The organism is Flavobacterium fluvii, from assembly GCF_900129545.1.
Taxonomy (GTDB): Bacteria; Bacteroidota; Bacteroidia; order Flavobacteriales; family Flavobacteriaceae; genus Flavobacterium; species Flavobacterium fluvii.
Map to the genome: position 1 here is coordinate 807,398 of NZ_FQWB01000001.1, position 230,686 is coordinate 1,038,083.

170 protein-coding genes, 2 tRNA genes and 1 pseudogene (2 of these 173 cut by a window edge) are annotated in these 230,686 nt (G+C 37.0%); 77 read left to right on the top strand and 96 right to left on the bottom strand.

Going from position 1 to position 230,686, the window contains the following annotated elements; genetic code table 11:
• From BUC16_RS03395 to panC, 3 genes are all read right to left on the bottom strand, one after another.
• Window positions 1-561: the start of an alpha/beta hydrolase gene (locus BUC16_RS03395; protein ID WP_073367938.1), read on the bottom strand. The gene continues 591 nt to the left of window position 1, outside the view; only the first 561 of its 1,152 coding nucleotides appear in the window; its start codon is at window positions 559-561; its stop codon lies off the left edge, out of view.
• A gap of 155 nt (window positions 562-716) precedes the next feature.
• On the bottom strand, window positions 717-1,067 hold the full coding sequence (panD, locus tag BUC16_RS03400; RefSeq protein ID WP_073367940.1) for an aspartate 1-decarboxylase: 351 nt from the start codon (window positions 1,065-1,067) through the stop codon (window positions 717-719).
• Window positions 1,068-1,081: 14 nt separating this feature from the next.
• Window positions 1,082-1,930, bottom strand: coding sequence for a pantoate--beta-alanine ligase (gene panC / locus BUC16_RS03405; RefSeq protein WP_084546079.1), 849 nt, complete (start codon window positions 1,928-1,930; stop codon window positions 1,082-1,084).
• A 108-nt stretch (window positions 1,931-2,038) separates the two neighbouring features.
• Between panC and BUC16_RS03410 the strand changes: the two genes are divergently transcribed.
• The 12 genes from BUC16_RS03410 to BUC16_RS03465 all read left to right on the top strand — a co-directional run bounded on the left by BUC16_RS03410 (window position 2,039) and on the right by BUC16_RS03465 (window position 16,873).
• Entirely contained in the window at window positions 2,039-2,845 is an 807-nt protein-coding gene (locus BUC16_RS03410; protein ID WP_073368691.1) for a glycogen/starch synthase, read from the top strand.
• A 21-nt stretch (window positions 2,846-2,866) separates the two neighbouring features.
• Window positions 2,867-4,450, top strand: coding sequence for a BamH family beta-barrel-assembly machinery protein (gene bamH, locus BUC16_RS03415; RefSeq protein ID WP_073367943.1), 1,584 nt, complete (start codon window positions 2,867-2,869; stop codon window positions 4,448-4,450).
• A 9-nt stretch (window positions 4,451-4,459) separates the two neighbouring features.
• Window positions 4,460-6,307 (top strand): glutamine--fructose-6-phosphate transaminase (isomerizing), encoded by a 1,848-nt coding sequence (glmS, locus tag BUC16_RS03420; protein ID WP_073367945.1) that lies wholly within the window; start codon window positions 4,460-4,462, stop codon window positions 6,305-6,307.
• A 283-nt stretch (window positions 6,308-6,590) separates the two neighbouring features.
• Window positions 6,591-9,446 (top strand): TonB-dependent receptor, encoded by a 2,856-nt coding sequence (locus tag BUC16_RS03425; RefSeq protein ID WP_073367946.1) that lies wholly within the window; start codon window positions 6,591-6,593, stop codon window positions 9,444-9,446.
• Between the two features lie 244 nt (window positions 9,447-9,690).
• Window positions 9,691-11,202 (top strand): F0F1 ATP synthase subunit beta, encoded by a 1,512-nt coding sequence (gene atpD / locus BUC16_RS03430; RefSeq protein WP_073367948.1) that lies wholly within the window; start codon window positions 9,691-9,693, stop codon window positions 11,200-11,202.
• Between the two features lie 75 nt (window positions 11,203-11,277).
• Window positions 11,278-11,559, top strand: a complete 282-nt coding sequence (locus tag BUC16_RS03435) for a F0F1 ATP synthase subunit delta/epsilon (RefSeq protein WP_073367950.1) — start codon at window positions 11,278-11,280, stop codon at window positions 11,557-11,559.
• Between the two features lie 65 nt (window positions 11,560-11,624).
• The gene (locus BUC16_RS03440; RefSeq protein WP_073367951.1) at window positions 11,625-12,152 is read left to right on the top strand and encodes a hypothetical protein; all 528 of its coding nucleotides are present in this window, start codon (window positions 11,625-11,627) and stop codon (window positions 12,150-12,152) included.
• Complete coding sequence (locus BUC16_RS03445) at window positions 12,128-13,318, top strand: aminotransferase class I/II-fold pyridoxal phosphate-dependent enzyme (RefSeq protein ID WP_244534330.1); 1,191 nt, start codon at window positions 12,128-12,130, stop codon at window positions 13,316-13,318. The genes BUC16_RS03440 and BUC16_RS03445 overlap by 25 nt, the downstream gene beginning before the upstream one ends.
• A gap of 6 nt (window positions 13,319-13,324) precedes the next feature.
• Entirely contained in the window at window positions 13,325-13,732 is a 408-nt protein-coding gene (locus BUC16_RS03450; RefSeq protein ID WP_073367953.1) for a putative signal transducing protein, read from the top strand.
• Complete coding sequence (bioD, locus tag BUC16_RS03455) at window positions 13,733-14,353, top strand: dethiobiotin synthase (protein ID WP_073367955.1); 621 nt, start codon at window positions 13,733-13,735, stop codon at window positions 14,351-14,353. It abuts the gene before it with no gap.
• A 37-nt stretch (window positions 14,354-14,390) separates the two neighbouring features.
• The gene (gene bioA / locus BUC16_RS03460; protein WP_073367956.1) at window positions 14,391-15,662 is read left to right on the top strand and encodes an adenosylmethionine--8-amino-7-oxononanoate transaminase; all 1,272 of its coding nucleotides are present in this window, start codon (window positions 14,391-14,393) and stop codon (window positions 15,660-15,662) included.
• 56 nt (window positions 15,663-15,718) lie between these two features.
• The gene (locus tag BUC16_RS03465) at window positions 15,719-16,873 is read left to right on the top strand and encodes a beta-ketoacyl synthase N-terminal-like domain-containing protein (protein WP_073368695.1); all 1,155 of its coding nucleotides are present in this window, start codon (window positions 15,719-15,721) and stop codon (window positions 16,871-16,873) included.
• Between the two features lie 191 nt (window positions 16,874-17,064).
• Here the strand turns inward: BUC16_RS03465 and BUC16_RS03470 are convergent, their stop codons facing one another.
• On the bottom strand, window positions 17,065-17,541 hold the full coding sequence (locus BUC16_RS03470; protein ID WP_073367958.1) for a regulatory protein RecX: 477 nt from the start codon (window positions 17,539-17,541) through the stop codon (window positions 17,065-17,067).
• Between the two features lie 225 nt (window positions 17,542-17,766).
• Between BUC16_RS03470 and BUC16_RS03475 the strand changes: the two genes are divergently transcribed.
• The 3 genes from BUC16_RS03475 (at window position 17,767) to BUC16_RS17445 (ending at window position 34,103) form a co-directional block, all read left to right on the top strand.
• On the top strand, window positions 17,767-25,839 hold the full coding sequence (locus BUC16_RS03475; protein WP_073367960.1) for a RemA C-terminal-like gliding motility protein: 8,073 nt from the start codon (window positions 17,767-17,769) through the stop codon (window positions 25,837-25,839).
• Between the two features lie 389 nt (window positions 25,840-26,228).
• On the top strand, window positions 26,229-30,473 hold the full coding sequence (locus BUC16_RS17440) for a RemA C-terminal-like gliding motility protein (RefSeq protein WP_084546081.1): 4,245 nt from the start codon (window positions 26,229-26,231) through the stop codon (window positions 30,471-30,473).
• 423 nt (window positions 30,474-30,896) lie between these two features.
• Window positions 30,897-34,103: a RemA C-terminal-like gliding motility protein gene (locus BUC16_RS17445; protein ID WP_084546082.1), complete on the top strand. Its 3,207-nt coding sequence runs from the start codon at window positions 30,897-30,899 to the stop codon at window positions 34,101-34,103.
• 383 nt (window positions 34,104-34,486) lie between these two features.
• Here the strand turns inward: BUC16_RS17445 and BUC16_RS03490 are convergent, their stop codons facing one another.
• The 8 genes and pseudogenes from BUC16_RS03490 to BUC16_RS03525 form a co-directional block, all read right to left on the bottom strand.
• Window positions 34,487-39,568 carry a RemA C-terminal-like gliding motility protein gene (locus BUC16_RS03490; protein WP_073367961.1) on the bottom strand — a complete coding sequence of 1,694 codons (5,082 nt, stop codon included), beginning with the start codon at window positions 39,566-39,568 and terminating at the stop codon, window positions 34,487-34,489.
• A gap of 284 nt (window positions 39,569-39,852) precedes the next feature.
• Window positions 39,853-40,938 carry a biotin synthase BioB gene (gene bioB, locus BUC16_RS03495; protein ID WP_073367963.1) on the bottom strand — a complete coding sequence of 362 codons (1,086 nt, stop codon included), beginning with the start codon at window positions 40,936-40,938 and terminating at the stop codon, window positions 39,853-39,855.
• Between the two features lie 101 nt (window positions 40,939-41,039).
• Window positions 41,040-41,477, bottom strand: a complete 438-nt coding sequence (locus tag BUC16_RS03500) for a hypothetical protein (RefSeq protein ID WP_073367964.1) — start codon at window positions 41,475-41,477, stop codon at window positions 41,040-41,042.
• Between the two features lie 114 nt (window positions 41,478-41,591).
• Window positions 41,592-42,524, bottom strand: coding sequence for a bifunctional riboflavin kinase/FAD synthetase (locus BUC16_RS03505; protein ID WP_073367966.1), 933 nt, complete (start codon window positions 42,522-42,524; stop codon window positions 41,592-41,594).
• A 95-nt stretch (window positions 42,525-42,619) separates the two neighbouring features.
• A complete protein-coding gene (locus BUC16_RS03510; RefSeq protein ID WP_073367968.1) occupies window positions 42,620-44,701 on the bottom strand; it encodes a T9SS type A sorting domain-containing protein in 2,082 nt (693 codons plus the stop codon).
• A gap of 108 nt (window positions 44,702-44,809) precedes the next feature.
• Window positions 44,810-45,482 (bottom strand): annotated as a pseudogene (gene pth / locus BUC16_RS03515) (aminoacyl-tRNA hydrolase).
• Between the two features lie 236 nt (window positions 45,483-45,718).
• Window positions 45,719-46,327 carry a 50S ribosomal protein L25/general stress protein Ctc gene (locus BUC16_RS03520; RefSeq protein WP_073367971.1) on the bottom strand — a complete coding sequence of 203 codons (609 nt, stop codon included), beginning with the start codon at window positions 46,325-46,327 and terminating at the stop codon, window positions 45,719-45,721.
• Between the two features lie 91 nt (window positions 46,328-46,418).
• Window positions 46,419-47,360 (bottom strand): ribose-phosphate pyrophosphokinase, encoded by a 942-nt coding sequence (locus BUC16_RS03525; RefSeq protein WP_073367972.1) that lies wholly within the window; start codon window positions 47,358-47,360, stop codon window positions 46,419-46,421.
• Between the two features lie 284 nt (window positions 47,361-47,644).
• Between BUC16_RS03525 and BUC16_RS03530 the strand changes: the two genes are divergently transcribed.
• Window positions 47,645-47,724, top strand: a tRNA-Leu gene (locus tag BUC16_RS03530).
• A gap of 212 nt (window positions 47,725-47,936) precedes the next feature.
• On the opposite strand, the gene BUC16_RS03535 is transcribed toward BUC16_RS03530, so the two are convergent.
• Entirely contained in the window at window positions 47,937-48,506 is a 570-nt protein-coding gene (locus BUC16_RS03535) for a hypothetical protein (RefSeq protein WP_073367974.1), read from the bottom strand.
• 180 nt (window positions 48,507-48,686) lie between these two features.
• Here BUC16_RS03535 and BUC16_RS03540 point away from each other — a divergent pair, with 180 nt between their 5' ends.
• Window positions 48,687-48,953, top strand: a complete 267-nt coding sequence (locus tag BUC16_RS03540; RefSeq protein WP_244534331.1) for a helix-turn-helix domain-containing protein — start codon at window positions 48,687-48,689, stop codon at window positions 48,951-48,953.
• A 24-nt stretch (window positions 48,954-48,977) separates the two neighbouring features.
• Window positions 48,978-49,265, top strand: a complete 288-nt coding sequence (locus BUC16_RS17560; protein WP_141226065.1) for a hypothetical protein — start codon at window positions 48,978-48,980, stop codon at window positions 49,263-49,265.
• Window positions 49,266-49,320: 55 nt separating this feature from the next.
• On the opposite strand, the gene BUC16_RS03545 is transcribed toward BUC16_RS17560, so the two are convergent.
• From BUC16_RS03545 to BUC16_RS03625, 18 genes are all read right to left on the bottom strand, one after another.
• Entirely contained in the window at window positions 49,321-49,602 is a 282-nt protein-coding gene (locus BUC16_RS03545; RefSeq protein WP_073367976.1) for a hypothetical protein, read from the bottom strand.
• Entirely contained in the window at window positions 49,599-50,144 is a 546-nt protein-coding gene (locus tag BUC16_RS03550) for a terminase small subunit (RefSeq protein WP_073367977.1), read from the bottom strand. Before BUC16_RS03550 ends, BUC16_RS03545 begins: the two co-directional genes overlap by 4 nt.
• A 57-nt stretch (window positions 50,145-50,201) precedes the next feature.
• Window positions 50,202-50,876 carry a hypothetical protein gene (locus BUC16_RS03555; protein ID WP_141226066.1) on the bottom strand — a complete coding sequence of 225 codons (675 nt, stop codon included), beginning with the start codon at window positions 50,874-50,876 and terminating at the stop codon, window positions 50,202-50,204.
• Window positions 50,877-50,886: 10 nt separating this feature from the next.
• On the bottom strand, window positions 50,887-51,045 hold the full coding sequence (locus BUC16_RS17710; RefSeq protein ID WP_170860846.1) for a hypothetical protein: 159 nt from the start codon (window positions 51,043-51,045) through the stop codon (window positions 50,887-50,889).
• A gap of 25 nt (window positions 51,046-51,070) precedes the next feature.
• The gene (locus tag BUC16_RS03560; protein ID WP_073367980.1) at window positions 51,071-54,385 is read right to left on the bottom strand and encodes a tape measure protein; all 3,315 of its coding nucleotides are present in this window, start codon (window positions 54,383-54,385) and stop codon (window positions 51,071-51,073) included.
• A gap of 9 nt (window positions 54,386-54,394) precedes the next feature.
• Window positions 54,395-55,273 carry a DUF6291 domain-containing protein gene (locus tag BUC16_RS03565; RefSeq protein ID WP_141226067.1) on the bottom strand — a complete coding sequence of 293 codons (879 nt, stop codon included), beginning with the start codon at window positions 55,271-55,273 and terminating at the stop codon, window positions 54,395-54,397.
• A gap of 4 nt (window positions 55,274-55,277) precedes the next feature.
• Window positions 55,278-55,829, bottom strand: coding sequence for a hypothetical protein (locus BUC16_RS03570; protein ID WP_073367984.1), 552 nt, complete (start codon window positions 55,827-55,829; stop codon window positions 55,278-55,280).
• 4 nt (window positions 55,830-55,833) lie between these two features.
• Window positions 55,834-56,115, bottom strand: a complete 282-nt coding sequence (locus tag BUC16_RS03575; protein ID WP_073367985.1) for a helix-turn-helix domain-containing protein — start codon at window positions 56,113-56,115, stop codon at window positions 55,834-55,836.
• A gap of 110 nt (window positions 56,116-56,225) precedes the next feature.
• Window positions 56,226-56,852, bottom strand: a complete 627-nt coding sequence (locus BUC16_RS03580) for an RteC domain-containing protein (RefSeq protein WP_073367987.1) — start codon at window positions 56,850-56,852, stop codon at window positions 56,226-56,228.
• Between the two features lie 49 nt (window positions 56,853-56,901).
• Entirely contained in the window at window positions 56,902-57,165 is a 264-nt protein-coding gene (locus BUC16_RS03585; RefSeq protein ID WP_073367988.1) for a hypothetical protein, read from the bottom strand.
• Between the two features lie 40 nt (window positions 57,166-57,205).
• A complete protein-coding gene (locus BUC16_RS03590) occupies window positions 57,206-58,561 on the bottom strand; it encodes a phage integrase SAM-like domain-containing protein (RefSeq protein WP_073367990.1) in 1,356 nt (451 codons plus the stop codon).
• A 641-nt stretch (window positions 58,562-59,202) separates the two neighbouring features.
• Window positions 59,203-59,439, bottom strand: coding sequence for a hypothetical protein (locus BUC16_RS03595; RefSeq protein WP_141226068.1), 237 nt, complete (start codon window positions 59,437-59,439; stop codon window positions 59,203-59,205).
• 170 nt (window positions 59,440-59,609) lie between these two features.
• Window positions 59,610-60,002 carry a hypothetical protein gene (locus tag BUC16_RS03600; RefSeq protein ID WP_073367993.1) on the bottom strand — a complete coding sequence of 131 codons (393 nt, stop codon included), beginning with the start codon at window positions 60,000-60,002 and terminating at the stop codon, window positions 59,610-59,612.
• Between the two features lie 100 nt (window positions 60,003-60,102).
• The gene (locus tag BUC16_RS03605; RefSeq protein ID WP_073367994.1) at window positions 60,103-60,417 is read right to left on the bottom strand and encodes a helix-turn-helix domain-containing protein; all 315 of its coding nucleotides are present in this window, start codon (window positions 60,415-60,417) and stop codon (window positions 60,103-60,105) included.
• Entirely contained in the window at window positions 60,399-60,737 is a 339-nt protein-coding gene (locus BUC16_RS03610; protein ID WP_073367996.1) for a type II toxin-antitoxin system RelE/ParE family toxin, read from the bottom strand. Before BUC16_RS03610 ends, BUC16_RS03605 begins: the two co-directional genes overlap by 19 nt.
• A 179-nt stretch (window positions 60,738-60,916) precedes the next feature.
• Window positions 60,917-61,357, bottom strand: a complete 441-nt coding sequence (locus BUC16_RS03615; RefSeq protein WP_073367997.1) for a LexA family protein — start codon at window positions 61,355-61,357, stop codon at window positions 60,917-60,919.
• Complete coding sequence (locus BUC16_RS03620) at window positions 61,348-62,622, bottom strand: Y-family DNA polymerase (RefSeq protein WP_073367998.1); 1,275 nt, start codon at window positions 62,620-62,622, stop codon at window positions 61,348-61,350. Before BUC16_RS03620 ends, BUC16_RS03615 begins: the two co-directional genes overlap by 10 nt.
• 219 nt (window positions 62,623-62,841) lie before the next feature.
• Window positions 62,842-63,558, bottom strand: coding sequence for a DsbA family oxidoreductase (locus BUC16_RS03625; protein ID WP_073368000.1), 717 nt, complete (start codon window positions 63,556-63,558; stop codon window positions 62,842-62,844).
• A 468-nt stretch (window positions 63,559-64,026) separates the two neighbouring features.
• On the opposite strand from BUC16_RS03625, the gene BUC16_RS03630 reads away from it, so the two are divergent.
• Window positions 64,027-64,608: a hypothetical protein gene (locus tag BUC16_RS03630; RefSeq protein WP_073368002.1), complete on the top strand. Its 582-nt coding sequence runs from the start codon at window positions 64,027-64,029 to the stop codon at window positions 64,606-64,608.
• Window positions 64,609-64,702: 94 nt separating this feature from the next.
• Here BUC16_RS03630 and BUC16_RS03635 read toward each other — a convergent pair whose 3' ends face one another.
• Entirely contained in the window at window positions 64,703-65,575 is an 873-nt protein-coding gene (locus BUC16_RS03635; RefSeq protein WP_073368003.1) for an AraC family transcriptional regulator, read from the bottom strand.
• A 184-nt stretch (window positions 65,576-65,759) separates the two neighbouring features.
• On the opposite strand from BUC16_RS03635, the gene BUC16_RS03640 reads away from it, so the two are divergent.
• On the top strand, window positions 65,760-66,356 hold the full coding sequence (locus BUC16_RS03640; protein WP_073368005.1) for a T9SS type A sorting domain-containing protein: 597 nt from the start codon (window positions 65,760-65,762) through the stop codon (window positions 66,354-66,356).
• Window positions 66,357-66,407: 51 nt separating this feature from the next.
• On the opposite strand, the gene BUC16_RS03645 is transcribed toward BUC16_RS03640, so the two are convergent.
• The 20 genes from BUC16_RS03645 to aspS form a co-directional block, all read right to left on the bottom strand.
• Entirely contained in the window at window positions 66,408-67,406 is a 999-nt protein-coding gene (locus BUC16_RS03645) for a Gfo/Idh/MocA family protein (RefSeq protein ID WP_073368006.1), read from the bottom strand.
• A 41-nt stretch (window positions 67,407-67,447) separates the two neighbouring features.
• The gene (locus tag BUC16_RS03650; protein WP_141226070.1) at window positions 67,448-67,891 is read right to left on the bottom strand and encodes a YqhG/Tai3 family protein; all 444 of its coding nucleotides are present in this window, start codon (window positions 67,889-67,891) and stop codon (window positions 67,448-67,450) included.
• 10 nt (window positions 67,892-67,901) lie between these two features.
• On the bottom strand, window positions 67,902-68,780 hold the full coding sequence (locus BUC16_RS03655; protein WP_073368009.1) for a hypothetical protein: 879 nt from the start codon (window positions 68,778-68,780) through the stop codon (window positions 67,902-67,904).
• Window positions 68,780-70,213 (bottom strand): MBOAT family O-acyltransferase, encoded by a 1,434-nt coding sequence (locus tag BUC16_RS03660; protein WP_073368011.1) that lies wholly within the window; start codon window positions 70,211-70,213, stop codon window positions 68,780-68,782. Before BUC16_RS03660 ends, BUC16_RS03655 begins: the two co-directional genes overlap by 1 nt.
• Before the next feature lie 165 nt (window positions 70,214-70,378).
• Window positions 70,379-71,761: an NADH-quinone oxidoreductase subunit N gene (locus BUC16_RS03665; protein WP_073368012.1), complete on the bottom strand. Its 1,383-nt coding sequence runs from the start codon at window positions 71,759-71,761 to the stop codon at window positions 70,379-70,381.
• A 12-nt stretch (window positions 71,762-71,773) separates the two neighbouring features.
• A complete protein-coding gene (locus BUC16_RS03670; RefSeq protein ID WP_073368014.1) occupies window positions 71,774-73,216 on the bottom strand; it encodes a complex I subunit 4 family protein in 1,443 nt (480 codons plus the stop codon).
• A 13-nt stretch (window positions 73,217-73,229) separates the two neighbouring features.
• Entirely contained in the window at window positions 73,230-75,101 is a 1,872-nt protein-coding gene (gene nuoL / locus BUC16_RS03675) for an NADH-quinone oxidoreductase subunit L (protein WP_073368016.1), read from the bottom strand.
• 6 nt (window positions 75,102-75,107) lie between these two features.
• A complete protein-coding gene (nuoK, locus tag BUC16_RS03680) occupies window positions 75,108-75,428 on the bottom strand; it encodes an NADH-quinone oxidoreductase subunit NuoK (RefSeq protein ID WP_073368017.1) in 321 nt (106 codons plus the stop codon).
• Window position 75,429: 1 nt separating this feature from the next.
• Window positions 75,430-75,969 (bottom strand): NADH-quinone oxidoreductase subunit J family protein, encoded by a 540-nt coding sequence (locus BUC16_RS03685; RefSeq protein ID WP_073368019.1) that lies wholly within the window; start codon window positions 75,967-75,969, stop codon window positions 75,430-75,432.
• Window positions 75,970-76,515: a NuoI/complex I 23 kDa subunit family protein gene (locus tag BUC16_RS03690; protein ID WP_073368021.1), complete on the bottom strand. Its 546-nt coding sequence runs from the start codon at window positions 76,513-76,515 to the stop codon at window positions 75,970-75,972.
• 112 nt (window positions 76,516-76,627) lie between these two features.
• The gene (gene nuoH / locus BUC16_RS03695) at window positions 76,628-77,680 is read right to left on the bottom strand and encodes an NADH-quinone oxidoreductase subunit NuoH (RefSeq protein WP_073368022.1); all 1,053 of its coding nucleotides are present in this window, start codon (window positions 77,678-77,680) and stop codon (window positions 76,628-76,630) included.
• Window positions 77,673-78,722 (bottom strand): NADH-quinone oxidoreductase subunit G, encoded by a 1,050-nt coding sequence (locus BUC16_RS03700; protein WP_073368023.1) that lies wholly within the window; start codon window positions 78,720-78,722, stop codon window positions 77,673-77,675. The genes nuoH and BUC16_RS03700 overlap by 8 nt, the downstream gene beginning before the upstream one ends.
• A gap of 18 nt (window positions 78,723-78,740) precedes the next feature.
• Window positions 78,741-80,108: an NADH-quinone oxidoreductase subunit NuoF gene (nuoF, locus tag BUC16_RS03705; RefSeq protein ID WP_073368025.1), complete on the bottom strand. Its 1,368-nt coding sequence runs from the start codon at window positions 80,106-80,108 to the stop codon at window positions 78,741-78,743.
• Window position 80,109: 1 nt separating this feature from the next.
• Window positions 80,110-80,640: a complex I 24 kDa subunit family protein gene (locus tag BUC16_RS03710; RefSeq protein WP_073368026.1), complete on the bottom strand. Its 531-nt coding sequence runs from the start codon at window positions 80,638-80,640 to the stop codon at window positions 80,110-80,112.
• A gap of 76 nt (window positions 80,641-80,716) precedes the next feature.
• Window positions 80,717-81,955 (bottom strand): NADH-quinone oxidoreductase subunit D, encoded by a 1,239-nt coding sequence (locus BUC16_RS03715; RefSeq protein WP_073368028.1) that lies wholly within the window; start codon window positions 81,953-81,955, stop codon window positions 80,717-80,719.
• 32 nt (window positions 81,956-81,987) lie between these two features.
• Window positions 81,988-82,509 (bottom strand): NADH-quinone oxidoreductase subunit C, encoded by a 522-nt coding sequence (locus tag BUC16_RS03720; RefSeq protein ID WP_073368030.1) that lies wholly within the window; start codon window positions 82,507-82,509, stop codon window positions 81,988-81,990.
• A gap of 4 nt (window positions 82,510-82,513) precedes the next feature.
• Window positions 82,514-83,062: an NADH-quinone oxidoreductase subunit B gene (locus BUC16_RS03725; RefSeq protein ID WP_073368031.1), complete on the bottom strand. Its 549-nt coding sequence runs from the start codon at window positions 83,060-83,062 to the stop codon at window positions 82,514-82,516.
• A gap of 120 nt (window positions 83,063-83,182) precedes the next feature.
• Window positions 83,183-83,548: an NADH-quinone oxidoreductase subunit A gene (locus BUC16_RS03730; RefSeq protein ID WP_073368033.1), complete on the bottom strand. Its 366-nt coding sequence runs from the start codon at window positions 83,546-83,548 to the stop codon at window positions 83,183-83,185.
• Between the two features lie 255 nt (window positions 83,549-83,803).
• Window positions 83,804-83,998: a cold-shock protein gene (locus tag BUC16_RS03735; protein ID WP_007137066.1), complete on the bottom strand. Its 195-nt coding sequence runs from the start codon at window positions 83,996-83,998 to the stop codon at window positions 83,804-83,806.
• A 126-nt stretch (window positions 83,999-84,124) separates the two neighbouring features.
• Window positions 84,125-85,876, bottom strand: a complete 1,752-nt coding sequence (aspS, locus tag BUC16_RS03740) for an aspartate--tRNA ligase (protein WP_073368034.1) — start codon at window positions 85,874-85,876, stop codon at window positions 84,125-84,127.
• Between the two features lie 159 nt (window positions 85,877-86,035).
• Between aspS and BUC16_RS03745 the strand changes: the two genes are divergently transcribed.
• Window positions 86,036-87,037 carry a TlpA family protein disulfide reductase gene (locus BUC16_RS03745; protein WP_073368036.1) on the top strand — a complete coding sequence of 334 codons (1,002 nt, stop codon included), beginning with the start codon at window positions 86,036-86,038 and terminating at the stop codon, window positions 87,035-87,037.
• Between the two features lie 260 nt (window positions 87,038-87,297).
• Here BUC16_RS03745 and BUC16_RS03750 read toward each other — a convergent pair whose 3' ends face one another.
• The gene (locus BUC16_RS03750; protein ID WP_073368037.1) at window positions 87,298-88,137 is read right to left on the bottom strand and encodes a class I SAM-dependent methyltransferase; all 840 of its coding nucleotides are present in this window, start codon (window positions 88,135-88,137) and stop codon (window positions 87,298-87,300) included.
• Between the two features lie 405 nt (window positions 88,138-88,542).
• Window positions 88,543-89,406 (bottom strand): SDR family oxidoreductase, encoded by an 864-nt coding sequence (locus tag BUC16_RS03755; protein WP_073368039.1) that lies wholly within the window; start codon window positions 89,404-89,406, stop codon window positions 88,543-88,545.
• Window positions 89,407-89,513: 107 nt separating this feature from the next.
• Here BUC16_RS03755 and BUC16_RS03760 point away from each other — a divergent pair, with 107 nt between their 5' ends.
• Window positions 89,514-89,840: a winged helix-turn-helix transcriptional regulator gene (locus BUC16_RS03760; RefSeq protein ID WP_073368040.1), complete on the top strand. Its 327-nt coding sequence runs from the start codon at window positions 89,514-89,516 to the stop codon at window positions 89,838-89,840.
• 143 nt (window positions 89,841-89,983) lie between these two features.
• Here BUC16_RS03760 and BUC16_RS03765 read toward each other — a convergent pair whose 3' ends face one another.
• The 10 genes from BUC16_RS03765 to BUC16_RS03810 all read right to left on the bottom strand — a co-directional run bounded on the left by BUC16_RS03765 (window position 89,984) and on the right by BUC16_RS03810 (window position 104,435).
• A complete protein-coding gene (locus BUC16_RS03765; RefSeq protein WP_073368042.1) occupies window positions 89,984-93,160 on the bottom strand; it encodes an efflux RND transporter permease subunit in 3,177 nt (1,058 codons plus the stop codon).
• A 29-nt stretch (window positions 93,161-93,189) separates the two neighbouring features.
• Window positions 93,190-94,254: an efflux RND transporter periplasmic adaptor subunit gene (locus tag BUC16_RS03770; RefSeq protein ID WP_073368043.1), complete on the bottom strand. Its 1,065-nt coding sequence runs from the start codon at window positions 94,252-94,254 to the stop codon at window positions 93,190-93,192.
• Window positions 94,255-94,260: 6 nt separating this feature from the next.
• Window positions 94,261-95,598 (bottom strand): TolC family protein, encoded by a 1,338-nt coding sequence (locus BUC16_RS03775; protein ID WP_073368045.1) that lies wholly within the window; start codon window positions 95,596-95,598, stop codon window positions 94,261-94,263.
• A gap of 6 nt (window positions 95,599-95,604) precedes the next feature.
• Entirely contained in the window at window positions 95,605-96,201 is a 597-nt protein-coding gene (locus tag BUC16_RS03780) for a TetR/AcrR family transcriptional regulator (RefSeq protein WP_073368046.1), read from the bottom strand.
• Between the two features lie 47 nt (window positions 96,202-96,248).
• The gene (locus BUC16_RS03785; RefSeq protein WP_073368048.1) at window positions 96,249-96,761 is read right to left on the bottom strand and encodes a YceI family protein; all 513 of its coding nucleotides are present in this window, start codon (window positions 96,759-96,761) and stop codon (window positions 96,249-96,251) included.
• Window positions 96,762-97,045: 284 nt separating this feature from the next.
• Entirely contained in the window at window positions 97,046-100,516 is a 3,471-nt protein-coding gene (locus BUC16_RS03790) for an efflux RND transporter permease subunit (RefSeq protein ID WP_073368049.1), read from the bottom strand.
• 173 nt (window positions 100,517-100,689) lie between these two features.
• On the bottom strand, window positions 100,690-101,832 hold the full coding sequence (locus tag BUC16_RS03795; protein ID WP_084546103.1) for an efflux RND transporter periplasmic adaptor subunit: 1,143 nt from the start codon (window positions 101,830-101,832) through the stop codon (window positions 100,690-100,692).
• 64 nt (window positions 101,833-101,896) lie between these two features.
• Window positions 101,897-103,234: a TolC family protein gene (locus tag BUC16_RS03800; protein ID WP_073368053.1), complete on the bottom strand. Its 1,338-nt coding sequence runs from the start codon at window positions 103,232-103,234 to the stop codon at window positions 101,897-101,899.
• A 3-nt stretch (window positions 103,235-103,237) separates the two neighbouring features.
• A complete protein-coding gene (locus BUC16_RS03805; RefSeq protein WP_073368054.1) occupies window positions 103,238-103,834 on the bottom strand; it encodes a TetR/AcrR family transcriptional regulator in 597 nt (198 codons plus the stop codon).
• Window positions 103,835-103,922: 88 nt separating this feature from the next.
• Window positions 103,923-104,435, bottom strand: coding sequence for a YceI family protein (locus BUC16_RS03810; protein WP_073368056.1), 513 nt, complete (start codon window positions 104,433-104,435; stop codon window positions 103,923-103,925).
• Window positions 104,436-104,622: 187 nt separating this feature from the next.
• On the opposite strand from BUC16_RS03810, the gene BUC16_RS03815 reads away from it, so the two are divergent.
• The 3 genes from BUC16_RS03815 (at window position 104,623) to BUC16_RS03825 (ending at window position 106,612) form a co-directional block, all read left to right on the top strand.
• Complete coding sequence (locus BUC16_RS03815) at window positions 104,623-105,597, top strand: polyprenyl synthetase family protein (protein WP_073368702.1); 975 nt, start codon at window positions 104,623-104,625, stop codon at window positions 105,595-105,597.
• A gap of 116 nt (window positions 105,598-105,713) precedes the next feature.
• A complete protein-coding gene (locus BUC16_RS03820) occupies window positions 105,714-106,064 on the top strand; it encodes a hypothetical protein (RefSeq protein ID WP_073368058.1) in 351 nt (116 codons plus the stop codon).
• A gap of 20 nt (window positions 106,065-106,084) precedes the next feature.
• Window positions 106,085-106,612, top strand: coding sequence for a hypothetical protein (locus tag BUC16_RS03825; RefSeq protein ID WP_073368059.1), 528 nt, complete (start codon window positions 106,085-106,087; stop codon window positions 106,610-106,612).
• Between the two features lie 69 nt (window positions 106,613-106,681).
• Here the strand turns inward: BUC16_RS03825 and BUC16_RS03830 are convergent, their stop codons facing one another.
• Window positions 106,682-107,224, bottom strand: coding sequence for a hypothetical protein (locus BUC16_RS03830; RefSeq protein WP_073368061.1), 543 nt, complete (start codon window positions 107,222-107,224; stop codon window positions 106,682-106,684).
• A 122-nt stretch (window positions 107,225-107,346) separates the two neighbouring features.
• Here BUC16_RS03830 and BUC16_RS03835 point away from each other — a divergent pair, with 122 nt between their 5' ends.
• Window positions 107,347-110,142 (top strand): 2-oxoglutarate dehydrogenase E1 component, encoded by a 2,796-nt coding sequence (locus BUC16_RS03835; RefSeq protein ID WP_073368062.1) that lies wholly within the window; start codon window positions 107,347-107,349, stop codon window positions 110,140-110,142.
• Window positions 110,143-110,197: 55 nt separating this feature from the next.
• Window positions 110,198-111,424, top strand: a complete 1,227-nt coding sequence (gene odhB / locus BUC16_RS03840; protein WP_073368064.1) for a 2-oxoglutarate dehydrogenase complex dihydrolipoyllysine-residue succinyltransferase — start codon at window positions 110,198-110,200, stop codon at window positions 111,422-111,424.
• Window positions 111,425-111,490: 66 nt separating this feature from the next.
• On the opposite strand, the gene BUC16_RS03845 is transcribed toward odhB, so the two are convergent.
• Window positions 111,491-112,267, bottom strand: a complete 777-nt coding sequence (locus tag BUC16_RS03845; RefSeq protein WP_244534332.1) for a hypothetical protein — start codon at window positions 112,265-112,267, stop codon at window positions 111,491-111,493.
• A 27-nt stretch (window positions 112,268-112,294) separates the two neighbouring features.
• On the bottom strand, window positions 112,295-112,732 hold the full coding sequence (locus BUC16_RS03850; RefSeq protein WP_073368065.1) for a retropepsin-like aspartic protease: 438 nt from the start codon (window positions 112,730-112,732) through the stop codon (window positions 112,295-112,297).
• 95 nt (window positions 112,733-112,827) lie between these two features.
• On the opposite strand from BUC16_RS03850, the gene BUC16_RS03855 reads away from it, so the two are divergent.
• From BUC16_RS03855 to BUC16_RS04005, 32 genes are all read left to right on the top strand, one after another.
• A complete protein-coding gene (locus tag BUC16_RS03855; protein ID WP_073368067.1) occupies window positions 112,828-113,595 on the top strand; it encodes a TatD family hydrolase in 768 nt (255 codons plus the stop codon).
• A gap of 62 nt (window positions 113,596-113,657) precedes the next feature.
• Window positions 113,658-114,794, top strand: coding sequence for a 1-acyl-sn-glycerol-3-phosphate acyltransferase (locus BUC16_RS03860; protein WP_073368069.1), 1,137 nt, complete (start codon window positions 113,658-113,660; stop codon window positions 114,792-114,794).
• A complete protein-coding gene (locus BUC16_RS03865) occupies window positions 114,784-115,812 on the top strand; it encodes an asparaginase (protein WP_073368070.1) in 1,029 nt (342 codons plus the stop codon). Before BUC16_RS03860 ends, BUC16_RS03865 begins: the two co-directional genes overlap by 11 nt.
• 61 nt (window positions 115,813-115,873) lie before the next feature.
• Window positions 115,874-115,960, top strand: a tRNA-Ser gene (locus tag BUC16_RS03870).
• A gap of 444 nt (window positions 115,961-116,404) precedes the next feature.
• On the top strand, window positions 116,405-119,134 hold the full coding sequence (locus BUC16_RS03875; RefSeq protein ID WP_073368072.1) for a substrate-binding domain-containing protein: 2,730 nt from the start codon (window positions 116,405-116,407) through the stop codon (window positions 119,132-119,134).
• A 197-nt stretch (window positions 119,135-119,331) separates the two neighbouring features.
• Window positions 119,332-121,869, top strand: coding sequence for a GH32 C-terminal domain-containing protein (locus tag BUC16_RS03880; protein ID WP_073368074.1), 2,538 nt, complete (start codon window positions 119,332-119,334; stop codon window positions 121,867-121,869).
• A 796-nt stretch (window positions 121,870-122,665) separates the two neighbouring features.
• Window positions 122,666-123,985, top strand: coding sequence for a sugar porter family MFS transporter (locus BUC16_RS03885; RefSeq protein ID WP_073368706.1), 1,320 nt, complete (start codon window positions 122,666-122,668; stop codon window positions 123,983-123,985).
• Window positions 123,986-123,990: 5 nt separating this feature from the next.
• Window positions 123,991-125,586, top strand: a complete 1,596-nt coding sequence (locus BUC16_RS03890) for a glycoside hydrolase family 32 protein (RefSeq protein WP_073368075.1) — start codon at window positions 123,991-123,993, stop codon at window positions 125,584-125,586.
• A gap of 69 nt (window positions 125,587-125,655) precedes the next feature.
• Complete coding sequence (locus tag BUC16_RS03895) at window positions 125,656-128,733, top strand: SusC/RagA family TonB-linked outer membrane protein (protein ID WP_073368077.1); 3,078 nt, start codon at window positions 125,656-125,658, stop codon at window positions 128,731-128,733.
• 10 nt (window positions 128,734-128,743) lie between these two features.
• A complete protein-coding gene (locus tag BUC16_RS03900; protein WP_170860847.1) occupies window positions 128,744-130,450 on the top strand; it encodes a RagB/SusD family nutrient uptake outer membrane protein in 1,707 nt (568 codons plus the stop codon).
• A 28-nt stretch (window positions 130,451-130,478) separates the two neighbouring features.
• On the top strand, window positions 130,479-132,317 hold the full coding sequence (locus BUC16_RS03905; RefSeq protein ID WP_073368079.1) for an SGBP N-terminal domain-containing protein: 1,839 nt from the start codon (window positions 130,479-130,481) through the stop codon (window positions 132,315-132,317).
• 20 nt (window positions 132,318-132,337) lie between these two features.
• Complete coding sequence (locus BUC16_RS03910) at window positions 132,338-133,492, top strand: DUF4960 domain-containing protein (RefSeq protein ID WP_073368081.1); 1,155 nt, start codon at window positions 132,338-132,340, stop codon at window positions 133,490-133,492.
• A gap of 67 nt (window positions 133,493-133,559) precedes the next feature.
• Window positions 133,560-134,480, top strand: a complete 921-nt coding sequence (locus tag BUC16_RS03915; protein WP_073368083.1) for a carbohydrate kinase family protein — start codon at window positions 133,560-133,562, stop codon at window positions 134,478-134,480.
• 262 nt (window positions 134,481-134,742) lie between these two features.
• Window positions 134,743-135,447 (top strand): porin family protein, encoded by a 705-nt coding sequence (locus BUC16_RS03920; protein WP_073368084.1) that lies wholly within the window; start codon window positions 134,743-134,745, stop codon window positions 135,445-135,447.
• 314 nt (window positions 135,448-135,761) lie between these two features.
• Entirely contained in the window at window positions 135,762-138,182 is a 2,421-nt protein-coding gene (locus BUC16_RS03925; protein ID WP_073368086.1) for a glycoside hydrolase family 2 TIM barrel-domain containing protein, read from the top strand.
• A gap of 456 nt (window positions 138,183-138,638) precedes the next feature.
• Window positions 138,639-141,755, top strand: a complete 3,117-nt coding sequence (lacZ, locus tag BUC16_RS03930; protein ID WP_073368091.1) for a beta-galactosidase, LacZ type — start codon at window positions 138,639-138,641, stop codon at window positions 141,753-141,755.
• Window positions 141,756-141,863: 108 nt separating this feature from the next.
• Window positions 141,864-145,961 carry a hybrid sensor histidine kinase/response regulator transcription factor gene (locus BUC16_RS03935; RefSeq protein WP_084546084.1) on the top strand — a complete coding sequence of 1,366 codons (4,098 nt, stop codon included), beginning with the start codon at window positions 141,864-141,866 and terminating at the stop codon, window positions 145,959-145,961.
• Between the two features lie 65 nt (window positions 145,962-146,026).
• Window positions 146,027-147,181: a glycoside hydrolase family 88/105 protein gene (locus BUC16_RS03940; protein WP_084546085.1), complete on the top strand. Its 1,155-nt coding sequence runs from the start codon at window positions 146,027-146,029 to the stop codon at window positions 147,179-147,181.
• 397 nt (window positions 147,182-147,578) lie between these two features.
• The gene (locus BUC16_RS03945; RefSeq protein WP_084546086.1) at window positions 147,579-150,905 is read left to right on the top strand and encodes a SusC/RagA family TonB-linked outer membrane protein; all 3,327 of its coding nucleotides are present in this window, start codon (window positions 147,579-147,581) and stop codon (window positions 150,903-150,905) included.
• Window positions 150,906-150,918: 13 nt separating this feature from the next.
• Window positions 150,919-151,635: a RagB/SusD family nutrient uptake outer membrane protein gene (locus BUC16_RS17870; protein ID WP_244534334.1), complete on the top strand. Its 717-nt coding sequence runs from the start codon at window positions 150,919-150,921 to the stop codon at window positions 151,633-151,635.
• Between the two features lie 3 nt (window positions 151,636-151,638).
• The gene (locus BUC16_RS17875) at window positions 151,639-152,904 is read left to right on the top strand and encodes a RagB/SusD family nutrient uptake outer membrane protein (protein WP_244534335.1); all 1,266 of its coding nucleotides are present in this window, start codon (window positions 151,639-151,641) and stop codon (window positions 152,902-152,904) included.
• A gap of 526 nt (window positions 152,905-153,430) precedes the next feature.
• Window positions 153,431-158,179 carry a glycosyl hydrolase gene (locus tag BUC16_RS03955; RefSeq protein WP_073368096.1) on the top strand — a complete coding sequence of 1,583 codons (4,749 nt, stop codon included), beginning with the start codon at window positions 153,431-153,433 and terminating at the stop codon, window positions 158,177-158,179.
• Window positions 158,180-158,312: 133 nt separating this feature from the next.
• Window positions 158,313-159,170, top strand: a complete 858-nt coding sequence (locus BUC16_RS03960; RefSeq protein ID WP_073368098.1) for a glycoside hydrolase family 16 protein — start codon at window positions 158,313-158,315, stop codon at window positions 159,168-159,170.
• 1 nt (window position 159,171) lies between these two features.
• Window positions 159,172-160,299, top strand: coding sequence for a glycoside hydrolase family 43 protein (locus BUC16_RS03965; RefSeq protein WP_073368100.1), 1,128 nt, complete (start codon window positions 159,172-159,174; stop codon window positions 160,297-160,299).
• A 70-nt stretch (window positions 160,300-160,369) separates the two neighbouring features.
• A complete protein-coding gene (locus BUC16_RS03970) occupies window positions 160,370-162,046 on the top strand; it encodes a S41 family peptidase (protein ID WP_084546087.1) in 1,677 nt (558 codons plus the stop codon).
• 13 nt (window positions 162,047-162,059) lie between these two features.
• A complete protein-coding gene (locus tag BUC16_RS03975) occupies window positions 162,060-163,070 on the top strand; it encodes a glycoside hydrolase family 43 protein (protein ID WP_084546088.1) in 1,011 nt (336 codons plus the stop codon).
• Window positions 163,071-163,247: 177 nt separating this feature from the next.
• Entirely contained in the window at window positions 163,248-165,608 is a 2,361-nt protein-coding gene (locus BUC16_RS03980; protein WP_244534336.1) for a glycoside hydrolase family 2 TIM barrel-domain containing protein, read from the top strand.
• An 18-nt stretch (window positions 165,609-165,626) separates the two neighbouring features.
• Window positions 165,627-167,642 carry a DUF2264 domain-containing protein gene (locus BUC16_RS03985; protein WP_073368104.1) on the top strand — a complete coding sequence of 672 codons (2,016 nt, stop codon included), beginning with the start codon at window positions 165,627-165,629 and terminating at the stop codon, window positions 167,640-167,642.
• A gap of 81 nt (window positions 167,643-167,723) precedes the next feature.
• Window positions 167,724-168,728: a glycoside hydrolase family 43 protein gene (locus BUC16_RS03990; RefSeq protein WP_073368106.1), complete on the top strand. Its 1,005-nt coding sequence runs from the start codon at window positions 167,724-167,726 to the stop codon at window positions 168,726-168,728.
• Window positions 168,729-168,860: 132 nt separating this feature from the next.
• Window positions 168,861-169,856 (top strand): alpha/beta fold hydrolase, encoded by a 996-nt coding sequence (locus BUC16_RS03995; RefSeq protein WP_084546089.1) that lies wholly within the window; start codon window positions 168,861-168,863, stop codon window positions 169,854-169,856.
• A 29-nt stretch (window positions 169,857-169,885) separates the two neighbouring features.
• A complete protein-coding gene (locus BUC16_RS04000) occupies window positions 169,886-171,988 on the top strand; it encodes a beta-galactosidase (protein WP_073368107.1) in 2,103 nt (700 codons plus the stop codon).
• A gap of 28 nt (window positions 171,989-172,016) precedes the next feature.
• A complete protein-coding gene (locus BUC16_RS04005; RefSeq protein ID WP_073368109.1) occupies window positions 172,017-173,402 on the top strand; it encodes a serine hydrolase domain-containing protein in 1,386 nt (461 codons plus the stop codon).
• A 39-nt stretch (window positions 173,403-173,441) separates the two neighbouring features.
• On the opposite strand, the gene BUC16_RS04010 is transcribed toward BUC16_RS04005, so the two are convergent.
• From BUC16_RS04010 to BUC16_RS04035, 6 genes are all read right to left on the bottom strand, one after another.
• Complete coding sequence (locus BUC16_RS04010; RefSeq protein WP_073368110.1) at window positions 173,442-174,053, bottom strand: hypothetical protein; 612 nt, start codon at window positions 174,051-174,053, stop codon at window positions 173,442-173,444.
• A gap of 51 nt (window positions 174,054-174,104) precedes the next feature.
• Window positions 174,105-175,580 carry an RNA polymerase factor sigma-54 gene (rpoN, locus tag BUC16_RS04015; protein WP_073368112.1) on the bottom strand — a complete coding sequence of 492 codons (1,476 nt, stop codon included), beginning with the start codon at window positions 175,578-175,580 and terminating at the stop codon, window positions 174,105-174,107.
• 85 nt (window positions 175,581-175,665) lie between these two features.
• Window positions 175,666-176,061 carry a GxxExxY protein gene (locus tag BUC16_RS04020; protein ID WP_073368113.1) on the bottom strand — a complete coding sequence of 132 codons (396 nt, stop codon included), beginning with the start codon at window positions 176,059-176,061 and terminating at the stop codon, window positions 175,666-175,668.
• 155 nt (window positions 176,062-176,216) lie between these two features.
• Entirely contained in the window at window positions 176,217-177,650 is a 1,434-nt protein-coding gene (asnS, locus tag BUC16_RS04025) for an asparagine--tRNA ligase (protein ID WP_073368115.1), read from the bottom strand.
• A 98-nt stretch (window positions 177,651-177,748) separates the two neighbouring features.
• Window positions 177,749-178,822, bottom strand: coding sequence for an MORN repeat-containing protein (locus BUC16_RS04030; protein WP_073368117.1), 1,074 nt, complete (start codon window positions 178,820-178,822; stop codon window positions 177,749-177,751).
• 282 nt (window positions 178,823-179,104) lie between these two features.
• A complete protein-coding gene (locus BUC16_RS04035; RefSeq protein WP_073368118.1) occupies window positions 179,105-181,519 on the bottom strand; it encodes an efflux RND transporter permease subunit in 2,415 nt (804 codons plus the stop codon).
• Between the two features lie 187 nt (window positions 181,520-181,706).
• Between BUC16_RS04035 and BUC16_RS04040 the strand changes: the two genes are divergently transcribed.
• Window positions 181,707-183,977, top strand: coding sequence for a cation:proton antiporter (locus tag BUC16_RS04040; RefSeq protein ID WP_073368120.1), 2,271 nt, complete (start codon window positions 181,707-181,709; stop codon window positions 183,975-183,977).
• Between the two features lie 128 nt (window positions 183,978-184,105).
• Here the strand turns inward: BUC16_RS04040 and BUC16_RS04045 are convergent, their stop codons facing one another.
• From BUC16_RS04045 to BUC16_RS04085, 8 genes are all read right to left on the bottom strand, one after another.
• Window positions 184,106-184,558, bottom strand: a complete 453-nt coding sequence (locus BUC16_RS04045) for a response regulator (RefSeq protein WP_244534337.1) — start codon at window positions 184,556-184,558, stop codon at window positions 184,106-184,108.
• A 27-nt stretch (window positions 184,559-184,585) separates the two neighbouring features.
• On the bottom strand, window positions 184,586-187,804 hold the full coding sequence (locus tag BUC16_RS04050; protein WP_073368122.1) for a PAS domain S-box protein: 3,219 nt from the start codon (window positions 187,802-187,804) through the stop codon (window positions 184,586-184,588).
• A 505-nt stretch (window positions 187,805-188,309) separates the two neighbouring features.
• A complete protein-coding gene (gene frr / locus BUC16_RS04060) occupies window positions 188,310-188,873 on the bottom strand; it encodes a ribosome recycling factor (RefSeq protein WP_073368125.1) in 564 nt (187 codons plus the stop codon).
• A gap of 91 nt (window positions 188,874-188,964) precedes the next feature.
• Window positions 188,965-189,672 (bottom strand): UMP kinase, encoded by a 708-nt coding sequence (pyrH, locus tag BUC16_RS04065; protein ID WP_073368126.1) that lies wholly within the window; start codon window positions 189,670-189,672, stop codon window positions 188,965-188,967.
• A gap of 611 nt (window positions 189,673-190,283) precedes the next feature.
• On the bottom strand, window positions 190,284-190,979 hold the full coding sequence (truB, locus tag BUC16_RS04070) for a tRNA pseudouridine(55) synthase TruB (RefSeq protein WP_073368128.1): 696 nt from the start codon (window positions 190,977-190,979) through the stop codon (window positions 190,284-190,286).
• A 6-nt stretch (window positions 190,980-190,985) separates the two neighbouring features.
• Window positions 190,986-191,810, bottom strand: coding sequence for an undecaprenyl-diphosphate phosphatase (locus BUC16_RS04075; protein ID WP_073368129.1), 825 nt, complete (start codon window positions 191,808-191,810; stop codon window positions 190,986-190,988).
• 41 nt (window positions 191,811-191,851) lie between these two features.
• Window positions 191,852-192,091: a DUF3098 domain-containing protein gene (locus BUC16_RS04080; RefSeq protein ID WP_073368131.1), complete on the bottom strand. Its 240-nt coding sequence runs from the start codon at window positions 192,089-192,091 to the stop codon at window positions 191,852-191,854.
• 45 nt (window positions 192,092-192,136) lie between these two features.
• Window positions 192,137-193,012: a cell division protein FtsX gene (locus tag BUC16_RS04085; protein WP_073368132.1), complete on the bottom strand. Its 876-nt coding sequence runs from the start codon at window positions 193,010-193,012 to the stop codon at window positions 192,137-192,139.
• 155 nt (window positions 193,013-193,167) lie between these two features.
• Here BUC16_RS04085 and BUC16_RS04090 point away from each other — a divergent pair, with 155 nt between their 5' ends.
• On the top strand, window positions 193,168-196,236 hold the full coding sequence (locus BUC16_RS04090; protein ID WP_073368134.1) for a leucine--tRNA ligase: 3,069 nt from the start codon (window positions 193,168-193,170) through the stop codon (window positions 196,234-196,236).
• Between the two features lie 277 nt (window positions 196,237-196,513).
• Window positions 196,514-197,200, top strand: a complete 687-nt coding sequence (locus tag BUC16_RS04095; protein WP_141226073.1) for a zinc metallopeptidase — start codon at window positions 196,514-196,516, stop codon at window positions 197,198-197,200.
• Between the two features lie 345 nt (window positions 197,201-197,545).
• Here BUC16_RS04095 and BUC16_RS17565 read toward each other — a convergent pair whose 3' ends face one another.
• On the bottom strand, window positions 197,546-198,295 hold the full coding sequence (locus BUC16_RS17565; protein WP_141226074.1) for a uroporphyrinogen-III synthase: 750 nt from the start codon (window positions 198,293-198,295) through the stop codon (window positions 197,546-197,548).
• A 12-nt stretch (window positions 198,296-198,307) separates the two neighbouring features.
• Window positions 198,308-198,979 (bottom strand): DUF4271 domain-containing protein, encoded by a 672-nt coding sequence (locus BUC16_RS17570; protein ID WP_141226075.1) that lies wholly within the window; start codon window positions 198,977-198,979, stop codon window positions 198,308-198,310.
• 187 nt (window positions 198,980-199,166) lie between these two features.
• Here BUC16_RS17570 and BUC16_RS04105 point away from each other — a divergent pair, with 187 nt between their 5' ends.
• From BUC16_RS04105 to BUC16_RS04115, 3 genes are read left to right on the top strand one after another with little or no spacing between them, the layout of a single operon-like run.
• The gene (locus tag BUC16_RS04105; RefSeq protein WP_073368135.1) at window positions 199,167-199,892 is read left to right on the top strand and encodes a polyprenol monophosphomannose synthase; all 726 of its coding nucleotides are present in this window, start codon (window positions 199,167-199,169) and stop codon (window positions 199,890-199,892) included.
• A 19-nt stretch (window positions 199,893-199,911) separates the two neighbouring features.
• Window positions 199,912-201,252 (top strand): dihydroorotase, encoded by a 1,341-nt coding sequence (locus tag BUC16_RS04110; protein WP_073368137.1) that lies wholly within the window; start codon window positions 199,912-199,914, stop codon window positions 201,250-201,252.
• A 6-nt stretch (window positions 201,253-201,258) separates the two neighbouring features.
• Complete coding sequence (locus BUC16_RS04115) at window positions 201,259-201,789, top strand: DUF4296 domain-containing protein (protein ID WP_141226076.1); 531 nt, start codon at window positions 201,259-201,261, stop codon at window positions 201,787-201,789.
• Here BUC16_RS04115 and BUC16_RS04120 read toward each other — a convergent pair.
• On the bottom strand, window positions 201,784-202,773 hold the full coding sequence (locus BUC16_RS04120) for an NAD-dependent epimerase/dehydratase family protein (RefSeq protein WP_073368138.1): 990 nt from the start codon (window positions 202,771-202,773) through the stop codon (window positions 201,784-201,786). The two genes, BUC16_RS04115 and BUC16_RS04120, sit on opposite strands and share 6 nt — an antisense overlap.
• Before the next feature lie 157 nt (window positions 202,774-202,930).
• Here BUC16_RS04120 and tyrS point away from each other — a divergent pair, with 157 nt between their 5' ends.
• Window positions 202,931-204,223: a tyrosine--tRNA ligase gene (tyrS, locus tag BUC16_RS04125; protein ID WP_073368140.1), complete on the top strand. Its 1,293-nt coding sequence runs from the start codon at window positions 202,931-202,933 to the stop codon at window positions 204,221-204,223.
• Here the strand turns inward: tyrS and BUC16_RS04130 are convergent.
• The 6 genes from BUC16_RS04130 to BUC16_RS04155 all read right to left on the bottom strand — a co-directional run bounded on the left by BUC16_RS04130 (window position 204,216) and on the right by BUC16_RS04155 (window position 212,170).
• On the bottom strand, window positions 204,216-205,196 hold the full coding sequence (locus BUC16_RS04130; RefSeq protein WP_073368141.1) for a LuxE/PaaK family acyltransferase: 981 nt from the start codon (window positions 205,194-205,196) through the stop codon (window positions 204,216-204,218). The two genes, tyrS and BUC16_RS04130, sit on opposite strands and share 8 nt — an antisense overlap.
• Before the next feature lie 78 nt (window positions 205,197-205,274).
• Window positions 205,275-206,204, bottom strand: coding sequence for a T9SS type A sorting domain-containing protein (locus BUC16_RS04135; protein WP_073368143.1), 930 nt, complete (start codon window positions 206,202-206,204; stop codon window positions 205,275-205,277).
• Between the two features lie 195 nt (window positions 206,205-206,399).
• Window positions 206,400-207,344, bottom strand: a complete 945-nt coding sequence (locus BUC16_RS17450; RefSeq protein WP_244534338.1) for a T9SS type A sorting domain-containing protein — start codon at window positions 207,342-207,344, stop codon at window positions 206,400-206,402.
• 103 nt (window positions 207,345-207,447) lie between these two features.
• Window positions 207,448-207,786 carry a T9SS type A sorting domain-containing protein gene (locus BUC16_RS04145; protein ID WP_073368144.1) on the bottom strand — a complete coding sequence of 113 codons (339 nt, stop codon included), beginning with the start codon at window positions 207,784-207,786 and terminating at the stop codon, window positions 207,448-207,450.
• Window positions 207,787-207,997: 211 nt separating this feature from the next.
• A complete protein-coding gene (locus tag BUC16_RS04150; protein WP_073368146.1) occupies window positions 207,998-209,209 on the bottom strand; it encodes a beta-helix domain-containing protein in 1,212 nt (403 codons plus the stop codon).
• A gap of 180 nt (window positions 209,210-209,389) precedes the next feature.
• Window positions 209,390-212,170 carry a TonB-dependent receptor gene (locus BUC16_RS04155; RefSeq protein ID WP_073368148.1) on the bottom strand — a complete coding sequence of 927 codons (2,781 nt, stop codon included), beginning with the start codon at window positions 212,168-212,170 and terminating at the stop codon, window positions 209,390-209,392.
• A 224-nt stretch (window positions 212,171-212,394) separates the two neighbouring features.
• Between BUC16_RS04155 and BUC16_RS04160 the strand changes: the two genes are divergently transcribed.
• The 8 genes from BUC16_RS04160 to phoU all read left to right on the top strand — a co-directional run bounded on the left by BUC16_RS04160 (window position 212,395) and on the right by phoU (window position 220,668).
• The gene (locus BUC16_RS04160; protein ID WP_073368150.1) at window positions 212,395-213,078 is read left to right on the top strand and encodes a response regulator transcription factor; all 684 of its coding nucleotides are present in this window, start codon (window positions 212,395-212,397) and stop codon (window positions 213,076-213,078) included.
• Window positions 213,079-213,118: 40 nt separating this feature from the next.
• Window positions 213,119-214,186 (top strand): sensor histidine kinase, encoded by a 1,068-nt coding sequence (locus BUC16_RS04165; RefSeq protein ID WP_073368151.1) that lies wholly within the window; start codon window positions 213,119-213,121, stop codon window positions 214,184-214,186.
• A gap of 182 nt (window positions 214,187-214,368) precedes the next feature.
• Entirely contained in the window at window positions 214,369-215,700 is a 1,332-nt protein-coding gene (locus tag BUC16_RS04170; protein WP_073368153.1) for a porin, read from the top strand.
• A 269-nt stretch (window positions 215,701-215,969) separates the two neighbouring features.
• Window positions 215,970-216,803: a PstS family phosphate ABC transporter substrate-binding protein gene (locus tag BUC16_RS04175; protein ID WP_073368154.1), complete on the top strand. Its 834-nt coding sequence runs from the start codon at window positions 215,970-215,972 to the stop codon at window positions 216,801-216,803.
• Between the two features lie 68 nt (window positions 216,804-216,871).
• A complete protein-coding gene (gene pstC / locus BUC16_RS04180; RefSeq protein WP_073368156.1) occupies window positions 216,872-218,107 on the top strand; it encodes a phosphate ABC transporter permease subunit PstC in 1,236 nt (411 codons plus the stop codon).
• 2 nt (window positions 218,108-218,109) lie between these two features.
• Complete coding sequence (gene pstA / locus BUC16_RS04185) at window positions 218,110-219,054, top strand: phosphate ABC transporter permease PstA (RefSeq protein WP_073368157.1); 945 nt, start codon at window positions 218,110-218,112, stop codon at window positions 219,052-219,054.
• 140 nt (window positions 219,055-219,194) lie between these two features.
• Window positions 219,195-219,953 (top strand): phosphate ABC transporter ATP-binding protein PstB, encoded by a 759-nt coding sequence (gene pstB / locus BUC16_RS04190; protein ID WP_141226078.1) that lies wholly within the window; start codon window positions 219,195-219,197, stop codon window positions 219,951-219,953.
• A 52-nt stretch (window positions 219,954-220,005) separates the two neighbouring features.
• A complete protein-coding gene (phoU, locus tag BUC16_RS04195) occupies window positions 220,006-220,668 on the top strand; it encodes a phosphate signaling complex protein PhoU (RefSeq protein ID WP_073368160.1) in 663 nt (220 codons plus the stop codon).
• A 38-nt stretch (window positions 220,669-220,706) separates the two neighbouring features.
• Here phoU and BUC16_RS04200 read toward each other — a convergent pair whose 3' ends face one another.
• From BUC16_RS04200 to BUC16_RS04220, 5 genes are all read right to left on the bottom strand, one after another.
• Window positions 220,707-221,813, bottom strand: coding sequence for a glycosyltransferase (locus tag BUC16_RS04200; RefSeq protein WP_073368162.1), 1,107 nt, complete (start codon window positions 221,811-221,813; stop codon window positions 220,707-220,709).
• A 139-nt stretch (window positions 221,814-221,952) separates the two neighbouring features.
• The gene (locus BUC16_RS04205; protein WP_073368163.1) at window positions 221,953-222,480 is read right to left on the bottom strand and encodes a hypothetical protein; all 528 of its coding nucleotides are present in this window, start codon (window positions 222,478-222,480) and stop codon (window positions 221,953-221,955) included.
• Between the two features lie 88 nt (window positions 222,481-222,568).
• On the bottom strand, window positions 222,569-225,985 hold the full coding sequence (locus BUC16_RS04210) for a DUF8818 domain-containing protein (protein ID WP_073368165.1): 3,417 nt from the start codon (window positions 225,983-225,985) through the stop codon (window positions 222,569-222,571).
• 126 nt (window positions 225,986-226,111) lie between these two features.
• Window positions 226,112-227,368, bottom strand: a complete 1,257-nt coding sequence (locus BUC16_RS04215) for an aspartate kinase (RefSeq protein ID WP_073368166.1) — start codon at window positions 227,366-227,368, stop codon at window positions 226,112-226,114.
• Between the two features lie 25 nt (window positions 227,369-227,393).
• Complete coding sequence (locus BUC16_RS04220; RefSeq protein WP_073368168.1) at window positions 227,394-227,873, bottom strand: GNAT family N-acetyltransferase; 480 nt, start codon at window positions 227,871-227,873, stop codon at window positions 227,394-227,396.
• Window positions 227,874-228,041: 168 nt separating this feature from the next.
• On the opposite strand from BUC16_RS04220, the gene fbp reads away from it, so the two are divergent.
• Complete coding sequence (fbp, locus tag BUC16_RS04225; protein WP_073368169.1) at window positions 228,042-229,061, top strand: class 1 fructose-bisphosphatase; 1,020 nt, start codon at window positions 228,042-228,044, stop codon at window positions 229,059-229,061.
• 34 nt (window positions 229,062-229,095) lie between these two features.
• Here fbp and BUC16_RS04230 read toward each other — a convergent pair whose 3' ends face one another.
• Window positions 229,096-229,530: a tellurite resistance TerB family protein gene (locus BUC16_RS04230; protein WP_073368171.1), complete on the bottom strand. Its 435-nt coding sequence runs from the start codon at window positions 229,528-229,530 to the stop codon at window positions 229,096-229,098.
• A 190-nt stretch (window positions 229,531-229,720) separates the two neighbouring features.
• Here BUC16_RS04230 and BUC16_RS04235 point away from each other — a divergent pair, with 190 nt between their 5' ends.
• A complete protein-coding gene (locus tag BUC16_RS04235) occupies window positions 229,721-230,314 on the top strand; it encodes a HupE/UreJ family protein (RefSeq protein ID WP_073368172.1) in 594 nt (197 codons plus the stop codon).
• 7 nt (window positions 230,315-230,321) lie between these two features.
• Window positions 230,322-230,686: the 5' portion of a deoxycytidylate deaminase gene (locus BUC16_RS04240; protein ID WP_073368174.1), read on the top strand. The gene runs 64 nt beyond the window's last position; only the first 365 of its 429 coding nucleotides appear in the window; the start codon lies at window positions 230,322-230,324; its stop codon lies off the right edge, out of view.

Here is a 230,686-nt window from a genome sequence, read left to right on the forward strand (position 1 = left end):
GGGTTGTTTCAATTTTGCCAATTTTTCCGGGATTCGGACTTCCATTTCTGGTGCGAGTTCTGGACTTAGAGAGATGTAGGCATTAAAAACTGGGTTTTCCTTGTAGAGGTAAAAGTTTAAATAGCCTGCCGTGATGTCGTGTCCTGCAATAATTCGAAACGGGGCTACATGGTATTTTTTTTCAATGTAAGGCAACAATTCTCCGCCAATGAATTCGAAAAAACTGGCTCCTTTTTTAGAAGGAACACCATTTAAATCATCATAAGTACTGTCGTCTGTTCGTTCGTCATTTTTGTTTTGGCTGATGCCGACGATGATGGTCTCGGGTAAATCATCCCAATAAGCACCATAGTTTAAGGCTCCAAAAAAGGGGTCGAACAAGTAATCTCCATCGAGCAAAATGAGTATGGGATATTGTTTGTTTGGATTTTTTTCATAGGAAGCAGGCAATCCAATGGTGATTTCGCGACTTTCGCCCAACTTGGTTGAAACAAAGGTTTCCGTAGTTTTTTGTGAAAAAACAGTTGCGGAAAAAAACAGCAATAGTAGTAGGTGTTTCATGTTTTCGAGATTAAAATTCACCCGACTTTTCGGGATTAAATAGAGTAGCAATATAGTACTTTATTTGCTTTTATTGAAAACAGGAATGGTAAAAAACAACAGATTTGGGCAAATTCAAAACAGTAGTTAAACCTAAAGATGAGCCTCTGAAAAGGTTAGGTCAGTGAATTGTCGTTTTCATTTGGAAAAAGAATCCAAGGTTTGAAAGTTTTTGCTTCTTCAAAGTCCAGCGTGGCATAAGAAATAATGATGATGATATCGTCTCTTTGCACTTTTCTGGCGGCGGGTCCATTGAGGGTTATTTCACCTGAATTTTTTTCGCCCTTGATGGCATAAGTTTCCAATCGTTCACCATTATTGATGTTTACAATAGATACTTTTTCGCCTTCAATAATATTTGAAGCTTCCATTAATGCCTCGTCAATGGTAATGCTACCGATGTAATTTAAATCGGCGCCGGTCACTTTTACACGGTGAATTTTTGATTTTACGACTTGTATTTGCATTTTGCAAAAGTAAATTAATTTAATGAAATGGTGTCAATCAATCGGATATTATTAACAAATACGGCTATAAAAGCACGGTAATTCTTGTTTTTATTTTTTCTCAAACAAGGCAAAAGTGTTGCCTCGTCGGCTATTTGAAAATATTCTAATTTGAAGTCGGGATTGTTTTCAAATGATTTTTGTACCCAATTGGTCACGGCAGCTGCGCTGTTTTTTTGGAATTTTGAATTGGCTTCAATTAGTGTTTTGTAAATAATGGAAGCTTCTTCTTTTTCTTTTGGGGATAAAAGTGTATTTCTGGAACTCATTGCCAATTTGTTGGGTTCTCTATAAATAGGGCAGCCTATTACATTGACTTTTAAGTCGTTTTTGGCGACCATTTTCTTTACAATTTGCAACTGTTGAAAATCTTTTTCTCCAAAGTAGGCGTTGGTGGGTTCCACGATTTCAAAAAGACGTTTTACGATGGTGCCCACTCCATTAAAATGGCCGGGTCTGAATTTTCCTTCCATTTGGTTTTCCAATCCGTCAAAATCGAACGATTGCGAAACGGTTTGACCTTCATAAATATCCTCCACTGTTGGGGCATACAATATGATTTCGGGACTTAAATCAGTCATTTTTTGGATGTCTTCGTCTATCGTTCTTGGATATTTTGCCAGGTCTTCGGGATTGTTGAACTGGGTGGGATTTACAAAAATACTTACCACCGTGGCTTGATTTTCCTGCATTGATTGTTGCATCAATGATAAATGTCCTTGGTGTAAAGCACCCATTGTTGGAACAAACCCAATGGTGAAATTGCTGGTTTTAATAGATTTTAAATAATCTGTCAAAGCTGCTTTCCCGTAGAAAATATGCATGGCTGTTTTATTGAAATAGTTTGCAAACTTATATATTTTAGTCCATAACTGCATAAATTTTTGTAATTTTGCATGGTTTTTATTGCCAATAAATTAAGTAAATACAATATGGAAGATAAGAGGATATTATATGTATCATCTGAAGTTGTGCCTTATCTAGCTGAAAATGAGGTATCTTCAATGTCTTATGAGGTGCCTAAAATGATCAATAATCAAGGAGGACAAATAAGAATTTTCATGCCTAGATATGGGAATATTAATGAAAGAAGGCATCAGTTACACGAAGTAATTCGTCTCTCGGGGATGAATTTGGTAGTGAATGACCTGGATATGCCTTTGATTATAAAAGTGGCATCCATACCCAAAGAAAGAATACAAGTATATTTTATTGACAACGACGAATATTTCAAAAGGAAAGCTACTTTTACTGATGAAGAAGGTGTTTTGTATCCTGATAATGACGAACGTGCCATTTTCTTTGCAAAAGGGGTTGTCGAGACCGTAAAAAAACTGAATTGGGTTCCAGATATTATTCATGTTCATGGATGGATGGCAGCTATGTTGCCTGTTTACATGAAACATTATTACAAAAACGAAGCCTTGTTTTCGGAAACCAAGATTGTAACTTCCGTTTATGGCCAGTCTTTTGAAGGAACTTTGGATAAAGAAATGATTAATAAAGTGAAGTTTGATGGCGTTCCAAACGATTCAATAAATGATTTGGAAGTTCCTGATTACGAAAATATCATGAAAGCCACCATTGCTCACTCTGATGCAGTCATTATTGCTTCAGAACAAGTGTCTTCAAGTTTAACAAAATTTATAGAATCTTCGGGTAAACCTTTTTTACCTTTCGCCCCGAAAGAAAAATTTGCCGAGGCGTATACTAATTTCTATAAAAATTTTGTTCTGTAATCTTAACATTTTCTATTAAACATGCATAATAATTCCATTTTCAAGCAAATTCTATTGGTCGTAAGTATCGTCCTTTTTGTTTCGTGTGATAAAGACTATAATGTAATTGGAGACGGATTAATTGGAGACAATCATTTTGACTTAGCTAAAGAAACCTACGATGTGGTTGCTTATAACCAGAAAATCACTCCCATACAATCCAATAATCTTCCCATAAATGCTTTGGGTATTTATGATAATCCTGCTTTTGGCAAGACGACGGCAAATTTTGCAACCCAATTGACATTGGCAAGCGTAAACCCGACTATTGGAACCAATCCTGTGATAGATAGTGTTTACATTGATGTGCCTTATTTTGTTGATGCTACACAAACAAAGCCAAAAACAAGCGGTGGAAACACCTACGTATTGGATTCCATTTACGGTGAACCTTCGGGCAAAATTAAACTGAGTGTTTTTGAATCTGGTCTGTATATGAGGGACAAGGATCCTGCGGGTGGATTTCAAGAAGCCCAGAAGTATTTTACCGACCAAAAAACCGATTTTGAGAATCTTAAAATAGGAAATCGTTTGAATGATGCTGCTGATGTTTCTCAAAATGACGCTTTTTTCTTTGATCCAGCCCAACATTCAGTGAAAACCAAAGACGATGCAGGAAAAGAAACGACTACCTATTCGGCTCCTAGTATGCGTTTGAAATTGAACGTTCAATTTTTTACGGACAAGATATTAAAGGCTCCTGCCGGTAAATTAACCAACAACGAAATTTTTAAGGAATATTTTAAAGGATTGTACTTCAAAGTGGAGCAATCAGGAACTGACCCAGGAAGTTTGGCCATGATTAATTTTGCCAAAGGAACCATTACCATTAAATACAAAGAAAACACCTCGACGACCGATGCCACGAGAGTGGATAAATCGATAGTGCTTAATATGTCGGGAAACACGGTAAGTTTGTTGGAGCAAAGCAATACTAATGTAGATTATGCCAATGCCACCAGTAATGCAAATCCTGTGATTGGAGATGATAAATTGTATTTAAAAGGAGGTGAAGGATCGTTGGCGGTAATAAAACTTTTTGGTCCAGATTTATATGGAGAAGATGGTACGACTGGAAGTCCGAATGGAGTGGCAGATCAATTGGATATTATTAGAAAAAAAGGCTGGTTAATTAACCAAGCCAATCTTGTTTTTAATATAGATACCGATAATGCTGATTTTGCAAAAAGCCCTGAGCCGGAGAGAGTCTATTTGTATGATTTTACCAACAATCGAGCTACTTTAGATTATTATAGTTACAGTGGGAAAATAACCAGGGACGCAACAACTAAAAAAAGAGGTTTGTATTATAAAGTGAATCTTACGAGCCATATCAGGAGTCTCATAAAACATGCCGATTCAACAAATATTAAATTGGGAATTGTTGTTACTCAGGATATAACGGTTACAGATTTCTATAAGTTGAGAACACCAACAGCTTTCATTTCGCAAGCGCCAAAAGCAAGCGTCATGAATCCATTGGGAACGGTACTTCACGGTGGAAAATCTTCCGTTCCGGAAAATAAAAGATTAAAACTTGAAATTTATTATACAAAACCTAATTAAACCAAAATTATGTGTGGAATAGTTGGATACATCGGTTATAGAGAAGCTTATCCTATTGTTATTAAAGGTCTAAAAAGACTTGAATATAGAGGGTATGATAGTGCAGGGGTTATGTTGTATGACGGAAACGACTTAAAGCTTTGCAAAACAAAGGGTAAAGTTTCTGATCTTGAAGAGAAAGCTTCAAAAGAAACTACCACCAATGGAACAATAGGAATGGGGCATACCCGTTGGGCGACACATGGCGTTCCAAATGACGTGAATTCCCATCCACATGTTTCCAATTCAGGAGATTTGGCCATAATTCATAATGGAATTATTGAAAATTATGCTCCACTGAAAGAAGAATTAATAAAAAGAGGATATGTTTTTCATTCTGATACAGACACAGAAGTTCTTGTAAATCTTATCGAAGAAATCCAGAAAAAAGAAAATTTAAGATTAGGGAAAGCTGTTCAGGTTGCACTAAACCAAGTGTTTGGAGCTTATGCGATAGCTGTTTTTGACAAGAAAAATCCAGATGAAATTGTAGTGGCTCGTTTGGGAAGTCCATTGGCAATAGGAATTGGTGAAGGAGAATATTTTATAGCTTCGGATGCTTCACCTTTTATAGAATATACTTCGAATGCTGTTTATCTAGAAGACGGAGAGATGGCGAACATCAGGTTGCACAAACCGATGAAAGTGAGAAAAATCAAAGATGATTCTTTGGTTGATCCATATATTCAAGAGCTTCAAATGAATTTGGAGCAAATAGAAAAAGGGGGTTACGATCACTTCATGTTGAAAGAAATATACGAACAGCCAAATGTTATAAGAGATACTTATAGAGGAAGGCTTCATGCAAATGAAGGCATTATTCAAATGTCGGGTGTTGAAGACAACTTGGAGAAATTCCTTAATGCAGAAAGAATTATAATCGTTGCCTGTGGTACTTCATGGCATGCAGGATTAGTTGCGGAATATATATTTGAAGAATTTGCCCGAATTCCTGTGGAAGTGGAATACGCTTCGGAGTTTAGATATAGAAACCCAATCATAGGCACTCGAGACGTTGTAATCGCCATTTCACAATCAGGTGAAACAGCCGATACAATGGCTGCCATAAAATTGGCCAAAGAAAAAGGAGCATTTGTTTACGGAGTTTGTAATGTTGTAGGCTCTTCTATTTCCAGAGAAACACATGCAGGTACTCATACCCATGCAGGTCCAGAAATAGGTGTGGCTTCAACAAAAGCTTTTACCACGCAAATTACGGTATTGACCATGATTGCCTTGCGTTTGGCAAAAGCCAAAGGGACATTAAGCAATACGGATTATCACAGATATTTGCAAGAATTGGAAATCATTCCTGAAAAAGTAAAAGAAGCATTGGAAACCAATGATAGAGCCAAAGAAATTGCCTCTGTTTTCAAGGATTCCCACAATTGCCTTTATTTAGGAAGAGGATATAATTTTCCGGTGGCGCTAGAAGGAGCTTTGAAACTAAAAGAAATTTCATATATCCATGCCGAAGGTTACCCAGCGGCTGAAATGAAACACGGGCCAATTGCTTTGATTGATGCTCAAATGCCGGTAGTTATTATAGCTCCAAAACAAGGTCATTACGACAAAATAGTAAGTAATATCCAGGAAATTAAATCCAGAAGCGGCATCATTATAGCTGTGGTGACAAAAGGAGATACTCAAGTACGTGAATTGGCCGATTATATAATTGAAATTCCAGAAACATCGGATGCATTGTCACCATTAATTACAACCATTCCATTGCAATTGCTGTCATACCACATCGCGGTCATGAGAGGATGTAATGTAGATCAACCTCGTAATTTGGCAAAGTCGGTTACTGTTGAATAAGTGAATTCTTATACATATTTTATTCAAAAGCGAGATTTATTCTCGCTTTTTTGATGTATTAAATTGTCGTTTTTTATGCGAAATAATGCATTTTTGTCGTTGTTTATGTGTGTGTATACTATAGTTTTTAATGAAAAACACAGAAACCTCTTTTTATATTGATAATATGGAATAGTTATAAATAGATGGATAAAATTATTGATTATGATTTTTTTACGCCATTTTTGTAATAATATCAATAATATTTTTATTTTTACTTCACTAACCTACAAAACTTAACCTAATGAAAATTTATCTTCTTTTTCTGTCTTTGCTTTTTTGCAGCATTACTTTTGCTCAAAACACTGTTACAGGCTCTGTTACAAATAGTAACAACCTGCCTATCCCTGGTGCCAATGTCCAAGTTGTTGGCGACAAAGCGGGAACAATTACCGATAGCGATGGAAGATTTACTTTAAATTCTTCAAAAGCTCTTCCTTTTACAATTGAGGTGACAAGTTTGGGTCACGAAGCTAAAAAAGTAAACATTACTTCAAACCATCAAAATGTCGATGTAAACTTGATTAGTGAAGAGACAAAATTGAGCGAAGTGGTAGTTTCTGCTTCCAGAACCCCCGAACGAATTTTAGAATCGCCGGTCACCATTGAAAGAATGGGAATTAAGGAAATAAAAAGAACGGCATCTCCAACCTTTTATGATGGATTGGAAAACTTGAAAGAAGTGCAAATGAACACCAGTAGTTTAACTTTCAAGTCCATAAACACTAGGGGTTTTGCCACTGTTTCAAATACTCGATTTATGCAACTGGTAGATGGAATGGATAATTCTTCTCCATTGTTAAATTTTGTGTTGGGTAACATGATTGGGGTTTCGGATATTGATGTGCAAAGCGTGGAATTATTGCCTGGTGCATCCTCTGCATTGTATGGTGCAAATGCCTTTAACGGGATTATGTTCATGAACAGCAAAAGTCCGTTTGATTTCCCGGGTATTTCAGCTTATTTAAAATATGGAGCCACCAGCCAAGATGCTGCTGGAACAAACACTTTTTATGATTTTGGAATAAGAATGGCACATAAGTTCAATAATTATTTTGCTGCAAAAGCCAACTTTACCTATATGGATGGGACAGATTGGTATGCCACAAATTATGATGATAGAAATCATCAAGGACAAGGAAGAACTAGGGCTAACAACGATTACGATGGAATCAATATATACGGGGATGAGCAAAAGGTATATAATCTAAATGATGTTGGAAAACAAATGGTTGCAAATGGTAGTTGGGCTGCAAATGGTTTGCCGGCTGCTTGGGCAACAGCATTGCCTAAAGATTACGTGACAAGAACTGGTTACAATGAAGTTGACTTGACAAATAATAAAGCGTCCAATACTAAAATTGATTTCTCACTTCATCTAAGACCGCTTGGGGATGAAAGAGTGGAAGTAATTTGGCAAAGTAAATTTGGTTTCGGAAATGCAATTTATCAAGGTGCAGACCGATATAATTTGAATGATTTTTACATGTCCCAGCATAAATTAGAAGTAAAAGGGAAAAACTTTTTCGTGAGAGGATATGTTACTTCAGAAGATGGAGGAAAATCGTATGACATGAATTTTACCGGAACCCATATCAATGAAATGTGGAAACCAGATGCTACTTGGTACGGTACTTATGCGGCAAACTATGCCGGGGCAATCAACAATCCGGCAAGTCCTTTATTTGGGAATGTTGCTGGATCCAATGCCTTTGCGCGGTCAAAAGCGGATGAAGGCAGATTAATGCCTGGAACAGCTGGTTTTCAGTCTGCTTTTAACACCGTAATTTCTGATCCGAGTTCATTGACAGGTTCAAAATTGGTGGATAATTCCAAAATATACCATTCAGATATAAATTATAACTTTAAAGACCTTATTAAGTTTGGAGAAATTCAAGTGGGTGGGTCTTATAGGGATTATCAATTGGATTCCCATGGCAGAATTTATACGGACGCCAATAGTATAATTAAATACGATGAATACGGAGCTTATTTGCAACTGCAAAAAAAATTCATGGAGGATAGATTTAAATTTACCGGCTCGATTCGTTATGACAAAGCCAAAAACTTTGACGGGAATTATTCTCCAAGACTATCCTTGGTGTATTCTGGTGGAGAAAGAAAACAACACAATTTCAGGGCATCTTATCAAACCGGTTTTAGAAACCCAACAACACAAGACCAATACATAGGTTTTAATGTGGGTTATGCGGCGCTTGTGGGTTCGGCAGCTGATAACTTGACAAGATTCACGGAAACATTTCCCGTTGCAACCGCAGCTGGCCAGTTTTTTGCAGGTGGTGCAAATGCTACTTTGACAGGATTAAATGCGTATTACAATTCTTATACAAGAGAATCTGTGGGGGCTTTATTGGCAACAGGCAATCCGGCATTGTTGAAAAAAACAAACGTGGCATTGGTAAAACCAGAAGAAGTGCAAGCATTTGAGTTGGGATATCGTTCTCAAATTAGGGAAGTTAATATTGACCTTAATGGATATTATAATGTTTACAATGATTTTATAGGAAACACGACGGCTATTGCAACATATTATGGAAAGGCTCAAGACTCTCCAAATCCTGCAGCTGGGCCAAGCGATCCAGGAGTGCAGTCTTTACATGCGCTTCAGAACAGTAATTTTAGAGCTTATCAATTATATACCAATACAGATTTGGAAATCCATTCATTGGGAGTAGGAATTGGTCTTTCCAGAAAAATGTTTGGAAATTATGATTTTGGAGTTAACTATAACTATGCACAATTTGATTTTGACCAAGCCAAAGACCCAGGTTTTGAGGCGGGTTTCAATACGCCAAAACATAGGGTTAAAGCCTCTGTTGGAAATGATAAATTAATTAAAAATCTTGGGTTTAATGCCAGTGTAAGATGGAACAGCGAATATTTGTGGCAATCCACAATGGTTGATGGAATGATTGAGTCGGCCACGGTTGTCGATGCGCAAATCAATTATGGACTTCCAAAATTGAAGTCTGTAATTAAACTGGGTGCAACAAATATTGGAGGAAAAGAGTATATACAAGTATTAGGTGCCGGAGCAATCGGGCAACAATATTTTGTTTCTTGGACAATTAATCCATAATACTATTTGTTTTATTTTTGAAAACCATCATGGTAACGTGATGGTTTTTTGGTTTTTAGGTGTTTTTTGACATATATTTTACTTCTTTAAGAGCGTTGTCTAAAAGAGTCTGTTTTTTTATAAAAAAAGTATTGATTTTTATATTTTAAAAAATTACCTTTGCGCACTGAAAATGCATCCAGTCGATTATTTCGTTTAGATGTGTATCATAAACCTGAATAGCTATTTAATAAATACATAAGCAATGTCAAAAGTAATAGGAAAAGTTGCCCAAATCATCGGACCAGTTGTCGATGTAGTTTTCAACGGTAAAGATGTTGAACTTCCAAAAATTTATGATTCATTAGAAATCACGAAAAAAGACGGAACTTTATTGGTTCTTGAAGTACAATCTCACATTGGTGAAAACACTGTACGTACCATATCCATGGACTCTACAGACGGTTTGAGCAGAGGTTATGAAGTAGTTGGAACAGGTGCTCCAATTCAAATGCCAATCGGTGCAGATGTTTACGGACGTTTGTTTAACGTTATTGGAGATGCCATTGATGGTTTAGGAAACTTGCCTAAAGCGGGTGAAAATGGAATGTCTATTCACAGGCCAGCACCAAAATTCGAAGATTTATCAACTTCATCTGAAGTTTTATTCACGGGTATTAAAGTAATCGATTTGATTGAGCCTTATGCAAAAGGAGGAAAAATCGGATTGTTCGGTGGTGCCGGTGTTGGTAAAACAGTATTGATTCAAGAGTTGATCAACAATATTGCAAAAGGTCACGGTGGACTTTCGGTATTCGCAGGAGTAGGAGAAAGAACACGTGAAGGAAATGACTTGCTTCGCGAGATGTTGGAGTCAGGAATTATAAAATACGGAGAAGCTTTTATGCACTCTATGGAAGAAGGTGGATGGGATTTGTCTAAAGTTGATATGCCAGGAATGAGAGAGTCTAAAGCTACTTTCGTTTTCGGTCAAATGAACGAACCTCCTGGAGCTCGTGCTCGTGTGGCACTTTCAGGATTGTCTATCGCTGAATATTTCCGTGATGGAGCTGGATCTGACCAAGGAAAAGACGTATTGTTCTTCGTTGATAATATCTTCCGTTTTACACAAGCAGGTTCTGAGGTATCGGCACTTTTGGGTCGTATGCCATCTGCGGTAGGTTACCAACCAACATTGGCAACCGAGATGGGAGCCATGCAAGAGCGTATTACTTCTACAAACAAAGGTTCTATTACATCTGTACAAGCGGTTTACGTTCCTGCGGATGACTTAACTGACCCGGCACCGGCAACAACATTTGCCCACCTTGATGCTACAACAGTATTGTCTCGTAAAATTGCCGAGTTAGGTATCTACCCAGCGGTAGATCCATTGGATTCAACTTCTAGAATTTTGACTCCACAAATTATTGGTGATGACCACTATAACTGTGCACAAAGAGTAAAAGAAATTCTTCAAAAATACAAACAATTGCAAGATATTATCGCGATTTTGGGTATGGAAGAACTTTCTGAAGACGATAAATTGGCAGTTTCAAGAGCTAGACGTGTACAACGTTTCTTGTCTCAACCATTCCACGTAGCGGAACAATTTACAGGATTAAAAGGAGTTTTGGTAGACATTAAAGATACCATCAAAGGATTCAACATGATTATTGATGGAGAATTGGATCACTTGCCAGAAGCGGCTTTCAACCTTAAAGGGACCATTGAAGACGCTATCGAAGCTGGAGAAAAAATGTTGGCAGAAGCATAAAATCAGTTGGCAGTTTTCAGTTGGCAGTTTTCAGAAACTTCTAACTTCTAACTTCTAACTTCTAACTCAAACAAAATGATTTTAGAAATAGTATCACCAGAAGCAAAATTATTTTCAGGAGAAGTAACTTCCATTTCACTTCCAGGAGTTGATGGACACTTTCAAATGTTGAATAATCACGCGCCAATAGTTTCATTACTTCAAAAAGGACTTGTGAAAATCACGGCTCCAAGTTTCAATTTCAGCAGTGAGTCAGAAGAGTTGTTTACGAAAGTAAACGATCAGAACTACACCATAGCTATCAATTCTGGAACTATCGAAATGAAAGACAACAAAGTAATTGTTTTAGCCGACTAAGACAATTTCAATTTTATAATAAAACGCCAAGCTTTTGCTTGGCGTTTTTTATTTATTTTTGTACTATGGATAAGATAAAGGACTTTGAAGTTTGCGTGTTTGAAGGTAAACGTAGCTGGTACGAATTGTTACTTGCATCTGTTTTTTTTAGTATTTTTATCTATGTTTTGATTTTATTGTTTTACAATACTTATTTTGAACTAACCTTAATCGGGTTTTTAAAAAGACTTGCGGCAACTATTACAATTGGAAGTTTTTCTTTTGTCAAAGGATTGCAATTTTCAGCAACAAAAAACATGTTGATTGATCTTGATACCAATACAATAGTTTCAAGGTATATTGTTGGGCCATTTACTTATGATTCAAAGACCATTGCGACCGAATTTGAGTATGTTTCATTTTTTAAAAATAAGGATGACTCTTTTGGGAGCAACCTTTGGTATAAAGTAAATAGGCATTTCAAAATGTATACTTTTGAAAATGAAGAATCAGTAAGAAAATTTTCTATAGAAATAGCTAAAAAATTAAATATTGATTTGCTTGATGCTACTGAAAAAGGAAATTCAAAATGGATAGACAAAACGGATTTATGAAAAATTTCTCCATTAAACTTTCTTCAAAACTCGAAACCCGAAAGCAAAACAATGCTTTACGGAAGTTGTCTTTGCCTAATAATTTAATCGATTTTTCGTCCAATGATTATATTGGTTTTTCGAAAAACAAAGCCATTTTCGAGGAAACACACCAGTATTTAATCAATAATGATTGCATCCAAAACGGGGCAACAGGATCACGATTAATATCAGGAAACCACAAAGTCTATCAAGAAGCTGAAAATTATATCGCAAAATTTCATCAATCGGAATCGGCCTTGATTTTCAATTCGGGGTACGATGCCAATGTGGGATTTTTTAGTTCCGTTCCTCAAAAAGGTGACTTGATTTTGTATGACGAGTTGTGTCACGCCTCGATTCGCGACGGAATCCAGCTTTCGAATGCCAAAGCTTATAAATTCAAGCACAATGATTTTGAAGATTTGGAAAAAAAGATTGTCAATTTCAATAGCAATTTCAATAGCAATTTCAATGATAATGCTGCGATAATCTACATAGTCACAGAAACAGTTTTCTCCATGGATGGCGATTGTCCAAATATGGAAGAATTGGTTGCCATTTCCGAAAAATATGGTTGTAATATAGTAGTGGATGAGGCCCATTCGTTGGGGGTTTTTGGTTCAACCGGCGAAGGATTGGTTCAACTATTGGGAATGCAAGATCAAGTTTTTGCACGAATAATGACTTTTGGCAAAGGATTGGGTTGCCACGGAGCAGCGATTGTGGGAAGTCAGGAATTGAAAGACTATTTGGTAAATTTCGCCCGAAGTTTTATTTATACCACGGGACTTTCGCCACATTCGGTTGCCGCGATTTTAGTTGGATACCAGCATTTGAAATCCGAAAAACAAACCCTCGAAAAACTTCGAGAAAACATCATCCATTTCAATCAAGAAAAGAATCTCTTGGGATTGAAACCAATGTTTGTCAGAAGTAAATCGGCCATTCAAAGTGCCATAATTCCAGGAAACGAAAAGGTAAAATCCATAGCAAATCAATTCCAGGAAAAAGGATTTGATGTCAAAGCCATTTTGTCGCCAACCGTTCCCGAAGGACAGGAAAGACTGCGTTTTTGTATTCATAGTTTCAATACCAAAGAAGAAATATCTGAAGTCTTGGTTTTGTTGAGTACTTTTGTTTTTTAAAATTTTATGGAAGACATTTTCGAATTAATAGGAACTTACCAATATTCATCAGAAGCAATAATTTTTAAAGGAAAATTAGAGTCCGAAGGCATTGCCGTTTTTATGCGTGATAATTATACTGTGGATGCAAATCCATTATACAGTAATGCCGTTGGTGGAGTGAAACTTTTTGTAAACAGTAATGATTATCTTAAGGCTAAGGACATTATTTCTCAAGTTAGTCAATATTCGCTAGATGATAATAGTAAGTTGCTAAAATGTCCAAATTGTAATGAAGAGCAAATTGATATGGTAACTTCCATAAAAGATTTGAAATCGCTGCTTGCCTTCATTTTTTCAATGCTTCTAGGAGCGTTGCCCTTTTATTCCAAGTATAAATACAAATGCAATAAGTGTAATTTTGAATTCAACTAAATGAAATTATTTATAACAGGAATATCAACCGATGTGGGCAAAACCATTGCCTCGTCAATCATTGTCGAAGCACTCGAAGCCGATTATTGGAAACCCATCCAAGCGGGTGATTTGGGCAATTCCGATAGTCATAAAATCAAAAGCTATATTTCAAACAAGAAAACTGTCATTCACGAAAACAGCTATAAGCTCAACACGCCAGCCAGTCCACATTTGGCAGCTGAATTGGACGGAATTATGATTGATTTAAAACAAATCAAAGAGCCCAAAACTAAAAATCATTTAGTTATTGAAGGTGCTGGCGGTATTTTCGTTCCATTAAACAATTATGATTGCGTTGTCGATTTAATTCAAACCGATTATAAAGTAATTCTGGTTTCCAGACATTATTTGGGAAGTATCAACCACACTTTGCTCACCATTGAAGCATTAAAAAACAGAAAAATAAATATCGCAGGAATTATTTTCAGCGGAGAGAAAAACGAATCCTCTGAAGCAATTATTTTGAATAAAACGGGAGTCAAATGCATTGGAAGAATAGAACAAGAACCTTATTTTGATCAAAATGTAATCAAAGAATACGCCGATTTGTTTCGAGAGAATTTGCTGAAACTTCAATAGCAAAGTCAAAAATCGTTAATCTTCAATCTGAAATCAAATGAATTTAATAGAAAGAGACCAAAACAAGATTTGGCATCCTTATACCCAACACAAAACTGCGGCACTTCCCATTGCCATAAAAAGAGGGGAAGGCGCATTGCTTTGGGACGAAAACGACAAAGAATACATCGACGCCATCGCTTCTTGGTGGGTAAATCCTTATGGGCATTCCAACAAATTTATTGCCGATGCGATTTACAAACAATTGACGACTTTAGAACACGTTCTTTTTGGTGGATTTACGCACGAGCCAGCCGTGATTTTGGCCGAAAAGTTGATGGAGATTTTACCAAACAACCAACAAAAAATATTTTTCTCCGACAATGGTTCAACGGCTGTTGAGGTGGCGATTAAGGTTGCACTACAATATTTTTTCAACAAAGGAGAAAAGAAAACCACGATAATTGCTTTCGAAAATGCTTTTCACGGAGATACTTTTGCAGCAATGGCAGCCAGTGGAATTTCGTTTTATACCCAAGCTTTTCAAGGAATGTTTATTGACGTGGTTCGAATTCCCGTGCCAACAAAAGGGCAGGAACAGGAAAGTTTCGGTGCTTTACGAGAAGTCATTAAAAATCATAATTGTGCTGGATTTATTTTTGAACCCTTAGTTCAGGGAGCGGCAGGAATGGTGATGTACGAACCGGAATCATTGGATAAATTAATCCAAATTTGTCAGGAAAACAAAGTGCTCACTATTGCCGATGAAGTGATGACAGGTTTTGGAAAAACAGGGAAATTTTTTGCCTGTGATTACCTAACCGAAAAGCCGGACATGATGTGTTTGTCAAAAGCCTTGACTGGCGGAACCATTCCAATGGCGATTACTACTTTTACCCAAGATATTTTCGAAGCTTTTTATGATGAAGACATTAATAAAGCGTTGTTTCACGGACATACTTTTACGGCGAATCCTACGGGTTGTGCGGCGGCTTTGGCGAGTTTGTCATTGCTGCAAACCCAGGAAATGAAAGACAATGTTGCCCGAGTAAACAAAAGACATTTAGCGTTTCAAAAACACATTAAATCTCATCCAAAAGTGACTACAACAAGAGTACTTGGAGTAATTTTTGCCTTGGAAATACAAACCGAAAATACTGCCAGTTACTACGGCACCTTGCGCAATAAACTCTATGACTTTTTTATCGAAAATGGAATAATTCTGCGACCTGTTGGGAATATTGTTTACATTTTGCCACCATACATTATTACGGATGAACAATTGCAAAAAGTGTATGAAGTGGTCGAAAAAGCATTGGAAATAGTCTAAATTTGCAAAAATAAAAGGACATTGATTTATAAAATTTGTGTCAAAAAACAATAACCTTGTCAAAAATTATCTCCATAACCGCACTAGCCTCTATTTCTCCGTTGGGGAATGACCCGAAGGCGATTTGGGAAAACTATCAAAACACCAATCATTGTTTTACTAGTCATTTTTTAGACCATAAACAGACATTGGTTGCCAAACTGGATGAAGATTCCAATGCAATAGTTGATGCTTTGAAGCAATCCGACATTAAATACAAATCTTTGGATAAATCGGTTTTGTATGCGATGGCTGCTTCACGCGTAGCTATTCAAAATGCAGGTTGGACTTCAAACGATGTTTTCGGAATCAACATTGGTTCTTCTCGTGGTGCGACCGATTTATTCGAAAAACACTATCAAGAATACTTGGAAACTGGCAAGGCACAAACTTTGGCTTCGCCAACAACCACTTTGGGAAATATTTCTTCCTGGGTAGCTCACGATTTACAAAGTTCTGGTCCCGAAATTTCGCATTCTATTACGTGTTCAACGGCTTTACACGCACTTTTGAATGGTGTGGCATGGCTTCGTGCAGGAATGACTGACAAGTTTTTGGTGGGTGGAAGTGAAGCACCTTTGACGGATTTCACGATTGGTCAAATGCGGGCCTTGAAAATTTATTCTAGAGATGAAGATGTGTATCCTAATCGTGCTCTTGATTTGGAAAAAACACAAAACACTTTAATTCTTGGTGAGGGTGCAGCAGTTTGTTGTTTGGAAATTGGCAAAAAGGAAAACGCTTTGGCTTTCGTTGAAAGCATTGGTTATGCTACCGAAATTCTGGAACACAACATATCCATTTCGGCAGAAGCGATTTGTTTTCAGAAATCGATGAAAATGGCTTTGCGAAATATAGACTTGTCAGAAGTTGACGCTATCGTGATGCACGCTCCTGGAACAAAAGCAGGCGATTTGACCGAATATAAAGCGATTCAAAAAGTATTTGGAACTAATTTACCGATGTTGACTACCAATAAATGGAAAATCGGACACACTTTTGGCGCTTCGGGAATTTTGAGTATTGAAATGGCAATTTTGATGATGCAGCATCAGGAATTTATTGGAGTTCCATTTGCGGAAGCCCAAAAATCTAGAAAACAAATCCGTAAAGTCTTGGTTAATGCGGTAGGTTTTGGCGGAAATGCTGTGAGTGTTTTATTGTCTATTTAGTTTCATAAAATTGGCCACAGATTTGGACGGATTAAACGGGTTTTCACGGATGATTTGTAATGTTTCGGCTAAATGACCTTGTATGCCTTTTATGGTTAAAAAATCCGTTTTTATCAGTGCTTTTGCTTTAGCAAATCCTTGTCATCCGCCATTCGATTCACTATTCCATTGCGACCGAAGACTGCGACTGATTACTGCTCACTGCTTTCCAATTCTTTCACTTTGTCGTAAATCAAGTTGCTTTCAAAACCTCGCCGAAGCATATAATCACAAAACTTTTTCCGTTTTTTTAATACGTTTGTTTCTTTTATAGATTCCCAATGTCTTTCCGCCAATGCGTGAAATGTCTCCAAGTATTCCTCGGGTGTGATTTCCTTGAGCGCAATATTGATGAGGGTTTGCGATATGTTTTTAAACTTCAATTCGTTGATAATCCTGATTTTTCCCCAATGCTTGATGCGGTGCTTTCCTCTGGCAAAACTGCTGGCAAAGCGTTCTTCATTGAGAAAGTTCTCGGCGATGAGATGAACCATTATTTGGTCGATTTCATCCGAATCCATTTTCATGGTTCGCAATTTGGCAACCACTTCCTCGTGACAACGCTCTTGATAAGCACAAAAATATTCTATCTTTTGTATGGCTTCTTTAATGGAAAAAACGTCCTTCATTGGAGAGGTTGTTGTTTGAAATGGATTGGGTAAACGGAGTTCAAATTTCGGGTTTTTAATTGAACTTTCAAATAGGATGTTTTTGCCTTTTTAAACAGCATTATGACGGATAAAAGAGCATTTCAACGACTTTGTTTTATGACAATAGTGATTTTTCATTATCTTGTATTAACATGCTTGTAATCAGGCAGGTGCTATTTGTTTTTAATGATAAAAAATAGCATTATGAAAACACTTTTACATAAATTTAAAATAAATCCCGTATCAATTTTAAAACCAACAAGAACATTTAGTTTGTTGTTGATGGTTTTTATTTTTATTGGTATAAATACAACAATAAAAGCTCAGTCTGGTATTTACGAAAGCTATGCTATTTTGAATAGTAACGGGGGAGGAAATGTCTATTATGATTTACAAGCAACTACAGGGAATCCAGATTTTAATGGACTAAATCTGGGCACTTTTAATTCTAGTAATACTTTAATTTTAAACGGTGCACAGAATAAAGTATATAAATGTAATACGGATGATATTACCAATGGAAAACTTTATTATCGAATATATAAAACAACCGATACAGCACCAATATTTATTGATTCTTCAATCCCATGGTTATCAAATGATGGACTAACTGGATTTGGATGTGGAGGGTCGGATCAAAATCAAACTTGGCTATTAAATGGCGCTAATATTAATGTTTTAAATGGTTTGTGCCCAGGAATTTATTATTTAGAAATTTATACAACAGCTGATTTTACTTATACTGCAAGCGGTGGAGGAAGTGGGACACATTTTGCTGGTAATGGTGGAACTAATTACAAAGCTTCTTTTACTGTTGTAGGTACAGATACCGTTGCGCCAGCAACTCCAACATTAGCAGATGTAAATGTGGGACAATGCAGCGGAACACCTCCAACACCAACCACAACAGATACTTGCGCAGGAACCATAACGGGAACAACAGCCACTATTTTTCCAATAACAGCGCAAGGAACAACTGTTGTGACTTGGACTTTCAGTGACGGCAACGGCAATTCGACAACGGCCAATCAAAATGTAACAGTAGACGATACCGTTGCTCCAATAACCCCAACATTGGCAAATGTAAATGTGGGACAATGCAGCGGAACACCTCCAACACCAACCACAACAGATGCTTGTGCAGGGACAATAACAGGAACAACTGCAACCATTTTTCCCATAACCGCACAAGGAACAACCATTGTCACTTGGACTTTCAATGACGGCAACGGCAATTCGACAACGGCTAATCAAAATGTAATTGTAGATGATACCGTTGCGCCAGCAACTCCAACATTAGCAGATGTAAATGTGGGACAATGCAGCGGAACACCTCCAACACCAACCACAACAGATGCTTGCGCGGGAACAATAACAGGAACAACTGCAACCATTTTTCCCATAATTGCGCAAGGAACAACTGTTGTCACTTGGACTTTCAATGACGGCAACGGCAATTCGACAACGGCCAATCAAAATGTAATTGTAGATGATGTAACCAAGCCAACACTTACACCAATTGCAAATAGAAACGAAAATATAGTTACTGCTTGTAGCTTTACAATTCCAGATTATACGGGGTTAACAACTGCATCCGACAATTGCACTGTTTCAGGAAGTATTATTAAAACGCAATCACCTGTTTCAGGAACAGTAATTAGTGGGCATAACACAACCCAACTTATCACTATCACAGCCAATGACGGCAATGGAAATACCGAGTCAACGACTTTCACAATAACGTTGAAAGATGTCACACTCCCAACTATCACTTGTCCAGCAACAGCAACAGCGAACACCAACAACGATGGCGCAGGAAATTGCACAACCATAGTTTCATTAGGAACGCCAACGGTTTCAGACAATTGTGCTTCAGTTGGAAACATAACTATCACCGCTAAAGTAGGCGGCATTACCATAAACCCATTGACTTATTTATTTGGAATCGGAAGTACAACTGTAGTTTGGACAGCAACCGACCAAAACGGGAATGTTTCCATACCTTGCAACCAAACCGTAACTGTTACCGATAATGAAAATCCAACCATAAACTGCCTAGCCAATGTGCAGGTCTCTGCTAATGCAGGATGTACTGCTACTGTGGTATTGGTGTCTCCAACAACAGCCGATAATTGTTCTGTTGCTTCTGTAATCAATAATGCTCCGGTAGCTTTTCCTTTAGGAGTCACAACTGTAACTTGGACAGTCACTGACACATCTGGAAACACGGCAACTTGCACACAAACCGTAACGGTTCTTGATCAAACATTGCCAGTGGCTATCTGTAAAAACATTTCGGTGAATTTGGATGCGGTTGGAACTGCCAGTATTACGGCAGCAGACATCAATAATAATTCAACAGATAATTGCGGTATCGCTAGTTTGGTGGCTAGTAAAACCACTTTTAATTGTGCGAATACAGGAGCAAATTCAGTGATATTAACCGTTACAGATATTAGCGGAAACGTAAGTTCTTGTACGGCTATAGTTACCATTGTTGATGCGATTGCTCCAACAGCTCTTTGTAAACCAGAAACTATTTATTTAAATAGTTCTGGGACAGCAACGCTTACCACTGCCGATGTGAATAATATGAGTTCTGATAATTGTGGTTCAGTGACATTTTCGCTAAGCAAAACAAGCTTTAATTGTGCTAATCTAGGAGCAAATACAGTAACACTTACAGTGACTGACATTGCTGGTAATTCTTCGTCCTGTGATGCAACAATTACGGTTGTAGATAATATTGCGCCAGTTGCAATCTGTAAAAATTTTACTTTAGTTTTGGCTTCAAATGGAACAGGAACATTGCTGCCTGCAAACATTAACAACGGAAGTACCGATAATTGCGGTATTGCCACTATGACCTTGTCTAAAACTAATTTTACTTGTACAGATGCCAATGGATTGCCACAATCCGTTACATTAACAGTGACAGATGCTGCCGGGAATTCTTCGAGTTGTACAGCAACTGTAACTGTGCAAACAACACTGGCAATTACGGCAACTTCCAATAGTGTCGTATGTATGGGCAATACCTTGAATTTATTTGGAGCTGTTACATCAGGTACGTTTGGCACTCCAACTTATTATTGGACAGGCCCATTAGGATTTAGTTCTAGCCTGCAAAACCCAAGTATTGCAAACGTGTCTATGGGTGCAGCAGGAGTTTATACACTTACTGTTACCAATGGAAATGGCTGTACAACTTCACAAACAACCACCGTAATTGTAAATCCAGTTCCGAACGTGAGTATCGATCCCACGTTCACATCAGGTTTCGTTAAGAAAGCAACTGGACAAGCTGTTTTATATACGTACACGATCACAAACATCGGCTCTGTATCCGATATTTTTGATTTATCAGCTATATGGATTAATGACAATGCCAATAGTGTAGATATGGATATTCGTTTTAAAGTCGGGGGACTTTTTTATCCAACACCCTATGCCACAGCATCGATTCCGCCAGGTGGCACATTCACTTTTCAGGTAGAGTTGCAAGTTCAAGGCAATGCTCCAAGAGTATTGAACCATACAAGAGTAACGGCGACCAGTCGTTTGTGTAGTATTTCGTCTACATCAGCAGATATGTACACCTATGAATATAATGGAAATTTGCCACCTGCCACGGCTGCACAACTTGAATTGTTAAAAACGGCTAGCACAACTTCAGCCATAGTGGGGGTGCCCTTTGATTATGTTATAACCATAGTAAATAATAGTAGTTCGACAGACGCAACTAACGTTATCATATCCGATCAGATACCAGCAAATCTTACCATAACCAATAATGGGGGCGGCTTGCAATCTGGACAAACAATTACATGGGAAATAGGTACTTTAAACAAAATTGGTGGGGCAATAAATACGGTTCAAAAAACCGTAACGGTGGTGCCAACATGTGCTTCGGTACCCTCAATCACTAATACTGCCAATGTTTTTTCTACACCTCCCGATAATGGTCTTGGTGTAAAAGTTTCAAGTATCACAATTCCGGTTACTGATAATATTGCTCCCACTGCGATTTGCAAACCTATAACTGTAAATCTTGATGCTACAGGAGCGGCAACCATTACAGCTGCCATGGTAAATAATGGTAGTTATGATAATTGTTCTGTTCAATCTATTGCTATAAGCAAATCTAGTTTTAACTGTTCAAATATTGGAGCCAACAATGTTACTTTAACTGTTACGGATGTTTCCGGTAATATTTCTAGCTGTAATTCAGTTGTAACGGTTGTCGACAATCAGGCTCCTGTTTTCACAAGCTGTCCTACAACACCTACGGCTTTATGTGCTGATAATTTAACAACTTATACAAAAGTTGGCACTGGTTGGAATGCATTGGCAACAGACAATTGTAGCCTTGCATCACTTACTTACACTTTAACAGGTAGTACAACGGGAACAGGTACTAGCCTTAATGGAGTTGCATTTAATGTAGGCACAACAACAGTAACTTGGACAGCAACTGACACTGTTGGTAATACTTCAAATTGTATTTTCTCCGTTACAATTAATGGATTGCCAGTTATTACCACACAGCCTATAACACAATTAGATTGCGAAGGAGCGTCGGTGAAATTTAAAGTAATTGTTTCTGGTTCAGGATTAACCTATACTTGGCAAAGAAAAAGACCTGCAGATGCTAGTTTTGTTACTGTCTTGTCTGGAGGTAACATTACTTTTCCCAGTCCTGAAGAAATTAAAATTGACAATGTGGGTAGTTCATTATCTCCTAGTGGAACGCAATATCAAGTTGTTGTTACCAATAGTAGTGGTTGTAGTGTAACCTCATCTGCGGCGACACTTTTGGTGAATGAAATAACTGCAATTTCACCAATAGCAAATGACGTCACCCAATGCTATGGTACAAATTATTCTTATACTGTTTCTACTTCGACTCCACCTCCAGGATATGTTGTTTCATACCAATGGAAAAATTCAGTTGCTTCTGGACCCTGGAATAATGTAGTTGATGGGGTTCATTTTTCTGGTGCTACAACAGCCACATTAAATATAATAAATGGTACGCCTGCTGAATCTGCTGAATATAGAGTGTATGTTACTTTTCATTCTTCAGGTGCCGATTGTAATGTAAATAGTTCTTCCCGAGCTAGATCAATAACTTTTCTGCCTTTGTTGACTGCTTCCGTGAGTATTTCGGAATCTGCCAATTCAATATGTCCTGGTACACCGGTAACTTTTACGGCCATTCCAACCAATGGGGGAACAACACCTACCTATCAATGGAAATTGAATGGAAGCAATGTTGGAGCCAATTCAACTACAGCTACATATACTAATTCAACTTTGGTCAATGGTGATATGGTGACCTGCGAGATGACCTCAAACGCAACTTGTGTAACCGGAAGTCCGGCAACCTCGAATCCTGTTACAATGACGGTTAATCCAATTTTAACATCAGTTTCATTAAACCTTAATGGATCTCCAACGGTTTGTTTATCAGATTTAGGGACATCATTGGGTGTTGTTGAAACAGGAGGAGCAACAATTTCCAGTCGCCAATGGGGAACTCGTTCTGTTTCAGGAGGGATAATCATCCTGATTGGAGGCCAGACGGCCTCCACCTTTACACCCGGAACCGGATTAACAGCGGGAACATGGATTATAGTTTGTATATCTACCCCAACTTGTGGAAGCCCAATGGTATCTAATGAAGTGACGGTTACAGTTTCAACACCAACAGTGGCCGGAACACTTACTCCTGCCAACACTGACGTATGTTCTGGAACTTACAATTCTGGAGTACTTACTTTAAGTGGTTATACCGGAAGTATAATAAGATGGGAATCTTCAACAGACAACTTTGTTTCCGTGGTTACTCCAATTACGAATACAGGAAATACTCAAACCATAGGAGCTCATACTGTAACAACTTACTATCGTGCCGTGGTACAAAACGGAGCTTGTAATTTGGAGTATTCTACTTCAGCCAAAATTACGGTATATGGTGCAATGGCTGCTCCCGGAGGAATTTCAGTAAATGGCGGTGCTCCATATCCTGTTTCTGGGGCAGGCATATCACATTGTGCCTCGACTTCCACAGTATTTAGTATCGCTCCAGTTGCAAATGCAACTAGTTATAATTGGGTTATTCCAACTGGATGGACATTGGTTAGTGGGTTAGGAACTAATTCTGTAACTGTTATTACAGGTAATAATTCTCAAAGTGAAAACATTTCAGTTTATGCCATTAATCCTGGATGTAGTACAAATAGTAGTTATTTGTATTTGTATTTAGTTCCGTCCTCAGCTCCTCAAGTTGCACCAACACAACCCACTTGTGCTGTTCCGACGGGTACCATAACGGTGACTTCGCCAGCTCCAACTCCAGGAATTACCTATACATTGGTTGGCACGAATCCAGTAGTTGCCGGAGTGACCAATGCTACAGGAATATTTTCAGGATTAGCTGTGGGTGCTTATGATGTAACGGTAAATAATGGCTCTTTTGTTGCATTATCGGGTATAATTAAGGATCCAACTCCACATCCATTAACGGACTGTGCTACCACAACAAGTGTAACGATAAGTCCATTGGCCACCAATACTTGGAGTAGTGGTGCTTGGTCAACAGGATTACCGCCAACAATAAATCAAAATATAGTTTTTAGTGCTGGATATTCATCATCATCCAATATTGATGGTTGCAGCTGTACGGTTACCGCTGGCAATGTGGTTATTAATTCGGGACATACCTTGAAAATCACCAATTGGGTGCATGTAAATGGAGGAACTTTAACCTTCGAAAACAATGCCAGTTTGGTACAAATCAACAATGTTTCGAATACCAATTCAGGGGATATTAGATACAAAAGATTGACCACGGCAATTAGAAATACTGATTATACGTATTGGTCTTCACCAGTTGCCGGTTTTACTTTAGGTGGTGTGTCTCCAAATACTCTTGCGGACAAGTTTTATTCCTATGATTCCAGTATAGAAGATTGGAAACAAGAATCGGCAGCAACATCGATGGTCTCGGGAGTTGGCTACATTATTCGAGGACCTCAAACAAGTTTATATTTGCCTCCTACTCCGCCGAATCTTTATCAAGCTACTTTTGTTGGCGTGCCTAATAATGGTCATTATGAAATCACGGGAATCATTGCCGATAAATCCTATCTTTTGGGGAATCCTTATCCTTCGGCTTTAGATGCGGATGCCTTCTTGGATGCCAATCAAAATGTACTCGACGGAACTTTGTATTTCTGGACACACAACACGCCAATTGCCGTTGGCACACCGGATCCAGGTTCAGGTTTGTATGCTTACTCGGGAGATGATTATGCTTCATATAACCGCACTGGTGGAGTGTCAACGGGAGCTAAGGCTCCAAGTAGTGTTCCTCCAAACACAGGGTCGAACAGTAATATTCCATCTGGCGAAATAGCCTCTGGACAAGGATTTTTTGCAGGAAGTAAAGTTGCGCCAATTGGCACTAAAATTATTTTTGACAACAGCATGCGATTAAGCTCAGTCGGTGCAATATTGGATAACAGTCAGTTTTTCAAAACTAGAAATCCAAAGGAAAAAGTAGCCAGTCCTATGGAAAAAAATCGTCTTTGGTTAAATTTGACCAATACCCAAGGGGCTTTCAAGCAAACCTTGGTGGGTTATATAACCGATGCCACCAATAATTATGACAGCCGTTTTGACGGAGAAAGTTTTGATGGAAATGTCTTTTTAGATTTTTACAGCATAAACAATCGCAAGAATTTGACCATACAAGGTCGAGCTTTGCCGTTTGATGAAAATGATGAAGTGCCATTAGGATACCGAGTGGCTGTTGATGGGACTTTTACTGTGGAAATTGATCAAACGGATGGCGTGTTGAGTAATCAACCCGTGTTTTTGGAAGACAAGTTGACCAATTCCATTTTTGATTTAAAAAGCGGCAACTATACTTTCAATACTATGGCAGGAACCTTCAACAATCGCTTTGTATTGCGATACAAGGATACATCAAACAAAACATTGAGCGTGGGCGAAATGGATGACAATGATGAAATTGTAGTTCTATATTCCAATAATTATAAAACATTGATTATTAGAAATAATGTGTCGGATGCAACAGTAAATTCTGTTACTCTTTTCAATATGTCGGGGAAAAAGATCTCCTATTGGGATGTTAAAGGCAGGGAACAAACCAGCATCCAGATTCCAATAAAAAATGTACCCTCCGAAATTTATATCGTAAAAGTCAAAACGACGAAAGGCGAATTCAGTAAAAAAATCGTCATCAGATAAAAACTGATTTATAAATCGATCTAATAGCCACATAGAGCGCAGTCGAGAACCATTATTTCATCTCGATTGCGCTCTATTTGTTGAAAAAATAGTTGAGTGTCATATTGGCATTGGAGTAAAAATTTCTCATCATAATCAAGTATTTTTAACTGTTAATTAAAATGTTAGGTCTTTATGGAGGCATTGAAAACTATTTTTTGTTAAAAATATCCAATTAAACATTTGTAAAACAGCAGAATAACGACAAAAAATGCACTTTGTCGGGTTTTTTACACCTCTTGATTAATAATGACTAATCTTGCGATTTGAAAAACTGTATTTTGCCCGCCCCATCGAGATATAAAGTATAGAATTCAGCCCCCAATTAAAAAAAGGACTATAAAAAAATTATGAATAAAACCTACTTAAGCTCAGTAAAAAATACCGCATTGTCAATACAACCATCAAAAGCAATTCGTTTGCTGTTGATGGTTTTGTTTGTTGGTTTGTTTGGTATTGGGAATGCAAATGCAGCAACTAGAACCGTATCGGTTAATGGAGACTGGAATAATACTGCAACTTGGGGAGGTAGTTCTGTTCCAACAATTTCTGATGATGTTGTGATCCCAAATGGAAAAACAGTAACTGTAACAGCGGATGCTCTTGTTAAAAGTATTATTGTCAATAATGGGGGGACGCTTAATGTTAATTCTCCAGCCGTTCTAACTGTTGGGACTATCGGTACTTCTGCTACTACACAAGTGGTTGATTTTCAAAACGGATCTTATGTCAATGTTTATACTGGAGCATCGATGATAGTATATGGTTTGTTGAATAACAGTAATAATAGTGATAATGTCAAGTTTGACGGAACGGTAAGTGTAGATGGTAATATTACCGTTGGAAATGGTTCTATAATAGGAGGTTTGGGCAGTTTGTCTTCAACCGGGAGTGTTACGGGAGCAGGTACAATTTTTCAAACAGGTAATGATTGTTCTAGTGGAAATGGATGTAATTATGGATGTTCAGCCAATACTATTTCAGTAAATCAGACTATTTGTTCCGGAAGTACTGCAACTCTCACGGGGAATTCCGGTACTGGCTATTCTTATCAATGGCAATCCAGTACAACTTCTTCATCATCTGGATTTAGTAATATTTCAGGAGCAACTTCAAGTAGTTATACCTCTTCATCGTTGGCAACAACTACCTATTATAGACGTATCGTGAGTGTATCAGGTTGCTCAACTTCTAATTCAAATGTAATTAAGGTGACTATAAACCCAGTAAATACTGTAGGTACAGCTTCGTCATCCCCTACTCCTTGTATTAACACAATAATGACCAGTATTACCCATGCAACCACAAATGCAACAGGAATAGGAATTCCAACAGGTTTGCCAACAGGGGTTACAGCTGCTTGGGCATCAAATACAATTACCATTGGCGGAACACCCACACAACCAGGAACATTTAATTACAGCATTCCATTAACGGGAGGTTGTGGAACAGTAAACGCTACAGGGACAATCACGGTCAATCCGAATTTAGCGTCTGTTTCTTTAACCATTAGTGGTTCTTCAACGGTTTGTTTGGTAAGTTCAGGAACATCATTAAGCGTTGCTGAAACAGCTGGCGCAACAATTGCGAGTCGCCAATGGGGAACTCGTTCTGTTTCAGGAGAGACAATAACCCCAATTGGAGGTGCAACAACTTCTGCATTTACAGTTGGAACAGGACTAACAGCTGGAACCTGGATTGTAGTTTGTACCTCGACCTCTTCTTGCGGAGTCTCGGTGGTTTCCAATGAGATAACCGTTACAGTTAATGCACCACCAGCTAACCCTGGCCCCATTACAGGTTCTACAACTCAATGTGCGGGAAACACATCGCAGGTTTACAGCGTTGCGCCTGTTGCCGGTGCGATTAGCTTTGATTGGTATATACCTGCAGATTGGACTATAACAAGCGGGGCGGGAACCAACTCCATAACTGTGACTGTAGGGTCAAATTCTGGCAATATCAATGTAAATGCAATTAATACATGTGGAACTGGGTATGGTCCTTATATATATGTAGCAGTGGCAGCACCAACCGTGGCAGGGATAGTAACACCAGCAAACACGAATGTATGTTCAAATTCTAATAGTACCAATCTTTCTTTGAGTGGTTATACTGGAAGTATTGTAAGATGGGAATCATCAACAGACGACTTTGCTACAGCTGGAATTCCAATTGCTCATACGGGAACGCCTTATACTGCAAGTGGTCTTACCACAGACACTTACTATCGTGCCGTTGTACAAAGTGGGACTTGTAATGTATTGTATTCCAATTCTGTTAAAATTACGGTAACTCCTGCAATGTCTGCTCTTGGAGGAATTTCTGTTAATGGTAGTGCTCCGTATCCTATTTCTGGGGCAGGAATATCACATTGTGCCTCGACTACAACGGTATTTAGCATCGCTTCAGTTGCAAATGCAACTAGTTATACTTGGGTAATTCCAACAGGATGGACAAATGTTACGGGGCAAGGAACAACAACGCTAACAGCTACTACAGGTAATAATTCGCAAAGTGCAAATATTGAGGTGTATGCTGAAAATCCTGTATGTGGAAAAACAAATAGTAGTTATTTGTATTTGTATTTAGTTCCATCTACAGCACCTGTACTTGCACTAACACAGCCCACTTGCGCAGTTTCAACAGGCACCATAACAGTGACATCTCCAGCTCCAGTTTTAGGAATCACCTATACATTGGTTGGAACAAATCCGGTGGTGACAGCTGTGACGAATGATACTGGAGTTTTTTCCGGACTGTCTGTTGGAAGTTATGATGTAACCGTAAATAATGGTACTTATATATCGGCTATACCAAAAGTAGTGTTGCCCTTTACGGCATGTGCTTCGAATACAAGTAGTGCAACAATAAGTTCATTGGTTACCAATACTTGGACGGCTGGAGCATGGAACAATGGCACGCCAACCATTGATCAAAATTTAGTGTTTAGCGAAGGATTTTCTTCAACTGCCGATGTCACTGGGTGTAGCTGTACGGTTACCAATGGTAATGTTGCTATTAATACTGGACATAACTTAAAAATCACCAATTGGGTGAATGTAAATGGAGGTTCCTTAACCTTTGCAAATGGTGCTAGTTTAGTGCAAATAAACAATGTTCCAAATTCAGGAAACATAAATTATGTTAGAACAACCAACACAGCTGTTCTTAGCACAGATTACACCTATTGGTCGTCTCCAGTTTCACCACAAACTATAGGTGGTTTTTCTCCAAAAACACAAGAAGGCATGATGTATTCTTATGATTCGAGCATTGATGATTGGAAGCAAGAATATTTGTCAACTTCGATGGCTGCAGGTGCAGGTTATATTGTTCGTGGACCAGAACCGGTATCACCACCACCACCACCTTCCACATATACTGCAATCTTTGTGGGTGTTCCACATAACGGGGATTATTCTATTCCGGCAATTGCTGATAGATCGTATCTTGTGGGGAATCCCTATCCTTCGGCTTTGGATGCAGACCAGTTTTTGGTTGCCAATGCCGGTGTTTTGAATGGGACTTTGTATTTCTGGACGCATAATACACCAATTGGAACCAATGTGTCAAATCCAGGTTCAGGGGTTTATGCCTATTCAAGTGATGATTATGCAACTTACAATGCGACAGGAGGAGTTGGTGCTGCGCCACCAGATTTAGACCCTTTAACAGGTCTGCCTTACCCAGGTCAGGCTCCCAGTGGTGGCTCCGTGCCAAATGGAAAAATAGGTGCAGGACAGGGATTTTTTGCGTCAACAAAAACAAGTATATCTGGCAGTTCAATTGTTTATACCAACAATATGAGAGTGGGTGTAGGCGGAATAACTGGAGACAACATCCAGTTTTTCAAAACCAGAAATCCCAAAGATAAAGCAACCAGCCCCATAAAGAAAAACAGGGTGTGGTTAAACTTGACCAATACTCAAGGAGCTTTCAAGCAAACCTTGATAGGTTATATAACCGATGCAACCAATGGTTATGACAACCGTTTTGATGGAGAGAGTTATGACGGCAACGAGTTTGTTGATTTTTACAGCATCAACGACGACAAGAATTTGACCATACAAGGACGTGCCTTGCCATTTGATGAAAATGATGGAGTACCTCTGGGTCTCCGAACAACAATTAATGGTACTTTTACAATAAGCATTGACGAAGTTGATGGTTCTTTTACCAAACAGGCCGTATTTTTGGAAGACAAGTTGACCAATACCGTTACAGATTTAAAAAGCGGAAACTATACCTTTAACACGACTGCGGGGACTTTTAACGATCGTTTTGTTTTGCGATATACAAATAAAACTGCAAACCAAACATTAAGTGTTGACAAAACGGATACTAACGATGGAATTATCGTTCTGTATTCAAATAATTATAAAACATTAATTATCAATAATAAAGGGCAGGGTGCAATAGTAAATTCGGTAAGCCTTTTCAATATGTCAGGTCAACAAATTAATTCTTGGGATGTCAAGGACAGCGAACAAACCAATGTCCAGATTCCAATAAAAAATATAAGTTCTGAAATTTATGTCGTGAAAGTCAAAACAACAAAAGGCGAAACCCGTAAAAAAATCATCATCAGATAAAACTGATTTATAAATCGATCCAATATTATAGAGTGCAGTCGAGAATCGTTATTTCATCTCGACTGCGCTCTATTTTTTTAATAAATAGATAAATATAGGCATTGGTTAAAAATTTTCTTCTAAAAAAGTATTTGTTTTTTTCTTCTTTCGTCTAATAATCTAAGTGGTTTTAACTGTCAATTAAGCTGTTGGGTTTTGAAAAAAAACATATTTTTTTGACTAATTTCGTGTTTTTTGTTAAAAAAACAGAATTGGATAACTGTAGAATAGTAGAATAACGACAAAAAATGTACTTTGTCGGATTTTTTACATATCATGATTAATAATGACTAGTTTCGCGCCTTGAAAAACTGTATTTGCCCGCCCCATCGAGATGTAAATATAGAATTCAGCCTCCAATTTAAAAAGGTACAATACAAAATTATGAATAAATCCTACTTAAGTTCAGTTAGAAATACTATGTTATCATCAAAACCATCAATCGCAACTCAGGTGCTTTTGATGGTTTTGTTTGTTTGTTGTGGAAAATCAATAGGACAAACTACACAGGGAGCTGCATATATTTGGTCGACAACAACATCTTGGACACCTACTGGTGTTCCAACTAGTAGTGGCACTGTAACTGTCAATCATCCACTTACACTTGATCAAGATTTAACGATTGGTACTGGGAATTACACTTTTAATCAAGATGTAACTGATCAACCAGGATTGCCTAATTATAATCTTACAAATTCAAATGCAACTGGAAGCTTAACTATTGCTTCTGGTACAACAACTATTGGAGGTGTTACTGATATTGGAGGTAATTCAACTTTTACATTGACTGTAAAAAACGGGGCTACTTTAGTATTAGGTACTCCAGGTTCAATCTCTAATAATTTTTTAATTGGAAATAAAGCGAATATTACAATTGAACAAGGTGCAACTTTGATTATTTATGGTAATATTGTAAATAGTAATAGTTCTGGAGATTTTATTGTTAACGGATTATTGCAAGTTTATGGAGATTATAAAACCGATAATGGAAATATCGATATAAACGGAACAACAGGGCAATTTTACACTACTGGCGCAATGCAAACGCAAGGTTCTTCATCAACTATTTATGGTTCTGGAAATGAGTGTACTTCTAATTGCTCAGGTACATCATTGGGTTGTGGGTCAGGTGGAAATTCTTATACTGCAACAATTCTTCCACTGAGTCAAACTGTTTGCTCTGGGGGTGCGATAGCTCAAATGACATTTACGACAAATGCTCCTTCATCTACATATCAATGGGAATCCAGTTTAACAGCAGGAGGAATTTATACGCCTATTTCAGGACAGACTTCAAGTACTTATACACCTTCATCTTTAACTGTCACAACATGGTTTAGAATGAAATATACATCGAGTGCAAGTGGTTGTGGAACTAAATATTCAGCTCCTATTCCTGTTTATGTTTCAGCATCTACATATACTCAATCGACTTCGGGGCAGACTGTATGTGGAGGGACTTTTGGGCCAATATCAGTTTCCGCTTTTGGGACGAGCTTGACATATCAGTGGTTTAGTAATACAACTGCTTCCAATTCAGGAGGAACTTCTATTTCTGGAGCAACATCAAATATCTATACTCCTTCAAATGCTATTAGTGGTACAAAATATTATTATTGTGTCATAAATAGTTCTTGCAATGTGCCTTTTACAACTGCTGTTTCTGGGGCTTTTACTGTAAATACACCAACAACTCCCATAATAGGAACCATAACTCAACCTGATTGTGTAACATCAACTGGTAGCGTAATATTGAGTGGTCTGCCTGCTTCTGGAACAATATATAAAACAGGGACAGTAACTGCAAGTTATACAATTACAGGCACAACAATGACTATTTCAGGATTGGCAGCAGGAACTTATAACTTTTCAGTATCTAACGGAAGTTGTAGTTCCTCTATTACTGGAGATGTTGTAATCAATTCTGTCACTACCAATACTTGGACTTCATCTTGGGATAAGGGTACGCCTAATAGTAGTCAAAAGTTAGTTTTTACAGGGAATTATCCTCCAGCAACAGATCCTAATGTGGATATAAATGGCTGTTCGTGCATGGTTACAGGAGGAGCGGAAGTTACTATTAAATCTGGGAGGACCTTAACCATAACTAACGATCTTACAGTCGTTGGAGGAGGAACTTTAACTTTCGAAAATAACGCCAGTTTAGTGCAAATTAACAATGTGGCAAATACGGGTAACATTATTTATAAACGAATAACCCCTTCTCTGATAGAAACCGATTATGCCTATTGGTCTTCACCAGTGGCAGGTCAAACTTTAAATATTTCCCCAGATTATGCTTATGGAACTTTCTATTCGTATGATTATTCTATTGACAACTGGGCAGCCGAAAGTTTATCTACAAATATGGCTGTGGGTAATGGTTATATTATTCGAGGACAAAAATCGGATAACACGGCATACAACATTACGGGTACTTTTATAGGTGTTCCCAATAATGGAACAAAAACTATAGCCGTTGGTTCGACCGGAACATCTAATCTATTGGGTAATCCATATCCATCGGCCATAAATGCCGATACGTTTTTGGCAGTGAATAGTACAATCTTGGATGGGACGATTTATTTATGGACTCATAATACGGCCATTCAATTAGCTTCAAGCATTACCAATGGTACTGCAGGTTCGGGACTTTATGCCTATACTTCAGATGATTATGCTTCTTATAACACTACAGGAGGCGTTGGTGTTGGTAATTTTGCAAATGGTGTTGAAAAAACGACAAATAGACCTACTGGCAAAATTGCTGCTGGGCAAGCGTTCTTCACAACCAGTAAAACCACGGGAGGAACAGTCACTTTTAATAATGCAATGCGTGTTTTGGGTAACAATACCCAGTTTTTCAGGACCAAAAACCCTAAAACAAAAACAACTACCGACATCGAAAAAAATCGTGTTTGGTTGAATTTAACAAATACGGAAGGGGCTTTCAAGCAAGCTTTGGTAGGTTATATTACAGATGCAACGAATGATTATGAGAGTCGTTTTGATGGTGAAAGTTTTGATGGCAATGAATATGTTGATTTTTACAGCATAAACGAAGACAAGAATTTGGTAATCCAAGGTCGTGCCTTGCCGTTTGATGAAAAGGATGAAGTGCCTCTGGGTTTTCGAACAGCAATTGATGGTGCTTTTACCATAAACATTGATGAAGTGGATGGATTTTTGGTTAATCAATCCGTGTTTTTGGAAGACAAGTTGACCAATACCGTTACAGATTTAAAAAGCGGAAACTATACTTTTAACACAACTGCAGGAACTTTTAATGATCGTTTTGTTTTAAAGTATTCCAACAAGACTTTGGGCGTGGGCACAATAGATAAAGAGGATGGAATTGTGGTTCTTTATTCCAATAATTACAAAACTTTGATCATCCACAACAACGGAGATTCAACAATAAATTCGGTTTCTCTTTTCAGTATGACAGGCCAGAACATTGCCGTTTGGGATGTCAAGGACAGCGAACAAACCAATATCCAGATTCCAATAAAAAATATCAGTTCCGGTATTTATATTGTGAAAGTTAAAACAACAGATGGCGAAAGCAGTAAAAAAATCGTCATCAGATAAAAATCGGGTTTAGAAATCGTTCAATATTCGGAGCGCAGTCAAGATGAAATAATGATTCTCGACTGCGCGCTCTATCTGTTAAAAAACAGCAGGTAAACATGACTTGATTTTTAATGTTGAACAGGCTTCATTCAATTTAAAAGTATATTCGCTAAATCAGATTTTTGATCTGGGCAAAAGTTTTCTTTTTTATGTCCATGAAACGAATCCAATAGTTAAAATCAGGATGATAATAGTATAGATTTGGTTGTTGAATTAACAGAACAAAGCTTGTTGTACACGGCCAAGTTTAAACTCATAATTTTATTTGGTTTCTTTCCATAAAAATACCCCAAAACAGTATTTAACTTTTTTGGGGTAGTTCAAACAAGATTTTTTCAGTACTAATACATAATTTTATCGGTAACTGTAATTCCGTTTTGCAATGTTGTTTTTACCACTAGAGTTTGATGACTTGAAACTAAATTAGCTATTGAAAATTCGTTGCTGTCCACCTTGCTTTTTTGATAAATTTGTCTTCCCAACAAATCGAAAACCACAACCTTGTCAATCGTTCCAGAATAAGAATTGATTTTTATTTGTTTGTTTTTGCTCGAAACGAACACCTTGTTTGTTTGTGAATCAAAATTTTTGGTTCCCAAACTTCCATTGGTATAACGCAACACGAAACGATCGTTAAAAGTTCCTGCTGCAGATGCAAAAACGTAGGGATCTGCTTTAATGTCATAAATCACATTTAATAATTTATCTTCAAGATATATCTCTTGATTGTCAAGAAACAAGCCGTCAACATGGTCTATGGAGAGGGTAACATTATCTGCTACTTTTGTAAAATATCCTATGGGAACAGAGTCAGAATCCGAAAATGGCAAAGCTCTACCTTGTATCGCCATTGTATCTGTTCCAAGCATACTGTATATTAATAAAGGTCTCGTGTCATCAAACAAATTACTGTCATAACCTAAATCATAAGCATTGGTTGCGTTTTCGATATAACCCACCATTGTTTGGCTTCCTGTTGTAAGAGCACTATTGGTTATATTTAACCAGATTCTATGTCTTTCAAGATCCTTGACTTTTTTGGTATTTTGAGTTCTATAAAAATTAGTGTTGTTTTTTGTTTCTCGCATTGAATTGTTGAACTTTACATTTCCAGCAATTGCATTTTCCACAAAGAATCCTTGACCTGAAGCAATATAACCGGTTGGGGCAATGTTGTTTCCAGTTCCAGAATTAGTATAACCTGTAGATCCAGATAAATTACACGTATAATAGTCATCCGAGCTAAAATCATTTCCTATTATACGAGTATTGTGAGACCAAAAATAATAAGTTCCAGTCAAGGTATTTGTTGGATTTAAAAGAGCATCATATAGGTTCTCGTTGATAAAATCATCTGCATTCAGGGCTGATGAATAGGGGTTTCCTATTAAACTTAATCCAATATCAGCTGGTGGAGTGGTAACCGCTATGGTGAATGTTCCGTTATTCGGCACTCCTACAAATTGATGTGGTAGCACTGTTGGCACTGTTGAGGAAGTCCCTGTAGGGCATCGAATAGAATATCCTTTTCCTTTTTCGAAAACAGTGGTAGTTTCATTTTCGTCAACATATTTATCAATTACACTATCATAAGTATTAAACCTGTCTCCATCAGTAAGTGGCGAGAAATCATATAAAGTTTGCGTGCCCGTTGTTGGTGAAGACCAAAATGTGGCATCATAAAGAAGAACAGGTGTGGTGTTCCTTTTTACAATTACATTTCCAGTATTGGCTCCTGTGTAAGTTGTTTGCAACAAACTCGCATTATTTTCAATGGTCAATGTTGCTGGATTAACAACAGTAATGGCATCCCCAACGGATAATGTGAAACCACCTTGAAGTGTTACGGCTCCGTTTGTTATGTTTAATGTACTGGCTACATCAATATCGCTTGCCATAGTATAAACTCCTGTTGCTCCTGAAAACAAAAGTTTGAAATAATTACCATTGGTAACGGTTTGTGCAGTTCCATAATATTCAACAGTTCCTGAAGAAAAAGGCTTCCCATTTGCAGCACCCGAAAAACGAATTGTGCCATCCATCGATAGAACAGAAGTGCAAGTTAATGTTCCTGACCGCATATCTAAAATGGAATTTGGAGCTAAAACATTCAACGCATTGGTTGTTAAATTATACCCATTCATGTCAAAAACTGGAGTGCCACCATTAATGACATTCAATTGTCCACCTGTTATTATGTTGCCTGATGCAGTTTGAGTGCCGGAGGTGTTGTCTAATTCTAATGCAGGTGAACCATTATAAGTTCCGGCTACAATGGTTTGTCCACCAGTTGCATTTGAATACGTTACGACACTGTTCCATGTTTTGCCGGCTGGAATTGGCGTGCCTGATGTATTTGCAGTTTTGATATGTCCGCTTCCGGAATTCGAAAAAGAACCTCCTCCATCCATTAAGACAAATGTTGCCATATCTAAAACAGATGCTGCATTGGCTATATTCAAACTGTTTTTTACCGTAATTCCAATTGCAGATGAAACAATGGCGGTTATGTTTGAATTGGTTAAATTATTGAAAGTCGTTGCACTTGACCCTCCAATTGTTTGGGTTGAAGCACCATTAAAACTTACTGTACTTGTGTTAGGAACAAAAGTCCCGTTATTGGTCCAATTTCCTCTTACGGTAAGTGTGTTTGAGCCTGAAATAGTTAGAGTTGCTCCACTTGCAATAGTAATGTTTCTACAGAGACCTCCCGAACTACCAACAACAGGTTGGTTAGTAGTAAATCCAATTGTAACATCGGTTAGGGAGGTCGGGATACTTCCGCCACACCAATTCGTTGAAGTGTTCCAATCGGTGTTTGTAATTCCAAGCCAGGTTCCACCAATACATGAAGTTGTTACATTTAAAACACCCGTTGTGGTAGTTCCAAACCTAGTACCATTTGGATTCGTTGCAGATGAACCAGTTCCTCCATAAGATCCTAAAGCAGCTTGAAGTCCTCCGCTAAAAGTTAATGTGCCTGAACTGGATGTTGTGCCATTGAGTAATAAAGCCACAGCTGTACCACTAATTCCCAAATCTCCTGCTATAGTTGTTGCGCCAGCAAAAGTTTTATTGCCCGAACCGCTCAAAAGTAAAATTCCATAATTTTTTGCCGCGACTGTTTGTGCTGTTCCATTATAATTCACGGTACTGCTAACATCTAAAGTTGTCGTGGCAAAAGCAGGAAAACTACTTGTTCCGCTTAATTGTAAAGTTCCTGAATTTGCAACAGTTAACGTTGATCCGCCAGAAATAGAAAACCCGCCATTGGCCAAGGTTGCTCCAGCTGCAATGCTCAGTGGTACAGCAGCATTAAAAACTTTGATGGCATTGGCTGTTATAACTCCTGTATTGGTAACACTAACGCCGCCAGTTGCAGTAAAAGGGGTTGTCCACTCTACACCCGAAGTTCTTGCCGTGGTAGTATTGTATTGTAATGTGGCAGTTGCTCCGTAAGTTGGAGAAACTGTTACTGTTGCAGCCCCTTCCATGGAAAGTATTCCGTTTACGGTTGGCACACTTGTAAGTGTTTTTACTCCCGAATTAGAAAATGTTAGATTGTTAAAGATTGTTGAAGCTGCATTCAATATTTGGTTGACACCACCAAAATTTACCGTTCCAGTGCCTGCAACAAAATTAGTTCCCGTCCCTGTCCAAGCTGTACCTGTAAAATTGGCGTTCAAGGTGCTTGAGCCTCCATTCAAAGTTCCGTTGGTTAAAGTCACGGCTCCTGTAAAAGTATGTGTTAAACCCGAACCTAAATTCAAAGTTCCTCCTGTTCCGTTAATGGTTAATCCCGCTCCGTTTACATTTCCTCCAAAAGTGGCCGTTCCAGAAGTTTTGGTCATCGAAACCAATCCTGTTGTGGTAAAACCTGCAATACTTTGAGCTGTCGAAATATCGGCAATAACAATGGCTCCTGTTGATGTAAATGTTCCTCCATTATTAATAAAATCGCCACCAAAAGTCAGTCCATTATTTGACGCCGCTAATTTTCCTGTGCTTGTAATAATAAGAGGACTTGACAATCCAAATACTTTAGCTGCATTAAGTGTTATTGTATTTGCACCATTAATGACAATCCCTCCCGAAGCTGTAAATAGAGAAATCCATTCTTCGGAAGTAGTAGGTCTAATATCTGTCGTGTCGTATTGCAAAGTTGCATTTGTTCCATAAGTTACTACTCCTGCACCAGTTACGGTAACTGCTGCGGTTCCTGCGAGTGTTAATTTTCCATTTACTGTAGGGGTGGTTGAAAAAGTCTTGGTTCCTGAACCTGAAAGTATAAGATTGTTGAAGACTTCAGCCACTGAAGTTTGATTTCCCGCCAAATAGTATTCTACTGTTCCTGTTCCTGCAACAAATGTTGCTCCAGTTCCTGAGATATTGGCTCCTATTCTTAATAAACTTGAATTACAATCAAGCGTTCCTGCTGTCCTTGTCCAAGTTCCTGAAAAAGTATGCGTTAGTCCTGTTCCTAGATTTAATGTTCCAGCACCATTGATAGTTAAACCTCCACCATTTATATCACTTGTAGGCGTTGCCATTCCCCCTGTTTTTAGCATGGAAACCAACCCTGTAGTCGTAAATCCCTGGATGGATTGATCGGCAGTGCCGGTAAACTGAACTGCTGCCGAACCCAATGAAAAAGTTCCTGAATAAGTGAAATTCCCTCCTAATTTTAAAAAACCGGCACCTGTATAGGAGAATGAACCTGTATTGCTAAAGTTGCCTGTAGGTACATTTACCTGTCCTGTCGAGCTAATGGTAAAGGTTCCGCTATTGGTAAAATTGCCTACCGGATTCACCTGTCCAGTAGTTCCCGTAACGGTTCCACTGTTGTTGAAAAAACCATTAATGGCTAACGTTCTATTTGAAAAACTCAATGTGGCTCCCGTGTTGATTGTCAGGTCAGTAACCGATGTGTTGGCTCCGACCGTGACCGTATTGGTACTGACACCATTACCAACAACAATATTAGGTCGAACACCAGTTGGCGTTAAACTACCAAAGGTGGCTGTGCCCGTAAACAATATCGTTCCAGGACCGTTCACGCCATTGGTTGTGGTTCCAGAATTTGTAAAAGTTCCTGTAACGTTAAGTGTTTGACCGCTATTTATGACTAATTTACTCGTGGTATTGCTTAAATTAAGATTGGTGATACTTGTAGAACCTGTTACTGTTACAGTATGTCCCGCGGCAATGGTTACGTTGTCCGTAGCCGATGGAACGACACCTCCGGGCCATGGCGCATTCGCCACGGTTGAATTCCAGTTCCCGCTTCCTGCACTTATTATATTGGCTGCATTGGCAAAGGAAAAAGTTAACAATAAAAAAACCATCAACAACAAATGAATTGCTTTTGATGGATTTAATGATAATAATGTGTTTTTTTCTGAATTTAAACAGGTTTTGTTCATAAATATTTTTTGAATGTTTATTGGGCTAAAGCATTTTTTAATACTCCAATCTTGATATTTTTAGTAAAAAAATCTTAAGTTTCGAATGTAATTATTATTAATTGCGAAGAACAAAAAATCCGATTAAGTGCATTTTTTATCGCCATATGGCGGTTTTGCAACAAACTAATTTATATTTAAAAACATCATCTATTACCAGAAGTGAAATTAAATGGGAGTGATGCGCAAAAAAAAAAGTCCCAACTCAAAAAAAGTTGGGACTTTGAATAATTTTAAAACTTATTTTATTTTCCTTTTGTACTAGCTTCGAGATTTCTTTCAATCGTGTGTCCTGGGCGAGTCCATTTTGGTTTTTCTCCAAGAGCAGGAAACTTGGAATCTACAGCTTCAATCGATTCCCGTTGATTTACTTTAGCAAAGGGTTGTTGGTTCTTTAATCCCAAGGTTTCGAACATTTTCATGTCTTCGTTGAGGTCGTTGTTGGGAGTTGTAAGCAATTTATCTCCTGAAAAAATAGAATTGGCTCCAGCCAAGAAACACATAGCTTGACCTTCACGACTCATGTTTATTCTTCCGGCCGAAAGGCGTACTTGGGTTTCAGGCATAACAATTCGGGTTGTGGCTACCATTCGAATCATTTCCCAGATTTCAACTGGTTTTTCTTCTTCAAGTGGCGTTCCTTCAACGGGAACCAGGGCATTTATTGGCACGGATTCTGGTTGTGGGTTCAAGGTCGAAAGAGCTACCAGCATTCCTGCTCGGTCTTCGATGCTTTCTCCCATTCCTATAATTCCACCGCTACAAACGGTGATGTTGGTTTTGCGTACATTGGCTATGGTTTCCAAACGGTCTTCAAAGCCACGTGTCGAAATTACTTCTTTATAATATTCTTCGGAGGTGTCAATATTGTGGTTGTAGGCGTATAAACCGGCTTCTGCCAATCGTTGTGCTTGATTTTCGGTAATCATTCCAAGTGTACAACACACTTCCATATCCATTTTGTTGATGGTACGAACCATTTCAAGAACTTGGTCAAATTCGGTACCATCTTTCACGTTTCTCCAAGCTGCTCCCATACAAACGCGTGAGGAACCACTCTCTTTTGCTTTCGTGGCTTGTTCTTTGACTTCGCTAACGGTCATCAAATCATTGGTCTTGATTGATGTGTGGTAGCGTTTTGCCTGAGGACAATAGCCGCAATCTTCTGAACATCCTCCTGTTTTAAGAGATATTAAAGTAGATATCTGAACTACATTTGGATCGTGATGTTGCCTGTGAACAGTGGCTGCTTCATAAAGCAACTCCATCAAAGGTTTGTTGTAAATGGCGATTATTTCTTCTTTTGTCCAGTCGTGTTTTGTAATGCTCATCGATGTGATTTTTTGGTGCGTCAAAAGTAGTCAAATTGTTCCAATCGACAAAGATGTGCTGTTGAAAAACAGCTTCAAAGCTAAATTTCAAGAATTCGGAATTAATCTGCCGTAAATTGCCTGTTCCAATACAACATGGCAAACAAAGTGACAATTACTGAAGAGGCAACTCCCTCAAAAAACAAACTGAAGGAATAGGTTTCGACAGAAGGGTTTCCGCCAAACAAGAAAGTTTCCGATAAAGATTGTACATAGTTGTCTCCGCCCTGCATATAGCTGTAACCAATTAATCCGAAAACACTTAGAACTACACCCACAAGCGAGGTCTTCATTGCCGAAACTGCATTGGAAACAAAAGTCTTTTTCCCTTCGGCAATATTCATTTGAATTGTTTTGTTCACGCCATAATAAACGAATACAATATTCAAAAGACGCAAGTAAAACACATCTGCAAATCCCAAAGCATTCATTAATAAAAAATAAACGCCAATTCCAATGAAGATTGTGGCTCCATTGAAAACTTCTTTTGATATTTTCATGTGATTGGTTTTTAAAAGGTTAAAAACAATACTTTATTGATAAAGAACACAATGCATATCAAATATACGTAAAAAATGATGATTTTTTTACGAAATAGTCTAAATTTTAACTAATTATTGCTGTTTGTTTATGTAGTCTACTGCTGTTTGCTTGTCTTTTTTCAATTGCTCTTTTAGTAAATCGACAGAGCCGAATTTTTGTTCAGGGCGAAGACGTTCGAGAATGGAAACCGCTATTTTTTGGTTGTAAATATCTTGGTCAAAATCAAAATAGTGAACCTCGATGGATAGGTTTTCTCCTGCTACCGTGGGATTGTAGCCAATATTCATCATTCCGTACACTGTTTTTTGGTCGATTATGCTTTTGACCACATAAACACCGTTTCGTGGAATGAGTTTGTAGTTTTCTTCAATTTTAAAGTTTGCAGTGGGGAATCCGATGGTTCTACCCAATTGTTTTCCTTTGGCAATTGTGCCTGTCAAGAAATAGTCGTAGCCCAAATAGTCATTGGCCAAAGCCATGTTTCCTTTCGTCAGGGCGTTTCTGACTTTGGTGGAACTTATGGAAACAGCATCTATTTCTTGTGCGGATATTTGTTCCACTTCAAAATCATGTTGTTTTCCAAAAGCAATCAAGTCATTGATGTCGGCAGTTCGATTTCTTCCAAACCGATGATCGTGGCCAATAATTATTTTGTTGATATGGAATCGATCCACGAGAACAGTTTTGACAAACTCTTCGGCGCTTAATTTCGAAAATGTTTCGTCAAAAGGATGAATGACAAGATTTTGAATGCCGATTTTTTCCAATAAATCTATTTTTTCGTCAATCGTGTTGAGTAGTTTAACTTCTGATTGTCCGTGTAAAACCATTCGAGGATGTGGAAAAAAAGTAAGCACCAGACTTTCGTATTTTCCGTTTTCCGTATTTTGGGTAACTCTTTCCAGAATTTTTTTATGACCAATATGCACGCCGTCGAAGGTGCCTAGCGTCAGGATGGTTTTTTTGGTTGACTCGAAATCGTTGATGGAATGAAAAATCTTCAAAGTGGTGGTTTTTTATGCTGCAAATTTATGGTAATAATCACATATAAAAAAAGAGGATTGAAATAAATCAACCCTCTCCAGTTTTATTTGGCAATCTATTCTTTAATGAATCGCAAGGTTCTTTTCTGGTCTTCTTTTACAACGGTGATAAAATAAACACCATTGGTTAAAGTTGCCGTGTTTATGGTTAAATCCGTTTCTTTTGAAATGTTTTTTTGGCTGATTTTTTGCCCCAAGACATTACTGATGGAGTAACTATCCGGCAAACCAAAAGCACTTGGAATTCGAATGTTTAAAGTTCCTTTTGTTGGATTTGGGTACAGATAAATGTCGGATGAGGTTTCGAATTCGTTAGTTCCAAGGGTGCCTATGGTAAACGATTTGCTGTCGCTATAGCCAAAGTCTGACCCAGATATAACCGTGATTAATCCATCTGTAGATTTGATGTCATAATAACCATTTCCCTCATCTCCACAACAAATTCCATCTCCTTGAGAATCGGTTATCGTAAAAGTATAGCATTTGTTGCTTGCCAATGTCCAGTTTTGGGTTATTAATGTAGGTAATGGCAAATTATCTTTGTCGGTATATGGGACGCTGCTATACAAGATCAGTCCGGAACTGTCTTTTATATTCCAGGTGGTTTCGCTTCCCCATAAATCCTGTTGCAATCTAAAAGTGAAAGTGTTGAATGTGTAATTGGTTGGAATGGCCGGAGCAGTATATGTTGCCGTCGCAGTATTGTTGCTAGCTCTTTGATCGGTGCCTCCATTTGTTGTTGCCACGCTTACATTTAAAACTCCATAAGAATCAGTGTTTAAAAGTGTCACAACTGCTGATTGATTTTGTGCCAAGGAACCGTTCCATGTATTGGTTTGATTGGTACCGCCGTTTAAGGTGTAATTTAATGTCACTGAGGTTAAAGGAGTGGTTCCTCTATTGTAGATGGCGACTTGTTTGTTTGAAGGAGGCGGGGTATTGCAACCAGCATTTTCAGGGGTAACTATACATTTGCCAGCTTCAATTTTGATTTCGGCATCATTGGCGAACAAAGGGGTAACAGGAGAGGCCTTAGTTGAATTTTTTAAGGACTTTCTTCTTGCTGCATTATTCATAATGACCATTATCCTGTCTTTTTGACCTAGGGTAAAAATATTCATGCAGGCATCATCGGTATAGTCCATGTAGTTCTGTACCATTTCGTTTATGGTTGTGGAATTACAACTTAGTTTTGTGGGACAACCAAAATTTTTGTCATGATGAACGGGAGTGTCGGCACAAAAATCGTCGCCACAAGTGGAATCTCCCCAAATATGTCTTAATCCTAGCCAATGTCCTACTTCATGGGTCATTGTTCTTCCTTTGTTGTATGTTGCATCTAGTGAAAAATTGTTGTTGACATCATAAGTTTTACTGCCAAATACGCTATAGCCCGAAACGACACCATCGGTGTTTGCATTTCCTCCATTAGCGTCAAGGCCGGGTAAACCGGAAGCATCAGGGTATTGAGCATAGCCTAAATCACTGCTGTTGGAAAAAGCTACACTCCACATATTTAAATACTGATTGGGATCCCAAAAAGTGGCTGGTTTCACGGTTGATTCTATTTCTTCCAATGACCATGTGGATTGGCAAAAATTTATTCTGTCAATTCCGTTTGTCGGGTTTCCGTTGGGGTCTTGCAGTGCCAATACAAATTCAATTTCGACATCTGCGCCTACAGGATTTGTATTATACCCGGGGGAATTTAGCATTTTTCTGAAATCTTCGTTTAGCACCGTGATTTGTGATTGTACTTGAGCGTCGGAAATGTTTTGTGCTGTTCCAACTGCTTGACCACTATGTATCACGTGAACCACAACAGGAATTGTTATTATTGTTGCGGCCGTTTTAGAAGTGGTTCGCATAGTTCGGTATTGTTTGACCAATGGGTTTAGCCAAGCTTCAAATTGGGCGTCCGTCATTCTCTTGGAACTTTTTTCTTGGAGAAATTGCTCGTATTCGGTTGTGGCGCAACGAATGTTCCCAGTCTTTGGATTTATGCTTTCTGGTGAAACGGTTTTGCCAAATAGGGTTTTGGGTGTTGATTTTTGGACTTGACCATAGGTGTTGCCAAGTGCAAACAAGCAAAGAACTACAATAATTTTATGGAGGAAGTTGGACGTTACTGCTTTCATTTTATGAAAAATATTTTGTCAAAGTTAATGAATTTACCAAATGACAGCTATAAATGGGAAAAATTTAGAAAATGACTTGTTGCAACAGTCTGAAATAGAAATGCTTTCTTATTTTCCATTGAAAGCACTCATCGTGTTTTCCAAGCCGGCGGTTCCAAAGGATTTTATGATTTCCGAAGCCAATTCCAATCGTTCGGGCAAGGCCGCTTTTTCGGTATCGTCCCATTCGCCTAGAACATAATCCACTTGTTTTCCTTTTTTGAATTCGTCGCTGATGCCAAAACGGAAACGCGCATAATCAGTCGTGTTTATGGTGGCGTGGATGCTTTTTAGCCCGTTGTGTCCGCCATCGCTGCCTTTTTTTCTGATTCGGATGGTTCCGAAAGAAAGATTCAAATCATCGGTGATGACCAAGATGTTTTCAAGTGGAATATTTTCTTTGTCCATCCAATATTGTACGGCTTTGCCGCTTAAGTTCATATAGGTGTTGGGTTTCAAGAGCAGGAAAGTTCGTCCTTTGAATTTGTACTCGGCCAATGTGCCCAGTTTCACGGTTTCAAAATTGATTCCTTCTTTTTTGGCCAAGAAATCGACCACTTTAAAACCAATGTTGTGTCTCGTGTTGACATATTCGGCACCGATGTTGCCTAATCCAACTATTAAAAATTTATTACTCACTTTTTATATTGTTTTTTTGGGGTTCGTGAACCTTCGGTTTCATATATGCTCTGTTGTTTTCTGTTTTTGTTTTTAAAAACAGGCTGTTGAACCATTTGATCATTATGCAAAAGTAGTGTAATTACTTAATTTGAAAAGGAGATATTTTGAAAAACAATGTTTGTCTTTAGCCCTGATGTCCAATTGTTTTCACAATTACCTCTTGTGGCGGTGTTCGCCATAAGAGATACAGCGGACAGCAGGAACAATATTTCTCTAAAATGCCAAATGCTGGTGCTCCTTAAAACAAAAAAAGCACCAGTTTTACAACTGATGCTTTCTTGAATGATTGAAAAAAGATTATTTTTTCTTTCCTTTTGCAGGTGCTTTTGCTGCTTTTGCTGCTTCTTGAGCTGCTTTCATCGCTGCACGAGAAATTCTTACTTGAGCTACAACTGTGTTGTCTGGGTGCAATAATTTGTAGTTGTCAGAAACAAGTTTCGTAACATACAATTTGTTACCCATTTCAAGTGGAGAAATGTCGGCGTCGATAAAATCAGGAAGATTTTTTGGCAACGCTTTTACTTTTAATCTACGAGTGTTCAAACGTAGAACACCACCTAATAATACTCCAGGAGATACTCCAACAACTTTTACTGGAACTTCCATGGTGATTTCTTTGTCATCAAATAATTGAAAGAAGTCAATGTGTAAAATCTTGTCAGATACAGGGTGAACCTGGATGTCTTGTAGAATGGCATTGAATGATTTTCCTTCCAATTCAATCACAACTGTGTGTGCGTTTGGAGTGTAAACCAAGTTTTTGAATGCTCTTTCGTCTGCTGAAAAATGCACTGGTTGATTTCCTCCGTATAACACGCAAGGAACCGCTCCAGCATTACGTAAGGCTTTAGTAGCAACTTTGCCCACGCTTTCTCTTTCTGATCCTTTAATTGTAATCGATTTCATTGTAAAAAAATATAGTTAATAATAAATTACTGTTTAATAATGGTAGTTTCTACCATATAATCTTGGTGTCTTTTCGCCCTTGTGGCAAAAATTACATCAAAAATGTTCCACTAATGGAATTGTTGTGGTGTACCATGTGCATTACTTCTGCAAAAAGAGGTGCACAACTCACCACTCTTATTTTTCTTGATTCTTTCTTCAACGGAATAGAATCGGTCACTATCAATTCGCTTAATTTCGAATTTTCTATTTTTTCGTAAGCATCTCCAGATAAAATGGCGTGTGTACAAATCGCTCTTACGCTCAATGCGCCTTTTTCTATCATTAGATCTGCGGCTTTCGCCAATGTTCCTCCGGTGTCGATCATGTCGTCAACCAAAATCACGTTTCTTCCTTTTACTTCACCAATCAACTCCATCGTGTCGATAATGTTGGCTTCTTTTCGTTGTTTGTAGCAAATTACCACATCCGACTCCAAGAATTTGGAATAAGCATAAGCTCTTTTTGAACCACCCATATCAGGTGATGCAATGGTCAAGTTTTCCAACCCCAAGCTTTCCACGTAAGGCAAAAAGATAGTCGATGCGAATAAGTGATCCACTGGTTTTTCGAAGAATCCTTGAATTTGGTCTGCATGCAAATCCATAGTCATGATTCTTGTTGCGCCAGCCGTTTCCAGCAATTTAGCGACTAATTTGGCTCCAATTGGAACTCTTGCTTTGTCTTTTCTGTCTTGTCTTGCCCAACCGAAGTAAGGGATAACTGCCGTGATGTGTCTTGCCGATGCGCGTTTGGCAGCGTCAATCATCAACAACAATTCCATTAAATTGTCGGCATTTGGAAAAGTGGAACAAACAATAAATACGCGTAATCCTCTTATAGATTCCTCGAAAGACGGTTGGAATTCTCCATCGCTATAATTGGAGGTTGTAATCTTTCCTAAGGGGATTCCATAATCCTTGGCAATCTTCTCTGCGAGATAGACACTTTTTGAACACGCAAAAATTTTAGCTTCTGGCTCTAAGTGGGACATTTAATTTGTTGTTTTTATTCCGCTGCGCTCCATACAATTCGGCTAGAAATTTTGTTTTAGCCAAACGATGTATTTGCCTCGGGTGTAGTTAGTTGCTGTTTTTCGTTTTACCGAGGTGCAAATTTAGGAATAAAATCGAACTCTGAAAGGAAAAATTTCAGTATTTTTATTAGAATGTTTAAAAATATTTTTTACATTTGCACCGTGTTAAACAAAAAGGGTTTGTTTTTATGACAATCTACTTTTAATGCGTGAAATAACTGTTGTTATTTCTGTCTGCTGAAGCCCGGATGGCGGAATTGGTAGACGCGCTGGTCTCAAACACCTGTGGGAAACCGTGCCGGTTCGACTCCGGCTCCGGGTACTTAAAAAGTCTGTAATCACTTGTTTTTCAAGTATTACAGGCTTTTTTATTTTAAAATTGCCCGACATTTGCCCGACAATTTGAGAAACACTAAAAAAAACATACATTTGTAATGGTTTACGATGCCAATTTTAAACCAACGTTTGAACGACGTAAAAAGGGAGCCTGAACAGCTCCCTTTTTTTTGCATTAATATTTTAGAATACAAGTTATTACTCTGCAGCAACATTTATTACACTATTTGAAATAAACAACTCTTTGGCTTTTAAAATAAAATCACTTATCCCAATATTTTTATATCGTACTTCACAGGCTAGGCTTCCATATATATCACGCAATGTGTCTTTTTTTCTTTCATTTAGGATGTTATATGCACCCATATTCATGTCTAAAAGAATAAAATCCACTTCGTATGGTAAATAGAGTTCATTTTCATTATCTGCCAGGCTACGTGAGAAAATTAAAAATTCTTCTTTTTTCTGTTCACTTTCGAAGTAGCTTTTAAGATCAGCATCCGAAAAAGACTTGTTATTTAAGACCGAATCCATTGCTTTATAGTAAATATCAGTATTAATCTGAAAATCGGATTTGAAATCTGAACACATTTTGTTTGCTTTTTTTACAACCCGGATCGAATTTAATATTTCAATAGAATGACAAAGCAATTCTTTTTCGTCATCATAAGAAATACCACTTGAATCCAAAACTATAAACGAATTATATTCTCTTTTTTCTAAATATCCTTTCGGATTAACATCTACTTGTTCTTTTTGAAGTACCATAAATTTTAATTTTAATTGTTATTTAATGATTTGATTTTTCAATATTAAGTATTACTATAATTATTTTGATGTAAATATAAGTATTAATATAATACATGCATATTTTTACTATAATTATTTGAAAAAAAATTAAGTGTTACTATAATTCGTTAACTTTGTATAAATTTAAATAATGAAGCCATGAACATTTTAAGACTAAAAGAATTAATGAATGAAAAAGGCATAACCGGAAAAGAATTGGCCGATAAAGTTGAGGTAACTCCGGCCAGTATTTCAAACATTGTCCAGGGAAATAGTTTTCCAAAACCTGATTTATTAATTAAAATTGCAGGGGTTTTGGATGTTGACGTTAGAGATTTATTTCAATCTACTAAACCAAATGAAACTGAAACTATTTTTGTGTTTCGTGAAGGTTCTTATACTCCAATCGGGAAATTGAATAAATAATTTAAGCATTAAAATAACCCTCAAATGTATTTCAAAGATTCCGAGGTCGATTTGATGCGGTCTATATTCAGGCGCTTGGACTTAAAAACCATCGAGAGTTTGCAATTGTATGTCAAAGACAATGATCGTCGCACGGGCTGTACACAGGTCGTTTACAACAAATGGAAAAAGCCTGTTTGCCTCTTCCAGAATTTTGAGTCGTTGTCGCCATATCGAATGAAGCTGCTTATGCGATTGGCCGAACAAATACCTTACCCGATTCACATAACCGAACCTTGCGAAGGCATTATGACAATTGGATGGAAGGTATAAATCACTAATTTCTGACCTGATCCGTAAAATGTACTTATCAGGTGCGACCATAAACTCACACAATTTTTAGTGTAGTGTCTAATTTTTCAATGATTACACTTTCATTCCTTGAAAAATACCTCAACTTAATAAGATTGAATAGATCCAAACTCATAATGATTTTGTTGTCCAATGTTTTGAAACGTCCGACATATTCTTTTTTCAACAAATGTTTTAGATCATCACTAAAAGCAATAATTTCATTTGTCATTTCATTGTGGTAGATTTTACCAAATTCATGGAAACAGTACTTTTCAATCAATAATATTTCCAGTTCTAATAATTCTGCATCTGTCATATACCTGAATTAAGAAGTTTTTCTTTTAATTCTTTAAGCCTTTCGATTTTTTGTTCTGGAGAAAGAGTTTGCGCTTTCTGCTCATTGTCTTTTTCGTAGAAGCCGATGTGTTTGTTTATCTTCTCGATAGTCCAATCTTTGCCGTGAAGCTTTATCTCAATTCCAAAACGGGTTTCTTTGATTGACTCGATGCACATCAACTGCTCCGGGGTGAGTTTGTTGAAATCCTTTAATGATAATTTGCCTTTTTTAAACTCTACATATTCATCAATACGAGAATTCCTAAGTACGTTAAGGTGTCGAAGCATTTCCTCAGCTGTAATATTGAATTTTTTTTCAGCAATTGCAGCTAATTTAATTCGCAGCTCTTTTATCCTTGTGGCTACCTTGTGGCTAGAACTTAACTTTGAAGACATTTCGTGAATTGTTTCTGGCTTCATTCTTGAAGCATTATAAGCCTCTCGATATGCAGCGGATTTGTCTCCCAATCGAATAAACGCTTGGCAAAAGGCTTCTTGTTTGAGTGTTAGGGTATCTTTCATAATTTTACCTGCTTTTAGGAAAAAAAGGGGTTTTTACGCCCCCTTATTTGAATACTATTATTGTTTCTGAAACATTGCTTTTCTACTGACAATCCATTTAATCATATCTGGTTTGATTTCTAGCTTTTCACCGTTTCGCGTTAAAAAATATGTTTCAACATAACTCATTTTACTAGCCATTTGATTCATTGCAATTCCAGTGTTCGTAATATACTTTTCAACTACTTCAAATGCTGCAATGAATTTCGTTAAATCCTCATAAATAGTATGTTCTTCATCGGTTTCAAGATAAATTCTACATTGAGATTCTAACACATTTTCTTTGTCCTCTGGTGTAATTATAAAGCCTTTTTCATTGAAGGAAATATGTTTTAGAGACAATTGCTTTTCCCGGCTATAAGTATTTGGACGGAATTTTTTTAACTCATTAACATAAGTTATAAATTGATTCAAAAGTGTTTCAGATCCTGCTACGATATTGTCTTTGATAATTGACTTTGAAACCCCCATTTTTTTTATGTCAGATTCAATACTTGCTTTAAATCTTTTGGAAATTTCTGCCGTTCCTGAATAAACTATTTCACTATAAATTTGAGAAGTAAAAGCCCCTATTTCTAGTGATTCATAAATAGTTTTAAGATTCTCAAGCAAGGGTTTGAAATGCTTGAAATCTGAGCATATATCGTTCAATAATGAATCGTTTTGGCTTAATAAAATTCTATCTTTTTTCATGGTTTTTGCTTTAATTAAAAACGTTACTAATAAAATCATCAATATCCCCCTGAGTTATATCAATGTCATCTTGATCCTGATTGTTTTCAGCATCTCTCAACTCAGATAGAGTTTGCTGTTTTTGAGCTATTTCAGCTTCTAAATTTTCAATTTGTTCTTTTCTGTTCATGATTTCTGTTTTTATAATTATTAATTTATGGATTCCAATTTGTATTTTTCATTTTCCAGATTTCGTGAGGGATGTCAACTTTCGGGAGATTAACCGTTACATTGGTTTTGTTTTTCTCTATAGCTTTCCTGGTGAGCCTCATTTCTTCAACGAGTTCTTTGTTATTATTCTCATTGGCTTGAAATTCATCAATTCTCTTTTTTTGAACTCCAAAACTTGTCAAAACGGAAGCTCTCATATAAGCTTGGTAATCTGCCATGGATTTATGCACGATATCGCCTTGGTTCAAGTGTGTAAGCGTTGGAATGTTTGGTGTCAATCTTGGATTCAAACCTCTTGAACTGGTAATAACCTCACTTACTCCACCATCACCAACCCAGGCTATTTCCGCTTTTCCACCTTTACGACCCATTTTATATTTTGGGATTGGTGTGGCGATTGCGGTGGCGGTGGCTACTGCTCCAGCAAGTCCAGCCATAATCATTAACGGTATTGCCGGAGCCGCTTTCATAATTGCAAGGGCGGTTTGGATACCAATCATTGCAACGGTAACGGCTTTATCAAATATGGCTTGTTTGTGTTGCTCTTTACGTTTCTTTTTCTCCAGTTCTTCGTTCTTTTTAGCACGCTCTTTTTCGAGTAGGTCTTTTTGACGGGCATCGTTTCCGGCCAACTCGATTTGCTTGTCGTAGTATTCGTTGTTTTTAGCAATTTTATCGTCAATTTTTTGGATTTCAGCCTCGGAAAAACTATTACTTACTTGCGATAAAATATCTAAAGATTGCATCGAGATATCGGCAATATCATTTATTGCTTTTTCATTTTCAGTATACCAAATAGCCAGTCTTTCAGCACCGGTTTTTCCTTTTTTGATCTCGTTTTCTTTGAATTTATCTCCTTCGGACTGGATCAATTTAACCGATAGTTCAGAAAGTTCTTTTCGTTTTGCGAGAATAAAATCACTTTCTTTTTGGGTAATAACACCATCGGCTTTTGCTTTAGCTTCGTAAGCATCTAATTCAGCGTTTACAACAGAAATTTGAAGTTTGGCAATTGCAATTAAACCTTCTTTTTTGATGTTGAATAAATTGCGCTCATGGTCCTGGGCTGCTTTTTCTTTGGCTTTGTCATTTTCATAACCCAAAGCCAATTCTTCCTGAAAGCGTTTTTCTTCAGCTGCGATCTCTTCATTGTTGGCAATTTCAATTACCGATATTCCACGCTTGATATTGTCCTCATAAGATTTTGCATCAAACTCATTAATCTTGTCGATTACTTCAGCTGTGTTTTTCTCAATATCTTCAATCTTGAAAGCGGCTTCCTCGGTAATTTTTACTTTATCGGCTTCGTAATTTTTGCGTAATTGTATTAATCCCGCACTGGTTTTATTACCTTCTTTTAGTTCTTTGTCAAAAGTTTCTGCAGCTAATTTTAATTGATTTTCTTTCGATTTAGTAATCAATTCAATTTGTGCGTTTTCACTGATTTCGAGCGACATCAAACGAGCCTCGTCTGTAGCTTCTGAATTAGCTACTACTTCATTATTTACTGAAATAATTCTTTCAAGTCGTTGTTTTTCGAGTTCGAAAGTGGTGTCCTTTACTCCTTGGAGTTTTTTCTCTGTTCCGGTTCCAGTTCCTGACCCTGTTGATGATGAAGGTGCCGTTTCTTGCTCTTTTCTGGAAAGCCTTATTTTTGCTGCTGCTGCTTGAACTTTTTTATTTTGATCTTCAATTAGTTTGTCAAAATATCCCCCTGCCTTTACGCCGGCACTTGCTTCGCTTCTTTGTTTTTTAAGTTTTTTCATTAAATCCATTTCTGCGTTGAACTCCCAAGCATAACCGTCTCTTAATATTTTTCTAACTTCTTCTTGTGTTTTTTTAACGTTTTCTTTTTTGGATAACGCCAATTGCAAATCTTTTCTAAATTCAGATTCTCCAAGTTGAATTCCTTCTTTTTTTGCATCCATAAGGTTTTCAGAATGTCCTTTTATTGCTTTTGAAATTGCATTATTCATATCTGTAAACCAATTTATTACCCCTGTAGTAAGACCTCCTACAACACTACCTAATTTAGAATCGGACATTGTTCTTATCAAATTGGTCCAGGAGTTTGTAAACTTGTTTGTAGATTTTGTTAGCGTATCAATTCCCTCGGCTTTATCGGCTCCAGTCATTATTACCAACTGCCTAGCGGTTTCCGGCAATACATCTGAAGCTAAAATTTTACCTGCTTTGATCATTTCAAACAATCCTTTTTCTGTCAAGTTTTTAATCTCTGGATGCAATTTTTGGACGGCTTTAAGCATTGCTTGAACCGATCCCGGCAATGCTTCTGCTAATTGACCTCTCAATTCCTCGCTTGCGACAGTTCCTTTTGAAAGCATTTGATTTAAAGCCATAAAAGAACGTTCTAATGTTTCATTCGATAATCCAAGTGCGCTCCCTGATTTTGAAATATTTTCGAATAAATCTTGAATTTCTCCAGCTGCCAATTTATCTTTTGCAGCTACATAAAAAGCTGTATATTGTTTGGTTAGATTTTTTATTTCTAAACCATATTTATCCGCGATTGCAGTCAAAAATGTTTGCTGTTCTTGAAAGTTTTGTTGAGTTTCGGTAACTGATTTTAATGCCAAATCTAAAGATTGAAGCTCTTTTGTTGTGTTGAAAATATCTTTTGATATTGAAACAAAAGCCGTAATTCCTCCAACAATTCCAAAAGCAGACATTATATTTCCAATTCCAGAAAATGCACTTTTGTAGTTGCCTACATTTTTGCTGAAGTCTCCAACGGCTTTATCTGCTTTTTTGATTTTGGCATCATAACCATCGAATGCTCTTTGTGCTTTTTGAATTTCTAAAGTAGATGCTTTTTCTGAAGCAATTAGATCGCGAAGTTTGTTTTTAGCATCTGTCCTGGCTTTATTCAGTTTTTCGTATGCTCCAACTAATCCTAATCTTTCAAGGGTTTCCTGTTTGATTTTCTTGTTGGTTTCGGCCAATAAAACACGTTCTTTTGTTAATTCCCGGTTTGTTCCCTCGGTTGCCAGTTCAGTTTTCTTTTTGGTAGCAATCAAAGCATTTTCTAACTGGATTTGCTCTTTCCATATATCTAATGATTTTTTGTTTTGTTCATTCAATTTTTTGCTGTTTTCTGCAAATTCTTTTTGGTTGGTGGATCCTCTCAAAAGTTTATTAGCTTCGTTCATTTCCAAAATTGAGATTGCGAACTCCTTATTTTTGCCAATGGCCAGTTCCATCGTCTTTTTGTAATCTTCGCCCCAGTTTAGAGCGTCATCAGTTATGATGTCTTTTCGGGTTATCGTTCCTTCTGCCATGGTTATTTTTTATTGGTTAATATTAAAATTTGATTTGTGTTTTTCGATAATTTGAGCTGAATCAAACACGTATGCTTTTTTTACCCCAAACATTGCATTAACTGCATTGACAGCGGATTGTTTAAGATCAGCATCTGTTCTTGATGAATTGTTACTCCTTACGTTTTCTTTGTTTACATAATTATCTTCTAAAATCTTTATGAAATTGGCCGGTTTGAAAATCCAATCAAAGCTGGCTGCCCAGTTTTCTTTATTGTCACCTTGTAGAAAATTTGAATCCCGAACCTTTTCAATTACAATTTGTATTGATTCTTTACCGTGTTGTTTTTGAAGTGATAAAATTCTATTTTCTCTTACTTTAGTCATTTTTTTTACTTCAGGTAAAACACCCCGATTTGCATTAAAAAAAGAAAGAAGTTTATCAAAATCAATCTTGGGATGGTTGGGTTGATTTGGAAAATCAACAACTCCTTTAGGAGTATATTCTTCTTTCTTAAATTCATTTTCATTAACAGTTACCGTATCTGTTACCGTATCTGTTACCGTATCTTTATCCTTAACAGTTAAATTTGTTTGAACATTTTTAACACTTGTTAAATTTGTTAAATCCTGATTGTTTAATTTCAGTAACCGTCTGGCTTCCACGCTCGCTTTTCCTGCTTTACTTCGCCCTTCGATTGTTTGCTCCCATTTTTTAAGATCTCTTTTTAAAGTGTTCTCGATGTCAATAAATGAAAGCTTTGTTATTTTGTCTGGAGCCTCTGGATTTAAATCATTCACATACCTAAAAAAGTGTTTTATAAGCCTTCCGGCTTCGTCATCTTCTAGGATTTCAAATTTTTCAATCCAATCTGTATAAACCATAACAACTTTTTTATTATCTGCCATTGCTTTAGTCTTTAGTGAATTCATTAAGCCATTGAAAAAATTGCGAGAAGTTTTCAACAATCAAAAACAAGCCTTCAGCGGATTCAATTTGTTTTATACTTCCGACACTTCCTTTATCTTGATTTTTACTCACAATAGGGCTAGATTTAATCAGTATTTTAATATTTTGACCTTTTATAGTTGTTGATATATTATAAAATTTGTTTTTATGATTGGTTTTTATAAACTGGACACTTCCAATGGTTCGTTTATTCCCTAAAACATCAGTTGAGGTTTTGCGTTTATCTATAAAAAATCCTTTGGAATTGATTTTTTCGACCTGGAACCCATTGAAGCCAATGTAATCCACAACACACTTTATGAGTTTGTTACTGGTTGAATCAGTATAAGTTGGTTTTGGATAATAGGGATTATTTGGGTAGCGTTCTTTGAGTTTCTCAAGTGCCAGCCGCTCCAGAATCTTCACGCTTTCAGGTTTGATGTAGCGCAATTTTATAGTTTTGCCTTGTTTCAAACTATTGAAACAAGGACCATGATTGTTTCCTTCGCTACTCATGGTCCTATTTTTTTAGAGGAATCAAACTTTTCTCTATATCGGAACGCAAGAAATAAACTCGGGAACCGATACCCAAAGGATTAAGTTTTCCGGATTTGCACCAATTATGAACGGTGCTCAAATCTACATTGAACATTTCAGACACCTGTTGACGGGTTAAGTATTCAGCAGGTTGTACAGGTTTGAAGTGTTTTAAAAAGTCGTCCAAAACTACTTTTACATCAGCTGTAATTTCATTTTTTAAATCTTGTGGCGAAGTTGCCACGAATTGAACTGTTGCACCCATAATAATTTGTTTAATTGTTATAGTGCAAATGAATTGAAACAAAATACCCACCTACTGCCCATTGGGTAGTTGGTGGGTATGAAATTTAACAGTTTTGGCTTGAATTAAGTTTAATCTTCGCGTTTTATCCAATTCATTAATGAGGTTTCTAAAGTATTGATTACTGGAGTTGGTTCTTTGGTTCTTTTTCTAACCTGCTTTAGTTTGTCGCTTTTGTCAAAATCGTCAACATTAAAAAACTGTTTCATTCTCTCAAAAACTTCTTTTTCGTTCTTGACTTTACCAATAAAACCACTTTCAATTAATGCTTTTGTAAACTCTGCAAATTCTAATGTTGAACCTTGCCATTGCAATGTATTTTCATTCTGTTGAGGTTCGTTTGTTGAGGTTGTTGGATCTGATTCTAATTCCTGTTTTCTGTTTTCTAAAAATTGAATTATTTTAAGTGTTGAAATTCCTGTTTTTTCCCAGTCCAATTCTTGATTATCGGTTAATCCACCTTCCAATAATTCCGTCATTACTATGCGGTCTTTTTTTTCATTTTCAGTTAAGTGTGAGTTATCATAGAAATTATATTCAAAGGCTCGCATTGTATGGCTGTAGTACCATAATTGTTCGTCAATAAAAGTTAGCTCACAGTTATCTTCATATTCCGCTATATGTTCTTCCAATTTTTTTTGGTAGTTTTCTATATAGTCTTTTGAGGTGCCCCATGTAAATTTTATCTTTATGCTCATTTTGACCTTGATTTTGTGTTAATTATGATTTTGTTTAATCCAAAAGGAGTTATTTTTTCTTTCTCAAGTGATCCGGTTTTTTTGCCCGTTGGCCGCTTTCAATTAAATTCTTGAACCGTTCCACTCCTTGTTGCTTTGTTTCTTTTGGTTTAGGCTTGACAGCGACACGTTTTGCAGCATCACTTCCAAGCTCTTCACCAGGGCTTTTGAGTAATTCATAACCCTTTTCAAAATGTTCCCGCAAACATTTGTATTTTTCGCTTATTTCTAACAAACGATTATATTCTTCAATTGGAATCGTGATTGATTTCATTTTGGATTTTTTTAAACATTGAAAAATTTATGTTTTTCAGTTAGTTGCTGGTTCCGTTTTTTATAACTGTAAACTGTGGTTTTGGTTCTTGCTCGGCTTCTTTCTGTTTGGCCTCCCTTTGTTTTTGTATATCTCCGTAAAACTTCATAAACAAATCGGCGTTTTCGTCTGTGTCCTCCGGTGCATTTATGTAAACCCTAAATATCGATTCTTTTGAATGCCCGCTAATGCCCATCAATACGGGTGTAGGTATCTTTTTGTAATAGTTAGTACAGAATGAACGGCGAAAACTGTGTGTAGTGATAAGTTTGTGTTTTTCGTATAAATCGAACTTTTTACGTCCGGTTTCGGAGTCAAAGATTTTGCCCTCTGTCATTGCGTTTATTTTAGCAGTTTCGCAAACTTTTTTGATATGGTCGTTTAGTTTTTGGGTTGTTATTTTATAAGGAAAACTGTTTTCGAGTATGTCGATAACGTGCGGAGCTATTATTCCAATGGTAACGGCTTTCTTGGTTTTCTGCTGGACTAAATCGAGATACATATTCTCACCTTTGTATCTTATATTGTCCGGCGTTATGTCGAGTAAATCCCCGCCACGCTGTCCAATTTCACAACCTATCAATAACCATTTACGGGCGTTTTGGTGAGCCTCGCTTTTTATGTCAGCTTTTATGATTTCGTCCAGTTCGGCAAAAGACAAAGTTTGTATGTATCTGTCGTCGTCGCTTTCCGATGCTATTGTTATTTGTTTTGCATAGGAATTAACCTGAACACCTTTGTTTTCGGCTTCAATACAAACGGTTTTTATATTGGCAATGTGTTTTGAGGACGTGTTTACGGCGTATTTTTTGGTTTTAAGTAGCCAATACTCAAACTTATCAATTAACGCTTGATTAATGTCTGTAAAGTGAATTTGCTTTTTGGTTTTGGTTTGGTATTCTTTTATAATGTTTTTTGTGGCTATGTAGCTGTTTTTTCTACTTAACGAAAGGCCGTGTTTATAACCACCTTTAACTTTTACTTTGCGAGTGTCTGCCGTGTCGATTATGTTTTGAATGTAGTTTGTAATTAACCCATCATCGGTTTTTTCTACACGATTGAAACATTCGTTAATTTTTGATTCCAGCCAAAAAGCATCTATTACAATACTTTCCCCCATAGCATTATTAATACTATCAAAAAGGAATGGATCTAACTTTTTGAGATTGTTAGATAGTTTTTTGTTTTCCGGGTTATTTTGTTTTGGTAGTCCAGTTGACTCGCTCCAGTCTTTCGGGTTTATAGTGAAGCCAGTATTTAATTCTAAATCTTGTTTGCCTCGTCCTAAAGTAACACGGACTTTAATCGGCACGTTTTTGTTTGCATTACTACGCAATCGGAATTTAATTGATGCCATATTTGTGAAATTGAACGTTTGAACAATTCAAAGATATTCAATTTGTAGGACGTTTCAAAACTTTGCCCGACATTTGCCCGACATTTTCACAGTCTTATTAAATTTTATTCAATTTCATTCTATAATGTGGAGTATTTTCAATTTTTACAAAGCATTGTAATTGTTGATGTTGTAGGTTGTTTTTGTGCAATTTTCGTGAAGTTTTTAAAATCGTCAAATTGAGTGGTTTCAATTCCGGCTCCGGGTACAAAAGCCTCTTCGAAAGAAGAGGCTTTTTTGGTTTTATACGTTTCTGCTTTTGTGTTTTATATAAAAATTCAAAATTATACAAAGTAAGCTAATCGAATAATAGATTGGTTTGTAATGATATAAGTCTAATAAATTGGGGTCAATTATTTGAACGAAAATTGCTGACTTTTGAATGATTGATAAAATTACTTCAATCAATTTCTTTCCCCTTTTTAGTTTACAGAGTTCATTTAATTGAAGTGTAGTCTTGCAAGTAATTTTGTTTTTTAGTGGCTTTAGAGCATATGAGATAGATTTAATTGCATCCATAAAATTAAAATGATTAATTGTTTATGATGCAAACTTCAGTTAGGGAAAAATTAGGGATTCCCTAATAATTACCATAAGTAATATTATTTGAGAATAACCCCAAAGTTTGTAAGTTGTGCTTTAACCTTGTCAACGGTTGATGTTGATTTGTATGGATTGTTTTTTTGTGCGTTACTTTTGTTTAACATTGGGTTTAAGATGGGTTGTAGTGTTCCGACTTTTTCACCCGTTATTGCACTCAATACAGTTGCTAAATTATTAACACTGCTCATAAAACATGGTTCTTTCTGAAGCATATCAATTATGCCTAATTCTTTCAAATAGATTATTTTTTGAACAGCACTCGTTTGAGATAAATCTACGGATTCAGATTCTTGGTCTTGAGATTGGTCTGTTTCAACATTAAAGTTATTAAATATTTCTTCAAGAAATTCAATGTCGTAACTGCAAATTTTGCCATGAATAACAAGACTTAATCCTGATAAATCTACTAAAATTTGTCTTCATCAAATTCATCAATCTCAATTTGAGTTTTTTGTTTTTCTCCTTCCCAATCAGGTTGGATGTTGTCCCAAACGCTGTATTGATCATCATATCTCCCGTTTTCTAAATCTTTTTTGTATTGATGTAATCGATTTATCTCAAAGAATGATTGTAAACCCACATATTCTTTTAGGTGGTCTAATGCTAATTCACATTGTAGTAAAAATTCATCTTTTGTGATAAAATCCTCTCGTTCTGCAACTTTTTGTTTTCGAATTAATATTTGTTGAAATAATTTCATTTGCAAATCGAACATAGGTTCTGCGGGTTCACTTGTTACAGGTTTTTTTGTTTCGAAATATGTTTCTATGATTAGATTTAAATAGTTTTGTCTGTTCATTATTCTGTTGCAGTATTAAGAATTATATTCATTTTGCCTGTACTCATTTATAAGTTTTCTTATTTTATAAATGTATATAATGTTTCTGCTTTTGATTTGTTTACTTCACTTGCAAAGTCATTCCCAGCGCATTGATAATTTGTACAAAATTGGATATTTGCAAATCGGTCTTTCCTTGTTCAATTTTGGCAATATAGGCGCGTTCTTTTCCTATTTGGTCAGCGAGTTGCTGTTGGGTAAGGTGTTTTTCTTTGCGTTTTTCTTTTATTAATTCGCCATAGTAAAAAGCCAAGGCGTTTTTTGAAAACTCTTCTCTTTCAGGAGTTCCTTGTTTTCCGTATTGTTCGTCTAAATAGTCGTTGACTGTGGGCAACTCCCTTTTTATTCTTTCTAAATCTAATTTTGGTCTAGCCATTGTATTAAAATTTTAGTTGCTATTTTTATTTGTTTATCGTAGTCCTTGGTCGATTTTTTCATAAATCCGTTGAGTAACAAAATGTTTTTACTTTGGTTTATGTTATCGTGGTCTATTGCAAAAACAATAATTCGATATTCATTTTTTACTTGTATTCGTACCTCGTAAAAATCGGTATTGATTAATTTCTTTGCTACTTTGGTATTTATTACGGGTTGCGTTGTTAAAATATCGGACAAATAAGAAATTTTTTCTTTTGTTGAAGGGTCTAAACTTTCTAAAAACGCTGTAAATTCAGGTGTAATAAATAATATTCTCATATTAATTCTTTTGCAAATGTAATTAATTCGTTACTAAATAACAATTATTATTGGTGTAACGCTTGATTTAGTTTCGGTTGTGTTTCTGTCCTAATCTAAAAACACGATTACAATTTTTGAATTATTGATAGAGTCAGACAATTCAAATATAATTAATTAAAGAATATGTTTACTTTTCATCATACCTTCTTTATCACATAAGTCACAATTCCCCAAATGATTAACTGGTTTTCTTCGGTGACTTTTATGGGAGGATAATTGGGGTTTTCGGGCATCAGGTACAAACAGTCTTTTTCGAGCTGGATGCGTTTTACGGTGAATTCGCCGTCGATGAAGCAAATGGCGATTTTGTTGTTTTGGGGTTCCAGACTTCGGTCAACGACCAAAACATCTTTGTCGTTGATGCCGGCGTCAATCATCGAGTTACCCTTGACTTTTATGTAGAAAGTGGCCAAAGGATTTTCACTCAATTCCTTGTTTAGATCAATGCCGGTCTCCATAAAATCGGCCGCAGGCGAGGGAAATCCAGCCGAAACACCTTCTTTTATGAAAGGAATTCGCAGTTCGCTTTCAAAATCAGGGGTAAAAAACGTCAGCTTTTGGTCTTTGATTATTGACATCGTATTTCGAGAATATCGTTGAAGTTAGTCGTGTATTTGGGCGAAAGATGATTCTGGTTCATATTCCAAGTCAGGCTCAAGTTTTGGGAGGCCAATTTTACTTTTTTGTCGCCGATTTTGGTGTTCAATTTGTCCATTGCTTGCATCAAGGCCAAATGTTTTGGGTTTTCCTCGTCGAACAATTGCAGTTGTTTTTTGTTTTCGTCAATCAATCCGGTTACGATTACGCCTGCTTTCTTGAATTTTAAATGCTCGTTTCCTTTGTGCAATTTTTTCAATATGTCAATCGCAGTGTTTGAAATGGTCAAAGTCGAATTGGTCGCAAAAGGCAACGTAACCGCCATATTAAAATAATATTTCGAAGTTTGAACGCTGTGTTTGTCAATGACCAACATCACGATTATCGTTTGGCAACAGGATTTTTGATTTCGTAATTTCTCGGCACAAACCGAGGCAAAAGTCGCCACGCGCTCGCGCAACAAATCGAAATCGGCAATTTGTTTGGGAAAACTTCGGGTAATGGTAATGCTTTTCTTTTGGTCGACGATGGGTTCCAAGTCCAAAACCGATTTTCCTTCGAGTTCGTATTTCAAGCGCATTCCAACAATGCCCATTTCTCTCCTGATCCAGGCTTCGTGTTGTGGCTGGATAAAGTCCAGGGCGGTTTTGATGTTTTTCAACTTCATTTTTTTGTTCATTCGATAGCCGATGCCCCAAACGTCTTCAATCTTGGTCCATTTCAGGGCTTTGGTGCGTTTTTCCTCGGAGTCGATAACGTAAACGCCTTTTGTTCTGTCCTGAAATTTCTTGGCTATTTTGTTGGCGACTTTCGATAAAGCTTTGGTTTCGGCAAAGCCAATGCAAACGGGGATTCCGACCCATTTCTGGACACGGGTTTTCATTTGGAGGCCGTAATAGTGGTAATCGGGAATAGTCAAACCATCAAAATTCAGGAAGGCCTCGTCAATGCTGTAGATTTCCAAATTTGGCGTGAATTGGTTTAAAATCTTCATTACCCGATTGCTCAAATCGCCATAGAGCGGATAATTGGAAGAAAACAATTGGATATTTTTTTCTTTGACCAATTCCTTGATTTGAAATGCCGGAGCGCCCATTGGAACGCCAGCAGCCTTTGCTTCGTTGCTTCTGGAAATCACGCAACCGTCGTTGTTGGATAATATCGCAACGGGTTTGCCCACGAATTGGGGCTGGAAAACCCTTTCGCAGGAAGCATAAAAATTGTTGCAATCGACTAAAGCATACATTCTGTAAAATTACGGAATAGCCGCTTATTGAAGTGTGGAAGAAAAGTTAATTTTGGGGATTGTTGATAAAAAAATGGAACGCGTCTCTCGTCTGCGCTCGAGATGACAGACACGGATTGCCTAGGCAAAACGTGGATAAACACGGATTTTTCAAATAATATAAAAATTAAAATCCGTTTTTATCAGTGTAGTATCCGTGTCATCTGCGTCTCAATCAGTTTAATCACATCCGTTGATGTCGCAACTATTCTCGGTCGAGGTGTTGACCAGAGTCACTTTCGAATTAAATTGTCCTTCCTGCCATACTTTTTCCAAAGTTTGCAAAAAAGCCGTTGTGGGTTGTGCGCCGGAAATAGCATATTTGTTGTCGAAAACAAAAAACGGAACGCCTTGAACGCCTATGGCATTGGCTTGTTGAATGTCTTGTTTCACTTCTTTGCTGTAAGTGTCAGAATGCAAAACTTCTGCAATAGCTTCGGTATCGAGTCCAACTTCAGTTCCTAGTTCACTTAAAGTGTCCAAATTGTTTAAATCTTTGCCGTCCGTTAAATAGGCTTTGAAGAGTAATTCTTCCAATTCGTTGGCAAGATTATGTTTTTTGGCCAGATGCAGCAATCGGTGGGCATTGTGGGAATTGGCCAAAACGGCTTTTTCGAAATGAAAATCCAGTCCCGCTGTTTTGGCGTTTTGGGTCATGTTGTCCACCATAGTTTGTGCCCAATCCGTGTCTTTTCTATATTTTTCGGCCAAGTGTTCGATGACGTTATCTTCCGGCGAAGGAATGAAACCGGCATCCAACTGGAAACTTTTCCATTCGATGGCAACGGCTTCTTTGTGTTCGAATTGGCTTAAAGCTTCTTCGATTCTTCTTTTTCCTATATAACAAAACGGACACATGATATCCGACCAAATCTGTATGTTCAATTTATTTTCCATATTGCAATTCCTTTATTGGCTAAGCCAATTGATTTTGTGTTGCAAAAATAATCCATTCTGGTTTTGGCTGTTTTTAATTTAAGTTTTTATTGGGAATCGTTCGAGTTGAATTTTGGGTTTTGAAAACTCGAATCTGCGTACATTTTAATTTTTCGAGTGATTTTTTATTGGTCAAAACCCCAGAAAAAGAAATAATGCAAAGTTGGGTTTTAGTTAAAGAACAGCCAAATTCTAGTTTTTATTAAAATAATTTTATTTTTTAAACAATTGATTTTTAGTTTGTTAATATGTTGTAAATGACTAATTGTTTAAAAACATAAAACCCTGATTCAAATCTTTGGCACGCTACTTGGATATACCCAACCAAACAAATTAGAAAAGCGAACGCCGAAAAGCTCACGAGTAGGCAAAACCCAAATTATAGATATCATGAAAAAAATTACCCTTTTAGTAGCTAGTATTTTCCTTATGGGAGGTATTGTAGCCAATGCAGCAGATAGAAACGGTAGAAGATCTCCTGTTGATTTTAGAAATGCCGATCCAATTGTATTTATGGAAAGAGGCGTTGAGTTCTACATATTCGCTGACGGACAACTTGATTTTAATACGCACCCTTCAAACGGTGACGTGCATTATAAATCAAATAGAAGAAATGTTGAAAAACGATCTTATGGAACACGCGAAAATTATGGCGTAAAAGTAGATCGTGACTATGCGGGCAGAGTAAGACGTGTTGGGAATGTAATGATAAATTACGATGCAAATAACAGAGTTAAACGAGTAGGTTCTGTTTATATGGCTTACAATCGTTATGCACTTACACAAGTAGGTGGTTTACAAATTATTTATAACCATCGTGGCCAAATAGTTGATTTTGTTGGAGCCGTAAATGGAACTAGAGTGTATCAGTACGGACAAAATGATTACGACAACAATAATCATGGTTATGATAACGGCCAAAATTCAAATGTTCCAGATGACGTTTATTACAGAACTAACGGTACAAAAACCAAAGTAACAGGGAGTTTGGCTGTAAGAATAAATATTTAGATTAGTTAAAAAGTTAGTTAAATAGTAGTTAGTTGAAATTCCCGTTGGTATTTGTATCAGCGGGATTTTTGTTTTGCCGTCACCATCGCATCCATTATTCTAAAACCGAATGCAGTTCTTTTCGGTATTGCGAAGCGCTTTTGCCCGTAAATTCTTGAAATGATTTATTGAAATAGCTGAAGTTGTTGAAACCACATTCGAAACAAACTTCGGTAATGCTTATGGGTTTTTCCGCCAATAGTTTGGAGGCGTGAACCAAACGGTATTCGTTGACAAACTTGGTAAACGTTTTTTTGGTTATTTTTTTGAAATAACGACAGAAAGAAGGCACCGTCATGCTGATTAATTCAGCCACTTCGTCAAGGGTGATTTGTTCCTGGAAATTATCTTTCACATAATTGAAGACCGTGTTTATTTTGTCATTATCCTGCATTTGCATTTCCATCGAAAATCCTTCGGCATTCAAAACCTTGAATTCGGTGGCTTCTTCCATTTCATTCAGGATAGAAAGCAATGTGAGCAATCTTTCAAACGGCAACTGGTTTGCCATAAGTTCTATTTTGGTTCCTATCCTTTTTTTGGTGGGACCAATAAATACCAGACCGGCTTTGGCTCGATTGAAAAGATGGTTGATGGATTTCATTTCTGCAATTCCAAAAAAATCAGTTCCAAGGAAGTTTGGCGGTATTTGTACCACCGTTTCTTTTTTGTTTCCCGTATTTTCATCCGTAAAACCGCAATGGGGAAGGTTGCTTCCTATAAGAATTACGAGGCCACTGGTAAAATAAGAGATATGGCTTCCCACTTGGCGTTTGCCTGCACCACCGTTTACATACACCAATTCGATTTCGGGGTGGTAATGCCAAAAATTGGCTTTGTTGTTTGAATTTCCTTCATATTGGGTAATAGAGAAGGAACTTCCGAACGAGGGTTCCACAATTTCTGGAGTAGGAAGTAACTTTTTCATCGTACTATGGATTTGGAATCAACACAAAATTAACCCAAAATAACACGCAATTATCTTTTTTAACCTTTAACGTTTTCGTAAAAGGTAAAATAGCATATAAATGAGAAAACAGGGTGTTGTTCTCCACTAAACTACTGCAATATCTTTGACTCAATAAACCATTATAAATTTAAAAACAACGATTATGAAAAAGATTTCAAAATTTGGTATAATGTTGGGAGTGACATTATTGACTATGAATTTGTATGCTGGTACTGCTGAATTTACATTGGATGTAAAAAAAGAGCAAGGAAAGAAGATGGTTACTTTTGCTTTGAACAAGATGAATAAAATTGATTTATCTATTTACGACGCAGAAGGGAAATTGATTAACTTTGAAAAGGTGGATTCTCAAAAGAATATTAATAGAACTTATGATTTGAGAGCTTTGCCGGAAGGAACTTATTTCTTGGAAGCGGAATCTGACATGAAAATTTCCAGATATGAAATTTCAGTTGTTGGAGAAACGGCTTCGTTATCGGCCAATCCAATTTCAGAGATTTACAAACCTACATTTGTAAACAAAAAAGGATTGATTCAATTAACTTTCTTGAACTTGGATAAATCTCCAGTAAATATTAAAGTTTACGACAAAGCGAACAACGAGGTTTATGATAGTGACGTAATCTTGGATCAAGACGTGAAAAAAGTTTTTGACATCAACAAAATCAATGATGAAGAGTACACTTTTGTGATGACTTACAAAGACAAGTCTTATTCAAAAACTTTTGCCAGCAATTAATTTAAGCCATTGGGATTAAAGAACAGCTCTACTTTTGGGGCTGTTTTTTTTTTATTCCAATAAGTTACCCAATATTTTGTCCATAACCCAACTGGTTTGTACGGAAGAAGAATCGGCAGAAGGATGCTCGCGATTACCCAAAAGATGTTCCCTGATTCTTTCCACGTGATGCAATTGCACGTTTTCTGGATGTTCGATGAAAAGTTCCGTTTCACCCTCTTCATTGGAAAGAATAATTGGGTCATTTTCGAAGATGGAAAAGCTTATTTTGCCTTTGCTTCCAGCGATTTCCACAACATCTTCTCGTTTATGGCTTCCAAAATTCCAGTTGCCGTTTCCAGTAATACCAGATTCGTGAAGCCAACAAGCCGTGATGGCGTCTTTGGCGGAATACAATCCTTGTTGGTTCAAGCTAAAACCTGAAACTTCTTTGATGTCTCCCAAAAGAAAGCAGAATAAATCCAAACCGTGACTCGCCAAATCATCAAAATAACCTCCAGGAGCTACTTTGGCATCGGTACGCCAATTGTATTCTCCCGACAAATCTTGGGCAGAAGCCGTTTTGGTCAAATTCCATCGAATAGATCTCACTTCTCCAATTTTATTGGTATCAAGCCAAGTTTTTATTTGTTCAAAACGAGGCAAGGTTCGTCGGTAATAAGCCGTGAACAGAGGAATATTTTTGGTTTTAAAAGCTTCGTAAATTTCGAGACTTTCTTGATAACTCGGCGCCAAAGGTTTTTCGATACAGCAAATTTTCCCGGCCGAAGCTACTTTTAGACCATAAAAATGATGCGTGTCCGGTGGAGTGGCAATATAAATGGCATCAATTTCAGGATCGTTGATTAACTCGTCTGCATCCGAATAATATTTACCGATGTGGTGTCTTTTGGCATAATCGGCAGCTTTCTCGGCATCTCTTCGCATTACGGCTTCGATTTTGAATCCTGCAGTTTTTTGATACGCTGGGCCGCTTTTTACTTCAGTGACATTGCCACATCCCAAGATTCCCCAGCGGATTATTTTTGTGTTTTCTGTGTTGTTTGCCATTTTATTCTGAATTTGTAAGTATGGAATATTTCTATCCGAGTTTATTTCAAACCAATAATATCATCAATTTTAAAAGTATTATTAACTTTTACAATTCGTAATTTTACACAAACAGTTTTGTTGTTAAAAGTGTTGAGATAACTGGTTTTATAGGTATTACTGTTTTTTTCTTTAGAAAATTTAATAGTTTTCAATAATGTTGGCTCAATATCTTGTGCGTCTAGAAAAGGATCAGAATCGAATTCTATTAACCCCATTTTTTTTAATAATTTTGAAGTACAGTATTTTTTCTTGATTAATTCTACTTTTTCATCATTAACAGGCATTTTATCACTTTCAGTAATATATTCTCTGTAGAAGTTTTTCAACATTTCAACTATTTCCTTGTCTGAAGAATTGTTTTCTTTTTGTTTTTCTTGTGAATATATTATGTTTGAAAAAAGGATTCCAAACATAAATATTACCATATAAATTTTTGTTTTCATAGGTGTGATTTTATTTTTTTTCAAAAAAGGTATTGATAACTATCGCCGTAAACATCCTCGCTCCCGCATCATTCATATGTCCGCAGGAAGAAAAATATTGATCGCCTTCTACGACATTTTCCAGATTGTGAATTTCGGGATAAATTTGGTTTGCTTTTTCAAAATAATCCATTCCTTTCACATTGGTACACATTGGCGTCATCACGGTAATTAGGTTGTAATTGTTTTGCTTGCAAATTTGTTTTATTTCCTCGTAATATTTGTTGCGAATGGGTTTCAAAGCTCTAATGTCATTCTTCATGTTTCCGGGTTTGTGACCCAAAGGATGATAGCCCAAATGGTCCAAAATATTCGTGGGTGTGCCTATTGTAGTATTGTAGATTTCTCGGAAACCAATCAGTGCATCAAAATCGATATAACGGTAAAAAGGGATATAATACAATTCATTAAAGTTCTCCTGACCAGAAAAATGATTCTTGATGATTTCAGAATGATGGATGTAAGGCAGGAATTTCGCAGCAATTGCTTCGGATTCTTTTTCGTTGCAAAGACCCAAATCGGCTTCCAGAATAACGGTTTTGATTTTATAATTGCGTTCCGCCATTAATTTCAACATAAGGGAAGCTTCGAATAAATGGGCGCCACTCATTCCATAATTGAAGGTTTTCAGTCCTTTCTTTTCAAATAATTCGGGTACAAAATGATTGTTGGCTCTCGATGAACCCAAGATTATGATGTCATAATTTCTGGCTTTGGAATTGAACACGTTTTCCACTTTTCCACGATTGGAAGAATGTAAATAAACAGTCGTGTAAGCCCAGTCCAGTACTACTAAAAGTACTAGAATCGTGAGCAGAATTTTGGCAACTAATGTTATAAATTTTGTCATTAGAATTGAAAATATATAAATTCTTTATAATCGGCATACGTTCCCAAAGCGATAATTGCCAAGAGACAAAAACTCATTTTTAGCCAGCTGTATTTTCCTGAAATGGGTTCTATTTTGAATCGGCTGTTCCATTCCACTACAACAAAAACAAGAACCAATAATAGTAATTCGTAACTGTAACGTTGGTTTTGGAGGAATTGTGAAGTAAAAGTTCCGTCTGTAAAAATTTTACCAATATAATCGAAAGCAATGTGGATGGTGTTTGCCCTGAAAAAAATCCAGGCTAGGCACGATAGGGAGAAAGTGGCAAGAATGCTAAAGAACACTTTTATGGAGTTGAAATCCCAATGCAGTTCAGCCGTTTCAATGTTATTTCGGTTTGTTCCCAATAGCAATGAAGGCAAGAAATACATCGCATTAATAAATCCCCAAGCCACGAAAGTCCAATTGGCTCCGTGCCAAAAACCACTTACCACAAATATGATGAATACATTGCGGACTTGTTTGAGTTTGCTTCCACGGCTTCCGCCAAGAGGAATGTACAAATAATCCCGAAACCAGGATGACAACGATATGTGCCAGCGACGCCAGAATTCGGCAATATCTCGGGAGAAATAAGGATAATTGAAATTACGCAACAAGTCTAAACCGAACAATTTGGACATTCCCAAAGCCATATCCGAATAGCCTGAAAAGTCGCCATAAATCTGGAAAGCAAAATACACTGCCCCCAAAATTAAAGACAAGGAGTTCATTGAAGTGTAATTGTCAAAAATGGCATTGGCATAAGTAGCACAAGTGTCGGCAACGACTACTTTTTTAACCAATCCCCAAATGATTTGGTAAACACCTTCTTTGGCTTTTTCGAAATCGAAGCTTCTTTTTAGTTTTATTTCGGGTAATAAATGCGTGGCTCTTTCGATAGGACCAGCCACCAAAAGCGGAAAATAGCTCACAAACAAAGCGTAATCAATCACATTTTTCTCGGAGTTTATTCTTTTGTAATAAATGTCAATTACATACGACAAACCGTGAAAAGTATAAAAAGAAATCCCGACAGGGAGAATCACGTTCAGCAAAAGCGGACTGGACGGTAATCCAATGTTGCTTAATGCATCGGCCAATGAAACGGCGAAAAAATTATAGTATTTGAAGATTGCCAAGAAACCAATATTGGCCGTAAGGCTGGACCAAAACCAAAATTTACGGTCTCTTTCTTTGGTGCTTTTTTCTATTTGGATTCCCGTGAAATAACAAATTAAGGTAGAAAAAAGCAATAAAAACAAGAAACGCCAATCCCAACAAGAATAAAAATAGTAACTCACCACAATCAGAAATGCGTTTTGCGAGCTTTTAGTTTTACTAAAAACAAACCAATAGAGTAGAAAAACTATGGGTAGAAAAACAGCAAATGTTAGCGAGTTAAAAAACATGTTTTAGTTATATAATATATTTTATAATGAAGACAAAAACCATCACGCTTTTGGCAGGATGGTTTATTATCTTATATTTTAAAAAAAATACCGCAGATTCTCAGATTTAAAATTTATTAAAAATCTGCGAATCTGCGGTTAAATTATTTTGTAATCATACTGACTTTATCCCAATAAATCCAATACAGCAGAAGGGAACAAACCTAAAACGATATTCAAAAGAATGGAAACAACGGCTACTGCATAAAACACGAAAGGAGTTTTGGCAACTGCTTCATTCGGCTCTTTGCTGTACATCGCCAAAATCAATTTGAAATAATAACCCACACTGATGATGGAGTTGATTACCGCTGCAATTACAACCACTAAATGGCCTGCTTCAATGGTTTGATTGAACAAAACCATTTTGGCAAAAAATCCGGCAAAGATTGGTATTCCAGCCATCGAAAGCAAAGCAGCCGTAAGAACTGCAGCCATCAATGGATTGTTTTTTCCTAATCCGTTGAAGTTTTCGATGTTTTCGTTATCCTTGTTTTTGCAAACGTATAAAATCACGGCAAAAGCAGCAATTCCAGACAATGAATAAGCCGAAGCATAATACAACAAACTTCCTGCCGAAGTACTGATGCTCAACAAAGCCATCAACATAAAACCTGCATGAGAAATTCCGGAGAAAGCCAACATACGTTTTACATTGGTTTGTTTCAACGCCATTATGTTTCCAACAGTCATCGAAGCAATTGAAAGTACAACAATGATGTTGATAAAGGCTGTCGAAATATATTCATTTGTGTCAATATTCATGGCAGACAATAGTTTGTAAAGCGTTGCCATGGCAACCACTTTTACCAAAGTACTCATTGTGGCAGTTGTTAAAGCGGGTGAACCTTCGTAAACGTCAGGTGCCCAAAAATGAAAAGGAACTGCCGCAATTTTGAAAAGCATTCCAATGGTAACCAATGAAATTCCTATTGGAAACCAAATAGGCAATTCGGCGGAACGCGACCAATCACTAATTTCGGCAATGTCAAAAGATCCCATGGCACCGTAAATAAGGCAAATTCCAAATAATATAATTCCCGAAGCAAAAGAACCCATCAAGAAGTATTTCATTCCAGCTTCGTTGCTTTTTAAATTCATTCTGTTGCTTGCGGCAAGCACATAAAGCGAAATAGACAAAATTTCGATTCCAAGGAAAAACATGGCCAAGTTTCCGAAAGAAACCATGGCAACTGCTCCAGCCAGCATAAATACTTTGATGGCGATAAAATCGGAGATTTTGGTTGGATGATCTTCGTAGAAATCGTGTGCCAAAGCCACCAATAAAATAGTAAGAACAATGAACAATGATGAAAACACAGTCGAGAATTTACTGACCACAATCATGTTATTGTAATAACTTTCCGGTAAATTGAATTCTGATACGGTTAATCCAAGTATGGCCAATAATCCAATAATCGTTATTGGAACGATGGCTTTTCTAAAATTTAAAATTTCAAATAAAAGGCATAAAACACCTAATCCTGTTATAGCTATTAATGTATTCATTTTTTATTTGACTTAGTTAAATCTATTTACTTGAGTTAAAATATTTTCGAGACTTGGCGTAATCAAGTCAATAATAGGTTTTGGATACAAACCAAAGAAGAACAAAACAGCGATGATAATTACCAATGTCAATCCTTCGTTGAAAGTTACGTCTGCAAATATTCTGGCATTGGTTTCACCCAACATCACGTGTTGAAACATTTTCAACATATAGTAAGCGCCCAAGATTATGGTTGTTCCTCCAAGAATGGCATACCAAATGTTCACTTGAGAAAGGCTGTACAATACCGTGAATTCTCCAATAAAGTTGAATGTCGAAGGCAAGGCAACAGATGCCAAAACCAAGATCATGAACATGGAAGTAAATTTTGGTGATTGTGCACGAATACCACCCATTTCGGCAATGGCACGAGTTTCATATCTTCTGAAAATAATTTCGGCCACGAAAAACAAACCAACCACAACGAAACCGTGTGCTATCATTTGTAAAACCGCACCACGCAATCCGTCAAGGGTTAAAGTATAAGCTCCGGCAGCTATTAATCCGACGTGGGCCAAGGAAGAATACGCCAATAATTTTTTCAAATCTTTTTGTCTCAATGCCACGATGGAACCATAAATCACGCCTGCAATTCCGAGTCCAATAAATACGTACATAAATTCTTTTGCAGCCATTGGAGCGATAGGCAATTGCCAACGAATAACGCTGTACAATCCCATTTTCAGCATGATTCCAGAAAGTAACATTGTTCCAACAGTAGGAGCTTTTTGGTACACTTCTGCCTGCCAAGTATGAAAAGGAATCAAAGGAATCTTGATGGCATAAGCCAAGAAGAAAGCCAAGAATATCCAGAATTGTTCTGTTGCGGATAAATCAGTTTGGCTCAATTCACGGATTAAAAAACTGCCTGTTTTTTGATACAAATAAATAAAAGCAACCAACATGAACAGGGAACCGGCAAGGGTGTAAATAAAGAATTTCACCACTGCTTTTTTACGTTCTTCGGCATCTCCATTACCCCAAATCAAGGCGATAAAGTATATTGGAATCAAGGACAACTCCCAGAAAATGTAGTATAAAATTCCATCAGAGGCCAAGAAAGTTCCAGCCATTGCAAAGGTCATGAACAAGATTAAAGCATAAAAAGCTTTACTGTTTTTATAGGTATTTCCAAAAGAAGAAAATATAATGATAGGAGTCAAAGCCGTTGTCAGCAAAAGCATTGCCAAAGCAAGACCGTCTGCGTGCAAAGCAAAATAGATTTTTGGTTTGGCTATCCAAAGGGTTACATAGTTTATTTCGTTTGCTAAATTGTATTGGCTCAATAAACAGATAGAACCAGCAAAAGCAGCCAATCCAAAAAGCAAGGCCACTTTAGGAGCCCATTTATCGCCCGAAAAATAAGTAGCCAATGCGCCAACTAATAGTATAATTAATATATGAGTTACATCCATTAGGTAAAAATTATTATAAAAATAAATAAGTTAATATGGCACAAACGCCTAAAACAAATGCGAAAAGATATAATCCAACACTTCCGTTGTGGACTTTTTTTCCTTGTAAAGCGATTTCATTAGTCACTTTTCCTAATCCGAAAACGAGTGCAGACAAAGTTGTTTCCACTGCATCTCTAAAGAAACTGGAAAGCACGTTTACTGGTTTCACGAAAATAGCATCGTAAGCCTCGTCAACGTAATATTTGTTGTATAAAACTTTGGACAAGCCGGTAATTTCAGCATCTTCACTTGGAATAGTATTGTCTTTCAAGTATTTCTTGTAAGCAATACCAATTCCGATAATGGCGCCAATTGTAGCAATTGCCATCAATGCATATTCGGTAGTTCCCAATGTGTGTTCTTCGTGGGACACTTTCGAAAATAAAGGTGCTAAATACTCATTCAACCAACTGTGTCCCGGTAAACTGATGATTCCACCAAAGAAGGAAAAAATAGCCAAAATGATTAAAGGCACAGTGATTAAACTTGGGCTTTCGTGTAAATGATGTTTTTGTTCTTCAGTTCCCCTGAACGAGTTGAAGAAGGTCAAATATATTAATCTAAACATATAGAAAGCGGTCATTATCGAAGCAATCGAACCAATTACCCATAAAACAATATTGTGGTGAAATGCGGTCATCAAGATTTCGTCTTTTGACCAAAATCCTGCCAACGGAAAAATACCCGCAATCGCCAATGAAGCAATCAACATGGTGATGAAAGTAATCGGCATGGTTTTTTTCAAACCACCCATTTTGCGCATATCTTGTTCGCCATGCAAACCGTGAATCACGGAACCTGAACCCAAGAACAAACAAGCTTTGAAGAAAGCGTGCGTGATTACGTGGAAAACGGCCACTTCATAAGCACCAAATCCTAAAGCCAGGAACATTAATCCCAATTGTGAAACGGTCGAATAAGCCAAAACTTTTTTAATGTCATTTTGAACCAAGGCAATTGTGGCGGCAACCAAAGCGGTAACGGCACCTACAATTGCAATAATATTTTGAACACTCGGTGCCATGTCAAACAAGAAGTTCAATCTTGTAAGCATAAAAATCCCTGCAGTAACCATCGTTGCAGCGTGAATCAATGCCGAAACAGGCGTTGGTCCAGCCATCGCATCAGGCAACCAAGTATATAACGGAATTTGTGCCGATTTTCCACAAGCTCCAATAAACAGGGCTAAAGCGGCAAGTGCTATCCATAAATCATTGATATCATCAATAGTGGTAATTATGGTTTTTAGGGAGGTAAAATCCAAGGTGTTGAATAGAGAACCAACAATAAAAATTCCAATCAAGAATCCTAAATCTCCAATTCGGTTCATGATGAAAGCTTTTTTGGCAGCATCATTGAAATCTTGGTTTTTATACCAAAAACCAATCAACAAATAGGAGCAAAGTCCCACGCCTTCCCAACCGATGAACATCATTAGCAAGTTGCTTCCCATTACCAAAGTAATCATGAAGAAAATGAAGAGGTTCAAGTAAGCAAAAAACGAATGAATTTTTTCGTCATCGTGCATGTAACTGATGGAATACAAATGGATCAAAGAACCAATTCCAGTGACGAACAACAACCAAAGGATTGATAATTGGTCTAAAAGAAAACCAAATTTCACGTTGAAACGTTCTATGGTAATCCAATCGAATAAATTAACGACAACAGGTTCTTTGCCTGCATTTCCAAATAAGTACAAAGTGATTGCAAAAGAAACCACGACGGAAAGTGTTCCCACAATTCCCACGACGCTTTTACCGGCTTTTTTACCCAGGAAAACATTAAATAAAAACCCTAAAAAAGGAGCTAATAGTAAGACTAAAACTAAACTTGTATCCATTGAAGATTATCCTTTTAAATTTTTTAAATTCCCAACATCAATTGTGTCCATATTCCTGAATATTGAAACTAAAATAGCCAATCCTACTGCTACTTCCGCAGCTGCAACAGCCATCGAGAAGAATACGAAAACTTGTCCTTGTGCATCTTGATGATAGGTAGAAAACGCCACAAACAATAGGTTGACAGCATTCAACATTATTTCAATTGACATAAATACGATGATGGCATTTCGTCTGTACAATACTCCAAAAACGCCAATACAAAAAAGTATTACGCTCAGAAATATATAATTTTCGATACCAATTTGATTCAAAATATTATTCATGTTATTTCGTTGTTTTTTCTTTTTTAGACAATAAAACCGCTCCAATCATCGCCACCAAAAGCAATACCGAAGCAAATTCAAAAGGCACCATATATTCGTTCAGCAGTACTTTACCCAATACTTTTATGGATTGGTAATCTTCGCCAGTTGTGGTGTATTCGCCAACGATTGGTTTAGAGTTGATAAACATGGCTATTAAAACTAGGCACATCAAACAAAAAGTAACAATAGCCCCTAAACGCGTAATCCTGGGTTTATACACTTCGTTTTCTTTGTTTAAATTCATCAACATGATAGTGAAGACGATCAAAATCATGATCGCTCCTATGTAAACTATCAAGTTTACCATTGCCAAGAATTGGGAATTCAACAACAAATAGTGTCCCGTAATCGAGGTAAAACAAATCAATAAATAGATGGCACTGTGCATTGGCTTTCTACTATAAATCGTCATAAATGCTGTAAACAAAGTAATAACAGCCAGGACACAAAATATAATTTGTATCGGTGTTGCATTTGCAAAATCTGGTATACGTATCATTTAGTTAACAGTTTTAAGTTGATTGTTTTTCATTGCAATGTCCAAAGGCATTACCAATTTATCTTTACCAAAAATAAAATCTTCCCTGTCGTAATTTGCTGGAACCAATTCTTTGGAAATCGTCAAATAAATGGCGTCTTTTGGGCAGGCTTCCTCGCACAATCCACAAAAGATGCAACGCAACATATTGATTTCGTATATCTCGGCGTATTTTTCTTCACGGTACAAATGCATCTCGTCAGCCTTGCGTTCTGCCGCCTTCATCGTGATGGCCTCGGCAGGACAGGACAAAGCACACAACCCGCAGGCAGTACAGTTTTCGCGACCCAGTTCGTCACGTTTCAACATGTGTTGACCACGATAGACCTCACTTCTTTCGCGTACTTGTTCTGGATATTGAATCGTGGCTTTTTTTCGGAATAAATGCTTGAGAGTAATCCACAAGCCCTTGAATATGGCTATAAGATACATTCGCTCAAGAAAAGTCATCTCCTTGTTGGAGACCACCTTTTTTCTTCCGGAAAGTGATATTTCTTGTATTGACATTTTTATTTTTTTTTTGAAGCTTAATCCTGCTATCCGCTGTATCTTTTATTTTTTAAAGGAAAAAATAAAAGGATGCCGCTGCTATCAGGGCTAGGGCGTTTGTTGTCCTAAATTAAAATCCTAAATATGTTGCTATTTCTCCTCTTAAAATTACAATTCCAGTAATCATGATATTTACAATGGACAATGGAATCAATATTCTCCATCCCAAATGCATCAATTGATCGTATCTAAATCTTGGAATAGTCCAGCGAACCCACATATAAAAGAAGATAAAACCACATAGTTTTGCAAACAGGGCTGCAATTCCAAAAACATTGGCAATGTTCACTCCCCAATTTTCGACAACCCAACTCATGCCTGGATAATTATATCCACCGAAGAACAAAACCGCCAAAATAGTTGATGAAATAAACATGTTGGCATATTCAGCAAATAAGTAGAATCCCATTTTCATCGATGAATATTCGGTATGGTAACCACCAATTAATTCGGTTTCACATTCTGCCAAGTCAAAAGGAGTCCTGTTGGTTTCTGCAAAGGCACAAATCAAAAAGATTAGAAAAGATAAAGGTTGATAGAAAACATTCCAGTTCATTCCAGCTTGTTGGGCAGAAATTTCTTTTAAACTCAAAGTTCCTGTCATCATCAACAAAGCCACAATCGACAATCCCATGGCAACTTCATAAGAAACCATTTGCGATGCAGCACGAATGGCTCCCATCAACGAGAATTTATTGTTTGAAGCCCATCCACCAATCATGATCCCATAAACTCCAACGGAAACAATACCAAAAACATATAATATTGCCACATCGATATCGGTAGCCTGCAGTAAAATATCTCTTCCAAAAAGATGGAATCGATCACCCCAAGGAATAACGGCACTGGTCATCAAAGCGGTGGCCATTGCAATTCCGGGTCCTACAAAAAACAAAAATCTATTGGGAGTGTTAGGCTCAAATTCTTCTTTTGAAAATAGTTTTAATCCATCGGCAAGCGGTTGAAACAATCCTCCCCAACCAGCGCGGTTTGGACCAACCCTGTCTTGAAGAAAGGCGGCTACTTTTCTTTCAGCCCAAGTGGAATACATGGCCATTACCATTGTTATGGCAAACACCACAATAATTACAACGCTTTTTTCTATAATAAAGGCACTATCCATTTTTGGTAGAATTTACTGGGTTACCATCTATTTTTTCGTTGTAATCAATCTCGGCCATACTTATTTTTTTCCTGTCTACTTCTCTTCCCAAAAGGATAGTTTCTTCAGTGTTGATGACTACTGTTTCCAATTTTTTGACATAATTATTTTGGTTGATGACAGAGTCTTTTTCAAAAGCTCTTGGTCCTTCAATTACCCAGTCATTAACATCTTTATGGTCAAAACGACAACCGTTGCAGATAAACTCCTCCACTTCGTGAAACTCGTCTTTTCTTCCTGTAACTCTTTGAATTTCGTTACCAAACATCCAAACGGTAGTTTTTCCGGAACAAGTAGGGCAATCTCTGTGTGCATCATAAGGCTTGTTGAACCAAACTCTCGATTTGAATCGGAAAGTTTTGTCAGTTAAAGCACCAACAGGACACACATCAATCATGTTTCCTGAAAACTCGTTATCGATAGCTTTTGAAATACAAGTAGAAATGTTAGAATGATCGCCTCTGTCCATCACACCGTGTACTCGGTTATCGGTCAATTGGTCGGCAACCATCACGCAACGATAGCAAAGAATGCAACGATTCATGTGCAGTTGAATATTCGGACCAATATCTTCCGGTTCGAAAGTTCTTTTTTCTTCAATAAAACGGCTCTCCGATTTTCCGTGTTCGAAACTTAAATTCTGCAAATCACATTCTCCTGCCTGATCACAAACCGGGCAATCCAAAGGGTGGTTGATCAACAAGAATTCCGTCACCGATTTTCTTGCTTCCTGCACTCTTGGCGAAGATTTGCTGTTTATCTCCATTCCATCTTGACAACCTGTTACACAAGAAGCCATTAATTTAGGCATTGGTCTTGGGTCGGCTTCACTTCCTTTGGCTACTTCAACCAAACAACAACGGCATTTTCCACCGCTTCCTTTTAGTTTAGAATGGTAGCACATTGCTGGAGGAACTACCTCTCCACCAATCATTCGGGCTGCTTGCAGGATAGTTGTTCCTGGTTCTACCTCAATCGCTTGACCGTCTATGGTTACTTTCATCGTAGTAAATTCTTGACTTTATACTGTTAATTTAGAAACTAAATGCTTCACACTTTCAAAAGGCTCAGCAACAAAATGGTCTCTGTTTTTTATTTTTTCCGGGAAACGAATATGGTATTCAAATTCTTCTCTAAAGTGACGAATAGCCGCTGCCACTGGCCAGGCTGCTGCATCACCCAAAGGACAAATCGTGTTTCCTTCAATCTTGCTTTGAATGCTCAAAAGCAAATCGATATCTTCTTCACGACCGTGACCGTTTTCAATTCTATGCAATACTTTTTCCATCCAACCCGTTCCTTCACGGCAAGGGGAACATTGTCCACAGCTTTCGTGGTGGTAAAAACGAGAGAAATTCCAAGTGTTTCTTACTATACAAGATGTGTCATCGTAAACGATAAATCCTCCTGAACCCAGCATCGAACCAGTTGCAAAACCACCGTCGCTCAAACTTTCGTAAGTCATCAAACGGTCTTCGCCATTGGCTGTTTTGTAAATTAAATGAGCTGGCAACACAGGAACAGATGATCCTCCGGGAATAAAGGCTTTCAAAGGTCTGTCAGAACTCATTCCTCCTAAATATTCGTCAGAATTCATAAATTCGTAAACAGTAATTCCCATTTCAATTTCATAAACTCCCGGATTTTTGATATGTCCTGAAGCCGAAATTAATTTGGTTCCTGTAGATCTTCCAACACCAATTTTAGCATAATCAGCACCTGAATTATTTACAATCCAAGGCACGGCTGCAATAGTTTCCACATTGTTTACCACAGTTGGATTTGCCCAAAGCCCTGATACTGCAGGGAATGGTGGCTTGATACGAGGATTTCCTCTTTTTCCTTCCAATGATTCAATTAATGCGGTTTCTTCTCCACAGATGTAAGCTCCACCACCGATTTGTACATAAAGTTCCAAATCGTATCCGCTTCCCAATATATTTTTTCCTAACCAACCCGCTGCTTTTGCTTCGGCGATGGCGCGTTCCAAGATTTTGTAAATCCACATATATTCTCCACGAATATAGATGTAAGACAGGTTAGCGCCCAAGGCATAACTGGAAGTAATCATTCCTTCAATCAATAAATGAGGAATGTATTCCATCAAATAACGATCCTTGAAAGTTCCTGGCTCTGATTCGTCAGCGTTGCAAACCAAATGTCTTGGTTTTCCTGATTTTTTGTCAATAAAACTCCATTTCATTCCTGCTGGGAAACCTGCTCCACCACGACCTCTCAATCCGGAAGTTTTCACTTCTTCAACCACTTCGTCGGGTGTCAACGTTTTCAAGGCTTTTTCCACGGAAGCATAACCACCGTTTTGGCGATACACTTCATAGGTCTTGATTCCCGGAATATTTACTTTGTCTAATAATATTTTTTGTGACATATTATTTATCGTGTAACGTAATTTTATTATCTCTACAATCAGCAATAATCTGATCTACTTTTTCTTTGGTCAAATGTTCTTTGTAAGAATCACCCAATTGCATCATTGGAGCATAACCACAAGCGCCCAAACATTCAACGCCTCTTACTTCAAAAAGTCCGTCTGCCGTGGTTTCGCCTACTTTAACGCCTAATTTTTCACAGGTATAATCCATTAAATCTTCAACGCCATTCAAACAGCAAGGGGAAGTTTGGCAAAATTCGAACATGTATTTCCCGATTGGTCTTTGGTTGAACATCGAGTAGAATGAAACGACTTCATAAACCTCTATCGGTTTGATTTGAAGAATTTCGGCCACTTTGTCCATCAATTCAAAACTCAACCAATTGTCGTGGGCATCTTGAACTTCGTGTAAAACAGGCAACAAAGCCGATTTTTGCTTTCCTTCAGGATAGTGACTGATTAATTCATTGATGCGAGTCATCAACGAGTCAGTTATATTTATTTCTTGTTTGTAATGTGTTCTTTCCATTCTATCATTTTAGATTTAGATTTTGGATTTTGGATTTTTCAATCTGCATTCTGAAATCTGTATTCTGCAATCTTTTTTAAGCGTCTAATTCTCCGGCAATAACATTTAAACTTGACAAAATAACAATCGCATCCGAAAGCATTGCTCCTTTTATCATTTCGGGATAAGCCTGGTAATAAATAAAACAAGGTCTGCGGAAGTGTAATCTGTACGGGGTTCTGCTTCCGTCGGTTACCAAATAAAATCCTAATTCTCCGTTTCCGCCTTCAACAGCGTGATATACTTCGGCAACCGGAACAGGAATTTCTCCCATTACAATCTTGAAATGGTAAATCAAGGATTCCATGTCGTTGTAAACATCTTCTTTTGGAGGCAGATAATATTCAGGAACATCAGCGTGAAATACATTTCCTTCCGGCATCTTGTCCAATGCTTGACGAATGATGCTCAAACTTTCCCAAACTTCGGCGTTACGAACACAAAAACGGTCGTAAGTGTCCCCTGATTTTCCAACAGGAACTATGAAATCAAAATCTTCATAAGAGGAGTAAGGATGTGCCACACGAACGTCGTAATCAACTCCGGCAGCACGTAAATTTGGACCTGTAAATCCGTAAGCCATCGCCATTTCGGCAGTAATTGGACCAACGTTTACAGTTCTGTCAATAAAAATTCTGTTTCTTTCGAACAAGTTTTCAAATTCTTTCCAGGCAACCGGGAAATCTTTCAAAAACACTTCCAATAATTCAAAGGCTTTTGGAGACCAATCTCTTTCGAAACCGCCTAATCTTCCCATATTGGTTGTCAAACGAGCACCACAAATTTCTTCGTAGATTTCGTAGACTTTCTCCCTGAATTGAAAAACATACAAGAAACCGGTATAGGCACCGGTATCCACGCCAAGAATCGAATTACAGATGATGTGATCCGTGATTCTGGCCAATTCCATTGCAATAACTCTCAAGTATTGAACTCTTTTTGGAACTTCAATATCCAATAATTTTTCCAAAGTCATCCACCATCCCATATTATTGATGGGAGAAGAACAGTAGTTCATTCGGTCAGTAAGTGGCGTGATTTGATAAAAAGGACGGTTTTCGGCAATTTTCTCAAAAGCTCTGTGAATATAACCGATTGTAGGTTCTGCATCGAGAATTTTTTCTCCATCCATCAACAAGACATTTTGGAAAATACCGTGTGTCGCTGGATGTGTTGGGCCTAAATTCAGGATCGAAAGCTCGCTTCCGTCTTCATTCAGCTTGTTTTTCATGATCTCGGCATATCGATGCTCTGGTGGTAATAATAGTTCTGACATTTATGGAATGTGAAAAATTATATAATGTTTTTCTATTTGTTTGACTGTGTTCTTCCGAAGAATCGGTCGTCTTTGTCTGTTCTTCCGCCGTCTTCCAACGGGAATTCTTTTCGCATTGGAAAAGAAACCATTTCATCCATGTTCAAAATACGTTTCAACTGTGGATGGCCAATAAAATTGATGCCGTAAAAATCCCAAGTTTCCCTTTCCATCCAATTTGCGCAAGGAAAGATGGTTGTCAAGGTTTTTATTTCTGGGTTTTCACCATTGATAAAAGCTTTTATTTTAATCCGTTTGTTTTCATACCAATTGTGCATATGATAAACCACGGCAAATTGTCTTTCCAATACGTTGTCGGGATAATGAATTCCGCATAAATCGGTCAGGAAATTAAAACGTAATGTTGGGTCGTTTTTCAAAAAAAGAATAACTGCGGTAATTTTGTCGGCTGCTATTTCAAATGAAAATATGTCTTTTTCTTGATTGAAATGGAAAACGCTTTCGCCAAATGTTTCCACTAATTTATCTTGAATTTGTGTCGTTTCTAAGCTCATTGTCTTATTTTATGTTATAAGAAGCTAATAATTCCTGATATTCTGGAGAACTTCTTCTTCTTACAGATTCGCTTTTTACCAAATCTTGCAATCTCATTACGCCATCCACGATTTGTTCCGGCCTTGGTGGACAACCTGGAACATAAACGTCAACCGGAATTACTTTGTCAATTCCCTGTAAAACAGAATAAGTGTCAAAAACACCACCGGATGAAGCACAAGCACCAACGGCAATTACCCAACGAGGTTCTGCCATTTGTTCGTAAACTTGACGTAAAATAGGTCCCATTTTTTTTGAAATAGTTCCCATAACCAGCAACATGTCGGCTTGACGTGGAGAAAAACTCACGCGTTCAGAACCAAAACGTGCCAAATCATAATGTGAAGCCATTGTTGCCATAAATTCAATTCCGCAACAAGAAGTGGCAAATGGCAATGGCCAAAGTGAATTGGCACGGGCCAATCCCACAACATCATTCAGCGTTGTGGCAAAATATCCTTCGCCTGAAACGCCTTCTGGAGGGGCAACCATTTTTATATTTGAATCACTCATCTCTATATTAGATTTTTGGATATACGATATTGGATTTTTATAATTATTAAAAACCTTTATCGGTTTAAAGCATTAATTAATTTGAGAAATTGTAAATCATAATTCCTCAATGATAAAATTTTATTCCCATTCCAATGCTTTCTTTTTGATGATGTAGAAGAATCCCACCAACAATAAAAGCATAAAGATGACCATTTTAATTAATCCTTCCACTCCCAAGTCTTTGAAGTTGATTGCCCAAGGATAAAGAAATATAACCTCGACGTCAAACAATACAAAAAGTATGGCAACCAGAAAGTATTTTACAGAAAATGGAATTCGGGCGTTACCCAAAGATTCAATACCACATTCAAAATTTTCGTCTTTGACGGCTGATGATCTTTTAGGGCCTAATTTGCCTGAAATCATAATTGTTCCCGCTACAAATCCAATGGCTAAAAGTGCCTGCATTAGTATTGGAAAATAATCTAATTGATTCGATTGCATAATGAAAATTTGTTTAATCTAAATAAGATGCAAAGATAGGTTTCGAGTATGTAAAACACAAGTTTAAAACGAAATTTAGATGAAATATAAGCAAATTTGTTATAAATTTAAGAATGCTTTTTCGAGGAAGATGTTTTCTTGGATTTTGGAGTTAAAATGGAGTTAAAATGTTGTTTTGTATTAAAACAAAAAAAGCGTTTCGATTAATATCGAAACGCTTTAAACATTCGTAGGCAAAAAAATGAATTTTAATGCTTAGATAACTGCTACTTTCGCAGCAACTTTCCCTTTTCTTCCTTCTTCTTCTTCATAGCTTACTCTGTCACCTTCACGAAGTTCTTCCGCGTTGATTCCTGATGCATGAACAAAAATGTCTTTTCCTGTTTCTTCGTCTGTAATGAATCCGTAACCTTTTGATTCATTGAAAAATTTAACTGTACCTGTACGCATTGTAATTGTAATAATAATTTATAATGAGGCAAATGTAATATTTAATATAATACGAAAGATAATATTACAGAAAATTTTATTAAAATAATTGATTGCCAACGTTTTCTGACGATTTTTATCGACGAACTACAATAAATCTAGTTTTATGTGCAATTCGTTTAATTGTAATTCGTCAATTGTCGATGGTGCGTCAATCATGACATCCCTGCCTGAATTGTTTTTCGGGAACGCGATAAAATCACGAATGGTTTCTTGTCCGCCAAGGATTGCCACCAATCTGTCCAATCCAAAAGCCAATCCTCCGTGTGGTGGTGCGCCAAATTGGAAGGCGTCCATCAAGAATCCGAATTGTTCTTTGGCTTGTTCTGGCGTGAAACCTAAATATTTAAACATCAATTGTTGGGTTGCTTTGTCGTGAATACGAATCGAACCACCCCCAATTTCGTTTCCGTTCAAAACCATGTCATAGGCATTGGCGCGAACTTTTCCTGGTTCGGTTTCCAATAAAGCCATATCTTCCGGTTTTGGGGAGGTAAACGGATGGTGCATAGCGTGATAACGACCGCTTTCTTCGTCTAATTCCAATAAAGGGAAATCAACTACCCATAATGGAGCAAATTCCGCCGGGTTTCTCAATCCCAAACGAGTCGCCAGTTCCATTCTCAAAGCAGAAAGTTGTGTTCTCGTTTTATCGGCCGGTCCTGAAAGCACAAAAATCATGTCGCCGGATTTTGCACCGGTTGTTTTTGCCCAATTGGTTAAATCGTCCTGATCGTAGAATTTATCAACCGATGATTTGAATGTTCCGTCTTCGTTGCATTTCACGTAAACCATTCCGCTGGCACCAATTTGTGGACGTTTCATCCAATCAATCAAACCATCAATTTCTTTACGGGTGTAGTTTCCTGCTCCCGGAACTGCAATTCCCACAACCAATTCTGCAGCGTTGAAAACTGGAAATTCTTTGTGTTGTGCAAATTCGTTCAACTCGCCAAATTCCATTCCGAAACGAATGTCCGGTTTGTCATTTCCATAGGTTTTCATCGCATAATCGTATGTGATGCGAGGAAATTTATCTACTTCAATTCCTTTTATTTCTTTCAATAAATGACGAGTCAATCCTTCAAAAACATTCAAAATATCTTCTTGTTCCACAAATGCCATTTCGCAATCGATTTGTGTAAACTCAGGTTGACGGTCGGCACGTAAATCTTCGTCACGGAAACATTTAACGATTTGAAAATATTTGTCCATTCCACCAACCATCAACAATTGTTTGAAAGTTTGTGGCGATTGTGGCAAAGCATAAAATTGTCCTGCGTTCATTCTCGAAGGAACAACAAAATCTCTGGCACCTTCCGGAGTGGATTTGATTAAGTAAGGCGTTTCTACTTCGCAGAAATCTAAATCTGAAAGGTATTTACGAACTTCCATCGCTACTTTGTGACGGAAAAGCAAACTGTTTTTTACCGGATTTCTGCGAATATCCAGGTAACGGTATTTCATTCGAATGTCTTCGCCACCATCGGTTTCATCTTCAATTGTGAAAGGAGGCGTAAGGGCAGCATTCAATATTGTCATTTCGGTAACCAAAATTTCGATATCGCCAGTTGCCATATTAGCATTTTTGGCTTCACGCTCAATAACGGTTCCTTTGGCCTGAATCACGAATTCACGACCCAAGGTTTTGGCCAATTCGAAAACGGTTTTATCGGTACGACTTTCGTCGAAAATTAATTGGGTAACTCCGTAACGGTCGCGTAAATCGACCCAATTCATAAATCCTTTGTCTCTTGATTTCTGAACCCAACCGGCTAACGTTACTTCGGTATTGATGTGTGAGGCGTTCAATTCGCCACAATTATGACTTCTATACATTGAAAATAATTTTTAGAGTGCAAAAGTAAAAACAAAAAACAACTTAATCCCTAAAACGACGAAACTTCGTTGTAAATAATGCCGTAAATAATTGTTAATCTTTGTTTTTCTTCAAAAAAATAAAGTAGTTTTGGGTAACAAAATCAAAAATCTCGTTTTATGAAAAAAATATTTTTAATTGCCATACTGTTTGTTTGTTCCAATGCCAGCTTTGGACAAAAGGTAAATTACGTAACGTTTCAGGCTGAAATCGCCAACAGGAACAATGATTTTATAACCATTACCACATTAAACGGCCAATTACTGAAAAAGATTGAATTGAACAAAAAAGGAATTTTCAAGGACACTTTGAAGATAAAAGAAGGGAAGTATCGAATGAACGATGGTATGGAAACTACAGAATTGTATCTTAAAAACGGTTATTCCATTAAATTGAAAATGGATGCCAAACAATTTGACGAATCCATAGTTTACACAGGAACTGGAGCATTGGAGAATAATGTGTTGGCCAAAAGAATTCTTCAGGACGAGCAGTATTTCAACACGGATTTTATGGCATTGGACGAAGCTGCTTTTGAAAATTTCAAGAACAAGAAACGCGAACTGGATTTGGGATTGTTGAAGGACAAAAAGCTGAATGCGAATTTTGTTGCGATGGAAAAAGCCAATATGGAAAGCAATTTAAAAGGTCTTAATGATTATTACCAAAAGACCAAAAATTTGAATAAACTCAACAATACGGTTTCTCCGTCATTTGATTATGAAAACCACAAAGGAGGAAAGACAAAACTTGAAGATTTTAGGGGGAAATACGTGTATATCGATGTTTGGGCAACTTGGTGTGGGCCGTGTCGTGCCGAAATTCCTTTTTTGAAAAAAACGGAAGAAATGTATCACGACAAAAACATTGTCTTTGTCAGCATTTCTGTTGACGTTGACAAAGACCACGACAAATGGAAAAATTTTGTTGCCGAAAAGCAATTGGGAGGCGTTCAACTTTTTGCGGACAAAAACTGGTATTCCGATTTTATTACAAGTTATGGCATCAACAGCATTCCGAGATTTATCTTGATTCATCCAAATGGAACTGTGGTGAAAGCGAATGCCTCAAGGCCATCCTCTACCCAATTGAAAGAAGAGTTGGACAAACTATTAAATTAAGGAGATAGAAGTGAAAATTGGCAGAAAATATTTTTCGGTTTAAAATTAATTTTTTACATTTACAGTACAACAAAGACGCTCTCGATTACAGAAATTAGATCAAATGTTTAGAAGATAAACAACTAAATCTGGATATTAAATTGTTAATATAGCGTCCTATAAAAAAATCGGCTGTCGCAAATTTTTGCAACAGCCGATTTTGATTTTTAACCAGGTTTAAATTTGGTAATCTACTGAAAAATAGTTGGTAAATAGTCGAATTATTTTTCCCCATAAATTACAATTGCGCTGGAGTCAATTATGATATTTCCATCGGGATATTTCTCCGCCAATGCCTGATACACTTCTGATTTTATTTTTTCTTTCATGGCATCATCTGCTTGGCTAAGTGCCGCAACAAAAGGTGCCGCCACTTCAGTCATCATGTTCCAATACACATCGGCTGTTCCACTGTTTAATTTGCCGGCCACTTCTTTTTCGGAAGTATTTTTTAAGCCAGCTTGTTGAAACAAACCTCGAATCAAACCTTCCTTGGCACATCGAAACATTCCCGGGGCTTCAGGCGATGGTGGGGACAATTGCATATTTCTATTGATGGTACCGCCAATTGCGGTCACCCAGAAATTTTTCTCGGGACCATTCCAAACTGCTACCGCAATTCTGCCTCCCGGTTTCAGTACACGAACCATTTCTTTGGTTGCCAAAAGCATGTCCGGAAAAAACATGAAACCAAAACGGCAACTTATGGCATCAAAGGTATTGTCGGCAAAGGGAAGTTCGCAAACGTCGCAAGCGCGAGTTTCAATATTCTTGATTCCTCTTTCTTTTGCATATTCCTTGGTAATTTCAAGCATTTTTTCCGAAAGGTCGGTGATGACAACCATTCCTCCTTTAGAGGCAATTGTAAATCCCGGCTCTCCTGTTCCACCAGCAATATCCAACACAAAATCGGTATTTTTTGGATTTATCGATCTAACAATTTCATCACCCACAGGTTTTAAAAATTCCATCATTAACTTGTCCCATTTTTTCCATCCCGGAGAAAATTTGTCCCAGGATGCTTTTTGCAGTTCGCGAATTTCTTCAAGTTGTGTTTCCATTTTGATTTCAATTTGATTTACTACGTTAAATTTTATCAGTGTAGGTAAATAACTGTTGCCAAATAGGGCGTGGCATAAAACTGATTTTTGCAGATAGAGATATGAAAATAATACCCTGTTAATCAGTAGCTTCAAAGGTAATTATTATTTTTTGAATCTTTAAATAATTCAAATTGAAATATGATGGGTTTGATGTTTTTTAGGCGTTGAAGGTTTAAGAATAATTCAATAAAAATTGGCTGTTGCAAATTTTTGCAACAGCCAATTTTGATTTTAGCGTGGTTGTTTAGTAAATCTGAAAACATGTTGAATTCTTAAAAAGACATTCTCAAAAAAAGTAGTTCGGATTCACGGCAGGATTGACACGGAGACGACACTCGCGTTAATCGTGGAAATATAACTTCTTTAAAGTTTATATAATTCTTTCAAAGCAGAAGAAAAATTTATTGGTTTTCTTCCAAGTAAAATTTCCAAATCACTTGTCACTTTACTGTGTTGGTTGTTTTTTATATCTGCTGCAAATGCTGTAAACACTTGAATAAAATGTTCTGGAACACCTGCTTTTTCTAAAATTCCCTTGTAATCCTCCGATTCAAGTTCTGTATAAGTTACCGTCTTTCCAGAAAGTTTTGATAATTCAGATGCTACATCAGCATAAGAATACGCTTCTGAACCCGTAATTTCATAAATTTTATTTTCATTATAATTAGATAACAAATCATTGGCAATGGCTTCGCCAATTTCTCTGCGAAGAGCAAATCCTACCTTTCCCTTGGCTGTAGGCAACGTAATTCCTGTTTCAAAAGGGTTTTCGCCGGCAAACATCAAAATGGTGTCGGTATATAAATTATTGCGGAAAAAAGTAAACGCTAATCCGCTTTCTTTGATATAATCTTCGGTTAGAAAATGGCTTCCCATCAAAAACTGATTGTCAGAGTTGGAAAAATTTTCCATTGTCACACTGGTATAAGCAATTAATTTTACTCCATTCAGTTTGGCTGCATCAATTACGTTTTTGTGTTGTTGTAAACGATTTACCGGGTCAACTCCCGAAATCAGCAATACTTTTTCGATTCCTTTTAATGCTTCATTTAGTGAATTTGAATTGTCAAAATCTCCAATTCTCACATCAATCCCTTTTGCTTTAAAATCTTTCGCTTTTTCCGCATCTCTTGCAAGAATTGCAATTTTATTTGGTGTCGTTTTTGTCAACAATTGATCGACAACCGATTTTCCTAAATGTCCTGTAGCTCCTGTTATTAAAATCATTTTTTTATTTATTTAAATTTTTAATTACTTTTGTTACACAAAGTAACTAATAAAAGTTTACAATCGAAACAAATGGAATTCAAATAGTAGTAACAATATTGTAACTAATGATGGAAATACACGAAAAAAAATTTGATTGTCCGGTAACGGCAACCTTAGAATTAATTGGAGGAAGGTGGAAAGCTCCAATTTTGTTCTATTTGTCAAAAGGGACTAGAAGATTTGGACAAATTGATGCGACAATATCAGGAATATCACGAAAAGTCCTTACCGAACAGCTAAAAGACTTGGAAAAAGATGGTTTAATAATTCGGGAATATTATAAAGAACTTCCTCCAAGAGTGGAATATTCACTTACTGAATTTGGTCAAAGTTTATCATCTGTTTTTAATGCAATGGTTCATTGGGCAAATGAAAATTTAGTAAAAAAGTAGAAACAAAGATTGTGTTTTGTGAAAGGCAAAGGTTTGTTTCGCTTTATATTTCTGTTAATATAAAATTACCATTCCCATAATAAAACAAGAAACCACCAAAAATCTGATTTTTGGTGGTTTCTTTATTGAATTAAATTAAGATGTTAAATTGTATGCTTCGGATTAAAACCATCCTCGCTTAATTCTTTGTGATCATAATCGGCAACCATTTCGGCTTCATAATCGATTTTTTCAGCTTTGGATAATTTGGCTTTGATTTTCTCCATAATTTCATAAATCACGGGAACAATAATCAAGGTCAGGAATAATGACGAGATCAATCCACCAATAATTACCCAAGCCAAGCCGTTTTTCCATTCGGCACCAGCTCCAGAAGCCAATGCAATTGGGAACATACCGAAAACCATTGCAATGGTGGTCATCAAGATCGGACGAAGACGAGCGTGATTCGCCTGGATCAATGCTCTTCTTATTGATTCACCAGCTGCTCTTCGTTGGTTGGTGTAATCCACAAGCATGATCGCGTTTTTACACACCAGACCAATCAACATAATGATACCCAAAATGGTGAAAATATTAAGTGTTTTGTTAGTCAAAGCCAATGCCAGCAATGCTCCAATAAACGAAAGCGGAATGGCGAACAATACCACAAACGGGTGCATAAAACTGTCATATAAACCAACCATTACCAGGTAAACCAAGATGATGGCGGCCAATAAAGCGATTCCTAAAGTACCAAAACCTTCGCTTTGGTTTTCTTGGTCTCCTCCCCAAATGTAATCTACACCAACTGGTTTCTTCAATTTTTCCAGTTTTGCTTGCCATTGTGTTACAATTGTTCCTGTTGGAACCCCAACGTTTTGCCCTTGAACCGTTACCGAAGCCGATTTATCTCTACGCTCCAATTGGCTAGGTCCCGAACCTTCAGTAATAGCAGCAAACTGTGACAGTTTGATTTGTTGGCCAGCATTGTTGATGAAAATTAGATTACTCACGTCGGAAATGTTTTTTCTGTCAAAAGCATTGTATTTAATGTTGATGTCGTACTCATATTCACCGGCTCTAAACTTCCCATCAGTGTTACCGCTATAAGCTGTTTGCATTGTCATACCAACTGTTTGTAGCGTCAATCCCAAAGCAGCCATTTTATCACGATCCACCTGAACATTTACTTCAGGGTTTCCTGCTTCAACAGTCAGTTTGATTTCGGTTGTTCCCGGAATGGTGCGCAATTCAGCTTCGGCTAATTTAGCAAAAGCCATTGCGGCTTCTGTGGAAGGTCCTGTAACAATCAATCCAAGTTTTGCATTTTCTGCAGTACCCAAAATACCAACTGGAACTGTTTTTACTTTGGCTCCAACCAATACTTTTTCGAGTTTACGTTTGATTTTCGCGGCATACACTGAAGCAGCATCTGTACGTTCTGATTGGTCAATCATTTTTACGTCAATCTCCGCTTTGTAGGCAGTGGCTTGTGCACCTCCCATACCTTCACTGGTTTGTCCCACGGTTGTAATTTGGCTATGAACATATTCCTGATTTTTCAAAAAGGCTTCCGCTTTTTGAGTCATGAAGTTGGTTTGCTCCAATGAAGCGTCTTTCGGCATTTCGATTTGAACCAAGAACTCTCCACTATCTGAAGAGGCAAAGAATTCACCGCCTATAAATCCACCGCCAAACAAACTGAATATTGTTCCGAAAAACAAAATCAATACGACTCCAATGGTTTTTATATAATGATCCAAACACCAGTTCAACAATTCGGTTACCCAATTCGTAAAACGAGTTAATAAACTTTCGAATCCAAGAATCGTTTTCCCGAACAAGTTTTTTCCTTCGATATGTTCCAGTTTTCCAAAACGAGAGGACAACCACGGAATAATGGTAAACGAAGCTAACAATGAAAACAGGGTTGATATAATTACCGTTACACAGAACTGCGTGATAATATTAGAGACCAATCCAGAACTCAAGGCAATAGGCAAGAACACCACCACAATTACCAATGTAATCGAAGTTACGGTTCCACCAATTTCGGCTGTACCGTCAAAGGAGGCACGAATACGGCTTTTACCCATTTCCATGTGTCGGTAAATATTCTCCAATACCACGATGGCATCATCGACCAAAATACCTACCACAAGGGATAATCCCAATAAACTCATCAAGTTCAATGTGTAGCCCAAAAGATAGATTCCAATAAAAGTGGCTATTAACGAAGCAGGAATCGATACCATTACAATTAATGAATTTCGAATACTGTGCAAGAAAAACAACATTACAAAAGCAACCAAAACTACCGCGATCAATAAATCATGAAGTACGGAATCTGCAGCGTCCAAAGTATAAACCGTGCTGTCTTTGGCTATTTCCAGTTTTAAGTCACTGGTTTTATAATCCTTTTCTAGTTTTGTAATACTGTTCTTTAACAGCTCACTTACCGCTACGGCATTGGCATCTGATTGTTTTACTACTTGTAAAATAATCGCGCTTTTTTGATCTATGCGAGAGATTTTCTCGGCAATTTTTTGGGTATCTTGTACATCGGCAATGTCGTTCAAACGGATTTCGATTCCGTTTTTAGAAGATACGACCAAGTTTCTTAGTTCTTCAACATTCTTGTATTTTCCGGCAAGACGAATCAATATCTTTTGGTCACGAGTTTGGATGTTTCCAGTTGGGAAATCCAAGTTGGATGCCAAAATAGTTTGCTGCACCTGCGGAACAGAAAGTCCGTAACCCTGCATTTTTACGGCGTCAAGATTCACTTGAATCTCTCTTTCTTGACCTCCAATAACGTTTATCTGTGCCACACCGGTAACACGAGATAAAACAGGAGCGATTTTTTTGTCTATCAAATCATAAAAAGCGGCTTCGTCCATTTTTCCGTTGGCGCCAATTGTCATAATTGGTAAATCATCCAACGAGAATTTTGATAACGAGGGTGTTTTGGCATCATCGGGTAAATCACTGATGATGGCATTGATTTTTCGCTGGGCATCATTCATCGAAATGTCGATATTCGCTTGTGTTGTCAGCGTAATGGTAACTACAGACAAGCTTTCGTATGATTTGGAATCAATCTTTTTGATGTTTTCCAAAGAGGCGATTGCGTCCTCCACTTTTTTGGTAACCGTATTTTCTACCTCACTTGGAGAAGCTCCCGGATAAACGGTGGAAATTGCGATTACATTGGATGCAAATTTAGGAATCAATTCATAGCCTAATTGACTATAGCTGAACAGTCCGCCAAGTGTTAGAATCGTAAACAATACAATTACCAACGAGGGACGTTTTATGGATATTTCTGCTAATTTCATAAGTTTTGGTTGTTGACTATTAAAATCAATTATTTGATAATTTCTACTGTATTGCCGTCTTGCAAGTTGATTTGCCCTGTTACAATTACAGTGTCTCCATCAGATAATCCGTCAACTATTTCTACTTGTTCTCCCAGGATACGACCCGCTGTTACTTTTTTCAATTTGGCTGTGTTATTTTCCACTACAAAAATCTCGTTACTGCTCACACTTCCCACGAATGCATTTCTAGGAACTACTTTCAATTGTTGTTTTTGTTTCGAACCAAAATTGGCTGTTCCGTACATTCCGGCTTTTAGGCTTTTTTCAGGGTTGTTGGCTATTTCAATTTCAATCGGAAAATTCAAACTCTCATCTGCTTTGGCAGCGATAAAAGTGATTTTACCCGAGAATGATTTGTCTGGAAAAACGCTTGATGAAACGGCTACCGTGCTTCCTAATTTTAAGCTGGTTACTTGGCTTTCGTTTACGCTAACGTTTAATTTTAGTCTAGAAACATTCACGATGTCAAACATTGCCGTAGCGGGCATGCCAGCTAAAATAGAACCTGGCTCAATGTATCTTTTATTGATAAATCCATTAATTGGCGCTTTGATTCGAGTATCGCCAACATTTATTTTAGCTTGTTTCAAGTTTGATTGGGCTTGGGTCAAAGCTAATTTTGCCTGATCCAGTTGTTGTTTGGTAACACCGCCTGAAGTAAAAGCATTTTCATATCTGTTGTAATCTGATTTGGCATTTTGGTATGCAGCTTCCGCAGTTTGGGCATTTACATTGATCACGTCGCCTCTTACAACTGCAAGTGCTTGTCCAACGGTTACATAATCGCCTTCTTTTACCAAAACGCTGATTACTTTACCTGATTTCTCGGCAGAAAAAGTCAATTCCTGAATCGGTTCAAAACTTCCGTTGGCCACAAAATCCAAGGTTAATTCTTGTGTTGTCACTTGAGCTGTTTTTACGGATACGGACGCATTTTTTTCGGCAACGATATCGGTTTTTGCTTTATTCTCTTTCTTGTTTTTATTTAAAATAAAACCGATTAATCCTAATGCGACAATAATTACAATTAGGGTTGTTATATACTTTTTCATGTTGGTCTAGTTGTTTATAAGTGTTTTAAGTTCTCCTTTAGATTTGATTAATGTTATTTCGGCAATTTTGTAAGCCAAGATTGCTCTCGTGTAATTATTTTGCGCTTCAAGTGAGGCATTGTCGGCATCCAATAAATCGGTTAATGAAGCCAATCCCTGAAGGTAATTGTTCTTGGTGTTTTTCAGGATGTCTTCAGCCAGACGCATATTTTCTTTTTGATTTCTGATGGTTATAAGGTTGTTCTCAATTTGAGTTTTGGCATTGATATAATCCAAATCAAGAGCCAATTGGGTATCTTTGATGTCTTCTTGAAGAGTCCTTATTTCAACATCGGCTTGTCTTACCCTGGCACGAGTTCCAAAACCATTAAAAATTGGAATTCTCAAATTCAATCCAATGGCGGAATAATCAGACCAATACACTCCATCTGCAGGTTTTGCAAATAGAGGCACTTCAGGACCTTGGCCTAAATAGTTGTATCCTGCCACCAAGGAAAGAGTTGGGTAATATTCGGCTATAATGGCTTTCTTTTGAAATCCTAAAAGTTCTTCTTGTTTTTTCAAGAGCAAATATTCGGTTCTGTTTGCCGCATTAGGAGCTTCGCTCAATGCAGTTGGAGTTACTTCAAATTCGGTTTTTGGAAAACTGATTGGTGTTGCAATCGGCATCCCCATATAAAACTTCAACGCATTTTCTTGTAAGTCAATTTGATTTTTGACTTGTTGACGATCCGTGTCAATGTTGGACATTTTTACGTTGATTCTGTCTAAATCAATTTTTTTGGCCAAGCCATTGTCAAATTGTCCTTTTACTATGTTGCGAACTTTTGTGGTATTCACATAATTGCTGTCCAATAAAGTCAATCTTTCTCGAAGTACAAACACGGAATAATAATTATTGGCTACTCTTTCGATTATTTGTTCTTCCGTGAGTTGATTGTTTATTTGGTAGAATTCTCTGGAAGTTTTTGCGGCTTTCAATCCTGTAAATACCGCTTGGTCAAAAATCGCTTGATTTAGCGAAACTCCAGCTCCCGATGTCCATTCTTGGCCAAAAGCAACTTGTATTGATTCTCCAGGTTTTCCAAACATTGCTCCATCAAGTACATTGGTTTGCAAAATGGGATTGTAGGTTAAACTTCCGTTGGCAGTTATTTGAGGTAAAGCAAGGGAGCGAATTTCTTGAATTTTGTATTCGTTGTTTTCTATTTGCAGTTTTGATTTTTTGGCCTCCGCTTTATTTTGTAATGCATACGTTATGGCATCTTTCAAGGTTAAAGTGGTGACTTGTGCATTGACTGAGAGGCCAATTGTACACAAGAATAGTAGCATTCTGTTTTTCATTGATGATTAATTATGGATGTTTTGTAATTGTTTTTCGAGTTCGATTATTCCTTCGACAGTTGCCATTGCCCTGGTGTGGTATTCTAGGGCTTTTAATTCCAATTTTTGTGCTTCTACCTCGGAACGCGTATTTTCATTGATGCTGAATATTAAATAATAATAGAATTTGACGTAAGTTTCGATATCCAAATTATTTCGATATAATTTTTGTTCAATTCCTTTTTCTATGTTTTGCCTAAAACAAGAGTTGCAATCATCAATCTCTCTTTTCATTACTTGTTGATAAATCTCGGGGTAATGCTTTTTCAATTGATAAAGAGGAGAAGTGTCACCGGCTTTGAACATTTCCTTGAACATCTTCCTGATGATGAAATTTTCCTCGATGGCATTGTGATTTTCGGCGACAATGCTGTCAATAAGTTGGTGTACTTCTTTGTGGGCCATTGTTGTCGATTCCTCAATCAGGATTTCCTTGTTGCAGAAATATTTGTAAATTGTTTTCTTTGAAATGCACATTTCTCCCGCAATATCATCCATCGTCACGCTCTTGAAACCAAGTTTCAAGAACAAGTCGGTTGCTTTTGCTATAATTTTATCTTTCATGTTTAGATAATATTTAAATTTTGGAAATCATTGCGATTTCATTTTATTTAAATTGAAAATTCCAGATTGGCCACCAATTTTAGATTTTTCCCCAATCCAAATTTTTCTTTCGAATTGTTGAAATTTTTGTCCAGTCCAAAATCATTTCTATTGATGTCTCCTTTTATTTCAAAAGCCGCTTTTTTTGCTCCGTTGTAATTGTTGATACCGATGAATTCTGCATCCAATTCCACCATTTTCGTGACATCTTTTATGGTCAAATACCCTTTCAAGAAATTGATGTTGTTCTTTATTTTTTGAAAAGAGGTCGATTTGAATCGAATAAGCGGTTTTTTGCTTGGGTTGACATTCATTTTGTTTTGCAATGCAGTTTCTTTTTTGGAAGAAAAAGTATTGCTGTCTAAATAAAATTCTACGGATGCATCTTCGATTTGATCTTCATCAAGGGACACAAAACCATCAAAGTGATTGGTTTCGCCACCCAAATAAGTGATTGTAGAATCTTTCATTTTGATTAACACATCTGATTGGTCTGAATCAATGGTCCATTTCGTTGCCATAACTTGGTTTGATTTATAAGGTAAAAAGGCCTTAAGGGTTTTAATTTCTGGTGCAAAGATAGGATGGAAACTTTGAATACCAAAATAGTTTCCAAAGTATTTTTGAAATTTATTTTAAACTTTATATTTGAAACTCCAAAGCCTTGATGGCTAGTGTATACAGTAAAACCGCGCTACGGGATGGAAAAAGCCAACCCTATATTTTTTATTTCGATTTGTCTGTAAAAACAAAAAACCACCCAAAATCAAGTCTCGGGTGGTTTCTTCAAGAGGGGCAAAAAATATTATGCTTCAGTAGCTCGGGCTAATCTTCTGTCGCGCAAGGCGTACTTCATTCTTTTTACCAGATAGAACATTACCGGAACCATCACCAAGGTCAAAACCGTGGCATAAGTCAATCCGAAGATAATGGTCCAGGCCAAAGGTCCCCAGAAAATCACGTTGTCTCCACCCATAAAGAAGTGTGGATTAAAATCAGTGATTAAGGTAAAGAAGTCAAAGTTCAAACCAATCGCCAACGGAATCAATCCCAAGACTGCCGTCAAAGCGGTCAACAATACCGGACGCAAACGTGATTTTCCAGATTCGATGATGACTTCCTTGATTTCGTCCAAGGTCAAATCATCGTGCGATTCCACGCCTTTGTCGTACACTTTTTTATCCATCAGCAAGACGAAGAAGTCCATCAACACGATTCCGTTTTTCACCACGATACCCGCCAACGAAATGATTCCCATCATCGTCATCAGGATTACGAAATCCATGTTGGCAATGACATAACCGTAGAAAACCCCACTGAAACTCAGGATTACCGTGAATAAAATCACCATCGTTTTCGATACCGAATTAAACTGCAATACAATGATGATGGTAATTCCTGCCAATGCCAAGAACAGGGCATACATCAGGAAACTTTGGTTTTTTCCTTGTTCTTCCTGTACTCCGGAGAAAGAATAACTTACCTCTTTTGGCAATTTGTAATTCTTCAATTCTGTTTGGATTTGTTTGGTGATTTCATCACCATTATAACCCGTCAACACATTCGAATAAACGGTCATTATTCGCTTGTGGTTCTTTCTTTTAATTTGGTTGTAGGTCTTCGTTTTTTCGGTTTGCGAAATGGCGGAAACTGGAACTTGAACGATTTGTCCGTTGTTCTGGTTTCTGAAAGTCAACGACTGGTTGAAAAGAATGTTTTCATTCTTGCGTTGATCGTCCTGCATACGCATTACGATATTGTAATCGTCATCACCTTCTTTGTAAGTCGAAATCTCCTGCCCATAAACGGAACGACGCAAGGCAAAACCTAATTGTCCGGTGGAAACACCCATGCTTCCGGCGTTTACTCGGTCAACTTTTACTTCCAGTTCCGGACTGTCTTTGTTGATGTCAATACTCAGTTTTTCAATTCCGGGAATGTTTTTCGAATCGATGAAGGCGATCATTTTATCGGCTTCTTTCAGCATCGAATCATAATCCTCTCCTTTCAATTCAATACTGATCGGATAACCCGCTGGTGGTCCATTGGCATCTTTTTCGACCGTGATCGTTGCTCCTGCAATGGCTTTTACCTTGGAACGAATTTCTTCCAAGATATCCGATGTATTGATTCCTTTGCGGAATTTGAATTCCGAGAAACTCACCGTTACTTTTCCTTTATAAGGCGTTTCAGAAGCAGAACCCGCATCGACATTTGGATTTCCCGCGCCAATACCTACCTGGGAAACGATAGATTCGGCAAGGAAGTTTTTATCCGTTTTTGGATCTACATATTTTTGCAGGACTTCTATAACCTGATTTTCTACAAACAAGGTCGCTTTATTGGTTTTTTCAATCGAAGTTCCCTGCGGATATTCAATATAAGCAATTACCTGATTCGGTATGTTGTCCGGGAAAAACAATACTTTTCTAGGGAAAACACCCAACAATACAAAAGAGAAAAACAACATTCCAATAATGGCTACCAATGCAAACCAAGATTTTCTTTTGGTAAGGATATTGGCCAAAAAGGCTTTGTAATTATTTTCTAGTCTAGGAAAGAAACTGTGTTGGAAGTCCTGTGTCCATTGGTAAATCTTCAAGAAATACAACCACATCAGTCCTGTTGAAATTAATAACAAGTGACCAATTCCTCTCAGGAATTTACTGTCATAAGTATATTTCGATCCAATAAAGGCAAGAAATACTCCGAATGCCACAAATAAAATAGTGTAGAATTTCAAACTCTTTTTAGAAACGTTTTTGTCTTCAATATCCATTGAACCTCCCGTCATTGCAGCATTCACGACCATTGCCACAAATAAAGATGCGGTAAGGGTCACGGTCAAAGTCATCGGGAAATATTTCATGAATTTACCCATCGTTCCTGGCCATAAGGCAAATGGCAAGAACGCCATCAATGTAGTGGCTGTCGATGAAATTACGGGCCAGGCAATTTCGCCAATACCCACTTTCGAGGCTTCTATTCTGGGTAATCCTTTTTTCATGTTGGCAAAAACGTTGTCGACCACCACAATTCCGTCATCCACCAACATTCCCAGTCCCATTACCAATCCAAAAAGAACCATCGTATTCAATGTTAATCCTAAAGCCGAAAGTATCGCAAAGGCTATCATCATGGACAACGGAATTGCAGTTCCCACGAATAGGGAGTTTCGTAATCCCATGGTAAACATCAAGACGATCATTACCAGAATAATCCCGAAAATAATGTGGTTTGACAATTCATCCACCTGATGTTCCACACGAGAAGACTGGTCGTTTGTCATTTCGATTTTCAGGTTTTTAGGCAAATAAGATCCTTGTGCTTTTTCTATTCTTTCTTTTACCTGTTCGATGGCAGAAATCATGTTTTGACCGGAACGTTTTTTCACGCTTAGCATCACCACTTCATTCCCTTTTTCACGGGCATAAGTGGTTTTTTCTTTCTCTTTGAAACTAACAGATGCAATGTCTTTTAGGTAAACAGTTCCGCCGTGCGATTTCACGATAACGTTTTCCAGTTCTTTCGGGTCTTTGATTTCACCGACAATTCTAATGTTGTTTCTGGAGCCTTGTGACACCAAATTCCCTCCCGAAAGCGTCATGTTTTCAAATTTAACCGCATTCTGGATTTCGTCGAAAGTCACTTGCGCCGCCGTCATTTTGAAGATGTCCACTGCAATTTCCACTTCTTTGTCATCCACGCCAAGAATGTCAACTTTCTTCACTTCGGAGATTTCTTCCAGGTCATCCTGGATTAATTCTCCGTATTTTTTAAGCTGTTGGGTAGTGTAATTTCCTTGCAGGTTGATGTTCAAAATTGGCACTTCTTCAGAAATGTTCAATTCAAAAACATTAGGTTCCACTTTACTGCCATTATCCAGATTAGGCCAATCCGTATCTGCTTTGGCATTGTCAACTTTGTCCTTGATTTTTACTTTAGCCGCATCAATGGTAACATCATCGTCAAACTCGGCGATAATCATTCCGTAATCCTGAAACGAACTCGAAGTTACTTTGGTAACACCACTGATGTTTTTGATTTCCTTTTCCAATGGTTTGGTAACCAATTTTTCGACATCTTCCGCTGAGTTTCCGGGAAAAACAGATGAGATGTACACTTTGTTTTCGATGATTTCCGGGAAATCTTCGCGAGGCATTGTAATATAGGCATAAACCCCAGAGATTACAATGATTGCTGTCAGGATGTAAACCGTAACACGATTGTCGACGGCCCAGCTTGATATGCCGAATTGTTTGTTTTGGTGACTCATATAATTTGAGATTTTAGATTAACGATTTTTGATTTTAGATGTGTATTGTGTAATTCTATAAGGAATTATATTTGAGATTTGAGATTTAAACGATGCAGAAATCTGCAATCGAAAATCGTTACCCGAGCTCTGAAAGAGCGAACAGGCGGAGCAATCTTCATTCAAAAATCATTTTAAAAGTTTAGTTTCATTCCTTCAGAAACAGCGTTTGCACCTTCGGTAACAATGATGTCATTATCTGATACTCCGCTTAAAATTTCAGTTACATTATCGGATGACTGACCTAGTTTTACGATTGCTTTCTTGGCAGTTCCCGTTTTTCCGTTTGAATTGGTAACGATGAAAACATATTTGTTTTTTTGTCCGTCTTCCTGAATCACGTTGGTAGGAACAACAACTGCATTATTACTCACGTAATCCGTGATTTTAAGATTAGCTACCTGGTTAGGACGCAACAAGTTTTCCGGATTTGGAACACTTACTTCAATACCAAAACTCCTGTTGCTAGGATTCACGAAATTACCAACTTGACGTACTTTTCCTTTATACGTTTTTCCCAAAGAAGACAAGATAACGTCTACTTGTGTGCCTACTTTTAGTTTGCCAATGTAAGTTTCAGGAACAGAAGTCGAAACATACATATTGGTTAAATTCACGATACGCATTAATCCTTGGGTACTTGGTGCCACAACTTGTCCTTTTTCTACAAAAACTTCGTCGATAGTTCCAGTAAATGGAGCTCTTATTACTGTTTTTGCCAATTGTGCCTTGATTTGGGCAACACCTCTTTGAGCAGAAATCATTTGTGTTTGTGCTTGCAGATATTGAATTTCAGAACCAATTTTTTGGTTCCAAAGATTTTTTTGACGCTCAAAAGTTGTTTTTGCCAAAGCATATTGGTTTTCCTGGCTGGCCACTTGTTGGCTTAAACCAGCATCGTCAATTCTGCCCAAAATTTGTCCTTTTGTAACTCGTTGACCTGCTTTTACATTCAACTCAATCAAGGTTCCTTGGTATTCTGGTTGCACCAAAATGTTTTCTTTGGTATCTACGCTACCTTGAATTTCAAGATAATGACTGAAAACAGTGTCTTTTACAGTAAGTACAGAAACCAATGCTTCTTCTGTTTTTACATCCAATGTTTCCAATGCCTCGTCAATTTTTGCCAAATCGGCTTGGATTAAAGTTTTCTTGGCTTGAAGTCCTTTTACATCTTTTGATGCAATCAAAGTGTCAATGTTTGTGTTGTCTTCCTTCTTTCCACAAGCGAAAAGGAGTAATGAAAGGGCCGAGATGATAAATATTTTTTTACTCATGACTTTTATATTTTTTTGGAATTCGTGAATCTTCGATTTCATTTGTATGGTTATTTAAATTGGATTATTGTTTGTTGATTACTTTTTCTAAAGCTGCTTTTTTGTTGATTACATCTACCATGGATTGCAGGTATTTTTGTTGTGCACTGTACAATTGTCTTTGTGCATCATTATAATCAAAGCTGGAAGACAAACCTTCGGTAAATTTGATTTGTTGCTTTTTTTCGATTCTTTCGGCAAGGTTCAAATTGTTTTTTGCCGTGGTATATTCTTCAACGCTAAATTCGTAGTCCGTTTTGGCTGCGGCATATTGCAATTTCAATTTTTGTTCGGTTTCCGTCAATTGGGTTTTAGCCTGGTCTAAAGCAATTTTGGCTTGTTGGGTTCTGGAACTTCTGGCCAAACTGCTAAAGATGGGAACATTCAAACTTACACCAAGATTGGAATAATTAAACCAATTTTGATTTTGGGTAAAAAACTGGAATTCATCCTTGTAAGCATTGGTTCCATAATTTAGATTGGCTGACAATGAAGGCAAAGCTTTGCTTTTTTGCAGTTTTAATTCTAATTCTCTTTGTTCTTGAAAGTTCTGCGCTATTTGATAATTTACATTTTGGGAAACCGCAAATTCGCTTTGGGAAAAAGCCATGTCTAAATTAGAAATAGTCAAATTATCTAATTTGTCCGTTAGTTTCAAATCATCGTTGATTTCCACTCCCAACGTCATTTTAAGCATCTTATATGCCACGTCAACCAGTCTTTTGTTGTAGTTCAATGTACTGTTTATCGAGGTTAACGTGATTTCTAGTTGCTCCACGCTTTCTTCTTCGATCAAGCCATTTTTGAAAGTAGCTTTGGTGTCTGATAACGTTTTTTCTAAAGTGGCTTTGTTTTTCTCCAGAATAGTGATGCTTTCTTCTGCCAACAAAACATTTCCATAGGAATTGATTACCGCTTCCTTGATTTCGAAATCGGTTTTTTGTTTTGCATTTTCATAGTATTTCATATAGGTTTTTGAAGCCTGCAAAGCCACAATGTAGGAACCATCAAAGATTAATTGGCTTAAAGTGGCGCGTGCCGTCATATTGTGTTTGGTTCCGAAGGCAACTGTGGCATATTCTCCAGGGTTTCCCCCAAAAAATTCGGCAGGGACAACAGATTTTTGCAAAACAAAATTGTTGGTGTAATCTACGCTACCACTAATTTGCGGTAAACCCATTGCCGTTGTTTCCCATTTTTTCTCTTTGGAAGCTTCGATGTCTCTACCGGCATTTATGGCTGTATAATTGTTGGTTAAAGCATGCGCTATTGCTTGCTCCAAACTAAAATTATATCTTTTCTGTTCTTGCGATTTTGCCGTCAGGGCAAAAACGAATAAGGGGATTAAAAATAGTTTCTTCATGGATTATTTGTTAATGTTTTGTAATTGGTTTTCGAGTTCGATTATTCCTTCGGCAGTTGCCATTGCCCTGGTGTGGTATTCCAAGGCTTCTAATTCCAATTTTTGTGCTTCAACCTCGGAACGTGTATTTTCATTGATGCTGAAAATTAAATAATAATAGAATTTGACGTAAGTTTCGATATCCAAATCATAGCGATATAGTTTTTGTTCAATTCCTTTTTCTATGTTTTGCCTAAAACAAGAATTGCATTCCTCAATTTCTCTTTTCATTACTTGATGATAAATCTCGGGGTAATGCTTTTTCAATTGATAAAGGGGAGAAGTGTCACCGGCTTTGAACATGTCCTTGAACATCTTCCTGATGATGAAATTTTCCTCGATGGCATTGTGCTTTTCGGCCACGATGCTGTCAATAATTTGGTGTACTTCTTTGTGTACTAACGTGGTACTCTCTTCGATAAGTATTTCCTTGTTGCAGAAATATTTGTAAATTGTTTTCTTCGAAATACACATTTCTCCCGCAATATCATCCATCGTCACGCTCTTGAAACCAAGTTTCAAGAACAAATCGGTTGCTTTTGCTATAATTTTATCTTTCATATGAAGATTTTTATTGTTTTTTTGGTGATATGGTATCGCCATTCTACCTTGCTGTTTGTGATTTTTGAATTATGGCGATTTCATTTTTTTAAATTGTAAATTCTAGATTGGCCACCAATTTTAGATTTTTTCCCAATCCAAATTTTTCTTTCGAATTGTTGAAATTTTTGTCCAGTCCAAAATCGTTTCTATTAATGTCTCCTTTTATTTCAAAAGCCGCTTTTTTGGCTCCGTTGTAATTGTTGATACCGATGAATTCGGCATCCAGTTCCACCATCTTGGTGACATCTTTTATGGTCAAATACCCTTTCAGGAAATTGATGTTGTTCTTGATTTTTTGAAAAGAGGTTGATTTGAATCGAATAAGCGGTTTTTTGCTTGGGTTGGTATTCATTTTGTTTTGCAATGCAGTTTCTTTTTTGGAAGGGAAAGTATTGCTGTCTAAAGAAAATTCTAGAGATGCATCTTCGATTTGATCTTCATCAAGGGATACAAAACCATCAAAATGGTTGGTTTCGCCACCCAAATAAGTGATTGTTGAATCTTTCATTTGGATCAACACATCCGATTGGTCTGAATCAATGGTCCATTTAGTTGTCATAGCTTGGTTTGGTTTATAAGACAAAAAGGTCTTTTAGGGTTTTGATTTCTGGAACAAATATATAATGGAAACTTTGAATACCAAAATAGTTTCCAAGGTATTTTTAAAAATTTATTCTAAACTTAAAGTATCAGCTTTTTTAAGTTACTTTGTAAACTTTAAATTTGAAAATCTAAAATCAACAGTAATGCTTCCTATACACGAATATCAAGAGCAATTTTTAATTTATTTGGAAAGTCAAAATATTGCCAAAGAACCCAAAAATCTTTACCAACCCATAGATTATATTTTGCAGTTGGGCGGCAAAAGAATACGTCCGGTTTTGACCTTGATGACGGCCGATATTTTTGACGCCGATTATAAATTGGCTTTGCCGGCAGCAATGGCAGTCGAGGTTTTTCATAATTTTTCCTTGGTTCACGACGACATTATGGACGATGCCCCTTTGCGAAGAGGCAAGGTTACGGTTCACGAAAAATGGAACATCAACACCGGAATTCTATCTGGCGATGCCATGTTGATTTTGGCTTACCAATATTTCGAAAATTACCAACCGGAAACTTTTAGAAAACTGGCCAAATTATTCAGCAAAACGGCTCTCGAAGTTTGCGAAGGACAGCAATATGATGTAGATTTTGAAACCCGAAACGACGTCACGATTCCAGAATATCTAAAAATGGTCGAATACAAAACAGCCGTTCTTGTTGCCGCAGCAATGAAAATGGGTGCGATTGTGGCTCGTTCTTCCAAGGAAAATAGAGGGTTGATTTATGATTTCGGTCTTAATTTGGGTTTGGCTTTCCAGTTGCAGGACGATTATCTGGATGCTTTTGGCAATCCTGAAACCTTCGGAAAACAAGTGGGCGGCGACATCATTGAAAACAAGAAAACCTATTTATACCTGAAAGCCCTGGAGTTTTCAAAACCAGCCGAAAAAGAACAATTATTGCAATTGTTTTCCGTTAAATTAGATGACAACACAGATAAAATAGCCGCCGTCAAAGAAATTTTCAACGCAACAGGGGCTTCAAAAGCTACCCAAAAAGCCATTGAAGAATATACGTTGAAAGCATTCGAAACCTTGGAAAAAATGAATATTTCCCAAGAGAAAAAAGAAGTCTTGAAAGCTTTTGGCGAAAACTTGATGGAAAGAAAGGTTTAAAACAACAATTTCAATAGCAAAATTCAATTTCAATATTGGAGACTAATATTTTTGCCATTGAAATTGCCATTGAAATTGCCATTGCATTTTGCCATTGCCATTGAAAATTAAAATATATGTACATTACCCCATTAAACACCGATTTGTTGTTCGAAGAAGCCCAAAAGGAATCTTTGTACCTGAAATTAATAGAACAAATCAACAAGGATTTTAATCTGGCCAATGAAGGAATCGATTTTCCAATGAGCATTTCGCCCGAGGAAATGAAAATCCAATTGCACGAGAAAATCTATCGAATGATTCAATATAAATTTGCCGAATATTTGAATCTGCTTTATATCATTGACGTTTCGGAAGACCAAATAAAAAAACTCGATGGTTCCGATTTAGTGGTCCTGGCCGAAGAAGTTGCCTTTTTGATTTTAAAAAGAGAGTGGCAAAAAGTATGGTTCAGGAATAAATATTAAACCCCAAAAAAATAAAGAAGATGAAAATAATGAGATTTACCATTATCGCCTTTTTGGCACTAATCACCGTTTCTTGCAATGAGCTTGATAAATTATTGACCTTTACAATTTCAAACCAAACCACGTTTAAGGTAAACAGCGGGTTTCTTATTAATTCCCCAACAGAAATAGCCACCCCCGATGTTACCACAAATTCCAGCGCGGAATTCAAGAATAACAACACCAGTGTCGATTTAGTGAAAGATGTACAATTAAAAGAATTGAAATTAACGATAACTGACCCAACCAACAAAACATTCAGTTTCCTTAAATCGGCACATTTGTACATTTCTACAACTGCTGATGACGAAGTGGAATTGGGGTATCAAGATAATATTAGTTCTACTTCAAACACAATTTTGCTTACCTGCACTACTCAAAAATTGGACAAATACATCAAGGCTTCCAGTTATAAAATAAGAGCCAGGCTAACTACTAAGGAAACGTTGACACAAGATGTCACGGTAAAAGCGGATATGGGATTCAAGGTAACTGCCAATCCTTTTTAGTTCGAAACATAAATTATTCTTCGATTATTACAATGAGTTTTTTGAAATCGGTTTCTAAATCTATGTACATTAAAAATAAACCCTCACAAAAGGCATAAAGGCATCGCTGTAATAACCATTGTTTTCGTCAAACAAGACATCAAAACGTGCGCCGATTGTTACATTTCCGGTTCGATAACCCGCGCCAACATACAAGGCGGTGTTCCAAAAGGAATCGGAAACCCCATAATATTTATAATCGGTATTGACGTTGATCTCTTCCAATTCGACCGAAAGCTGGATTTGGGGAATAGGATTAATTAAACCAATTAGACTTGCTCCGTAAATTGTAGAGGTGTAATCATTTTTTGCAGAAACATAGCCAAACTGCAAGGCGGTTCCGACTGCAACAATTGAATTGACATTATAAATGGCACTCGGTGAAATAGTGATGTCCGTATAACCCGATGCAAAGCTCAATCCCAATCCGCCGCCAAATTGAACATTGTTCCAGAAATTATTTGGGGGACTTGTTGTGATTGTTTGTTGTTGTGCTGATAAATGGTGGAATGAAAATAAGACTGTCAAAATCAAAAAAGGTCTTAAAATGCTCATGTGATGGTTTTTTTTCATTGTTTATCGGTTTTTTTTAACAATTTTTTACGTAAAAGTACGTAAAAAAAGATTCTATGTGTATTGAATTATTGTACTTTTGCCAAACTATTTTTAACAAATAAGCAGAATTATATACAATTATGGATAGGTTTTCATTTTTAAATGCGGCACATACCGAATTTTTCGCGCAATTATACGATCAATATTTAGAAAATCCAGACAGCGTAGAGCCAAGTTGGAGAAGTTTTTTTCAAGGTTTCGACTTTGGGATGGAAACTTACAATGGAGAAGTTTCGGCAGCTCCAACAACTCCGGCAGCACCAGTAGCCACTGTGCAATCCAGTTCAAGCGAAAGTGCGGCTATTTCTGAAAAACTTTACAAAGAGTTCAACGTGTTCAAGTTGATTACTGCTTACAGAACACGCGGTCATTTGTTTACAAAGACAAATCCTGTTCATAAAAGAAGGACTTATTCGCCAACCTTGGATCTTGAAAATTTTGGACTTTCAAAATCAGATTTACCAACTGTTTTTGATGCTGCAAGAATCATCAAAATAGAGCCTTGTAGTTTAGCCGAGATCTTGGGTCATTTAGACAAGATTTACTGCCAATCTATAGGTGTTGAGTACATGTATATGCGAAATCCAAACGTTATTGAATGGATTCAAACTAAAATTGGGCACAACGACAACCAACCCAGATTTTCGACTGACGAAAAGAAAACCATTTTAAACAAATTAAGCGAAGCCGTTTCATTCGAAAATTTCTTGCATACCAAATATGTGGGTCAAAAACGATTTTCGCTTGAAGGTGGAGAATCCATTATTCCGGCACTTGACGCATTGATCGAAAAAGCGGCAGAAAAAGGGGTGGAACATTTCGTGATGGGAATGGCACACCGTGGACGCTTGAATGTGTTGGCCAATATTTTCGGAAAATCTACCCAGGATATTTTTAGCGAATTTGACGGTAAAGATTACAATGATCAAGAGTATTTTGACGGTGACGTAAAATACCATTTAGGATTAAGTGCCGAAAAGACAACAAGTTCAGGAAAAACCATCAATATCAATTTGGCGCCAAATCCTTCGCATTTGGAGACTGTTGGAGCCGTAATTGAAGGGATAACCAGAGCCAAACAAGACAAATATTTTCCAAACGATTTCTCAAAAGTATTGCCAATTGCCGTTCACGGTGATGCCGCAATTGCTGGTCAAGGACTTTTGTATGAAATCATACAAATGTCGCAATTGGATGGATACAAAACGGGAGGGACAATTCACGTTGTAATCAACAACCAAGTGGGTTTCACGACGAATTATCTTGATGCTCGTTCATCAACTTATTGTACCGATGTTGCCAAAGTAACGCTTTCGCCAGTATTGCACGTAAATGCGGACGATGCCGAAGCCGTGGTTCACGCCATGTCATTTGCTTTGGATTTCAGGATGGAATTTGGTCGCGACGTATTTATCGATTTGTTGGGCTATAGAAAATATGGTCACAACGAAGGTGATGAGCCTCGATTCACGCAACCAATATTATATAAAATCATAGCCAAGCATAAAAATCCTAGAGATATTTATGCCGAAAAATTATTGGCAGAAGGAGTTATTGATGGTGCTTACGTAAAAGCTTTGGAAGCCGAATACAAATCAGGACTGGAAGTAAATCTTGAAGAATCCCGTAAAAAAGAATTGACCATCATTACGCCATTCATGCAAAATGAGTGGAAAGGTTTTGAAAGCGCAGGGATTTCACAAATGCTTACAAAAGTAGATACCACTTATCCAAAAGAAGGACTTACGGCTGTAGCCAATGCCATTTGTAACTTGCCTGAAGACAAAAAATTCATCAGCAAAATTCAAAAACTGATCAACGACAGAAAAACAATGTTTTTCGAAACCAATAAGTTGGATTGGGGTATGGCCGAACATTTGGCATACGGATCGTTGTTAAGAGAAGGTTTTGATGTTCGTCTTTCTGGACAAGATGTGGAGCGTGGAACTTTTTCGCACCGTCATGCCGTTGTAAAAGTGGAAGATTCGGAAGAAGAAGTGGTGTTAATCAATAGCTTGGAAGGCAAAAAAGGAAAATTCAATGCTTTTAATTCCCTGTTGTCAGAATATGGGGTTTTAGGTTTTGATTATGGTTACGCCTTGGCAAATCCTAATGCCTTGACTATTTGGGAAGCACAGTTTGGTGATTTCTCCAACGGTGCCCAAATCATGATTGACCAATATATCTCTTGTGGAGAAGACAAATGGAACAATCAAAACGGAATTGTCTTGTTGTTGCCTCACGGATATGAAGGACAAGGAGCAGAGCATTCCTCAGGAAGAATGGAGCGTTTCTTGCAACTTTGTGCCAGACAAAACATGTATGTTGCCGATTGCACAACACCAGCCAACTTCTTTCACTTGTTGAGAAGACAAATGAAATTGAAATTCCGTAAACCTCTTGTCGTGTTCACGCCAAAAAGTTTGCTTCGTGATCCAAGAGTAGTTTCGAGCATCGAAGAATTAGAAAATGGTTCTTTCCAAGAAACTATTGATGACGATTCAGTAATCAAAAAGGATGTTAAAACCTTGGTTTTCTGTACCGGAAAATTCTATTACGACATCACTGCCGAAAGAGAAATCAACGGTAGAAAAGATGTGGCAGTTGTGAGAATCGAACAATTGTTCCCGTTGCCGGTAGATCAATTAAAAGAAATCATAGCAAAATATCCAAATGTAGACGATTATGTTTGGGCACAAGAAGAGCCTAAAAACATGGGAGCTTACGGGTACATGTTGATGAATTTCGATTTTATAAAATGGAGATTAGCTTCATTGAGAGTGTCTTCGGCCTCAGCATCTGGAAGTTATACAAGATCGAAAAACCGTCATGCAAAAGCCATTAAAATGGTTTTCGACAAAGATTACATTAGATAAAAGACAGCAATTCCGATAAATTAAAATTCAAGATTCATAATTTAAAATAAATAAGATGATTTTAGAAATGAAAGTCCCATCACCAGGGGAATCCATAAAAGAAGTTGAAATCGCAACTTGGTTAGTGAAAGATGGCGATTATGTAGAAAAAGATCAAGCTATTGCCGAGGTTGATTCTGATAAAGCCACATTGGAATTACCGGCAGAAGCCAGCGGAATAATTACTTTAAAAGCAGAAGAAGGCGATACTGTTGCTGTTGGTGCAATTGTGTGCCATATAGATACTGATGCGGCAAAACCATCGGGAGCAGCTCCAGTTGCTGAAGCGAAACCAGTTGTTGAAGCACCAAAAGCGGAAGTTAAGGCAGCTCCAGTAGCGGCTCCAGCTCCAGCAACATCTTATGCTTCGGGAACACCGTCTCCAGCAGCCAAAAAAATATTGGAAGAAAAAAATATAGCTCCAACTTCAGTAACAGGAACTGGAAAAGCAGGAAGAATCACTAAAGAGGATGCAGTAAATGCAGTTCCTTCAATGGGAACTCCAACAGGAGGAAGCCGTGGTACAGAACGCACCAAATTATCAATGTTGCGTCGTAAAGTTGCCGAAAGATTGGTTGCAGCCAAAAACGAAACAGCGATGTTGACTACTTTCAACGAAGTAAACATGACGCCAATCAATACTTTGCGTAACGAATACAAAGACGCTTTCAAGGCCAAGCACGGTGGAATTGGGTTGGGATACATGTCGTTTTTTACAAAAGCAGTAACTAGAGCATTGCAATTGTATCCAGACGTAAACTCAATGATGGATGGCGACCACAAAATTGCTTTTGATTTTGCCGATATTTCAATTGCAGTTTCTGGACCAAAAGGACTTATGGTTCCCGTGGTTCGCAATGCAGAAAACTTGACTTTCCGTGGAGTGGAAGCTGAAATCAAAAGATTGGCAATAAAAGCGCGTGACGGACAAATCACCGTTGACGACATGACCGGTGGAACATTTACTATCACGAATGGTGGTGTTTTTGGAAGTATGTTGTCTACGCCAATTATCAATCCTCCTCAATCTGGAATCCTTGGAATGCACAACATTATCGAGCGTCCAATTGCCGTAAACGGTAAAGTGGAAATTCACCCAATGATGTACGTGGCACTTTCTTATGACCACAGAATTATCGACGGTCGTGAGTCTGTTGGTTTCTTGGTTGCCGTGAAAGAAGCATTGGAAAACCCGGTAGAATTGCTTTGTGACAACAATCCGAAAAAAGCTTTCGAATTGTAGTTTTAAATAATTTTCAAAACTAAAAAATCCCAAATTCCATATTACAGGAGTTTGGGATTTTTAATTTTAATTTGCGTTGTATTGTACAAAATCAAAAAGAGCATAATTGTCTGAATAAGGAATATGGTCTCCGATAAAAGACAAATTTTCCATACTGCAGAAGATGTTGAATTTGAATTTGGTGCCGTAATTCAATTGGGTGGCGCCCAGAACTTCATTGTTGATTGTCCAACTTGCATAATAATTTCGATTTACAAGCGTCAACTGTATCGACAAGTTATACCATTGTCCTCGTTTAATGGTTTTTCGATAGGATTGAACCGGATTCGCTTGGGAGGTCATGTAAACAATGAGTTCGTCGGAAAGTGCGTTTAATGAGGCTCTTTCTGATTGTTTTCCGTAGCCAATCTCGAAATCCAATTCGTGAGTGTCGTTATTGTATAAAAAAGCACCAATGCTGGCTTGGTCGCCCACTCCCATTTCGGGCACAAAAACTTTCCAGGTATAAGTTCCCGTGGTATAAGAAGCAACGGATTTTATCTTGGTTCTATCGTTGGTGTTGGCATGAGTAGAAATATTTAAATTTCCATTGTCAATAAAGTAATTTGGATCTCCAACCTGGGTCGCATCCATCCATTCATTCAAATTGTCGAAATTCCAAGTTTTTAAAGTACTTGGACTTGTAGTTTTCTGGGAACTTGTTTTTGAATTTGTTGACACAGGAGCCATGCTTTCGTCATTTGTAGAAATTGGTACTTGGCTTTCGTCGATAATATCCTCGCTTGTACAGGAAAATAAAATCAGTGCCAGCGTTACACATAATATTTTGGCGGTGGTTTTCATTGGTATAGATGGTAAATGGTTAGTTTTCTATTGTAAATACAAACAATGATTGTAATAATCAATAATTCCTTTTCCTTTCAATAAAATGTCGGCACCTATTATTCCGTGAACGGGTTTTGCTTTGTGCTGAATCAAGGCTTCATTGACGTGTGACAAGTCAAAAATCACGAGGTCAAAACCCTTGTGTTTCCAATTGCCCAGTTGCAGTTTGTTGCCAACGGCAGTTTGGGTAAGCATTCCATTTGCTCCCGCACCCGAAGCTTGTGTTTTAGACTTTTTGGCGTCCAATTGGAACAATTCGATGCTTTCAAAACCCACGCAACTGGAACTGGCACCCGTGTCGAGAATAAAATTGCCCTTCACGCCATTGATGCTCGCTTTTATGAGCAAATGTTGCGTCTTGGAAACCTTGAATTTTATTTTTTTATAGTTTTCTTTTTTAAGAATATAAGGAAGGTAGTTCATAATGACAAAAATGAGATTCAAATATAATCTAAAAATGGAGGATTATAACAATCTACCATCCCAAAATAGTAACTTTGCGCCTATAATAAACAACGATGACAATTACCGATACGCACACCCATTTATATTCCAACGAATTTGACGAAGACCGCAACGAAATGATACAACGCGCCATTGATGCCGGTGTTTCACGATTTTTTATTCCCGCCATTGATTCTGCACATACACAATCGATGTATGATTTGGAAAAAGCCTATCCGGAAAACATTTTTTTGATGATGGGCTTGCATCCCACGCACGTCAAAGACAATTATCTCGAAGAATTGCAACATGTTGAAGAAGAATTGGCCAAGAGAAAATTCTATGCCGTGGGCGAAATTGGCATCGATTTGTATTGGGATAAAACGCATTTGCCCCAACAACAAGAGGCTTTCAGGAAACAAATCCAATTGGCGAAACAATACAAATTACCCATCGTTATTCATTGTAGAGAAGCTTTTGACGAAATTTTTGCAATATTGGAAGAAGAAAAATCGCCTGATTTGTTCGGGATTTTTCACTGTTTTTCCGGGACTTTCGAACAAGCATTACAGGCCATTTCGTATAACATGAAACTCGGGATTGGTGGAGTCGTGACGTTCAAGAATGGAAAAATTGACCAGTTTTTGAGCCAAATCGATTTGAAACACTTGGTTTTGGAAACAGATTCTCCTTATTTGGCTCCCGTTCCTTTTCGGGGAAAACGCAATGAAAGTAGTTATTTGGTAAATGTAGTTCGCAAATTGTCAGAAATTTATAAAGTGTCGCAAGAGGAAATAGCAAATGTTACAACTGAAAATTCTAAAGTCATATTTGGGATTTAATGCAGAATTCGTCTATTTTTGTTAAAAATTTTGTTCATTTGTTCTTTTAAAAAATATGCTATATGTCAAAATTTGACGCTATTCGTCCATTTTATGATACCGAAGTAAACGATGCCATTCTAAAAGTGATCGATCATCCCATGATGAAGGCATTGATGAATTTTACTTTTCCAGACGTTGCAGACGAAATTTGGAAAGACCAACTTCGAAGAACACACTCCACGAGGGATTTTCAATGTAATTTCATATATAAATCACTCCAAAAAGTACTCGAAAAAACATCCGATGGATTGACCACTTCGGGTTTTGAAAAGTTGGAATTAAATACTGCCTACATGTTTATTTCGAATCATCGAGATATTCTTTTGGATACTTCCTTGCTCAACGCTTGTTTGTTCGAACATAAATTGGTGATGACCGCCTCTGCCATTGGAGACAATTTGGTCAAAAAATCATTCTTGAAAGTGTTGGCTCGATTAAATCGAAATTTTCTGGTTCAAAGAGGATTGTCGCCTAGGGAAATGCTGCAAAGTTCCAAATTATTATCGGAATACATCAGCAAGTTGTTGCAACACGAAAATCGTTCGGTATGGATTGCCCAACGTGAGGGAAGAACCAAAGATGGAAATGATGCCACCAATCCAGGCGTTTTGAAAATGCTTGCCATGGGTTCTGACGAAGAAAATTTGATGGATTATTTCACCAAAATAAAAATAGTTCCGGTCTCGATTTCATACGAATACGATCCTACCGATGCCTTGAAAATGCCCCAGCTTTTGGCGGAAGCCAAACAAGAAATTTACATCAAGGAAAAAAACGAGGATTTCATCAATTTGATGAGTGGTATTATGGGACAAAAACGTAGAATCCACATTCATGTTGGCGATGTTCTTGTTCACGAATTAGATGCCATCAAAGCCGAACACGAAAATTCCAACAAACAAGTTCAAGCATTGGCACAAATTATAGACGATTCTATTTTGAGCAGCTATAAATTGTGGCCGACCAATTATATTGCCTACGATATTTTGAATCAAACCGAAGCACATTCACATTTGTACACTGAAAACGAAAAGTCGCTTTTTGAGCGTCGATTGGAAATGAGAATTGATCACGGTAATCCATTGGCGCTACAAAGTTTCTTGGCCATGTATGCCAATCCCGTTGTCAACAAGTTGAAATACGAAAATGCAGTCTAAAGCCAAAATACTTCTGATATATACCGGTGGAACCATCGGTATGAAGAAGGATTTTGAAACAGGAGCACTCAAGGCTTTCAATTTTAGCAAATTGCTTCAAAAAATCCCGGAATTAAAACAATTGGATTGCGAAATTGACACGGTTTCTTTCGAAAACCCAATCGATTCCTCCAACATGAATCCCGAAAAATGGTCTAAAATTGCCCAAATCATTGAGGATAATTATTCCGTATTTGATGGATTTGTCGTGCTTCATGGCTCCGATACAATGTCCTATACCGCATCGGCATTGAGTTTTATGCTCGAAAACTTGTCGAAACCCGTAATTTTTACGGGATCGCAATTGCCTATTGGTGATTTGAGAACCGATGCCAAGGAAAACCTGATAACCGCCATTCAAATTGCTTCTTTGCAACAAGATGGAAAACCTGTAATCAGCGAAGTTTGCCTTTATTTTGAATACAAATTGTATCGAGGCAACCGAACAACAAAAATGAATTCTGAAAATTTCAACGCTTTTATTTCTCCCAATTATCCCAATTTAATTGAATCTGGAGTGCATTTGAAAACGTATCCCGAATTGTTTTTGTCCAATTCAAGAGTCGAAAAATTGAAGATTCACAAGAACTTGGACAATCACGTGGCTATTGTAAAAATGTTTCCAGGAATAAGCGAAACGGTTTTGGCGGCGATTTTTGCCATTCCACAACTTAAAGGAATAGTCTTGGAAACCTATGGAACAGGTAATGCACCAACCGAGGACTGGTTTTTGTCCTTGCTAAAAAAAGCCATTGCCGGTGGATTGCATATTGTCAACGTTACCCAATGTTCTGCGGGAAGCGTCAGAATGGGGCAATATGAAACCAGCACTTCGATGAAAGAAATAGGAGTTATTTCTGGAAAAGACATTACTACCGAAGCGGCGATTACCAAATTAATGTACTTATTGGGGCAAAATGTGTCGCCAACAATTTTCAAAACAATATTCGAAACATCATTAAGAGGAGAAATTTCATAAAAATCGAATTTTAATTTTCTTTAGTCAATTTTTTTCTTGTTCTTTGCACCCTCAAACAAATAGAGAGGTGTCCGAGTGGTTGAAGGAGCTAGCCTGGAAAGCTAGTATATGGGTAACTATATCGAGGGTTCGAATCCCTTTCTCTCTGCAAAAGTGTTTATAAAGAAAGTCAAAACCCCTAAAAACGTATGTTTTTAGGGGTTTTTCTCTTTTAAGCAACGATCAAAGGATTCATTAATAGAATCTGGTGCTTTTTATGAATTTGATTAATCGCTTCATTGTTGCATCATCCAAATTCGATAAATTTTGTTCAGAAATTATTGCTAATCACTTAATCAATTTAGTTCTATAGCGTTTTTATAATTTGGCTTCACTTATCGGTACAAATATTAGTAAACAAGGGATTAACTTTAGAGGTTGAATATTTTTACCGAAAATTGCTTTTCTATATATTTACATTACTTTTATAAAAAAAATCAATTTTTGTTCTCAAAATAACCAATAGTCAATTAGAATGACACCTAATTTCAAGAATAAATAATTTCAGCTATTTTTGTTGTGATTTAAACAATAAACTATTTAACAAAAACCAATGCTAAGAAAACTTAGTTACATAATTCTTATTAGTTTTTTTCTTTTATTATGTTCCTGTAATTCAAGCACCAAGGAAAAACCCACTATTTCAATTGGGTTTTCACAAAGTATCTCTGAGGATGATAGCTGGAGAAAATCTATGGATAACACAATGAAGGTAGAGGCTTCGCTTCATCCAGAAATCGACTTAACTATTTCGATTGCAAATGTCAATACAAAAAAACAGATTGAAGATATTGAAAAAATGATTAAAAACCAAGTGGATGTTTTGATAGTAGCTCCATTAGGTTCAGATTCCCTAGTACCAGTAATCGAAAAAGCATATAGAAGGGGAATTCCGGTAATTATTGTCGACAGAAAAGTTAATACATCGAATTATACGGCATTTTTAGGAGCAGACAATGTTGAAGTTGGACATATTGCCGGAAAATATATTGTTTCTATGTCTAAAGCTCGTGCCAATATTCTTGAAATTAAGGCAACCACAGATATTTCACCTGGTGTGGAGCGAAGTTTGGGATTTAAACAAATTATTGATCAATATCCAAACATTAAAAAGACAAGCATAACTGCCTTGGATTTGGCATCCATAAACAATGATTTTATTAAGGCTCTGGATAGTATGCCGAAAATAGATTATGTTTTTGCTTTTAATGATATTATTGCACTTCAAGCTTGGGAAGCAGCAAAACGAAAAGGGAGAGAAAAAAGCATAAAATTTATAGGAATAGACGGATTGAATGATCCAAATGGAGGAATTCAGGCTGTTAAAGATGGTAAGTTGACTGCTACCATATTATATCCGACGGGAGGTAGCGAAGCGATAAAGCTGGCAATTAAATTGGCAAACAAGGAAATGGTGGCCAAGAATAATGTCCTCAACACCATTTTGATTGACTCCTTGAATGCCGACATAATGAGCAATCAATTTGATAAAGTGTCGCAACAGCAATCTAATATTGAAACGCAACAGAATGTAATCAAGGAACAAGAAAAGAAATACCTGACATTATATAATTTAATAAAATTGTTGACCTTTCTTTTAGTGGTAATTTTCTGTTTAGGTCTTTTTAGTATTTATTCCGTATTTTCAATAAAAAAGAAAACAAAGTTATTAGAGGAAACAAATTCAAAAATCATTCAACAAAGAAATGAAATTGAAAAATTTGTGGAGAAACTTGAAGAAAGTAATGAATCCAAAATCAATTTTTTTACGGGAATATCACACGAATTTAAAACTCCTTTAACCCTAATATTAAGTTCGGTTGAATCTTTGCACGATGAATTTAAAAACAAAAGTCATTCGGTCAAAAAAGATTTAGACATTATGTACAACAATTCGTTGAGATTACTTCGGTTAATCAATCAATTGTTGGATTTTAGAAAGGTCGAGGATAAAAAATTTACCCTGAAACTATCCAAAAACAATCTTTGGAAATTCTCGACTAATATGTTCAAGGAATTTAAAAGAGAGGCAAAAAAAAGAAAAATAAATTATACCATTGAAACGGACAATGAAGAGTTGGATGTCTATTTTGATGCCAATTTGATGGACAAGGTTTATTACAACCTGTTGTCCAATTGTTTTAAATTCACTCCGGATGGAGGTAGAATTGAAATCAAAATTAGTCAGGATAAAAATAAAGGATTGGTCAAAATTAGTTTTAAGGATTCGGGAATTGGAATACCGGAAAAAGAAATCAATCAAATTTTCAGTCCCTTTTTTCAAGGTTCAAACAACTATAGAAATGGTTCGGGTATTGGGTTGAATTTATCCAAGAATTTTGTTGATTTACACGAAGGAAACATCGAAGTAAGTTCTGTCAATGGTGCCGAATTTTCAGTTTATTTAAAGTTGGGAGATGACCATGTCGACAAATCAAAAATTATGAATGTAAGTGATTATATTTCAGACACTGAAAATGAATACGAGTATTTGGAAACTGAATTAACACCTAGTACAGAATCCCTGATTACGGAAAACAAACATTCTATTTTAATTATCGAGGATAATGTTGATTTACTTGATTTTATTGCCACAAAATTAAAAGAAGATTATTCGGTTACTAGATGCAATGGAACCAAAGCCATAGAAATGGCAATGGAATTAATGCCCGATATTGTTGTTTGTGATTTGAATTTACCGGAAAAGAATGGTTTTGAAATTTGCGAAGCTTTAAAAACCAACATGATCACCTCACATATCCCGGTTATCATTTTAACGGCAATGGATGACAATACTACTTATATAAAGTCATTGGAAGTTGGAGCAGATTTGTTTTTGACAAAACCTTTTAATCTAAAAGTTTTGAAGCAATCCATAAAAGGATTATTGTTCAACAGGGAAAAATTGCGCTATTATTATACCAACAATATAGATAAAATTGAAACTGATGGACTAAGCTTAATTGAAAGAGAATTTTTGAACAAGATTAATTTGATTTTGGAAAAACACCTTGATGATTCCTCTTTTTCTGTTGAAGAACTTGCCGGTAAATTAAGTATTTCAAGGGTTCAACTCTATAGAAAAGTAAAAGCGGTTTTGGGTATAGGTGTTGGTGACTATATTAATAATTTTAGACTGGAGAAAGCAAAAGAGTTATTGATGACCACTTCAATGAACATTTCAGAGATTGCCTATTCTTGTGGATTTACTTCGCCTAATTATTTCTCTACTACTTTCAAAACCAAGTACGGAATACCACCAAAAGACTTTAGAAACAATTAATTGTACTAAAACGATGTAACATTTTTATAGATATTGTAATTCTTGGTGGTTTTTATTATTGATTTCATAGAATTATTTTTTCTTAACCAATTGTTTTTATTGGGATTACGTCTTATTTTAAATTTTTTATGGCTTGTGTAACAATACTTAAATAGTCCTTGGGTGCATTCAAGTAATTTTATAAAAAATTATATAAAATGAAAAAGTTTGCCACAATTATCCTGTCTGGACTTCTACTTATTGGATGTAAATCCCAGAATGATCCAAGCCCAACTCCAAGCCCAATTCCACCCCCAAATGTGGCTACAGAACTTTTTTCATTTAACTTTAATGAAACTTCTGGGCAAACATTGTCAGAAACCAAAACGAATGCCAGTTTTAACATCAATGGGCCTTCTGGATCCGCTGAGCGTATTGGCGGTGTTGAGGGTAATGCACTCCGAGTTAATGGATTTTATGGATGGGCTACCGGAAATGCAAGCGCAGCTTATCCAACTTCTAAAGTGTGTGTCTCTGGTTGGGTTGCACCAGCAGCTTTTCCTGTGCAAAGAAAAGATTTGGACCCAATTACCGAAAATACAAACGCCGCTATTTTTTCAAATGTAAACACCTCCACTAGTGCTGGAATTGCCTTGGGAATCAATCATCACGGAAGAGTTATTGGTCAATTTAAAGTGGGAACAAATGTGATTCAAATTTTATCTGATCAAGAAGTAGCGCTTAAAAAGTGGAGTCATATTGCCTTAAACATAAATGCTTCAAGCGGAACGGCTTCCTTATATTTAAATGGGGTTCAAATTAAAAGCACCACGTTTGATATAGGGACACTTTTATGGGATAACAACGCCACCATTTACATCGGAAAAGAATCAAAATCTAAAACGATTGCAGGATTTGACACGAATGGTTTAACTGGAGCAATAGATCAAGTAGCGCTTTGGAATAAAGACTTGACAGCTGCCGAGATATTAACCCAGTACAATAAATTTACACCATCAGATCCAGATCTTAAAATTCCGACTGCGGTTCGATTTGCCAATGATATTCATCGGCCAAAATACCATTTAATGCCCTCAGCGAGTTGGACCAATGAAGCGCACGGATTGCTGTATATTGACAATAAATATCATATTTTTAGTCAAAGAAATTTGAACGGACCTTATTTGGAACATATCAATTGGGGACATTATGTGAGCAGTGATTTAGTAAGCTGGGAAGAAAAAGCACAAGTTTTATGGCCTCAACCCGGATTTGACGAAGTGGGGATTTGGTCAGGACACGCCGTAATAAGCAATGGTCAGCCTTATATTTTTTACACAGGTGTAAATAAAGCCAGAGCCGCAATAGGACTTGCCACTTCAACAGCTCCCTACGATATTTGGACAAAAAACGCTAATGCCATAATACCAAATGCACCAACAACTTCGGCCAATGCTGATTTTAGGGATCCTTTTGTATTCCAACACAATTCCGATTGGTATATGATGATTGGTTCAGGTTTAAGAAGTGGAACCTCAAGAGGAGCCTTGTATTTGTATAAATCTACTTCATCCGATTTTAAAAATTGGTCACCTCAAGGAACTATGTTGGAGGGAAATCCACCTGTGGATGGAACTGGAGATTTTTGGGAAATGCCTATTTATTATAATTTTGGCGCAAAATCAATTGTGCTGATCAACAAACTTCCCAATGCAAATGCATTGTATTGGACCGGGAATTTTAATGGATCGCAATTCGTTAGGGATAATCCCGTTCCGGAGCGATTGGATGTAATCAATCAATTATTGTCGCCGTCTATTCATCCTGACAAAAATGGAAATTTAACGGCAATAGGAATTATACCAGACGGTGTCACTTCTGCAAAGCACAAAGAGCAAGGCTGGGCGCACACCTTTAGTTTACCTAGAGTTTGGACACTTGTCAATGGTAAAATAAAACAAGTTCCACACCCAAATGTATTGAGTCTTAGAGGAACTTCCAAAAATTTTACCAATGTAGTTTTTGACCAAAACAGTTCCAATTCATTAAATAATTCAACAGGATCTCAATATGAAATCGTGGCTACGATTAATCCAGGAACCGCAACAAAAGTTGGTTTTTCTCTAAACAAAAATACCGCAACTAATGAACAAACATTAATTTACTATGATTATGCCACAAGCAGTTTTGTTGTGGATAGAAGCAAATCTTCAATTCTATCGGGAGTTCCACTGTCCAATCAATCCACCAATTATGTATTGCCGGCAGGAAACATCAATTGGAGGATTTTTGTCGATGCGTCGGTAATTGAAGTTTTTGTCAATGATGAATTAGCTTTTGCAACGCGATCTTTTCCTTCAGCCGGAAATAATTTAATTGATTTATATGCCCAAGGTGGCTCGGCAACAGCAACCGATTTGAAAATATACAATATTCAAGGGGGTGGAACTGCATCTGTATCAAAGCGAACTGAAAAAAAAACTGAAATAATTCATCCTGTTGTTTTTCCAAATCCATCCAGTGAAAATTTCAACATTAAATTTAATTCCATAACTGAGGCGACTCCTGTTTATGCCTATATTTTTGACATAACAGGATTTCCCGTGAAAAAAATGGAAACAGTCCTGGATGCCAATAATCCAATAATTCATTGGGACGGCATTATGAATAATGGAAATAAAGCCATCAGGGGCGTCTATATCATAAAAGGGCTATTGAAAAATGAATTATTTGATGCTAAAATAATCGTGGAATAACAAGGAATTAAAATTAGTATTTTATATATATGATAAACTAAAACTTTAGACAAAATTCAAAAATAAGCCGGCTCATAACTGAGTCGGTTTTTTTGTGCCTTTTTTTGATGTTTCATAAAGTAGCATAAGAAGTGTAAGTCAAATTTATGCTTTAATACATAATAAAGTATGTCATCAAATACTAATACCATTAGGCTTTAAAATTTACTGTGATAAATTAATCTAGCTCTATGCGTCGGTTCGAGTGTTTTATTAAAAAATGTGACAGCTTTTTTTAATAAAATGTATCGAGAACCTTAATATTGAAAGCTTCTCGATACAATTTTGAATAGTAAAGCTGTCGCATTACTATTCAAAATCACTCGAAGGGACGAAAAGAGACAGAACGTTTTTGTTCCAGTAAAATCTAAGATAAAATGGAATAAATCATTTATTGAATTGGTTTTTCATTCTCAAATTAGAAAATCATTAAGGTAACAATCCCATAATTTGTGTTTTTATCTAAGGTCACTATTGATATAAGTGCAAATAATTTCGAATAAAAAAACACTATACACAATTTTAAGCTTCTTAAATTATTTAAAACTCCTTTTTAAATTTAAGTGTTGTTTCTAAACCGTAATTTTATGTAACAATACTATACTCTCCGTGCTTATTTGCTTAAACACAATATATTAAGTTGTTGATTATCAATACATTATTCTGTATGTTACAAATTCGAAGTAAATGGATACATAACGAAAACGTTATCATACGGTTTAATAATAATTTTGGGTATAATTAAAAACAAAATATGATGAACAATAAAATTTTAAGATGGTCACTCATTGCTTCTTTCGCTGGATTTCTTTTTGGCTTCGATACAGTAGTGATCTCTGGAGCAGACAAAACCTTGCAGTTGTTATGGAATTCAAGTGATGTTTTCCACGGTTCCGTGGTAATGGCAATGGCACTTTGGGGTACAGTTATAGGAGCAATTTTTGGTGGTTTTCCAACAAATAAATTAGGCCGAAAAAAGACCTTGTTGATTATAGGTATTTTATTTTCTATTTCGGCTGCTGGTTCTGCCCTATCCAATGATCCGTATGTATTTGCTTTTTTCAGGTTTTTGGGAGGTTTGGGAATTGGAGCTTCAACAATTGCGGCACCAGCTTATATATCTGAAATTGCACCTGCCAAGGATAGAGGCCGTTTGGTGGGATTGTATCAATTTAATATTGTGTTGGGAATTCTAATTGCATTTTTATCCAACTATCTTTTGAGTGATGTAGGGACAAATGCCTGGAGATGGATGCTGGGTGTTCAAGTTTTTCCTTCTGTAATTTATACGTTAATGGCATTTAGTATTCCCGAAAGCCCAAGATGGTTGTATTCAATGCTTAGAATTGAAGAAGCCAAACTTATTTTTGACAAAATTGGCTCTAAAGAAGATGTCCAAAGTATTATGGATGATCTTGGCAATAACAGTAATGGTACTCCTTTGGATGAAAATGTTTTTATGAAAAAATACCGTTTTCAACTCATATTGGTTTTCTTGATTGCCGCTTTTAATCAATTATCAGGAATTAATGCCTTTTTATATTACGCTCCCAGAATATTTGGTGAAGCAGGACTAGGTGCAAAAACAGCCTTGTTGAGCAGTATTGGTATCGGTTTTATCAATTTAGTTTTTACATTGATTGGAGTATATCTTATTGACAGATTGGGAAGACGTAAATTAATGATTTTCGGTTCCATTGGTTATATATTCTCGCTTTCAATGGTGGCAGCTTCTTTTTACTTAAACTGGACTGGACTGGCAGTACCCGGGTTTTTATTCCTCTTTATTGCCTCTCACGCCATTGGACAAGGTGCTGTTATTTGGGTATTCATTTCTGAAATATTCCCCAACCATTTAAGGGCTTCTGGACAGTCCTTTGGCAGTTCTGTGCATTGGGTTTTGGCAGCTATTATCCCTTCGATGGTACCCATCCTTTTTACAAGTTTTGGCGTTGGAAACGTGTTTGCCTTTTTTGCCTTTATGATGGTTTTCCAATTGTTGTTCGTCATTTTTATGATGCCGGAAACCAAAGGGATTTCATTGGAAGATGTTAGTAAAGGATTAATTAATAAATAAGAATTATGATGAATGCAGTAAAATTTGGAATTCTTAAAAAAACAGTTGTAATCTTAATACTGCTTACAATGAGTGGTTGTGGTTCCACTAAAACAACTAATGAGAAACTGTTAACCAACGAAGAATTGTATAGACCCAATTTTCATTTCACCCCTAAAAGTGGATGGATGAATGACCCTAATGGGATGTTTTTCTACAAAGGTTTGTATCATTTGGGTTTTCAGTATTATCCAAATGACAATGTTTGGGGACCCATGCATTGGGGCCATGCGACAAGTAAAGACATGATTACTTGGAAGGAAGAAAAAATTGCTCTTTACCCGGATGAGATGGGGTATATATTTTCAGGAAGTTCAGTGGTTGACGTGAATAATACCTCTGGATTTGGGAGTTTGAAAAATCCGCCAATTGTGGCAATGTTTACGTATCACGATGCCGTAAAAGCAAAAACGGGAGCTATAGATTTTCAATCGCAAGCCATAGCTTATTCTTTGGACGAAGGAATGACTTGGACAAAATACAAGAATAATCCAGTAATCAAGAATCCAAATCTCAAAGATTTCAGGGATCCGAAAATGACTTGGGATTCCATTCATAACCAATGGATAATGGTTTTGGCCGCCGATGTGGAAACACAAATATATCGTTCTTCCAATTTGATTGATTGGGAATTGGCTTCCGGTTTTGGCAAGAATCTTGGCGTTCATGGTGCCCCTTGGGAATGCCCGGATTTTTTCCCTATCAAGGTCGAAGATTCAAACGAAATGAAATGGGTGCTTTTGCAAAGTATTAATCCCGGAGGTCCAAATGGAGGATCGGCCACGCAATATTTTGTCGGTGATTTCGATGGAAAAACATTTTCAATTGGAGATACATTTACCCAAGACTTAAACAAATATGGAGCTTTGTGGGTTGATCATGGAAGGGATAATTATGCAGGAGTCACTTGGTCTAATGTACCAGATGCCGATGGTCGAAAATTGTTTATAGGATGGATGTCCAATTGGCAATATGCCGATAAAGTTCCAACAAAGAATTGGAAGGGAAGCACTACCATCCCTAGAGAATTGAAGCTGATAAATGTGGATGGTCATTATCGAATTGTTTCTCAACCGGTAAAGGAATTGGATAAATACATTTCAAAAACCATAAAAAAGGAGCTTCTTTCCATTGATAAAACAACCGTAATTGTTGACAAATCAACTGCAGATATAGCCAGATTGGACATTCGTTTTACGATGAATGGTTTAAAGGAGGACAAGTATGATTTCATCCTTTCCAATGCAGCAAACAATGCCGTCCATTTTGGAATCAATAAAAAAGAGAAGTTTTTTTATATAGACAGGAAAAATGCAAGTCAAACCACTTTCTCGGACGTATTTGCCAATAAAATTTCAACGGCACCCATTACATCCGATTTTATTTCCATGGAAGTGAGAATCTTGATCGACAAAACCTCGATAGAAGTGTTTTATGACAACGGAAAAACGGTGATGACTGAAATATACTTTTCAGACAAACCAATGGAGTCTTTTTCAATAGCGAAATCAAACTCCAATTTTGAACTTAAAAATGTAATCATAAACCAACTAAACAATTAAAAATAGATGTGAAAAACCAAATTAAAAAATGAATGCAAATTTATAAACTAACAACTAAACTATAAACGTATGAAAATTAAGTATTTTAAAAACAAGAAAAACATATTGACAATGTGTTTGTTTTTCTTGGTGTTTATTGCTTCAGGGCAACAAAGACAAATTAACGGTTCTGTCTTGGCAGACGATGGTCAGCCCTTGCCAGGAGCCAATATTATAGTGGAAAATTCAAATAACGGAACCACTACAGACTTGGATGGTAAATTTAAACTTTCTGTTGATGAAGGGGCAACTTTGCTAGTTTCCTACATTGGTTATGTTGATGCGAAAATAAAGGTAACTTCAAAACTTACTTATGGCATCAAATTGCAATCCAGTTCAAATACGCTTTCCGAAGTGATTGTTATTGGATACTCCAAAGAAAAGAAATCAGATATAGCAGGCGCTATTTCAGTTGTTAAAATGGCTGATATTGCCCAGGAAACTAGCCCCAATATTTTAAGCAACTTACAAGGTAGAGTAGCCGGTTTGCAAATCAATTCTGGAGGTACGCCCGGGGGAAATGATACCCAAATATTAATTAGGGGATTAACAACGGTAACCAGTGGATCGGCTCCGCTATGGGTAATCGACGGGGTTCAAACTACAAGTTCCTCTTCGTTGAATCCTGAAGAAATCGAATCCATTCAAGTTTTGAAAGACGGAGCTTCAGCAGCAATTTATGGAACTTCCGCAGCTAATGGGGTAATTGTTGTTACCACAAAAAAAGGTAAAAATGGAGTTTCTGAATTTACTTTCAAATCCGAAACAACCGTGAATATGCTAAGAGATAAAATTAGCTTGCTTAATTCACAACAATGGGCGGATGTGGAATATCAAGCCCAGCTTGGAGCTGGAATTGCGACACCTACCCATCCTGTTTTAATTAATAATGGTTCTGGTTTTACAATACCTCAATATTTAGATCCGAATGGTTTGCAAACCGCAGCCAATACGAATTGGGTAAATGAAATTACAAACAATACATTTTCCAGCAACACCGATTTTGGGTACAGAAAAGGAACAGAAAACCTCAGTTTATATACCCAATTGAGCTATTCGGAAGACAATGGTATCCAGAGATATACGAGCTACGACAGATTTAATGCAAGAATAAATGCGTCTTATAAACTTTTTAAAGACAGACTAACCATTGGCGAAAATTTCTTGTACTCTAAATTCAATGAGGTAAAAGCAAATGAATTTGAAAACGCCATTCTTCAAAATCCAATGCTTCCCGTATATTCTAATTTGGGAGATTACGCCACCATAATAACCGGTGGTATGCAAGACAAGCCAAACTCCGTGGCCAATTTATGGAGCAATAGAAAAAATGAACAAAAGTATCAACGATTTTTGGGTAATGCCTATTTAGACTTTAAAATTATTGAAGGCTTGGTATTCAACACGACTTTAAATTTTGATAAAGGTACCTATAGATTTAACACGGCAACTCAGGCTTTTTCTGCAAATGGTGTAATTCCATCTGTATTTAACAACATTACAACCGATGATGTGGACAATGATTATTTGGCCACCATTTTTACCAATACTTTAAAATATGACAAAACTTTTGGAAAACATAGATTGTCATTATTGGGAGGTATAGAAAATGCCGCAAGAGAAGAAAACTTTCACAACAACCAAATCAATGGAGTTGATATTACTGACCCGTCAGGTTACGTGATTAATGCCAATGCGCAATACAAAACATTAGTGGGAAAAGTGGAAACGTTCAAGATTTCACAATTTGGGTCCGTTAAATATGTTTTTGACGAGCGATACATCCTTTCGGGAACCGTTAGAAGAGACGGATCCTCCCGTTTCGGTGAAAACAACAAATACGGTATTTTTCCATCTGCATCCTTGGCTTGGAATGCAAAAAACGAGAAATTTTTAACAAACAACAAGTACGTTTCCAATTTCAAATTAAGAGCTTCTTGGGGTGTAAATGGAAATGACCAAATTGCAGATTACGCTTACTTATCCAGTTTTGTAGATAATACTGTTGGCAATGTGGTCGAGTTTTCAGATTACAACATAGATGGAACAGGTATAGGAACAGCGAGTGGAGTTTTGCAATCTCGCCAGGCAAATCCTGATCTTAAATGGGAGTCAACGGAACAATACAATGTAGGGTTTGATCTAGGTTTTTTTAACGAAAGACTTTCACTGCAAACCGATTTCTACATCAAAACCACCAATGACCTAATCTTGAGACCTATTGCCCTATCCATAAATGGGGAAAGTCAACCACCATTGATTAACGCTGGTTCAGTTAGCAATAAAGGTTTTGAAGCGGTGTTGAGTTACAAAAGTAATCCTGCAAAGGATTTTAAATATGGCGTTGATTTGAATTTCTCAACCTATGAAAACAACGTGGAAAGTTTAGATACTGATTCCAATTTTTTACTTAATGGGGTTTCAATAACCAGAAAAGGGTCGCCAATTGCTTCTTTTTATGGATTAATTGCTGATGGTCTTTTTAGAACTCCCGAAGAAGTTGCCGTTCACGCCAATCAACCCGGAAAAGCATTGGGAAGAATTAGATACAGAGACGTGAATCTTGATGGAAAAATAGACCAGTTTGACAGAACAATCATTGGTAATCCACATCCCGATTTCATTTATGGAATAAACTTGAACTCTTCCTATAAAGGATTTGATTTAACCCTGTTTTTTGATGGAAAACAAGGAAATGATTTGTATAATGCGCAACGTGCCATTGGTGATTTCGATTATTTTAGTTTTAATCATGGTACAAATACCCTTGATGCCTGGACACCGAGTAAGGCTAATTCTAATATTCCGGCATTATCTACCCTAAATAGCAACAATGAACTGCAACCATCAAGTTACTATGTTGAAGACGGTTCCTATATAAGACTGAAAACCATAACTGTAGGTTATAATTTTGACAATGCCCTTTCTGAAAAACTTGGAATGAATAAATTAAGATTGTATGTGGTAGGGCAAAATTTGTTTACGCTAACTTCTTTTACAGGTTTTGATTATGAGGTATCCGGTTTAAGTGCTGGAGGAATTGGTGTGGCAGGTTATGGAATTCCCCACTCAAAATCAATCACTTTTGGAATTAATGCAAATTTTTAAAATTTTAATTATGAAAACAAAATTTAAAATAATATTTACTTTAATGATAAGCATGCAACTGCTTTCTTGTGTAAATGACGGCGATTTGGATGTAAAGGAAAATTATGTTTTATCAGCAGACAATATTGACCCTGAGCAATTGGTAATAGCGGCCTATAGCGCACTTGATTATCGTTACAATACAGGTGATTTTAGAGACTTATGGCCTTTTGATCATGCGCCATCCAATTGGGCAACCAGTGACATACGTTGTGGAGATGCCTACAAAGGTGGTGGTGGAACTGGTGATAATCCTGGAGGAGGAATGCATCAACTGGAAACGCACGATTTATTCCCTTCAAGTGAAAACGCCTACAATGTTTGGAGAGCGATCTATTTCGGAATCAAAAGGGTGGATTCGGCTTTAAGGACTATTAATACAATTGATGAAGCCAAATTTCCCAACAAGAAAGAAAGAATTGGAGAATTGAAAGTTATAAGAGCCCATTTTTATTTTGAAGCCATTAAAAATTTTGGATCCATAGTTTGGTATGATGAAAACACTCCGGCAGCAGAAATCAACAAGATACCGAATTCTTTTGATTTTAACTTCATGTGGTCTAAAGTCGAAGGTGATTTAAACGATGCAATTGCTCTTTTGCCTGATACGCAAACAGAGCTGGGTAGAGTAAGCAAAGAGGTAGCTTATGCTTATTTATGTAAAGCGCAGGTCTTTCAAAAAAAATGGCCCGAGGCGATTGTAAGTGCAAACTATGTTATTAATTCTGGAAAATATGGATTGGTAACCGATATCGAAAAACTATACTCAATCCCGGGTTACGGAAATCGTGAAAATATATTTGCAGTTCAATATTCCATCAACGACGGCTCCCAATATGGAAATCTAAATTTCGGGAATTTGTTAAATGCACCTGATAGTCCAGGTGATGATACCAAAAATCCTTATTTAAATGGAGATGATTTTGACAAAGCTTCTCAAAACTTGGTAAACGCTTTTAAAGTTGGCGCAGATGGTCTTCCGCTATTTGACAGTTATAATAATGCCAATGTTACCCCTACAGACTTAGTGGATCCAAGATTGGATCACGAAATTGGAAGAACAGGAATTACTTGGAAAGATTGGGCAGCAAGACCACAACAACCGGACTGGAATAGAGATCCTGCAACTTATGGTTCTTTCTTGGTTAAGAAAAATGTAATTTCTCCAAATTCAAACGGTTTGGCTTCAAATCCAACAGGATTCCCGTGGGCACTGGGCAATTTAGACTTTCCAATTATCAAATACAGTGATTTATTGTTGTGGAAAGCTGAAGCATTGATTGAATCTGGAACAAATGTTTCTGCAGGTGTTGCCTTGATTAATGAAATTAGAAACAGGGCTAAAAATTCACCTTATGTGAAAGATTTCAACAACCCCTCTCAAAATGCAGCCAATTATTTAATCAATCCATATCCTTTGAGTTTGTCGCAGGATGCCGCAAGAAAAGCACTTAGAATGGAACGCAGATTAGAGTTGGCAAATGAAGGACACGGCTTTTATGATCTGGTAAGATGGGGCATTGCTGAATCCTATGTCAATAACTACATCCAGGTTGAAAAAACACGTCGTACCTATTTACAAAGTGCTTCATTACAATCCCACGAGCAATATTTACCAATCCCACAAATTGAAATTGATGCAAGTTCAGGCGTGTATAAACAAAGAATTGGATACTAATTAAAAAACTAACCAAATATTAAAAAATATGAAAACAATCCAAAACCAACGATCTATTTATAAATTGGCATTAGCCTTTATGATGCTCATTTTTGCTGTAATCTCTTGTTCAAAAGACGATAATTTTTCGGATAATGTTCCCGATTATACAGAGTCTATCATTCAATCTTTTAAAGTAGGCACCAAGTATGCAGACATAAATCATACTATCGGAACTATTACCATGACATTGCCTTCGGGAACTGATTTAAAAAATGTCAAGCCTGAAATAAGACTTCCAGAATCAGCCTCGGTAACTCCAGCCTCAGGATCGACTATAGATTTTAGTAATGGTCCAGTAACTTTTGAAGTAGTTTCCACAAATGGAGCACATAGAACCTACACTGCTAGTATTGGAGCTTATGGTGATCCCAAAATATTATCCTTTTCTATTGCTGGAAAAGCAGGTGTTATTAATGAAACTAACAATACTATTGCAGTTGAGATAGGAAGTCAAGATGGTAATTTAAATAATCTTGCTCCCTCATTTGTAATTGCTGGTGGAACCACTGTAGATGTTGCTTCTGGAGTTGCCAGAAATTTTACTGCTCCAGTAGTATATACTGTTTTATCAAACAATGGATACACCGCTAAACAGTATACAGTAACGGTTACACAAATACAAGCCCCTAGAATCGACTCATTTGTAATTAATGGAACTGTTGGTATTATTGATAATGCGGTAAATTCAATTGTGGTTATTTTGCCGTCGGGGACTAACCTATCCAGTTTAGCGCCGGTAATTACAATGCCTGCAGATCAAACGGTAACGCCTGCTTCTGGCCTTGCACAAAACTTTAGTACCGGTAAAGTAACCTATACCGTTAAAAACAAAGAAAACCTAACAAAAGTATATGACGTAACTGTTTCGTCCATAGCTCCTACAAAATATGCTTTTTTAGGATTGGAAAATGATGTTAATTCTTTAGTTGACGATGATGCAAAAGCTGCAGCAACTTGGATGCAAACTACCTACGGTGCAAATTTTAAATACATCAAAATTGCAGATATTTCAGCACAAAATATAGGAGATGTCAAGGTTGCCATGTTGTATTACCTTACTCCTTCAGAAAATCAAAATTTTTCAGCATCACCAACAGATGTTTCAACAATGTTGCCTGCGGCATTAAGAGCCGGTGCTTCCCAAGCCAATGTTCTTAAATCTTGGGTAAAAGGTGGTGGTGATATGCTAATTGCTGGTGACCCAAGTCCATTCGTCTTTTCTTTAGGCAGGGTTCCTGCAAATTTTGGAGCAGCAAGAGCCCCTGGAAATTATGTGTTTTCCGAATTTGGTTGTGCCGGTGTGTCAGGATGTTATGATACAGGCAAGGATCCGAGTGATGTTTGGGGATTGGGAATGAGAGATGCAAACAATTCTGGAAACAGACGTACTCATGCAATTTTTAATGGTTTGACTTTTGACGGAGGAGCTGGAAATGAATACTTGCCATTGCAAAATAGCGCCAACAGGGAAGTTAGATTAATTTGGTGGCAACACTTTGATAATATTCTTAACCCAAGCTGTTGTGGTTCGGATGCAGCAGTCAAATTTGAAAAAACCTTGACAGCCGTTAAATTCGGAACGCTAAGACATATTGGAGATGCTTTTGGATATGGTGCTGTTGAATTCAAAAGAACTGACTTGACAAATGATGCCTCGTTTGACTCTCAAATACCTAAAGATTTCAAAGGACACATATTCACCATTTCAAATACTATCGTGGGTTACGAGTGGAATTCTAACGGCACCGTAAATGCTTATCAAAATAATATAAAAGTTTTCACGAAAAATATTATTGATTACTTATACAGCATTAACAACGATTAATTAATTTCAAAAATTGTAATATGAAAAATATATTAATAAAAACATTTCAACTTAAGTATGTATTGTTGCTGGTAATAGCAACAATCACTTACTCTTGTGAAGAACGTCAAAATTACGACGACGAATTGCCAAGTACGTTGAATATAATTGAATCCGTTAAAATAGGCCAAACGAGTGCCACGATAGATAATTTATCAGGAGTTGTTGATTTTGTTTTGCCTTCAAATACCAACTTATCTTCAGTTGTATTGGATATAAAAAGCCCTGATGGCGTAATTGTTTCTCCAGCATCTGGAGCTACGGTCAATTTAACAAGCCCTTTAGAGCTAACCGCTAAAACTGGTAATAAAAAGAGACATTACATCATCAATGCACGCGTGCTGCCAAATCAAATAGCATTTATCAGTGACGCCACCTCGATTGCAACCATTGTTGATGAAGATGTAAAAGCGGCTGCTCAATGGGCTAAAAACACGTATGGTAGCCGATTTGTTTTTATTCCTTTCGCGGATTTAACCATAAATTCTTTAAAAACAGTTAACGTGGTTTTCTTCTTTTATGATACCCAAGGAACATCAGCTTTGCCACAAGCAAGCTTGGATAAAAAGAATATATTAACCCAATATCTTGTTGAAGGGGGTAAAATGCTTTTAGGTGGGATGGCTACAAGTTATGCCGAAGTGATTGGCCGTGATAAAAGTGGTCTTTTAACTATAAAAGGAAATGGTATTGGATTCGTGGATGCTGGAACTTGGAGCATCGATGGTGGCATTAACTTCCAAAATGATCAAAGAAACAATCCTATTTACAACTTTACCCAAGTAATTTCCACTGACTCCAATGGGTATTTCCCGGTAATTAATGGAGGATACAAAGAAGATCACAACAATCTTTGGGATTTAGGCCCATTGTTGGCACCCGGCCATCAAAAAGGACAATTTGCAGAATTCGAAAATCTTTACGGCGGAAAAGTGCTTGCTGTTTGGAGTGGCGTTGGCGATGAATGTTGCCCTGGTATTATTGAGTTCAAATCGAATTCAGTTTATGCTGGAACTATAATTGCGATAGGTATTGGTGGCATGGAATGGGCCATGAATGATGGAAGGACGAATACTTATGCGTCCAATATTCAAGGAATCTACCGTAATTCAATAGATTATCTGAATACAAAATAATAAAGGATTGGGTTAGTAATTTTATCGGGCAGGTCTTTCTTGCCCGATAATTTAAATTTTATGAAAAATGGATAAAAAAAATAATTTTAAAGCAGTATGCTTTGGAGAGGTCTTATGGGATGTATTTCCTTCACACAAAAAGATTGGAGGAGCACCTTTGAATGTGGCACTACGCATGAATTCCCTTGGAGTGGCTACAACAATCATAAGTCGTATCGGTAAAGATGAAGATGGAGACAATATAATTTCATTTCTAAAAGACCAGAATGTCGGTTCAGATTCAATTCAAGTGGGAGAGGAATATAAAACTGGAGTTGTCAATGTAATGATCAACGAAAAAGGAAATGCTTCTTATGACATTATGTATCCTTCTTCTTGGGATAAAATTACATTGACAAAAGAAATGGTCGAAAAAGTATCGGAATCAGATGTTTTCATTTTTGGAAGCCTAATCTGTAGGGATGAAACTTCCAGATCAACATTGTATGCTTTGTTGGATAAAGCAAAATATAAAGTTATGGATGCCAATCTAAGAGCACCCTATTATACAACCGAAGTGCTAATAGAATTGATGTCCAAGGCTGATTTCATTAAACTTAATGATGAAGAATTATGGGAAATAAGCCGAAAATTAGAGTCGCCTTATAATTCTTTTGAGCAGAACATCAAATTTATAGCCGAGAAAACAAACACAAAACAAGTCTGCGTTACCAAGGGAGAATTTGGAGCGGTTCTGTATTACAACAATAAATTTTATTACAACAGTGGTTATTTTATAAAAGTGGTGGATACCGTTGGAGCGGGAGATTCTTTTTTGGCTACTTTAACGGTTAGATTGCTCAAGGGAAAATCCCCTCAAAAATCCTTGAATTATGCTTGTGCTGTTGGAGCATTGGTCGCCGGGCACGAAGGGGCAAATCCTAAACTTTCTGATATGGAAATAAAAAAATACATGATGCTGGAAGAAAAAAACAAAATCAAAAAATAAGTTTTCGAATGGAAGATGGAAAGTCAATTTCAGTATCAAATAACTAATCAATAAACGTCACGGACATCAGAGTGGATATACAAATAAAAACGGCACATTAAGTTAAGCTACATTTTTGTAATTAATTTGATTGTTAAATTCTTCAATAGTTGCATAATTTAAAGCAGAATGTCCACTTTCTCTCTGCAGATATTTTTATAATCTAAAAAAGCTAACCATTCGGTTGGCTTTTTTTTGTAATTTTAGCCCACAAAAAATCAATATGCGATTATTTCTCGGCTATTTTCTTTTCTTATTTGTTCTTCCTGTTTTTTCCCAAGAAAAAGCAAACACGGGAAATGTGCCAAAAGTAAAAATAGATTCCCTTTATAGAGAAGACCAGTTTTATTTTAGCTTTACACTCAATACGCTGCAAGATAAACCCGTAGGTTTGACCCAAGATAAATTCTCGTCCGGGTTTTCGTTAGGATTTCTTAGAGATATGCCCGTCAATAAAAGAAGAAATGTTGCAATAGCTCCGGGACTTGGTTTTACCATCAATAGTTACAACCAAAACATGGCTATAACCCAATCCAATGGAACCACGGTTTACACCATTATTGATCCGCTGACAGACTTTAATAAAAACAGGTTCTCGCAATTTTCGGTAGATGTGCCCGTGGAGTTTAGGTGGCGTTCCTCTACTTTTGAAGGTCACAAATTTTGGAGAATTTATGGTGGATTTAAAATGAGTTATTTGATTTATGATAAATCTGTTTATGAAGATGATCAAGGTAAAATTGTGGTCACCAATAATAAGGATTTTAATAAATTTCAATACGGTGCTTATATTGCATCGGGTTTTAATACGGTAAACATATATGCTTATTATGGTTTAAATTCGTTGTTTCAATCGCCAAAAACGAATGATGGCGTGACCATAAACATGAATATGTTGAATATCGGGATCATGTTCTATATTCTATAGGCAATCACAAAGTATTTTCCTTAGTTCTTTTTGAATTTAAGAATGCTGAAACGATGTGAATTTTATTCCAATTGGAGTATTTTTTGCAAACTATATCGATATACCCCTTCTATTTTATCGTAACGCCCCTCCTGTCTTATGTGGCGTTGTCTATATTTGTCTATTAGTAATTCTTTTTTCATTTGGCTTGTTTTTTTATTGGAGGAAATACATTTCTTTTTTTTAGTGTATTTTTTAATAATTTGGACAAGGTTAATTTGAAATAAAAATTTCTCATTAATAAATTTTAAAATCCAATTTGTAAAAATAATTAAATGAAAAAAATTGTATTAGCACTTGCTTTGTTTTTGAGTCTGCAAAATAATTTTGGTCAAGTATCATTTGGTGATTCCAAAAAAATTAATGACAACTGGAAATTTACGCTTGAGGATGCTCCAGATGCTCAAAACGCAACTTACAATGACAGTAAATGGCAGTCTGTCAATGTGCCACACGACTGGAGTGTCGAAGGGCAGTTGAGTCCTACTTTGGCCAGCTGTACCGGATATTTGCCTGGAGGAATTGGTTGGTACCGAAAAAACATAGAGATACCAAAAAGCAAAAGCGGAGAGAAAGTGTATTTCTATTTTGAAGGTGTTTACAACCGAAGCGAAGTTTTTATCAATGGACATTCTTTGGGGAAACGTCCCAATGGATATATTTCTTTTGCATATGATGCAACTCCTTATATCAAATATGGTGAAAACAACACCATTGCAGTTCGTGTAGATCACAGTAAAAGCGCCGATTCCCGTTGGTATTCGGGTTCGGGTATATACCGTAACGTATGGCTGGTTTATTCTAATCCAATACATGTTGGACAATGGGGTGTTTATGTCTATCCAGAAGTTGCTAATGGATCAGGTACTTTAAATGTAGAAGTAGCCATAGAAAACGGGTCGTCTGCAAAAACAAATCTTGTCGTTGTCAATGAACTGTTGGACAATAGCGGAAAAGTAGTCGCCAAAAGTTCCCAAAAAGTTCTTGTGGAAGCCAATGCAGCCAATAAAATTGCAACCAAAATCAACGTAAAAAATCCGAAGCTATGGGATTTGGAACATCCTAATCTCTATCAGTTAAAAACGACTGTTTTAAAGGATGGAAAAACAATCGATAAAACGGTTACATCAACAGGTTTTAGAACTTTCACTTTCGATGCAAATAAAGGTTTTGCGCTAAATGGCAAATGGATGAAAATGAAAGGTGTTTGTTTACATCACGATGCTGGAGTTTTAGGATCTGCAGTTCCTAAAGAGGTATTGAAATCAAGACTGCAAACCTTGAAAGAAATAGGTGTAAATGCCATTCGCACGAGCCACAATCCGCAGGCTCCCGATTTTTATGCCCTTTGTGATGAATTGGGATTGTTGGTGCTTAATGAAGCTTATGATGAATGGGAGTTTCCTAAACGCAAATGGTTGACGGGATGGAATGTTGGCACTCCTGGTTTTGAAGGTTCCAATGATATATTTGTTGATTGGGCAGAGAAAGATTTGGAAGACATGGTGCGTCGCGATCGAAACCACCTTTCCGTTTTTGCTTGGAGCATCGGCAACGAGGTGGATTATCCAAATGATCCTTACTCACATCCAATATTGGGTGGAAAAGATACCGGTTTTGGCCAGGCTGCTTATGGGGGTTACAAAAAAGATGCTCCAGATGCCATGCGTCTTGGAGGCATAGCCAAACGCCTAGTGGCGGTAGTAAAAAAATACGACAAATCACGTCCAACCACAGCGGGGCTTGCCGGAGTTGCTATGTCGAACGAGACAGAATATCCGGGTGTTTTGGATATTACAGGATACAATTATACGGAGAGCAAATACCAGTCCGACCACAAAAAGTATCCAAATAGGGTAATTTTTGGTAGTGAAACCACCCATGGCATAGAACCATGGTTAGACGTAAAAAATAATGAGCATATTTTTGGGCAGTTTTTATGGACAGGTATCGATTATTTGGGTGAATCAGGAAGCTGGCCATCAAGAGGATTCTACTCAGGATTAGTAGATCTTGCGGGAATTATTAAACCAAGAGGATATTTCCGTCAATCGTTGTGGTCAGATAAACCAATGATTTATGCAGGAACTTACATAAGCAATAAAGAAAAAGAACTTTCTAAAGACGCTTGGCCTATCTGGAATAATTACAATGACGGGCAAATGGTTAGAGTGGTTTGTTACACTAACGCAGCCAAAGCACGCTTGGAATTAAACGGAAAAGTGGTGGGCGAGGAGAAAAAATACGATGAAAAAACAGGTGTTATCTATTGGGACATCCCTTTTGTTTCAGGCAAATTAGAAGCAATTGGACTGAGTGATGATAACAAAGTTGTTAGCCAATATGCAATCATGTCTTCTCTGCAACCAAATGCTTTAGTGATTAATGAAAAAAACATCACGATCAATAAGGAAAATGGAGTTGCTAAAGTTATTGTACAAGTGCTGGATGAAAAAGGGGTACCGGTAATGCTTTCAGATAACGAAGTTACTTGTACGGTAAGCGGTTCGGGTACTTTATTAGGGTTGGAAGCAGGGAATAATGCGGATATGGGCGACTATACAGATAATGTTCAGCGAGTTTATCACGGTCATTTGGTAGCTTACATTCAAGCAACGGGGGGTAATGAGCCCATAACAGTAAAGTTTAGCAGCAACTGGTTAAAATCAACTGAAGTTACCATTCAGCCAAAGTAGGTTGTGTGTTGCAAAAGTAAATATTGATGGAATAAATAAGTAATTGAACCCGCTTTGGTAAGTGCGGATAAAATTAGTTTTAGTTAGTTAGTTGTAGTTTGTAAAAGCTGTTTCTTTTGTTAGAAACAGCTTTTACGTTATGTGCTGTTTTTAAATTTGAGAACAAGCCATTAAATATTGTTTCATTTGATTTGCCATGTGAATTTCATCTTATTTGGAGTGTTTTTTGCAAACTATATCGATATACCCCTTCTATTTTATCGTAACGCCCCTCCTGTCTTATGTGGCGTTATTTAAATTTGTCTATTAGTAATTCTTTTTCATTTAGCTTGTTTTTTTATTGGAGGAAATGCATTTCTTTTTTTAGTGTGTTTTTTAATAATATAGAACTAGGTTGATTTGAATTAAAATTTCTGAGCCATGAATTTTAAACCCCAATTTTGTAAAAATAATTAAATGAAAAAAATTGTATTAGCACTTGCTTTGTTTTTGAGTCTGCAAAATAATTTTGCCCAGAATAACGAATGGGAGAATCCCCAAGTTTTAGACAGGGGAAAAGAAGCGGGCAGAAGCTCCTTTCTTTTATTCAGTAATGAAGCTGAGCTGAAAGACAATAATCCTCAAAAATCAGAATTGTATCAAAGTTTGAATGGAAACTGGAAATTCAATATTGTGAAAAATCCATCTCAAAGACCCATGGATTTTTATTCGACAAGTCTTGATGATAGCAATTGGAAAAACATTCAAGTGCCTTCCAACTGGGAATTACAGGGTTATGACATTCCTATTTATACGAATATCACATATCCCTTTCCTAAAAATCCGCCTTTCATAACAGGGGATTACAATCCTGTCGGGAGTTATAGACGCACTTTTACAGTTGCCGATTCTTGGAAAGACAAAGAAATCATACTTCATTTTGCTTCTATTTCTGGATATGCCAGAGTGTTCTTGAATGGAAAAGAGGTAGGAATGACCAAAGCTTCAAAAACTCCTGCGGAATTTAATGTTACTTCTTTTTTAACGAAAGGGAATAATGTGATTGCGGTTCAGGTATTCCGTTGGCATGACGGAAGTTATTTGGAAGATCAGGATTTTTGGAGATTAAGCGGGATTGAACGCGATGTTTATTTGCAGGCAATGCCTAAAGCCACCATTTGGGATTATTTTGTAAAAAGCGACTTGGATAATCAATATAAAAATGGAATTTTTAATCTTGATGTTACATTAAAATATTTTGAAAACAATAAAATCAAAAATCCGGCTGTCAAAGTTGAATTGTTTGACAACCAAGGGAAGATTGTTTTTTCTGAAAATAAAAAAGTAAATGCCAAAGAGGCAAAAATCAGCTTTGCAAAAACAGTTGAAAATGTAAAACAGTGGAATGCCGAAACACCAAATTTATACCGATATACCATTACATTGCTGGATAGCAAAGGAAAAACACTGGAAATTATTTCCAAGAAAACAGGTTTTAGAAAAGTGGAAATCAAAGACTCGCGATTGTTGGTTAACGGCAAGGCTGTCATGGTAAAAGGAGTTAATATTCATGAACATGATGATGAAAATGGACACGTTCCAAATGCCAAATTAACACTGAAAGACCTTCAGTTAATGAAAGAGCATAATATTAATTCAATTCGAATGAGTCATTATCCGCATGACACCCATATTTATGATTTATGTGATGAATACGGTTTTTATGTGGTGGATGAAGCTAATATCGAAAGTCATGCAATGGGAGCAGAGTGGCAAAATCGATTTGATAAATCAAAACATCCTGCCTATTTGCCAGAATGGGCGCCTGCACACCTTGATCGTATCAAAAGAATGTTTGCAATAGACAAGAATTATCCTTCGATTATTATTTGGTCATTAGGGAACGAATGCGGGAATGGTCCTGTTTTTTATGATGCTTACGATTGGTTGAAAAAAGAAGATTCTACTCGTCCGGTTCAGTTTGAGCAGGCAGGAGAAAATAGGAATACCGATATTGTGGCTCCTATGTATCCTGGTATCAAGAGCATGAAGGATTATGCGAATTCAGATAAAACTCGTCCTTATATTATGTGTGAGTATGCACATACCATGGGAAACAGTACTGGAAATTTTCAAGAATACTGGGATATTATCAATGGCAGTAAACGCATGCAAGGCGGGTTTATTTGGGATTGGGTTGACCAAGGATTGAAAACCAAAAATGAAAAAGGAGAAGTTTTTTGGGCTTATGGAGGAGATTTAGGAGCTGCCAAATTGCAAAATGACGAGAATGGTTGTGCTGATGGACTTATTTTTTCCAACAGAACTCCGAAACCGGCATTGAAAGAGGTAAAGAAAGTGTATCAAAACATTCAATTCCAATTCAATAATGAAACAGATTTAGTGGTGACCAATCATTTTAATTTCACCAATCTTTCCGATTATACTTTTAAATGGGAGTTGGTTAAAAATGGAGTAACAGCGAAGTCTGGAGAATTTAATTTGGATCTGAATCCTGAAGAAAGTAAAAAAGTGGCTTTGGCTTTAGGTTCGCTTGATCCAAATTCAGAATATTTTTTAAATGTTTTTGCAGTTTCAAATAATGATTCTCCTTTGGTTGCCAAGGGATATGAATTTGCCAGAGCACAATTTGCAATAGGAAAAGGAAATTATTTTGCGAATAATACCTTGGCAAAAAGCACCGCTAAATTGAAGTACTCCGTAAAAAACAATGTGCTTTCTTTTGAAGCCGAAAATAGTACAGGTGAATTTGATTTGCAAAAAGGAGAAATCTTGAAATATATGTCGAAAAACGGAGATAATTCAATTTTTACCAATTTTCCAACACCTTATTTCTGGCGTGCCCCGACGGATAATGATTTTGGAAACGGGGTGCCAAAAAAATTAGGAATTTGGAAAGAAGCATCAAAAAATCCAACTGTTGTCAGTGTTAACTTGGATAAAAAATCAACAGAAGGTTTGCTTGTAAAAGTGGTGTATCGATTGGCTCAAGCAGATGTTCCTTATACTGTGGATTATTTGATTCAAAATAATGGTTCGATAAAAGTTACCGCTGCCATTGATCTGACCGGAAAAGATTTACCTGAAATACCTCGTTTTGGAATGAGGGTAAAATTAAATGGAGCTTATGATAATTTGAGTTATTATGGAAGAGGGCCTTGGGAAAATTATTCGGACAGAAATTCGGCTTCGTTTATTGGAGAATATTCAGATAAAGTAATGAATCAATATGCAAGAGATTATATCCGACCTCAAGAATCCGGTTATAAAACAGATGTTCGTTGGCTGACTTTAAAAAACACTAATGGACAAGGTTTAAAAATTGAAGGACAGCAAGCTATTGGTTTTAGTGCATTGAATATTTCGACAGAAGATTTGGATCCAGGAAAAGACAAGGCGCAGCGCCATCCTACTGATTTGAATTTAGATTCAAAGGAAGCGGTTTACCTGCATTTGGATTACAAACAAAGAGGCGTTGGCGGTGATGACAGCTGGGGAAGACCTCCTCATGACCCTTATCGATTGTTGGACAAACAATATAGTTATTCTTATATAATCTCATTGGTTAATTAATTGGTGTTTTTCTTTATGTTTGCATAGAAAACCTATGATGTTTATTCATGGGTTTTCTAATTTTTAAGGTTATTAAAAACTTTATATTTAACCCAAACACACTATATTTTGAGGAATAGAATCCTGTTGTTTTTACTGCTTTTAGTTTATGTTGATGCTAGGCCACAGGCAACTGCAGGATCGTTCGTTCCAAAATATGAACAAATAAAATACAGTATTGGGTACATCGGCATCAAAAATGGACTTGCCAATAATGCTGTTACTTCTGTTTACAAAGACAAACGGGGTTTAATGTGGTTTGGGACTTATGACGGCATAAGCAGATATGATGGATATAATTTTTTGAATTACAGAAATGAACCTTATGATGCTAATTCACTGGTTAACAATAGGGTTGTGAGTATTTGCGGAACCCAAAATGAAATTTGGATTGCTACCAAAGGAGGAATAAGTGTTTATAATTATTTGAGCAATCAGTTTAAAACAAAGTATTTCGTGAATGCGAAAACTTCCAAGAGTGAGTTGATTGATTTTGTGGTCAATGAAATCAGGGACTATAAATCAAATATGTATATCGCCACTGCGGGTAAGGGTTTGCTTTATTGTGCAGAAAACCAAAAGAAAATCGTGCAGATTCCGCTTTATATAAATGGGAAACTGCGATGGGATTACCATGTTCAGGCAATGGATTTTGACCCATCAGGCAACTTGTGGTGTTTGGTTCAGGGAGTTGGACTCATGACTATGGATGCATCTGCAAAAAGACTTTCTGTCGTGTTTTCAGATGTTACTGGAGGAGGCTCTGTTTTATATGATGAGTTTTCCAATGTTTGGGTGGGTGTCGAAGGTGGTTTGTTGAAATACAATGCAAAAAACAGGACACATCGTGTTTATACTAATCAAGAAATCCAATATCCAATTTCAGATTTGATGAGTAAGCCCGATAAAAAGGAGCTTTGGATTGCAACAAATGGCAATGGAGTAATTAAATACAATTATGCATCGGATACATTTTCCTCATTAACCGAAAGTTTGAATGAAGAAAAACTCAATAGTAATGCCATTTCATCTTTGTGTCTAGATAATGAAAATCGCGTTTGGATTGGGACTCTAAGAGGCGGTGTCAACAAGATTGAAGAAAGAAAAAGCCCTTTCAGGACTGTTTCGAAAAATGAAAAAATAAAAAACACTTTGCCAAGTGATTTTATTCTTTCGTTGTCTGAGCAGGACAAGGAACATCTTTGGATAGGAACAGACGGAGGAGGCGCCAGTTTGTGGGATAGAAAGAACAATACATTTACAAATTATTCCTATAATTCAAATAATCCCAATTCGCTATCCAATAATTTTGTGTCAGCAATTATAAAAGACAGCAAAGGAACTTGGTTTGGAACTTATGGAGGAGGCGTTTGTTTCTTTAATTCCCAAACCCATAGTTTTAAAAAATACAGGCTATTCAATCCTAAATTCAATTTAATTCACAAGAATATCTGGGTGCTGTTTCGTGGCAAAGACAATTTTTTATGGGCTGCTTCTCCGGATGAAGAAGGATTGTATCGGTATAATGAAACCAGCGACCAATTCGATTTTGTGGATGCAAAAATCAAGGGAATCATTTCGATGACGGAAGACAAGAATGCCAATCTTTGGATAGGTAGTTTTTCAACATTGATAAAACTCAATCCGAGGACAATGAAAAGTCAAAGACTGGATACAAAATATCCGGTACGATCCATAATTTCCATTTCTGACACAAAAATGCTTGTAGGTACCGAAGGAGGTGGTTTGATGATTTTTAATCCCCAAACTTCAAAAAGAAGATTTCTGACCCAGAAAAATGGACTTCCAAATAATTCGATTTTAAATATTGTTCAAGATAATCAAGGTGCTTATTGGTGCAGTACCTATAATGGGATATTTGTATATAATGCGGATACTGGCGGGATTACAAGTTATCATGACACTGATGGGCTTCAAAGCAACCAGTTTAATTACAATGCCGCACTGAAACTCTCTTCGGGAGAAATAGTTTTTGGAGGAATTAAAGGATTTAATATCATTAACCCAAAAATTAATGGCCAACTTCATGACTTTCCGGAGGTGGTAATAAATTCCATAAAAGTAAACAACAAAGTTTTTGACCAATCGGGTTTAGGCATTTTTGGAATTGACAACTTAAAATTGCCTTATGATGAATCGATGCTGAACATCGAATTTGCAGCCTTGGAATACAGTTTGCCCGAGAAAATATCCTATGCTTATTTTTTGGATGGATGGGATTCTCAATGGCATTTTGTCGATAATATTAGAAGTGCAAATTATTCCAGATTGACAGAAGGGGATTATGTGCTTAAAATTAAATCTACCAATGCTGAGGGCATTTGGAATACTAAAAGTATTTCGTTGCCTATTACCATATTGCCGCCATGGTATAGAAGTGGTTTGGCTTATTTCGTGTATTTTCTTGTTGTCGCTTTTGTTATTTATGTAGTTGATAAATACTTGCGTGAGCAGAGGCATCTTAAATATGAGGTGAAGCTTTCTCATGATTTGGCTAAACAGGAGAAGGAATTGAATGAGAAAAAATTAACTTTTTTTACCAATATTTCTCACGAGTTCAGGTCGCCTTTAACAATGATCATCAATCCTTTGAAAGACATAATTTATGGCACAGATCAACAAATAGATCCAGGCGCCATAGAAATGGTGTACAGTAATTCCAGGCGATTATTGAGTTTAGTGGATCAGTTGCTTCTTTTTAGAAAAACAGAAACAGAAACCGGAAAACTTAAAATAGGTCAAATTGATATTGTAGAACTAGGCAAAGAGGTGTTTAGCTGTTTTGTGCATCATGCCAAAACAAAAAAAATAGATTACAGTTTCAGTATTTCGGAAGAAAAGCTGTTCGTTTATGTAGATCGTGAAAAAATAGAAATGGCTTTGTTTAATTTGATTTCGAATGCCTTGAAATTTACCGAGAAAGAAAATGGTGCTGTTGTCGTTAATTTGCGCTGCGTGGACAATGAAGTCATTATCAATGTTATTGACAATGGTGAAGGGGTTTTGGATGCCGATAAAGACAAAATATTTGATTTGTTTTATCAATCAAATAAAAATGTCAAGAATAACCGTAAAGGATTTGGTATCGGTCTTTATCTGGTGAAACAGTTTGTTGCACAGCATCATGGGGAAGTGAGCTGTCGCGACAATGAAAATGGAGGAGCAACTTTTGAGATTAAATTGCTTCTCGGGAAAGAACATTTTGGAGATGTGGAAATCCGGGAAGACTTGAGCGACAGAACCTTGTTTTTAGAAGAGGCTCTGGAGGATACAGTGATACGGGAAAATGTATTGCAAACAATTGAAAAGCCTGATAATGTTGACAATTTAATAAATGATGCCAAAAGTATTTTGGTTGTAGATGACAATCCTCAAATAAGGAATTATTTAAAGCAAATATTGACTCCAAAATACCATATAACTGCTGTTGACAGTGCCGAAGCAGCTTTGGTCATAATCAAGAAAGTACAGCCCGATTTAGTTATTTCGGATGTGGTAATGGGAGAAATGAATGGTGTGGACTTTTGCAAGCACATAAAAACGGATGAAGAGTTAAAGCACATTCCTGTAATATTGCTCACCGGAGGAACTTCGGAAAATGTAAAGCTTAAAGGTGCCGAGGTAGGAGCTGATGATTACATTACAAAACCATTTGACAACGAATATTTATTGGCCCGAATCAGCGGAATATTGACCCGACGAGACAGCGAACAGAGTTATCTCCTTAATTCGGTTACCAAAAAGGCGGCAAGCCTGAAAATATCAGATGAGGATAAAAAGCTGATTGATAAAATTGTGGAAGTGATTGACGCCAATTTGGATGTGGAAAATTTCAATGTAAATGACTTGGCACTTCACTTGGGGATGAGTTATTCTTTGATTTATAAAAAAATTAAAAAAATCACGGGCAAATCGGTTTCTGAATTTACTCGAAACGTCCGATTAAGAAAAGTGGCAACATTGCTGATTACTACTGATTTACAGATAAGTCAAGCCGCTTCCATTGCCGGTTTTGGCGATATTAAATATTTCAGGAAACATTTTCAACAATTTTACAATTTAAATCCTTCAGAGTTTAAGAAGAAGTATCAAAACGTAAAGGACAATAAATATATATTGAACGAGAGTTTTTGGAAATCTTCCTGATTTAACCTTGACTCAAAAAACAAAGAGGATTACAACATATTTAAAAATTTAATCTAAAAATAATCATGAATTTTAAAAACTCATTTTTTATCCTGATGGCTTCTGTTTCTTTGGCGGTTGTTGGTTGTAAAAGTACAGTAGTACAGCAGAGAACTGCAATAAAACAATCGAAAAAAGAAGTTATTTCTATTATTGATAAAGTGAATAGTCGCTGGCAAGACACGCATCCGGAATTGGGTAATGCTTTTTGGAATGTTGCCGCTTATCATACCGGAAACATGGAAGCTTATAAGGTGACCCAAAATAAAAAATACTTGGATTATTCCATGGCTTGGGCAGAAAAAAACCAATGGATGGGAGCCAAATCGAAAGACAAGTCGGAATGGAAATACAATTATGGGGAAAACGACAAACATGTACTTTTTGGAGACTGGCAAATTTGTTTTCAAACCTATATTGATTTATACAATTTTACAGGAAAAAACGACCCTAATAAAATTGCTCGTGCTCGTGAAGTGATGGAGTATGAAATGAGTACTGCGGCCAATGATTATTGGTGGTGGGTAGATGGGTTGTATATGGTAATGCCGGTTATGACCAAGTTGCACAAGATTACCGGAAACGAAATGTATTTAGAAAAATTACATACTTATTTAACGCATGCCAACGGCATTATGTATGACGATGAGGCAAAACTATATTTCCGTGATGCCAAATACGTGTATCCCAAACACAAAAGTGCCAATGGGAAAAAGGATTTTTGGGCCAGGGGAGATGGGTGGATTTTTGCAGGCTACGCCAAAATCATTCAAGATTTGCCAAACTCTTCCAAACATAAAAAAGAGTATATCAGCCGTTTTAAAGATATGGCAAAAGCTTTGGCAAACGCCCAGCAAAAAGAAGGGTATTGGACAAGAAGTATTCTAGACCCGGAACACGCTCCAGGACCGGAAACCAGTGGAACGGCATTTTTCACTTATGGTTTCCTGTGGGGAATCAATAATGGAATTTTGGATAAAAAAACCTATTTGCCGGTAGTCGAAAAATCATGGAATTACCTAATCACATTTGCTCTTCAGGCGGATGGCACAGTCGGATATGTTCAGCCTATAGGTGAAAAAGCCATTCCTGGCCAAGTAGTCGATAAAAACTCCACATCCGATTTTGGTGTTGGTGCATTTTTATTGGCAGCATCAGAAATGAGCCGTTTTGTAAAATGATTTGATTAAAGCTTAAGATTTTGAAAGCGGTTGTGTTTAACATTTAAAACACAACTGCTTTTTTATGTAAAAAAGCAATATGTTGAGGTTTGTTTTCATGTGTTTGAATTCTTAATTATATGTGTAATGTATATTTTTATTCTTGTTTTTTTATTGTTGATGTAAAAATACCCTCTTTTATACCGAATAATGCGGATTTGACCCTTTTTTAATGTTGGAATTACCCCCCATTGAATTAAGTGTTACAGTTACATTTGTAATGTGAGTTATATGTTACTATGGAATATGTTAATCTTAAAGAAGATTTAAAAGGGCTTTAAGTGATTTTTAATTATATCGATATAGCTGTAATTCTCAAACTAACAAAATTATTAATTAACCAAAATGACAACCAAAAATGACAAATTTTATTAGGATTAAAAAAAGTCCTGATTGCGTATCTGGATTTAATTTAAAAAAGAAACTTATCCTGGTTTGTGTATTAGTTTCCTTATCTCAAGTTCAAGCATACGCCATTAGCAACAAAAGTACAACAGGCCTAAAAAATGTACAGAGTGAAAAAATCATAAATGGCCAAGTTGATGATGAAGATGGAATGCCGCTGCCTGGAGCGACAGTTTCGGTAAAAGGAACTAAAATAGGTGTTATAACAGATGTTGATGGAAAATTTACTTTGAAAGCAGATGAAAATGCAGTGTTGGAAATATCCTTTGTGGGTTATACAACCAAGGAAGTTGCTTTAAAAGGAAACACGACAATTAAAGTGAAAATGCAAAAGAGTGCATCTACATTGGATGAAGTTGTTGTGGTGGGGTATGGTAAAATGAAGAAAAAGGATTTAACGGGTTCGATCGTTCAGGTTAAAGCGGAAGCTTTGGCAAACCAAAACCCACAGACAGTCCAAGATTTATTGCGAGGCGTTCCTGGTCTAAAAGTTGGTTATTCAGCTGATGCAAAAGGAGGAGGGTCTTTGCAAATTCGTGGACAAACTTCCGTTTATTCAGATGGAGGCCATAATTCACCTCTTATTATTTTAGACGGAATGCAGTTCTATGGTGAGCTTTCAGAGATTAATCCTGATGATATTGGCCAGATTGACATTTTGAAAGATGCATCGGCTACATCTGTTTATGGTTCCAAAGCGGCAGCGGGTGTTATTGTTATTTCAACCAAAAAAGGAAAGACCGGTAAACCAATGATTAATGTTACCACGAATATGACGGTAAACACCAAAAGTGCGTATCGTGATGTGTATTCTCCAGAGGGGTACGTAAAATATCGTGAAGATTGGGAAACTGCCAAGTCGTACGGCACGAATACGGCAACTGGAAATTACGAGGCATGGATAACAGGAACGGCTGCTGGTAAAGCGGGGTATTTCTCAAACCCTAATCAATTAGACCAGTATGGTATATCTCAAGCACAATGGTTGGCCTATCAACCAGCTGCGCAAACACAAGGAAAAAGTTTGAATGAAGTATGGGGAGGTCGTTTGGGTATTACAGACGCTCTGCTTTTGAAGAATTTCACTGCAGGAAAAACACACGACTGGTATAATAGTACTTTTAGAACAGGATTAAATCATGACCATAATTTAAGTGTTTCCGGAGCAGGTGACAAAGTAAATTATTATATGTCAGTGGGTTACTTGACTGCAGAAGGCGCTATTCAGGGTAATGATTATAATGCAGTTCGTGCAAATATGAAAGTGGATGCCAAAATTACGGATTGGCTTGAGTTTGGAGCAAACGTTAATTTTCAAGATCGCTCAGATGGAGACATAGCTGTAGGTACCGGTACTAATTATTGGGATGCAAACATGTTGAGAAATAGTCCTTTTTCTATCTTTAAAGAAACAAACGGCGAGTATGCAAGACAACCGATGGGACCAACTATTGGAGGGTATAATTATTACTATGATCGCCAATTTATGGAGCTTGAGAAAGGGTATACGGTGTTGAATACCATTTTCAATACTAAAGTAACTTTGCCTGCGGGGATTACGTATTCATTTAATGTTGCGCCACGTTATGAATTCTTTTACAATCGTTATTTTCAGTCATCAGGACATAAAGGTTGGAGTGCTGCTACCATAGGAGTAGATAGAGAAAGCGGTAAAAAATTCACTTGGAACTTGAATAATACATTGGCATGGGATCATACATTTAATGAGAAACACCATATTGTGGCCACTTTTGTTCAAGAAGCTGAAGAACTTCAGACATGGTCAGATATTATTAGAGCACGTAATATTCAGCCATCAGATGCATTAGGGTTCCACAATACTGCCAATGCAACACTTCTGAACAGTTCATTTTCTACAAATGACACGCATCAGACAGCCAATGCATTAATGGCAAGACTTTTTTATTCGTTTGATAATCGTTATATGTTGACAGCAACGGTACGTCGTGATGGATATTCGGCATTTGGAGCTTCATATCCTTATGCAACTTTTCCTTCTGTTGCATTTGCATGGAACTTTAATAAAGAAAGCTGGTTTAATTGGGAACCTTTGAGTACAGGTAAATTACGTTTGTCTTGGGGTAAAAATGGAAATAGATCGCTTGCTGATCCATACATAGCTTTGGCAAACTTAGGTTCGGGTACTGGAGCAACAATGGGGTATGTCGATCCTTCAGGAAACATTGTTGACATGAAGTATTTAGCAATTGACCGTATGGCAAATCCAAATTTGCAATGGGAAAAAACAACTGCATCAAATATTGGTCTTGACCTAGGGTTCTTGAATGACCGAATTTCAAGTACCATAGATATTTACAGAATGGTTACCAATGACATGATCATGAGTCAACGTCTGCCTGGTTTCTCTGGATTTGGATCCATTGCAACCAATCTTGGAGAGGTTGAAAATAGAGGAATTGAAGTAAGCATCAATACTGTAAATATTAAAAACCCTAACTTTGAATGGACAACCAGCCTTGGTTTTTCATATAATGAGAATACCATTAATGCGTTATATGGCAATATGGAAGATGTAAAGGATGCCAATGGTAATGTCATTGGAACTAAAGAGTCTGATGACAAGACCAATGGATGGTTTATTGGCAGACCGATTTCTCAAATCTGGGATTATAAAGTAACTGGAATTTGGCAAAAAGACGAGGCAGTGGAAGCCGCAAAAGTTAACCAGCGTCCAGGTGATCCAAAAGTAGAAAACAGTTATACAGCTGACGATGTTAATGGGAAACCAACATATAATGAAAAAGACAAACAGTTCTTGGGCGAAGCAGCTCCTCCGATTAACTGGTCTTTGCGTAATGAATTTAGATTTTATAAAAATTGGGATTTGACAATCAACATGTATTCCTATGCTGGTCACAAATCACTTGATGGACGTTATATGAATACTTACAACGATGGTAGTTTGTACACCAACAACTACAATCCATTTGTAAATCCATATTGGACAATCGACAATCCTACCAATGATTGGGCACGTCTTGATGCTAGAGGTCCTGCAGGGGCCGGAACAGCAAAATTATATGATCGTACTTTTATTCGTCTGGACAATATTTCGTTGGCCTATACGCTTCCCAAAGATCTTTTGGGGCGCTTGAATGTGAAAACTTTTAAAATTTATGCTTCGGTTCAGAATGTGGCAACATGGGCTGCTTCTAAAGAATGGAAATATTATGGTGACCCGGAAACTGGGGGTCTTGCTACACGAATGTTTAATTTAGGCTTTAATTTATCACTTTAAAAATTACTCGACAATGAAAAGATATATAAAAAATAAAATTTCAACACTTGCACCTTTGGTAGTAGCGACTGCTCTTTTGGTTTCTTGTTCAGATGATTTTCTTGAGCCAGACCCACTTTCGTTTTACGAACCTGAGACTACATTTACTACCGAAACTGGTTTGCAAGCTACTTTGGCAATTGCCGATAAAGGGCTACGTAATAATTACATTCATTATAATGCTGCCAGTAATAGTGTGCCTATCGGTACGGAATATGTTTTCTCTGATATGGCAAAATATGGAAAAACGGATAATACCAGTACTATTTCTGATTTTGCCAAGACTATTGTTCCTACCGGAAGTTTTAAAACAGCAACAAATGATGATTTTTACCTTGGTTTTTACTGGGATGAAGGGTATAACGGCATTAAATATGCCAATACCGTATTGACATATATTGATAACGTGACAAGTTTGACCCAGGACGTTAAGAATAAATATATCGGGCAAGCCTATTTTCATAGAGCCTACCGTTATCTTAATCTAGTATATCAATTTGGAGACATACCATTGATTACCAAGATTTTGGAGGTGCCAAAACAGAGTTACTATTCTACTAAAAAGGAAGCTATCATAGAAATGATTACGGCAGATATGGAGAAGGCTGTAGAATGGGTACCAGAGCAATCGAAACTACCTTATCTTGGTTTGGTCAATAAAGGGGCATGCCGTCAGTTGTTGATTAAGTGATATTTGGCATCTGGTAGATTTGCGGAAGCAGAGGCACAAGCCAATATTCTTATTAATCAATCGGGTTATTCTTTGATGCAAGCCAATTTTGGAACTTTTGATCCAGGTGGAAATCCAACAACTTGGACAATTACCAGAAATGTTGTCTGGGATTTACACAGACCTGAAAACAAGGTTATTGCTGCCAATAAAGAAGCGATTTTGGTTATGCCTAATGGCGGAGTACAGTCATTTTTACCGTTTGCCTCGATGAGAATTTTTGGTCCAAACTGGAATTCAGGTACTCTTACAACACCTGATGGTAAACAAGCAGCAAATCGTTTTGCATCGAACAATGCTAATTACCAAGCCAATTATGATTATGCAAGAGCACTGGGACGTGGTATTGCCACTATTAGTGCTTCGACTTATTCACAGCATCCTATGTGGGTTGTGAACGGTGTTGAGGATAAGGCAGATCTTAGACATAATAGCACTGTAGGTAACTGGGTGAATATGGAAGATCTTAAATACAGTGACAAGACTTCTACATTCTATCAACAAAATTTTAGAATGAAAAGTGCCGCTGGCGTTCTGTTGTCAAAAGATACTCTTCGTGAATGGTTTGATTTTCCACATTATAAAATCTATCTGCATGATGTTGTAAATGAAACCAATCCAAATGCGACTGATTTTCAAGGAGCCAGTACAGGAAGTAAAGCCCATTGGTACTTGTATCGCTTGGCTGAAACTTATTTGTTGCGAGCAGAAGCCCGTTTTTATCAAGGCAATGTTACTGGGGCAGCCCAAGACGTGAATGTTGTTAGAGCAAGAGCTAAAGCCACACAAATGTATACCACGGTAACTATTGGTGATATTTGTGCAGAAAGAGGAAGAGAACTTTATTTGGAAGAATGGAGAAATGTGGAGTTAAAACGTATTTCGCACTGTCTTGCACTAAGCGGAAAACCGGATGAATGGGGTCAAACTTACAGTAAGACCAATTGGGATAAACAAGCTGGAGTAGATTCAGCTGGAGGTAGTTATTGGTATCAACGTATTGTGCATTATACACTTTACAACAAGCATCCAAATGGTATCGTGGTTCCAAATGGTACCAAGTACTATACCATGGACAAACGCAATAACTACTGGCCTATACCAAACAGTGCCATAACGGCTAATATCAAAGGTAAGTTAAGCCAGAACTTTGGTTATGATGGTTATGATGCCAGTGTTAAAGTTTGGGATAAATGGCAGGATGCCGTTGCAGATGAAAGTCAACTTTAATCATCTATTTGATTTACCTTGAAATGAAATTTTGAGGAAAAACATTTGATTGAAAAAGTAGTGCTTGCCATTGATGTCTAAAATGGCAGAAGTATATAGGCGAGCATAATCTAAAAATTCCATAACTAACAGAAGGTGACTTCTATCGCTCTTACCGGGGTAATTTGATAGTTTCTTTTGTAGTTATGGATTTTTTTAATGATGGTGTTGGATTTCAAAAATCCGATGTAGATCTTTTCCGGGAAAACAGAAGCTGACAGGTGAATTTGTCTTGGTATAAAACACCTCGCTCTGTAATTACCATAGTGTTTGTGTTTAATAAATATAGCTGCATTCTACATATATTATAAAACGAAAACTCCCTAAATAGTTATACCAAAAAAACAGTAATGACTGTTCAAGTATTATCCTTGTCAAGATTTCAAGGTATAATGCTGGTGGTTTCTATTGCCTAAAATTTTTGAATTCTAGTTGAGCATAGCGTCAATTTCAAATTTTAAAATAATTTTTAAAACCAAAATTTCGTATGAAAAAATTATACACATTTTTATTATTCTTGTTGTCAGTCCCTGCATTTCAAATATATGCGCAGGCTCCCGTTTTGCCGGTCAAGACAGATTTGGCTACAACTTTAAGTGGTTCCAAGACTTTTAGTGATGGTGTCAATCCTGATGTCCTGTCATTTCCATTGTCATCTCCAACTGAATTTACTTTAGAGGTAAAAGCTAAAATAAATGCGGCCCAGGGTCGAGGCTTGGATGTTGAAGTCAAAAACTCCTATGGGGTAGGATTAAGAACATCTTTAGACAAAAATACTTTCAACAATACAACAGCTTTACCTTTAATTACTAATTTAAGCACTTCTGTAGATAATGCTCAAGAGCAAACTTACAGATATGCCGTAAAAGATGGAATTGCAAATATTTATCAGGATGGCCACTATTTAGGTTCTAAAGCGCTTGAACTTGTAACTGATCCTTCAGGGACTTCGCAAATAGTTTATGGATCAGATAATTTACTAGGTAGATGGGCTGGGGTTGCCGGGGATAATTCAGGGAAGCCGAATGCATATGGTTGGGCTAATACCTATGCGACTCTTCCTTGGAATACTGCCAACTCCACAAGTGGTGTTAGGTATATTGATGTAACGGCTGGACATACCTTCGAATCGGATGGTACGGCTTACAATGGAAGAATAATGTACATGCGTTGGGACAGTGCCAGTTATTCAGCATCAACTTACAGTTATCCCATAAAGCTTGAAAAAGGCTTGCAGTATGAATTTTCTTGGATTTACGAATATGTGGCAAATGCAGCTGCGGGTGCCAAAATTAATGTTGCCATATCAGCAGCTGCAAATGGAACTGGTGCTCTCGTTTCAAAATCATTTACAACTGGTGCTATCAATAAATTAAGAAAAGGCGATTTGACATTCACTTCAGAAGTGGAAGGTACTTATTATGTGACCTTCACGGGTGCTTACGCACTTTTTGGTATTGGAGATTTGAAGCTTAAATCTACAAACATGATTAATACTTGGGATGGTTTTGTCAATGATGGTTCGAAAAGTCCTGCAGTATATGGTTGGGCTAATTCCAGCTCTCCTGCCATTTTTACTACTGCCAATAGCGGTACTGGGACAAGATTTATGGATGTGACTACTGGGCATACTTTCGAATCGGATGGGTCTGCTTATTCAGGAAAACTAATGTATATCGGATGGAATGATGCCAGTGTTCAAAATTCAACTTATTCTTTTCCGGTAGTATTGGAAGCTTCCAAAGATTATCAGTTTTCATGGATTTATGACTACATTTCAAATGCAAGCCCTGGATCTCAAATGACTGTTAAGGTTAATACCTTGGCAGACGGGACGGGAACCGAGATTGCATCCAAAAGTTTTGTGACAGGAGCCGCCAATGCTTTGAGAAAAGGGGATTTGTCTTTCACGGCTCAAAATGCAGGTACGTATTATGTCACGATAACAGGGGATCAAGCCGTTTTTGGGATTGGAGAATTAAAGGTTCAAAGAGAGCAAGTTGCGAGAATTGTTATCGGTAAAAATTATGGGGCTGGTGCCGTGGATATGGTAATCAGTTCAGTGACTTACGAGGATAAAGCGTATGCTCCGGATAAAATTATTGCTCCTTCTGCGCAAACTTTGGAAACTGCAACCAACTTGAATGTTAGTGCTTTTGCAAAATCAATCGTGGTTTTAAAAGGATCTGCTTCTTTATATTTAAAAAATGCATACAATCCTTTAATCAATTCAACAGTAGATTTAAATGCAACAACTGCCAGTTTGTATTTTGAAAATATCAAACCAACAGTAGTGGTTAATTCCTATTTGAATTTCATTACGGTTAACGGTAATCCTGCAAGTAATGGCGTGAATGTGTCGGTTTCAATGTATGGATCAGGTGCTGTTGTTGCTCCTTATTCGGCTGTTGGTACCGTACTGCCGTTGGAAGTCTATACGGAAGAAAACTTTGGAGGAACGTCACAACAATATGCAACAGTTACTCCACATACTGCTTTGGGTTCATTTGACAATGTGATCAAGTCCTTCAAATTAAAAAAAGGGTATATGGCTACCTTTGCCACTAATGCTGATGGATTGGGATATAGCAGGGTTTTTATAGCATCAACTCAAGATTTAGAATTTCCAGTTTTACCGGTTTATTTAAATGGAACAATTTCGTTCATTAGAGTAATGAAATGGAATGAGGTTTCTAAAAAAGGTCTTGCCAATGGATCTAACGAAGTTTTAGCTGCAACAAACAGTACTTGGTTTTACAATTGGAATACAGGACTCGATACAACACCAAGTGTGGAATATGTGCCTATAAGACAAAGTGAAGGTTGGCCTTCATTTACCCCTGCTTATACAAAAGAGGGATATACACATCTTTTAGGATTTAACGAACCAGACCGTCCTGATCAGGCAAATATGACTGTCGAGGCTGCGATAAATGGATGGCCAGGTCTTTTGAAATCAGGCTTAAGAGTTGGTTCTCCAGCCACATCAGATCCGTTTAATCCTTGGATGGGTACTTTTATGGCTCAAGCAGAAGCCAAAAATTATCGAATTGATTATGTAGCTCTGCATTGTTATTGGTATAAGTCTGCGGCACAATGGAAAAGTGACTTGCAAAATATTTATGACAGATACAAAAGACCAATTTGGATTACAGAATGGAATGTAGGTGCAAACTGGACGGGAAATAGTTTTCCTGATGGTCCTATAATGCTTACAGATGCAAACGCGACGAAGCATAAAAATGATTTGGCAGGAGTGTTGGACGTTCTTGAAACTACCGATTATGTGGAGCGTTATTCCCTATACAACTGGGTGCAGGATTCCAGAGCTTTGTATGTTACCATAAATGATGCTTTTAAGACAAGAAACCCAAACTGGGAAAGTTATGTGTGGCTTAAAACTGCACCAGTAATTTCAAGTACAGCTACTGATTATGTGGTTTTAACTCCAGCAGGAGAATATTATGCCAAAAATGCTTTGGCAAAAGCTTATAATCCAGCAAGAGAATACATTGCTACATGGAAAACTTTGGTGGAAACCTTAAGTTATAAGTTGTCATCAGATTTTCAAAATGCCACAATCAGTTGGACTGGTAATAATCAAGAGTTAATCAAGAAATATACTGTCGAAAGAAAATTAGAAGGAGAGGCTGATTTCTCTGTTTTTTACGATTCAACTAATTCGACAGTTCTTAACGTGAATGATGTGGTGCATTCTAAAGCAGAATATCGTTTGAAAGTGGTAGGCAAAGATAATGTTGAAACGATCTCTCCCGTAATTACAATTATCAAAGCTGTCGTTGCGGATGCTCCTAGCGGTTTAAGTGGAGAAGCAATATCTACTACAATCATTAATTTAAATTGGCCTGCTGCAGATAGAGCCGATGCTTATAATCTTTGGAGAGCAAACACTATTGATGGCACCTATGGGCTTATCGCTTCTTATCTAACCGGAACCAGTTTCCAAAATACAGGATTGACTAAAAACACTCCGTATTATTATAAAGTAACCGCCTTAAACACGGGAGGGGAAAGCCCAAAATCTGCTCCGCTTACGGTGAGCACTTTAGATTTAGTGGTTCCTCAAAAAGTTTCGAATGCTGTTTTGGCTTCTGGTGATGCCAAGGTGAAATTGGAGTGGGGTAATATGTATGATGCCGAGTTTTATGTAAAACGTTCAACATCCCAATCGGGTCCGTTTACAACCATTGCAACAGCCCAATCTGCGAATTATGTTGATTTAACGGCTCTAAATGGCACAACATATTATTATAAAATTGCTGCTTTTAATCTTGCTGGCGAAGGAATGGAATCAGAAGTAATCATCTCCAGACCTAATTTAGGACAACATGCTTATTTTGATTTTAGTGAGAATACCGGTTTAAATGCTCATGATCAATGGGGCTATTATGATGGAACTTTGGCTGCTGCCACAACCTGGACAACAGGCAAGGCAGGAAGTGGAGCTGATTTTAATGGAACTTCAACTTCTTACGTCAAGCTTAAAGAAGGAATAATGGAGGGTCTAAATGATTTTACCATTGCTACTTGGGTGAATTCAAAAGCTATAACAAATAATACCAGAATATTTGATTTTGGATACGATACGGCAAGTTGGATGGCTTTTATACCTTATTATGGCGGGGATAAAATTCGATATAAAATTTCTTATGGTGGAAATTCAGCCGAAGTGATGGGGACTTATACCTTGCCTATAAACCAATGGGTGCATTTAGCGTTGGTTCAAAGTGGGGATGTTTGTAAAATCTATGCCGATGGTGTAGAAATTGCCAGTGGAACGGTTACGCTTAAACCATCAGGACTTGGCAAAACTACAGCCAATTATCTTGTCAAATCGCAGTGGCCTGCCGATCCTTTTTTAAATGCTTCAATGGATGAGTTTAGAATTTTCAATCGTGCTTTGGGTGCCACAGAAATCAATGAATTAGTGAATGCAAATATTAGTTTGGGTGTTGATGATTTTTCAAAAACTCCTTATGATGTAGTAAGAGCTTTCCCAAATCCTACTTCGGGTCAATTTGATGTTATTTTGCCAACGAATGATGATTCGGCATCTATAGCAATTTATACTGTTGGAGGTAAATTAATTTCCAAAGCGAATTACCCAGTTGAAAATGGTAAAGTTCATTTGAATATAGAGAATGAGACTACTGGAGTTTACTTGATAAAGATTCAATCTTATCCAGATAAAACCATTCGTATTATTAAAAAATAATGAATTGCAGATGTAAGAGAAGTTTATTGGGTTTTTAGTTAGTTGAAGAGGGATCTTTAGGGATCCCTTATCATAATAATGGAACTTATAGAAATGTCCTGCGATTAATTTTGATTAAAAAAATGCATGTAAAATGAAATTGTTCACTTTCAAGTTTTTGGTTTTCGGAATTGTATTGATTCTGATTTCCGGTTTTGTTGAGAATGAGGAAAAGCCTCCTAAATATAAGGGATATCGTTTGGTTTGGAACGATGAATTCAATGTTGACGGAACTCCAAGTGAAAAGAATTGGAATTATGAGGAAGGTTTTGTCAGAAACAATGAAAATCAATGGTATCAAAAGGAGAACGCTTATTGCCAAACCGGATTTCTTGTAATCGAAGCCAAAAAAGAAAGCAGAATAAACCCTGGTTTTGTTTCTTATGATCATAAATCCTGGCGCAAAAACCGAGATTCCATAAAAGTGACTTCTTCCTGTTTAATTACGAGAGGAAAACATTCCTGGCAATATGGACGATTTGAAATGCGAGCCAAGATTCCAATTGGAAAAGGAATGTGGCCAGCCTTTTGGACCCTGGGGGTAAAGGGAAATTGGCCAGCAAATGGCGAAATAGACATAATGGAATATTATACGGGAAAAATATTGGCCAATGCAGCATGGAAATCGAATACAGGAACTACGGCCTGGGACAGTAAAACGGTTCCGTTGACTGATTTTAAAGAGGATTCGTGGGCAGATGAATTTCATGTATGGAGAATGGATTGGGATGAGCATTCAATTAAATTGTATGTAGATAATCAATTGTTGAATGAAACGGATTTGAAAGAAACAATAAATGATCCCGGTCAAAGTATAATTCCATTTCAGCAGCCCCATTATTTATTGGTAAATCTGGCGGTAGGAGGAATGAATGGTGGGGAATATACAACGGCTAGTTTGCCATCAAAATACATAATAGATTATATAAGGGTTTACCAAAAAAAGAAGTAAAATGAGATTAAAATATTCGATAATTATAAGTTTCGTATGTTCTTTTGTTTTCAGTCAAGGCAATTATTTTGCTCCGGGAAAACAATGGAAAGATACTGATGGAGTACATATTAATGCGCATGGAGGCGGGGTAATTTTTGTTGACGGGACTTATTATTGGTACGGAGAATATAAGACTTCGGGCCGTGGAGGAAATACATCTTTGAAAGGAGTCAGCTGTTATTCCTCAAAAGATTTGTACAACTGGAAAAACGAGGGTATTGTTCTAAAGGTGGAACAAGATCCTAATTCCGAAATAACAAAAGGTTGCATTATAGAACGTCCAAAAGTGGTTTTTAATAAAAAAACAGGAAAGTACGTGATGTGGTTTCATTTGGAGTTGAAAGGACAAGGTTACGATGCCGCCAGGGCAGCTGTTGCCATAAGTGATAATCCAAAAGGACCTTTTGAATTTAAAAAATCATACCGCGCCAATAAAGGAGTTTGGCCAATGAACTTCAACGATAAGTTCAAGTCTGCAGCAATTAATGAAAATGCATTAAAGTCGTGGAGTCCAGAATGGCGAGAAGCAATCAAAAACGGAATGCTGGTTCGACGTGATTTTGAAAAAGGACAGATGTCCAGAGACATGACCGTTTATGTAGATGATGACAATAAAGCCTATCTTGTACATGCCGCAGAAGATAATTTGACACTCCATATTTCTGAACTCACGGATGATTATTTAGATTTTACCGAGAAATGGACAAGAGTGGAGCCTGCAGGTCATAATGAAGCACCGGCCATTTTTAAAAAAGACGGGGTTTATTACATGATAACTTCCGGCTGTACGGGCTGGGATCCCAATGAGGCGCGCTCGTTTAAATCCAAATCCATTTGGGGGCCATGGAAATCTCTCGGTAATCCATGCGTTGGAAAAGATGCCTCGCTTACATTTCATTCGCAAAGCACTTATGTCTTGCCCGTGGAAGGAAAAAAAGATCAATTTATTTTTATGGCCGATCGATGGAAACCCGATAACCCGATTGACGGCACTTATGTTTGGCTTCCTGTAAAGTTCAACAATGGAAAACCAGTTTTGGAATGGTTGGAAACTTGGAATCTGGCAGTTTTTTCAAAAAAACAATAAATCGAATTTTTACTTGATATAATTTGTATTGGCATCTGTTAATGGTTAATATTGATAAAAAAAAGGATTAATGAATAGAAAATTTATTTTGGCAATTACATTTTGCTTTTGTTGCATTGTACAAATGATGTCCCAAGAAAAATCTGTAATCAGCAGCACCGAAAAATACAAGCAATTCGGGCTTGTTTGGGGGTTGATGAAATACCATCATTCCGAAATAAGTAAAGGAACTTACAATTGGGACGAAACATTTGTTGAAAATATTGACAAACTTGAAGGTGTACATACCCAAACAAACCTCGATGCGTTTTTATTAAATTTTGTTTTATCAGTCAAAGAAAGTAAAATAAAGACCGAGACAAATACGGATAATCTATTCACAAAAAATTTTGATTATAACTGGATTGAACAATATTCGGGAAATAAAGAACTTTATACCAAGTTAAAAAAATTAGAAAACAATACAAGTATAGGTAACTACTACACTTCAAAAAGTGGAATTCCGACTTTCGAAAATGAGAAAGGATTTAAAGCATTTGACCATAAATTAAAAAGCCATAGACTATTAGAGTTATTCAGTTTTTGGAACGTTATCCAATATTATGATGTAAATAAATATCTGATGGATAAAAACTGGTTTGGTCAGTTAGATTATTTTATTGATAGCTTCGTAAACAGTAATTCTCAATTAGAATATGAGTTGGCAAAGACCAGTTTAATTGTGTCACTTAATGATTCACATTCTAGTTATTTATCAAAAACAGTAGCCGATTCTCTATTTAAATTTAGGCCTCCAATCGGAATAAAGAATATTAATGACACTTTAGTTGTTAGGAGTATTTTTAATAAAAATTTAGGAGAAAAAGATGATTTGAGATTGGGAGATTTGATTGTTGAAATTAATGACCTGGACATTAAATCACTTCAAAAGCAAAATATACAATCAAAATTTTCTTCTTCGAATGATACTTATTCAAAAGGGCTTTCTGGGTGGTTGCTGCGTAATATAGAAGATAGCGTCAAAGTTAAAATAAAAAGAAACGATTCTGTTGTTACAAAATATATTCATCTTTATAAAACCTTTGAAAATAAAGATTATTCTTATTTACCATTTTTTAGAATTGAAAAAGAATGGCAAATTATGGATGATAATATTGGCTATATAAATTTAAAAACAATCTCTAAAGAGGATATCAAAAAAGCATTTGAAGAATTTTCCAACACAAATGGAATTATAATAGATTTAAGAAATTATCCAAAAAATATTAGAGGGTCAGATATTACACAACATACCTATCCAGACAGGAAAGAATTTATTAAGGTTCTATCGCCATTAGGAAATAGACCTTCATTGGCAAGCTTTGGTAAGCCTTCGATTAGTATTATAATAGATCCTGATAAAAGTGGTAGTAAAAACTCAAAATACTATAATAAAAAGATTATTTTATTAGTAGATCATACCACTCAAAGTAAGGCTGAGTATATTGGAATGGCTATTCAAGCATCTCCTACATGTATAACTGTAGGTGAAACGACAGCAGGTTCTGTAATGAATATTGCCATTTTCAAACTGCCTGATGGGACAGAATTTCGATTCACTGTTCTGGGAGGATTTTATCCAGATGGAACAGGCGTTCAAAGGAAAGGCTTGAAAATAGATCACTTTGTTCAAGAAACCACATCAAATTTTACTAAGGATCAATATATTCTTAAAGGGATTGAATTAATAAAATCTACAAAAAAATAAAGAGAACTGATTTATGTATAAAATTTTCAACACACCTGTTTTGCGCAAAGCTCTTTTGGCGGTTAATTGTTTTTTAATGGCAAGCATGGTTTCCTGCAATACGCTTTCAATTGCAACCAAGGAAGCTAAATATTCCAGCTATCTGTTCGCATATTTTACAGGAAATAGCCAAAAAGAAGAGGCTATACATTTTGCCTTGAGCACGGATGGTTATAATTACCAAGCCTTGAACAACAATCAACCTATTATTGATTCCAAAGTCATTAGTTCTTCGGGAGGCATTCGTGATCCCCATATTTTAAGGGGAGCCGACGGCAAAACATTTTACATGGTGGTTACCGACATGGTTTCCGCCAAAGGATGGAGTTCCAACCGGGCCATGATTTTGATGAAATCAACCGACTTGATTAACTGGACTTCCACAGTTGTCAATATTCCTCAAACCTATCCCAAGGAATTTGGAGACGTAAAACGGGTTTGGGCGCCACAAACCATTTATGATAAGGAAACAAAACAGTATATGGTTTATTGGTCCATGTTGGGGGATAAAGGACCGGACATTATTTATTATGCCTATGCCAACAAAGATTTTACGGCTTTGGCCACCACGCCCAAGCAATTGTTTTACAGCCCGTCCAATAGTGCTTGCATCGATGGCGATATTGTTTTTAATGAGGGAAAGTACCATTTGTTTTTCAAGAACGAAAGTTCGGGAGGAGGCATTCGACAAGCTGTTTCAGATAAATTGACGGAAGGTTACGTGCAACAAGAAGGTTTTTTTGATCAAACAGACGAAGCCGTTGAAGGATCGGGAATTTTTAAATTGATTGACTCGGATGAATATATTTTGATGTACGACATGTACATGAAAGGAAAATACCAGTTTACAAAAACCAAAGATTTTCAGCATTTTTCTGTTGTGGACAACGCCATATCCATGAATTTTCACCCAAGGCACGGAACCGTTATTCGAATCACGGAAAAAGAAAAGCAGGCTTTAATCAAGAAATGGGGAAGCAAATAAATGATGATTTGATTGCTGTTAAAGACAATAGTTCGATAATTTTAACCTCGGACAATACTTTTAAAGAAGAAAATTTATTTTATGATCAAAAGCTTGACAATAATGATTAAAAAGAAACAAATCTTAAAGTCATTTCTCTTAATTAATCTCGTTGTAATTACCTGTTTTTCAAAAGGTATGGCTCAAGATAATGGGCTGGCAGAACGCAAACAACGTTTTAATTCGGATTGGAAATTCGCATTAAGCGATTCGCCGGAGTATAGTGCAGCAGGATTTGATGACAGTACTTGGCGTAAATTAAGTTTGCCCCACGATTGGAGCATAGAAGGGAAATCAGAAAAAAACAATCCAAGTGCCGGAGATGGCGGTTTCTATCCAATGGGAAAAGCTTGGTACAGAAAAACATTTTCCGTGCCCTCTGGATGGAAAGGCCAAAAGGTTGCCATTTATTTTGAAGGAGTCTACATGAATGCCGAGGTATTTATTAACGGTAAATCAGTGGGTATCCAGCCTTATGGTTACACTTCTTTTGAGTATGACCTTTCTGCTTATTTAAATTTTGGACAAAAAAACACGATAGCCGTCAAGGTAGACAACTCGCAGCAAAAAAATTGCAGATGGTATAGCGGTTCAGGTATTTATCGTAACGTATGGTTAATGGTAAAGAATCCTGTTCATGTCAAAAATTGGGGTGTGGCCGTTACCGTTTTGGAGGTAAAAAACAACAAGGCCACCGTGCAGGTTAAAACCGTCATAAAAAATGAAACCGCCGTTTTGCAAAAACTTTCGCTTTCGACAGTTATTGCCGGTGCAAAAGGTAAAAGTGTCGCAGATTCGGAAAGTAAAATGGAATTGCTGCCAAACGAAGAAAAAGAAGCAATTCAAACCATAATAGTCGAAAAGCCCAAATTATGGTCGGTTGAATTTCCCGACAGATACCAAGCTAAAGTGACGATCAAGAAGGATTCAAAGAGTATTGATGCTGTAACAACTGATTTTGGAATTCGAACAATCGATTTTAGTGCCGAAAAAGGGTTTCTGTTAAATGGTAAAAAAGTATTGTTAAACGGAGGTTGCGTGCATCATGACAATGGAGCGCTGGGTGCCGCCGCTTATGACCGTGCCGAAGAAAGAAAAGTGGAATTACTAAAGGCAGCAGGATTTAATGCCATTAGAACCTCCCATAATCCTCCTTCCGAAGCCTTTTTAGATGCTTGCGATCGATTGGGGATGCTTGTGATAGACGAAGCTTTTGATGGCTGGAGAGAGAAGAAAACCACTCATGATTATGCCGGTATTTTTGATAAATGGTGGAAACATGATGTAGAATCAATGGTTTTACGGGACAGAAATCATCCTTCCATTATTATGTGGAGTATAGGTAATGAAATAATAGAGAGAACCAAACCCGAAGCGGTCGAAACGGCAAAAATGCTCGCAAATGCCATTCGCAACATAGATGCCACGCGTCCAGTGACATCGGCAATGACAACTTGGAATCAAGGCTGGGATATTTTTGACCCTTTGATGGCTGCTCATGATGTAGCCGGATATAATTATCAGCTGCATAAAGCAGAATCAGATCATGCAAGAGTGCCTTCCAGAATTATTGTGCAGACAGAATCGTATCCCAAAGATGCTTTTGCGAACTGGGATTTGGTTCAAAAACACAATTATATCATAGGAGATTTTGTTTGGACCGCAATGGATTATTTGGGCGAATCGGGAATCGGGCGCTATGTCTATCCAGGAGAAACAGAGGGCGAGCACTGGACGGCAAATTTGTATCCATGGCATGGTGCCTATTGCGGTGATGTAGATTTAACGGGTTGGAGAAAACCAATTTCGCATTACAGAAGCATGCTTTATAATGACAACGAAAACATATACATGGCTGTTCGGGAGCCAAATCCAGAAAGCGGAGCAATTAAATTGACGTCTTGGTCTGTTTGGCCAACATGGGAAAGCTGGACCTGGCCTGGTTATGAAGGCAAAAATATTGAAGTAGAAGTATATTCGAAATATCCAAAAGTAAGACTGTACTTGAACGGAAAAAATATTGGAGAGAAAGAAACAGCCAAGGCACAAGAGTTTAAAGCAACGTTTACAATTCCTTATGCAAGCGGCGAATTAAAGGCTGTTGGTTTGGAAAATGGAAAAGAAGTTGAATCGGTTTTGTTGAAAACAGCAAAGAATGCTTCCAAAATTAAATTGACAGCTGATCGTAAAATTATAAAATCTGATGGTCAGGATCTTGTATATGTAAGTGTTGAAATTACGGATGATAAAGGTGTTTTAAATCCAAATGCAACCAATCAGCTGGCATTTAATGTTTCGGGTGCCGGAACAATTGTTGGGGTTGACAATGCTGATTTAAAAGACACTGATTTGTATGTTGCCAATACCCGTAAGGCATGGCATGGACGCGCTTTGGTAATTATAAAAAGCAATAATGAATCGGGAGTCATTAATCTTGAAGTGACTTCACCAGGATTGGTCAAAAAAACAATCAAGATACAGTCAACAAAAAAAATGTAAATACTAACTATAAAAAAAATGAATAGATTTAAAACGTTATTATTGGCCACCATGCTCAGCCTGTCCTTGTTTTCGCAACAAAAAGAAAACAAGGATAATGTGTTTCAAGTGAAAAATCCTGATTACAAGTTGAGTCCATATACAGGAATGACGAAACAGCATTGGAAAGAGGCCGCACTTTATTTATTGGAAGGTGCCTTTAGTTATGTCCATACTTTGGATGATCCAATGAAGTTCCCAAAACAACCTGGAAAAAGTTATCCTCTAAGTGAAGATAGAGTGCCTACGGAGAAATTGGAGGGGTTGAGCAGGACATTGTTTATTGCCTCTCCACTTCTAAAAGAAAATCCCGATTTGGTGATCAACAATATCAAGGTGGCCGATTATTACAGGCATCAATTCAGTAAATTAATCGATCCCAATAGTCCTTCTTATATTGTTCCCCGTGCCAAAAATGGAGGTCCAAGCCAGAATTTGGTGGAATATGGTGCTATAGCAATATCGTTGATGACCAATCCTGAAGTGCTTTGGAAACCATTGCCCCAAGATCAAAAAGATGCATTGGCCAAATCCATGCTGAGTTATGGCGATGGCCCTACGGTATCCTCCAATTGGAAGTTTTTCAACATTTTTGTGTTGAGCTTTTTCAAAGAGCAGGGTTATGCCGTTAACGAGAAATTGCTGGTTGAATATTTGGAAAAATCTTTAGCCGATTATAGAGGAGAGGGTTGGTACAACGATAACCCAGCCTATGATTATTACAGTATGTGGGGCTACCAATTGTATGGAGCTTTGTGGTCTGAATATTTCGGGAATAAATATTATCCGGAATATGCCTCAAAGTTCAGAAGCAATTTCAAAGATCTCAATTCCAATTATCCCTCAATGTTTAGCCGCAACGGGGAGATGATTATGTTTGGACGCAGTATTAGTTATAGAATTGGCACCATTGCCGCTTTTCCTTTTATGGGATTGGAAAATGATCCTGCTGTCAATAATGGATGGTTGCGAAGAATTTCATCCGGAGTTTTGAAACAATTTCTGGAGCACCCGGAATTTATGAAAGACAATGTGCCCACACTTGGTTTTTACGGAGCATTTGAACCCGCAGTGCAAGTGTATAGTTGCAGGGGAAGCGTGTACTGGATGGGAAAAGCTTTTCTGGGACTTTTATTGCCGGATAACAATCCTTTTTGGACAGCAAAAGAAAATGAAGGAGAATGGGAAACCAAATTCAAAAAAGACCAGGTTTATAATAAATTTCAAGAAGGTTCGAAAATTTTAATTACTGATTACCCGGCCATTGGGGCTTCGGAGATAAGAGCCTGGTGCAATGCCAAGAAAAAGGACGATTGGCAGGGATTCCGATCAACGGAAAATTACAATCGCCTTTCTTATAATAGTGCTTTTCCTTGGCAGGCCGATGGTGTCAATGGCGAAGTGGCGATGAACTATGTTTTTAAAAATGAAAAACAGGAATGGGAACCGTTGCGATTATATACTTTCAAAAAGTTTGAAGAAGGTGTTTATTATCGTGATGCCGTTTTGGAAACGAATGAAAACATTAAAATGAATTTGGCAGATATTCCTTTAACAAACGGAATTTTAAGAATAGACAAAAACAGTAGTACTGTTCCAGTTGCTGTTCGATTGGGACATTATGCTTTGCCACAATTTGACAAAGAAATTACGACCGTGACCAGAAAAGTAAAAGGGAAAGAGGTGACCATTATTGATAATGGAAAATACCAATTGGCCATGATTCCGTATTTAGGTTGGGATACAACAGAAGTGGTTTCGGCCAAAGGTTTGCACCCGGAAAGCGAAACCAGCAAGGTGATTGATGTTGCTGCTGCTTATAATCCTGACAACAAGGAATCCAATGTTTATGCCACGGTTATGCTCTGGAAAAAATCTGGAGAGAAATGGACTAAAAAAGAGTTGGCTCCCGTAAAAAGTTTGGAACAAAAAGATGGTGCAGTTGTAATTAAACTTACTAATGGCACAACGAAGTTAATTGATTTTAATAAGTAGTTTAAGAATTTGAAGTTGGGAAGTTCATTTGAACCAATAATATATCATTAAAGCTAATCACAATTGATAAAATAAATAAGCATGAAATTAAACAGAATTTTTACTTTGATTGTATTGACTATTATGTATTCATGCCAAAGCTATTCACAATCGGTCAAATTTAATAATCCTATTGCCGAACAGCGCGCAGATCCTTGGGTATATAAAACAGATGCGGGTGAGTATTATCTAATTGCCACCGTTCCAGAATATGACCGCATTGTAATACGAAAAGCCAACAGCATTAATGGGTTGAAAGAAGCCCAAGACAAAGAGGTTTGGCATAAACATGAAAAAGGGGTTATGGGCAATCACATTTGGGCTCCAGAATTGCACAGGATAGATGGGAAATGGTACATTTATTTTGCTGCAGGTGATGCCGAAGATAAATGGAAAATCAGGATTTGGGTGCTGTCCAATCCATCAGCAGATCCAATGCAGGGCAAATGGACAGAAGAAGGACAGATAAAAACTAAAATGGATTCCTTTTCGTTGGATGCCACAACCTTTGTCCATAATGGTAAAAGATATCTAATATGGGCACAGAATGTAAGAGGTGGAAATAGTGGCACAGCTTTGGTTTTATCCGAAATGAAAAATCCAACCACGCTTACAGGTCCAGAAGTGATAATAACTGAACCTGAATTTAACTGGGAAAGAATAAAATATAATGTCAATGAAGGGCCTGCCGTGATCAAAAAGAACGGAAAAATATTTGTAACCTATTCTGCCAGTGCTACCAATCACAATTATTGCATGGGCATGTTATGGATTAATGAGAAGGCAGATTTATTGGATGCTGCTAATTGGCAAAAATCTCCCGGCCCCGTTTTTTATACAAATGATGATCTAAAAAGATATGGCCCTGGCCATAATTCATTTACTACGTCTGAAGATGGAAAAAGTACGATAATGATTTATCATGCTAGAGATTACAAGGAAATACAGGGACATGAATTATCCGATAAAAATCGTGCCACTCGTGCCCGTGTTGTAGAGTGGACAAAAAGTGGCTTTCCGGATTTTATGCAAAACCAAACAGATTAAAATTTATAAAAGGGATAATAAACTATTCTCGGAGCTTTCAAATGGGTGGTCAGGCAAAAACATGAAACCGCAAGCCCAGTCGCAAACACTATTTTATTTGCCTGATATAAGAAGAATTTCTATTTTAATAAAATGAAAAGAACAGTATCGCTATTACTTATCATCACTCTGTTTTGTAGCTTCAATTTGCAAAGTCATGAAAAAAGCATTTCAAGAAACAGAGAAAATAAAACTGCAAAAATTGATTCTACTTTCACGATCGAAATAGGTGGAATCAGGCAATTTATCCAAATCAAAACAGACGATAGCACAAAACCCGTTTTATTGTTTTTAGCCGGAGGCCCCGGAGGGTCAATGATGAACTCAGCCCATAAATACACCAAAAAGCTGAAAGATAAATTTACGATAGTACAATGGGATCAGAGAGATGCTGGTAAAACTTTGGAATTAAACAAATCTCCTGTCCAGCCTTCGGTGGCTCAAATGGAAAAGGACACTTATGAAGTGATAGAATTTATTCTTAAAAAACTAAAAAAAGAAAAGATTTATCTGGCCGGATGCTCTTTCGGCAACATTTTGGGTTTTCATATCGTTGAGAAACATCCGGAAGTTTTGCATGCCTATTTGGCGATGAATCCCGTCGTGAGCCAGTTGGAAAGCGAAAGACTCCTATTGGCAAGATTAAAGGAGGTTTATAAAAATAATGAAAAGGCATTAGCAGAACTGTCCTCAGTAAAAATGCCACATGAAACCGCCAACGATTTGTTTTATGTTCGAAAATGGCTTTTTGTAATGGATGGAAATCATGCTGCAACTAAAGATGGTTTTAAAAACTTTTTCTTTAAATGGTCCAAAACCTGGTTTCCGGTAATGCAGGAGCTAATGGACATTGATTTACCAAAAACGTTAACCGAAGTAAAGTGCCCGGTTTATTTCTTTCTTGGAAAAGAAGATATTCAAACGTCAACAGCAGTAGCCGAAAAATACTTTAATGCTATTAAGGCTCCAAAAAAAGGACTGTATTTATTTGAAAGATCGAGACATTCCATCCAGGAAACAGAACCTGAAAAGTTTCAAAAGATTATAATTGAAGACATATTGGCTAAAAATACAGATGAAAAAATATAAAATTGCTATCCAAAAATCCATGATATAAAATGAAACAGAAATTAAATAAACACCTTTTTAAAAAAATAGTATTTACTCTATTTGGGATACTTGTCAGTATAAATTCGAATGCTCAAAAATTCGATAAATTTTTCCCCAAAAAAGACCTTACGACAGTAGGAGTATATTATTATCCCGAGCATTGGGATCCGAGCCAATGGGATCGTGACTTGAAGAAAATAGCTGAAATGGGTTTTGAATATACTCATTTTGGTGAATTCGCCTGGGCCCAGCTAGAACCTCAGGAAGGGGTATATGATTTCAAATGGCTGGACAAAGCTTTAGCAATTGCCGCAAAATATAATTTAAAAGTGATTATGTGCACTTCGACTGCTACACCTCCCGTATGGTTGGTTCGCAAGCATCCTGATGTACTTGTGACTTATGAGGACGGCACTAAAGCAGATCACGGTTCCAGACAGCACGCATCGTTTTCAAGCAATTACTATCGAACCTATTCCATGAAAATGGTTGAACAATTGGCGAAAAGATACGGCAATGATAAACGTATAATGGGTTGGCAAGTAGATAATGAGCCGAACCGTTTTTTGGATTATGGTACAGACGCCCAACAACGCTATCGTGACTGGTTAAAGGAAAAATATAAAAATATTGACGCCTTGAACAAAGCTTGGGGAAACAGTTTTTGGAGTGGAATTTATAGTGATTTCGATCAAATCAATATTCCGCTACATAAAGAATGGGGAATGAACTTGCATTCCCAATTGGATCATTTTCGATTTGCTGACCAAGAAACGGCAACCTTTCTCGATGAACAGGCTATTGCAATACGCAAATATGCAACCAAAGACCAATGGATTACGTCCAATTATAGATCCACTTATAGTGAAAGTTACGTTGGTATGAGCAAAGAATTGGATTTTGATTGTTATACACGTTACATGGTTTACGGAGGAAGTCTGGGAATAGGTCCAAAAGGCTATCGTGTGGGAGATTATACAAGTATTGGTATGGCCAATGATTTTTTTCGTCCGACAAAAGGCATGTATGGTTGTATGGAACTACAGCCGGGACAAGTAAACTGGGGAAGTATTAATCCGCAGCCATTACCGGGAAGCATACGCATGTGGTTATGGCATGTTTTTGCTGGCGGCAGCAAATTTACCTGCACGTATCGCTTTCGTGCACCCTTGTTTGGTTATGAGCAATTTCATTATGGCATCGTGGGTACTGACGGCGTGACACCAACCCCTGGCGGTACAGAATTTAGCCAGTTCATCAAAGAAATTGATACGTTGCGAAAAAAGTATGATGCCAAAGCGGCGTTGCCGGATTACTATTTAAAACGTAAAACAGGAATTCTGTTTAATGGCGATAATGTGATGGGAATCGACTTAAACAAGCAAACCAAAGAATGGAATACCATGGGGCACTTTTTGAAATATTATAAAGCTGCAAAATCTTTTGGTGCGCCTGTTGATTTTGTTCGAGACACCACTAATTTCTCAAACTACCCTGTTTTACTAGTGCCAGCTTATCAGATGATTGACCAAAAAATGATTGACAAATTAACTTTGTATGCAAAAAACGGCGGGAATTTGGTAATGAGTTGCCGATCTGGAATTCAAAACCGAGAAGGCCATCTTTGGGAGGCCAAGTTTTATGAGCCAATATGGAGTTTGATAGGTTCCAAAATAGAATCGTATGATTTGTTGATGCCACATTCTCCGGGTCAAATAAAGTTTGACAATCAAGAATATGAGTGGACTAGTTGGGGAGATTTATTGAAGCCAAATAAAGAAACGGAAACTTGGGGTACGTATGAAGGTGATTTTTACTCGGGAACTCCTGCTATTATTTCGCGTAAATTAGGTAAAGGAACAGTAACCTACATCGGTTTGGATTCCAAAAATGGGGAACTTGAAAAGCAAGTGTTAAGGAAATTGTACCAACAACAAAATATTCCTGTCGAAAACTATCCAGAAGGTGTCATGGTGGAGTATCGTGATGGATTTGGTATAGCCGTCAATTATTCTGACAAAATCTACAACATGAATTTGCCAAATAACGCAAAAGTTCTCATTGGGTCCAAAGCAATAAAAACTGCTGACGTACTTGTTTGGAAATATTAATGGGATAGAATATTAATTACGAATACAAATGAATAAAATCAATCTAATTTTTCTTTTTTCTCTTTTAACGCTGACAATTGCAAATGGGCAATCGAAGGAGGATAAGCAATTAGTGAAAAATCTAGACGGGCTTATTTCTGAAAAATTCAATTCCGTTTCACCGGGCTGTGCCGTTTTGGTGGCCAAAAAGGGGCAAGTGATTTATGAAAAAGGCTTTGGAACGGCAAACATTGAACTGAATGTGCCAATGCGTCCAGAAATGGTTTTCAGGATTGGCTCAATGACAAAACAATATACTGCCATAGCAGTATTGCAATTAGTGGAGCAGGGCAAAATTTCTTTGCAGGACAGCATACAAAAATTCATCAAAAACTTTCCATCCAAAGGGCATGCCATCACTATTGAAAATTTATTGACGCATACTTCGGGAATTAAAGACTACGGGCAATTGGACTCGCGTATTCCAAATGCCATAAGGGTTGAATTTCCACAAAAAGTAATCATTGACAGTCTTGCAAGGTTGCCATTGGATTTTAACCCTTCCGCTAAATACAGTTACAGCAATTCCAACTATTATATGTTAGGATACATTATTGAACAAGTCACGAGCAAATCGTATAAAGATTATTTGCAGGAAAATATTTTTAAGCCGGCAGGTTTGTCGAACACGTTTTACGATTCGCCGACACAATTAATCCCAAACCGGGCAAATGGTTATTCTAAGAATGGTTCTAATTTTAAAAACACGGACTACATCAGTATGTCTTTGGTTTATGGTGCAGGGGCTTTGCTTTCTAATGTTGGCGATTTGTACAAATGGCATCAGGCTTTAAACTCGTACAAATTGGTAAAAAAAGAAACGCTGGAAAAAGCATTTACCTCTTTTAAACTTGACAATGGGCAATTAGCAGAATATGGTTATGGCTGGTTTATAAAAGACTGGAAAGGAAGCAGGACTATTGGACACGGTGGCGCAATTGATGGTTTTAGAAGTTGGGAGATTTACTTTCCAGAGCAAGATATCTTTTTGACAGCGCTATTTAATTCAGACAACAATTCCTTTTTCAACCTGTTTGATGATATGGGCAGTTTGATTGTTGGAAAATCGCTTCAAACGGCTTACAAAGATTTGAAGATTGATGCTGCTGTTTTGAATAATTACGTAGGGACATATACATTTTCAGACTTTCCTTCGGAATCAATTAAAATTTATAAAAGGGACAATAAGCTGTTGGCATCGATTTCAAATGGGTCAGGCAGCAATATGGCTTTGTTGGCCCAATCAGAAACGCTGTTTTATCTCCCTGATATAAGAAGAATTCCCACTACAATTGAATTTATTGTAGAAAAGGGAAAAGTGAAAGGAATGTATTGGACCCAAGAAAAAAGACACGAATGCACGAAGACGGAATAGTGTTGAAAGCGTAAATCCGGTGAATATTGGAATTATGTTCTATAGCCAAAAATGGAAAAAAACTAATTGTGGAATAACTCCCACAAGAAATCCAATTCCTAATTCTTTGGGCGTGTGTGCCTCCATTTCCAATCTTGATGAAGCAACGACACCATTCATGAACACAAGAAACGCAATGGTATAGATGTCATGGGTTTGATCGTGAATACTCAAGCCAATCACGAAAAGGGTCAAAGCACTTATGGCGACCATATGAAGACTGGCTTTTGTTTTAAAAAACAACAAAATCAAGGCCGAAAAAGTACTGAACAATCCTCCCAAGAAGAAAAAATAGAGTTCCGGAAAATGTTCTATGGTAATGCTTTTTCGTATCAATAAAATGGTCAAAAAACACAAAATAATCAACGGAATTTTACGCTGTGAAATCTCCGAAACCATAACGGAATCGACCTTTCCCAAGGTGCGTAACACGAAAAAAAACAGAATGGGCAAGATTATCGTGATAATCACTATTTGAAAAACGGCAAAATATTTTTCAGGATTTGAAAAATAAGGATCATTCCCAAAAAAGTAAAACAAGGCCGCATAAACCGGAATGAATATCGGATGGAATAAATAGGAAAAAAAAGGAAGTATTTTTTTTAAATTCATTCTATAAAGTTAAAGGAAAAATCTGAAATCGTTAATCTGCAATCTGAATTCTTAAATCTTCTTCCTCATCCTCGCCACGGGAATATCGAGTTGTTCACGGTATTTTGCGATGGTTCTTCTGGCAATTGGGTAGCCTTTTTCCAAAAGAATTTCTGCCAATTGATCGTCTGGAAGCGGTTTTTGTTTGTCTTCTTCTTCAATCACGTTTTGTAGAATCTTCTTGATTTCGAGCGTTGAAACGTCTTCGCCTTGGTCATTTTTCATCGCTTCCGAGAAGAATTCCTTTATCAGTTTCGTTCCATAAGGCGTTTCCACGTATTTGCTGTTGGCCACACGAGAAATGGTCGAAATATCCAAACCAACCATGTCCGCGATGTCTTTCAAGATCATTGGTTTTAGCTTGGTTTCGTCGCCTTCCAAAAAGTATTCTCTTTGGTAATGCATAATGGCGTTCATCGTCACATAAAGCGTTTCCTGACGTTGTTTGATGGCATCAATAAACCATTTGGCCGAATCCAGTTTTTGTTTGATAAACTGCACGGCGTCTTTCTGTGCACTCGATTTATCACGGGAACTTTTATAAGTCTGCATCATTTCCTGATAATCTTTGGAAACGTGCAGGGAAGGAGCATTTCTTCCGTTTAGGGTCAAAACCAATTCGTCTTCCTCAATTCGAATGGCAAAATCAGGAACGACGTGTTCGGTGATTTTGTTGCTTCCGGTAAAAGAACCACCTGGTTTAGGGTTCAGTTTTTCTATTTCGTTGATGGCAGTTTTGAGTTGCTCATTCGAAACAGCATATTTTTGCAACAGTTTGTCGTAATGTTTTTTGGTAAAAGCATCAAACTGGTTTTCGATAATATCAATGGCCAACGCAATATATTCCGTAGGGGTTTTGTGTTTCAATTGCAACAACAAACATTCCTGCAAGTCACGTGCGCCAACGCCCGAAGGTTCCAATTCGTGGATGATGTGCAACATTCTTTCGACCGTTTTCTCATCGGTATAAATCCCTTGGGTAAACGCCATGTCATCAACCAAATCGGGAGTGCTTCGTCGGATATAACCCATGTCGTCAATACTTCCCACCAAAAATTCGGCAATTTCCCGCTCGTCATTATTCAGTATAAAAGTGTTCAACTGATTGATTAAATCCTGGTGAAAACTGATGGGTGCTACCAACGGCGACTCCCGTTCTTCATCGTCATCGCTGTAATTATTGGCTTGGGTTTTATAATCAGGAGTTTCGTCGCTGCTTAGATATTCGTCAATGTTGATATCGCTGGTATCTTCGCTGTCGGTATCATCATAATCGTCGAATTCATCGTTGGAATCATCGTTGTTGAATTCGTCATTATCGTAAATTTCGTCGTCTTCAGTTCCTGTCTCCAATGCCGGATTCTCGTTCATTTCTTCCAGCAAACGTTGTTCGAATGCTTGCGTGGGCAATTGAATTAACTTCATCAACTGGATTTGTTGTGGAGATAATTTTTGGGACAGTTTAAGATTTAAAAATTGTTTTAACATAATAAGACGCTAATTTAATTTGCCACGAAGGCACTAAGGCGCAAAGTTTCTTGTTTTATTAAAAAGAAAAAATCTGCAAGTTTTATTAATAATTTGACCTTGTGTTTATGAATCTTTTTATTCCGTTTTTTATTAATGGGACATTAAAATTGATTAAAAATCCCAATTGATTTTCTGTTAATTTTAAATGACTAATGATTTGTGCTTGCCAGACTGGATTTACAATTTCGACAGCTTTTACTTCTATAATTACTGTGTTTTCAACTATTAAATCGAGTCTTAATTTTTCTTTAAGTGTTACCCCATCATATATAATTGGCACATCAATTTGACTTTGAACTTCCAATCCTGCTTTGCTTATTTCATACGCTAAACAAACTTCATAAACTCTTTCCAATAAACCAGGCCCAAGATTCTTATGAACTTTAAAGGCAGAATTCACGATTATCTTTGCTATTTCTTCAGTTCTTTCGTCTATCATTTATTTTGCCGCTAAGACGCTAAGGCGCCAAGTTATTCATTGTTTTGTGTTATAACTTATAAGTCATTCTTAAAACTTTAATTTCTTCAAAAAAAGTATTAGTTAAACCAAAAAACCTTCGTGCCTTGGCGTCTTCGTGGCAAGTCTTTAGTGTCTTAGAACTCTGCGTTTTGCGGTGTTCTTGGAAAAGGAATTACGTCACGAATATTGGTCATTCCCGTTACAAAAAGTACCAGTCTTTCGAATCCAAGTCCGAAACCGGAGTGAACGGCACTTCCGAATCGGCGGGTATCCAAATACCACCATAATTCTTCTTCGTCAATTCCCAAAACTTTCATTTTTTCGACCAAAACGTCAAAACGTTCTTCTCTTTGTGAGCCTCCCACGATTTCTCCAATTCCCGGGAAAAGGATGTCCATCGCACGAACCGTTTTTCCGTCTTCGTTCAAACGCATGTAAAATGCCTTGATATTGGCCGGATAATCAAACAAGATTACTGGACTTTTAAAATGTTTTTCCACCAGATAACGCTCGTGTTCCGATTGTAAATCAGCTCCCCATTCGTTGATGATGTATTGAAATTTTTTCTTTTTATTTGGAGCGGAATCTCTTAAGATGTCAATCGCTTCGGTGTAAGAAACCCGTTTGAAGTTGTTTTCCAAAACAAAGTTTAGTTTTTCCAGCAAAGCCATTTCGCTTCTTTCGGCTTGTGGTTTTGATTTTTCTTCTTCCAATAAACGACCCTCCAAAAATTTCAAATCATCAGCACATTTCTCCATCGTGTATTTGATTACATATTGGATAAAATCTTCAGCCAAATCCATATTGTCATTCAAATTATTGAAAGCCACTTCGGGTTCAATCATCCAGAATTCCGCCAAATGGCGAGAAGTATTGGAGTTTTCCGCCCTGAATGTGGGCCCAAAAGTATAAATCTGGCCCAAAGCCATGGCGAAAGTTTCTCCTTCCAATTGACCGGAAACGGTTAAGTTCGTATGTTTTCCGAAGAAATCTTTTTTGTAATCAATGTTGCCTTCTTCGTTTTTGGGTAAATTGTCCAATGGCAAGGATGTCACTTGGAACATTTCTCCCGCACCTTCTGCATCTGCTCCGGTGATGATTGGGGTGTTCACATACACAAAACCTTTTTGCTGAAAATAACTGTGAACGGCATAAGACAAAACCGAACGCACTCGCATAATCGCTCCAAAAGCATTGGTTCGTACTCTTAAATGCGCATTTTCACGCAAGAATTCCAAGGAATGTTTTTTGGGTTGCATCGGGAATTTCTCCGCATCCGAATCGCCAAGGATTTCCAGTTTCTTGACCTGAATTTCGTATTTCTGGCCAGCACCTTTGCTTTCTACCAAATCGCCTGTAACCGAAACTGCCGCTCCAGTCGTGATTCTTTTCAAAGTTTCTTCTGAAGTATTTTCAAAATCTACAACACATTGTATGTTGTTGATGGTAGAACCGTCGTTCAATGCGATAAATTGATTGTTCCTAAAAGTTCTTACCCATCCTTTTGCATTTACTTCGTGAAGTGTATTCGTACTATTTAGTAAGTCTTTAACTCTAGTATGTCTCATCTTAATTTAAATTATAGATTTTCGATTCTTCAATCGAATTACAAATATAATTTATTTGTTTGGAAAAGTCATTGACAGATTAGGGTATAGTTTATAATTCATTCGGTTTTAATACCATTTTTATAGGTGTGTTTTATTTGTCCTGTACTTGTATAAAGGATGCCGTTTACCTCTTCGCTATTACTCCATTCTCCAACAAATTTTTCCTTGTTTGCATATATCAATGTTCCTTGACCATTTTGTCTACTATTTAAAAAACCACCAACATATTTATCTCCATTTGGCCAGATATAAGTTCCTTGTCCAGTTCGGTTACCGTCTTTCCATTCGCCAGAATATTTTTCTTTATTGTCATATAGCATTGTGCCTTTACCGTTAGGGTTACCATCTTTCCATTCTCCAATATATTTGTCGTTATTGCCAAATATCATAGTGCCTTGACCGTTAAAATTATTTTCTTTGAAATTACCAACATAACTACAATTTTTACCATTGTCAGTTAATGTCATGGTGCCTTTGCCATTACGTTTATTTTCTTTCCATTCACCAATATATTTGCCGTTTTGATAATACATTGTTCCTTCCCCATTTCTTAATCCCTCTTTAAAATTACCAACATAATATGCGCCATCTTGATATATTCTAATTCCCTGACCGTTAAATTTGTTATCTTTAGGTTCTCTGGAATATTTTGATTCCTTTGCAAAAGTTAAGAATCCTAGGTCTTTTCCTTTTCCGTCACTCCATTTGCCAACGTATTTTTCTTCCTTAGGAGTGTAAAAAGTGCCTTGCCCATAAAATAGGTTGTTTTTCCATTCGCCAATATATTTAGCACCATTATTATAAGTTACCGATCCTTGTCCATTTAGCGAACCATCTTTGTATTCACCAGCATATTTTCCAGAATTTTTAATTTCATAAGTTCCAAAACCATCCAATCTATTATCTTTCCAGTTGCCTTCTGCAATTCCTCCTCTCAATATCGCTCTGCCTTTTCCATTTGCTTTTCCATTTGCAATTTCACCTTTATAATAGCCACAATTTTTTTCGAAAGGGCAAATTTTAATCGAATCGTTTTCAATTGTATTGCGAACTGCTTTTTGAGATGTTGTATTTTGAGAGTTGCAATGGATGCTGATTATTAAAAATAAAAAAGCTATGGTTTTTTTCATTTTGTAGGTTTTATATGTATCAAATGTACTAATTCTCAAACAACAAATCCTACTTTACAAAGTGAGATTTGTTGAAGTATTATGATTTTGTATATTGAATTATCCACAAACAGTATTTTTCTAAACAAAAAGTTGTTTCCATTGGTTATGATAAAAAAAGCACCCAAAAATCATTAAATTAGATTTTGGGTGCTTTTTTTAATCTTGAAAAGGGGGAAAGATTTGACAGCTTTTTGAAAGTTGTCAAATCTAAAGTCTCTTCAAGGGTTTTTGAAAAACAATTTATCCTTTCTTCAAAGCATCAATTTCTTCATCGCTGTGTTCCAAGATGTCAATTTTTGGTTCGATGAATTCCTGCTCATTGGCCAATGTTTTGTTCAAAGTTAAAACTAAAGCAGGCAACAACATTAAATTGGACAACATTCCGAACAACAACGTCACGGAAACTAGTCCTCCAAGTGCAATTGTTCCTCCAAAACTGGACAACATAAAGACCGAAAAACCAAAGAACAACACGATGGAAGTATAAAACATGCTCAAACCGGCATCAGCAAAAGTGGCGTAAACAGATTTTCTGATTTTCCAGTTGTTTTTCTTCAATTCCTCCCGGTATTGTGACAGGAATCGAACGGTGTCATCCACCGAAAGCCCAAATGCGATTCCGAAAACCAATATCGTTGACGGTTTCAACGGAATATCAAAAAATCCCATAATTCCGGCGGTTAGCAACAACGGCAATAGATTTGGAATAATGGAAACCAAAATCATTTTGAACGAACGAAACATAAACCCGATTAAAAGTGCGGTCAGGAAAAAAGCAAAAATCAAAGAGGAAAGCAAATTATCCAGCAAGTAGCCCGTTCCTTTTTGGAAAACCAATGCTTTTCCGGTAATGGTTACGTTATATCGTTCCGGCGGGAATATTTTGTTGGCTTCTTCGCGAATTTCGGCTTCAATTTTTGGAATGGCTCCTCCATTTTCGTCTCGCATAAAAGTCGTGATTCGGGCATATTGACCAGTCGAATCCACATAACTTTTCATGATGTCGCCTTTGGCGTTTTTGGTCGCGTTTTTGGCATACGACAAAATAAAAGCCTGTTCTTGTGAAGTCGGTAATTCGTAATAATCTGGATTTCCGTTATAATAAGCTTGTTTGGAATATTTCACCAAATTGACAATCGAAATAGGTTTTGACAATCCTTGAATTTCGTCAATCTCCTTTTCCAATTCTTCCATTCGCTTGAGCGTGGAAAGTTTCATGACTCCTTTTTTGTGTTTGGTGTCAATCATTATTTCAAGAGGCATCACTCCGTCAAACTCTTTTTCGAAGAAAATAATATCTTGGAAAAAGGGCGCTTTTTTTGGCATGTCTTCTATGATGCTGCCCGATATGCGCATTTTGTAAATTCCGATGATGCTGAATACAAGGAGTGAAACAGCAACCACGTAGATGGAAAATCGGTTTTCTTTCACGTTTCGCAAAATCCAGTCCATAAACGATTTTACGTAACCGCGATCCAGGTGTTCGATATGACGGTCTTTTGGCGCCGGAATGTAACTGTGGAAAACTGGAATGACAATGATGCACAAAAAGAACAATGCCAATATGTTGATGGAAGTCACGTTTCCAAACTCAATGAGCAGCTTGTTGTTTGAGGTGATGAAGGTAAAGAAACCGATGGCTGTCGTTACGTTGGTCATCAATGTTGCCATACCTATTTTGGTGGTAACACGCTGCAGGGCTTTGGCTTTATTTCGGTGGACTTTGTATTCCTGGTGGTATTTATTCGTCAAGAAAATGCAGTTCGGAATTCCGATGACAATGATTAATGAAGGTACCAAAGCGGTTAAAACCGTGATTTCGTAATTTAATAATCCCAAGAAACCAAAAGACCACATTACACCAATAATCACGATGATTATCGAAATCAAAGTGGCTCTAAAACTTCTGAAAAAGAAAAAGAAAAGTAGGGAAGTTACCAATAATGAAGCCCCGATAAAAAGACTTATTTCACTAATGATAGTCTGTGCATTGAGCGTTCGGATGTAAGGCATTCCAGAAACACGAAGATCAATTTTGGTTTCTTTTTCGAATGCTTCTACGGCTGGAACTAATATGTTTACAATAAAATCTTTTCGGATTGGAGAATTTACGATCTTCTTGTCCAAATAAATGGCAGAACGAATGGTTCCCGATCTTTTGTTGAACAATAATCCTTCGTAGAAAGGCAAATCGTTAAAGAGTTCCTTTTTTATTTTTTCCAGATAAACTTTGTCGGTGGTTTTGCCTTGATCGACAAAAGGAACCAATTCGAATTTTTCGAGTGTATCGTTTTTTTGTAATTTCTTTAAATCGTTTAATGAAATAACCAACTCAACCGCTTTGTCTCCTTTTAGGGTGTTCATTAATTTAGCCCAAGCGGCATAAGCCTTTGGAGTAAAAAATGTTTTGTCTTTTACGCCAATGATGACCAAATTTCCTTCTTCGCCGAACTTGTTTAAAAAAGCATTGTACTCTATGTTGACAATGTTGTCGTCTGGAAGCATGTTGGCTTCCGTATGCGTAAAATGGATGTTTTTCCATTGCATTGCCAATAAGACTGTTACCGTTATAATAATCGACAACATTAAAATTCTATTTCTAAGTACGATTCGGGCTATTAATTCCCAAAATCCCAAACTAAACCATTTGACCATATTGATTTTTTAAGATTGGCAAAGGTAGTTAATAGACCTATTATGTGATAAGTTTTAAGAGAACCTTTTTTTGTTAATTTCAGTGTTATTTTTTTATTTTTATTTCACCATAAAAATAAATTTATTGGATGTAATTTATATATTTGGAATTCTCATCTTTGTACGAAAGATATTGAAGCAATAACTTATGAAAAATCACAAGAACACCATATTTTATTTAGTAGTTACAGGCGGTTTTTCAGCTTTGATATATTGGATTTTAACAATGGGCAAAAGATTGGAAGTCCATAAAAAGTACACTCGTTCTGTAGTTGAAAATGGACATTGGAATGATTTTGTGGATTCCATGTCGCTTAATTTGCACCATCCTTTAGCCATACTTTTGGCACAAATTGTAACCATAATAATAGTCGCCCGATTTTTTGGCTGGGTTTTTAGAAAAATTGGACAACCTTCCGTAATTGGTGAAATCATCGCGGGAATTGTTCTTGGTCCCTCATTGTTGGGCTTGTATTTTCCCGAGTTTTCCCAGACCTTGTTTCCTGTTGCTTCTTTAGGAAATTTGCAGTTTTTGAGCCAAATAGGATTGATACTCTTTATGTTCGTCATTGGTATGGAACTCGACTTGAAAGTATTGCAAAACAGGGCTAAAGACGCGGTTGTTATCAGTCATGCCAGTATCGTGATTCCTTTTGCTTTGGGAATAGGATTGGCTTATTTTGTTTATTTTAGATTTGCTCCAGAGGGTATTGCTTTTTTGCCTTTTGCCTTGTTTATGGGTATCGCCATGAGTATTACTGCTTTTCCTGTTTTGGCAAGAATTGTGCAGGAAAGAGGGATTCATAAAACCAAATTAGGAGCCGTTGTAATTACTTGCGCTGCAGCCGATGATATTACGGCTTGGTGTATTCTTGCTGCGGTAATCGCCATTGTAAAAGCCGGGACTTTCGTAAGTTCGGTCTATACCATTGGAATAGCAATTACCTACGTAATTGCCATGATTTATGTGGTAAAACCTTTTTTAAAAAAAATAGGGGAGTTATACGGAACCAAAGGCAATTTAAACAAGCCGGTGGTTGCCATTTTCTTTTTAACGTTAATCATTTCTTCTTATACGACCGAAATTATCGGGATTCACGCTCTTTTTGGAGCTTTCATGACTGGAGTAATTATGCCGGATATAACCAAATTTAGAAATCTTTTCATAGAAAAGGTGGAAGATGTTTCGGTGATATTGTTGCTTCCATTGTTTTTTGTTTTTACGGGTTTGCGAACAGAAATTGGTTTGCTGAATGACCCTTATCTCTGGAAAGTTACCGGATTTATTATTTTGGTTGCCGTTGCCGGAAAATTTTTTGGAAGTGCTTTGGCAGCCAAATTCGTTGGACAAAGTTGGAGAGACAGTTTAACTATTGGTGCTTTGATGAACACGCGCGGTTTGATGGAATTGATTGTGTTGAATATAGGTTTCGAATTGGGCGTGCTTACTGCCGAAGTCTTTACGATGATGGTTATTATGGCATTGGTCACTACTTTTATGACCGGTCCAGCATTGAATCTAATCAATTATATTTTCAAGACAAAAGATGTCGGAGTTTTGGACGAAATTCACGCTGTCGATAAATACAAGGTGTTGATTTCTTTTGGCAATAACGAAAAAGGGAAATCACTTTTGCGTTTGGCAAGCAGTTTGGTAAAAAAACAAAAAGAGACTTCCAGTATAACGGCTATGCACCTTACTTTGAGTGATGAGGTACATTCCTATAATTTGGAGCAGTACGAGAAAGACAATTTTATGCCGATACTTCAGGAATCCAAAGTGTTGAAACAAGAAATTACGACCTTGTTCCAGGCGACGGTGGATATCGAAACCAATATTGCCGATATTGCCAATACGGGCGAATATGATTTGCTTTTGGTAGGCCTTGGAAAATCGATTTTCGAAGGAACTTTACTCGGAAAGGTATTGGGATTCACGACAAGAATTATCAACCCGGATCGATTGATTGACAAGTTTACCGGTAAAGAAGGCTTGTTTGAAAATTCTCCTTTTGACGAAAGAACAAGACAGATTATTTCGAAAACCAAAATGCCTTTGGGAATTTTGGTAGACAAAGATTTGCAACACGTAAATCATGTTTTTATTCCAATTTTCAGTTCGGAAGATTCATTTTTGATGGATTATGCCCAAAAATTGATTTACAACAACAATTCTCATATCACGATTTTAGATGTAAATGGTTATGTGAAAACTAATTTTATATTGAAGAGCGCTCTCGATTCATTGGAACAGAAATATCCTTCCAACATTACTTTGGTTAATGATAAAATCATCAAAAAAGAGTTTTTGGCCAAGCAGGATTTAATGATAATCAGTATCGAAAGTTGGAAATTACTTGTTGATTCTCGCAGTATTTGGCTCAGTAGAGTGCCTTCGGTTTTGATTATGAAACATTAATTTTGCCAGTTGTTTCCACTCATTAAAAACACAACTATTTTTGAAAATAGTACAAAAAAAAGAGACTTGACAGGATTTAAATCTGTTAGGTCTCTTTTTGAAATCTAATGGGAGGTAAATTAAACCTACTATAACAATTCTTTCTCAAGAAGTTCGGGGAAATTTGTTGATAGAATATCAAGTAACGCCACTTTGTTCATGGGCTTTTGCCTGAATTCTGCGACTACATCTATCGATTCAGCTTTGGCTTTGTCGGCAGGGTTGCAGGAGCTGCTGAGCATTACAATGGTGATGTCCTCTTTGTTTTCTATATCCAAATTTCGATAAGTCTCAATAAATTCCCATCCATCCATGACAGGCATGTTGATGTCCAATAAAATCAGTTGAGGTTGAGGATAGTCAACTATGGATTCAAAATTTCCTTTTTTAGAAAGATATTCAAGGGCTTCTTTGCCATTTAAAGCTACATGAATATAATCTGTTAGATTGGCTTTTTGAAGAATTCTTTTGTTGATGAAATTGGTGGCCAAATCATCGTCAATCAACAAGATGCAATTTAGTTTTTGTTCTATATTTTCCATTGTAAGATGTTTTTTATATAAATTATTTTACAAGCTTTCTTCCAAAGGGAGTGTCCATTTGAATTTGCTTCCCTCGTTAAATTTGGATTCCACCCAAATTTTTCCTTTATGATGTTCTATGATTTTTTTGCAATGCGATAATCCTATACCGGTTCCTTGGTATTTGTTTCGGTTGTTCAATCGTTTAAAAATTACGAATATTTTGTCTTTGTCTTGCTCTTCAATCCCGATTCCATTGTCTTCGATTGAAAACAGCCAATTGTTTTCTTCTTTTGTTGCGGCTATTTTTATTTTTGGTGGTAGGTCTTTTTTTCGGAATTTATTGGCATTACTAATCAAATTTTGAAAAAGTTGCCTCATTTCGGTTGGATTACCTTCGATGACGGGCAGGTTTTTGTATTCGACAACAGCATTGCTTTCTTTTAAACTAACGTCCATGTCGGCGAGGACATGGGCAACAATTTCATTACAGTCAACACTGTTGCTTTTTCTTTCCTTGCCAATTCTGGAGTAGTCCAATAGCCCTTTGACCAATATCTGCATACGAGCCGTGGAACCGACAATGAATTCCAAATACTGTTTTTGGTCTTCATCCAGCTTTTTACCCAGCTCTTCTTGAAGCATCTCTATACATTGAATTACGGTAATCAATGGTTCCTGTAAATCGTGGGAAGCAATATAGGCGAATTGCTCCAACTCGGTGTTTTGAAATTCGAGTGTTCGGTTTTTTGCCAGCATTTCTTCTTGCATGGCACTTCGTTCATTGATGTTTCTCATTGTGCCTTCTACATAGAGTGGTTTTCCATTAGAATCACGCACAGTACGAGCATTTAGAGAGATAGCCAATATATTGCCTTCGCCATCAATATATCGGGTATCAAAATCGCTTACATATCCGTTCCTTTTTAATAAACCAAGTATTGTTTCACGGTCTTCTGGATTATAATATAATAATGAAGTTGAATTCCCTATGACGTCAGATCGCTTCATGTTAAAGTTTCTTTCAAACGATGGACTCAGGTCGATTACGATTCCGTCTAGTTCTGTTTTGTAATAGACGTCTTCAAAATTTTCATAGATGGAACGGAATTTTGCCTCACTTTCCTTTATTTTTTCGGTGGCTTCCAGCAAATGCTTTTCATTGAGGATTCTTTCGCTTATATTACGTCTGGTGCCTTCCACATAAATAGGTTTGCCATCGGCGTTATGAACAAGTTTTGCGTTGACGGATAAATAAACGGAATCTCCATTGGCTGTGATAAAACGTTCCTGATAGTCAATGATTTGTTGCTCTTTCAACATAATTTCATAAAAACGATCTACATCGGCAATGTCATAATAGTAATCCCTGATGTTTTTGCCAATCATTGATTCCTGTTTTTGATGCAAATGTTTTTCCACTGAAGGACCGATTTCTAGAATAGTGCCTTCTATATCTTTCTTGAAATAAATGTCCAAGGAATTTTCATAGATGGAACGGAATTTTTCTTCACTTTTTAGAAGTTTTTCTTCGGATAGTTTGGTTTCTATCGCTTTGGAAATAATGCCGGATATTACTTCTATTAATTTGACTTCTTCATCCAGAAATGAATATTCCTTTTTCAAGTTCTTTTCATCAAAATAGCCCACTTCTATGCTGCCGCATTCTTCTCCATTTACGCTAATCGATTTACGGACAAACCATTCGCTTTTCTGGTAATTGGCAGAAACGAACTCTTTTGCTTTTAATTGGATTCGACAATAGCTAATTTCCGGAAATTGCATCCCTTTTGGGATAATGTTAATACAGGCTTCCAGTTTTTTAAATTTTGGAAGTGATTTGTCGTAAAAGATTTCCGAAATTGTATAGAGGCAGTTGAGTTCTTTTATGCGTTCATTAAGAGAAAGGTTGTTTTTTTTCAACTCTGTTTCTTTTAATTTTAATTCGGTAATATTGGTGACAATCGTGATTACTCCAATGATGTTTCCTTCTCGATTTTTGATCGGGGATTTATGGATTTTCCAATATCTTCCTTCGTCGTCTTTTTCCTCGCTAAAAAAGGGAACTCCTTTTAAAACGGATTGGTAAGCCGAATTGATTTCTTCTTTTCGGTTTTCTTTTGTAATGAATTCGATATGATTTTTTCCGATTTTTATTTCGGTACCATACTCTTTTTTCATATACCTTGCATGGGTCGAATTGAAACTTAGATAGTTTAAATTGGTGTCCAGGGAGGAAATACTGATGCCGTTTGGACTTTCGATGGTAGCTTGTAAAATAGCATTTTTTAGATTGTTTTCCTGCTCGCTTATTTTTAATTCGCTCCTTTTGTTCGTTTTTTCGTCCAATATTGCTTTTAAAAACAAGATTGAGACCATATTTACAAATAAAAACAATTGTAACATGAAAAAATCTTTATTCCAATCACTGAAAATAAACCCGCCCATATGATGACCTGTGCAATATATGGCTATGATTGTAATTATTATGGTTATTAGAGTGATAATTTTCATCCCGAATCGACAGGCCGCCCATATCAATAAAAAGTAAAGAATGGATTCGTTGTTGGCATGTGATTCAAAAATATATAATGATAGGGATAGGGTAGAAATGATTAGGAGAAAGACTTCGGCTTTTTTTGCTGCAGACCATCCCGTTAATTCTTTGGTATTGGCTAACCAGGAAAGTACGAATGGCGTGAATAAAATGGAACCCAAAGTATTTCCCCTGAGCATATTGTTCCAGATTAAAATACAATTATCCAGAGTGAAATAGGGAGTCATTGCAAGCGGAATAAAACCAAGGCTAACACTTATAAAAGTTCCCAATAAACAGGCAATAGTAAAAAACAGGACATTTTTTTCGCTGTCGAAAGGATATTTGTTTTTGCACCACAATTGCGTCAAATAAGAAACAAGAAATGCATTAAGACCGGCTATTATTGGTCTGATGATACATAATATCGTGGGTTTGATAATTTCTTCAAATGTCGTGGCATTTTGAAAATCACTTTGATACAAACTTATGGAAAATAGTAAACTGCCTATTGCAACTCCAAGGATTGCTTTTCGTCCAAAGAGCAAAATTGCAGCTATGGAAAAACCCATTACGGGAAAAAAAGGAAGTATTTTAATTTCGGTAACAAATATATATAGGGATAATTTGGCAATAATAAAATACATAATTGTCGTAAAGGCGACAATTCTGGTCGTCGAATTTAGAAATGCTGGGATGTAGAAATCCCCGTTATTTTTATTTTCGTCCATTTTATTTGTTTACAGATTTCTTCTCCATGCAATCAATAGTTGAATTTTATTGATACCAGCTTTAATTCAATTTGTTAATCAATAATATTTGTAAGTTAAAGATTTTTTATTGTTGCAAGTATGTGTTTTATGTGTGTATAATTGCAATCAGACATTATATTATTAACCTGTTGCGCGTAATTTTTTAAAAACTAATTTCATGTAATTATAAATTACCCTGGAAATTTTCAAACAATCATTTTATATTTAAGGCAAATTTGCGATGTTTAGTGGTTAGTTTGATAACCAAAATACAAGTATAAATGACCAAAATTGTGTTTTTGAATTTTTTTGAAGTATTGGGTATTCTCAAAATAGAAAAAGAATGTTCTTGTAAGTGTTTTTTTTGAGTATATTGGATGGATTTGTGGTTTTCAAGAAAAACCAAGAGAAAGAAGTAATGGGCTAAAAGCAAAAATCCGTCCCAATTTTTATCGGGACGGATTTGATATTGTTTGTTTGAAGATTATACCTTCATAATTTCGGCTTCCTTAATAGCAAGATGCTCGTCAATTTTTTTGATAAAACTATTGGTCAGGTTTTGAACTTCTTCTTCGGCGCTTTTGCAAATATCTTCCGAAGTTCCTTCTTTTTCCAGTTTTTTAATTTCAGTATTGGCGTCTTTACGTGCATTTCTGATTCCGATTTTTGCATCTTCCGCTTCTGATTTGGCTTGTTTTGCCAATTCACGTCTTCTGTCCTCTGTCAAAGGCGGAACGCTGATAATGATTACGTCTCCATTGTTCATTGGATTGAAACCTAGATTAGCAATCATTATTGCTTTTTCTATAGTGTGCAACATATTTTTTTCGAATGGTTGCAGTGTAATGGTTCTTGCATCTGGAACGCTAATCTTTGATACTTGCGAAAGAGGAGTTGCAGATCCGTAATAATCTACAAAAACACTTCCCAACATTGCGGGAGATGCTTTTCCGGCACGGATATTCAAGAATGCTTTTTCTAAATGGGCAATAGAACCCGCCATGGATTCTTGTGTACTATCTAAAATAAATTCTATTTCTTCAGTCATATTTTTTAAGATTTCAGATTTGCTTCGCCAGTTCGCTGACGCTCGAGTCAGATTTCAGATGTGTTGCAATCTGCAAACTGCCGTCTGCTATTTATATATTTACTTCTGTTCCTACATTTTCTCCATCACAAATTTTCAACAAGTTGCCTTGTTTGTTCATGTCAAAAATTACGATGGGAAGTTTATTTTCTTGGCTCAACGTGAATGCCGTGGTGTCCATGACGTTCAATCCTTTTTTCAATACATCTTCAAAAGAGATGTAGTTGAATTTTGTTGCAGAGGCATCTTTTTCCGGATCGGCAGTGTAAACACCGTCAACACGCGTTCCTTTAAGGATTACATCGGCATTGATTTCCACGCCACGCAAAACCGCAGCGGTGTCGGTCGTGAAATACGGGTTTCCTGTTCCTGCTCCAAAAATCACGATTCTCCCTTTTTCAAGGTGACGATCGGCTCTTCTTTTGATGTAAGGCTCGGCAATGGACTCCATTTTCAAGGCTGTTTGCAAACGCGTTTTCATCCCTTTTTCTTCCAGTGCTCCTTGTAATGCCATTCCATTTATCACGGTGGCCAACATTCCCATATAATCGCCTTGAACGCGATCCATGCCGTTGCTTGCACCGGCAACACCTCTAAAAATATTTCCTCCGCCTATAACGATGGCTATTTCTACGCCTTTGTCATGCACTTTTTTGATTTCATCGGCATATTCGGCTAATCTTGCGGGATCAATGCCATATTGTCTTTCGCCCATTAACGCTTCACCACTTAATTTCAGAAGAATTCTTTTGTACTTCATTACTTTTTTTTAGTTGAGTTGTGCAAATATAGTCATAATCTGTTTTTTGAAATAATGTTTTTTAAAAAATACTATTTGATTTTATTCAAAGGTTTTTTTGTGAAGAATATTCTTTTGGCAATCTAATAAATGTTGCCAAATTTTATTTTTAAAGCAGTGAATTTGTGTGTAATAAATGAAAATCACGAAAAATGCAGAAGCCAAGTCATTATTTAAAACCAGAATAATTCCTGTGAAGCTTGATTTTAAAAGGGAAAACACGACCTTGAAAATTTATATAAAAAAACAAACTTAATTGGGTTTTTTTATATAAAAAATTGTAAATTAGTGACCTCAACCAAATCTACTTTTATTGCTTTAAATTTACTTTTCTTATCGGTGTTCAATAATTGTTTAACGACTTAAAAAACATCAAAATGAAAAATTTATTTGAAAGATTCTACGATTACATTTCAACTATTTTGTTTGGAGGTAAAAGAACGTCTCATTATTAATTAACGGCGTTTTATCACCTAAAATAAGTAGTGTATGGAATAAAAATACTTTGATTTATAACAAAACACATTGCAAATTGAAGTTTGCATTTGTTATGTGTTTTAGTTTTTAATTTATTATTGGACTAAACTTTGTTCGAATAAAGTTACGTCTATAGCATCATTTACGCTGTAATCGCCAATTTTTGTTCTGCGCAACACAGTCAAGTGTGAGCCTGAATCCATTGCTTTGCCAAAATCATAGGCCAAGGAACGGATGTATGTTCCTTTACTGCAAACCACTCTGAAATCAACTTCAGGAAGTGCAATTCGGGTGATTTCGAATTCGTGAATGGTTGTTTTTCGACTGGCTATTTCTATTGTTTCTCCGGCTCGTGCGTGTTCGTATAAGCGAACGCCGTCTTTTTTTATGGCAGAAAAGATAGGTGGCTTTTGGTCAATTTCTCCCAAGAACTGTTTTACGGTTTCGTGAATTAAGGATTCGTCAATATGCGAAGTGTCGAAAGTTTCGTCTATTTCGGTTTCTAAATCGTAGGATGGTGTAGTGGCTCCAATATAAAAAGTTCCCGTGTATTCTTTGGCTTGGCCTTGCAGTTCCGTTATTCTTTTGGTGAATTTCCCGGTGCAAACCAGTAATAATCCACTGGCCAAAGGGTCTAAAGTTCCAGCGTGCCCAATTTTGAATTTTTTGGGAAGCCCTGCTTTGTTGATTAGGGCATATTTTAATTTATTGACGGCTTGAAAGGAAGTCCAATGTAAAGGTTTGTCAATCAAGATGATTTGTCCGTTCAAGAAGTCTTCTGCAGTTTTCAAGGGAAATTATTTTAAGTATGAAAAGTAAATCAACAAAAAGGTTCCCATAATAATTCGATACCAACCCCAAGGTTTGAAACCAAATTTATTGATTATTCCAATGAAGAATTTGATGGCTAAAATGGCAACTATAAAAGCAACTATGTTTCCAATCAAAAACATCATGATATTATCGTTTGATTTTAAAATCAATTCATAACCTTTCATTTGTGAAGTTTCATAAGTTTTCAGAAAAACTGAATAACAAGTTACCGCCAGCATTGTTGGAACTGCCAGAAAAAACGAAAATTCCGCTGCCGTATTACGTGATAATTCTTGTTGCATTCCGCCAATTATGGAAGCCGCAGATCGACTTGTTCCGGGCATCATCGCCAAGCATTGCCAAAAACCAATCGTCACCGCTTTTTTTACGGTAATGTCTTCTTCATTTACAATAGTGGTTTTGTCCTTGAAATGTTGGTCAACAAAAAGCAGAATCACTCCTCCTAGAATTAAAACTATCGCGATAGGAATAGGATCACCCAAAACGGCTTCAATTTTGTCATCGAATAATTTTCCCAAGACCAAGGCTGGAATTACGGCAAAAGCCAATTTGGTATAAAAGTTAATTCCGATTTTTAAGGTAGGGAAAGCCAAGAATTTCTTCCAATATAAAACCACGACGGCCAAAATGGCGCCAAATTGAATCGATACTTGAAAAAGTTTTACGAAATCATCCTCTTGGATTCCAAAATAGGAACTCGTAAAAATCATGTGAGCTGTGGAAGAAATAGGAAGATATTCTGTTAATCCCTCAATAATGGCAATAATGATGGCTTGAAATGTATTCATTTTAGATTTTGGTTTTCAATTGTTGCTATGAATACTGCAAACTATTTTTTAGGATTTTTAAGAATGGCATAAATGGTGATTCCAAAACCAATTAGAACGGTTGTTGGAGCCAAACGAATTCTTCTAAAATTGAAAATCTCTTCATTAAATACGTTTGGATCATCGCTTCCGCCACCGGACATCAATATGAACCCAAGCACTATTACTGCAATTCCAATTAACAGGATTTTATAATTTACTTTTTCAAAAAGGAATTCTTGTTTTTGTTCTTTGTCTTTCATTTTATTTCTATTTTTTTACTGAACACTGCGACTGAATACTGAACACTAATACAAATCGTCTGTTCTTAAATTCAAAAATCGTTGTGTGGCAAAATAAGTGCTTACCCAAGTAATCAGGACACCGACTCCGAAAACCATTAGCAAAACTAAGCCGATAAGTAATTTGTCTTCAAGAATTCCTAAACCCGGGAAATTGGTTTCGATGTAAATCAAAACGCCAATAAGTGCAATAATGGCCAAACCTGCGCCAATCATGCCTAACTTAATGCTTCTCATCACAAATGGTTTTCGGATGAACGATTTTGTCGCGCCTACCATTTGCATGGTTTTAATGATGAATCGATTGGAGTGAATGGATAAACGCAAGGAACTGTTAATCAGTAAAACGGCGATGAAGGTCAAGAAGCCGCTTATAATCAATATCCACATACTCACTTTTTTGATATTGTCGTTGACCATGTTCACCAATTGTTTGTCATAAACAATATCAGCAATCATGACGTTTTTTCGCAAGCGATTTTCGATTTTTGAAATACTGTCCCTGATGACATAATCTGCTTTTAGGTGAATATCGTATGAATTTTGCAAAGGATTCGTGCCCAAAAAGGTCACAAAATCTTCACCAATAATATCGGTATGTTGTTTTGCGGCCTGCTCTTTGGAAACATAAACGAATGATTTTGCAAAAGGAGCTGTTTTGAGTTCTTTTGCAAAAGCTTTTATAATAGTGTCGTTCGCATCGTTCTTGAAAAAGACCGTCATAGCGATTTCTTCCTTGAAATCGTCTGCCAATTTCTTGGAATTTATAATGAAAAAGCCCAGTATTCCCAATAGAAACAACACCAAGAATACACTTAACACTACCGAGAAATAAGAGGAAATTAACCTGCGTTTTTGAAATTTATCAAAGTTAGAAGTCATAGTTTATTGGAATTATGGGGTAAAAATAACAAACAATTTCTTTATTTAAAGTTAATAACGCTCAAACTTTCCACTTTCGTACAATAAATGTAAATTTGCCAGCTTATAATTCAATACATTAAACTTAGCATTAAGCGGTTTTGACTCTTATTATTATGAAATACAATCCGAACGAAATAGAAGCCAAATGGCAAAAATACTGGGCAGAGCATAAAACTTTTGCGGCCAAAAACGATTCAGGCAAACCAAAATATTATGTTTTGGACATGTTTCCTTATCCGTCTGGAGCGGGGTTGCACGTGGGGCATCCGCTGGGATACATCGCTTCGGATGTGTATTCGAGATACAAAAGACACCGCGGATTCAATGTTTTACATCCAATGGGTTACGACAGTTTTGGATTGCCGGCCGAACAATATGCCATACAAACGGGTCAGCGTCCGGAAGACACGACTTCGGTAAATATTGATGGAGGCGTGGACAAAGAAGGAAACCAAATTGCGGGTTACCGTAAACAATTGGACAAAATTGGATTTTCATTCGATTGGAGCCGTGAAGTACGCACTTCGAATCCTGATTATTACAAACACACGCAGTGGATTTTCATTCAGTTATTCAATTCCTGGTACAATAAAAATACAGACAAAGCCGAAGATATTTCGACTTTGGTTTCCATTTTTGAAACAGAAGGAAATGCGAATGTAAATGCAGTTTGCGACGAAAATATTCAAGCTTTTTCATCAAGCGAATGGAACGCATTTTCATCAGCCGAACAACAAAAAATACTATTACAATATAGATTAACTTATTTAGCCGAAACCGAAGTAAACTGGTGTCCCGGATTGGGAACGGTTTTGGCGAATGACGAAATCGTAAACGGCGTTTCAGAACGTGGTGGTTTTCCGGTTATTCGCAAGAAAATGACGCAATGGAGTATGCGAATTTCTGCTTATGCAGAACGTTTGCTACAAGGTTTAAATGATATTGACTGGAGCGAAAGCATCAAAGAAAGCCAAAGAAACTGGATTGGAAAATCGGTTGGAGCGATGGTTTCTTTCAAGTTAAAAGATCATCAGGCAAATATTGATGTGTTTACAACAAGACCTGATACTATTTTTGGAGTTACGTTTATGACATTGGCACCGGAACACGAATTGGTGGCGCAAATCACAACTGCGGAACAAAAAGCAGAAGTGGAAGCTTATATCGAAAAAACCGCAAAACGTTCCGAAAGAGAGCGTATGGCGGATGTAAAAACCATTTCGGGAGTTTTCACGGGAGCTTATGCCGAGCATCCGTTTACCAAAGAACCAATTCCGGTTTGGATTGGGGATTATGTTTTGGCAGGTTACGGAACAGGTGCTGTTATGGCGGTTCCTTGTGGTGACGAAAGAGATTATGCTTTTGCGAATTTCTTCAAAGGGCAAAACGGAATGCCGGAAATCAAAAACATCGTTGACAAGGACATTTCAGAAGGGGCGTATGGAGGAAAAGAGGGATTCCAATTGGTGAATTCTGATTTTCTAAATGGCATGGGGTACAAAGATGGAACCAAAAAAGTAATTGAAGAATTCGAAAATATAAAACAAGGTTTTGGTAAGGTAAATTACCGTTTGCGTGATGCCGTTTTCTCTCGCCAAAGATATTGGGGCGAACCATTTCCGGTATATTATGTGAATGGCTTGCCACAAATGATTGATGCTAAACATTTGCCAATCGTGTTGCCTGAAGTAGAGAAATATTTGCCAACCGAAGACGGATTGCCTCCATTAGGAAACGCTTCTGTTTGGGCTTGGGACAGTTTGCAGTGTTCAGTGGTCAGTACTCAGTTGATTGACAATAAAACAATATTTCCTCTTGAATTGAACACGATGCCGGGTTGGGCGGGAAGTTCGTGGTATTGGATGCGTTATATGGATGCCAAAAATGACGGAGAATTTGCAAGCAAAGAAGCATTGAAATATTGGGAAAGCGTGGATTTATACATTGGCGGAAGTGAACACGCAACCGGTCACTTATTGTATTCCCGTTTTTGGAACAAATTCCTGAAAGACAAAGGTTTTGCCCCAACCGAAGAACCATTCAAAAAACTGATTAATCAGGGAATGATTTTGGGGACTAGTGCGTTTGTTAATGGTGTCTGGGTTGAGTTGAGTTATCGTTCTGTAAAAAGGGATTTTAGCAATAGTAATAAGCTTATAGCTATTGATTTGCCTCATCCTTTTTTTATTGGTATTTCAAAAAAAATAATTGATTCAAATGAGTTTAAGTCTGATGAGTTTGGTCTTGTTTACAATAATGTTTTGGATGAGTTGATTAAAAATAGATTTCCTAAATTGAGATTTGTAGATTCTGAAAAAAATATATTAGATGAATGTTTTGATTATAGATGTTCAGTTGTAAAACCTCATACGGATGTAAACTTTGTAAATGCTTCCGATGAATTAGATATTGAAGCTTTCAAAAATTGGAGAGAAAATTATAATGATGCTGAATTCATTTGTGATGAAAACGGTAAATTTATTGTAGGTCGCGAAGTCGAGAAAATGTCGAAATCCAAATACAATGTTGTAACTCCGGATGATATTTGTGCTGAATACGGAGCCGATACTTTGCGTTTGTATGAAATGTTTTTAGGACCATTGGAACAAGCGAAACCTTGGAACACAGCAGGAATTTCCGGAGTTTTTGGTTTCCTTAAAAAATTATGGCGTTTGTATTTTGACGAAAATGGTTCAATCGTAACCAATGACAAACCAACAAAAGACAACTTGAAATCATTACACAAAACCATCAAAAAAACAGCAGATGATATTGAGAATTTCTCTTTCAATACTTCGGTTTCGCAGTTTATGATTTGCGTGAATGAATTGTCAACTCAAAATTGTCATTCCCGTGCGATTTTAGAACCATTAGCCATTTTGATTTCGCCTTATGCGCCACACATCGCTGAGGAATTGTGGTCTCAATTAGGAAATTCAGGTTCGATTTCAACAGTTGAATTCCCTGTATTTGAACCAGCGCATTTGGTGGAAAGCGATAAAGAATATCCGGTTTCTTTCAACGGGAAAATGCGTTTCACCATCAATTTGCCTTTGGATTTAACCAAGGAACAAATCGAGGAAATCGTGATGAAAGATGAAAGAACCATCAAACAATTGGACGGAAAAACGCCAAACAAAGTGATTATCGTTCCGGGGAAAATCATCAACTTGGTGGGATAAAAAAGTTCAATATCAAGTTTCAATTGTTTCAATTGCAATATCAATGGCAATGAAAAAATAAAAAATGAATTGAAGAAGAGATAAAAATTCCAAATTCTATTGACGATGTTCAATTAGAGTTTGGGATTTTTTATTACAATCACTATTGATTAATGCAATTGATATTGACATTGCCATTTTTTTAAAGATTTTTTAACGGATGCCAAATTGGCATTTTCTAAATTTGGTTCACAATTTGATGCTTATCTTGAAATAAGAAACATAAAAATAAAAAAATATGGGAATGAGTTATTTAATTCTTGCTGGTGCTATTATGCTTGCAAGTTGGTTAGTGAGTTCTACACTTAAGAGTAAATTTGAATTTTATTCGAAACTGCATTTGCAAAACGGAATGTCAGGAAAAGAAATCGCCGAGAAAATGCTTGCCGATCACGGGATTTATGACGTGAAAGTGATTTCGGTGGAAGGACAATTGACCGACCATTACAATCCGGCAGATAAAACCGTCAATTTGAGCGAAGCGGTTTACAATCAAAGAAATGCGGCGGCGGCAGCGGTTGCGGCTCACGAATGTGGCCACGCCGTGCAACACGCCACGGCTTACAATTGGCTGACTTTGCGTTCCCAGTTGGTTCCGATTGTCAATGTGGCTTCGTCTTATATGCAGTGGATTTTGATTGCAGGTATTTTGATGTTGAAAACTTTTCCATCGCTTTTGTTGATAGGAATCGTGATTTTCGCCGCAACGACTTTGTTTTCGATTGTGACTTTGCCGGTAGAATATGATGCGAGTAATCGTGCCTTGGCTTGGTTGGAAAACAAAAGAATGTTGACGCAACAAGAACAAGTTGGAGCCAAAGATGCCTTGAAATGGGCAGCCAGAACCTATGTGGTTGCCGCTTTGGGATCGATTGCCACTTTGTTGTATTACGTTTCTATTTATATGGGAGGAAGGAGAAATTAAGCATTTCAAAATAGATATAATCCGTCTTGATTTTGATTGAGTCGGATTTTTTTATATGACTATCCGTTACTTGTACCAATTTTGAAAATGGGACACGGATGACACGAATTTAAACCGATAAAAACGGATTTTTATATTAATATCAGCGAAAATCCGTCTAATCCGTTTCATCTGCGTGCTTTATTGGGTATTAGTCCGCTTAGCGGACAGTCATATTTTTTTATTGTTGTATTAAAAATATTCAACTGTAAATTTTATCTGTGGTTTGACTATTGGACATAAAAAAAGCCGCGATGAACGCAGCTTTTTTGAATCTATATTTTAAAAGTAATTTTTCTTCAAATTCTATTTTCCTTTATTGGCTTCCGTGATGTATTTTTCCAAAGCCATTGTCATTGACGGTGTTCCAGGAGTTGGAGCCATAATGTCAACTCTCAATCCTTTGTCCAAAGCTTCTTTTTGGGTTGTGCTTCCGAAAACTGCAATTCTGGTGTTGTTTTGTTCGAAATCAGGGAAATTGGTAAACAATGATTTTATTCCGGTTGGACTAAAGAAAGCCAAAACATCATAATAAACATCGGCCAAGTCAGATAAATCGCTGATAACCGTTTTGTAGAAAACAGCTTGTGTCCAATCTACTTTTAGGTTGTTGAGCGTTATAGGAGCATCTGCATTCAGTTGGTCTGAAGCGGGCAACAAGAATTTCTCGTCTTTGTATTTTTTAATCAGTGGAGATAAATCTGCAAAATCCTTTGGTCCAACGTATATTTTACGTTTTCTGTACACCACGTATTTTTGAAGGTAAAATGCGATTGCTTCCGATTGACAGAAATATTTCAATCCTTCCGGAACTTTATAACGCATTTCGTCGGCCACTCTAAAGAAGTGATCCACGGCATTTTTACTTGTTAAAATAATTGCCGTAAAATTATTGAGATCAATTTTTTGTAGTCTAATTTCTTTTGCGCTGACTCCTTCCACGTGAATAAAAGGCCTGAAATCAACTTTTACTTTATGCTTTTGTTGCAACTCAAAGTAGGGAGAATTCTCCACTTTGGGTTCGGGCTGTGACACCAAAATTGTTTTCACTTTCATATTTGACATTTTCTAAGCAATACCTTTTGTAAACCAATAATACATGAAATAATACGGCGCTATTTCGAGTGTGCAAAGATATAAAATAAAATAAAACAACTTACTGAATATTATATTTTGATAATTTTTTATTGAAACCAAATAAGTCAATATATTGATTATTAAAACAATAGAAATTAGAGATATCAAAAAATTTCTTGAAATGGAGTCGTAATAGAACAGAATTATATTGATTGGCAGTATAAATAATCCAATATAGGTTCTGAAAGTTACTTTTTGCAGGTTGAATTGCTCGACAAACTCTTCAATTTCGAATGCGGTGGCAATAATTTTTTCGATTAAAAATTTGGATAAAACGAAGAAAATCAGGAATGTAATTATTTGAATGTACAAAATCCAATCTGTTTTTTCGGCATGTCCAAAAAAAGCAAGCGAAAGTTGGATGAAGAATCCCAAAGAAATAATTTGGACAAAAAACAATGCAATGGTGAAGCCGCTTTTAAGATTGCTGCTGTCTTTATAAACATTGATGTATTTGTCAGAATAAATTAATTTTACAAAGTCGGAAAATCGATTTTCAAATGCCGATTTTGTTATTGCAATAGTGGCAAATGAAAGCACGAACAAGATGGTTGCCCAATCTTTGTTCTCGATTACCCTTAAATGAAGTACATTTTCAATCATAACACTGCAAAATTACTGATTTTTTATTTCATTCTTTTTAATATAATTTCATTATCAAATCGGCAGGATTCAAAAATACAAATATACACGAAGAATGGCGATTCCATATTCCTTTAAAAACAAATAGTATTTTCGTGTGAATCAAATCACTTAAAAAGTTTACTTTTGCGTTGAAATTACACAAGTTATGAACGATTGCATTGTTATAATTCCTACCTATAACGAAATTGAAAACATAGAAAGCATCATTAGATCAGTGCTTTCCCAACATAAACCTTTTCATGTTCTTGTCATAGACGACAACTCGCCAGACCATACCGCCAACAAAGTTGAGATGCTTCAAACGGAATTTAAAGGCAGATTATTCTTGGAAAAAAGGACGGGAAAACTAGGATTGGGGACGGCTTATGTCCATGGTTTCAGATGGGCTTTGGAACGAAAATATGATTTTATTTTCGAGATGGATGCCGATTTTTCACACAATCCAAACGATTTGGAAAAATTATACGATGCTTGTCATTTTGGTGGAGCGGATTTAGCTATTGGTTCCCGTTATGTAACCGGAGTAAATGTTGTAAATTGGCCTTTAAGCCGAGTTTTGATGTCTTATTTTGCATCGGTTTATGTGCAATTTATCACGGGAATGAAAATTCACGATGCCACGGCAGGGTTTATTTGCTATAAAAGACAAGTGTTGGAAGGGATTAATTTGGACAAGATTAAATTTGTGGGCTATGCTTTTCAAATTGAAATGAAATACAGGACTTTTTGTAAAAATTTTGATATTACGGAAGTACCCATTATATTTACGGATAGAACAAAAGGTCAGTCAAAAATGAGCAGCGCCATTTTTAAAGAAGCAGTTTTGGGAGTTATTGCACTCCGTTTAAAAAAATTAGTTAACACCTTATAAAGGATTAAAGAAAAGATACATGAATAGGGTTTTAATCAAGAATGCCAAAATAGTAAACGAAGGGAAAATTTTTGAAGGTGATGTTTTAATCGAAAATGACTTAATTGTCGAAATTTCAGAAACCATCAGCGCAAAAACATCTGAATGCAAGATTATTGATGCCGAAGGGAATTATTTGATTCCGGGCGCAATAGACGATCAAGTGCATTTCAGGGAACCGGGATTGACTCACAAAGGGAACATCGAATCGGAGTCGAGAGCCGCCGTTGCAGGAGGAATCACTTCGTTTATAGAACAACCCAACACTGTTCCCAATGCGGTGACACAAGAGCTTTTGGAAGAAAAATATCAATTGGCTGCCGATAATTCCTTTGCGAATTATTCGTTCATGATGGGGGCAACCAATGATAATCTGGATGAAGTCCTGAAAACAAATCCGAAGAATGTTGCGGGAATAAAAATATTTTTGGGTTCGTCAACAGGAAATATGTTGGTGGACAATGAAGCTGTTTTGGAAAGAATTTTCACAAGCACGCCGATGCTGATTGCCGTGCATTGCGAGGATGAAACCACGATCAAAAATAATCTGGAAAAATATAAAGCCAAATATGGGGACAAAGTTCCTGTAACGGCACATCACCTTATTCGCAGTGAGGAAGCTTGTTATCTTTCTTCTTCAAAAGCGATTGCACTTGCCAAGAAAACTGGTGCAAGATTGCATATTTTCCACCTTTCCACGGCAAAAGAAATGGATTTGTTTACCAATAAAATACCATTGGAAGAAAAGAAAATCACTGCTGAAGTTTGCGTGCATCATTTATGGTTTACCAATGATGATTATGCTGCCAAAGGCAATTTGATAAAATGGAATCCTGCCGTAAAGACTGAAAATGACCGAAAAGTTTTGTGGGAAGCCTTAAATGACGGTAGAATCGACGTTATTGCCACAGACCATGCGCCGCATACTTTAGAAGAAAAAAAGAAATCCTATTTGGATGCTCCATCTGGAGGACCGTTGGTACAACACGCCGTTGTGGCCATGTTTGAGGCCCATCATCAGGGGAAAATCAGCATTGAAAAAATTGTTGAAAAAATGTGTCACAATCCTGCCAAGATTTTCAAAATCGAAAAGCGTGGATTCATCAAGGAAGGTTATTTTGCTGATTTGGTTATTGTCAATTCAGGTTTGCCTTGGAGCGTGAAAAAAGAAAATATCCTGTATAAATGTGGATGGTCGCCTTTTGAAGGATTCACTTTTAAATCTCGCATTACCCATACATTCGTAAACGGAGAACTGGTTTATTCTGCTTTTAAAGTAAAAGATATTCGTGCTGGCAAGCGATTGTCGTTTGATAGATAATTGGGTATGAAGATAAAAATAATAGTGTCGTTTTTAATCGTTTTCAGCCTGTTGGCAAGTTGTAAAAAAGACATCGCCAAGGAGCCGGCTCATCTTATTGAAAAAGCAAAAATGGTAGATATTATGTATGATTTGTCACTTATCGGAGCCATGAGAAATCAAAATTCAGCTTTATTGGATTCCTTCAAGAATAATTCCAACCAATATATTTATAAAAAATATAAAATTGACAGTATTCAATTTGTCCAAAGCAACATTTACTATGCCGCTGATTACAAGGAGTACAAGAAGATGTATGAACAGGTAAAATCTCGATTGGAGAAGAATAAATCTTTGACGGAAGTTGCCATCAAGGTGGAGAAAAAGAATGCCATTTTGCTCGAAAAGAAAAACAAAAAGCTGAAACTAAAAAAAGAAGCTGATTCCATTAAAAAAGCGAAACTAAAAGTGGCCAAAGAAAAAGATTCGCTAATAAAGGATAGTATCAGAAGAAAAAAAGTGACGGTTTCAAATAAAAAACCAAAGAAGGAATTATAATTCAGAAATGTCCTTGATGTACTGATGAATGTCCAGGAATTCCGTTTGTAAAGTGGTTTTTATTTTTTCATTCGAATACCAGCTTTCGGTATATGAAGCTCTGGCAGTTGCTCGATCCAGCTTTCTTTTTTGTCCCAAAACATTCGACACCAACCAATCGATTTTATAGGCTAAAGTAACCATAAATGGGCTTGCGTGCATATAAGGTCTTTTTGTTTTCAAGGAATCTGCGATGGTATTCAACAAGTCTTGAAAGGCGATATTTTCGGAAACGAGCGTAAATCTATCGTTTGAATATTCGTTTTTCATCAATTTTGCGGCAATTTCAACCACGTCGGGAACTGCAATGAATCCTGTAATTCCTTTGGTGTAAAAAGGCAGACCCTTGGCTACTTTTTTGAAAAGCAATCCGCTTCCTTGTTCCCAAAAACCAGGTCCAATAATGACTCCCGGATTTACAATTACCGTTTCCAAACCTTCTTGTTGGCCACGCCAAATCTCCATTTCGGCGCCGTATTTAGAGATGGCATAATCGCTATGGGGTTTTTCTGGATTCCATTCGGCTTCTTCGGTGATGATTTTTTCGTTTTCTTTCAAGTCGCCAAGTGCTGAAATCGAACTCACGAAACATAATTTTTTCACCGCATTGGCAATGCAGAAATTGACGATGTTCGCCGTCCCTTCGATATTGGTTTTTCGAAGTAAATCCTCGTCTTTTGGGTCAAAAGAGATTAATGCGGCGCAATGATAAACGTATTCTATGTTTTCGAAAGCAATTTCTAAAGACGGAACATCAATGATATCGGCTTGAATCCAATTTATTTTTTCGAATAAAGCTTCTTTTTTGTAAAGTGAGAATAGGCTTTTTGTTTTTTGAATGGATTTTGGATTTCGATAAATGGCACGAACACTTTCTCCATTTTCAATTAAATGAAGTAATAAATGTGCGCCGACCAAACCTGTTCCTCCCGTGACTAAAACCATCTTGCGAATTTACGAATTACGAGTTACGAATTGCGATTTTTGTTTTACAAATTGGAATTGCCATTCAAATTGCCATTGTCATTGGTTTTTGAATTGTTATCTTTGCGCACACGAAGCCTAAAAGGCTGAACTGACGAAAGTAAATTGATTAAAAAAGATGAAAAATTTTATTGAAGAAGTAACTTGGAGAGGAATGCTCCACGATGTTATGCCAGGCACCGAAGAACATTTGATGGAACAAATGCGTGTGGCATATGTGGGGATTGACCCAACTGCAGATTCATTGCATATAGGACATTTGGTTGGCGTGATGTTGTTGAAACATTTTCAGTTGTCTGGGCACAAACCTTTGGCATTGGTTGGAGGAGCAACAGGGATGATTGGTGATCCGTCAGGAAAATCGAATGAAAGAAATTTGTTGGATGAAGCCACTTTGCGTCACAATCAAGAAGCCATAAAAGGACAATTGTCCCGTTTTCTGGATTTTACTTCAGCTGCGCCAAACGCTGCGGAGTTGGTAAATAATTACGATTGGATGAAGAATTTTTCTTTTTTGGAATTCATTCGTGATGTGGGCAAGCATATTACCGTAAATTACATGATGGCGAAAGATTCCGTAAAAAAACGTTTGTCGTCTGAAGCAGCCGAAGGAATGTCTTTCACAGAGTTTACCTATCAATTGGTTCAAGGATACGACTTTTTGCATTTGTACAGAGATAAAAAATGTACGCTTCAGATGGGTGGAAGCGACCAATGGGGAAACATCACAACGGGAACCGAATTGGTGCGAAGAATTGCCGGCGGAAAAGCCTATGCATTGACTTGTCCGTTGATTACCAAAGCCGATGGAACAAAATTTGGAAAATCGGAAGGTGGGAATATTTGGTTGGATGCTGCCAGGACTTCTCCTTATAAATTCTACCAATATTGGTTGAACACTTCCGATGTGGATGCTGAAAAATACATTAAAATTTTCACATTTTTATCGAATTCAGCAATCGAAGATTTAACTGAAAAACATAGAGAAGCACCGCATTTGCGTTTGTTGCAAAAACGATTGGCAGAAGAAATTACCGTTATGGTACATTCTGCGGAAGATTTGGAAAATGCCATAAAAGCATCAGGAATTCTTTTTGGAAATGCCACGGCAGAAGATCTGAAACAATTGGACGAAGCTACTTTCTTGGAAGTTTTTGATGGAGTTCCCCAAGCTGAAATTGCAAGAACCGAAATTGAAACAGGAATCAATATTGTTGCTGTTTTAAACGAAAAAACAGGATTTTTTAAATCGAATGGTGAAGCAAGACGTGCGCTGACTGCCAATTCTATTTCGGTAAACAAAGAAAAAATAACGGAGGAATTTGTACTTTCAACCAAAGATTTAATCAACAACCAATTCGTTTTGTTGCAAAGCGGAAAGAAAAATTATTTTGTGATTAGAGTTAAATAACCATCAAATTACAACCTCGAATATCAGAATTATCAAAACGTCCCAATACCTCGAAAGAGTTGTTGGGATTTTTTTTGCCCAAATCTTGCGTGGCGATAAACGAACAAGAATTAATGTTGGCCAAGTCAATCACGTTGATTCCGCCTGTTTTGCCGTTAGAAACATAAGTCAAGGCGTCTTCGGTATCGCGAACGAGGATTTGCATCCATGAAGGGCATTCAAACACGCCATTTCCCAGCGAATAAGCTTGGGATAGTAATTCGGTCATTCCATATTCAGAATGAATCGCCGTGACGCCAAAACCCAGGCAAAGTTGTTCGTGAAGTTCTTCGCGAATCATTTCCTTGCGTTGGCCTTTCATTCCGCCCGTTTCCATTATGATGGTGTTTTGCAATTGAAACTTTTGCTTTTCGATTAAATCCAGCAAAGCATAAGTAACACCAATCAAAATCACGTTTTGTCCTGAATTGTCCAAGCGTGTCAATTTTTCGATGAGTTCTTCGTGGTTGTGGAGATAAAATCCACTTTCGGGATTATTGGTCATTTGTATTAGATCTTCTACCATGTAAATAAGCGAAGAACCTTCTCTTTCCAAATAAGATGGAAGCAAAGCCAAAACCACATAATCCTCGATATTGCCATAGAATTGGGAAAATCCTTTTCGATAACTTTCTTCGTATAAAGATATATCGGTAACAAGATGCTTGCTGGTCGCCATTCCAGTCGTTCCGCTGCTGGTAAAGGTTTCTTCGGCTACATTGGTACTAGAAACTACAGTATGGCTTTTAAAAAATTGGATTGGCAAAAACGGAATTTGCTCCAATGATTTTACCCTTTGAACATCGGTTTTCAAAAAATCGCAAAATTCTCGATAAACCAAGTTGTTTTCGTATTGAAAGCGAAACACTTTGAGTGCTGCTTTTTCAAATTGTTTTTGGTTTGAAATGGTAAATATGTCTGGAGTTGAAATCAAGATTTTTTTTGCAAAAGTAATTAAATAAAAAAAACTCCAACTTGTGATTGGAGTTTTTAAGATATAAGAAGAAATTAATTATTGGATAATTAATTTTTTGGTGTCTGTTTTTCCGTCTTCAGTGATTTTTACGATGTAAGAACCGCTTGTCAAGCTCGAAACATTTACGGCATTGTTTGATGTTTTGGCATTCAAGACCTGTTTTCCCAACAAATCATAAACTGAAACAGATTTTACATCGCTGCTGTTGGAAGTAATGTACAAAGTTCCTTTAGAAACAGGATTTGGATACATATTCAAGCCTGAAATAGTGTTTTGCTTAACACCCAAGACTGTAGTAATCACTATCCTAAATTCATCGATAGCAAACAATCCATTAGGGTTACCAGCGTCAATATTATCTACCCATTTAATCCATAAATTTCCACCGTTTGGCCAATTTAAACCTGAAATTGTATTTGACATATTGGTGTAATTGACAGACAAATTTCCGTTGACTGCTGTGTTAGTAACTGCTGTGGTTAATTTTTCGTTTAAATTCAAAGTGGTTACAGCAGTCCAAGTTCCTGTGCTTAAACTTGTGGCGTCTAAACTATAGTAAAATGCCACTGCCTCGTTTGTAGGATTAGTACTGGATCTCCACTGCTCCATTCTGGATGTGATGGCTATTTTTGTAGCTACACTGCCTGTATTGTTTTGAAAAACAGCTCCTAAAACCGGGGTGGTTGTTCCCTCTGCCAGTGTTCCAAAAGCTCTGTCGACGTCTCCAGATGTTAGGCCAACATTGTAAACATTTCCAGTGCTTGTCGAGCCATCATTTAATGCCATTGTTAATGACGATCCATTAGCGTTAATGGCAGTCCAGCCAGGAAGAAAACCTAATAGATTACCCATTCCGTCGAAATTCTCATCATAAGATACGCCAGCTGCAACAAGACTGATTGGTGGTGTTTGTCCAAAAGACAAAGTGGTAAATAAAATAATTGATAAAGTGTAAAGTTTTTTCATATCAGGGAGTTTTAGAATTAAAATGTAAATATAGTAAGTATTTTCTTTTCAAAAACATAAAAATTTAGATTTTTGTTTTTTTGGAGATTATTAATTCTTTGATAGTAATAGTGTTATGTTTGTTTTTTCTGTCGATTTAAATAGAAAAAAACTCCAATTTTGCGATTGGAGCTTTTAAAATACAGGATGAAATAACTATTCAATAATTAGTTTTTTGGTATCTGTTTTGCCTTCTTCGGTGATTTTAATGATGTAAACACCGCCTTTTAAAGTGGAGACATTTACCGTATTGCTTGAAGTTTTTGTGTTTAATACTTGTTTGCCCAACACATCAAAGATGGCTACGGATTTAGCCGAATCACTGTTGGAAGTAATGTATAAAGTGCCTTTGGTTACCGGGTTTGGATAAACGCTTAATCCAGCAATTGTGTTGAATTTATTGTTTGCCAAAACATCTGCAAATGTTGTTGAAATTCTTAAATTATCCACTTCCGCAGAGCCAGTTTCAGTTGTGCTGTCTTGTCTTAAAAAGAAACTTGCAATTTGTGTTAAGTCAGTGCCAGTGTGAGTGTCGGTTAATAATGGGGTTGCTTCGTCGCTAGAAGTAGGGTTAACCCACAATTTTGTAACATCATCGGCAGCCGAAGCAGTGTTGAAAGTATAAGAAATTATTATGCTGTAACTTGTTCCAGTGTTGTAAGTGCTAGTTGTGTAAGTTGTAAGTAATCCTGTTCCTGTTCTAGTTTCTATTCCTAAATTATAGGTGTTGTCATCTATCCTTTTTGCCCATAAAGTTCCGCCAAAAGTTGTGCTGTTTTGTGCAAAACCTGCAAGATATCCGCCATTTGCATCTGTAACTCCAGCCATAGAGGTTATTTTTAAATCAAGTTTAAAATAAATAGTGCCAGTTGTTTGTGTATTAATTAATACTTGTGCGTCTGTTCCTCCGCCTGCAAAAGTTACTTTTGAGCCATCTAAAAGAATGTGGTCTGATGGAGAAGCAGTTCCTACTGCAGACCAAGGGGAAGTTTCATGTAAATTGCCACTCGCATAACTAAATGTGTCAGAGAAAGGCAATGATGTTTGCCCAAACGATAAGGAAGCCGATAAAATAAAAAAGAAAGTGTAAAGTTTTTTCATAATTCAAGGGTTTAAGTTCCTTACAAATATAGCAAGAATTTTTCCCTGAAAGAAAAAAACAATATGAATAAACCATTAAATTAAGAAAAAATCCGAGATTCTTCTATTTTACGATAAGTTTTCTGGTGGCTGTGGCTTCTCCTTCGTTTATCTTGATGATATAGACACCTGGAGACAGGCTGGAAACGCCAAGTTCTCTCGAACTAAGGGTTGTTTGAAGTACTTTTTTGCCTAAAACATCAAAAATAATGATGTCTTTGTCCAAGTCGTTTTTTGAAGTAATATATACTTTGCCATTGCTCACGGGGTTTGGGTACAAGTTCAGTCCTTCAATGGAAGCTGATTCTTGAACTTTGGATTGTTGCTTTGACTCTTGGGCAGAAAGGCCAAGAGTAAAGAAAAAAACCAGTAAAGTGGCAATATAAAAGTAATTTTTCGTCATGGGTTCAATTTGGAATAGTAAAGGTATTAAAAAAGTTTTCAAATAGTATACCAAAGTGGATAAAAATACGTTACGGAAGCTTTTTTAGGGAATAATTAACTAAATCAATAGGATTTGGAAGTGATTGAAGCTTTGTCTTTTAAGTCATAAACAAAAAAACATCCCGGGATTTCCGGGATGCTTTTTTGTTTATGTGTACTGAAATTTGTTTTTACAAATTACCCAACAAATTTACTCCGTCAACAATTGCCCAAGCTCCTGGAGTCAATGCTGCTCCAGTTGCTGTTGTGCTGGTTGTAAAGTTTCCAGTTGGGAAAGCTATCGTGAAACCAGTTGCTCCAGCACCAGTTTGAGGTGTGCTGTCGCCAATTTTAACATTCAACAGTTTTATTTTTCCGCCAGTAACTTGGTTTGTGTTTGTGGTAGCTTCTTGAATTCTTACAGCAACGGCATTTATTGTTGTAGCTCCTGAAATTGCAGTATTTGTGTATCCTGAAATTACAATGTTGGAATATTCTCCGTTTCCTTCTTTTTTGAATTGGATAGCATCAATTTCAAGTGGATTTCCAGCTTCAGTTGCTGTATTGGCAGCTCTTCTTAATGTAATGTTGGATACTTTTGGAAAGAAAGCATTGTTTACACTTTTTGCTTCAATTTCCATTCCGAAATTTCCAGCTCCTGTTTGGTAAGCATACCAGTTGGTATTGGCTTGACCTTGCCATCCATCTTGCCAGTCAAAAGAGTCATCCGTGTTTCCGTAAGAAATCAAGTTTTTGGCACTCACGGTTCCTCCGTAAAATTCGAAACCATCATCAGCTCCTTTGTAAGCTACAAGATTTTCCAAGACTGTTCCTGATCCTACTGCATAGAATGAAAATCCATTCATTTCAGAGTTTCCGTCCAAGATTTTCTTTCCGGCATATTCCACACGAACGTATTTTAAGCTTCCGCTACTGTGTGCAGCATTGGTTCCTCCGTAAATAATGTTTGTTCCGTCTTCTGAAGTGGCTGTGGTAATTGGAGTTCCGTCAGCAGTTTTTCCAGACACGATTGGAGCATCTCCAAAAATTATTATTCCACCCCAAGATCCTGCAGTTTTTGATTTTTCAGTGAATACAACTGGTTCAGCAGCTGTTCCAGCGATGTTTAACAATCCACCTTTTTCTACCAATAAGGCATCCGTACCATTGGTAACATCTGCAGTGATGACAGAACCTGCTTCGAAAGTTAATGTTGCTCCGCTTTTTACTCTAACGGTTCCGCTTATAGTGTAAGTACCTTTGATAAACGTTTTAGAAGCCGTTACATCTCCTGTTATTTCTCCCGTTCCTAATGCTGGAGGCGTTACTACGTCGTTGTCACTTGATGAACAACCGGTAAAAACCAATGATAAGAAGGCGATACTGAATACTAATTTTTTCATTTTTAGTGAGTTTTAATTTTGTTTTTTTTGTTTAATTATTTATTCCAAAAGTAGTTTTGATATTCCTGAATTTAGTTAGCAAATTGTTACTAAAGCATTATATAACAGTGAATTTCATGTAAATTTTATGTTATGAAAAGGCATAAAAAAAAGAGCTGAATAAGCTCTTTTTGATATTGTTTAAAAGGTGTATCCCAGATTGATGGAAAAACCGACTCCCTTTTTATATTCTCGAACAATCAGGGAATTTTCGGTGATGTTCAACGTGCTTTCGCTTCCGAGTTGTTTTCTGTAATTTGGATTTAAAATGTTGTCTACTGCAAATTTTACTTCAATCTTTTTTGAAATTGTGTTTGTCCAAATAAAATCCAGTTTGCTGAATGATTTTTCATAGATGTGGTCAATTCCTGATGAACCCACGGCATAAATTCGGTCTCCGTAAACATTGTAAACCAAACTCATCGAGTTTTTCCAATCCTTGTTGATGTCGAAATCATATTTCAGGTCAGAGTTGATCAACCAGTTGGAAGCTCCTTGTAAGGCTCTGTTTCTGTTGTTTTCCAATTCGTTTCCTTGTTTGGTTATGTCGATTGTAACATCGGTACTCATTAATGAAGTGTTGAAACCCCAAGAGAAATTGGCAAGTGACTTGCTGATGCGGCTCAATTGGAAAAGCATTTCTATTTCGGCTCCAAAAATTACGGCTTCTTCCGAGTTTTTGAAAGTGGTAATTTGTCCACCGCTGTTTGCCGTTGGTTTAAAAACCCTTTCGATTGGGTTGTTGATCATTTTTCCAAATACTCCAACAGCAAATAATTCTTTGTTGTTAGGGAACAATTCATATTTAAAATCAACATTGTAATTTTCGCTGTTCAACAAGTTTGGATTTCCACTTTCAGATGTTCCATCGGCATTGATGTAGTTTATAGGTAGTAATTCCATGGCAACCGGACGTGTGATTGTTTTTGCGAATGATACTCTCAAGTTGCTGTTGTCGTTCAAAATGCGTTTCGCATTTATCGAAGGAAGAATGTCTGTTTTGTCATCAGATTTCAAACGGTAGGCACTTCCAAAAGGATCTCCCTGTTCTCTGTATTTTATTTCACGAGTTGAATTTTCGGCTCTTAATCCAGCGTTGATGTTCCATTTTTCTCCAAAATTCATCAATAAATTGAAATAACCCACATTCACGAACTGGTTCAGTTTTACTTTGTAATCGCCATTGGATTCTTCCTGTACATACAAGATCCCGTTGTTGATGTCCTCATTGATGTAGGAACTGATGTTGTTCAAGTTGCCAGTAAAATTTTTTTCGATATTTTTTTTGCCGGACAAGAAACGGTAACTGGATTCCATATCGTTAAGAAAGTTGTTGTAACCTATCGACAGGTTGTTGTTCTTTTCTTTGGACCCAAATTTCAGGTTGTATTCCAGGAATGAAGAGAAATAGAAGTTTCCTTTGATATCCAGGTATTGACGATTCAAGTTGTTTCCACCATAAGACATGTTGATGTCGTCTTCATTTACTTTTACACCCAGAAGAAATTTTCTGTCAGGTTGTTGAAAAGAAGTATTTACATAAGCTCCACCAGCTTTGATGGTATGTTTTCCGTCTTCGGTTATTTTGTAATCGGCCAATAATTGGTTGTTCCAGTAAAGCGATTCTTCATATTGATTCATTCGGATAAGATTGTTGGTTTGGTTGGCCAAACTGTTGGTGTATCCCAATTGATCTTGAATTTTGCTTTCGGTAGCCTTGATGAACATGGAATTCAGGTTGGCATTAAAACGTTTTGTTTTATACTTGAAACCCAATAAGCCAGAAAGTGTTGTTTGATAACTGTATTGAGTGGTGTAAAGATTATTGTCATAATTGCCTTGACCAAGATTGAAAGTTCGGTCAACACCTTCCGTATATGAATAGTTGTTGTCAAAATTGATTGACATAATGTAGCTGAAACTTCTTTCGTTCTCCAATTTGAATTTCTGTGCGTGCAAAAATCCAATGCTTGAATTCAAAGGACTTTTGGTTGCGGCAACATCCCATGAGTTTTTACCGTAAGCCTCCTCATATTGTGATGGGGAAAGTTTTGTTCCGTTTGGAACCGATCCAAAAGCATTGGGAAGGGCCCTGTCATCGCCCAAGAAACCGAATGTTCCTTTGGTTGAATTGGCATCGTAAGAAAGTAAAAATTTCTCAAGATTGTTGTTGGTAGTATATCCAAAACCAATGTTCAATTTGGTAATGTCTTTTGGTTGTGGCGTTTCGATATTGATGGTTGCACCGGCAAAATCACCAGAAATGTTTGGATTAAAAGTTTTATAGACATTCAAGACTCCTACCACGTCAGTCGGGAATAAATCCAAAGGAATTATTTTTTTGAAAGGACTGTTGGATGGGGATTGCAAATCGTTTATCAGTAAGTTGTTGTAGCGGTCTTCCAGTCCACGAATGAACAAACCTCTTCCGTCCACCTTCGTGATTCCGGTTATTTTAGTCAAACCTTCCTCGACATCGCTAACCCCTTTACGAGCCATTTCTTGTGCTCCAATACTTTGTTTGATTACCACAGCATTTTTTTGGTCCAGCAAAATGGCAGTTTCTTTTTCCCTATTTCCTGTCGACCTGATTACTACTTCTTTTAGATTGTAATTAGTGGGAACCAAGGATTCATTGGTAATAGTTGTTTGTCCTTCGTTTACGGTAACCAAGATTTCGGTAGATTCATATCCGGCCAAGCTGAACTCGACGATATAAACTCCAGGTTGAATAGCAATGGAAAATTTTCCTTCTGCATCTGTTGTAGTGCTTATATTTGCTTCTTTTATTGTGACAGTTACTGCTGACAATGTTTTTTGTTGTATACTTTTATCTGTTAATATACCCGTGATTTTTCCATCATTTTTCGCGAAGGAAAGGGTGGAAATTAATAATGCAATAAACAATAATCTGAATTTCATTTTAATTGGTTTTTGTTTTTGCAAAGGAATGTCCGTTTTGTAAAGTAAAAGTTAGCTGATTATTACCATTTAGTTTCGTGAATATTAATAAATGGTTAACATATTAAATTGCGGTTAATGAAGCTTTTTAACTATTCTTTTATTATTACATTTACAATCGGAAAGACGATCATATAGGTGTCTTTAATGTATAATTACAATGAATTAACATTAGTTTTCTAAACATGAAAAAACAAAACACAAAGATTTTACTAGTTGATGACGAACCGGATATTTTAGAAATTGTAGGGTATAATCTTGCCCAGGAAGGATATCAAATTGTTACGGCTTCCAATGGTAAAGATGCCATAACAAAAGCCAAAAAAGAAATGCCGGATCTTATCATTATGGACGTGATGATGCCGGAGATGGACGGAATGGAAGCTTGTGAAAATATCAGGAAAATTCCTGAACTCAATAACGTAATCATTACTTTTCTTACCGCCCGAAGTGAAGATTATTCGCAAGTGGCAGGTTTTGATGCCGGTGCCGATGATTATATCACCAAGCCAATCAAACCCAAGTTGTTGGTGAGCAAGGTGAAAGCATTGTTGCGTCGTTCAAAAGAACAAGAGGTAAAAAGTGAAACGCTAAATGTGGGTGGAATAGAAATCAATCGCGAAGAATATAAAATAATAAAGGACAATTTGGTAATTGCTTTGCCTCGAAAAGAGTTTGAACTCTTTTATTTATTGGCTTCAAAACCGGGAAAAGTATTCAAGCGAGATGAAATTTTGGACAAAGTTTGGGGGAATGAAGTTGTCGTGGGTGGAAGAACCATAGATGTCCACATCAGGAAACTTAGAGAGAAAATTGGAGATGATTTTTTCAAGACCATAAAAGGTATCGGTTATAAATTCGAAGTGTAATTTTAGTGTTAAATTTGCACCAATCCCTGAACATTGAAAGATGAAAATAAGTTTCAAGAAAACCTATAGGTTTGCCGTAATTTCAGCTTTATACATCAGTCTTTTTGCTACTATATTTGTTATGCTGTTGGCAACAATGGTGTTCAAATATACCCCGAAAAGCATCTTTTTGTTTGGAGGTATTTTCCTTTTTTTTATTTATGCATTTTCCTTTATCGTCATACAATACAGGGTAGAACGGTTTATCTATCGTAGGGTAAAAAAAATCTACGATGATGTTTCCCTGCTGGAATCGAGTACTTTCATCAATCAGCCCATAACGACCGACATGGAAACGCTGACACTGGAAATGAAGAAATATGCCACGGGCAAAAAACTGGAAATCGAAATGTTGAAAGTTCGCGAAGAATATCGAAGAGAATTTCTGGGAAATGTTTCGCATGAATTAAAAACTCCTTTATTTACGGTTCAGGGCTATATTTCTACACTGCTTGAAGGTGCAATGGAAGATAAGGCCATTCGGAAAAAATACTTGAAACGTGCCGAAAAGGGTGTGGAACGATTGATTTATATCGTCGAAGATTTGGACATGATCACCAAACTGGAAGTGGGTGACTTGAATCTGGAATTTTCTGAATTTGATATTGTCGAATTGATTCAAAATGTTTTTGATTTATTGGAAATGAAGGCCGATAAAAAGAAAATTACCTTGGCATTTGAAAATTATCATATCCAGCCCATTTTTGTAAAAGGTGACAAAGACAAAATGCAACAAGTTGTCGAAAACTTGTTGGTCAATTCCATTAAATATGGTAAAGAAGGCGGTTTGACCGAGGTAAGCGTGATTAACCTGACCAAGAAAAAAGTGTTGGTTCGAGTTACCGACAATGGAGAAGGAATTGAAAAACAAAATCTTCCAAGAGTTTTTGAACGCTTCTATCGTGTGGATAAAAGTGGTTCCCGCACAGAAGGAGGTTCCGGATTGGGTCTCGCCATCGTAAAACACATTATCGAAGCCCATAAGGAAAAGATATATGTGGAAAGCGAATTCGGTATTGGATCCGAATTTTCTTTTACCATGACCAAAGCTAAATTAAACATTTCTTAATATGATATAATAAATTTAGGTTGCTGATTGTTAGATTAATGTTTGTTATATTGGGATTAAAAAAGGAACTTTGTTTCTAGGAAAATCGCCGTTAACATTAAATTATCATCTAAATAACATTGAGATAACATTAAATTAACATTGCAGCATCACCTTTGCGGCAAATAAATCATAAAAAAGAAATGAGAAAAGTTTTATTTGCAAGTTTACTGGCTGTTTCATTTACAGTGAATGCGCAAGATGTAAAGAAAGATGAAATCAAGAAAGAAGTGGTTCGTATCTTGGATTCCATCAATAAGGAAAAGCAGGTTGAAAAAGAAAAGATAGTTTCAAAGGAAAAAGCCGATAAAGAAAAAGCCGATAAAGAAGCTTGGTACAACAAAATTTCTATTCGAGGATATGTCCAAGTTAGATATAACGGATTGTTTTCCACTAATGATAAAGTGTCTTGCGACCAATGCGATAAATCCTGGGGAACAACTTCAACAGCTCCAGACGCAAAATCAAATAATGGTTTTTTTATAAGAAGAGCTCGTGTTGTTATCTCGGGACAAGTTCATCCTAATGTTTTTGTTTATATTCAGCCAGATTTCGCCAGTTCTCCATCGACGGGTGTGAATAATTTTGCCCAAATTAGAGATGCTTATGCCGATATTTCATTCGACAAGAAAAGAGAATATAGAATTAGACTTGGTCAGAGTAAAATCCCATTCGGTTTTGAAAATTTGCAATCCAGCCAAAATCGTTTGACTTTGGATCGTAATGATGGTTTGAATAGTGCCATTGCCAATGAAAGAGATTTAGGAGCTTTTTTTTACTGGGCTCCAGCTGAAATTAGGGAGCGTTTTGCAATGCTTGTAAAAGATGGGTATAAAGGTTCCGGAGATTATGGCGTGTTTGCATTTGGGGCTTATAACGGTCAAACTGCGAATAAATCAGAAGCGAACAGAAACTTGCACGTTGTTGCCAGGGTAACTTATCCATTTGTTATAGGAAACCAAATAATTGAACCGGGATTGCAAGCTTATACAGGAAAATGGGCTTTTACCAGCGAATTATCTACAGGAGTAACTACTCCACTTAACAAGCAATATGTATTAGACCAAAGAGTTGGAGCTACTTTTGTATTGTATCCAAAACCATTTGGTATCCAAACAGAATACAACATTGGGAAAGGACCGCGTTATGATAACGTTACTAATTCAGTTGATGTTACCAGTTTAGATGGTGGTTATGTAACATTAAATTACAAATGGGACTTGAATTTGGCAAAACACCATTTCTTGTATCCTTTTGCCAAGTTCCAATATTATGATGGAGGAAAGAAGTTTGAAAAAGATGCCAGAAGTTATGTGGTAAGAGATTATGAATTGGGTATAGAATGGCAACCGCTTAAAGCATTTGAGTTGACGGCGGAATGGGTTATTTCTGACAGGACTTTTGAAGACAGCGCACTTCCAATCAACAGACAACAAGGAAATTTATTGAGATTGCAAGCACAGATTAATTTCTAATTTTGCAATATATAAATTGAGCATTATTTTGATAAAAAGAGGCTATTTCACGAGTTGTGAAACAGCCTCTTTTTTTTTATTTTTATTTAGGTATTTAATGTTATATCTTTGATAATCAGTATCAAAATAGGTTTTCTGGTTATGTGACTTTTTCTTTATTGTAAAATTAGTGTAAAAAATACCCAAATAGTAAAGATTGAATAATACTTGCTTAACATAGCCTTAACGTTGACGCTTTACTTTTGTCAAAAATTAAAAGATACCAAAAAATGAAAACAACTAAATTAAAAATAGCAGCCCTTTTGGCAGTAGTGATGACTATTGGATTTTCCTTTACTACTTTGAATAAAATAACGATTAAAGGATCGGATACTATGGTGATTTTATCACAACAATGGGCTGAAGCCTATATGAAAAAACATCCAGGAACGACTATTCAGGTAACTGGTGGTGGATCAGGAGTAGGACTTGCGGCATTAATAAATGGTTCTACGGATATAGCAAACTCAAGTCGTCCAATCAAACCGGCTGAATTAGAAAAAATCAAGACGAAATACAAAAAAAACGGAATCGAAATTGCTTGTGCAAAAGACGGTTTGTCTGTTTTCTTGAACAAAGGAAATACGGTTTCTGAATTGACAATGCAACAAATTGGGGATATCTTTTCTGGTAAAATTACCAACTGGAAGCAAGTGGGTGGAGCCGATGCAAAAATCCAATTGTACGGAAGGGAAAGCAGCTCGGGAACTTTTGAATTTTTCAAGGAACACGTTGTGAAAACTGATTTTTCTCCAGCTTGTCAAACTTTGCCTGGAACCGCTGCGATTGTAAATGCAGTAAAAAAAGACAAATACAGCATTGGTTACGGTGGTGCGGCTTATGCCGAAGGTGTTAAAGATTGTAAAGTGAAAAAAGATGCCAAAAGCAAAGGAGTTTTGCCAACGGAAGCTACCATTAAAAACAAAACCTACCCAATTTCAAGATACTTGTACATGTATTTGAAGACGAAACCAACAGGCGAGACCAAAGCTTTTATTGACTGGGTTTTGAGTCCAGAGGGTCAAAAAATGATTGCAGCAGTAGGATATTTTCCAGTAAAATAAAAACAAATAAGGAAATCCCTCTCTTTCATTAAGGAGGGATTTTTTATATGCATTCTTAAATCCATTAAATGAATTCTCCTCATCCAAATAAACAAACTTTTACCAAAGAGAGTTTGAAAAAACAATTCAGGCTTTCCGAGTTTCTGGCCGAGAAAGTTATTTCTTCGGTGGCATTTCTCTCGATAGCCGTTATTTTCTTGATATTTATTTTTGTTTTCAAGGAATCGTTGCCATTATTCGGTTTTAATGATAAAGCGAAAGCAAATACCGAAATCCAAACAACTACTGGGGCAGCAATTGAAACTTATGGAAGCGAAACTTCCACGGCAGATAGTGAACCGGAAACCTATGGTGCTCCTGCAGAAAGTCTGGAACCCGAAACTTATGGTTCGCCAACAGAAGATTTAAATCCAGTTGTTGAAGAAACAGCAGCAGCAGAACCGGAAACTTACGGAACGGTAACCGAAGATTTAAACCCGGATTCCGCTTCGGAAGATGTAGTTGCTATTGACGAAAAAGTTACTGGAAACAAAGAAGGAGCAGATAAAACTTGGAGTACTTTTTTCTCCACGGAATGGGTTCCTGTTTCCGATAATCCTCGATTTGGATTGATTGCTTTGTTTATTGGTACTTTGAAAGTAACCATCATCGCCATGTTGATTGCCGGACCTTTGGCAATATTGGCTGCCGTTTACACCTCTTGCTTTGCTTCCAATAGAAGAAAGGAAATCATAAAACCCATTATCGAAATGTTGGCGGCTTTTCCATCGGTGGTAATTGGATTTTTTGCCATGATGGTCTTGGCTACTTTTTTCCAGGATATTTTTGGCTACGATTCAAGATTGAATGCTTTCATTGGCGGTGTCGCGATGGCATTGGCGGCAATTCCCATTATTTACACGATTTCAGAAGATGCTTTGTCATCAGTTCCTAAAACCTATACCGAAGCCAGTTTGGCATTGGGAGCCAGCAAAGCACAGACCGCCTTTTCGGTGATTTTGCCGGCGGCAACTCCGGGTATTTTTGCAGCCTTGCTTTTGGGCGTGGGTCGTGTTTTTGGAGAAACGATGATTGCGCTTATGGCAACCGGAAACGCGGCATTGTTGTCGGCCAATCCATTTGAAAGTGTGCGAACTTTTGCGGCTACCATTGGTTCTGAAATGGCCGAAACTGTTTTTGGAGAAACCCATTACAGCGTTTTGTTTTTTATTGGGTCTTTGCTTTTCATTTTCTCATTCATATTGAACGCGGTGGCAGAATTTTATGTCAAAGGAAGATTAATAAAAAAATTCCAAGGTAAATAAATATGGAAAAAGCAATTAGCATAACAGAAAATCCTTTTGCCAAGACTAACGGCAGGGGAAAAGATGTAAAAGAAACAGCAGTTGTGGGATTGACGCAAACTGCGGTTGTTTTAATTATTGCCATCTTGGTTATCATTTTGGGAATCATTATTTATCAAGGACGCACTAAGTTTTCCTGGGAATTTATCAGTTCTTTTCCAACCGACGGAATGACCCAAGGAGGAATATTTCCAGCATTGATAGGTACTTTTATATTGGTTATCGTGATGTCGATAGCGGCCGTTCCTTTCGGGACCATTACGGCGATTTATTTAACGGAATATGCACACGAAAATTCAAAATTTGCCGCAGCGGTTCGGTTTTCCATTCGGACACTGGCAGTAGTTCCTTCGATAATTTTCGGGCTTTTTGGTCTTGGTTTTTTTATCCAATTTGTGGGAACTGGAATGGATTCCGCTTTCAATGATGGGCAATTGCGTTGGGGACAACCCAACATTCTTTGGGCGAGTTTAACAATGGCCTTGTTGACGCTTCCCGTGATTATCGTTTCTGTTGAGGAAGCCTTGAAAACAATTCCGAGAGAGTTGCGAGAAGCCAGTTTGGCATTGGGCGCTACCAAATGGCAAACCATAAAGCATGTCGTTTTTCCGGGTTCTATTTCCGGAATCATGACCGGAACAATTCTTGCCGTGAGTAGAGGTGCCGGCGAAGTTGCTCCTATTTTGTTTACTGGAGCAGCATATTATTTGGCCACTTTGCCGGGTTCTTTAAGCGACCAATTCATGAATTTAGGATACCATGTTTACATTATGTCAACCCAATCTTCTGATGTGGAGAAAACAATGCCTATCCAGTTTGCAACAACCTTGGTATTGTTGATTTTAACATTGTCGTTAAATTTGGTAGCGGTAATCATTCGATCAAGAATTAGAAGAAAAGCAAAATAAAAAGTAAGGCACAAAAAAATGCCGCCAAGTCGCCAAGTCACAAAGAAATTGTGTTGGTGAATTTGGAAAAAGACTTAAAAAAATATTTCAAATAATTAAAATTCGTGCCTTTGCGCCTTTGTGGCATAAACAAAAATAAAATGAGAGACATAAAAATACAGGTTAATGATTTGTCATTGTACTACGGCGAGAAAAAAGCGTTGAAGGAAATTTCGATGCAGATTCCAGCCAATAAAGTAACCGCTTTAATAGGGCCTTCTGGTTGTGGTAAATCTACTTTTTTGAGATGCATTAACCGAATGAATGATTTGATTCCAAGTGTAAAAATAACTGGTGAATTGCTTGTGGAAGGAATCGACATCTATGACAAGAACGTGGATGTTGTTAATATTCGAAAAAAAATAGGGATGGTATTTCAAAAATCCAATCCTTTTCCGAAATCCATTTATGAAAATATAGCTTACGGCCCTCGTATAAACGGCATAAAAGACAAAACCCAATTGGACGAAATTGTGGAAACTTCTTTGCGACAAGCAGCCATTTGGGACGAATTAAAAGACAGGTTGGGCGATTCTGCCCTGGGATTGTCTGGAGGACAACAGCAACGGTTGTGTATTGCACGAACATTGGCGGTAAGCCCGGACATTATCCTTATGGACGAACCAGCCAGCGCCTTGGATCCAATTTCGACATCTAAAATTGAAGAATTGGTACATGAATTGAAAGAACAGTACACCATTATAATTGTGACCCACAATATGCAACAAGCAGCAAGAACCAGTGATCATACGGCGTTCTTTTATATGGGTGAATTGATTGAAATGGGGAAAACAAATACTATTTTTACCAAGCCAGAAAAAAAACAAACCGAGGATTATATCACGGGAAGATTCGGATAATCGTATTCAAAATCTTTTATCCAATATCCAATACCTAAAATCGTATATCAGTATGACACATTTTGAAATAGAATTAGAAAAATTAAATAATGTAATCGTAAAAATTGGTTCTTTGGCCGAAAGCCAAGTTAGCGAATCGGTAAAAGCATTGCTTTCTGAACCAATTGAAGGTAAAGAAGTAAAGAAAATTGAGAATAAAATCGACAAATTAGACGTAAAAATCGACGAGATTTGTCAAAGTATTTTTGCCCTTCAACAGCCCGTGGCTTCTGACTTGCGTTTTATCATGGGAGCTTTGCAAATTAGCAACGAGATAGAACGAATAGGGGATTTGGCCGTCAGCATCATCAAAAGAGCCAAAAACATCAAGGACAAACACGATTTGGTATCCAAGTTTGAAATTGCAGATTTAGGCAGACAAGTGGAACTCATTACGGCAAAAACCAATTCCTATTTCTTGACTCGTGACGAACATACTTTTGCAGAAATTTTTAGTTTGAATGCGGCAATTAAAAATAAAAGCGAAGAAGCTATTCAAGGCATCATTTCTGAAATGAAGTCCCATTCAAAAACGGTGTTGTCAGGAACAAATCTTGTAATTGTCATTAAACATTTGGAACGAATTTCCGATCATTGTTCCAATATCGCCGAGCATGTTTATTTTATTGTTTATGCCAAGATTATCAAACACGAAAATCCGAATACGGAATCTTGATTGTAACCTAAATATTAAAACCCGAATTAGACTAATTGCTAGTGTAATTCGGGTTTTTTGATGACAAGTGGGATGGTTTTGTTCTCGAATACCTGAAATAAATTTCTCCAATCCAATTGGTTTTCTAACTGGGGCAATCCTTTATAAACATCGGTTTCCATAAGGTTTTCTATCCTGAAATCATCCTGTTTTGCATAGGAAACCAATCCTTCTTTTTTGAATTTTTCGGCTAGATATTCCTGTTCATATTGGCCTGGTGTTGGAATGAAAAAGGCTTTCTTTCCCAGCTTTACCAAATCCATTATGGTGGTGTAACCGGAACGACACAAAATGGTTTCACTTTCGTTGAATGTTTGTTCCAGTTGGCGGCTATTCATAAAGTTGTAATACGTTACATTGCTTGTCTCTTCCTTTTTCTGGTTGTCTTCGACAATGCCTTTTATAAAGACTATTTTGCCTTCAAACAGCAAGATTTCTTTTTTCAGTTTCTCTTCCAATAATCCTCGTTGAGGTTCCGGCCCCGATAAAATAATCATCAAATCGTATCGTTTTGCAACCTCTCTTTTTTGCATTCGGCTCAATGGGCCAATGTATTTTATGTCGAAATCGACTTTTTTTACGTGGCCTAGTTTGCCGCTCAAATTTTGGATTCCTTCAAAATCCGGCACCCAACATTCCACGTATTTTTTTATGACATATTGATGCAGCTTACTGGTAATCCAGGTGGTACTTCCCGTCATCACGTTCAGTTGATGGGTAATGAATACCGAAGGCACTTTTTGGCTGTAAACCCCCAATCGATTGTCTGAAATGATGCCGTCAATATTGTATTTCTTGACCCATTTCTTGATTGTTTTTTTTTCTTCCAAAATGGCTTCAATCATTTTGGGACAATTTTGCAACAACTTCCATTTGAAATTTTTGCCGTTCTTGGCATATTCTATTTGGTACGAAGGCAATTCCAGCGATTGCAGATAAGGAAATTCTTTTCGCAATAATTCCAGTGCAACTCCATCCGAAGCTATAATTGGAACATAATCATTTTCCTGCAATGCCTTAATGATGGGAATACATCTTGTGGCGTGACCCAAACCCCAATTTAAAGGAGCAATCAAGATAGTTTTGTTGGTAGAATTGAAATCCATTTATTTGTATAAATTATGGGCGAAAGATATAAAAAGCACCAACGTTTCACATTTTGAAAGCATTATTTTACCATTAAGTTAAGGTATAAAAAAACTGTCCAGAATTCTATTTCTGGACAGTTAATTTTTTTAGGAAATGTTAGTCCTGGATATAGGTCTTGTTTCCGTTTTTGTTGATGTAATATTTTCCGCCTCTTGGGCCTGTGTAAACTTTTTTGCCATTGTATTCACCAGTAACTTTGTCTGGAGTTTTTGGAGCTTTTTCGTTGGACTCTTTTAATGTTGGGGCTTTGGTTACTTTCTTTTTTGTGTCTTTTGAAACCGTTTCTTTTTTGTCAACCACTTTTTTGTCGGCTGTTTTTGCTTTTGATGTTGTTTCTTTTTTTACAGTTTCCTTTTTTGCAGAAGTTTTGACAGTGACATCTTTGTCATAATCGTATCCTGATTTCTTTTTGGTGGTTTCTTTCTTGGTAGTTGCTTTAGTGGTAGTTGATTTAGAAGTCACCTCTTTTTTTGTAGATTTTACGGGAACTTCTTTGTCGTAATCATATCCTGATTTCTTTTTGGTAGTTTCTTTCTTGACAGGTTCCTTTTTCGCTTCAGTGTCTTGAGCATAAAAACTATTTGAGAAAACAAAAAGAAAACACAGGAATACTAATTTTTTCATAATAGACTGTTTTTTAAGTTGGAAGATTAAAAATAATGATTTTTGAATAGAAACTATATTTTTCAAGCGATTTATATTTGGCAGTAGTTTAAAAATAAGCCCTCAATTGCACGCTTCCCGTATGGATAGTTTGGCTGGTTTCACTTTTTCGACCTTGATAATTCAGGTTGATGTCCAGAAAATTGGTCAAGTTTTTTTGCAAAAGTAATCGCCAAGTCAAGTTTTGTCCCGTTTGCAATCCTTCGAGCATTTGAAATCCCACCGATGAAAATTCATTACCGACGAATTTGTTTTGGTAAAAGGAAACCTCCCCGTTCATCGTTATTTTTTTCTCGCCTGCATAAGAAAATGAAGTCCCGAATCGGCTTTGTAACAAGGTTTCAAAGCTGCCAATTTGATTTTCTTTGTTTTGCAATTCGTAAAACAAGTCCCAACTCGTGCTTTTCGAAAACAAATAACTGATTTTTGGAGCCAATTGATAGCCTTTGATTTCATAATTTTTCTCCGGATAATTTTCTGATGTCAAAGCGGTTTGGATGGTTTTGGCAAACATCCCGAACAACCAACTTTTGTGGTATAAATGATTGTATTGAATTTGGTTCGAACTGTTTTTGGCATTTTGTGAACCGATGGAAAGCAAGTTTTTATTCTCGTTTTGAACGTAAGTGTAGGTTACGGAATGCAATTGCTTGCCGCGATTATAAAATAAACTATTCCTGAAACTGGAATTCAATCCCAAAACATTTTCCTCGGATTTGTTGAATGGATTCAAGTCAAAATTATCGCCTTTGTTTTCCACTTTTCGGTCGATGAGATAGGAAGTTTGGTTGTAGAAATAGGAAAGCGTTTTTTTGAATCCAGTCTCGTTTTGCCATTGATTGGGGTTTAAAACAATCGATTGGGAAAATTTATTCTGGTGCGTTTTGATGTAAATTCGGTTCGGTAAATACACTCGGATATATTTTGCTTGATCCACAAAGGGAGCCACTTCAAACTCCTCCAATTCCTGAATTCCGTTGTTGTTGTAGTCGTTCCAAGTGTAAACGCCTTGCCCGACAGGAACTTCAAGATAGGTGAATTCTTGTTGTGGAATGGAACCCGAATTGGTTTCGAAAACCGTCGTCGATTGAATCAATTGATTGAAAAAACGGTCGTTGTAAATCATTCTGGAATTCAATGAAGGTTCGTTTTTCTTGGCTTTATCCACAAAATCCAAGACTCTATAATTCACGAAAAGGGATAAGTCGCTTTTGCTGGTTTGAATTAATTTCGACCGCAAGGCAAAGGTTTGGGAATTGTTCACCCGTTGAATGATTCCGTTTTGCAAACTGTCATTCGCTCTTTTAAAATAACCCAATTCCACAAAAACTTTCGTGCTGTCACCACGACCAACAAAAAATCCATATTCCGTGAATTTTTGACTCAATGCCGAAAATTGGTTGGTGAATCTGTCTTTTTCTTGGTTATCTTCCAATTTCAGGCTGCTACCAATCCAGTTTTTCTTGAAATGATACTTGACTTGGGTTTGGTTTCGCAAGAATTTCGATGTGGAAGTTGTGGCATCGCTGTTCAAGTAACTTCCCAAGCTTTGAATTTTCCAGTGATTCAAATTAAACGAAGCATTCAAAAAATGACGATTCCCGGAAAAATTCTCCGAGAAATCCAGTTTTTCAAATTGGTAAACCAAGTTTCCTTTTTCGGGTAACGTCATTTGCAATCCCGAAACCAAATAACTTTGATTCCCGATGGCAGTTGTTCCCAAATTCCAATCCCGGCTAAATTCAATGCTGTAAAGACGTTCCACGGAGCTGAAATCTTTGGCTATAAACTGGTAATTGGCAAAAGCATCCACATTCCATTTTCTGGAAAAGAGGCGTTGTTTGGCATTTATTTTTGTCGCCAAACCTTCATTGTTGGAATCGTCTTTGGTCGAAAACAGGTTCTTGTCATTGTTGCTTATCCCAATTTCAAAATCAATTGCTGTTTTCTCGCTGGGATTGTATTTTCCCAAAAATGTCGCTACTTGCGTTTTTATGGGGGCCACCAATTGAATGACGGGTTCGTAATTTCCTTGCGGAATTCCATTTATGGGTTCAATGTATTCGTAAATCCTGCCAATGGCGGCGCTATTTTTCAGGATGTAATTTCCTTTATTGGCGGCCACTTGGCTAAAACGTACATTGTACAAAATATCATCAGGATTATTTGAATATTCGAAAACCTCGACAGTGTTTAACAACGTTTTTTTATACAAGATTTTGTTGTCGGAATAGGAATCCAAATAAGCGGAAGGTGCCACCATCAAATCCTGATTGTCGCCGGCATCAACCAATATTTGTGCCTGTTCTGCCGAAAGACTTTGTTGCAAAGGTTGGTTTTTCAAGTCGTTTTCGGAATACAAATAACTGCCAAAACTCCATTTTTTGCTTTCGTGGCTTCCGCCAACGTAAGTCACGAGTCGAGTGTAATTTTGATTGGAAAATTGGTATTCGACCGTAATCCGCATTTCGGAAGTAATGGTGAAAAGCGGCGTAAATATAATTTCCCCGGCGTTGTAATCGATGGTGTAATCGTTGTTCTCGCCCCGTTTCAAGAGGATTCCGTTCACGTAAACCCGTTCCGAACCCGAAATGACCAACACATACAATTCCCCGTTTTGACCAATTAATTTGTACGGACCTTGGTTTCCTTCCTGGCCCACAAAATTACTTTTGGCATATTGTCCTTTGACCAATGCCGCCGAAGCGAAAACGTTAGTCTTGTTGTCTTCCTCCCCAAAGTCAAAACTGGCTGCAATTCCTTGAGCTTTTTTGTTGAAATTCAGGAATTGGGTTTTGTGGTTTTCCAGGAAAACATCGCCCGCTCTAATATTCCATTTCTCGCTGAAAAGCTCCATAAAAACATTGTCGAATTGATCCAGTTTTTGCGAATAACCGCCGTCTTGCAGCGGAATGTTGTTGTCTTGCAAGGAAGCCCGCAAACTTACTTTGTCGGAAAGTTTTCCCGTGATTTGCAAATCGAGATTGGAATTTAAAACCGAATTTTGATTGTTGCCAATAGTCACGCCACGCGTGATGCTTCCAGAAGTGTTGAGTCCTTCAAAGGGAGTGGTTTTTTTCTGGAGACTTTCTCCTTCCACTTTGTACAAACTGCCTGCGGCCGCTTCGTTGCTTACCACTTTGCTGTCGTCATAAATGCGATATTCTTTGGTTAAAATCTCGGGAAGTTTCAGGTAATGAACCGTTAGCGAATCGGAGGTTTCAGGAAAATTTTCGTTTAAAACCAGTGTTCCTTTTCCGAAATTTATTTTGTAAAAAGTGGAGTCAATTGGTTTTTCATTGGCGTCAAGCAATTGGAAAGAACTAGAATTGATGCTCGTGTTTTCCAGATGAATCGTATCGCGAGTAACGGGGATTTTTTTGGTTTTGTACGACGAATTTTCTTCCTGGGCCTGAAGTCCAGAAAAGCAGAGAATTGCCAACAAAATCAAGATGTTTTTTAACATAGATACATTAACTCGAAAGTATCAAAAGTAGTATTTATAATTGGGAAATTGTAATGACAAAAAAACCGCAAATTCACAGGGTTTAAAATCTGTGAATTTGCGGTAAAATTATTTTCAATTGTTATTCTAGCTTTCCTTAGTCACGATTTGCATCGTTTCTCGGCTTACTTGTTTTAGAATAACCGTTTTGTTTTCTTCAACTGTATGTGCCGCTTTTTCGTCGAAATGGCGAATGGTGTACAAAGTAACATTTTCGGTAAAATCTACCTTGAATTTTTTGGACAAGATGGCATTTACGTCCTTGAAATTGCCAAACTTGTCTTCCACGCAAACTGAAAAACTGATGGCAGAATTCTGGATCAAGTTTACTTTTAATTTGAATTGGTGAAACAAACCAAAAATCTCGCTGATGTGTTCCTCCATGATGAAAGAGAAATCTATCGAAGAAAGCGAAATCAACAATTGGTTTCTTTTGACAATAAAACAAGGCAAATAGGGTTCCAAATCAGCACCTTTGGCAACGCTTGTTCCCGGCAACAACGGGTTGATAAACGATTTTACATACAAAGGAATTTCCTTTTTTTGTAGCGGTTGCAAGGTTTTTGGGTGGATAACGGTTGCTCCGTAAAATGCTAATTCGATGGCTTCACGATAGGAAATTTGGTTCAACAAACTCGCGTTTTCAAAATATCTTGGATCGGCATTCATCACTCCCGGAACGTCTTTCCAGATGGTTACACTTTCGGCATTCAAGCAATAAGCAAAAATCGCGGCAGTGTAATCGGAACCTTCACGACCCAATGTTGTGGTGAAATTATTTTCGTCAGAACCCAAGAATCCTTGAGTGATGTTCAATATTTTTCCTTTTACGTTTTTGGAGATGTTTTTCTTGGTCAAATCCCAATCCACTTCTGCATCTCTGTAGTTTGAATCCGTTTTCACGAAGTTTCTCACATCAAGCCATTGCGTTTTGATGCCCATATGAGTCATGAAATGACTCAAAACCGTGGTCGAAATCAATTCGCCATAACTCACGATTTGGTCGTAAACAAAATTGTAATTCGGTGATTTGTTGTGTGCCAAGAAATATTCCAAATCTGCAAACTGCGTGTTTACGGCAGCAAAAGCGGGATTGTTCTCGTCTTCGAATAAATCCAACAGGATTTCGTTGTGGTATTTTTTTACTTCTTGAACTGATGATTGCAATTCTGCCGATTTGTCGAAATAGTTTTTGATGACTAATTCCAAGGCATTCGTGGTTTTTCCCATTGCGGAAACCACCAATAATACGTCTTCGTAACCTGCTGTTTGCAAAACGCTGTACACGTTTTTAATTCCTTCGGCATCTTTCACGGAAGCGCCACCAAATTTGAATACTCTCATGTTGTTATATAAAAAATTTGTAATTTTATTTTAACCTATTTTCAACGAAATAGTTGATTGCTGTTTCGTCCATTTGTGCCACTCTCCATTCGTCGAGTACTTTGGCTCCTGATTTTTTATAGAATTCGACTGCAGGCGTGTTCCAATCCAGAACATTCCATTCAATCCTGCGAACCTTGTCTTTTTTGCCTTGTTTGATGATTTCAGAATACAAGGCATAGCCCAAACCTGTGCCGCGCATTTCCTCTTTCACTATCAAATCTTCCAAATGGATGGTTTTTCCTTTCCAAGTCGAATATCGGTAGTAATACAAAGCGATTCCCACAATTTGCTTTTCCACTTCGGCAACAAAAACATGGAATAATGGAGCTGGTCCAAAACCATCACGAACTAAATCTTCCACAGTTACTACAACAGCTTCAGGTTCTTTTTCAAAATCCGCCAATTCTTGGATGAGGCCTAAAACGGCTTTCATGTCATCTGGATTGGCTTTTCTGATGTTCATAATTTCTAAATTAATGTTGTTTTTGGCGTAAAAATAAATTTTACAAACAAAATGTTATAAAATTCAAGCAGCAAATATACGATTCTGATAAACGATTTGGATAACATGGATTCATTTTCACAAAAAATCCGATATTTGTGACTTCAAACTAACTACAACGATTTCATAATGGAAGAACGCAACAAAACACTAGGTGAATTCATCATCGAAAACCAAAATGCCTTTCAATATTCGTCAGGCGAATTATCCCGAATTATCAACTCCATCCGCTTGGCCGCAAAGGTCGTGAATTATAAGGTAAATAAAGCCGGTTTAGTCGATATTGTTGGTGCAGTGGGAGAGCAAAACATTCAAGGCGAAGACCAACAAAAATTGGATGTTTATGCCAACGAGGTGTTTATTCAAACGCTAATTAATCGCGAGATTGTGTGCGGTATTGCCTCCGAAGAAAATGATGATTTTATCACGGTCGAAGGAAGCGACAACAGTCACAACAATAAATACGTGGTTTTGATGGATCCGTTAGACGGTTCGTCAAACATTGACGTAAACGTTTCGGTAGGAACTATTTTTTCGGTTTTCAGAAGAATTACTCCCATAGGAACTCCTGTAACCATTGAAGATTTTTTGCAACCCGGCATCAATCAAGTGGCAGCGGGTTACGTGATTTACGGCACATCGACCATGTTGGTTTATACCACGGGTCACGGTGTAAACGGATTTACATTGAATCCTGCCATTGGAACATTTTACTTGTCGCATCCCAATATGCAATTCCCGAAAGACGGAAATATCTACTCCATAAACGAAGGGAATTATGTTCATTTTCCGCAAGGAGTGAAGGATTATATTAAATATTGCCAGCTTGAAGAGGAAGAAAGACCATATACTTCGCGTTACATCGGAAGTTTGGTTTCGGACATTCACAGGAACATGATCAAGGGGGGGATTTATTTGTATCCAACCAGTTCCAAAGCCCCAAAAGGGAAATTGCGATTGCTTTATGAATGTAATCCAATGGCGTTTATTGTCGAACAAGCCGGAGGAAAAGCCTCGGATGGGTTAAACAGGATAATGGAAATTCAACCCAAAGAATTGCACGAAAGGGCACCATTCTTTTGTGGAAGTTACAATATGGTCGAAAAAGCAGAAGATTTTATGCGCTTGGCCAAACTGAGCAAATATTAATGTAAACAAAAAAGCTCCCAAATGGGAGCTTTTTTTATCTATTCATGTGTTGCATTTCGTAAATGAAAGTGTCTAAATCCACTTTTTTGTCAACTAATGAAAGTGCTTTATTGACAATATAATCGGCATTGCTTGTCGAAAATCCCAGGGCTATGGCAAATTTTCTTAAAAGGGTTTCTTGCTTGTCGCCCAAATGATGATCGTGATGAACCACCCTGGAAATATTGTATAAACTTTCCAGCCTTTCCACATGTAAATAAGGTGGGTTAACAGGGTATTTTAATGGATCCTTCAAAATCTCTTTATATTCTTCTTCAGAAATATCGAGTTTTACGGCTAATTTGTCTAAAAACTTTTTTTCATCGGGATCGAATTTTCCTCCATCTGCATACAATACACGAACTGCCGCAGAAAAACGACCTTTTATTCGGTTTTTGAATTCACTATCAAATAATTCTGCTATTGACATAATTTTGAGTTTTAAATGATTTGTATATAAAGATACTAATAATTTCGAGTTTAACGAATGTCGATACTTGATTTTTTCTTTGTTATTAATAAAATAAATGCGACAATAAACGCTTTTAATGACACTGTTTCCAACTAATTTCAAAATAAATTGTAAGTTTGGCAACCCCTAATCTTTAAAACTATTTGTAATGTCTGAATTTTGGATTTATTTTGAAAAAGGCTTGAGACATATTCTCGATCCTTACGCTTACGACCATATCTTGTTTTTAATTGCATTGGCGATTCCTTATGCTTTCAAAGATTGGGCGAGGTTATTGCTTTTGGTTACCATTTTCACCATTGGACATTCATTGGCATTGCTGTTGTCTATTTTTGGAGTGATAATTATTAGAGGGAATTTGGTTGATTTCTTGATTCCAATAACGATTCTCATCGTGGCTTTATTTCATCTTTTCACGGCGGGAAAATCATCAAAAAAAGAAAGTATCAGTGTCGTGTTTTTTGTTACTTTGTTTTTTGGAATAGTACATGGTTTGGGGTTTGCCACTTATTTTAAATCCATGTTCGTCGGTTCGTCCCAGTCTAAATTATTGCCGTTGTCAGAATTTGCCTTGGGTATAGAAGCGGCTCAAATAGTCGTGGTTTTTGTAACTTTGATAGTCTCTTATATTGTTCAAACATTCTTCCGATTTTCGAAAAGAGATTGGACATTGGTAATGTCGTCTTTCATAATTGGGGTGGTTTTGCCCATGATTATCGAAAGCAAATTCTGGATTAGATAAAATTAAAATGGAAAAGATAAAATTAAATAAATACGATCGCGCTTATCTCCGAATTGCCAAAGAATGGAGCCTTTTGTCTTACTGCAAACGCAAGCAAGTGGGAGCAATAATTGTTCGGGATCGAATGATTATTTCCGATGGCTATAACGGAACGCCTTCTGGTTTTGAAAATTGTTGCGAAGACGATGAAGGCTTGACCAATTGGTATGTGCTTCACGCAGAAGCAAACGCCATCCTGAAAGTGGCAAGATCTACCCAGACTTGCGAAGGAGCCACATTGTATATTACGCTTTCTCCATGCAAGGAATGCAGTAAATTAATACATCAATCCGGTATAAAAAGAGTGGTTTATCAAATGGGTTACAAAGATAC

Coding starts and splice junctions, on each gene's coding strand:
- BUC16_RS03510 (WP_073367968.1), bottom strand. CDS start 44,701: ATGAAAGCAGTAACGTCCAACTTCCTCCATAAAATTATTGTAGTTCTT.
- BUC16_RS17870 (WP_244534334.1), top strand. CDS start 150,919: ATGAAAAGATATATAAAAAATAAAATTTCAACACTTGCACCTTTGGTA.
- BUC16_RS17445 (WP_084546082.1), top strand. CDS start 30,897: ATGAATAAATCCTACTTAAGTTCAGTTAGAAATACTATGTTATCATCA.
- BUC16_RS04205 (WP_073368163.1), bottom strand. CDS start 222,480: ATGAAAAAATTAGTATTCCTGTGTTTTCTTTTTGTTTTCTCAAATAGT.
- BUC16_RS03645 (WP_073368006.1), bottom strand. CDS start 67,406: ATGGCAAACAACACAGAAAACACAAAAATAATCCGCTGGGGAATCTTG.
- BUC16_RS17570 (WP_141226075.1), bottom strand. CDS start 198,979: ATGATTGAAAATGTACTTCATTTAAGGGTAATCGAGAACAAAGATTGG.
- BUC16_RS03590 (WP_073367990.1), bottom strand. CDS start 58,561: ATGGCATCAATTAAATTCCGATTGCGTAGTAATGCAAACAAAAACGTG.
- pyrH (WP_073368126.1), bottom strand. CDS start 189,672: ATGAAGTACAAAAGAATTCTTCTGAAATTAAGTGGTGAAGCGTTAATG.
- BUC16_RS03975 (WP_084546088.1), top strand. CDS start 162,060: ATGTATAAAATTTTCAACACACCTGTTTTGCGCAAAGCTCTTTTGGCG.
- BUC16_RS03875 (WP_073368072.1), top strand. CDS start 116,405: ATGCTAAGAAAACTTAGTTACATAATTCTTATTAGTTTTTTTCTTTTA.
- BUC16_RS03445 (WP_244534330.1), top strand. CDS start 12,128: ATGGATAGACAAAACGGATTTATGAAAAATTTCTCCATTAAACTTTCT.
- BUC16_RS03725 (WP_073368031.1), bottom strand. CDS start 83,062: ATGAGTGATTCAAATATAAAAATGGTTGCCCCTCCAGAAGGCGTTTCA.
- frr (WP_073368125.1), bottom strand. CDS start 188,873: ATGACTGAAGAAATAGAATTTATTTTAGATAGTACACAAGAATCCATG.
- BUC16_RS03580 (WP_073367987.1), bottom strand. CDS start 56,852: ATGAGCATAAAGATAAAATTTACATGGGGCACCTCAAAAGACTATATA.
- BUC16_RS03450 (WP_073367953.1), top strand. CDS start 13,325: ATGGAAGACATTTTCGAATTAATAGGAACTTACCAATATTCATCAGAA.
- BUC16_RS03635 (WP_073368003.1), bottom strand. CDS start 65,575: ATGAAAAAGTTACTTCCTACTCCAGAAATTGTGGAACCCTCGTTCGGA.
- pstA (WP_073368157.1), top strand. CDS start 218,110: ATGGAAAAAGCAATTAGCATAACAGAAAATCCTTTTGCCAAGACTAAC.
- bioD (WP_073367955.1), top strand. CDS start 13,733: ATGAAATTATTTATAACAGGAATATCAACCGATGTGGGCAAAACCATT.
- BUC16_RS03970 (WP_084546087.1), top strand. CDS start 160,370: ATGAATAGAAAATTTATTTTGGCAATTACATTTTGCTTTTGTTGCATT.
- BUC16_RS03900 (WP_170860847.1), top strand. CDS start 128,744: ATGAAAACAAAATTTAAAATAATATTTACTTTAATGATAAGCATGCAA.
- BUC16_RS03440 (WP_073367951.1), top strand. CDS start 11,625: ATGGATAAGATAAAGGACTTTGAAGTTTGCGTGTTTGAAGGTAAACGT.
- BUC16_RS03690 (WP_073368021.1), bottom strand. CDS start 76,515: ATGTCAATACAAGAAATATCACTTTCCGGAAGAAAAAAGGTGGTCTCC.
- BUC16_RS03735 (WP_007137066.1), bottom strand. CDS start 83,998: ATGCGTACAGGTACAGTTAAATTTTTCAATGAATCAAAAGGTTACGGA.
- BUC16_RS04010 (WP_073368110.1), bottom strand. CDS start 174,053: ATGAATTTAAAAAAAATACTTCCTTTTTTTTCCTATTTATTCCATCCG.
- BUC16_RS03860 (WP_073368069.1), top strand. CDS start 113,658: ATGTCAAAATTTGACGCTATTCGTCCATTTTATGATACCGAAGTAAAC.
- BUC16_RS04090 (WP_073368134.1), top strand. CDS start 193,168: ATGAAATACAATCCGAACGAAATAGAAGCCAAATGGCAAAAATACTGG.
- BUC16_RS04110 (WP_073368137.1), top strand. CDS start 199,912: ATGAATAGGGTTTTAATCAAGAATGCCAAAATAGTAAACGAAGGGAAA.
- BUC16_RS03620 (WP_073367998.1), bottom strand. CDS start 62,622: ATGTATGCTTTAGTCGATTGCAACAATTTTTATGCTTCCTGCGAAAGG.
- BUC16_RS04035 (WP_073368118.1), bottom strand. CDS start 181,519: ATGGTCAAATGGTTTAGTTTGGGATTTTGGGAATTAATAGCCCGAATC.
- BUC16_RS03570 (WP_073367984.1), bottom strand. CDS start 55,829: ATGAGTAGCGAAGGAAACAATCATGGTCCTTGTTTCAATAGTTTGAAA.
- BUC16_RS03525 (WP_073367972.1), bottom strand. CDS start 47,360: ATGTCCCACTTAGAGCCAGAAGCTAAAATTTTTGCGTGTTCAAAAAGT.
- BUC16_RS03655 (WP_073368009.1), bottom strand. CDS start 68,780: ATGACAAAATTTATAACATTAGTTGCCAAAATTCTGCTCACGATTCTA.
- BUC16_RS04135 (WP_073368143.1), bottom strand. CDS start 206,204: ATGAAAAAACTTTACACTTTATCAATTATTTTATTTACCACTTTGTCT.
- fbp (WP_073368169.1), top strand. CDS start 228,042: ATGGAAGAACGCAACAAAACACTAGGTGAATTCATCATCGAAAACCAA.
- BUC16_RS03685 (WP_073368019.1), bottom strand. CDS start 75,969: ATGATACGTATACCAGATTTTGCAAATGCAACACCGATACAAATTATA.
- phoU (WP_073368160.1), top strand. CDS start 220,006: ATGACACATTTTGAAATAGAATTAGAAAAATTAAATAATGTAATCGTA.
- BUC16_RS03520 (WP_073367971.1), bottom strand. CDS start 46,327: ATGAAATCGATTACAATTAAAGGATCAGAAAGAGAAAGCGTGGGCAAA.
- BUC16_RS03560 (WP_073367980.1), bottom strand. CDS start 54,385: ATGGCAGAAGGAACGATAACCCGAAAAGACATCATAACTGATGACGCT.
- BUC16_RS03805 (WP_073368054.1), bottom strand. CDS start 103,834: ATGAAAGATAAAATTATAGCAAAAGCAACCGATTTGTTCTTGAAACTT.
- BUC16_RS04210 (WP_073368165.1), bottom strand. CDS start 225,985: ATGTTAAAAAACATCTTGATTTTGTTGGCAATTCTCTGCTTTTCTGGA.
- asnS (WP_073368115.1), bottom strand. CDS start 177,650: ATGAGACATACTAGAGTTAAAGACTTACTAAATAGTACGAATACACTT.
- BUC16_RS03825 (WP_073368059.1), top strand. CDS start 106,085: ATGAAAATAATGAGATTTACCATTATCGCCTTTTTGGCACTAATCACC.
- BUC16_RS03965 (WP_073368100.1), top strand. CDS start 159,172: ATGAGATTAAAATATTCGATAATTATAAGTTTCGTATGTTCTTTTGTT.
- BUC16_RS03720 (WP_073368030.1), bottom strand. CDS start 82,509: ATGAGCTTAGAAACGACACAAATTCAAGATAAATTAGTGGAAACATTT.
- BUC16_RS04005 (WP_073368109.1), top strand. CDS start 172,017: ATGAATAAAATCAATCTAATTTTTCTTTTTTCTCTTTTAACGCTGACA.
- BUC16_RS04075 (WP_073368129.1), bottom strand. CDS start 191,810: ATGAATACATTTCAAGCCATCATTATTGCCATTATTGAGGGATTAACA.
- BUC16_RS04040 (WP_073368120.1), top strand. CDS start 181,707: ATGAAAAATCACAAGAACACCATATTTTATTTAGTAGTTACAGGCGGT.
- BUC16_RS03700 (WP_073368023.1), bottom strand. CDS start 78,722: ATGAAAGTAACCATAGACGGTCAAGCGATTGAGGTAGAACCAGGAACA.
- BUC16_RS03650 (WP_141226070.1), bottom strand. CDS start 67,891: ATGAAAACAAAAATTTATATGGTAATATTTATGTTTGGAATCCTTTTT.
- BUC16_RS03780 (WP_073368046.1), bottom strand. CDS start 96,201: ATGAAAGATAAAATTATAGCAAAAGCAACCGACTTGTTCTTGAAACTT.
- BUC16_RS04235 (WP_073368172.1), top strand. CDS start 229,721: ATGTCTGAATTTTGGATTTATTTTGAAAAAGGCTTGAGACATATTCTC.
- BUC16_RS03880 (WP_073368074.1), top strand. CDS start 119,332: ATGAAAAAGTTTGCCACAATTATCCTGTCTGGACTTCTACTTATTGGA.
- bioA (WP_073367956.1), top strand. CDS start 14,391: ATGAATTTAATAGAAAGAGACCAAAACAAGATTTGGCATCCTTATACC.
- BUC16_RS03730 (WP_073368033.1), bottom strand. CDS start 83,548: ATGCAATCGAATCAATTAGATTATTTTCCAATACTAATGCAGGCACTT.
- BUC16_RS03925 (WP_073368086.1), top strand. CDS start 135,762: ATGAAAAAAATTGTATTAGCACTTGCTTTGTTTTTGAGTCTGCAAAAT.
- BUC16_RS03500 (WP_073367964.1), bottom strand. CDS start 41,477: ATGAAAATATCAAAAGAAGTTTTCAATGGAGCCACAATCTTCATTGGA.
- aspS (WP_073368034.1), bottom strand. CDS start 85,876: ATGTATAGAAGTCATAATTGTGGCGAATTGAACGCCTCACACATCAAT.
- BUC16_RS03855 (WP_073368067.1), top strand. CDS start 112,828: ATGACAATTACCGATACGCACACCCATTTATATTCCAACGAATTTGAC.
- BUC16_RS03475 (WP_073367960.1), top strand. CDS start 17,767: ATGAAAACACTTTTACATAAATTTAAAATAAATCCCGTATCAATTTTA.
- BUC16_RS04095 (WP_141226073.1), top strand. CDS start 196,514: ATGGGAATGAGTTATTTAATTCTTGCTGGTGCTATTATGCTTGCAAGT.
- BUC16_RS03905 (WP_073368079.1), top strand. CDS start 130,479: ATGAAAACAATCCAAAACCAACGATCTATTTATAAATTGGCATTAGCC.
- BUC16_RS03940 (WP_084546085.1), top strand. CDS start 146,027: ATGAATTTTAAAAACTCATTTTTTATCCTGATGGCTTCTGTTTCTTTG.
- BUC16_RS03715 (WP_073368028.1), bottom strand. CDS start 81,955: ATGTCAGAACTATTATTACCACCAGAGCATCGATATGCCGAGATCATG.
- BUC16_RS03600 (WP_073367993.1), bottom strand. CDS start 60,002: ATGAACAGACAAAACTATTTAAATCTAATCATAGAAACATATTTCGAA.
- BUC16_RS04215 (WP_073368166.1), bottom strand. CDS start 227,368: ATGAGAGTATTCAAATTTGGTGGCGCTTCCGTGAAAGATGCCGAAGGA.
- BUC16_RS04115 (WP_141226076.1), top strand. CDS start 201,259: ATGAAGATAAAAATAATAGTGTCGTTTTTAATCGTTTTCAGCCTGTTG.
- BUC16_RS03995 (WP_084546089.1), top strand. CDS start 168,861: ATGAAAAGAACAGTATCGCTATTACTTATCATCACTCTGTTTTGTAGC.
- panD (WP_073367940.1), bottom strand. CDS start 1,067: ATGCAAATACAAGTCGTAAAATCAAAAATTCACCGTGTAAAAGTGACC.
- BUC16_RS03605 (WP_073367994.1), bottom strand. CDS start 60,417: ATGGCTAGACCAAAATTAGATTTAGAAAGAATAAAAAGGGAGTTGCCC.
- pstB (WP_141226078.1), top strand. CDS start 219,195: ATGAGAGACATAAAAATACAGGTTAATGATTTGTCATTGTACTACGGC.
- BUC16_RS04165 (WP_073368151.1), top strand. CDS start 213,119: ATGAAAATAAGTTTCAAGAAAACCTATAGGTTTGCCGTAATTTCAGCT.
- BUC16_RS04150 (WP_073368146.1), bottom strand. CDS start 209,209: ATGAAAAAATTAGTATTCAGTATCGCCTTCTTATCATTGGTTTTTACC.
- BUC16_RS17440 (WP_084546081.1), top strand. CDS start 26,229: ATGAATAAAACCTACTTAAGCTCAGTAAAAAATACCGCATTGTCAATA.
- nuoH (WP_073368022.1), bottom strand. CDS start 77,680: ATGGATAGTGCCTTTATTATAGAAAAAAGCGTTGTAATTATTGTGGTG.
- BUC16_RS04175 (WP_073368154.1), top strand. CDS start 215,970: ATGAAAACAACTAAATTAAAAATAGCAGCCCTTTTGGCAGTAGTGATG.
- BUC16_RS03980 (WP_244534336.1), top strand. CDS start 163,248: ATGGCTCAAGATAATGGGCTGGCAGAACGCAAACAACGTTTTAATTCG.
- BUC16_RS04230 (WP_073368171.1), bottom strand. CDS start 229,530: ATGTCAATAGCAGAATTATTTGATAGTGAATTCAAAAACCGAATAAAA.
- BUC16_RS03490 (WP_073367961.1), bottom strand. CDS start 39,568: ATGAACAAAACCTGTTTAAATTCAGAAAAAAACACATTATTATCATTA.
- BUC16_RS04030 (WP_073368117.1), bottom strand. CDS start 178,822: ATGAAAAAAACCATAGCTTTTTTATTTTTAATAATCAGCATCCATTGC.
- BUC16_RS03845 (WP_244534332.1), bottom strand. CDS start 112,267: ATGAAAACCACCGCCAAAATATTATGTGTAACGCTGGCACTGATTTTA.
- BUC16_RS04170 (WP_073368153.1), top strand. CDS start 214,369: ATGAGAAAAGTTTTATTTGCAAGTTTACTGGCTGTTTCATTTACAGTG.
- BUC16_RS04155 (WP_073368148.1), bottom strand. CDS start 212,170: ATGAAATTCAGATTATTGTTTATTGCATTATTAATTTCCACCCTTTCC.
- BUC16_RS03990 (WP_073368106.1), top strand. CDS start 167,724: ATGAAATTAAACAGAATTTTTACTTTGATTGTATTGACTATTATGTAT.
- BUC16_RS03545 (WP_073367976.1), bottom strand. CDS start 49,602: ATGACAGATGCAGAATTATTAGAACTGGAAATATTATTGATTGAAAAG.
- BUC16_RS04050 (WP_073368122.1), bottom strand. CDS start 187,804: ATGGACGAAAATAAAAATAACGGGGATTTCTACATCCCAGCATTTCTA.
- BUC16_RS03835 (WP_073368062.1), top strand. CDS start 107,347: ATGGATAGGTTTTCATTTTTAAATGCGGCACATACCGAATTTTTCGCG.
- BUC16_RS04160 (WP_073368150.1), top strand. CDS start 212,395: ATGAAAAAACAAAACACAAAGATTTTACTAGTTGATGACGAACCGGAT.
- panC (WP_084546079.1), bottom strand. CDS start 1,930: ATGCATATTTTCTACGGGAAAGCAGCTTTGACAGATTATTTAAAATCT.
- BUC16_RS04085 (WP_073368132.1), bottom strand. CDS start 193,012: ATGACTTCTAACTTTGATAAATTTCAAAAACGCAGGTTAATTTCCTCT.
- BUC16_RS03660 (WP_073368011.1), bottom strand. CDS start 70,213: ATGTTTTTTAACTCGCTAACATTTGCTGTTTTTCTACCCATAGTTTTT.
- BUC16_RS03770 (WP_073368043.1), bottom strand. CDS start 94,254: ATGAAAAAGTATATAACAACCCTAATTGTAATTATTGTCGCATTAGGA.
- BUC16_RS03830 (WP_073368061.1), bottom strand. CDS start 107,224: ATGAAAAAAAACCATCACATGAGCATTTTAAGACCTTTTTTGATTTTG.
- BUC16_RS03775 (WP_073368045.1), bottom strand. CDS start 95,598: ATGAAAAACAGAATGCTACTATTCTTGTGTACAATTGGCCTCTCAGTC.
- BUC16_RS03670 (WP_073368014.1), bottom strand. CDS start 73,216: ATGGATGTAACTCATATATTAATTATACTATTAGTTGGCGCATTGGCT.
- BUC16_RS03795 (WP_084546103.1), bottom strand. CDS start 101,832: ATGAGTAAAAAAATATTTATCATCTCGGCCCTTTCATTACTCCTTTTC.
- BUC16_RS03790 (WP_073368049.1), bottom strand. CDS start 100,516: ATGAGTCACCAAAACAAACAATTCGGCATATCAAGCTGGGCCGTCGAC.
- BUC16_RS03425 (WP_073367946.1), top strand. CDS start 6,591: ATGAAAATTTATCTTCTTTTTCTGTCTTTGCTTTTTTGCAGCATTACT.
- BUC16_RS03535 (WP_073367974.1), bottom strand. CDS start 48,506: ATGGTACTTCAAAAAGAACAAGTAGATGTTAATCCGAAAGGATATTTA.
- BUC16_RS03885 (WP_073368706.1), top strand. CDS start 122,666: ATGAACAATAAAATTTTAAGATGGTCACTCATTGCTTCTTTCGCTGGA.
- BUC16_RS03915 (WP_073368083.1), top strand. CDS start 133,560: ATGGATAAAAAAAATAATTTTAAAGCAGTATGCTTTGGAGAGGTCTTA.
- lacZ (WP_073368091.1), top strand. CDS start 138,639: ATGAAAAAAATTGTATTAGCACTTGCTTTGTTTTTGAGTCTGCAAAAT.
- BUC16_RS04105 (WP_073368135.1), top strand. CDS start 199,167: ATGAACGATTGCATTGTTATAATTCCTACCTATAACGAAATTGAAAAC.
- pstC (WP_073368156.1), top strand. CDS start 216,872: ATGAATTCTCCTCATCCAAATAAACAAACTTTTACCAAAGAGAGTTTG.
- BUC16_RS17565 (WP_141226074.1), bottom strand. CDS start 198,295: ATGAAAGTGAAAACAATTTTGGTGTCACAGCCCGAACCCAAAGTGGAG.
- BUC16_RS03575 (WP_073367985.1), bottom strand. CDS start 56,115: ATGGGTGCAACAGTTCAATTCGTGGCAACTTCGCCACAAGATTTAAAA.
- BUC16_RS03410 (WP_073368691.1), top strand. CDS start 2,039: ATGGAAGATAAGAGGATATTATATGTATCATCTGAAGTTGTGCCTTAT.
- BUC16_RS03760 (WP_073368040.1), top strand. CDS start 89,514: ATGATGGAAATACACGAAAAAAAATTTGATTGTCCGGTAACGGCAACC.
- BUC16_RS03820 (WP_073368058.1), top strand. CDS start 105,714: ATGTACATTACCCCATTAAACACCGATTTGTTGTTCGAAGAAGCCCAA.
- BUC16_RS03435 (WP_073367950.1), top strand. CDS start 11,278: ATGATTTTAGAAATAGTATCACCAGAAGCAAAATTATTTTCAGGAGAA.
- tyrS (WP_073368140.1), top strand. CDS start 202,931: ATGAAAAATTTTATTGAAGAAGTAACTTGGAGAGGAATGCTCCACGAT.
- BUC16_RS03765 (WP_073368042.1), bottom strand. CDS start 93,160: ATGAAATTAGCAGAAATATCCATAAAACGTCCCTCGTTGGTAATTGTA.
- BUC16_RS04020 (WP_073368113.1), bottom strand. CDS start 176,061: ATGATAGACGAAAGAACTGAAGAAATAGCAAAGATAATCGTGAATTCT.
- BUC16_RS04080 (WP_073368131.1), bottom strand. CDS start 192,091: ATGAAAGACAAAGAACAAAAACAAGAATTCCTTTTTGAAAAAGTAAAT.
- nuoL (WP_073368016.1), bottom strand. CDS start 75,101: ATGGATACAAGTTTAGTTTTAGTCTTACTATTAGCTCCTTTTTTAGGG.
- BUC16_RS03800 (WP_073368053.1), bottom strand. CDS start 103,234: ATGAAGAAACTATTTTTAATCCCCTTATTCGTTTTTGCCCTGACGGCA.
- BUC16_RS17450 (WP_244534338.1), bottom strand. CDS start 207,344: ATGAAAAAACTTTACACTTTCTTTTTTATTTTATCGGCTTCCTTATCG.
- BUC16_RS03750 (WP_073368037.1), bottom strand. CDS start 88,137: ATGGAAACACAACTTGAAGAAATTCGCGAACTGCAAAAAGCATCCTGG.
- BUC16_RS03955 (WP_073368096.1), top strand. CDS start 153,431: ATGAAAAAATTATACACATTTTTATTATTCTTGTTGTCAGTCCCTGCA.
- BUC16_RS04220 (WP_073368168.1), bottom strand. CDS start 227,873: ATGAACATCAGAAAAGCCAATCCAGATGACATGAAAGCCGTTTTAGGC.
- BUC16_RS03585 (WP_073367988.1), bottom strand. CDS start 57,165: ATGAAATCAATCACGATTCCAATTGAAGAATATAATCGTTTGTTAGAA.
- BUC16_RS03920 (WP_073368084.1), top strand. CDS start 134,743: ATGCGATTATTTCTCGGCTATTTTCTTTTCTTATTTGTTCTTCCTGTT.
- BUC16_RS03960 (WP_073368098.1), top strand. CDS start 158,313: ATGAAATTGTTCACTTTCAAGTTTTTGGTTTTCGGAATTGTATTGATT.
- glmS (WP_073367945.1), top strand. CDS start 4,460: ATGTGTGGAATAGTTGGATACATCGGTTATAGAGAAGCTTATCCTATT.
- BUC16_RS03895 (WP_073368077.1), top strand. CDS start 125,656: ATGAAAATTAAGTATTTTAAAAACAAGAAAAACATATTGACAATGTGT.
- BUC16_RS03815 (WP_073368702.1), top strand. CDS start 104,623: ATGCTTCCTATACACGAATATCAAGAGCAATTTTTAATTTATTTGGAA.
- BUC16_RS03910 (WP_073368081.1), top strand. CDS start 132,338: ATGAAAAATATATTAATAAAAACATTTCAACTTAAGTATGTATTGTTG.
- BUC16_RS03985 (WP_073368104.1), top strand. CDS start 165,627: ATGAATAGATTTAAAACGTTATTATTGGCCACCATGCTCAGCCTGTCC.
- bamH (WP_073367943.1), top strand. CDS start 2,867: ATGCATAATAATTCCATTTTCAAGCAAATTCTATTGGTCGTAAGTATC.
- BUC16_RS03555 (WP_141226066.1), bottom strand. CDS start 50,876: ATGAAAAAAGATAGAATTTTATTAAGCCAAAACGATTCATTATTGAAC.
- BUC16_RS03540 (WP_244534331.1), top strand. CDS start 48,687: ATGAACATTTTAAGACTAAAAGAATTAATGAATGAAAAAGGCATAACC.
- BUC16_RS03470 (WP_073367958.1), bottom strand. CDS start 17,541: ATGAAGGACGTTTTTTCCATTAAAGAAGCCATACAAAAGATAGAATAT.
- BUC16_RS03850 (WP_073368065.1), bottom strand. CDS start 112,732: ATGAACTACCTTCCTTATATTCTTAAAAAAGAAAACTATAAAAAAATA.
- BUC16_RS03945 (WP_084546086.1), top strand. CDS start 147,579: ATGACAAATTTTATTAGGATTAAAAAAAGTCCTGATTGCGTATCTGGA.
- BUC16_RS04045 (WP_244534337.1), bottom strand. CDS start 184,558: ATGGAAAATATAGAACAAAAACTAAATTGCATCTTGTTGATTGACGAT.
- BUC16_RS03810 (WP_073368056.1), bottom strand. CDS start 104,435: ATGACAACTAAATGGACCATTGATTCAGACCAATCGGATGTGTTGATC.
- BUC16_RS04145 (WP_073368144.1), bottom strand. CDS start 207,786: ATGACGAAAAATTACTTTTATATTGCCACTTTACTGGTTTTTTTCTTT.
- BUC16_RS03710 (WP_073368026.1), bottom strand. CDS start 80,640: ATGGAAAGAACACATTACAAACAAGAAATAAATATAACTGACTCGTTG.
- BUC16_RS03640 (WP_073368005.1), top strand. CDS start 65,760: ATGAAAAAGATTTCAAAATTTGGTATAATGTTGGGAGTGACATTATTG.
- nuoF (WP_073368025.1), bottom strand. CDS start 80,108: ATGTCACAAAAAATATTATTAGACAAAGTAAATATTCCGGGAATCAAG.
- BUC16_RS17560 (WP_141226065.1), top strand. CDS start 48,978: ATGTATTTCAAAGATTCCGAGGTCGATTTGATGCGGTCTATATTCAGG.
- rpoN (WP_073368112.1), bottom strand. CDS start 175,580: ATGTTAAAACAATTTTTAAATCTTAAACTGTCCCAAAAATTATCTCCA.
- BUC16_RS03785 (WP_073368048.1), bottom strand. CDS start 96,761: ATGGCAACGAAATGGACCATTGATTCAGACCAATCAGATGTGTTAATC.
- BUC16_RS03565 (WP_141226067.1), bottom strand. CDS start 55,273: ATGGCAGATAATAAAAAAGTTGTTATGGTTTATACAGATTGGATTGAA.
- BUC16_RS04200 (WP_073368162.1), bottom strand. CDS start 221,813: ATGGATTTCAATTCTACCAACAAAACTATCTTGATTGCTCCTTTAAAT.
- nuoK (WP_073368017.1), bottom strand. CDS start 75,428: ATGAATAATATTTTGAATCAAATTGGTATCGAAAATTATATATTTCTG.
- BUC16_RS03550 (WP_073367977.1), bottom strand. CDS start 50,144: ATGAAAGATACCCTAACACTCAAACAAGAAGCCTTTTGCCAAGCGTTT.
- odhB (WP_073368064.1), top strand. CDS start 110,198: ATGATTTTAGAAATGAAAGTCCCATCACCAGGGGAATCCATAAAAGAA.
- BUC16_RS03610 (WP_073367996.1), bottom strand. CDS start 60,737: ATGAGAATATTATTTATTACACCTGAATTTACAGCGTTTTTAGAAAGT.
- BUC16_RS04000 (WP_073368107.1), top strand. CDS start 169,886: ATGAAACAGAAATTAAATAAACACCTTTTTAAAAAAATAGTATTTACT.
- bioB (WP_073367963.1), bottom strand. CDS start 40,938: ATGAGCATTACAAAACACGACTGGACAAAAGAAGAAATAATCGCCATT.
- BUC16_RS03865 (WP_073368070.1), top strand. CDS start 114,784: ATGCAGTCTAAAGCCAAAATACTTCTGATATATACCGGTGGAACCATC.
- BUC16_RS03630 (WP_073368002.1), top strand. CDS start 64,027: ATGGGAGGTATTGTAGCCAATGCAGCAGATAGAAACGGTAGAAGATCT.
- BUC16_RS03745 (WP_073368036.1), top strand. CDS start 86,036: ATGAAAAAAATATTTTTAATTGCCATACTGTTTGTTTGTTCCAATGCC.
- BUC16_RS03755 (WP_073368039.1), bottom strand. CDS start 89,406: ATGATTTTAATAACAGGAGCTACAGGACATTTAGGAAAATCGGTTGTC.
- BUC16_RS04120 (WP_073368138.1), bottom strand. CDS start 202,773: ATGGTTTTAGTCACGGGAGGAACAGGTTTGGTCGGCGCACATTTATTA.
- BUC16_RS17710 (WP_170860846.1), bottom strand. CDS start 51,045: ATGAACAGAAAAGAACAAATTGAAAATTTAGAAGCTGAAATAGCTCAA.
- BUC16_RS03615 (WP_073367997.1), bottom strand. CDS start 61,357: ATGTCAATAATCAAAGACCAAAAGCTGACGTTTTTTACCCCTGATTTT.
- BUC16_RS03625 (WP_073368000.1), bottom strand. CDS start 63,558: ATGGAAAATAAATTGAACATACAGATTTGGTCGGATATCATGTGTCCG.
- atpD (WP_073367948.1), top strand. CDS start 9,691: ATGTCAAAAGTAATAGGAAAAGTTGCCCAAATCATCGGACCAGTTGTC.
- BUC16_RS03890 (WP_073368075.1), top strand. CDS start 123,991: ATGATGAATGCAGTAAAATTTGGAATTCTTAAAAAAACAGTTGTAATC.
- BUC16_RS03665 (WP_073368012.1), bottom strand. CDS start 71,761: ATGAATACATTAATAGCTATAACAGGATTAGGTGTTTTATGCCTTTTA.